The sequence below is a fragment of the Ruminococcus sp. AF31-8BH genome (assembly GCF_003460605.1).
In the GTDB taxonomy this organism is placed as follows: domain Bacteria; phylum Bacillota; class Clostridia; order Lachnospirales; family Lachnospiraceae; genus Blautia_A; species Blautia_A acetigignens.
Genome location: NZ_QTVN01000003.1, coordinates 328 through 231013, shown reverse-complemented (window position 1 = coordinate 231013; position 230686 = coordinate 328). Strand labels below are relative to the sequence as shown.

Below are 230686 nucleotides of genomic sequence, written 5' to 3'. Positions count from 1 at the left end.
CGGGAAGTCATCGGTAAAATGAAGGAGAAGGTTGACCAGCAACGCAAAGAGAAGGAGAAATTAGAATCTCTGACCAAAACCTCTCAGGACTACCATAAGAATGCCCTCGTGATCCGCTCCAAAGCCATTGAGGCACTGGTTGGCTGTACCAGAGATGTTCAGAAAAGCCTGGATGAACTGGCAAAGATGGGGATTTACATGGACAGCTCCTCCTACCGGGTAGCTGTATTTGATATGGATCTGTTTTCTGAGATTCATGAGATTGATATGGAGAAACGGCAGGAAAGTGCCCTGATGGCATTTGTTCTGTTTAATGTGGCAGATGAAATCGTAACCGGAAGAGGAGCTGGAATTGCATATCAGGAAGGCAATAACCGGGTGTGCATTCTCTTTATGGGAGATCATTGCAGGGGATTTTCCCAGGAAACCCATGAAATCTGTGAAGAAATTCAGAATAAAGTAAAAGAAGTAATTGGAATCGAGGTTTCTGCCGGAATTGGAGGCTGGGTTAAAAATCCAGAAGAGCTGATCCATTCCCACGAGCAGGCAGAGAATGCAATTGGACTCCGTTACCTGTTAGGCGGTAATCTTCTGATTGACACAGAAGAACAAAAAGAGGAAAGAAGCCTTTCCCTACAGCAGTCATTAAATGAAATGACAAATGGAATCCGAAATGGGAATCTTCAGGCAGTAAACCATGCCCTGTCTGACATGAAAGAAAAAATTAAAAATGCAAGAGCAGACAAAAGCCAGGCATGTGTGTGCCTTCAGATGATCCTGCGTCATGCGGGAAGCTGCTGGGAGTCTGTGACCTCTGGCGGTGAAGACCTGTTTCACAAAAGAGAGCTGTTGATGGGCAAGGTGACCGAACAGAAGACCTTTGATGAGGCTTTTTTACTGGCAGAGAATTATGTGCATGAAGTATTTGAGAGATGTTTCTCCATGAACAGCTCCAGCGGACAGAAGCAGGCCGTGCTTGCAATGGAATACATCCGCGCACATTATATGGAACAGGAATTAAGCCTGAATGATATCTGTTCCTACCTGAACATCAGTACCAGCCATTTCAGTACTATTTTTAAGGAAGCCACAGGCGGAACGTTCCTGGAATTTCTCAGCCGCATCCGAATGGAGAAGACCAAGGAGCTTCTGGAGCAGACAACCTTGAAGAACTATGAGATTGCAGAGATGGTAGGATTTTCCGACCCTCATTATTTCAGTATTTCCTTTAAGAAAATGACAGGCAAGACACCGACAGAATATGCAAGGGAAAAAAGATCTGTATGAAAAAACGTTTGGTGATGATAGCTGGCGTGTGCGTATGTACACTGATCGCAGCGGCAGGCTTGTATCAGAATTACAGCAAAAATGAAAAATACCAGAAACAGCTGTTTGCCATGGACACTTATATGGAGTTTACCGCATATGGCAGGGGCGGTCAGCAGGCAGTAGAAAAGGCAGCAAAGGAAGTGCAGAGACTGGATGCACTTTTATCAGCACAAAATGAAGAAAGCCAGGTATATGCCCTGAATCAGCGGGGCAGTCTTGAGGTTTCAGATGATCTGGCAGAGATTATCCAGCGCGGGAAAGAAATCTTTCAGGAGACAGACGGCCTTTTTGACGATACGATTTATCCTCTCATGGAGCTTTGGGGCTTTCCTACTGGGGAGTATCATGTTCCATCCGGGGAAGAGATTGAGAACCTTCTTCCTGATGTGGATGGAGGAACGGTAGAAATAAGCGGCAATACCGTAACTCTTGGAGAAGGCCAGCAGATTGATCTTGGAGGAATTGCCAAGGGCTATACAGGAGAAAAAATGACCGAAATTTTTCAGGGATATGGAGTTTCTTCTGCGATGGTGTCCCTGGGCGGAAATATCCAGGCTATAGGGACGAAGCCAGATGGCAGCAGCTGGAGAGTGGGAATTCGTGATCCCAAGGGCAGCCAGCAGGATTATGCAGGGGTTCTTCAGGTGCAGAATGAAGCGGTTGTAACCTCCGGCGGCTATGAGCGGTATTTTGAGGAAGATGGCAGGACCTACATCCATATTATAGATCCGAGGACTGGATATCCGGTAGAGAACGATCTTTTATCCGTGACTATTGTGTCCCCGGATGGAACGCTTGCAGACGGACTTTCTACAGCCCTTTATATTATGGGCTATGATAAGGCGGTTCAGTTCTGGGAGCAGCACCAGGATGAATTTGATGTGATTTTGATTACTGCAGATGAACAGATTCACGTCTCGAAGAAGCTTCAGGACAGTTTTCAGTCAGACAAGAACTGGGAGACGATTGAGTAAGCAGGGAGAGACCCATGAATAAAAAGAACAGAAATACAAACTTCGCCATAGGATTCAAGAGTATTCAGAGCACCATATTTGCAGCAGTCTCTGTTCTGGTTCTTTGTGCCGTGATCGTGGCTACTTTTGTTTCCGTAAGATACACCAATTCTGCGATTTATGAGAATTCCGCAATCTACACCCAGACCATTATCAAACAGCTGAACCAGAACATTGATTCTTACATTACTTACATGGACAATATCGATTCTGTTATTGCCAAGAGCCAGGATGCCTACCAGCTTTTGTATCAGAAAATAGGGGAAGACGATGCAGTAAAGGAAGGCCACAAAAAACGTCTTCTGGAACAGTTCAGCACCATTCTGAAGGGCCGCGGAGATATCTGCAATATTGGAATCGTTCAAAAAGACGGGGTTATGCTGATAAACAGCGGCTACCAGGCCATTAACCCGGATCTGGATCTGTCTACACAGGAATGGTACACAAATGCAGTGGACAATTACAATCAGTATAATCTCACTTCTTCCCATGTGCAGCATGTGATCAAGGGGCAGCGCCCGTGGGTGATCACCTTAAGCCGGGAGGTCCATAATTTCTACGGCACAGGGAACAGTGACGGTGTGGTATTTATTGACTTGAATTACAGCGCCATCAGTGAGCTGTGTGACCAGAACAGCATTGGTGACAAGGGATACGTGTTTATTCTGGATCAGGACGGAAACATTGTTTATCATCCCAGCCAGCAGCAGCTTTACAATGAGCTGCAGACAGAGAACATCGATATTGTTATGAATGCGGATTCTGATACCGTGGTCACAGGCGAGGGGGATGATGAGAAGGTTTATACTTTTTCCCATTCTGACATTACAGGCTGGACTGTTGTAGGCTGCATGAATATGGCAGAGCTGTTAAAGAGCAGCAGGGAAGCCAACAATATTTACGTCATGACTGCAATTGTGCTGATTGCCATTGCCATGCTGATTTCAAGCTTTGTAGCCAGAAGCATTACCCTTCCCATCCAGAAGCTTCGTGATTCCATGGAGAAGGTGCAGGAAGGAGACTTTAAGGCAGCAGATGTCGTGATTCCTTCTAAGAATGAGATTGGCAGCCTGACCACATCCTTTAATGTAATGACACACAAGATCGAGGACCTGATGTCACAGAACGTACATGAACAGGAGCAGAAGCGAAAGAGTGAGCTGAAAGCTCTTCAGTCCCAGATCAACCCTCATTTTTTGTATAACACATTGGATTCTATTATCTGGATGGCAGAGGGAAAGAAATATGAAGATGTTGTGCTTATGACGGCTTCTCTGGCAAGGCTTTTGCGCCAGAGCATCAGCAATGAGGATGAGACTGTTCTCATCGGCCAGGAAATCCAGTATGTAAAAAGCTACCTGACCATCCAGAAAATGCGCTACAAGGATAAGCTGGAATTCGAGATTCACGTAGATCCTTCTATTATGAATACCCACATTGTGAAGCTAACACTGCAGCCCATTGTGGAGAATGCCATTTATCATGGCCTGAAATACAAGGAGACAAAGGGAATACTTCGGGTAACCGGATACCAGAGAGGTCAGGAGGCAGTGCTTGAGGTTTCCGATGACGGCGTAGGAATGGATGAGGAGACCTTAAAACATATTTTTGAGAAGCATAAAGTAAATTATCGTTCCAATGGAGTGGGAGTGTACAATGTGCAGAGAAGGCTCTCCATGTACTATGGAAAGGATTATGGTCTGCGCTATAAGAGTGAGAAGGGCAAAGGAACTACGGTCACAGTGGTAATTCCCATGGAGCAGGAGGAACATGATGAAGAAGCGTAAACAATGGATTTTGCTGTTTTGCATCGCACTGACTGTCTGTCTTGCTTCCGGGGCGATGCTGTATGTCAGGCAGAAAAACAACAATAAAAAATGGTCCCTGATCTATATTCCCAAGACTGAAGACGGAACCAATGACTTCTGGACCTCCTTAATTTCCGGCACAAGGATGGCGGCTCAGGAATGCGGAGCCTCCCTTACCATTCTGGCACCGGAGCGGGAGCAGGATGTGGAGCGCCAGAATGAGTTTCTGGCAGAGGCCATTGAAGAGAATCCAGATGCTATTTTATTTTCTCCGTCCAGTTTTGATGCATCCGATGAGCTTTTGCAGGAAGCAAAGGAAAAAGGAATTAAGATCACATTTATAGATTCCTACACAGAAAGCAATATTCAGGATATGACAGTTGCTACAGATAATCTGGAAGCCGGAAAGCTTCTTGGAGAATATGCAAGGACTCTTCTGAATGAGAATTCCAGGATTGCCATTGTCAGTCATGTAAAGGGCGTATCTACTGCTGTAGAAAGAGAACAGGGATTTCGGGAAGGGCTTGGAGATTACAATAAGAATGTGGTGGAAGTGGTATACTGCAATTCTCTGTTTGATAAGGCATCTCAGCTTACAGAGGCTCTCATAGAAAAGTATCCGGATCTGGAGATGGTTGCCGGCATGAATGAGTACTCTGCTGTCGGCGCGGCAAGAGCGGTGCAAAAGTGCGGAAAAGAGGGGGAAATTCAGGTGGTGGGTGTGGACAGCTCCCAGGAAGCAGTTCAGCTTATGGAAAAAGGTGTTTTCAAGGGAATTGTGGTCCAGAAAGCTTTTAAAATGGGATATCTGGGCGTAATGGAGACTGTGCGCATGCTTAAAGGAAAACCATATGATGAGAATGTAAATTCCGGCTGCCAGCTGGTAACACCGGAAAATATGTATTCCAGTGAAATCGAAAAGTTGATTTTTCCTTTCAATGTATTAGGGGCAGATTAAAATAGTATAACTGTTCATATTTTCCGTAAAAGGTTAAATATTTATGGCCATACCGTAAATATTTAACCTTTTTCTGTAAAATATTCTATTACAATTGTGCAGGATTCACGTTATTATATAGAAAACGCAGAGAGTGCGAAAACGTTGCTGCTCACAGATAAGGTTCGTAAAGCTTATGAAAAAGTGGACGGCAGCAAAAACTTAAGGAGGGTGAAAAGTTGGAAAAGTTAAAACAAAATCCAATTGTGAAAAAGCTCGGCCTGAACAGAATCCTGCTTGTATGTATTCTGGTTCTCATGTTCGTAGTTTTCAAGGCAGTACTCGGAAGTAAATTCCCGGTTGGCGACAGTATCAAGTCCACCTTGAACTATGTATACTTCCTGGGCTTCTTATCACTTGGAGTAACATTTGTAATTGCGACAGGAGGAATCGATTTCTCCATTGGACCGGTTATGTTCTGCTGTGCACTGGTTTCCGGTTACTGCATGACATCTTATGGAGTTCCCTGTGCGGCTGCTATGGTACTTTGTATACTTATCGGTCTTGCATTTGGTACCTTCAATGGCTGGCTGGTATCTTATATGTCAGTTCCGCCATTTATCGTTTCCATGGCATCTATGAACATTGCAAAAGGTATTGCTTCTGTATTTACCAAAACTCAGTCAGTCAGCTGGCCACAGAGTTCTGATCCGGTGAACGGATGGTTCCGTAATATTACTTCTTATAACGGATTCCCGGTTGGTCTTGTGATTTTCCTTGCAATGGCTGTGATTTGCGGATTGGTTCTTTATAATACAAAGCCTGGCCGTTATATCCTTTGCCTTGGATCCAACAGTGAGGCAGTTCGTCTTTCCGGTGTTAACACCAGAAAATGGAGAATGCTTGCTTATATGATCTGCGGATTTCTGGTAGGAATCGGAGCACTGTTCTTCGTAGCAACTTATACAACCGTTCAGCCAGGATATGGCGATCAGTATAACAACGAGGCAATTGCAGGCTGTGTAATGGGTGGTACATCCATGGTTGGTGGACTTGCTTCCATCGGCGGTACTGTAATTGGTGTGTTCATCATCTCTCTTCTTCAGCAGGGAATCATGGCATTTGGTCTTGGTAAAGGACAGCAGATGATCATCACTGGTATCATTGTTATTGTAGCAGTTTACGCTGACGTTTCTGCAAGACGCAGAAAGAACTGATCATAAGGGAGGATTCGACAATGGGTGAAGTTATTTTAACTATGAAGGATATTGATAAGTCCTTTCCTGGAGTTCATGCCCTGGATCATGTTAATTTCGAGGTGAAACGCGGTGAAGTACATGCACTTATGGGAGAGAACGGAGCCGGAAAGTCTACACTGATGAAGGTGCTTACCGGTATTTATCAGAAGGATTCCGGAACAATTACATATAAAGGCAAAGAAACAGAATTTCACAATACCCGTGAAGCTCAGGATGCCGGAGTTGTAATCGTACATCAGGAATTGAATATGATCGGAGATCTGACAGTTGCACAGAATATTTTTATCGGACGTGAGCCGAAAAAAGGTATCCGTGTAGATGACAAGAAGATGATCGAGGATTCCAAGAAGCTGTTCCAGGATTTGAATATTGAAATTGATCCAAGAGAGAAAATGAGCAACCTTACCGTTGGTAAGCAGCAGATGTGCGAGATCGCAAAAGCGATTTCCCACAAAGCAGAGGTTATCATCTTTGATGAGCCTTCCGCAGCTCTTACTGAGAAAGAGATTGCAGATTTATTTGAGATCATCAAGGATCTTCGTAAGAAGGGACTTGGTATCGTATATATCTCACATCGTATGGATGAGATTAAGGTTATTACAGACCGTGTAACTGTCATGCGAGACGGTGGTTATGTAGGAACTCTGATCACAGCTGAGAGTTCAAAAGAAGATATCATCAATATGATGGTTGGCCGTGTTATTTATGAAGATCCGAAGGAACACAGCATGGTTGCTCCTGATGCACCTGTAGTTCTTAAGGTTGAGCATCTGAACGCAGGTAAGATGGTTCAGGATGTAAGCTTCGAGCTTCATAAAGGTGAAATCCTTGGCTTCTCCGGTCTTATGGGTGCTGGACGTACTGAGACCGCAAGAGCACTGTTTGGTGCTGATCCGAAGCAGAGCGGTACGATTTCCATTATGGATAAATCAGGACAGCTTCGCGAGGTTACCATCAACAGCCCACAGGATGCAGTTAAATATGGTATTGGTTATCTGTCTGAGGACAGAAGAAGATATGGTGTTGTTGTTCAGAAATCTGTAACAGAGAATACTACTCTGGCTACAATGGAAGAGTTCTGCAATGGTTTATTCATCAATAAGTCCAAAGAGAAAAAAGTCACAGAGAAGTATGTCAAAGAGCTTGCAACAAAAACACCTACCACAGATCAGCTGGTTGTAAATCTTTCCGGTGGTAATCAGCAGAAGGTAGTTATTGCAAAATGGCTTACCCGTGACAGTGAAATCCTGATCTTCGATGAGCCAACCAGAGGTATTGACGTTGGCGCCAAGAACGAGATTTACAAATTAATGAGTAAACTTGCAGCAGAAGGAAAATCCATTATTATGATTTCTTCTGAAATGACAGAGATTCTCCGAATGAGTGACCGTATCATCATCATGTGCGAAGGTAAAGTAACAGGAAATATTGATATTTCCGAAGCAACCCAGGAGCGCATCATGGATAAGGCTACACGGAATATCGAATAAGGAGGGCGTCATGACTAAGAAGAAAAAAAGTATTTTAAGTGATCAAAGATTTGTTGTTTTGCTGGTTATCATTGCGCTGTCTGCTGTATTTTCCTTCATGAGTAAGGAATTCAGACAGTATACCACAATCCTTAGTATGTTAGATTTCTCATACTATGATCTTTTGATGGCAATCGGTGTTACATTCCCGCTTATTACCGGTGGTGTAGACCTGTCAATCGGAACTGGTATGGTATGCTACGCGCTGATCGGCGGAACTCTTATAAGAAACAACAATGTTCCTGTATTAGCAGCAATGCTGATTTGTATTGTACTCGGAATTTTAATCGGTACATTGAATGGTGTTCTCATTGGTATTATGAATCTGCCGCCATTCCTTGCTACTCTTTGTACCTGTATGATTACCCGTGGTGCCGGTTCTCTTTGCAGTGCTACACCATGGCCTACACTGAATCAGCCAGGCGGATGGTTCCACTCTATCTTTAAGCTGACAATTGGTCAGGGAAGAAGTGCTTCCCGTTATCCAATCGGTTTCCTGTGGATGATTCTTCTGGTAATCCTGATGGAGTTCGTTCTGAACCATACTAAATTCGGACGTTACACCATCGCAATCGGTTCCAACAAAGAAGCAGCAGCTCTTTCCGGAATCAATGTTAAGTTCTATCATGTAATGGTATATGTTGTATGCGGTCTGTTTACAGGACTTGCAGCTATCGCATATGCAGCAGTAACTCCTACTGTACAGCCTGGTACAGGTGCCGGACTTGAGATGGATGCAATCGGCGGTGTATTCGTTGGTGGTGTTGCAGCTTCCGGTGGTTACGGATCTGTAGTAGGAACTTTAGTTGGTATTTTCGTTATCATGCTGCTTAAGACCGGTCTTCCATATGTTGGTCTTCAGGCGAACTGGCAGCAGATCATCACAGGTCTTGTACTGATCGTTGCAGTACTGATCGATATTCTGAAAGAAAAGAAAAGCGCAAAATAACAATTGAATATGTGAGACCAGCTGCAAGGCAGCTGGTCTGAGTGAAACATTTATAATGGATGTGAAGCGTCAAAGAGGTGTAATGGCGTATCATCATAAAAAACTATATAATTTATTTCAAGGAGGAAGTAGAAATGAAAGCAAAAAAAGTTATGGCATTAGTACTCTGTGCAGCAATGGTATCTGGTTTAGCAGCAACAACTGTTATGGCAGCTCCGGAAGATCAGTTTGATGGTCTTACAGCTAACGAAGCTTATGAGTTCCCAATGATGGTTAAATCCTTCCAGGCTACATACTGGGAAGCAGCTATGAAAGGTATGGACAAAGCTGCTGAAGAATTAGGCGTAACTTATACCGCACAGGGACCGAACAGTGAGTCCGATATCGCTGACCAGGTTAACATGATTAACACAGCAATCGCAGCTAACCCAGTTGGTTTAGGACTTGCAGCTTGCGATACCTCTTCTGTACAGGAAGCTCTTCAGACATGTGTTGATAAGGGAATCCCGGTTGTTACATTTGATACAGGTATCACAGATGCTCCAGAAGGCTCTGTAGTTTGCGAAGTCTGCACAGACAACGCACAGGCTGGTGCTGTAGCTGCTGAGAATATGTATCCGGCAATCAAAGACGTTATCGCAAATGCTGAGGGACAGGTTATCATCGGTGAGGTTAACCAGGATGCTACAGGTCAGAACATCCAGCAGCGTGGTACAGGATTCATCGATAAGATGATCGAGCTTGTTAAAGCTGATGGAAAAACAGTAGCAGTTAAAGGTAATGAGTTCTATGTAAACGCAGCAACAGGTGCTGACGCTACAGAAGCTGATGCAGACGTTGTTATCCAGGTTGCAGTTCCGGCACAGACAACTGTAGAGCTTTGCTCCACAGAGGCTCAGGCTATCCTTTCTCAGGAAAACTGCATCGCTATCTTCGGTTCCAACCAGGTTTCCGCAGAGGGTGTTCTTGCAGCTAACGCTAACCTGAACGTTCTTGGTTCTGACGCAGCTAACGGCGACGTTATCGGTGTTGGTTTTGACGCTGGTTCTATCATTAAAGCAGCTGTAACAGATGGCACATTCCTTGGTGCAGTTACACAGTCTCCTCTGATGATGGGATACTATGCAATCTACGCTCTGACAGCAGCAGCTAACGGACAGGAGCTTGAGGATGTTCCTACAGCTGGTTACTGGTATGATGCTACAAACATCGACGCAGAAGACATCGCTCCAAACCTTTATGACTAATCAGAAATAAAGAGACGAAGAAACGTCTAGTGTTTGCAGGCATTTGAACTGTGAATAAAACAGACCCCCGGGGCAATGCCCTGGGGGTTTTCTGCTAAAGAAAAAATATGTGGCTTTATCTGCAAAAACTGAGAGCATTTGCAAATAAGGACACTTTTTTGGACAAACAAGGGTCTTATATATTAATAAAGAATATAGTACTATGGTATCATCAAATATGAATGAGACTGCATTTATGAACAAGCAGGAAAGCAAAGTACAAATATTCGCTTTACAATCATGCAGTATGTTACTGTATACAGTAACTGCACACATACATATTTAGGAGGTTTTATAAAATGGCAAAATATTATCTGGCAGTAGATATTGGAGCATCCAGCGGACGACTGATTCTGGGACATCTTGAGAACGGAAAGATGGAGCTTGAAGAGGTTCATCGTTTTGAGAACGGAATGGTAAAGAAAGATGGAGAGCTTTGCTGGGAATTTGACAGACTTTTCCAGGAAATCAAGAATGGTCTTAAGAAATGTAAAGAGATCGGCAAGATCCCGGTAAGCATGGGCGTAGATACCTGGGGCGTTGACTTCGTACTGATGGACAAGGATGACAAGGTCCTTGGAAATACCGTTGGATATCGTGACCACAGAACAGAGGGAATGGACGAGGAAGTTTACAAGATCATCTCTCTTGAGGATCTTTACGCACGTACCGGAATCCAGAAGGCAATCTTCAACACTGTATATCAGCTGATGGCAGTAAAGAAGAAACACCCGGAGTACTTAGAGCAGGCTGAGACCATGCTTCACGTACCGGATTATTTCCACTATCTTCTCACAGGCAAGAAGACCTGCGAGTACACAGAGGCAACTACCGGACAGCTGGTAAGCCCTGAGACCAAGGATTGGGATTACGAACTGATCGATATGCTTGGATATCCGAGAAAAATGTTCCAGAAGCTGATCATGCCGGGAACAAGCATCGGACACTTCACTGAGGAAGTAAAAGCAGAGGTTGGATTTGACGTAGAGGTTGTAGCACCTGCTACACATGATACCGGTTCTGCAGTTCTTGCAGTTCCTGCAAATGACGACGATTTCATTTACATCAGCTCCGGAACATGGTCTCTGATGGGTATCGAGAGAGAGAAAGCAGACTGCTCCAAGAAGAGCTGTGAGATGAACCTGACCAACGAGGGCGGCTATGCAGGAAGATTCCGTTATCTGAAAAATATCATGGGTCTTTGGATGATCCAGTCCGTTCGTCATGAATTTGATGACAAATACGGATTCGCAGAGATCTGCCAGATGGCAGAGGAAGCCAAGGATTTCCCATCCAGAGTAGATGCTAATGATGAGTGCTTCCTTTCCCCTGACAACATGACTGAGGAAGTGAAGGATTACTGCCGCAGAACCGGACAGAAGGTGCCGGAGACATTAGGCGAGATCGCAACTGTGATCTACACCAGCCTTGCTGAGTGCTATGCAAAGACAGCCAGGGAACTGGAAGAGATGACAGGCAGAACCTACAGCCGTATCCACGTAGTAGGCGGCGGTTCCAATGCAGGCTACCTCAATGAGCTGACAGCTAAGGCAACTGGCAAGGAAGTTCATGCAGGTCCTGGAGAAGCAACCGCGATCGGCAATATTACCGCTCAGATGTTAAAAGCAGAAGAGTTCAAATCTATCGAAGAGGCTCGTACCACAATTCATGAGTCCTTTGGAATTAAGGTATATCAGGCTTAATTAGAAAAAGAAATTGTGACGCACATCCTGCAGAGAGCCTTTTTCAAACAAGCTTCAGGATATACAAGTGTATGTATGATAGCACCTGTGAATTGCTCACCGGTGTACAATATATCAAATAAAACAGGAGGTACTACTATGTTAGTAAACACAAAAGCAAAAGTTGGTGTATTTTCTATTGCTTTAGGAGCATATCTGCCTCAGTTCCCGTCACTGGTACCTGAGTTTGAAGCTCAGTATGAAGCATTTAAGAAAACAATTCCGGATACTGTAGAGATCATTGATGGAGGAATGGTAACAACCAAAGAGCAGTCTATGGTTGCAGGAGATAAATTCCGTGCAGCAGACGTTGACCTTGTTTTCCTTCAGATGCTGACCTACGCTACATCCTACAATATGCTGCCGGCAATCCGTGACCTTGACGTTCCGGTTGTTCTGGTAAACGTTCAGAAGCTGAAAGCTCTGGATTATGATCACACAGACATTGCTGCATGGCTTGGTGAAGGCTATGCCTGCGGTGCTGTTGGAGAAGCTGTTGCTGACCTTGAGAGAGCCGGCAAGAGACACGCTGTTATCACAGGTGTTGTAGAAGGCGGAGATCCAGGCGTTCAGGCTGAGATCGAAGACTGGTGCAAGGCTGCTCAGGTAAGAAGAAGATTCCGTGACACCAACATTGCACAGATCGGAAGACCTTACCCAGGTATGATGGACCTTTACATTGATGAGACTAACCTGTACAACAGAATGTTCCTCTACACCAAACAGTTCGACTGGGAGAAGATGTGGGCAATCGCTGATGATATCACAGATGAGGATGCAATCCGTGCAAAAGCTCAGGATATCCTTGATACCTTTGATATCGAAGGCGGCGGAACCATTGAGAAAGTATGGGATATGGCCAAATACGTTGTAGCATTTGAGAAATGGGTAAAAGATGAGCATCTTGGAATGATCGCTTCCCATTACGACGGATTTGCACAGGGCAAGGCTGGTGTTCTTGACAGTATGCTGATCCCGGCATTCTCCATGCTGATCAAACAGGGTACTGCATGTGCTGTTGAGGGCGACATGAAGGTTGCTATGGCAATGAGTATTCTGAAAACAATTTCCGGTACCGGCCAGCTTTCCGAGATGTACTCCATTGACTTCAACGATGACATCTGCATTATCGGTCATTCCGGAAGCGGTGATGCTGACATCTCCGACAAGAAGCCTACCATGAAGATCGTACCAGTATTCCACGGCAAAACAGGCGGCGGATATCTGACACAGTTCTATCCATACACAGGCCCGGTTACCTATCTTGCAATTACACAGGATGCTGACGGACATTTCAAATTCGTTGTTGCTGAGGGCATCAACGAGGAAGGACCGATCCTTTCCTTCGGTGATACCAACATGAGAACACGTTTCACATGCGGCGCAAGAGAGTTCGTAAACCGTTGGAGCGAAGCAGGCCCGACACATCATATGGCTGCTGCAACAGGAAGACATATCGATACTCTTCTGAAAGTTGCCAAGATCTTCAACATTCCGGTTGATATCGTAACAAGATAATTGCGGTAATAATAAGACCATCATATGGTTTTGTACACATATTCATATTCAGCGAAAGGGAGAGCCTGCGGACTCTCTCTTTTGCTGTCCTGAAAAAAATTGCCCTGGAAGCTTTCTCCCAGGGCAGTTATCATTTCGTCTCTGTATTTATTTGTTCCTCTGAAATCCCATCCTTCTTTGCAGGAAAACGAATCTGCACTTCTGTTCCAGATCCAAGCTTGCTGGAATAGGAAAGTCCGTACTGGTCTCCATAGAGAACCTGAAGCCGTCTGTGCGTATTGTAGATGGCAATATTGGTTCCTCCGGAAACGCTGGTTCCCTCACCGGAAAGAATCACAGGCAGCTTATCCGGTGCAATTCCCACACCATCGTCAGAAATGAGAAGCACCACATCCTTATCCTCCATCCATCCGGTAAGAACAATGGTACCGGACTTGGTTGGCGTCTCCAGAATACCGTGAAGCACTGCGTTTTCCACAACCGGCTGCAGGGTAAGCTTGGGAATCTGGTACTCCATCAGCTCATCCGGAATATCCGAAATAAAGGAAATGCTGTCGTGATAACGCATGTTCTGCAGATGCACATAGATGGAAACATGTTCTTCTTCTTTGGCAATGGTGCTGATTCCCTTCTTGCGGCTTAAGGTCAGCTTATAAAAACGGGAAAGGCTCTGCACCGCGTTGCACACCTCGGAAGTACGTCCCTGATGCGCCATCCAGTTGATCATATCCATGGTGTTGTAAAGAAAATGGGGATTGATCTGTGCCTGCAGGGAATTAAACTCCGCAATGCGAAGATCCTCCGCAGCCTGTGCCTGCTTTTCCATCAGCTGGTTCATCTTGCGGGTCATATAGTTGTAGGTGTCGATCAGATCACCAATCTCATCGTGGGCATCCGGGCTGTCCATGGGAACTGGCGGCCCGTGCCGTACTGTACGCATCTGGCTGATGACAGAAGAAATTCGTCCGGTAATAGATTTGGACAGGGTGCTTGCCAGGAAAAAGGCCAGGGCCAGCACTGCAATATAAATAGCCAGGAACTGAAGCACCAGAATATTGCTCTGCGTGATCAGCGGCTGGGAAGGAAGGACCGTCACCATAAACCATCCGGGCTGCCGGATCCGGTAAAATCCAACATAAACTGTCTTTCCAAGGATTTCCTGCTCCACATAGCTGTTGGAAGACATATAGGATTCCATGATCTTGTCGTAATCCAGCCAGTATATTCCGGCAAGGGAATCGCTGGAAGCAGATACCAGGTTGTTTCGCTCATTCATAATATAGGAAACGCTGCCGTCCAGAGTGAGATTTTCCGACAAAATCTGGTTGAAATCATAGCCGGAGTAGTAAACCGCTATGTAAGCATCATAGGTTCCGCTGTCATAGATCACGGAAGCATGGGTAATGTAGGCCTGGTCTCCGTATGCTTTCTTTTCCTGTGCACCAAGATAAAAGGAAGGGCAGAACAGCTGGGCTGCCCGGGTTCCTCTGAAAATTCCGTACCAGTAGGTTCCCTTGGCCTGTTCCAGGGAAAGGAAGGTATCCTTCAGATGATCAGAATTCAAAAACGCATCCACATCAGCTGAGGCTTCCTTTGGAACCTCCATATAAATTTTTACATTGGTCACAGGTGTGTCCTGGGTCAGCTGCCTGATCAGGTCTGAAAAATCCGCTGCGTCCTCAGACTCCGCCAGATACGAAAAGGAATCGGTTATGGCATTTTTGAAAAGAGTCTGGTAAAAATCCAGAGAAGAGATCTCCGTGCTCACATCCAGGATCTTCTGGAGAGATTCCTCGATCAGCGGCGCCGTCTGTGCAGAGCGGTCCTGTTCCTGGCGGATGGTATAGGAGACCACCATGTCATAGGCATTTCCATAGAAAAAGAAAATAATGGCAATTGCAGGAATTGCCACGATCACAAGAAGTACCAGGGTGAACTTGGACTGTAGGTTCAAATCCTGGTACCATTGCTTGATTGTCCGCAAAGTTCATCCCCCCTTTCTGTCATCCCATTTTCTCTCTGTACTCAGAGGGGGAAAATCCGGTATACTTCTTGAAGCTCTTTCCGAAGTAATTGCCATCGCTGTAGCCTACCTGAGAAGAGATGTCTGCAATCTTATATCTGGGGTCGGAAAGCAGCTGCTTGGCTTTTTCCATGCGGAACTCCGTAAGATACTGATTCAAAGTCTGTCCAGTCTCATTTTTAAAGAAGGTACACACATAGGAAGTGGACAAAAATACATGGTCGCTGATATCCTTCACAGACAAGGTCTCGTTCATGTACTTCTGGCTAATGTAATCTTTGATCATGAAAATTGTGGAGTTTTCTTCCGCTGTATTGTCCACTGCCTGGAAAAAGGCCTCTGTTTTGCGGACCAGCTTCTGATGGAGTTCGCCAAATGAGAAAATTTTCTCAAGGGCATCAATCAGGTTTTCCTGTTTGTCAGAAAGGGTCAGCTTCAGCTGCCGCGCCGCTTCCTCCAGGGAACGGAAAAGCTTGTAATACAGATCCTTTGCCTGATTGGGAAGAATATTCTGGTTGCGTCCAAAGTATTCCATAAGCTTATCCAGAAAAAGAGTAGTCCCTTCCTGGTCCTTGGCTGTGAGGAGGGTAAGAAGCTCATGCTCCGGATGGGCAGGAAGCTCCGGCTTGTTCCAGGCAGACGGTGCTTCATGGAATGGAGACAGGAAGGTTCCGGCCGGGAAAAAGAAGCTGTTCTGCAGCAGGATGACCGCGGAGGTATAGGACTGATAGGCTTTTGAAATGCCAGTCAGGGTGTCCCCTGCCGCAATGCAGAAGCGGGAATAGCGGGAATAAAGCTTGCAGAAGAACTCCTCAATGCTTTTCCTGGCGGCAGGACCGGGAGCCGGGCCAAACAGGAAATAAACCATATACTGCACGCGCTTTTCCGCAAAAATACAATCTATATGGAAAGTTTTCAGAAATTCCCGCACAGACATGTACATGGCACCAGCTTCATTAATAGGAAGTTCTTCTTCCGTTTCTGTTTTCAGAACAATGGCAGTAAAGCTGGTAGATGGGCTTATGGAAAGGGAAAGCTCTGCCAGCAGCTGGTCAATGTTTTCTTTTGCTTGAGCGTAAGGCTGGGTAAGCAAAAGGGCCAGGCGGGAGGCATTTTCCATGGAATGGATGGATTCGTTGTGTCTGGTCCGCTTTCTTTCCAGGCAAAGATCCCTGGCCTCGATCACAGCATCCTGGATTTCCAGAGGATCCAGAGGCTTCTCAATATAGTTGACTGCCTTTAACTTAATGGCAGCCTTCAAATATTCCTTATCTGAGTATCCGCTCATAAAAACAGGAACCACATCGGGAAGAATGGTTTCCAGCTGCTCTAACATCTGGATCCCGTCAAGTCGGGGCATGCGCACATCGCACAGGATAATATCCGGCTTATGCATGCGTGCCATTTCCAGGCCGTTCATGCCGTCATCCGCCTGAAGTACTTCATCGATTCCGATAGACTGCCAGTTTATAGAAGAAATCACACCCACACGGGTCAGCTCTTCGTCATCTACGATTAGTAATTTCATGATAAAACTCCTTTAAAGGGTGAAAATGCATGTATCTATCATATCACAATTATATCTAAAATACGAGACGCAAACCGCCTGGTTTTGTGGAAAATTCATTTGTCAGTGGAAAATTTTACCCATTAAGTGGAAAATATTTTACCCTGTTTCAAAATATTTTCCCATTTCCAAACAAATTGCCTAATGATAGAATAGAACCAGATCAAGAAAGGGAGGAGAAAAAGCCGTGTCTGAATATGTTCTTGAATTAAAAGGCATTACGAAAATTTTCCCCGGCGTTAAAGCACTGAACAACGTACAGTTCCAGTTAAAGCCTGGCGAAGTTCACGCACTGATGGGCGAAAACGGTGCAGGTAAATCTACCTTCATTAAAGTAATTACCGGTGTACATAAAGCAGAAGAGGGCGAAATGTACCTGTTTGGCCAGAAAGTGGATTTCAAAGGACCTAAGGATGCACAGGAAGCAGGAATCGCAGCTGTTTACCAGCACCCAACATCCTATCCACACTTAACCGTGGCCGAGAATATTTTTATGGGACATGAGATCAAGAAGAATCACATGATCCAGTGGAAAGCAATGAATGAGGAAGCCAACAAGCTTCTGAAACAGCTGAATGCAGACTTCGATTCTACAGCTGAGATGGGAACCTTAAGTGTTGCCCAGCAGCAGATGGTCGAGATCGCCAAGGCATTATCCACAAATGCAAAGATCGTCATCCTGGATGAGCCTACCGCATCTCTTACAAAGAGAGAATCCGAGGAACTCTACAGAATCGTAGATCAGTTAAGAGAAAAAGGAGTTTCCATTATCTTCATTTCCCATCGTTTTGAGGATATGTACCGTCTGGCAAGCCGAGTTACCGTATTCCGTGACTCCCAGTACATCGGTACCTATGATGTAGATGGAATCACCAATGCAGACCTGATCAAAGCCATGGTTGGCCGTGAGATCAAGGATCTGTTCCCGAAACCGGAAGTTAAGATCGGTGATGAGATGCTTCGTATCGAGCATTTATCCCGTACCGGATATTTCAAAGATGTTTCCTTCAATGTACATGCCGGCGAGATCGTTGGCCTTACAGGTCTTGTTGGCGCAGGTCGTACAGAGGTTGTGGAAAGCGTCTGTGGAATCACCAGACCAGATGAAGGAAAGGTTTATCTGGAAGGTAAGGAAGTACATATCAAACAGCCATCTGAGGCAATGGAGAAAGGAATCATCCTTCTTCCTGAGGATCGTCAGAAGGAAGGTCTGATCATGAGCTGGGGACTTGGAAGAAACGTAACCCTTCCGACCATCAGCAAATATGCAAAGAAAGGCTTCAATGACGAGAAGACAGAAAGAGATCTTGCCAAGAAGCTTCTGGAAGAAGTTGATACCAAGGCAGTGGATATTTTCCAGCCTGCAAGCTCTCTGTCTGGTGGTAACCAGCAGAAGGTTGTAGTTGCCAAGGCGCTTAGCCAGGAAATGAAGGTTGTCATCATGGATGAGCCTACCAAGGGTGTTGACGTTGGTGCCAAAGCTGAAATTTATGCAATCATGGGTGATCTGGCGAAGAAGGGATATGCAATTATCCTGATTTCTTCTGAAATGCCTGAGATCCTTGGAATGGCTGACCGAATCGTTGTAATGTGCAACGGACGCAAGACTGGTGAGCTTGACCGCGGAGAAGCAACTCAAGAGATGATCCTTGAGCTGGCTATGGAGAAAGGTACATCAGGAAAGGGGGCAGCTAAATAATGGAAAAGAAATCTTTCATGAAAAAGCTGACAGGTTCCCGTGAAGCACTGCTTGCAGTGATCCTGGTTCTGCTTTTCGTAGTAATTACAATCATCAGCCCGTCATTCCTTACATTTAAGTCTCTGACGGATATGCTGAAAAACAACGCCGTAACAATGGTAATGTCACTTGGTATGCTGTGCGTTATGCTGGTAGGCGGAATCGATATTTCCATCATGTCTACACTGGCACTGACCGGTATGTCAATTGGTATGCTTCTGAAATATGACCACATTTCCAGTACTTTCCTGGCATTTGTGATCGCACTGGCAATCGGAATCGCATGCGGCTTCCTGGTAGGTCTTGTAATCTCCAGAGCTGACGTTCCTCCGATCATCGCAACAATGGGCTTCATGTACATCTACCGTGCAATGGGATATCTTGTTTCCCACAACGGTGAGTGGGCAAGTGCAGCAGCCCTTGGTAAATTTAAAGATTTTGCAACAACAAAATTCCTGGGAATGAGCCTTGTAATCTGGGTGATCATCTTCTGCTATGCAGTATTCTTCGTATTCATGAAGTGGACAACACTTGGAAGAAGAATCTACGCAGTAGGAAGCAACCCAAGTGCAGCTGAGGTTTCAGGTATCAATGTAAAGAACATTAAGCTTCTTGTTTACACCATCATGGGTCTTCTTGCTGGTCTTGGCGGAGCCCTTCAGGTTTCTATTTACGCTTCCGCAATGCCTGATATGCAGCAGGGCGGTGAGATGGATGTTATCGCAGCCTGTGTTATCGGCGGTGTAAGCATGAGCGGTGGACGCGGTACTGTACTTGGTGCATTACTTGGTTCTTTAATCCTTGCAACAATCGCAAAAGCACTTCCGCTGATCCCATTCTTCGATCAGCTGTGGCTGAACACGATCAAGGGTGTTATCATTCTTGTCGTAGTTGTTGTAAACATTGTTTTACAGCGTACAGCTGACAAAAACGCATTAAAGGGAAGGGAGATGTAATCATGGCTGGAAAATCTGGAAGAAGTATTAACAACGTGCCGAAAAGCCCCGTAAAACAGATGATCTTCAGCTGGGAAGGCATTCTGGTACTCCTGTTTATTGCAGTAAATATTTTCTGTGCAAACTTTTCAGAGTTCTATAATTTGAAGAGCTTGCTCCGTCAGATGCCTGTTTATCTGGCAGAAATCTTCTTGATGCTGCCGATGGCATACATTCTGGTACTTGGCGAGATTGATATTTCCGTTGGATCTATCGTGTGTCTCTCCGCAACAATGGCTTGTATCGTATCCAATACAGGTGCACCATTTATCGTAGTAATCCTTGCGGCTCTTCTTGTTGGAACTGCATGCGGTGCAGTAAACGCATTCGTTCTTACACAGTTTGAGGAACTGCCTCCGATGATCGTAACACTTGCAACACAGATCATCTTCAGAGGTATCGCAGAAATCGTTCTTGGAAACGGCGGAAGTATTTCCGTAACTAATACAGAAGGCTTCTCTGCACTTGGCGGAAAAGTAGGACGTATTCCTTACATCCTTTTCCTGGTTCTGATCCTTGGAATCATTGCAGCAGTCATCCTTGGCAAATGTACTTTCGGACGCAGAGTATATGCAATCGGTACCAACCGCCTTGCAGCTTACTACTCAGGAATCCATGTACAGAAGATCCGTTTCATTATCTACACCCTGATGGGAACGATTTCCGGTCTGTGTGCGCTGTTCCTGATCTCTTCCTCATTTGGAGCAAACACCACAACTGGTAATGGATTCGAGATGGATGCCATCGCAATGGCAGTATTCGGAGGAATCTCCTCCACAGGTGGTAAAGGTAATATCGTCGGCGGTCTGATCTCAGCATTTATCATCGTTTGCCTTCGTGTTGGTCTTGGACAGAGAAACATTCATCCACAGGTTATCCTGCTGATCATCGGTGTGCTTCTCATCGGTGCAGTTGGACTTCCAAACATTGTAAAAGAAATCCAGAAAAAAGCAAAAATGGCAAAATAATTTTTGCAGTGAAACACCTAACTTATACCAATAAAATTCCTTAATACCTTAACCTTAAAAAAGTAATACAATTTTATTTTACATGCTTGTTAACTGCACCCGCGGAAGGGCGGGGCAGTTGCAAATAAAAACTATATTATTTCCATGGGAGGAAAAAACTATGAACAAAAAAATCGTAAGCGCAGTTCTTTGTGGAGCAATGATCCTCGGATCCGCAGTTCCGGCTATGGCTGGTACAGCTGACGGAAAGAAAATCGCACTGGTTGGTAAATCCGCTGGTAACGCATTCTTCGAAATCGCAGCAGCTTCTTTCGTAGAGACAGCTGAGGCAGAGGGTGCTACAGTTGATACTGTTTACCCAGAGGCAGCTACAGCAGATGCTCAGATCAAAGTTCTTGACAACCTGATTTCTCAGGACTATGATGCAATCTGTATCTCCGCAAACGACGTAAACGCTCTTCAGGCTAAATTACAGGAAGCTATGGACGAAGGAATCAAGATCTCCTGCTTCGACTCTGCAACAAACCCAGACAGCCGTCAGATCTTCATCAACCAGGCTGGTACCGTTGCTGTAGGACAGGCTCTTCTGGATGCAGTTCTTGATATCGCTGGCGGAGAAGGACAGTTCGCAATCCTTTCTGCTACATCTCAGGCAGCTAACCAGAATGCATGGATTGATGCTATGAAGAACATCATGGAAAGCGATGACACTTATGCAAACCTTGAGCTTGTAGAAGTTGCATACGGCGATGACGAGCCACAGAAATCTACAGACCAGACAGCAGCTCTTCTTGAGAAATATCCAGATCTGAAAGTTATCTGCGCACCTACAACAGTTGGTATCGCAGCAGCTGCTAAATACCTTCAGGACAACGGATCTGCTTGCAAATTAACAGGTCTTGGACTTCCATCTGAGATGCTTGAGTACACAGGTGCTGATGATGAGCATTCCTGCCCATACTTCTATCTGTGGGATATGCAGGGCCTTGGAAAACTTTCCGCTCTGACAACAATCGCTCTGGTCAACGAGGATATCACAGGTGCTCTTGATGAGACCTTCACAGCTGGTGACCTTGGGGACTACACAATCACAGAAGCTGATGACGGCGGCACAGAAGTTGTTCTTGGTGCTCCTCTTCAGTTCAACCCAGACAACATCGAAGAGATGGCTAAACTGTACTAATCAGACAGTCTAAAATAAGATTAAATGGTAAAGAAAGAGCCCTGCCGCGTGCAGGGCTTTTTCACGTCTTGGGGATTCTGTCCTGGATTTGTATTCTGGCGTTATCAACGAGCATGTGTGGCTGCATGTTCCCTCATCAGTTCCTCATGGAGCTTCATAGAATCCCAGTGCATGGTTACCGGGGTAAGCACAGCCTTTAACGCTACGGGCGGGAGGCTGTTTTCTTTAAAGAAGGCCAGAAATTCATCCAGCTGCTGGCTGGAAAAGCCGTTCAGAACCATCATTTCCTCCTGGAAATTCTGTCCCAGGTTAAACACCGAATTCTTCGCAAATCCCGGAATCTCAAACAAAAATCCAAGGCTCTCCAGGTACTCTGACGGCTGCACCATCCGCAGGGAAATCTTCTGTCTGTTCAAATATCTGCGGATCTGGCGCAGGCGGTTTTCATCTTTGAAATTGTATAGTAAAATCTGTGCTTCGGACATGGCGAAATCTCCTTTAGCGTGTAAAATATAAAAAGAGCATAGCAGAAAAATGTATTTTTTACAAGAAAAGTATGAATGGAAACATGAATTATGATATAGTAAAGCAAGACGAACTTCAAAGGAGACCATATGGCGAAGAAACGAAAAATGAAAATGGAATTCCGCTATTACCAGATGCAGGATGGCAGCCCCATTCTTGCCCTTCTTGGTGAAAAGTGGGAACAGAATTACGGAAGGGATGTGGACTTCCTTCATTTCCACAATTACCTGGAAATCGGCTACTGCTACAGCGGAGCAGGAGAACTGGTACTGGGCGAGGAGACTGTGCGTTTCGCAGGCCGGGAGTTTACAATCATCCCGCCCAACTTTCCCCACACCACTACCAGCGATATCGGAAATATCAGCAAATGGGAGTATTTGTTTATTGATGTGGAAGGCTTTCTGGCGAATGCGGCGGGAACTCCTCTGCGCGCAGAGAAGATGGTCCAGCGTATCTATTCCAAAGCCTTCTGCCTAAAAGAGTGTGAATACAAAAGCCTTTCTGATAAGATTCTTAAGATCCTGGATATTATGCGTGGTGGTGAGGAATTTTACCTGGAAGAAGCCAAGGGAATCCTTCTGGCGCTGCTGGCAGAGGTGGCAAGGCTGAACCGTTCTTCCCAGGAAGAGAATATTGAGGAAAAAGGAAAGATTACCAACATGATCGCCCGTTCCATCGACTACATATCTCAGTATTATATGGAGGATATCCGAATTGGGGACCTGGCAAAGGCAAGCCACATCAGCGAGACTCATTTCCGCAGGGTTTTCACTTCTTACATGCACATGAGCCCGCTGGAGTACATCAACAAAGTAAGGATCCAGACTGCATGTGAAATCCTGAAAAAGACAGACGAGCCCATTTCTGATATTGCCTACAAATGCGGTTTCACAACTAATTCCACATTTAACCGGAATTTCCGCCAGCTTATGGGAATGTCCCCGGCAGAGTGGCGGAAGCGTCCGGAAAATTATGAACAGCAGCTGCTGAAATTTGATATTCACTCAGAGAAAGGATGGTAGAATGTACGATTACAAAATAGTAGAACAGGTGACAAGAAAGAAAAAGAAGCTCTCCGGAGTTTTAAAAAAGACAATGGTATTCTTTGCAGTGGTATTTGTACTGATGGGAATTACCATCTCCCAGGCATTTATGCTGGCCGGCTTTTGTCTGGCAGGTCTGTATTTTATTTACGGAACCTTCTGCCAGAGGGATTATGAGTACACCCTGGAAAACGATACCCTTACCATTGACGTGATCTACGGAAACAAGTATAGAAAGACTGCCCATGAGCTGGATTTAAGAGAGCTTGAGATGATCGCCCCACACTGGCATCAGGCAGTGGCAAAGTACAAAAAGAACGGCGGAACCGAGCATCTGAAGAAATATGATTACACCTCCTATGAAGAGGATACGCCTTATTACACCATGATCATAAAGGAGGACGGACGCAAGATCAAACTCCTTTTGGATCTTACCCAGGAGATGCTCCATACCATCAAAACCAAGTATCCGCGGAAAGTCTTTTTTGCATAATTTAAAAAGAAAAGAATGTAACATATTCACAAAATGGACACATAAATTTTGTGAAAAAGTACAGAAAATACATTTTTTTATGTTTTATCTGGTGAAAATAAACGACGGAATTCGTTAAGATGACGAAAATATATAGAAAAATGAACGAACAGTAAAAAAGTTAAAAACACATATAATGGTCGAAAATGCACATTATATGAGCGGTATTGCATACATCAAAGGGCATACGGATGTTATAATGCATTCATAAGAAATACGAAGAAACAATTTATTAAGGGAGGATATTTCTATGAAGAAAAAAGTACTTACCGTATTACTCACAGGTGCAATGGTAGCTTCCATGGCAGCTGGCGCAACAGTTGTATCTGCAGAAGAGAGCGACAACACCTTAACTGTATGGGCATGGGACCAGAACTTCAATATTAAATCCATGCAGATCGCAGCTGACCAGTATGCAGCCGACCATGAGGGATTCTCAGTAGATATTATCGAGACCTCTTCTGATGACTGCCAGACCAAGCTTACCACAGCAGCGAATGCAGGTGACTACAGCACTCTTCCTGACATCGTTCTTATGCAGGACAACAGCTATCAGAAATTCCTGAAAGCTTATCCGGATGCTTTCACAGATCTGAAAGATATGGATATCAACTGGGATGATTTCGGAGCTCTGAAACAGTCCTATTCCATGGTAGATGATACACATTACGGTGTTCCGTTTGATAACGGTGCAGTTATTGCATGCTATCGTACAGATATCCTTGAGGAAGCTGGATATACACTGGATGACCTTACAGACATCACATGGTCCAGATTCGAAGAGATCGGTAAAGACGTTCATGAGAAAACAGGCAAATACCTTCTTACAAGCGAAGCAACAGGCGGCGATACACTTATGATGATGATCCAGTCCTGCGGTGCAAACTTCGTAAACGAAGACGGTGAAGCTTATATCGTTGGCAATGAGACAGCTGAGAAATGTATCGACCTTTACACAGAGTTGGTACAGAATGACGTTGTAAAACTTGTAAACAACTGGGATGAGTACATCTCCACCATCACAAGCGGCGAGGCTGCTGGTATCGTAAATGGTAACTGGATCACAGCTACTCTGATGTCCACAGAGGATCAGAAGGGCTTATGGGGAATCACCACAATGCCTAAGGTTGACGGTGTTGACACAGCTACAAACTATGCAAACAACGGTGGATCTTCTTGGTACATTACCTCTAACTGCAAGAACGTAGAGCTTGCTGAGGACTTCCTTGCAAGCACATTCGGTTCCAGCACAGACTTCTATGATGCAATCCTTCCTGAGACAGGTGCTATTTCCTGCTACCTGCCAGCTGGTGAGTCTGATGTTTACAACGAGCCAAACGAGTTCTTTGGCGGACAGTCGATCTTCTCCACAATCGTAGAGTACTCCTCTCATATTCCGGAGTTCACAAAGACTCCATATCACTATGAGGCAAGAGAGTGCGTCAACACAGCAGTTGTAAATATTGTAAACGGAACTTCCAAAGAAGATGCTCTTCAGGAAGCACAGGATACACTGGCATTCAAGATGACTGAGTAATCTTTCTTGCGATGTGATTTCAGACTGAATAAGAAATAATTTATTAGGAGGCGGGGGACTGCTAAGTGGTCCTCCGTTTTCTATACAAAAATATGGGCATTAAATGAAAGTGCGGCGGCAAATTTTCCCGGATCATTTGTCGGTACACAAGACTTGAAAGGAGGAGTTCCTGTGAATTCCAAGAAAAAAGGTATGACTCTGGCTACCAAGCAAAAGGCAGCCGGATGGATCTTCCTGGCACCCGCTTCTATTATGATTGCGATCATGAGCTTTTATCCAATGATCCGAGCATTCATCATTTCCCTGCAGACAGGTGCCGGCGCAAACATGCGTTTCGCAGATCCGATCTTCAGCAACTACAAACGTATTCTTGCAGACAAAGTATTCCAGCAGTCTATTGCAAATACATTCCTGTATCTGATCATTCAGGTTCCCATCATGCTGGTGCTTGCAATCCTGCTTGCTCAGCTTCTGAACAATAAGGACCTGAAGTTTAAGGGATTTTTCCGTACATGCGTATTCCTTCCGTGTGCGACCTCCCTGGTTTCCTATTCTTTGATCTTCCGTTCCATGTTTGCAACAGACGGTCTGGTCAACAGTGTTCTGATGAAACTGGGAATCCTGTCCACAGGATATAACTTCCTTGGAAACGCTACCAGCGCGAAGATCGTAATCATCATCGCCCTGATCTGGAGATGGACCGGATACAACATGGTATTCTATCTGGCAGGACTTCAGAACATTGAGTATTCTGTATATGAGGCAGCCAAGATCGACGGTGCAAACGGATGGAAAACCTTCTGGAAAATTACAGTACCGCTTCTGAAGCCAACCATTATCATGACATTTATTATGTCCATCAACGGTACCTTGCAGCTGTTCGATGAGTCCATGAACCTGACAAAGGGCGGTCCTGCAAACAGTACCATTACAATGTCACATTATGTTTACAATACCTGTTTCGTCAACGTGCCGAACTTCGGATATGCGGCAGCAATGTCCTTTATTATCTTTATCATGGTAGCGATTCTGGCATTTATCAACTTGAAAGTAGGTGATACTCGTGACTAAGAAAAACAAATCTGCAATCCAGAGAAGACTGATTCCTACATATATTTTTCTGATCATTGTATCATTTTTCTCCGTATTCCCGCTGTACTGGATGATTTCCGCAGCTACCAATACTTCCACAGATGTATCACGCGGACGTATTATTCCGGGAAGTCACTTTATGGAGAACTTCAACAACCTGACATCCCAGCAGCCTCTTTGGAGAGCACTTGGAAACTCTTTCCTGTATGCGATCCTGACCACTGTGATCTGCCTTCTGATCTGCTCCATCGCCGGATACGGATTTGAGGTATATCATGACAAAGGAAAAGACAGACTGTTTTCCATCCTGCTTCTTGCCATGATGGTTCCCCAGGTTGCCACAATGGTTCCGTTATTCAAGATGTTCTCAAAGGCAAAGCTTCTGAATACATCCATCGGTTTCATCCTTCCGATCATTTCCACTCCGTTTATGATCATGATGTTCCGACAGAATGCCCGTGCATTCCCGGTAGATATTATTGAAGCTGCACGTATTGACGGATTAAGTGAGGTCCGGATCTTTTTCCAGATGTTTATTCCGACCATGAAATCAACCTACGCAGCAGCCGCTGTTATTACCTTTATGAATGCCTGGAATGCATACTTATGGCCGAAGGTAATTATGACAGATAACAAAGCCATCACAATGCCAATGCTGATCGCCAACCTGATCACAGGTTATGTAACGGATTACGGTATGCTGATGTGCGGCGTATTATTCTGTTCCATTCCGACTATGGTTGTATTCTTCGTACTGCAGAAACAGTTTGCAGAAGGTATTACCGGTGCGGTAAAATAAGTTTGAAAAATGAGAGGGTGCTGCGATTTGTCTGCGGCGCCCTTTTGTTGAATAAGCGCAAATATTTATATATTTATCTTAATAAATTTCATGGAAATAAACTCTTATGTGAGTATAATAGGAACTTAGAAATTTTTATTGAAGAAACAGAAAGGATCGTATATGAAAGAATTTGATTATTCATTAGTAAAGAATCCGGAATATTTTAAGGACGGAAGAATGGATGCCCATTCCGACCACATCAGTTACGCCAATCCAGAGGAAGCTTCTCTGGAGGAGACTTCTTTTCGCCACAGCCTGAACGGCATCTGGAAATTCCATTATGCCCGCAACTATGAAAGTACAGTAAAGGGCTTTGAAAAGGAAGAGTATTCCTGCAGGGACTGGGATGATATCCGCGTACCTGCACACATTCAGATGGAAGGCTACGACGCTCCCCAGTATGCCAACGTGCAGTACCCATGGGAAGGCCATGAAGACATCCATCCTGGAGAAATCCCGGAGCATTTCAATCCAGTGGCAAGCTATGTGAAATATTTCGAAGTGCCGGAGCAGATGAAAGGAAAACGTCTTTTCATTTCCTTCCAGGGCGCAGAGAGCGGAATTGCCCTGTGGCTGAATGGAAAGTTTGTGGGATACAGCGAGGATTCTTTCACCCCGTCCGAATTTGAACTCACTGATTATGTGAAAGGTGGGGAAAACAAGCTGGCAGCCCAGGTGTTTAAGTGGACAGCAAGCAGCTGGTGCGAGGATCAGGATTTCTACCGTTTCTCTGGCATTTACAGAGAGGTTTATCTTTATACGGTGCCGGATGTACATGTGTATGATCTGCAGATTCGCGCGATTCCAGATGAGACATTAAAGAAGGCAGAATTTGAGATTAAAACAATTGCATGGGGAAAAGGAAGCGTACATATTGTTCTTTCAAAAGACGGACAGACGGTGCTGGAAGACAGTAAGAGTCTGGGAGCGGTGGCAGCAGAATCAGGCAGCAGGAATATGGATGCAGATGCAAAGAACAATGATGACGGCAAAGGTGCAGCTGCACAGGCTGATTCTTTGGACATTTTCACATGGACCGTAGAGAATCCCATTCTCTGGAGTGCAGAAGATCCCCAGCTTTACGATTTGGTTCTGGAAGTTTCCGATGAAAACGGTACTCTTCAGGAAGTCATCCCGCAGAAAATCGGTTTCCGCCGCTTCGAAATGAAAGACGGAATCATGACCTTAAACGGCAAGCGAATTGTATTCAAAGGCGTGAACCGCCATGAGTTCAGCTCCGTCACAGGAAGATGCGTATCTGAGGCAGAGCTTCGTAAGGATCTGACTACCATGAAGCAGAACAATATCAATGCCATCCGTACCTGCCATTACCCGGACGCATCTATGATCTACCGGCTTTGCGATGAGTTCGGCATTTACATGATCGACGAGACTAACCTGGAGAGCCATGGCTCCTGGGATGTGGCAGAATTTACTAAGGACTATACCTATGTAGTTCCTCACGACAAGCCGGAGTGGCAGGCTATGATGCTGGATCGTGCCAATTCCATGTACCAGAGAGACAAGAACCATGCGGCAATTCTCATCTGGTCCTGCGGAAATGAGTCCTTCGGCGGCAAGGACATTTTTGAAATGTCCCAGTTTTTCCGAAACACAGATCCTACCCGTCTGGTACATTACGAAGGGGTTTGCCATGACCGCAGATACAATGCCACCAGCGATATGGAAAGCCAGATGTATCCGTCCGTAGAGGCAATCAAGGACTTCCTTGCAAAGGACGATTCCAAGCCATTCATCTGCTGTGAGTACACTCATGCAATGGGAAATTCCTGCGGAGCCATGCACAAATATACAGACCTTACCGGCACGGAGCCGAAATACCAGGGCGGCTTCATCTGGGACTACATTGACCAGTCTATTTACAAAAAAGACCGCTACGGCAAGGAATTCCAGGCCTACGGCGGAGACTTCGGCGAGCGTCCTACTGACTACAATTTCAGCGGCAACGGAATTGCCTACGGCGGCAATCGTGATGCGTCTCCGAAGATGCAGGAAGTGAAGTTCAATTATCAGAACATTACCGCACAGGTAAAAGAAGAAACCGTGAAGGTTATCAATAAGAACCTGTTTGTAAATACCAATATCTTTGACTGCAAGGCAACGCTTCAGAAAGATGGAAAGGTTGTCCGCACAGCTGTCATGGAGACTGCAGTAGAGCCTTTAAGCCAGAAAGAATATGCCCTTCCATTTAAGAAAGAGGAAAAAGCAGGCGAGTATACCGTAACCGTATCCTTCCATCTGAAAGAGGATAAGCCATGGGCAAAGGCTGGCCATGAGGTAGCCTTCGGCCAGTACGTATACAAGGTAGAAGCACCTGTGAAGCCATGCACAGCACCCCTTCAGGTCATTCACAGCACTCACAACATCGGTGTCAGAGGTGCAGAGTTTGAAGTACTTTTCTCCGTACTCAACGGCGGACTGGTATCCTATAAATACGCAGGCAAAGAAATGATCGAGGCCATTCCGAAGCCTAACTTCTGGCGTGCACCAACAGACAATGACTGTGGAAATCTGATGGCAATGCGCTACGCACAGTGGAAAATTGCCAGCATGTATGTAAACCACAAGGAATACAGAGGCGCAGCCTACGGACCAGGAAATAAACCCAAGGTGGAAGAGAAGGAACATTCTGTAAAAGTATCCTACACCTATTTCCTTCCTACAACCCCGGCGGCAGAGTGCACCCTTACTTACGAGGTTTACGGAGACGGAAGAGTACGCACCACCCTTTCCTATGATCCTGTGAAGGAGCTTGGCGATATGCCGGAGTTCGGTGTGATTTTCAAGTTTAATGCAGATTATGACCATGTAAGCTGGTATGGACTTGGAGAGGCAGAGACCTACGCAGACCGCAAGAAAGGTGCTAAGCTTGGCATCTACAGCAACCTGGTAAAAGATAATATTGCAAGATATATGGTTCCCCAGGAGTGCGGCTCCAAGGAAGAGGTAAGATGGGCGAAGATCACAGACCGCAAGGGCAGAGGAATGCTCTTTGAGATGGATCCGGAAAACGGCCCGATGATGTTCTCAGCCCTTCCATATACCCCGCATGAAATGGAAAATGCAATGCATCCTTACGAGTTTCCGGAAGTTCACTACACGGTAGTCCGTGTGGCAAAAGGCCAGATGGGAATTGCAGGAGACGACAGCTGGGGCGCACGCACCCACGAGGAATATCTGCTGGATGCAAGCAAGCCTATGGAGTTTTCCTTTGTATTTAAGGGAATCTGAGATAGATCATAAAAGGAGACAGCGATGGCAAAAAAAATAGAATACGGCCGCTTTTTGCACGGCGGAGATTATAACCCGGAGCAGTGGCTGGACCGCCCGGACATTCTGAAAAAAGACATTGAATATTTCAAAGAAGCCCATATCAATACCGTATCTGTAGGAATTTTTTCCTGGGCTGTGCTGGAACCGGAAGAGGGAAAATACAATCTGGACTGGCTGGAGCAGATCATTGATAATTTATACAAAGAGAGAATCTATACCATCCTTGCCACACCATCCGGTGCAAGGCCAAAGTGGATGGCAGACAAATACCCGGAAGTCCTTCGCATGGATCCGGACCGTACCAGAAGATTTTTTGGAGGCAGGCATAATCACTGCTACACCTCCCCTGTATACAGGGAGAAGGTTCATGCAATAGATAAGCTGCTTTCCCAGAGACTTGGCAGCCATCCAGGGGTGATCCTGTGGCATATTTCCAATGAATTCGGCGGAGAGTGCTACTGCCCGCTGTGTCAGCAGAAATTCCGGGAATGGCTGAAGGAGAAATACGGAACCATTGAGAAGCTGAATTCCAGTTGGTGCACCACTTTCTGGAGCCATACTTACAACAGCTTTGACCAGATTGAGGCGCCATCACCCAAAGGAGAGGATGCTTTGCATGCCCTGAATCTGGACTGGAAACGCTTTGTCACAGACCGCACCCTCGACTTTATCAAAGAAGAGATATCTGCAATCCGTGAAGGCGGTTCAGAGCTTCCGGTAACAGCCAATCTGATGTACGATTACAATGGACTGGATTATAAGAAATTCCGTGACGTTCTGGATGTTGTGTCCTGGGACAACTACCCGGGATGGCACAAAAAAGAGGAATATCTTACTGCCATTGATGCAGGCATGCAGCATGACCTTATGCGCAGCATCAAGAAGCAGCCCTTCCTTCTTATGGAATCCTGCCCCTCCGCTACCAACTGGAAGCCTATCAATAAGCTGAAAAAGCCAGGCATGATGCTGGCAGCCTCTTTGCAGGCTGTGGCTCATGGATCTGACAGTGTGCTGTACTTCCAGCTGCATCAGAGCCAGGGTGCTTCTGAGAAATTCCATGGGGCTGTGATCGACCACTACGGCGGTGATGATACCCGTGTGTTTAAAGAAGTGACAGAAGTAGGCGAGGCACTTGTGAAGCTTCAGGAAGTATGCGGCAGCCAGATGAAGGCTCCGGCGGCTGTCCTTTACGACAGAGAGAACAACTGGGCAATACAGGATGTACAGGGTCCGAGAAACGAGAATATGTTTTATACAGAAGCAGTACAGAAGCAGTACCGTGCACTGCGGGAGCAGGGTCTGAATGTGGATGTGATTTCCATGGAGCACGACCTTTCTGATTACAAGATCGTGGCAGCGCCGATGGCTTATATGTTCCTGGATGGCTACGAGAAGCAGCTGCGTACATTTGCTGAAAACGGCGGAACGCTGGTGCTTACCTACTGGTCCGGACTTGTGGACGGCACAGATAAGTGTTTACTTGGGGGAACTCCTTACGGTCTGATGGAGGCAGTAGGCCTTCGCACAGAAGAAATTGACGCCCTTTATGACTGGGAAGAGAATTTCGGCATCCCGGAAAACGGCAATCACCTTGGAATAACAGGTACTTACACCTGCAAAAATCTGTGTGAGCTTGTGAAGGTTTCTGATGCCGAAGTGCTGATGCGCTACGGCAAAGATTTCTACGCAGGCAGACCAGTTCTGACACACAGGGCATATGGAAAGGGTCACGTATACTATGTATGCGCGGATATGGAGCAGGCCTTCTATGAAGACTTCTACGGACGCACTGTAAAAGAAGCGGGTGTACAGGCTCCTCTGGAATTCGTTCCAGCAGGCGTTTCCGTTACCCTGCGTGAAAATGAAGCATACCAGTATCTGTTTATCCAGAACTTTGCAAGAGAGCCAAAAGCAGTCCCGGTTCCGGCTGGTTATGAAGTGCTCTACGGAACAGAGAAGGAAGTTCTTGCGCCTCTGGAAACCAGAATACTGAAACGAAGCAAATAAAAAATGAAATAAGATGCAGGAGACCAATCCTCTCCTGAAAATAAGAAGCCAGTGCGAAAAGATTTTTTGACACTGGCTTCTTTTTGACTGTATAATGGGAAAAACGGACTTTTGCGTTGAACGTTTTAGAATACAGTCAGGAGGTACCCTGTGCAAAAAGAACTTTTGGAAAAGCTTCGTGAAATTACAGAAGAAGAAAAACGGATCCTGAACGGAGAGGCTGAAGTAGATAGAGACCTTTATACATCAGGAAAGGATTTTACTGTTGACAGCAGCAAGATGCTGGAGGAAGGAAAGCTGATTGCGGTGCGTACCCACACACGATTTATCCATTTTCCTCTCCACCGGCATAATTATGTGGAGGTTCTTTATGTCTGTGAGGGATCCCTTACCAATATTATAGATGGAAAACAGGTAATTGTGCGAAAGGGGGAACTTCTTTTTCTGAATCAGTTTACCCATCATGAAATCCTGGCGGCAAAAAGAAATGACATTGCGATTAATTTTATGATTCTTCCGGAATTTTTCGATGTGGCATATACAATGGCGGGCAACAACAATGTGCTGGCGAATTTTCTGGTGAATGTGCTTCGCCGTGATAACCAACGAGGAGAATATCTTCATTTTAAGGTATCAGAGGTGCTGCAGATCCAGAATCTTCTGGAGAATATGATTTATTCCCTTGTGACAGGCCGGGGAAACCAGAATCGGATCAATCAGACCACAATGGGGCTTATTTTCCTTTATCTTCTGGACTCTGTGCAGTGTGTGGAAATGCGTCTGCCAAATCAGTATGAGAATATGATTTCCATGACTACGCTGGATTATATTGAGCAGAAATACCGCACTGCTACCCTTACTGAGCTTTGCGAAATGCTTCACCTTCCTATGCATGTGCTTAGTAAAATGATCAAGAAAACTACGGGCTATAATTTTAAAGAGTTGCTGCAGAGAAAACGACTCAGCAAGGCGGTGGAACTGATGTGCGATACAGATCTTCCCATCAGTGATGTGATCGCAGCAGTTGGGTATGAGAATAACAGTTATTTTCACCGGGTGTTTAAAGAACGCTATCATGTAACGCCAAGAGCCTTTCGTCTGGAAAATAAAAAAAGCGACCAGGTGCGTTTATAAAAAAATCCAAAAAAATTTATAATTTGTTCAAAAAAATTTTTTAAATTAGTTGCAAAAGGTTGACATCTAATTAGAAAAAAAATAAAATGAAAGCAAATAAAAATATCAAGGAGGAAGTAAAATGAACAAAATGTGTAAAAAAGTTGTCAGCCTTCTTCTTGCAGCAGTGATGGTACTCACAATGACTGCCTTCGCTTCTGTTGTTTATGCCGCTGACGAAGACAAGGTAGAAGCTGACCCGAACTTCAAAATGGGCGTTATCCTTGTAGGCGATGAGACTGAAGGATATTCTGCAGCTCACATTGCAGGCATTAAGGAAGCTGCTGCAGAGCTTGGACTTGATGACAGCCAGATCATCTGGAAATATAAAGTTCCGGAAGATTCCAGCTGTTATGATGCAGCAATTGACCTTGTGGGACAGGGATGCTCCCTGGTAATCGGAAACAGCTACGGACATCAGACTTATCTGGTACAGGCTGCACAGGAGTATCCGGATGTAACCTTCGTTTCTATGACAGGTGATTTTGCAGCAATCAGCGGTCTTGAGAACTTCAAGAATGCATTCACAAACATTTATGAATCCCGTTATGTATCCGGCGTTGTAGCTGGCCTGAAGCTGAAAGAGATTATGGAAGACGGTACTCTTACAGCTGAAACTCAGCCAGACAGCTTTGATGCAGACGGCAATGTTAAGATCGGTTATGTTGGAGCATTCAGCTATGCAGAGGTTGTTTCAGGCTACACTGCATTCTACCTTGGTGTTAAGAGCGTAGTTCCGAATGTTGTAATGGAAGTTAAGTACACAAACTCCTGGTTTGATATTGACAAAGAGGGTGCAGCAGCTGAGGCACTTATTGCAAACGGCAGTGTTATCATTGGACAGCATGCAGACTCTACAGGTGCTCCTGCAGCTACACAGAAGCTTCATGATGATGGCAAGATCTGCTACTCTGTAGGATACAACATTGATATGATCGCAACTGCTCCAACAGCAGCACTTACTTCTGCAACCAATAACTGGGCTGTATATTACAAACACGCTATTGCAACTGTAATGGGCGGCGGTGATCTTGAGCAGGATTGGTCCGCAGGATATAATGATGATGCAGTAGGTATTACAGACCTTGGTGAGTCCTGCGCAGAAGGCACAGCAGATTATGTTGCTGACATTGAGAGCAAGCTCAAAGATGGTTCTCTTCAGGTATTTGATACTTCTACATTTACTGTTGGTGGCGAAGAGGTTACTTCTGCACCGGTTGATCTTTCCTTTATGGATTACACAACTGATCCTGCAACTGTTGTATACCAGGGCGAGACAGTTGAGGCAATTCAGGACGGACATTTTGCAGAGTCCACATTCAGAAGTGCTCCATACTTTACACTTCGTATTGACGGAATCACAGAGGATGCAGAGGCAGTTGAATAATTGACAGACCTTATGTGAAATGCTGTTTCTGACAGCTAAGAATTAGATGAATCCAAAAGGGGAGCTGTAAAAATGGCTCCCCTTTTCTTAATGAAAAAGGGAAGGGAGGCACAACACTTTGGAATATGCAATTCAGTTAAAAAATGTTACCAAAACATTTGGAAAAGTTGTTGCCAACAAAAATGTAAGCCTTGATGTAAAAAAAGGCGAGATCCTCTCCCTCCTGGGAGAAAACGGAAGCGGTAAGACTACCCTTATGAATATGATCTCCGGTATCTATTTTCCGGATTCAGGAGAAATCCTTGTTGATGGGAAGAGAGTAGAGATCCGCTCACCAAAAGATGCTTATGATCTGGGAATCGGTATGATCCACCAGCATTTTAAGCTGATCGATGTATTCAGTGCCACAGAAAATATTGCTCTTGGACTTGACAAAAAACAGAAATTCGATCTGAAAGAGGTTCGGAAAAAAGCACAGGCTATTTGTGACAGATATCATTTTGACCTGGATCTGAACCAGAAGGTCTATGAGATGAGTGTGTCTCAGAAACAGACTCTGGAGATTGTAAAGGTACTTTACCGAGGCGCGAACATCCTGATTCTGGATGAGCCTACTGCAGTGCTTACACCTCAGGAAACAGAACGTCTCTTTGAAGTAATCCGTAATATGAAGGCAGATAACAAATCTGTTATTATCATCACACACAAGCTTCATGAAGTATTAGAGATTTCTGATCAGGTTGCAATTCTCAGAAAAGGCGAATATATAGGTACAGTAAACACCAGTGAAGCTACAGAGAATTCTCTGACAGAGATGATGGTAGGCAAAAAGGTAGAACTGAACATTGCCCGTTCCGCACCTGTGAATCCTGTGAAACGTCTGGAAATATCTCATCTGACTGTATATAATCGCGAGGAAATCAAGATACTGGATGACGTAAGCTTTGATGTTTACGGAGGAGAAGTCCTGGGAATCGCAGGTATTTCCGGAAATGGCCAGAAGGAGCTTCTGGAAGCCATTGCAGGACTTCAGATCACAGCGCAGGGAAGCAGCATTGAGTTCTATGAGCGCGGCAAAGAAGATCAGCCTATTCAGCTGGTTGGTAAAACACCAAAAAAGATCCGCGATGCAGGCGTTCACCTTGCATTTGTTCCGGAGGATCGTCTTGGCATGGGACTGGTAGGCTCTATGGGTATGACCGGAAATATGCTTCTTAAAAGCTATGGAAAAGGCTCATCCCCGATTACAGATATGCGTACTCCAAGAAAAATGGCAGAAAAGGTAAAAGAGGAACTGGAGGTTGTAACTCCAAGCCTGAATACTCCTGTATCCCGTCTGTCCGGCGGAAATGTGCAGAAGGTTCTGGTAGGCCGTGAGATTGCAGAGGCACCTACTGTACTGATGACTGCATATGCGGTAAGAGGCCTTGATATCAATACCTCTTATACGATTTATAATCTTCTGGATGAAGAGAAAAAAGAAGGAGTTGCAGTTGTATACGTTGGTGAAGACCTGGACGTTCTTATTGATTTGTGCGACCGTATCCTTGTGCTTTGCGGCGGTAAGGAGAACGGCATTCTGGATGCCAGAACTACTACCAAGGAAGAAGTGGGACTTCTTATGACAAATCTTCGGAAGGAGGGAAAATAAATGAGCGAAGTAAAAACAAAAGAGCCCTTGATCCGAATTATTAAGCGTGACAGAAGCAGCTTTGGCTATAAGGTATGGGTTCGGGCAGCTGCCATTATTCTGGCACTGGTCGTAGATGCTATTTTCATTTATAGTGTAACCGGGCTAAATCCGCTGTCTGTATACGGAGTTATGTTAAACGGAACCTTTATGACAAGCATCCGTTTTTCCTGGGCAATGCGAGATCTGGTAACCCTGCTTTGCATTGGTATTGCCCTTGCTCCTGCGTTTAAAATGCGCTTCTGGAATATTGGTGCAGAAGGTCAGGTGCTTGTAGGCGGTCTTGCGACAGCTATGATTATGGTAAAATTCGGAGGAAGCCTTCCTACACCGGTGCTTTTTCTGGTAATGTTTCTTACAAGTGTAATTGCCGGCGGTCTTTGGGGATTTATTCCGGCAGTATTTAAAGCATATTGGAATACCAACGAGACTCTTTTCACCCTGATGATGAATTACGTTGCAACAAGTATTGTTGCATGTATGACGAACATTCTCAGAGGAAAGGCCTCCAGTCTTGGAAAACTGAACATGTCCACACAGGCCGGATGGTTTCCGCAGTTTATGGGTCAGAGATACAACATTAATATTCTTATTGTTGTAATTCTGATGTTTGTCATGTTTTTCTATCTGAAATATTCCAAACAAGGTTATGAGATCACAGTAGTAGGTGAATCTGAGAATACTGCAAGATATGCCGGAATCAACGTAAAATGGGTCACCATCCGTACTATGATCATTTCCGGTGCAATCTGCGGTCTGGTAGGATTCCTGATCGTAGCCGGAAGAGATCAGACAATATCCACCACATCAGCAGGTGGAAACGGATTTACTGCTATTATTGTTGCATGGCTTGCAAAATTCAATACTTTTTATATGGCATTGATTTCATTTTTGCTGATCTTCCTTTCCAAGGGCGCATCAGAAATTGCTTCTGCATACAGTCTGAATGATTATGCAGCAAGTATTATTGAAGGAATTATCCTGTTCTTTATTCTGGGAAGTGAATTCTTTATTAATTACAAGATGATCTTCCGGGGTTCCAAAAAGGAGGTGCACTAAATGAGTAATCTGATTGCATGGATCATCAGGGCAATTCCATTTGGAACCATCATTATGTTTGGCTCCATGGGAGAAATTACTACTGAGAAATCCGGAAACCTGAATCTTGGTGTTCCGGGAATTATGTACCTTGGCGGTTTTGCCGGCTTTGCCAGCTCTTATTTCTATGAGAAAAATGCTGCAGATCCAAAAGGATGGATATGTGTGCTTCTGGCACTTACAGCAGCAATTGCGGCATCTATGCTCGGTGGGCTGATCTTCAGCTTCCTGACCATTACCTTACGTGCAAACCAGAACGTTACCGGTCTTGCTCTTACAACCTTTGGTATGGGTGTTGCCAACTTTTTCGGTGTATTTATTTTAAATGGTGCAAGCTATACAGCGGCACCTCTTGCCTATGCATCTTTTTCAAAGAAGATTCCGTTCCTGTCAACGAAGCTTGGAATTATCAGTAAAACGGTATTTCCTTATGGCTTTCTGGTGTATGCGGCAATTATTATTGCCATTGTACTTCACTATATACTGAACAAAACAAGAGTAGGTCTGAATCTTCGTGCAGTAGGAGAAAATCCGGGAACAGCAGATGCAGCAGGTATTAATGTTACAAAGTATAAATATCTGGCAACCTGTATTGGTGCAGGTCTTTCCGGTATTGGCGGCCTGTATTATGTACTGGATTACAACCAGGGAATCTGGGCAACTACAGGACAGATTGAAGCTCTTGGCTGGCTGGCTGTTGCGCTTGTAATTTTCACTACCTGGAAGCCGCTGAATGCAATCTGGGGTGCTTACCTGTTTGGAATGCTCTACTGGCTGTATCAGTTCCTTCCGAGTATTCTTGGAATTAAGGTGGCAAGCTATATTACCGATCTGATCCAGATGGTTCCGTATGTGGTTACTATCGTGGTTCTGATCGTGGTAAGCTTCCGCAAGAAAAAAGAAAATCAGCCTCCGGAAAGTCTGGGACTTTCCTACTTCCGAGAGGAAAGATAAGAGATTTTTGGAAATCCTCTGTGCAGATGTTTCTGGCATCTGCATGGGGGATTCTTTTATGTACAAACCCATGGAATTATGTGTGGCAGGAAGGCGAAAGTCAGGAGTTAACAGTTTGTGAAAAAAAGGTGTCCTCGTTCAAAAATGTTTACAAAATATTGCAAAAATGTTATATTATCTTTAACTGACACAGGCAAATGAGATCAGAAAGGAATATAAATTATGAAGAAAAGATATGTTCTTGCTGCCCTGGCAGCAATGGTAGTACTGGCAGGATGCGGGGGGAAAGCTTCCACAGACAATACAGATACACAGAACACACAGGATGCCCAGGACGATTCTGCAGCAGCATCTATGGATGACGATGAGCTGTCTGAGCTGGACCCGGAATTTTCCCAGGATCTGGAGAGCAATGAGGAAATCGATGCCGTGGATGATACAGAAGAGACAGCACTGGATCCCATCACTCCATCTGATTATCTTGTGAAAAATGCTTCCGATTACGTTACCATTGGTGATTACAGCGATGTGGAAGTGACCAAGTACACCTATGAGATCACAGATGACATGGTGCAGGAGGAAATTCAGGAAGAACTGGAGAGCTACAGCGAGGAAGAGTCTACAAATGCACCTTCTGAGGATGGCAATATTGTATATATGAATTTAACTGCTACAGTTGACGGCGAGGCCGGGGATGAGGAAGAAACCTTTATCATTCTCGGACAGGAAGAATACGGCGCTGAGTTTGATGAGAAGCTGACAGGCGTTTCTGCTGGGGATCAGCTTGATTTTTCCGTCACATACGGGGATGATACCTGGCAGGAGGACTGGCAGGGCAAAACCGTGGACTTCAAAGTAGAAGTAACGGATGTCACCAAATCCAACACGCCAGAGTACAACGACGATTACGTAAAGAACAACACAGACTACGACACCAAGGCAGACTACGAAGCAGCCGTAAAGGAAAACCTGCAGCAGAGCTATGACGAGCAGAGCACCTATGATGCGGAAGAGGAGCTGATCACGGCCTGCGTGGCAAAAACAGAGTTTACAGGCGAGTATCCGGATGCCCTGTTTGAATCCTGCAAGGAGGAAGTGCTTTCCGGCTACACCATGTTCATGGAAGATGGGGAGGAAGTAAGCGACGTTCTGGAAATGTTCGGCGTTTCCGAGTCCGATATTGAAGAAGAAGCCAAAAATCTTGTAAACCGCAGGCTGTTTATTGCTGCATATGTACAGGCAAATAATGTAGAGGTTTCAGAAGAGGAATATGTAGATTATGTAAAAGAATATGCTGCATATTATGGTGAAACTGCAGCAGATTTTGAAGCTTTATATACAAGAGAGACCATTGTAAATGCCATTTATGAAAGTAAGGCTACCGGACTTCTTATGGAGCAGGCAAAGGTAACAGAGGTTCCATATACAGCAGATACCTATGGAGATGAAAAGTCTGATGATGCCGAAAATATTGATGATATGGAAATGGTAGAAGAGGGCGAAGCGGGAATTGGCGAGTAGCAGTTGTATATTTTTAACCTTTTTTAATAATTTTTAGTCTTTTAATTTTGTGATATATATGATATAGTAATTGATACGCGACAATGGACGGACAGCAATCTGGAGATGTGATTCAGAGAGTTTGCCCGCCCATTTATTGTATGGACAAAGTAGATTTGTCCAATAATCACTTTATCGTGTGAAAAAGGAGGAATAAGATGAAATTTTCAGAAATGCCTTACAGCCGCGTTGATTTTCCAGCTGTAATCGCTCAGGGAAAAGAAATCATCCAGAGAGCTTCCCAGGCGAAAAGCGGGGAAGAGCAGTTTGAAATCCATCAGGAATTTTACAAGCTGTTAGATCATGTTAACACTCTCTACACAATTGCACATATCCGCAGAGATGGGAATGTGGCAGATGCGTTTTATGAGGAAGAGAATGCTTATTATGATGAGATGCTTCCAGAGCTGACAGCTTTGGGAAATGAATATCAGAAGGTGCTTTTTGCTACTCCATATCGTGCGTATATGGAAGAGAAGATCGGACCGGTTGCATTTAAATCCATGGAACTGGAGATGAAATGCTTTAATGATAGTCTGATTCCCCTTATGCAGGAAGAGAATACATTGTCTACCCGTTACAGAAAGCTGATCGCTTCCGCTAAGATTATGTGGGAGGGAGAGGAATTGAATCTTTCCCTTATGAGTAAATACATGCGCTCATCAGATCGTGATACCCGTAAGAAAGCATGGGCTGCTTATGCCGGCTTCTTTGAAGATAATCAGGAAGAACTTGATGAAATTTATGATCAGCTGGTAAAGAACCGAACCAAACAGGCACAGATGCTTGGCTTTGAGAATTTTATTGATATGGGATACTGCCGCATGAATCGTAATTCCTATACCAAAGAAGACATTCAGATGCTTCGTGACCAGATTAAGAAAGTATTTGTACCGCTTGCTTCGAAGATGCATAAGAATCGTCAGGCTCGTCTTGGCGTGGAGCAGCTTCATTACTATGATATTGGTGTGTATTTCCCACAGGGAGATCCGGCTCCAATCGGTACACCGGAAGAGATTCTTGAAAGCGGACGTAAAATGTATACAGAGATGTCTGCTGAGACAAAAGATTTCTTCAATATGATGATGGAGAACGAACTTTTTGATGTATTTGGACGTAAGAATAAGGCTACAGGCGGCTACATGACTGAACTTCCGGATTACGGCGTACCGTTCATTTTTGCAAACTTTAATGGTACAAGTGGTGATGTGGATGTAATTACACATGAGTGCGGACATGCCTTCCAGAGTTATGTGGCTGGCAAGGATCCTATTAAAGATCATTACCGTTATCTGACTATGGAGACAGCAGAAATTCATTCCATGTCTATGGAATTTTTCGCAGAGCCATGGATAGAGCTTTTCTTCGGAGAAAGAGGAGAAGATTATCGTAAGATGCATCTGGAGGATGCAATTGACTTTATTCCTTATGGAACTATGGTAGATGAATTCCAGCATATTGTATATGGCAATCCGGAGATGACACCGAAGGAACGCAGAGATGCATGGAAGCAGCTTGAGAAGGAGTATCGTCCGTTCCTGGATGTTACCGGCTGCAAATTCCTGGAAGATGGAAGATACTGGCAGAGACAGCATCATATTTATGAGCTTCCGTTCTATTATATTGATTATGTGCTTGCACAGCTTTGTGCATTCCAGTTTAAGATTCGTATGGAGAAAGACCAGGCTGATACATGGGCTGCATATATGAAGCTTTGTGAGCTTTCTGCAAGTGATTTTTATCCGTCCATGCTGAAGCAGGTCGGACTTACTGTTCCTTTTGAAGAGGGTTGTATCCAGAAAATTGTAGCGGGGCTTGATAAGAAGCTGGTACAGTGAATATAGCAGATACTTAATTTTCGCTGCACCAGATTGAGATTTTCTGAGAAACCAGAAGAAATGTGAGGCGTATTTGTGAAGAAATATGGGAATGATTACCGTCAGAACGGGAAACAATTTGAATATACCGGGAAATGGCACAGCACCAAAGCAGAGGCTAAGGAACTGAAGCAATATGCATGGAGCTATACAGGTCTGATGATTGCGGCTATGATTGTATATGTGGCAGGACTTATGATAAATAATGCAGGAAGCCGTGTTTTCTGGGTGCTGATTCCTTTCGTGACGATGATTTTTCCCATTTCCTATGGAATCATGGGAGGGGTGTCCCTTCTCCTCTTTTGCAGAAATCAGGAGGGGAAAGGGCAGACATCCCAGGTGGTGATTCCGGAGGAACATGTGGGCCATATGACCCGTGCACAATACGAAAAAGGAATACGCCGTCCGGTAAGATGCAGCATCGCAATTGTCGGATTTGCATTTTTTACATGTGTGGCAGACTTGATTCTGATACTTTTGAAGCCCACAGATCTTGTGTTAACCAGGGAGCTATTATTCGAGGTGGTTAGTGCTATAACTTTAACACTGGGAAGTGTTGCTGCTGTACAAAGTTGTCGAACTAAAGTAAAATTCACAATTTTTGAATAAGAATTTTTCGGTTTTTGACAAAAATGGACAAAATTCCAGTCATTAACTATTGCGTAAGCAGTAAAACATGATAAAATAGAAGAGCGCAGAACAACACCAGAGGGGTTGTAGCAGTGGCTGTCCTTAATGGATAGTTACAATAAAATTTATCAAAGGAGGATAAGATATGAGCAAGAAGAAGTTAATGGCCCTGTTATTAACAGGTGTCATGGCAGCATCAACAGTGAGCGTTCCTGTTTTTGCTGAAGAGGCTGAGGGAGGTTCTTCCGATACACCACTTGTTATTGGACAGACTAACTTCTCCGAGAAATTCAGCGGATTATTCCACGAGACAGTTCCGGATACGCAGATTGCAGAGAACGTAGGCGAATATCTGTTCGGAAGTGACCGTACAGGTGCCATTATTTATAATGGTATCGAAGGCGAGACACGTGAGTATAACGGAACGGATTATACTTACACAGGACTTTCCGATGTAACTGTTACAGAGGGCGAGGATGAGACTGTATACAATTTCAAACTTCGTGAGGATGTAACATTTTCTGACGGTGAGCCTCTTACCGCAGATGACCTGATTTTCACATATTATGTACTTTCTGATACAGATTATGATGGAAATGCAACATTCTATTCCACCAATATCAAAGGTATGAAAAATTACCGTCTGAATTCCACAGCAGCAGATTCCATCACAGATGAAGATGTTGCGAATACACTTGCAGATATGCCAGATGAAGTTGCTGCAAGAGTGAAAGATGAGCTGATGGTTCCGCTTCTTACATCTGAGTATGAGTGGGCTCAGACTGCATGGGAAGATTATGCAGATGATTACGGCGTTGCAAACGGAGATGAGTTCTTCGCAATGCTTTACGCAAAAGATGAGAACTATTCTGTAGATGGCAAGGATCAGGATACTATCATTAATGAAATCGCAGATCAGTATGGCAAGGATTATCTTGCACTTGCAGCTGCATATGGCGATGAAGCATTCTTCGATGAAGATGCAGCAACAATCGCTTCCGAGTACCTGGTAGAGCAGAAAACTGCTGCAGGTGAGGGTGAGGAAGTTGCTAATATCGAAGGTATTAAGAAGCTTGGTGATTATGAGGTTGAGGTTACCACAGATGGTTTCGAGGCAACTACAATCTATCAGCTTGGCGTAATCGTTGAGCCAATGCACTATTATGGAGATGCTTCTCTCTATGATTATGATAACAACCAGTTCGGTTTCACAAGAGGAGACCTCTCCGCTGTACGTGATAAATCCAACCAGCCACTTGGCGCAGGTCCGTACAAATTTGTGAAATATGAGAACAAGACTGTATACATGGAAGCAAACGAGAACTACTACAAGGGTGCTCCTAAGACTAAGTACCTCCAGTGGCGTGAGACTTCCGATGCAGATAAGATTGCCGGCGTTGAGCAGGGTACAATCGACCTTTCCGATCCATCCGGAAGCAAATCTGCATTTGACCAGATTAAGAGCATCAACGGAAATGATGAGCTCAGCGGTGATAAGATCATCGTTAACGCAACAGACAACCTTGGATATGGATACATTGGTCTTAACGCAAACACAATCAATGTTGGCGGAGAGCCAGGATCTGATGCTTCTAAGAATTTAAGAAAAGCACTTACAACTGTACTTGCTGTATATCGTGATGTAGCAATTGACTCTTACTATGGAGATGCTGCTTCCGTAATCAACTATCCGATCTCCAATACATCCTGGGCAGCTCCTCAGAAATCTGATGCAGATTATCAGGTGGCTTACTCTGTAGATGTTGATGGAAATCCGCTTTACACAGATGATATGACTGATGATGAGAAGTTTGCAGCAGCAACACAGGCAGCTCTTGGCTTTTTCGAAGCAGCTGGATACACTGTAGAAAACGGCAAAGTAACAGCAGCTCCGGAAGGTGCAAAGATGAGCTATGAGATCATCATCGGTGCTGATGGAAGTGGAGATCACCCAAGCTTTGCAATTCTTACAGATGCAAAGGCAGCTCTTGAGTCCATCGGATTTACACTTGACATCAATGATGTTACAGACTCCAATATTATGTGGGATGCTTTAAATGCAGGTACTGTAGAAATGTGGGCAGCTGCATGGCAGGCAACAGTGGATCCTGATATGTATCAGGTTTACCACAGCGCAAGTGTAAAGAGCAATTACTACCACATTAATGATGAAACACTGGATCAGGATATTATTGATGCCCGTTCTACAGCTGATCAGGAATACAGAAAATCTGTTTACAAACAGTGTCTGGATATTATTCTTGACTGGGCAGTTGAGATTCCGATCTATCAGAGACAGAACTGCGTTATTTACAGCCCTGAGCGTATCAATGCAGATACCTTTACGAAAGACGTTACCACATTCTATTCATGGTATAACGATATCACTAATATCGAAATGAACTAAAGGTATAAAAGAAAAATGACCTGTTAGCGCAGTGGGTCCACCTTGATAAGTGGACCCACTGCCTTACTGGCAGTATGCCTTGGGTTACGGTAGAATCCGTGCCCGGTAAAAGAGAAGGCCGCTGATATGTGGCCAGGCAACTGCACAGTATACCGGCTGTAATCGGCAGACGGACAGAACCGGCAGGACACACTGCCAGTAAGAACGAAAAGTCAGATTTCTTGCCTGATACTGGAAAGGACAAATTTAAGAATGAAGAAGTTTATTGTACGTCGTGTACTTTTGGGAGCGATGATCCTATTCTTCGTTTCCATGATTATCTATTCAATTGAGAGAGCCCTTCCTACTTCTTATGTAGAAGGAAGAGCCCGTGACATGTCAATGAAACAGGGCGCTAAGCCCTATGATGAGCTGGTTGCTGAGCTGAATGCTTCGTATGGTCTGGATAAGCCGGTCCTGGAAGGATATTTTGTATGGCTCGGAAAAGCTATTCATGGTGAGTTTGGAGAATCCTGGATTTTCCATCAGCCTGTAACAAAGAAATTTTCCAGCGTTATCTGGTATTCCTTTGCGCTGGCATTGGCCGCATTCCTGTTGGAAATAATGATTGCCATACCTTTGGGTATTATATCGGCAACGAAACAGTATAGCAGGGTCGATTATGCAGTTACCGTTTTTGCACTGATTGGTATTTCCCTGCCTTCCTTTTTCTTTGCCACTATTCTGAAATGGATTTTCTCTATTAATTTAAAATGGGTTGACCTGTATGGTATTGTAAGCCGTATGCATGAGTCCTACGGAAGCGTAGGTAAGGTGCTTGATATGGCACAGCACATGATTCTTCCTGTCATTACGCTGACCATCGTAAGTGTTGGTTCCCTTATGCGTTATACAAGAACTAATATGCTAGAGGTTCTGAATGCAGACTATATCCGCACTGCCAGAGCGAAAGGTGTTTCAGAGAAAAAAGTAGTTTCCCATCATGCTTTCCGTAATACGCTGATCCCGATCATCACTATTCTCGGAAGTACACTTCCCAATCTGTTTGGTGGAGCGATGATCACAGAGACTCTGTTCCAGATTCCGGGAATCGGATATACATCCTATCAGGCACTGACTCAGGGAGATATTCCGTTTACCATGTTCTATATGGTATTCCTGGCGTTTCTGACATTAACCGGCAATCTGATCGCAGATATTCTCTATGCTGTGGCAGATCCAAGGGTACGAGTAAATTAGGAGGAAAAACATGAGTACAGATTCAACAAAGAAAAAAGACAATCATGTCAGTACCTCCAAGGCACTGGATGATGAGCAGCGTGTAAAAATCCTTTCCCCTGGAATGCTTGTTGCGAAAAGATTCTTCCGCAATAAGCTGGCAGTGGCAGGACTTGTAATTCTGGTAACAATGTTTATATTTTCGTTTATAGGCGGTATGGTAAGTCCCTACGGCGAGAGCCAGGTCTTCCGTAAAACAGACCATGTATGGAAGGATTATGCAGGAGCTACCTATAATAAATCTTATATTTTTGAAACAGCAAATGGTGCTGAATTTCCTACACAGGGACAGCAGAAATTTATTCTTGCCACAAACAAGGGAAATGATTCCTTTGAGGCAAATGGTGTAACCTATGGACTGGAGCAGAAGGGTGAAGATTATTGGGCAATTTATTCTTCAGAATCAGTAGCAACAGTTCTTACCCTGAAGGGTAAATCTACCTATAAGCAGGTTGGAAACACAGAAGTAACAGACGAAATCAAAGAGGGCTATGAAGAGGCCGTCGCAAATGATGAGAATACATTTGAAGTAGATGGCATTACTTATACCATTGAGAAAGCGGGACGTGAGAACCAGATTACTATTTCCGGTGAGGTTGCATTTGCAACTAAGAAGGTATTTAGCGCAGCAGCAAAGGATGCAGATCTTGGCTTCCAGTTCAAGCAGGCAGTGCTTGATGCAATTGAAGCCGGAGAGACTTCATTTGAATATGATGGCACTAAGTATGAGCTGAATACAACAGAGGAAGAGACATCCACAGAGGTTGTAAAGGATGGTGAAGTCTACGCTACTATTTCCAATCTTCTGGTATCTCCTCAGGCAAACGGCGTATTCCTTTCTCTTTCCTTTAAAGAGGCGGTTGAGCAGGCAATTGCTGATAAAGCAACTACCTTTACGGCTATGAATGAGGCTGGTGAAGAAGAAACCTATCAGCTTCAGACTAAGAATACACAGTATGTTGTAAGAAGCCAGAAAGCGACTACTGTAAATGATACCTATTCTGCTCCGAGCAAAAAGCACTGGGCAGGAACTGATGGAAATGGTATGGATATGCTGACCAGGCTGATGTATGGCGGACGTATTTCCCTTATGATCGGTTTCGTTGTTATCATTATTGAGGGTATTATCGGTATTCTTATCGGTGGTATTTCCGGTTATTTCGGAGGATGGGTAGACACCATTCTTATGCGTGTGGTTGACGTTGTAATCTGTATTCCGGCGATGCCGCTGTACATTATCATTGGTTCCGTTATGGATTATTACAAGATTGATCCGCGAATTCGAATTTATGCACTTTGTGCGATCCTTGGTATTGTAGGATGGCCTGGAATTGCACGAATGGTTCGAGGACAGATTCTTTCTCTTCGTGAGCAGGAATTTATGGTTGCAACAGAAGCTACCGGTGTTCGTATTTCAAGACGTATTTTCCGTCACCTGATTCCGAACGTTATTCCTCAGCTGATCGTTATTGCAACAATGGGACTTGGTGATGTTATCCTGATGGAGGCAACTCTTAGCTTCCTTGGAATCGGTGTTAAATTCCCATACGCTTCCTGGGGTAATATTGTAAATGCGGTAAATGATGTATACGTATTGACCAACTTCTGGTTCGTATGGATCCCGGCCGGATTCTTAATCCTGCTGACCGTTCTTGGCTTTAACTTTGTGGGTGATGGTCTTCGTGACGCATTCGACCCGAAAATGAAACGGTAGGTGCGAATATGGCATTATTTGGTAAGAAAAACGCAAACTATATCTCAGCTAAGGAAACCAAAAGAATTTCCAAAGAGAATCGAAAAATCACCAGTGAGATAGAGAAGAAGAGAAACAGAAAGAATATTCCGGAGTCAGAATATATTACTACTATGAAGAACCCGGAAAACGTAGTTGAGTTTGACAATGTTCATACTTATTTCTTTACAGATATCGGAACTGTTAAAGCTGTTGACGGTGTAAGTTTTGAAATTCCACAGGGAAAAACAGTTGGTGTCGTTGGAGAATCCGGCTGCGGAAAATCTGTAACAAGCCTTTCTCTGATGCAGCTGGTACAGCGTCCTCAGGGACAGACTGTAGAAGGAGAAATCCGTTTTAATACAGGCGATAAGGCTTATAATATTGTAAATACTCCGTCAAGCATTATGCAGAAGCTTCGCGGAAATGAGCTTTCCATGATCTTCCAGGAGCCTATGACTGCGCTGAACCCGGTTTTCCGTATTGGTGAGCAGGTGGATGAGATCACCATGCTTCACAATCCGGATATGAGCAAGGAGCAGGTGAAGGCAAGAACCATCGAAATGCTGGAGATGGTTGGTATTGCCAACAGTGAGGGCGTTTATAAAATGTATCCTCATGAGTTGTCCGGTGGTATGCGTCAGCGTGTATGTATCGCAATCGGTCTTGCATGTAACCCAAGACTGATCATTGCAGATGAGCCTACTACAGCTCTTGATGTTACTATTCAGGCTCAGATTCTGGATTTGATGCGTAATCTGAAAGATAAGATCAATTCTTCCATTATGCTGATTACTCACGACCTTGGTGTTATCGCAGAAATGGCAGACTATGTAGTTGTTATGTATGCCGGCCGTGTGGTTGAGAAAGGTACAGCAAGTGAGATTTTCAATCATCCGTCTCATCCATATACCATTGGACTTATGCGCTCCAAACCGGTTGTTGGTAAGAAGGTTGACAAGCTTTACAGTATTCCGGGTAAGGTTCCGAATCCAATTGACATGCCGGATTACTGTTACTTCCGCGACCGCTGCGAGCTTAGCTGTGATAAATGCCAGGGAAGCTATCCAGGGGTTGTGAAGTTAAGTCCGACACATGAAGTAAGCTGTTATCGTTATGCTGACCGTCCGGAAGCAGGATGGCTGGCAACTGTTCATCCGGGAGAGGGGGGAAATGCTCATGAGTGAGAATAAGACAGCAGAGAATAAAAATAAGCAGTCCGATAACATTCTGGAGGTATCCCATCTTAAGAAATATTTCCCGATCAAGGGTGGAATGTTCGGTAAGCAGGTTGGTGCCGTAAAGGCAGTTGATGATGTTTCCTTTACTTTAAAACGAGGAACAACAATGGGTCTTGTAGGAGAGTCCGGATGTGGTAAATCCACAACAGGACGTACCATCTTAAGACTGATCGAAAAGACAGACGGACAGGTACTTTTCAATGGAAAGGATGTATATGGTCTTTCCCGCAAGGAAATGCGTGATATGCGTACTAAGATGCAGATCATTTTCCAGGATCCTTATTCTTCCCTTTCTCCAAGACTTCCGGTTGGTGAGATTATTGGAGAGGCAGTAAGAGAGCACAATCTGGTACCGAAGTCTGAGTATGCAGATTATGTAACTAAGATTATGGATGACTGTGGTCTTCAGTCCTATCACAAGGATCGTTATCCCCATGAGTTTTCAGGCGGACAGAGACAGCGTATCTGCATTGCAAGAGCGCTTGCTTTGAATCCGGAATTCGTTGTGTGTGATGAGCCTGTTTCTGCGCTGGACGTTTCCGTACAGGCACAGATCATCAACCTGTTAAAGGAGCTTCAGGAAAAACGCAATCTGACCTACCTGTTTATTTCACATGACCTTTCTGTAGTTGAGCATATTTCCGATACTATCGGTGTTATGTATCTGGGAGGTCTTGTGGAGACTGGTACTACAGCAGATATTTTTGCAAATCCTCTTCATCCGTATACAGAGGCTCTGTTCTCTGCAATTCCGATGCCGGATCCGGATCTGAAGAGAAACCGTATTATCCTGGAGGGCAACATTCCTTCTCCGGCTAATCCGCCTAAGGGATGTAAGTTCCATACCAGATGCCGCAAGTGCATGGAAATCTGCAAGAACCAGGTGCCTGAGGTGAAAGATATGGGCAACGGACACAAGGTGCGCTGCCACTTATACGACTAAATAAAGCACAGGCCGGGGGATTCTCCTGGCCTGTAAAATTTTCAGGAGGTTCTATCATGGGAAAGAAGAAAAAAGAAGAATTACCGGATTACACAGTTGCAAAAATGGATGTGGATGGTATGCCCTGGAATTCCAGAAGACCGTGGCAGATCCTTCCGGGAGATCCATCTAAACACAGGAAAGAATTTGACGTAAAGGTACCGGAGCCAGGTATGGAAAGTGATATGCCGGATAACCTGTCAGCCTTTGAGAATCCGCCTATGACAAAGGAAGAGCGAAGAGGAATGATCTGGCTTTCCCTCAAAGCATCCCTCACGGTAGGTCTGATCTTCGGCGGTGCAGCCTTTTTGTTCATTCTGTTTTGCGTGTTTGTGTGGCTGAAATAAAAGAAATCTTATCAGTCCGCTATGCTGCAATACAAATTGTATGTATTTGGCAGGACACTTGACAAGCGTATCGACTCAATTTCAAGAGAGAATAGCGGCAGACAATTAATCTTGTCTGCCGTAAAATTATGCAGATCGAGCCTGTCTCAAATATCATGAAACATCCCAATCTTATCCTTAATTCGCTGCATTTCATTATCCGTTTCGATTACAGCCTGGGCAGAGCGGAGAAGCTCAGCACTGATCTCATCATAGCCCGGGAGATCCTCAATTCCCTTCTTATAGCGAAGCTGGTGTTCCAGAGTAGCCCAGAAATCCATTCCATTGGTACGAATTTGAAGCTCTACCCGCATAGGTGTTTTACCTTTTGAAAAAAATACCGGAATCTCTACAATCATATGATAGCTGCGGTAGCCATTGGACTTAGGATTTTGGATGTAGTCCTTGACTTTGAGAACTTTAATATCGTCCTGGCCTGCAATCAGGTTTGCAACAGTATAAATATCGTCAATAAATGCACAGACTACCCGCACTCCTGCAACATCATTCAGATATTCCTGAATATTCTCAGCAGTGAAAGCATACCCAAGCTTTTGAAGCTTACGGTAAATACTTTCTGGCTTCTTGATTCTTGTCTTAATAAAAGAGATAGGATTTCTCTTATATTCAACAGAAAATTCGTCATCCAGTACTTCAAGCTTGGTTTGCACCTCACGAATTGCGCAGCGGTACATCATCATCAGGTCATTAAACTTGGCAGCATTATTAATAAATTTCTGTGGATCTGGCGTATCCAGCCATGTCATTTTAGTTTGCTCTTCAGTCATAGTAATCTCCATTCTTATTCCGGAAGTTTGAAGCCTGTATGAAAAATATTTCGTAAATAACGAAACAGGCTATACTCATACATGCATTTATTATACATGAAAATCTTATATTAGGCAAATTTTCTGTTCTCTATAAGGAAAAGACAATTGTAAAAAACAGATCTGAAACAGGTCTGTTTTTTTACATTTTTTTTACTTTTCCGGGATAGTGTATTTTACATATGGACGGTAATATACAGACTGTAATCGCGAGAGAGAGAAAAAAACAAGGACCTCGAAGAAAAGGAGAAAATAATCATGAAAAAAGGTTTAGCAGTAGCGATGGCGGCATTATTAGGAGTAGCAACAATGGGTACAACAGCAATGGCAGCAGCTTCCGGAGATATTACAATCTGTTCCAGAGAGGATGGTTCCGGTACAAGAGGTGCATTCATTGAACTGTTTGGAATTGAAGAAAAAGATGCAGATGGAAATAAAGTAGACAACACTACAGAGGCAGCTAAAATCACAAATAGTACTTCTGTTATGTTAAGCACAGTAGCTCAGGATGAGAATGCAATCGGATATGTTTCACTTGGCTCCCTGAATGATACTGTTACAGCTGTAAAAATTGACGGAGCAGAAGCAACAGCAGAGAATATTGAGTCTGGTGATTATAAAGTAGTTCGTCCTTTTAATATTGCAACAAAGGATGATGTAAGCGAAGCAGCACAGGATTTTATCAATTATATTATGAGTGCTGACGGACAGGCTGTGATTGAAGAAAACGGATACATTTCCGTTGGAGACAAACCGGAATATGAAGCAGCAGATGTAGAAGGAAAAGTTGTGGTAGCCGGATCTTCTTCTGTAACTCCGGTAATGGAGAAGCTTGCTGAAAGCTATAAAGAAGTAAATGATAAAGTAGACATCGAGGTTCAGCAGAGTGATTCTACAACTGGTATGACATCTGCAATTGACGGACTTTGCGATATCGGTATGGCATCACGTGACTTAAAAGACAGCGAAACTGAGGCTGGTCTTACTGCAACTGTAATTGCAAAGGATGGTATTGCAATAATTGTAAACAATGACAGTGGTGTAGCTGAGCTTACAAGCGATCAGGTAAAGGATATCTACACAGGTAACATCACTACATGGGAAGATCTTGCAAAATAATAATCTGAGCTTGCAAATTGGAAAAACTTCCCAAATAAAGGAACGGACTTTATGAAATCAATTAATGAAAAGGTAATGAAAATCGTGTTCCTTGTAGCGGCCTGCACTTCTGTGCTGGCCGTTGCATTAATCTGTATCTTCTTATTCGCAAACGGAATTCCGGCAATGGCGAAAATCGGTCTGCCAGACTTCCTGTTTGGAATGAAGTGGAAACCATCTAACGGACTTTACGGAATTTTCCCATTTATCCTTGGAAGTATCTACGTAACAGCAGGAGCCATTGTGGTAGGTGTTCCAACAGCTCTTCTGCTTGCAATTTTCCTTGCATTTTATTGTCCAAAGCAGTTGTATTCTCCATTAAAAGCAATGGTAAATCTTCTTGCCGGAATCCCTTCAGTTGTATATGGATTTTTTGGTCTGACTGTATTTGTACCGCTGCTGCGCCAGCTTACAGGACATGATGGAAGCACAATGCTTACTGCTTCCGTGCTTCTTGGAATTATGATACTCCCAACAGTTACAGGAGTTGCGGAGCCGGCTTTGAAAAGCGTTCCCACAAGCTACTATGAAGGAGCACTGGCACTTGGGGCAACTCATGAAAAAAGTGTGTTTGGAACTGTATTTCCGGCAGCAAAATCCGGTGTGTTAGCAGGTGTTGTACTTGGAATCGGTCGTGCCATCGGTGAGACAATGGCAGTCATTATGGTAGCCGGAAACCAGACCTGGATGCCACAGGGACTGTTTAAAGGACTTCGTACCATGACCGCAAATATTGTTATTGAAATGGGCTATGCGACTGACCTTCATAGAGAAGCGCTGATTGCAACAGGTGTAGTATTGTTCGTATTTATCCTGATCATCAACCTATGCGTATCAGCCCTGAAAAGGAGGACAGAAGATGAGTAAAAGCAGATCTTCTTACTGGAAAAGTCATCCGGGTTCAGCTGTGCTTCGGCTTCTGGTATGGCTGTCAGCTGTGATCACAGTGACAGTTATGGCCTTTCTGGTAGGATTTATTCTGATAAAAGGTGTAGGAAATCTGAAACCGGAGCTGTTTGCACTGGAATATAATTCAGAAAATGCATCCCTGATGCCGGCACTTATTAACACGCTGATTATCACACTACTATCACTTTTGATCGCAGTGCCGTTTGGTATTTTTGCAGCAATATATCTGGTTGAATATGCAAAAAAAGGAAGCAAGCTTGTAAAAATAATTCGCATAACAACAGAGACATTACAGGGAATTCCATCTATCATTTTTGGTTTGTTTGGACTTTTGTTTTTCAGTACAGCACTTCACTGGGGATACTCTTTGTTATCCGGAGCCATGACTTTAGTGATCATGATCCTTCCTCTGATCATCCGTACTACAGAAGAAGCACTTCTTGGTGTTCCGGATGCATACAGAGAAGCCTCCTTTGGGCTAGGTGCGGGAAAGCTTCGTACTGTTTTTAAGGTAGTACTTCCAAGTGCCATACCTGGAATCCTTTCCGGAGTGGTTCTCGCAACCGGTCGTATTGTAGGTGAGACAGCTGCACTTATTTACACAGCTGGTGCAGTTGCAAAGGTTCCTTCCAGCCTCATGGGTTCAGGAAGAACTCTTGCAGTGCATATGTATGTGCTTTCCAGTGAGGGTCTTTATATGGATCAGGCCTATGCAACTGCAGTTATCCTTCTGGTTTTTGTACTGGTACTGAACTGGATTTCCGGATTTTGTGCAAAAAGACTTGGCAAAGCGGATTATATCCGCTTGCCATAATACTTTGTAATTATGATGAAAGGCAGAGAAAAGCAGCCGAGATGCTTTTCAAAGGAGAATATGGGTAAAATTAATGTGGAAAACATGGATTTGTACTATGGACAGTTCCATGCTTTAAAGAATATTAATCTGGATATTCCGGAAAAGAAAATAACAGCATTCATCGGTCCAAGCGGATGTGGAAAATCCACTTTGTTAAAGTCATTAAACCGTATGAATGATCTGGTTGAGGGCTGTAAGATTACAGGTGATATACGGTTGGACGGTGAAGATATTTATGGGAATATCGATGTGAATCTTCTCAGAAAACGTGTAGGAATGGTATTTCAGAAACCTAATCCGTTCCCTATGAGTATTTATGATAATATTGCATATGGACCTCGTACACATGGCATTCATTCCAAAGAAAAGCTGGATGATATTGTGGAAAGAGCACTTCGAAATGCATCTATCTGGGATGAAGTAAAAGATCGCCTGAAGAAAAGTGCGCTTGGAATGTCAGGTGGACAGCAGCAAAGACTTTGCATTGCAAGAGCTCTTGCAGTAGAGCCTGAGGTTCTTCTTATGGACGAACCCACCTCCGCTTTGGATCCGATTTCTACATCTCACATTGAGGATCTGGCATTGGAATTAAAAGACCGTTATACAATTGTGATCGTGACTCATAATATGCAGCAGGCAGCTCGTATTTCGGATAAAACAGCCTTTTTCCTGCTGGGTGAGATCATCGAATATAACGATACTACAGAGCTGTTTTCAAGACCACAGAATAAGAAAACAGAAGAGTATATCACAGGGAGGTTCGGTTGATATGAGAGATCTTTATAATGCAAAGCTTGCCAGACTTTCAGATGAAATTACGGAAATGGGAAATCTGTGCGGACAGGTAATTATGAAAACCTGTCAGCTTCTGGCAAGTGTGGAAATTCGCGAAACAGCATCAAAGGAAATTGGAAAAATTGAGAAAGAAATTGATGATAAAGAGCATAATATTGAAGCACTTTGTATGCAGCTGCTTTTAAAACAGCAGCCGGTAGGAACGGATCTGAGAAAGATTTCAGCAGCCCTTAAGATGGTTACAGATATGGAAAGAATCGGAGATCAGGCTACAGATATTGCAGAAATTATGCTTACAGGAAGTGTACATGTTCCGGTTACTGCGATTCCCCTTCAGGAAATGGCTGAGCATGCAATGCATATGGTAAATGACAGTGTCACAGCTTACGTAGAAGAGAAAAGTGATCTGGCCAAAAAGGTAATCGACAGCGATGATCTGCTGGATAACCTTTTTAATCAGATAAGAAAAGCTTTGGATATGAATCGTATGGGGTATTCCGGTGATGAAATCCTTGATCTTCTTATGATTTCAAAATATTATGAAAGAATCGGAGATCATGCTACGAATATTGGTGAATGGGCTGAATTTTCCGTAGATGGAATTCACAGAAACGGAGACAGCATAAGCGATTTGTTTAATCCGAATTCATTGTAAAAAAACTCCCGCCAGTGGCTAAAAGCATCAGCTGGCAGGAGCTTTTTTTATTTTAAAACTGGTAATTTTTATGTCTTTTAAAGAAATCCTTTGTTTCCTTTACCACTACGCCGCTTAAAGCAAGCAGTGCGATCAGGTTCGGGAAAGCCATCAGGGCATTGAAGATATCTGCAATATTCCATACAGCAGCAACTGTCATGTAAGGTCCGATAAATACGCAGAGAATATATAACCAACGGTAGGTTTTTACGGCTGTCATGTTACGATCAAACAGATACTCAAGACAGCGTTCACCGTAGTAATCCCATCCAAGGATGGTTGTAAATGCGAAGAAAACCAGGCACAGCATAAGTGCAAAGGAAGCAAATTGTGGTGGGAAAGGAAGTCCTTTCTGGAATGCTGCCGTGGTAATAGCGACGCCTTCAAGTCCTGTGTTCCAGGTTCCTGTAATGACGATGGAAAGACCTGTCATGGTACAGATTACGATGGTATCAATGAAAGTACCTGTCATGGAAACGAGACCCTGACGAACAGGTTCCTTTGTCTGAGCTGCTGCAGCAGCAATAGGAGCACTTCCAAGACCGGATTCATTGGAGAAAATACCGCGGGCAATACCTTTTTGCATTGCAACAACCATGGTTCCCATGGCACCGCCTGCAAGGGCACTTCCGTTAAATGCTGTTTTTACGATCGTAACGATTGCTGCCGGAACAGCCGTAATATTTGTGATGACAATGATCAGTGCAAGTACTACGTACAGAACTGCCATAAACGGTACAACAATCTGGGATACCTTAGCAATACGCTGAATGCCGCCAAGAACTACAAGTCCTACACATAAAGTAAGAATCAGGCAGGCGATAACAGTTGCCCAGGAATATGTATTTCCGAAAAGGGAAACGGTGTGAACGGTATCCGGATCAAAGAAGTTCTTCACTGCAGAAGCAATACCGTTTACCTGTGTAAAAGTACCGATTCCGAAAAGACCAACTCCTGCTCCGAAAAATGCGAAGATCTTTGCAAGCCATCTCCACTGCTTTCCCATACCGTTTTCAATGTAGTAGAAAGGTCCGCCAAGTACATGGCCTTCCTTATCAATGGTACGGTATTTGATTGCGAGAAGACCTTCTGCGTATTTGGTTGCCATTCCGAAGAATGCGGCAACGATCATCCAGAATAAGGCTCCCGGTCCGCCAGCTGCAATAGCAGTAGCAACACCTACAATATTTCCGGTTCCGATGGTAGCTGACAAAGCTGTGCAAAGAGCACCAAAGCTTGTAACCTCACCTTCCCCGCCGTCTTCATTTCGTACCATGAATTTCAGTGCTTTTCCAAGATGTCTTACCTGTAAAAAGCCTAACCGAACGGTTAAAAGGAATCCTGTGATCAGGATCAGAATGATAAGCGGAAGTCCCCAAACGACTCCGTCAAACCAGGTGATAAAGTTGTTGATTTGTGTAAACATGTTCTCTTTCCTCCATCCTTTTGCCTGAGAGATTAACAGCATGATACATGCTGCGTACACCTTCGGCGCTCTTCCATTTATTTTTTGAAGAGACTCTCCTGAGTTTACGAATACACCGTGCCAGAAATGTACGGCAGTGACGGCCATTCGTATTGTGTGGAAACACACTAGAACACAGGGTATCACAGTTGAAAATAATTTTCAATATGTTTTTGCAAAAAAGATTTTTATTTGCAAAGAAAAAGATTGTTGCTTCCTGCCGGAAAAAATTTTAACTTTATCAATAATATGAAATTGACATGAAATTCAGCAGTAAGTTATAATAGAGCAAATATTTTTTGTAAGCACTGCTGTTTTCGGGTGCATGGGCTATGAGCCTGTTTTTTCCTACATCAACTGGGAAGAGAAAAAGTAACTGGTGGAAAGCAGCGACATAGACTGTGTCTGGGGAAGTTTTACCATTGATGGATACCGGATCTGTGTTATAATACCTGAAGAGAATACAAGGAGGCCAGCTATGAGTACAAATACATCTGATATTATGGTAAAAATGATTCAGTTTTCCAATGGAAACAGACATGACATCAATCATTTTATGAAAGTATACACCTACGCCAAAACCATCGCGGAAAGTGAAAATGTTTCTGAGAAGGATTTGATTACCGTTGAAACTGCAGCAATCGTCCATGACATTGCCTGCCCTCTTTGCAGGGAAAAATACGGAAACACCAATGGGAAATACCAGGAAAAAGAAGGCATTCTGTTAGCGGAAGAGTTTCTAAAAGACACAGATCTGCCGGAAGAAATCAAGAAACGGGTTGTTTTTTTGGTGGGACATCATCACACCTTAACCGGTATTGACGGCATTGACTACCAGATCCTTCTGGAAGCAGACTACCTGGTAAATGCAGATGAATCTGGCTATTCAGAGGGCAATATCAGCAACACGAAGCGGAAGCTTTTTAAAACCAAAACAGGTCTTAGATTGCTGGAAGCAGTTTATGGCATTTAATGCCGCATAAAAATTTCACAAAAAACATCTTGACCATAAAACAATCTCACGCTATAATACCGCATATAAATTTTCGTGCAAAGAGCAGACAAAGGGGTCTGAAAAATCCCATTGTCTGCTCTTTTTTTTCTGCGAAAATCTGTATATCAGAATTTTCCACACAGATTGAGAGGAGAAACATCATGAGACTGAATCCAAAGGAACAGGAAAAATTAATGCTTCATATGGCAGGAAATCTTGCCAAAGAGAGAAAGGACAGAGGTCTGAAGCTGAATTATGTGGAGGCGCTTGCGTATATCAGTTCTGAGCTTCTGGAGCTTGCAAGAGATGGAAAAACAGTGGTAGAGCTGATGCAGCTTGGAACCAAAATTCTTACAAAAGACGATGTAATGGACGGCGTAGCTGATATGATCGGTGAAGTCCAGGTAGAAGCTACCTTTCCAGACGGAACCAAGCTTGTAACCGTACACAACCCAATTCAGTAAGGAGGAAGATCAGCATGAAAATTGGTGAAATTATGGCTGGGAATCGTGAGATTACACTTAACGAAGGCAAAAAAACAGTGACAGTAACAGTGGCAAACAAAGGCGACAGACCGGTTCAGGTTGGTTCCCATTTTCATTTCTTTGAAGTAAACAAATGCCTTTCTTTTGACCGGGAAAAAGCCTACGGATACCATCTGGACATCCCTTCCGGCACCTCTGTAAGATTTGAGCCGGGAGAAGAAAAAGAAGTCCAGCTTACCGAAATGGGCGGCAGAAAAAGAGTATTCGGCTTAAATGATCTCACCCGCGCCCAGGCAACAGAGGACACCAAAGCAGCATCTGTGGAAAATGCAAAATTAAAAGGATTTCTGTAAGGAGGGACAACAATGAGTACAAAAATTTCCGGAAGCAAATATGCAGCAATGTATGGCCCGACTACAGGAGATAAAGTACGTCTGGCAGATACAAGCCTTGTGATCGAAGTAGAAAAAGACTATACCACCTATGGCGATGAAGTAAAATTCGGCGGCGGCAAAAGCATCCGTGACGGCATGGGACAGTCTGTAAAAACCTGCAGCAAGGACGGTGATCTTGACCTTGTGATCACCAATGCCCTGATCGTGGATTCCACCGGAATCGTCAAAGCTGACATTGGAATCAAAGACGGCAAAATCGCAGGAATCGGAAAAGCAGGAAACCCGGACATTATGGACGGCGTAACACCTGGAATGACAGTAGGCGCATCTACAGAAGCCCTGGCAGGAGAGGGAATGATCGTAACAGCAGGGGGAATTGACACCCACATTCATTTCATCAGTCCTCAGCAGATCGACTGTGCGCTGTACAGTGGCGTAACCACCATGATCGGCGGAGGAACAGGCCCGGCAGACGGCACAAACGCCACCACCTGTACCCCGGGACCATGGAACTTGAGAATGATGTTAAAAGCAGCAGAAGAGTATCCTATGAACCTTGGCTTCCTTGGCAAAGGCAACTGCTCCGATGAAGCACCTCTCATCGAGCAGGTAAAAGCCGGGGCAATGGGACTGAAAATACATGAGGACTGGGGCGCAACATCGGCAGTTATCAACCACTGCCTGAATGTGGCAGATGAATATGATGTGCAGGTGGCAATTCACACAGACACCCTGAATGAGGGCGGATGCGTAGAAGACACCCTGGCAGCCATCGGCGGAAGAACCATCCATACCTATCATACAGAAGGAGCAGGCGGCGGCCATGCACCGGACATCATCCGCGCGGCAGCAGCGCCAAATGTGCTTCCATCCTCCACGAACCCCACAATGCCATACACTGTAAACACCCTGGATGAGCATCTGGACATGCTGATGGTTTGCCATCATCTGGACAAAAGAATTCCGGAAGATGTGGCATTTGCTGATTCCCGAATCCGACCGGAGACTATTGCTGCAGAGGATGTTCTTCACGACATGGGAATTTTCAGCATGATGAGCTCCGACTCTCAGGCAATGGGACGTGTAGGCGAGGTCATCACACGTACCTGGCAGACTGCAAGCAAAATGAAAGATGAAAGAGGCGCACTTCCGGAAGATGCAGGCCATGATAACGACAACTTCCGTGTAAAACGCTACATCTCCAAATATACCATCAACCCGGCCATCACCCACGGTATTTCCCAGTATGTAGGCTCTGTGGAAACCGGAAAATTCGCAGACCTGGTTCTGTGGAATCCTGCATTTTTCGGGGCAAAACCGGACATGATCATCAAAGGCGGCATGATCATTGCCTCCAAGATGGGAGATGCAAATGCCTCCATTCCGACTACCCAGCCGGTATGCTATCAGCCAATGTTCGCAGCCCACGGAAAAGCAAAAAACGAAGCATGCCTGACCTTTGTATCCCAGGCTGCCATGGATGAAAATGTAAAAGAAAAATATGGTCTGGAAAAGACTGTAGTGCCTGTAAAGGGCTGCAGAAATATCAGCAAAAAGGACATGGTATTCAACGACAGAACACCGGAATTAACAGTTGATCCGGAGACCTATAAGGTAACTGTTGACGGGGAAGAGATCACTTCCAAACCAGCCGAGAAGCTTCCGCTGACCCAGCTTTACAGCCTGTTTTAAGAAGAGGAGAGATTTTATGTTAGGTGTTTGCCTTTTGTTTGTAGGAATCGTACTGATCAACAATGGTATGTGTACCTTATACCATGTAGATGGAAAATCCACTGCCATCATGAATATTTTCACCGGAGGACTTTCCCTTTTTATTAACTTTGTGAACCTGGTACAGGGAAATTATTACGCAGCAGGAACCGGATTATTGTTCTGCTTTACCTATCTTTTTGTTGCATTAAGCAAGTTTTTAAAAGCAGATCCCATTCCTTTTGCATGGTTTTCTTCCTTCGTGGCAGTCAATGCCGTGATCTTCGGAACCATCGAAGGCTTTACCGGAAGTACTGCACTTGGAATCACAGCAGATATCCGCTGGGCAGGAATCTGGTATCTGTGGGCAATTCTGTGGGGAACTGCGTTTGTGGAGGATATCTGCGGGAAAAAGCTGGGAAAATTTGTTCCATATCTTCAGGTCTTTGAGGGCGTTGTAACAGCCTGGATCCCAGGTGTTATGATGCTGCTTCAGATTTGGTAAAAAGAAAAACTGCAAGTTGGAGGTCAGAAAAAATGCTTTGTGAGCAGGTTTTGGGAAAGCTTCATGATTTTGATACAGAAGGAAAAACAGTGGAATATGTAGGCATCGAATGGCACGAAGCTTTTAAGAAAATACATAAAAAAACAACGGACAAAGGGACGGAGGTTGGCATCCGCATGGATGATTCCATTCTTTCCCGGGGACTGTATCAGGATGATGTGATCTACGCAGATGATAAAAAAATAATTGCCGTAAATACCCCGCCATGCGAAGTGATCCGCGTGTCCTTCACCCCTGGACATGAGAAAATGGCAGCCAAGGTATGCTATGAGATTGGCAACCGGCATGCGCCTCTTTTCTGGGGAGAGGACGATACTTTTATTACCATTTATAATGAGCCAATGCTTGTGATGCTCCAGAAAATCCACGGTGTTAAGGCCGAAAAAGAGGTGCGAAAGCTTGATTTTGACAAGCGGATTTCTGCAAGCATCCACAACCATCATCACTAAAACAAGTAAAAAAACTGCAGTTATGGAGGTTCTTTATGTCAGAAAAACAGTTTTATCTTTTGCAGGTAAATGACGCCCTGTTTCCCATCGGAGGCTACTCTCATTCCCAGGGACTGGAAACCTATATTCAGCGGGGAATTGTCCATGATGCAGACACGGCGAGAGAATATATTACCCATAAAATAAAATGGAATCTTGCATATACAGAACTTCTGGGAGCCAGACTTGCCTATGAAGCCGCCAGGGAAAATGACCTGTCAGAGCTTCTGGAACTGGAAGAAATTCTGGAAGCCTCCAGGATTCCCATGGAGCAAAGAGAGGCTGCAAGAAAGATGGGCTCCCGTTTTGCCAAAACCATAGAAAAGCTGGGACTTTCCATCAGCGAAACGGGAATTTTCCGGGAATATCTGGACGCGAGAAAGGGAAAAGCGGTGAATCACTGCTGCATTTACGGCGTTTTCTGTGCCCAGATGGAGATTTCCATTGGGGAGGCTCTGGCCCATTATCTGTATGCACAGACCTCTGCAATGGTAACTAATTGCGTGAAGACGATCCCCTTAAGCCAGACCGCGGGACAGCAGCTTTTAAGCGGTTGTTATAAGGAATTTGGCGAGATTCTGGAAGATGTGATGCATAAAAGCAAAGAAGATTTGTGTCTTTCCGCACCAGGTTTTGATATCAGGGGAATCCAGCACGAAAAACTGTATTCCAGGCTATACATGTCATAAGAAGAAAAGAGGAAATCGAGATGTCATATGTAAAAATCGGAGTTGCGGGACCTGTTGGTTCCGGAAAAACAGCACTTATTGAGGCTTTGTCAAGAAAGATGGCAAAGGACTACAGCATTGGTGTGATCACAAACGATATTTATACAAAGGAGGACGCCCAGTTTCTTGCCAAAAACAGCGTTCTTCCAGTGGAGCGCATCATTGGCGTGGAGACAGGCGGCTGTCCCCATACTGCGATCCGTGAGGATGCATCCATGAACCTTGAGGCAGTGGATGAGATGATGGAACGCTTTCCGGACATTGAACTTCTTTTCATAGAAAGCGGCGGAGACAACTTATCTGCAACCTTCAGCCCGGAGCTGGTGGATGCTACCATTTTTGTCATCGACGTGGCAGAAGGGGATAAGATTCCGAGAAAAGGCGGCCCTGGAATTACCCGTTCCGACCTTCTTGTGATCAACAAAATTGACCTTGCCCCCTACGTTGGTGCAAGCCTGGAAGTTATGGAACGAGACTCCAGAAAAATGCGCGGTGACAGACCTTTCCAGTTCACCAACATCCGCGGAGATGAAAATGTGGATAAGGTAGTGGAGTGGATCAAAAAGAACGTACTGTTAGAAGGAATGTAAAGGTATGGATAATAAATTCGGAAAAATTTCCCGTATTCAGGCATGTGCCGCAGTCAGGGACGGCAAAACCATTCTGGAAGATTTATCCTTTACCGCCCCGTACAAGATCATGGTGCCCTTTGAGAAAGAAAACGACGGTATTCAGATCATGCCCCTTTGTGCGTCTGCGGGAATTATGGCAGGGGATTCCCAGGAATTTTCCTATCATGTGAAGGAAGGGGCGAACCTGGAAGTTTTGTCCCAGTCCTTTGAGAAAATCCATAAAATGGACGAGGGATCTGCTTTTCGTATCATTGAAATCCAGGTGGAGCAAAATGCAATCCTGTACTATTATCCCCAGCCTGTGATCCCCTTTTCTGGATCTGCATTTGACAGCACTATGACCATTTGTCTGGAGGATAAAACCTCCCGGCTGTTTTTGCTGGAAGTGATTTCCTGCGGCAGAAACGCTCATGAAGAGCGCTTCCAGTATCGGAGATTTTCCTCCAGGGTGCGGATTTACAGAGGGGAAAAGCTGATCTACCAGGACAATACCTGCTACGAACCGGAAAAAATGCCTATGGAAGGCAATGGAATGTACGAAGGATACACTCATATGGCCAATCTTTTTCTTTCAGAAATATATACTGGACAGGACAGCACAGATAAAGAAATCAATCTGGAATTACAGGAAAAAATCTGGCAGCTTCTTGACGAAGAACCGGACACGGACGGCGGAGTTACCCGTCTGACAACCGGCGACCTGGTCCTTCGAATCTTCGCCCATCGTGCCCAAACTCTCCAGCAGCTGGCCGACAAAATAAAGAAATTATATGAAGCAATTCATTAACGAACCAACAGGGACTGAGTTTTCTGACAAGATCCAAAACTTTGTCCCTGTTGTTTTTTTCTAGCTCCCCCCAAAAAGAAAAATTTATCGCTGTCAGTTTTCCCTTGACATCCTGATCTAAGATAGTTATAATTCAAAATGTTTGAATTATAACTATTCGGAAGAAAGGAAACCAACCATGGATGATACCTTACACTACCTGATTATGGCCAACCAGATGCTTGTCCAGAAAGCTTTGCTGGAACAGCTTAAGGATACCGGACTTACCATCGGGCAGCCCAAGATCCTTGACTATTTGAAAGACCATGACGGCAGCAATCAGAAAGAAATCGCAAAAGCCTGCTTTTTGGAAGCTGGATCTCTTACCACTATTTTAAATAAGATGGAAGAGAAAGGGCTGATCGAGCGCCGGATTTTAAACGGCAACAGACGCAGCTTCCATATCTTTATGACAGAAGAGGGAAAGAAGAAACAGCAGCTGGTGACCCAGGCTTTTGCCAAAATAGAAGAAAAGGCATTGTCCGGTGTTTCTGCCGAAGAATTCCAGCAGTTTTTGGCTGTATATGGAAAAATCTATGCGAATTTACAGGGGGAAAGAAATGAATAAGTTAAAAAGATATCTGTTTTTCTGGGTAAATCCCGGAAATTATGCAATGAAGCTGGCTGCCCTTCTGGCAGGCTGCATCGTGCTTGGATTTGGCGTATATCTGGAACCACAAAGATCATATTTGATTCTTCCATGACCGTGATCGCAGGAATTCTTTTCTTTATTTTCTGGGGAAAATTAAACGGTGTCCGTGAAGGTACCATTATCGCAGCTCTGCTGGTAGGCTTTATTGCAAGATTATTTGGAAAACATCTGGAATTTATGCGGAAATTTATTATTGACGATATTGAAGAATGCGTTGAGGAAGCATTGAACTGACAATTTGGGGGGAACGATTGATTCCCCTTTGTTTTCAAAAAAATACAATCTGTGAAAAAAATTTTCTGGACAAGATTCCCAATATAAGCTATTCTTATAAGGAAAATTAGATAACATTTGTTGGTTTTGAACCAGCCTTTGTAAGTTCCTGTGCAAATGTCTGCACATGGATTAAAAGGGAAATCGGTGTAATTCCGGTACGATCCCGTCACTGTGATAGGGAGCTGCAGAACATAATCTCACTGGATGGACAGTTGTCAGTCTGGGAAGGGGTTCTGGAGCGAGGATCTTAAGTCAGGAGACCTGCTTATAAATGATTTGATATGATTCTTACGGTAGATAGGAAGCATGGTTTTTTTGTGTGCAATGACATCCGTAATTTCTGCGGGTGTTGTTTTTTTCTGCGCTTTTTTTCGAAAGCGTATCATTCCCCCTGCCTTTTTTTGCGAAAACTGAATCAGATCCGGCGAAAAACCTCCAACATGTAGGAAGGAGAGAAAATGTCAAAAAAACAAATTGGAAAAAGGCTTCTGCAGATTCTGATTGTTCTGATCGGTGTAAGTTTCTTTACATTCGGACTTACTTATCTTTCTCCTGGTGACCCGGCAGAAATCATGCTGACAGAGTGTGGCAACCTGCCTACACCGGAACTTCTGGAACAGACAAGACATGAACTGGGCCTTGACCGACCGTTTCTGGTACAGTACGGCTCCTGGGTAAAAGGAGTTCTGACCGGAGACATGGGAACATCCTATGCATTTAAAGTTCCCGTAACTGAAAAACTGATGAAATGCTTCTGGCCAACCCTTCAGATGTCACTGTTTGCCCTTCTTTTGATGATCTTATTCTCCATACCATGCGGAATCCTTTCCGCGGTGTATCAGAATAAGTGGCCGGATTATCTCATCCGCGGAATTACCTTCTTCGGGGTATCCATTCCAAGCTTCTGGATCGGTCTGATCCTTCTTAGCATCTTCGGAGTACAGCTTCGCTGGGTCAACGTAGCCGGAGGTACTACCGATTTCAAGACCATGATCCTGCCCTCCGTAACCCTGGCTCTTTCCATGTCTGCGAAATACACCAGACAGGTGCGAAACGCAGTGCTGGAGGAATTAAGACAGGACTATGTTATCGGAGCAAGAATGAGAGGAATCAAGGAAAGCGTGATCCTCTGGAGACATGTGCTCCCAAATGCAATGCTCCCAATCGTTACCCTTCTTGGTCTTTCCCTTGGCTCCCTGCTTGGTGGAACTGCAGTTGTTGAGATCATCTACAACTGGCCTGGAATGGGAAGCATGGCGATCAAGGCAATCGCCTGTCGTGACTATCCGATGGTGCAGGCTTATGTACTGATGATCGCGATTATGTATATGGTGATCAACATTATCGTTGACCTTTCCTATACTTATCTGGATCCGAGAATAAAGGAGGTTAAGTAAAGTGAAAAAGCAGAATTTTTTCTTAGCTCATAAACAGTTTACCGTATTCTTTATTCTGGCGCTTGCGGTTGTAGGCGTAGCTGTTTTTGCTCCCTGGATCGCACCAAAGGATCCGCTGGATGCAGTGATGGTGGATTCTCTGAAAGCCCCATGTGCAGAATATCCCCTTGGCGCTGACAAACTGGGACGAGACATTCTTTCCCGTGTGATCTATGGTACCAGAACCTCTCTGGTATCCACCCTGATCCTGGTAGCAACTATTTTTGTTGTAGGTACACTGCTTGGAATTATTGCAGGATACTTCGGCGGCTGGATCGATCAGGTGATCATGCGAATCGCAGATATGATGATCTCTTTCCCTGGAATGATCCTGGCAATCGCAATCGCAGGTATGCTTGGCCCAAGCCTTAGAAACGGAGTCATCGCCATCACAGCCGTAAGCTGGACAAAATATGCCCGTCTGGCAAGAAGTATGGTCCTGAAAGTAAAACGTAATCTGTATGTGGAAGCGGCTGTGGTAAACGGCACCAGTACATTCAAAATTTTGTGGAAGCATATCCTCCCCAACATGCTGACGACTATGACAGTAACAGCAGCGGCAGATATGGGTACCATGATGCTGGAACTTGCATCTCTTTCCTTCCTGGGATTCGGAGCAGTAGCACCGACACCGGAGTGGGGACTGATGCTGAACGAAGGAAGAACTTATATGGCAAAAGCACCGTGGCTGATGATCGCACCGGGTATCGCCATCGTAATCGTAGTAATCATTTTTAACATGCTTGGTGACAGTATCCGAGATATTCTGGATCCGAGACAGGACTGATAAAGGAGAAAAAGTATATGAAAAACAGAATCGCAAAAAAAGTATGTGCAGCAGCACTGGCAGGACTTATGGCAATGGCAATGATCCCGGCTACTTTCGTATTTGCAGATGGAAATATCATGACAATCGGTGTAACAAGCTTTGCTGATACACTGGAACCAACAGAGCAGTATTTCAGCTGGGTAATTTCCCGTTACGGTGTTGGACAGGGACTTACCAAGTTTGACGAGGAAGGAAACATGGTACCATGTCTTGCAACAGAGTGGACCAACAGTGAAGATGGAAAAACATGGACATTTACCATTCGTGAGGGCGTTAAATTCTCAAATGGCAACGATATGACACCAGAGCTTGTAAAAGCATCCCTGGAGCGTACTATGGAAATGTCAAACCGTGTACCGGAGTTCTTTGACATTGACAGCATTGAGGTTGACGGACAGAACATCACATTCAACCTGAACAGAGCAAACGCAAATATGGCAGGATGCCTGGCTGACCCGCTTTTCCTGATCATGGACACAAGCATTGACAACTCCAACATCGCAATGGAAGGCCCGGTCTGCACAGGCCCGTATGCATTCCAGTCCTTTGATCCGTCCGGAGATACAGTTGTTGTACGAAACGAGTATTACTGGGACGGCGAGGTTCCCAATGACAGTGTAACTCTTCGTATTATCGGAGACCAGACAACACGTTCCATGGCACTTCAGTCCGGCGAGATCGATGTTGCTTACAACTTAAAGACAGAGAACGTTTTCGAGTTTGACGGAAACGACAACTACAATATTCAGTCTCTGGAATCTCTTCGTTCTACCTATGCATTTATGAACCAGAACGGAGCACTTGGGGATCTTGCACTTCGTCAGGCAGTTCTCCGCGGACTTGACAAAGAGACCTACACCAGCATTCTTCTTGAGGGCGGCGCAACACCAGGAAAAGCTCCGGTACCGCCAACACTGGACTATGGATATGAGGAACTGAACGATGAGAATGCTTACGATCCAGACGGAGCAAAGCAGGTTCTTGCAGATGCCGGATATGAGGATGTAGACGGTGACGGATATGTAGAAGATCCAGACGGAAATAAAGTAGAGCTTACCTTTGTATACTATGACAGTCGTGCAGAGCTTGGCGTATACGCGCAGGCAGCACAGGCAAGCTTAAAAGAAATCGGAATCAACATTAAGCTTGACTGCGTATCCTATGAGACCCTTCTTGACCGTCGTGATTCCTCCCAGTATGACCTTCTGATCTGGAACGTATTGGTTGCAAACACCGGTGACCCGGAAAACTACCTTCGTGAGAACTGGTACAGCACATCTGCAAACAACACTGCAGGATATTCCAATGCAGATGTAGATGCATGGCTGGATGAACTGGCTTCTACTATCGATGCAGAGGCAAGAAAAGAGCTGATCGTGAAGATCCAGCAGGCAATCATGGATGATGCGGCAACTGTATTCTTCGGGTATGAGAATACCTTCCTTATTTCCAAATCTACCGTAGAAGGACTTGTAATGTATCCAATGGATTACTACTGGGTAACTGCTGACATGAAGATTGCGGAGTAATAAAGGAGTCTGTTATATGCTGGAAATTAAAGATCTGGCTGTACAGTATGGAAATCAGGCACCTACCATCGAGCATTTCAACCTTTCCATGAAAAAGGGGGAGATCATCAGCGTGGTAGGTGAGAGTGGAAGTGGAAAAACTACTGTGATCCGTGCCGTTCTGGGAGCACTTTCCGGAGCTGGCAGGGTCACCAGTGGTGACATTCTCTATCATGGAGAATCTCTTCTGAAAAATTCCAAAAGCGACTGGAGAAAGATCCGCGGCAGCAAAATGTCCATGATCTTTCAGGACTGCGGAGGAACCCTGAATCCGATCCGTAAGATCGGCAGCCAATATGTAGAATATATTCGTACACACCAGTCAATGACCAAGAAGGAAGCATGGGACAAAGCTGTTTCCATGCTGACCAAAATGCGTCTCCCGGATGCTGAGAATATCATGAACAGCTATCCGTATCAGCTGTCCGGCGGTATGCGTCAGCGTGTGGGAATCGCGATGGCCATGACATTTAATCCGGAACTTCTTCTGGCAGATGAGCCTACCAGTGCTTTGGATGTAACCACACAGGCACAGATTGTCCGTCAGATGATGGAGCTTCGGGATGATTTTGGAACCGGAATCATTATCGTTACCCATAACATCGGCGTAGCTGCCTATATGGCAGACCAGCTGATCGTCATGCATCACGGCAAGGTAGTGGATCACGGAACCAGAGAAGAGGTTCTGAACAACCCAACCAGTGATTATACGAAGAAACTTTTGGAAGCAGTTCCGGAAATGGAGGGAAAACGATATGTCTGAGAATCCTGAAATCGTCATGCAGGCGAAGCATATTGTAAAACAGTTCCCTGCTTCCCACGGCAGAACCTTAACTGCCTGCAATGATATCAACCTGACTATGTACAAGGGCCGTACCCTTGGAATCGTAGGAGAGAGCGGATGCGGAAAGTCAACTTTTGTCCGCATGGTAATTTCCCTGGATCAGCCCACCAGCGGCGAGATTCTTTATCATGGCAAAAACATCACAGGACTTTCAAAGAAAGAGACCTGGGAAAACCGCCAGAACCTTCAGATGGTTTTCCAGGATCCGCTGGCATCCTTTAATCCGAAGATGAAGATCGGGGACATCCTCACAGAGCCTCTGATGAACTACAAAAAGATCAAAAGAAGCGAAAGAAACGCGAAGGCAAGAGAGCTTCTTCGCATGGTTGAGCTTCCAGAGGATTTTGTGGACCGTTATCCGCACAACATGAGCGGCGGACAGCGTCAGAGGATCAGTATCGCCAGAGCTCTTTCCCTGGAGCCGGAGATTCTGGTCTGCGACGAGGCAACCTCTGCACTGGACGTTTCCGTACAGGAATCTGTGATTGAGCTTCTGGTTCGCCTGCAGAAAGAGAAGAACATCTGCATGATCTTTATCTGTCATGACCTGGCACTGATCCGTTCCTTTGCACACCAGATCGCGGTTATGTATCTGGGACATATTGTGGAGACCATTCCTGGAGAGGACGTTTCCAGCCATGCCGTACATCCGTACACAAAGGCACTGGTTGGCGCACAGTTCTCTGTGCATATGGATCCGACTAAGAAGATTGAGAGTATTGAGAGCGAGGCTCCAAGCCCTCTTGATGTGCCGGTTGGCTGTCCCTTCCAGAATCGCTGCGAGCATTGCACTGAGAAGTGCAAGAAGGAAATGCCGAAGCTTAAGGAAATCGCACCGGGACATGAAGTAGCCTGCTTCTATGTAGAGAGCATGCAAAATCAGGCAGAGGGAGGCAGATAGTATGATGAAAAAAATACTCACTCTGATGATGAGTACAGCACTTTTATTTGGAACGCAGAGCACTGTATTTGCCGATACCGGAAATTACGCAGAGGGTGATGTTCATACCATCGGTGTTATCCTGTATGATCCGGATTCTGCAGAGATGGAAATGTTTGCAGATTATTACCGGGATTATATTGAGGAAGGTTTTCCTGTGAAATTTATTTTCTCAGGAAAGGTTGCAGACTCTGAAGCGGAGAAAGCATTTATCACGGAAGCCAAGGCAGAAGGCGCGGAGGGAATCATTTCCTTTGCCGGATATGCAGACGGGCTTCAGGATGTGATCAAAACCTGCGAGAAAGAGGAAATCTACTACGCACTTGGTTCCAATACCGTAAGCGATGAGAACTATGAGGCAATCAAGGACAACCCGTGGTACATGGGAAGTGTAGGCCCGGATCTGGAAACCGTTTATCAGGCCGGCTGCGACATGGCAGAGTTTTTCTTGGAAAAAGGTGCCAGGAACATTGTGATCATGTCTGGCGGGGCTGCTTCCGGCAACCGTCTCCATCAGGTAAGAACCTGGGGAATGCTGAACACGCTGGAAGAGAAGGCTGGCCTTGTGCTTACAAAGGATGCTCGTACAATAGATGCGGAAGCACTTTCCATGACAGACGAAGTGATCCAGCTTTCAGATAAAGAGGGAAACCTGCATGTGACCATCTGCCCAGGATATACGGAGATGGATGGAGCTGGTCTTGCAAATCTGGAAACAGCATTTGCAGCAGGAGATTGCGATACCCTTATGAGTGCCTTCCATGCAGCTTCTTATCTGGATAAGATTTCGGAGAAAGAAAAAGAGCAGAACAGCAACATTATGGTTGGTGCCATCGACAGCTTTTCTGAGCAGAACTTCGAAGTGTTCCAGGAAAAGGATTCCTTTGGAAATACACCAATCGATTATGTTCGCGGAAAATACGCTTCCATGGCAGGCCCGGCATTTGCCATGATCTACAACGCGATCACCGGAAATCCGGACGCAGTAGAGGAAGACGGTGAAGCTGTACGTCTGTACCAGAACCTCTGGACAGCGAAAACAGAGGACGAATACATCGAACTGTACAGCTACGCCACCGGCATCTACGAAAACGCCTACAGCTGCGATGACCTGATGCAGATAATCAAGCAGTTCAATGAAGATACAACCCCGCAGAGCTTCCAAGCACTGACCGAAGCTTCTGATGTGGAGAGTGCGAAAGAGAGAATATTTGCAGAGTAATTTCTCTGCATGAAAAAGCGGCCAGCTTTATGCTGGACCGCTTTTTTCATGCTCATGACATTATGCACGCTTTTTCCTAAGTCTGTTTTTTATAGTGTTCAAATTCAGAATCTCAAATAAGATCAGCAGTACAATAGAGAAAATGGTTATCTTACTTCCAATACCGAATCCGGTTGGTCTGTAAACTAGTTCTATATTATGCTCGTCTGCGTCATCTAATTGGAAGGCCAAAAAGTTATTCCAGTTCTTTTCAATGGTCAGTTTTTTTCCATTATCATAAACGGTCCATCCTTCGTCATAAGGGATTGTGGTTGCAATATTGCTGCTTTTATCGGAATAGGACATTATCAGATGGGAACTGCTTTTCTCCTCTATTGAAAGATTCTGCTGGTTCACCAGCTGTGAATTCTGGTAGATGATATCTTTGTTTTCTGTATAACAGGAAATACTGTCCAAGTCAAAATTTCCGTCCTTTGCTGCAAAAGAAATATCTAAAGATTCGCCACGGTCAAATTCTCCAATATAATATACTTCAGAAGCATCGTCATAACGGATTTCCCTTTCTCTTCTGGCTCCAGTTACTTTAAAAGAAGTATAGGAGGATCTGGTTGGAATCAGCAAATATAAAGAACCTGCATTTTCTACTGTGACAGTTAACTGATTTTCACCATCGTGGGAGGTATTGCTAACGGTATTTGGAGTAAATATATCCTCTTGCAATCCGTTTATGGATGCCCAGATTTGATTCAGCAGCTGGAAATCGTTCAGTTCATCCAGATCAAAGTTTTCGAAATCATTTACAGGGAACAATACAGGCAATGCATATTGGTTCCTGTAATATTTGATACCATCCCCTTCTCCAATTGCTTCGTATCCCTTTGCATTTTCCCTGTTTGTCAGAATGTATCGGAAACCTAATAATGCCTCTGTTGCAAGCGGGGTATTGGTGGTATATTTTGCCCACATCCACTTATGTCTGACACCTAATTTTTTCAGGAATTTTAAATTTTCTACATTTTCGGTAGAGGCATAGTTTGAGACACCGTTATAATCGAATAAATTGGCGTCACAGCGTCCAAGGGAAAAGCTTTTATCCATGCGATAGAAGGAATCATCATTGATTGTTTCTGTGGCGTTTTCCATCATTGCCTTATTGGTTCCATAGGTATTGCAGGACTGCATGCGGACGTCTTTCAGGTAAAAATATCCGTTGCATGCCAGAGAAACTACGACGCCGCAAGACAAAATGGCTGCCGTGGCTTTTCTTACCCGCAGATTCTTCAGAGAAAATGCGGTTATAAATATCAGGATCAAAAGAATATCCAGAGAGATTCCCAGGATATTTATTTTGTCGGAAGCATTCTGAATCACAAATGCCAGAATCACTCCCAGAATCAGGACTGCTTTCAACAGATCTTCTTTTGGAGGCAATTCTTCTTTTAATACCTGGCATGTTTCCCATGCAATAAGCAAAAGAACAAAACTGAGCAGGAAGGAATATCTGTAGTTAAACCAATGATTTTTACTCAGGCCATGCCAGATCTGATTGATAAAACTGTTTTCAAAACTGATAAAGAAAATCAGGATGACAGCAGAGTAAACAGCTTTTTTCCTGAAAGAAATTTTCTTATTTATGAAAAACAGGATATCCAAAATCAGAACAAACATGCCGACATAAATCAAAGGAGCATTCTCTTTCAACGTATTGCTTTGTCCGGTAAATAATCCTGACAATATTTCAGCAGGAGTTGTATTAAAACTCATATCTTTGAACAGATCAAAAATCGTTAGGCTTCTGTCGGATGGCAGGCCAAGATAAGTGGGAATCAATAAAAAGGCACTGATTCCAACTCCAACCAGGGAAGCAAACATATATTTTATAAAAGATTTTTTGATATTGTCTGCGAATTTTCCATCAGATAATAACAGCTGTACCACATAAAGGATAAAGGAGCCTATGCACAGCATAAAGCCAATATAAAAATTAGAAATGACAGCAACTGCCAGTGAAAAAACATACAGAAATATATTCTTGTTTTGGATGATTTTCCGAATGCCCACATACATGAGGGGAAGCAGGATCACGCCGTCCATCAAGGAAGTATTCCATCCATAAAAGACCATATATCCCATAAAAGCGTAGCAGGTAGATAAGGTAGCTTTTATTAGGATATTTTTTTCATCATAGGTGCTTAACAGACAGTAGCAGAATGCCAGAGCACTTGCGATGATTTTGATATAAGCAACAAAATGTGCGGCAAATATCATGTGGTCATGAAAAAGGATAAAGATTACGTTGAAGGGGCTGAAGGAATAATAGGCTAATTCCGCCAATGCATTTCCACCTAACACATTGCCCCAGGAATAAAAAATATCATTTTTTCCAAGGAGACTTCCAAAGTAACTCTCTATACCAAAATATTGATCCGCATCGGCCCACAGATATGCTTTATCGCCAAAGGGATAAATCTTTAACGCATAAAGCATAATAATAAGCGTTATCCCAGTGAGCATTCCCGTCATAAAATAGGGCAGTAATTTTTTCCAGATACTTTTCTTTTGTGACAAAATTTCATCCTCCATTTTAAAATAACCGTATTTCATTCTTATTTGATCTTTTCAGCATCAGGCTTATTTGTCTCTGATACGATGTAATGGGGCCTGTGCTTGCTTTCAGAATAATTTTTGGCAATATACTGTCCCATAACTCCCATGCAGAACAGCTGAATTCCGCCAATAAACACAATTATGCAGATTGTGGAAGCCCAGCCAGCCACAGGATCTCCGTAAACCAGACGTCTCACAACAATAAAGAGCAAAAAAATAAAAGCAATTGCAGTCATTATAATACCGAACCAGGAAGCGATGCTTAAAGGAGCCTCAGAGAAGTTGATAATTCCATCAATTGCATATTTGCATAAGCCCCAGAAATTCCACTTGGTAGTTCCGGCTACCCGTTCCCGGTTTTCATATGGCAGCCAGTATGTACGGAACCCGATCCATCCGAAGATGCCCTTGGAAAATCGATTGGTTTCTCCCATTGCAACAATCGCATCCACCATTTCCCGGCGCATAAGACGGAAATCTCTGGCTCCATCTACAATGTCTGCATCGGAGATCTTATTGATCAGGGAATAGAATCTTCTGGCAAACCAGGATCTTATTGGCGGCTCGCCCTCACGGCTGACACGCCTTGTGGCCACGCTGTCATATTTTCCCGATTCGATCAGCTTCAGCATCTCGGGCAGCAGATCTGGCGGATCCTGCATATCTGCATCCATGATTGCAACATAATCCCCGGTGGCATTACAAAATCCGGCATACATAGCGGCTTCTTTTCCAAAATTTCTTGAAAATGAAATATATTTCACACAGGCATCCCTGTCTGCAAAATCCTTCAGGATATTCAAAGTATTGTCTTTCGAGCCATCGTTGATAAATAATAATTCATATTCATAATTGAGATTTTTTAATACAGATATTGCTTCTTTATAGAAAAAAGGCAATGCTTCCTGTTCATTGAAACATGGCACAATAAGAGTTAACTTTTTCAAATCAAATCCTCCCTGCAAAACATATAAGTTTTGGTAAAATGTTTTGTAAAAATAAGATACCACGATACCCTCACAGGGTCAATATTTGGAAGGGATTTTCATAAAGCGCAAAGATTTTGTTTGACTTTTGTAAAAATTGGAAATATAATAATAACAAACGAGTAGCAGGCAAGCGTAAATCCAGTTTTCTGCTGCTCGTTTTTGGTTAAAATAAATATTTGCCATGAAAAAGTGTGTAGCTTGTCAGCGTAAGTCCAGCTTATGAGACAAGGTGCACACTTTTTTTGTGCCAAAAAAGAGAGGAGCTAAAACAAAATGGCAGAAAGTAACAAGATGAAAGAAATGCCGGTGAATAAGCTGATGGTCCAGATGGGAATCCCAATGATCTTATCCATGGCATTGCAGGCAGTTTACAACATTGTAGACAGTGCATTTGTAGGAAATATGAAAGTTGGCAGTGAAGCAGCATTAAATGCCCTGACCCTGGTATTTCCAGTGCAGATGCTTATGGTAGCAGTAGGAATCGGAACAGGTGTAGGAACCAATGCACTTCTTGCAAGGACACTTGGGCAGGAAAACAGCAAAAAAGCTGCAAAGGTAGCAGGAAACAGTTTGTTTCTTGGCGTAATTATTTATGTAGTTTGTTTATTGTTTGGCATTTTTGGCGTGAAAGCATACATCGCATCACAGACCGTTGATGCCAAAGTACTTGAAATGGGAGTCAGCTATCTGAGAATATGCTGTGTGATTTCCTTTGGTATTATTTTCTTTTCACTGTTTGAAAAGCTATTACAGGCAACAGGCCGTTCTCTATATTCAACGATCGGACAGGTAGTTGGCGCGGTTGTAAATATTATCCTTGATCCGATTATGATCTATGGTATCGGACCTTGTCCTGAAATGGGAGTGAAAGGTGCAGCCTACGCAACTGTAATCGGTCAGGTTGCATCCGCAGTATTGCTGTTTATCTTTCATATCAAACTGAATAAGGAATTTGAGCATGGGGCGAAATACATGAAACCGGATACTGGCATTATAAAAGAAATCTATGCAATCGGACTTCCGGCAATTATTGCTCAGGCTCTGATGTCCATTATGGTTTATGTGATGAATTTGATTCTGAAGTTTAATCCGTCAGCACAGACTGCCTATGGATTATTCTATAAGATTCAGCAGTTTGTTCTCTTTCTTGCTTTTGGGCTGCGAGATGCGATTACCCCGATTATTGCATTCGCGTATGGAATGAGAAGTAAAAAGAGAATTCGAGATGGAATCAAATATGGTCTGCTTTATACCGTTGTATTGATGATTTTAGGAATTGCAATCACAGAGATTTTTCCGGGAGCATTTGCAACTCTGTTTAATGCGGGACAGTCAAGAGAATATTTTATCAGTGCCATGAGAGTAATTTCAGTAAGCTTTCTGTTTGCCGGAATTAACATTGCTTATCAGGGAATCTATCAGGCCTTGAATGGCGGCTTGGAATCACTGGTTATTTCGCTTTTGAGACAGCTTATTATTATTCTGCCACTGGCTGGAATCTTTTCTGTATTTGCCAGAAATGGCCAGATGGGAGTCTCACTGATCTGGTGGGCATTTCCGATTACTGAAATAATTTCATGCTTTGTAGGATATGTATTTTTAAAGAAAATCAGAAAAAATAAGGTTGATGCTTTAAATTAAGGAGGGTTCAGAGATGGCAAAAAGAATCATTACAATCAGCAGAGAATTCGGAAGCGGTGGACGCTTTATCGGGGAAGAAGTTGCCAGGAAGCTTGGAATTGCCTATTATGATAAAAATATTATCAGCCAGATTGCAGAAAAGTCCGGTCTGTCTCCGGAATATATTCAGGAAAATGCAGAATTATCTCCGAAGAAAGGATTATTTGCATATGCACTTGCCGGACGCGACATTACAGGAAAATCTGTAGAAGATATGGTATATGAGGCACAGAGAAAGGTTATTCTGGATTTGGCCAAGAAGGAGCCTTGTGTGATCATTGGAAGAAATGCTGATTACATTTTGAAAGACCGGGATGATGTGCTGAATGTATTTATTCATGGGGATATGCCGGAAAAAATACAGCGCATCACAGATTTATATAATGTAGAAAAGCAGAAAGCTGTCAAAATGATGGAGGATACAGATAAAAGGCGCAAGACAAATTATAATTTTTACACAGATCAGAACTGGGGAAAAGCCAGCAATTACACGTTGTGCCTGAATAGCTCACAATTAGGATATGACAGATGTGAGAAGATAATTATGGAATGTTGTAAATAACTTGTAAGAGGGCGTGAATCTACTATCAGATTCATGCCCTCTTACATTCATTCTTGTGAAATTGTTTTTAATAATTTATGAGACGTGCAGTAACTGTAAATGCAGGCAATGATTTCTGCAATCCAGAATGAATACCAGCTATGTGAAATGCCGAAGATTTTTATAAAAATCCAGAGACAGGGTATGGTGGAGTTTCCTGATTAGCGAAACAATAACCGTTATATTGGCAATTGCTTATCTTGGCGCAGCTGGAAAAAATAACTGATAATGTGTAATTGCAGAAGCATAGAGAATAAAAAATAAAAACTGCTTACATTTTTTTAAAAATAAAGTATAATAAGTAATGTAAAACCAAGTACAATTTACATGAAAATCAGGGATCATTTCATTCAAATTTACTGAGTGAAGGATCCCTTTTTTATGTGGAGTATCTGTAAAATGAAAGAGAGGTAGCTATAATGAAAAGAATCAAAGCAGCTATCTGAATTAAAAATATAATACTTTTGCCTTTTACTTCTGTTAGAATTATAGTATGATAAATACAACTTGTATGTTTGATTTCTAACAGGAGAAATGATATTGAAAAAATATTTACCAATTCTAAGAAACAGTCCTTTCTTTAAAGGTCTTTCTGATAACGAGATAATATCTATACTGCACTGCGTAAATGCAGCAATAATTTCCAAAGAACGAGATTCTTATATTTTCAGAGCTGGAGATTCTACAGAAGTAATGGGACTTGTGGTATCCGGCTGTGTTCTTGTTATTCAGGAAGACCTTTGGGGACATCGGAATATTTTGTCAAATTTGACATTCCTTTTGACCGACAGCAGCTGGCTGATTATCTTTGTATTGACCGCGCGGCAATGTCTACGGAGATATCGAAGTTACAAAAAGAAAAAATAATAAAAACCAATAGAAAGCATTTTGAATTAAATGTTTGTGATGATACGGGGAGGAGCTTTAGATGATAAATAAATTACATTTGGCAATGATCGAATTATATAGAGGAGATGCAAAGAGAATTCAGCATTTCTGCAAAGTGCATAGTTATGCAAAGTTAATAGCAGAAACGGAAAATGTAGATAAGAAATGTTTGTTTACTATTGAAGCAGCAGCTTTGACACATGATATTGGAATTCATTTTTGTGAAGAAAAATATGGAAATTGTAATGGTAAATTACAGGAACAAGAAGGTCCTGCAATAGCAGAAAGACTGCTTAAAAAATTAGGATTTGATCAAGAGATATCTGATCGTGTTCAGTATTTGATCGCACATCATCACACATATAATAATATTAATGAAATTGATTATCAGATATTGGTAGAGGCTGATTTTTTGGTAAATATCATGGAGGATGGTTTGACGAAAGAAGCTGCTTTAAAAGCTTATCATAGTATTTTTAAAACAGCATGTGGAAAAATGATTTGCAGGGAAATGTTTGATATTTGACATAATGGCATGAATTTATGTGGAAAATGAAATTCCGGATCTCACCTATAAATACGGTGAGCAGATGGAGCAACCTGGCAAGTATGGTTTTCTTCGCAGAGATTATCTGAAGAACCATTGAAATTCAACCTATCAGGTGATGCTTTTACAGGATATAATTGGAGAACACCTTCAGAAAGCAGATCAAATGGCATGGGTAAGAGCCACTAATCAGCACAGAGCGATTGCGGAGGAGATTATCCTGAAAGAGTTGATTTATGTATAAGGATTGCCAGTAATCAATCTGGCAGATAACTAATGAAAATAGAATATTGTGAGCGAAGCAAGGCGTGAGTCATGAAAATATGACTGTTGTGGTATAGACCGGTGGAAGTCGGTGTCGTAAAATCAAGGCTTCACAAATTCTTCACAAAATAATTAGCACTCACCTCTTGACAGTGCTAACAATAAGCGCTATATTAATAACTGTAATGAGGAAACACTTACAAGCGCAGCCCCACGCGAGTTACTTTTTTAAAGAGCCGCGCAGGCTGCGCATTTGTATATATAAGCTGAAGGAGGAGAGCCTATGAACATCAGCAAATTTACACAGAAATCTGTACAGGCAGTTCAGGATCTGGAAAAGGTTGCTTACGAATATGGCAACCAGGAAATTGAACAGGAACATTTGTTATATACCCTCCTGACCCAGGAGGACAGCCTGATTCTCAAGCTTATTGAGAAAATGGAAATAAATAAGGAATACTTCCTGAACACAGTAAAGAACGCTCTGGACGCCAAAGTCAAGGTATCCGGTGGTGAACTTAGATTCGGACAGTATTTGAATAAAGCACTTGTAAATGCAGAAGACGAAGCCAAGGCAATGGGAGATGAATACGTATCTGTAGAGCATCTGTTCCTTGCCCTCTTGAAATATCCAAGCCCCAGCATGAAGAAAATCTGGAGCGAATTCGGCATCACCAGGGAGCGCTTCTTACAGGCACTTTCCACAGTCCGTGGAAATCAGCGTGTGGTAAGCGACAATCCGGAGGCAACCTATGATACTCTGAATAAATATGGTGAAGACCTGGTAGAGAAAGCCAGAAGCCAGAAGCTTGATCCGGTTATCGGAAGAGACAGCGAGATCCGTAATGTGATCCGAATCCTTTCCCGTAAGACCAAGAACAACCCGGTTCTCATTGGTGAGCCTGGCGTTGGTAAAACTGCAGCCGTAGAAGGTCTTGCCCAGCGAATCGTGGCAGGAGATGTGCCGGAAGCACTGAAGGACAAGAAAATTTTTGCTCTGGATATGGGAGCTCTGGTAGCCGGAGCTAAATATCGAGGCGAATTTGAGGAACGTCTGAAGGCTGTGTTGGAAGAAGTTAAGAAAAGCGAAGGTCAGATTATCCTGTTTATTGATGAGCTTCATCTTATTGTGGGCGCAGGTAAAACAGATGGTGCCATGGATGCCAGCAACATGCTTAAGCCAATGCTTGCACGTGGTGAGCTTCATTGTATCGGCGCAACTACTCTGGATGAGTATCGTCAGTATATTGAAAAGGATGCAGCCCTGGAGCGTCGTTTCCAGCCAGTTATGGTAGATGAGCCATCTGTAGAAGATACTATTTCTATTCTTCGAGGACTGAGAGAACGCTATGAAGTATTCCATGGTGTTAAGATTACAGACAGTGCCCTTGTGGCAGCAGCAACTCTTTCACACCGTTACATTACAGACCGTTTCCTTCCGGATAAGGCCATCGATCTGGTAGATGAAGCCTGCGCGCTCATTAAAACAGAACTGGATTCTATGCCTACCGAGCTGGATGAGCAGCGCCGTAAAATCGATCAGATGAAAATGGAAGAGCTTTCCCTGAAAAAAGAAACGGATAACTTAAGCAAAGAACGATTGGAGGAGCTTCAGAAGGAGCTTGCAGAAATGCAGGATTCCTTTAATGCCCAGAAAGCCCAGTGGGAAAATGAAAAGCATTCTGTAGAGAAGCTTCAGAAGCTTCGTGAACAGATTGAGGATATGAATAAGCAGATTCAGATTGCAAGACAGAATTATGATCTGGAGAAAGCTTCCGAGCTGCAATATGGAGAGTTGCCTAAATTACAGCAGCAGCTTGAAATTGAAGAGCGAAATACTAAGGAAAGTGACAGAAGCCTTGTTCATGAGGTAGTTACCGATGATGAGATAGCCCGTATTATTTCCCGCTGGACCGGAATTCCGGTTGCAAGACTGACAGAAGGAGAGCGTGCAAAGCTTCTTCACCTGGAGGATGAACTTCACAAACGTGTAATCGGACAGGATGAAGGTGTCCGCCGTGTTACAGATGCCATTCTTCGCTCCAAAGCCGGAATCAAAGACCCGACGAAGCCAATCGGTTCCTTCCTGTTCCTTGGACCAACCGGTGTTGGTAAAACAGAGCTTGCCAAGACCCTGGCACAGACCCTGTTTGATGATGAGCAGAATATGGTTCGTATTGATATGAGTGAGTACATGGAGAAATATTCTGTATCCAGACTGATCGGAGCGCCTCCGGGATATGTTGGATATGAAGAAGGCGGACAGCTGACAGAAGCCGTTCGTCGTAAACCATACAGTGTAGTTCTTTTTGATGAAATCGAGAAGGCACATCCGGATGTATTTAATGTACTTCTTCAGGTTTTGGATGACGGACGTATCACAGATTCCCAGGGTCGTACCGTAGATTTCAAAAATACAATTCTGATCATGACCTCCAATATCGGATCTCCGTATCTTCTGGATGGTATTGATGAGAATGGTGAGATTAAAGAAGAAGCTCAGAAAGAGGTTATGGATGATTTGCGCGGACATTTCCGCCCGGAATTCCTCAACCGTCTGGATGAGATCATTATGTTTAAGCCATTGACAAAAGATAACATCGGTAGTATCGTTGACCTGATGGTGAAGGAACTCAATGACCGTCTTGCTGATCAGGAACTTTCCCTGGAGCTTACAGATGCAGCCAAGAAAGATGTAATCGACAATGGTTATGATCCGGTTTACGGTGCAAGACCACTGAAGCGTTATCTGCAGAAATATGTGGAGACTTTGACTGCTCGTAAGATTCTTTCCGGTGAAGTCCACACAGGAGATACACTGGTGTTGGATGTAGAGAATGGAGAGTATGTGGTGAAGGTAAAATAAGATCAGCAGCAATAAACCTGCAAAGGAGATTCTTATGATACCAAAGGACCCAATGATCTTACTGAGCTATGTGAACACCCAGCTTCGGGATTATTACGATTCCCTGGAGGCACTGTGTACCTGCCGCGGGCTTCGTAAAAAAGAATTGCTGGAGAAGATGGATTCCATCGATTATCATTATGATGAACAAACCAATCAGTTTATTTAAATAAGAAGCAAAAACCGCCTGCAACTCAGTTTTCAGCTGAATTTGCAGGCGGTTTTTTGTTTCCTTGCAATTTTTGTCCGGTTTTCAAGGCAGATGAAGAATATAAAAGCTTAGTCTGACAAAATAAAAACATCTGCAAACAACATAATATCAGATTCTAAATTCTAAAAAAAATATAAACTGCACAAAAAATACTTGCATTTTTTATAGAAAAGTATAGAATACAAAATTAGTCGTCTAACTAAATGAGAAATATATGAAATTGAGGTGAGAATGTGGAACAGGATAATGAGAAAAGTATACAAAGCCTGGTAATGGAAATCAGTCGTATGTATATGGAGAAATGCTTTGTGAAATTAAAAAAGGTTGGCATTCATCCAAGGCAGATCCCTATTCTGGCTGTTCTTTACAGGAGGGATGGCTGCAGCCAAAAAGAGCTTGCGCAGGAGTTAGGCGTGAAGCCCCCTACGGTTACAGTCAGTATTCAACGCCTGGAGAAAAATGGTCTCCTTATCCGCAAACAGGATGAGATGGATCAGAGAGTGAGCAGAATCTATCTTTCCGATGCAGGCAATGCCATTATTAGAGAAGGAATGCAGCTGGCCAGAGAGGGCGAAAAGCAGATGCTGAGTGGCTTCTCAGAAAGCGAGCTTTGTCTGATGCGAAGATTTTGTCAGCAGATTAAGGAAAATATCGCAGCAATGCCTGAACCGGAGCTGTCTCCTGATGAAATGCCAATGGGGCATTTTGCGGAAGGAATAGTAGCTGTCAGGAAGAAATAGGGCAGGATAACAACGAAAGGAAAACAAAGCATGATTAAATTAATGAAGTATCTGAAAAAATCAGCAGGCTATATTGTTCTGATTATTGGATTGCTGTTTTTGCAGGCTTACTGTGATCTGTCTCTGCCAGATTATACCTCTAAGATTATTAACGTAGGTATCCAGCAAGGCGGTATCCCGGATGGTGTTCCGGAAAAAATGCGCAAGAGCACCATGGAAGATCTGCAGATATTTATGGATGAAGACACCAGGAAGGAGGTTTTAAATGCCTATGTACTGGATGGTGATGTTTATGAACTGAAGAATACTATTACAGGGGATAAGAGGGATGAATTAAACGATCTTTTGTGCAAACCCTTGATGATGTATACTTCTTTTACTTCCGGAAGCGAAGAAAGCCAGATGATGCTTTCCAAAATGCAGATGCCTGAGGGAACAGATCCTATGCAGGCTCTTGGCAATATGCCGGATGAAGCAAGGAAGCAGATGCTGGAGACAGTAGATGAGAAGCTTTCCGATATGCCGGAATCCATTCTTACTCAGGCTTCGGTAAGTGGCGTAAAAGCAGAATATCAGGCCATGGGTGAAAATCTGGATACTATTCAGATGAGGTATATTAAGAATGCTGGAATACGGATGGTGCTGATGGCACTGCTTATTATGCTGGCAGCAGTATGTGTGGTCTTTTTGTCTGCAAGGGTGGCAGCAGCCCTTGGACATGATTTAAGAGATAATATATATCGCAAGGTTATCCACTTTTCCAGCAATGAGTACCACAGGTTTTCCACTGCATCCTTGATTACCAGAAGCACAAATGATGTACAGCAGGTACAGCAGGTTATGACTATGATGTTTCGAATTGTGCTTTATGCACCGATTCTTGGTATCGGAGGCGTAATCAAGGTTCTGCAGACAGATTCCTCTATGACCTGGATTCTTGCAGTGGCAGTAGCACTGATCCTTATTGTAATTTTTGTGTTATTCCAGATCGCAATGCCGAAATTCACCATACTTCAAACGCTCATTGACCGATTAAACCTGGTAACCCGTGAGATTCTTACCGGAATCCCGGTTATTCGTGCTTTCAGCCGTGAAGAGCATGAGGAAGAACGTTTCGAGAAAGCAAATAGTGATCTTACCAGAACAAATTTGTTTGTAAACCGTTGTATGACCTTTATGATGCCGGTTATGATGCTGATCATGAATGGTGTCTCTGTAGCAATCATTTATTTTGGTGCACATGGGGTTGACAGCGGAAATATGCAGGTAGGAAATATGATGGCATTTATTCAGTATGCTATGCAGATTATTATGTCCTTCCTGATGATTACAGCTATTTCTATTATGCTTCCAAGAGCCAATGTTGCAGCAGGGCGTATCTGCGAGGTTCTGGAAATGGAGCCTTCAGTAAATGATCCGGAAGATCCGGTTCTTATGGAGAATCAGAAGAAAGGAACGGTAGAGTTTGACCATGTAAGTTTTGCCTATCCGGACGCCGGAGAAAATGTAATCAATGATATTACTTTTAAGGCAGACAAAGGAGAGACAGTTGCTATTATTGGAAGTACAGGAAGTGGAAAGAGTACTCTTATTAATCTGATTCCAAGATTCTATGATGTAACAAAGGGTAGCGTAAAGGTAGATGGTGTGGACGTTCGAGATATGACTCAGCACGATCTTCGTGAGCGCATTGGCTATGTTCCACAGAAGGGAGTGCTGTTCTCCGGTACTATTGATTCCAATATTCGATACGGTAAGCCGGATATGTCCAGTGAGGATGTAAAACTGGCGGCAGAAATCTCCCAGTCTGATGATTTTATCCAGGCGAAAAAGGAAGGCTATGATGCACCGATTTCTCAGGGCGGAACTAACGTATCAGGTGGTCAGAAACAGCGTTTGTCTATTGCAAGAGCCATTGCGAAAAAACCGGAGATTCTGATTTTTGATGACAGCTTTTCTGCTCTTGACTTTAAAACTGACAGCAGGCTTCGCAAAGCATTAAGGGAAAAAACAGAAGATACGACAACTATTATTGTGGCACAGAGAATCAGCACCATCTTGAATGCAGATCAGATCATTGTTCTGGATGAGGGAAATATGGCAGGCATAGGTACCCACAAAGAACTGATGAAGAACTGCGAGGTTTACAGGCAGATTGCCATGTCCCAGCTTTCAGAGGAGGAATTAGCATGAGTGAAAACAAAGCCAGAGGCCCTGTGATGGGCGGTCACCGGGGACGTGGAATGCAGCCTGGGGAAAAAGCCAAAGATTTCAAAGGCGCGATGAAGAGGCTGTTTCAGTATATGGAGCGCTACAAATTCCGTTTCGTGCTGATGTTTATTTTTGCAATTGCCGGAACTGTTTTTAATATTGTAGGACCAAAAATCCTTGGAAAAGCAACAACAGAGCTTTTTAGCGGTCTGGTTGCCAAGGTAAACGGTACGGGAAGCATTGATTTTGGAAAAATCGGATATATCCTTTTATGGACTCTTGGACTATATGTGACAAGTGCCTGCTTTTCCTTTATTCAGGGATATGTGATGACCGGAATTTCCAATGATGTTACTTATAATTTAAGAAAAGATATTTCCAAAAAATTCAGCCGCCTTCCCATGAACTATTATGAGAGTCGGACAAATGGTGAGATTCTTTCCCGTGTGACTAATGACGTGGATACCCTTCAGATGAGCCTGAACCAGAGCATTACCCAGCTGATCACATCTGTCACAACCCTGATCGGTGTATTCGTAATGATGCTTTCCATTAATGTGTGGATGACACTGGCTGCACTTTTGATACTGCCTCTGTCTATGATCATTATTAATTTTGTTATGAAGCACTCCCAGAAATATTTCCAGGCACAGCAGAAATATCTTGGAGAGGTAAATGGCCAGATTGAGGAAAACTACGGCGGACACAATGTTGTTAAGGTATTTAACAAGGAAGAGGATGTAGTTGCAGAATTTGAAAAGGACAACCAGAAGCTTTACGAATCTGCATGGAAATCCCAGTTTTTCTCCGGAATGATGATGCCTGTCATGCAGTTTGTAGGAAATATTGGATATGTTATGGTTGCTCTTTTAGGAGGCTGGTTTACCATCAAGGGAGCAATTGAAGTTGGTGATATCCAGTCCTTCTTCCAGTATATCAGAAACTTTACTCAGCCGATCCAGCAGATTGCCCAGGTAACGAACCTTCTGCAATCCTCAGCAGCAGCCTCCGAGCGTGTGTTTGAGTTCCTGGATGAGGAAGAGGAAGAAACCATAAAAGAAAACGCAGTATCTATAAAAGGTCTTAATGGAAATGTGGAATTTAATCATGTAAGTTTCGGATATAATCCGGATAAGATTATTATCCATGATTTTTCCGCAAAGGTAAAGGACGGACAGAAAATTGCCATTGTAGGACCGACAGGCGCAGGAAAGACCACTATGGTTAAGCTTCTGATGCGTTTCTATGATGTAAACAGAGGCTCCATCTGTGTGGATGGACATGATGTAAAGGACTTTAACAGAAGCGAGCTTCATGAAATGTTCGGAATGGTTCTCCAGGACACATGGCTGTTTTCAGGAACCATTATGGAAAATATCCGTTACGGAAGACTGGATGCCACAGATGAAGAGGTGATCGCAGCAGCTAAGGCGGCTCACATCCACAACTTTATCATGCAGCAGCCGGGCGGCTACCAGATGGTCCTGGACGAGGAGACCAGCAACGTTTCCCAGGGTCAGAAACAGCTTCTTACCATTGCAAGAGCAATCCTGGCAGACAATAAGATCCTGATCCTGGATGAGGCAACCTCCTCTGTTGATACCAGAACAGAGGTCCAGATCCAGAAGGCCATGGATAACCTGATGAAGGGCAGAACAAGCTTTGTCATTGCCCACAGGCTTTCCACCATCAAGGATGCGGACTTGATCCTGGTTATGAAGGATGGCGATATTATCGAGCAGGGCAGTCACGAAGAGCTGCTTGCAGCAAAAGGCTTTTACGCAGATCTTTATAACAGCCAGTTTGATAAGACACAGAGCGCATAAGAAGCCACGCACATTTTGCAGATAGTTTTTTATCAAGATAGTTCGTCAAAAATCCATTTGAAAACAAGGAAAAATACGTGAGAAATATACAGCAGTTTTTCAGAAAAATATATGAAAAACTGCTGTTTTTCTATCTATACTTTTGGGGGAAGATAATGTATAATGGAGCAAAGTTTCCGCAAAATATGAAGTGCGGAACCATGAATATACCAGCCATGGAAGGATGAAGGAGAGTATATTATATGGCAATTGACAACAGAGACGGAGAAGCATTTCTGACTTTTGTCACAGACAAACTGAAAACACGTATTGCGCACATCAGCGAATCCATTCTGGAAGGCCAGAAGGACATCGAGGGAATGCATGAATACTACTGGGAAAACTATACAGAGATGGACCAGTACGGATATGAGAATTTTGATAACCAGCAGGCACTGCTCCATCAGATCAATGCCAATGAGCAGCAGATCCATCTGAGAAAAAGATTCCGCAAAATGCTGGATTCCCCTTTTTTCGGAAGAGTGGATTTTATATTTGAAGGAGAGGATGAGCCTGAGATCTTTTATATCGGCATCGGCAATTTTGCAGAGGAAACCGGACATACGCCTTTGATCTACGACTGGAGAGCTCCGGTGAGCGGCCTTTTCTATGATTATGATAAGGGACCTGCTTCCTATGAAGCACCTCTTGGAACTATCACCGGTGAGATTGCATCCAAATGGCAGTACAAGATCCGTAATGGAAAAATGATCTACCAGTTTGAGAGTGATGTGAAAATCGATGACGAGATTCTGATGGCAGAGCTGGGCAGCGGCGGAAGCGTAGCTCTTAAGAACATTGTCCGCACCATCCAGAAGGAGCAGAATGCCATTATCCGAAATACCAAGGATAAGATCATGGTGATCCAGGGGGCAGCCGGAAGCGGCAAGACTTCCATTGCACTGCACAGAATTGCCTATCTTCTGTACCATGACCGGAAGAATCTGAAATCCTCCAACATTCTGATCCTGTCACCAAACAGCATCTTTTCCGATTATATTTCCCATATCCTGCCGGAGCTTGGGGAAGAGAATATCCGGGAAATGAGTTTTGACCTGTTTGCGTATAAGGAACTGAAGGATACGGTATCCGACTGCGAGGACCGCTACGATCAGATCGAAAGAAGCCTGACCATGCCGGATGTGCCCTCTCTTTACAAGGAGAAGCAGTCCAGGGAATTTTTGAACCAGATGGAAGGCTATCTTACCACATTAGAGGATGAGCTGATGAATTTCCATGATGTGGAATACAAGAACTTCACCAGGAAAGAAGAGGAGATCATCGAGCTGTTCTATTTCAAATTCCAGGACATTCCCCTGCTTTCCCGTATGGAAGCTGTGGCGGAGAATTTCATTGACGAGGTGGAGACACTTCGGGATAGCGATATGGATGAGGAAGAACGTGCCTTTGTGATGGAGAAATTCATGGGTATGTACGAGACAAGGGATGTCTATGTGATGTACAGCCGTTTCCTGGAAAGCTGCGGTTATCCGGGACTTCCCCATGTACAGCTGGCGGACCGCAGGCTTTCCTATGAGGATGTGTATCCGGTGCTTTACATGAAATACCGTCTGCTTGGCCAGAACAGCAGCCACAATGGGATCAAGCATCTGGTTGTGGATGAAATGCAGGATTATTCCAGGCTGCAGTATCTGATCATTAAGATGATGTTCCCCTGCCGCATGACCATTCTGGGAGACAAGGCTCAGACCATGGAGGATGAGAACCAGGATGTGATCGGATTCCTTCCGAAGATTTTCGGCAAAGATATCCGCAGGATCGTGATGAACAAAAGCTACCGAAATACAGTGGAAATCGCGACCTACGCCAATCATCTGGCTGGCATTACAGACATGGATCTGTTTGAGCGTCACGGCGCCCCTGTGGAAGAGAAGCACTTCCCGGGAAAAGAGTCCCAGTCTATGGAACAGGCACTGGATGAGATCATAAAGAAGCTGGAGCTTGGGGAAGAGCAGTTTGAGACCGCCGCAGTGATCCTTCGTACAGAAGGAGAGGCAAAAAAGGCAGCAGGTATTCTGAAGGAGAAGCTGGCAGCCGCTGGGTTTGACACAGAGAACCGTTTTTCCTATCTCCACAGGGACAGCACCAGCTTCTGCAAGGGACTGACTGTAACTACTTTTTATCTTGCAAAAGGACTGGAATTTGACCAGGTATTTTCTCTGTTTCCAGAGGCGGATACAAGTGCACTTGCAAAGCAGGGCAGATACATTGCCGCTACCCGTGCCCTTCACAAGCTGCATATGTATGAGTACGGAAACTAAATTTTACAAAAGTATGACAAACAGGAGCTAAAATAGAAAAAGAACTGGTTTTTTCAAACAGGCTCTAGTCACAAATGTATAAAAAAATCGGTTAAAGTTTATAATATTTTCACAGTAATTTTAGATTCAGACTTTGGAAATCCATTGACAGGTCTGTAATAAAATTGTAAAATATAGCCCGAGGGACTTATCGTCTGGTAAGTTCTGTAAAGACATTGGACAGGATAACCTGCATGAACAGATAATTTTTATGCAGGCATGGATTGTGAAGCACATGAATGTGCAGCAATCCTTTTTACCGAATGAAAAATCAAGGAGGATACCATGAAGAATAAAAAGATTTTAGCAATCTTAACCATAGCAGCTAGTGTTTCCATGTTTGCAGCAGGATGTAATTTCGGCGGAGCTGAGCCGGACGAGCAGGTTGTTGTGACTGAGACTCCTACACCGGCAGCGACTGCAACTCCTACACCGGAGCCGACCATTGCACCGGATGTTCAGGACAGCACTTATACATCCAGCAACGGAGCCGTTTCCATTAAACTTCCGGATGCGACCTGGGCGAATAAGGCAGACGAGGCAGATATGCTCAGCTTTGAGTCACCGGAGCAGGGCAAGATCCTGATCCTTCACGGACAGGGAGAAGATGCCATGTCTTCCGCAATGCTTCCGGATACTGAGGATCTGGCCAATGCCCTTGAACAGGCTTCCGATCTTGTACAGGGAACCGACTTCACTGTTGAGAACTATACTTCCAATGATGTAGAGGGAGTAGGCGTTTATTCCTACACAGTCAGATATACAGACGCTTCCAAGAGCGGCGGCTACGCATATGCCCTTCACAAGATCTATAAGAGTGCAGATGAATACTACAATATCTGCGGATCTGTAGTGAACGATGATTCTCTTGCGGGAATCCAGGCAGCTATTGATTCCTTTGGAATTTCAGGAGATTCTTCCCTGAAGGCAGCAGCACCTGCAGCAGGAGATAATGCTTCTGATGGCAGCACAGACGGAACTGCAGATGGAAGTACAGACGGTACACAGTCTAACAGCACAGATTCCTCCGCAGGAAGCAGTGACGGAACCATCAGCAACTCTGCAGGATTTACCCAGGAGCAGCTGACCGATACCAACCAGACCAGAACCATCTACCGCAACTCAGACGGACATCCTCTTGTGATCACACCGGATGGAAACGGCAACTGGGTTGACTTTGACGGAAATACCTACCGTTTCGTAAACAACGAGGACGTTTACGACCAGAATGATGTTGATTATTACTGGCACGGAGAGGGTGCAGACGTATACTATATGCCTGTAGAGTAATCAGATGACAGCAGGGAAGCTGATGAAAAAATCGAAGAAACAGCTTCCGTGGAAAACAGCACAAAGTAAGATCAGGCGGACACAGCTATCCTTTTGGGGTGGCTGTGTCCGTGACGGTTGGAGGGAATATGGAGAATTTACAGGCTTATGGAGAATTTGCCCGGGTATATGATATGTTCCAGGATAATGTGGACTACGATGCCTGGGGAGCATGGCTGAAACAGCAGCTGAAAGAGTACGGCATTTTGGATGGACTGGTGCTGGATCTTGGATGCGGCACCGGAACGATGACAGAGCTTCTTGCAGAGGCTGGCTATGACATGATCGGAGTGGACAATTCCGAGGAAATGCTGGCAGAGGCCATGGAGAAGCGTGTGGAGTCCGGACACGACATTCTTTATCTTCTGCAGGATATGCAGGAGTTTGAACTATACGGAACCGTAAGAGCGGTTGTCAGCGTGTGCGACAGCCTGAATTACATAACAGAGGAAGAGGAACTGCAGCATGTATTTGCCCTGGTGAACAATTACCTGGATCCCCACGGAATCTTTCTGTTTGATATGAACACGGTATACAAATACCAGACCATGATCGGGGATGCCACCATTGCAGAGAACCGGGAGGAAGGAAGCTTCATCTGGGAGAACAGCTATGATGAGGAGTCCGGGATCAATACCTATGAACTGGCTCTTTTTATTCCAAGGGAGGACGGACTCTATGAGAAAACAGAGGAGGTTCACTACCAGAGAGCCTATCCGCTGGAGAAAATTAAGGAACTGATTCAGAATGCAGGTATGGAACTGCTTGCTGTTTACGATGCCTACACTATGGAGCCGCCGAAGGAAGACAGCGGCAGACTTACCTTTGTAGTAAGAGAACATGGGAAGGAAGTATAGTAATTGTTCAGCAAAGCAAAATGAGAACTGTGGCACAAAATCGGGTGAAGCATGATTTTGTGTATATCGCGAAGGCAGGAATGCATTTTGATTGTAATTGCAAAGATGCTGAACAAAGATGAGTTTAAATTTTAGAGGAGAAAACACATGAACGATTATATTATCCGCGCGACAGCGGCTAACGACCAGATCCGCGCATTTGCAGCAGTGACTACCCAGATGGTGGAGACTGCAAGAGAACACCATAACACAAGTCCGGTTGCGACAGCAGCCCTTGGCAGACTTCTCACTGCAGGAGCCATGATGGGCTCCATGATGAAAGGAGAGAAAGACGTTCTGACTCTTCAGATCAAGGCAGGCGGTCCACTTCAGGGAATTACCGTAACAGCCGATTCCCAGGGAAATGTGAAAGGCTACGTAGGCAATCCGGATGTCTGTATCCCAGCCAATTCCAAAGGCAAGCTGGATGTGGCAGGCGCTGTTGGACCAGGATTTCTGAACGTGATCAAGGACATGGGCCTGAAGGAGCCATACAGCGGTCAGGTTATGCTTCAGACCTGTGAAATCGCAGAGGACCTTACCTACTATTTTGCAACAAGCGAGCAGGTACCTTCAGCAGTTGGTCTTGGAGTCCTGATGAACAAGAACAATACGGTACGTCAGGCTGGCGGCTTTATTGTACAGCTGATGCCTTTTGCAGAGGAAGAAGTCATTTCCAGACTGGAGCAGAACGTACAGAAGATTAATTCCGTTACCAGTCTGTTAGAAGAGGGACATACACCGGAGAGCCTTCTTGAGAAGGTTCTGGAAGGCTTTGATATGCAGATCAACGAGAAAACAGACACCCGCTTCCACTGCAACTGCACCAGAGAGCGAGTTGAAAAAGCGCTGATCAGCATTGGCAGAAAAGAATTAAACGAAATGATCCAGGAAGGCAAGCCTATTGAAATGAACTGCCATTTCTGCAACACAAATTACACCTTCACTGTGGAAGAAATGAAAGAAATTCTGAGAAAATGTAAATAATCAGGGCACGAAGGCGTAACGGTAAAGGAACGAAAACGTTATGTTTCTGGTAAAAATCCTGCATAATTGGGGAAGACACGCAGATAGAACGAGAAGGAAAAGAGGATTAGGTCATGAATCAGGGATTTATTAAAGTGGCGGCGGGAACGCCCGGGGTTACAGTTGCAGATTGCAGGGCAAATACAAAAGCAATTCTGGAAATGATTAAAGAGATGGAAGCACAGCATGCCAAGATCATGGTATTCCCGGAGCTTTGCATTACCGGATATACCTGTCAGGATCTGTTTTTGCAGAGAAGACTTCTGGACAGTGCGTGGGAGAGCCTGCTTGCTCTGGCAGAAGAGACACAGGATGTGGATGCGCTGATTTTTGTAGGCCTTCCTGTAAGGAAAAATGGCAAGCTTTACAATGCGGCAGCTGTACTGAATCATGGAAATATCCTGGGATTTGTGCCGAAAACTCACATTCCCAACTACAATGAATTTTATGAGCAGAGACATTTTTCCTCTGGGGAGGATGTCTGGGATGAGATCACCATCGGGGAGGAAAGCGTGCCCTTTGGCAGCAGCCTGATCTTCTCCTGCGAGGAGCTTCCGGAACTGACTGTAGGAGCAGAGCTCTGTGAGGATCTGTGGGTTCCCCTTCCCCCAAGCGTGAAGCTGGCCATGAGCGGCGCTCACATTATTGTGAATCTTTCTGCAAGCGATGAGATGGTAGGCAAGGATTCCTACCGCCGCGACCTGGTGAAAGGACAGTCAGCCCGCCTGATCTGCGGATACATTTACGCCACAGCAGGAGAGGGAGAGTCTTCCCAGGATCTGGTATTTGGCGGACAGAACCTGATCGCGGAGAACGGCGTCCTGCTTGCAGAGGCAAAGCGCTTCCAGAATTCTGTGATCTACGGGGAAATCGATGTGCAGAGACTGGCAGATGAGAGAAGAAGAATTTCCACTTATCCTTCTGCTGACAGTGCAGAGTGCCAGATGGTACCCTTTGATGTGGAGATTGAAGAGACCTCCCTGACCCGAAACTTTGCCCCATATCCATTTGTACCTTCTGTGAAAGAAGAAAGGGATATGCGCTGTGAGGAAATCCTGAACATCCAGGCAATGGGACTGAAGAAGCGAATGAGTCACATTCACTGCCAGAAGGCAATGGTGGGTCTTTCCGGCGGACTGGATTCTACGCTGGCCCTTCTTGTGATCGCCCGTGCTTTTTCCATGATGGGACTTCCTTCTGAGAATATCCGCTGCATTACCATGCCCTGCTTTGGAACCACAGACCGTACCTATCAGAATGCCTGCAAGTTAAGCCAGTGCCTTGGCGCAACTTTGACTGAGGTGAACATTAAGGAAGCGGTAAACATTCATTTCCGGGATATCGGACATGATGATTCGGTTCATGATGTGACCTACGAGAACTGCCAGGCAAGAGAGCGCACCCAGATCCTGATGGATATGGCAAACCAGGAAGGGGCACTTTTAGTTGGTACCGGAGATCTTTCCGAGCTTGCACTTGGATGGGCCACCTACAATGGCGACCACATGTCCATGTACGGCGTGAACGCTTCCGTTCCCAAGACTCTGGTGAGACATCTTGTCCGCTACTATGCAGACACTTGCGGCGAGAAAGAGCTGGAGGAAGTGCTTCTTGACATTCTGGACACTCCGGTAAGCCCGGAACTTCTGCCCCCTAAGGATGGCAAAATCGCCCAGAAAACCGAGGATCTGGTAGGACCTTACGAACTTCACGATTTTTATCTGTACTATATGCTTCGTGCAGGCTTTGAGCCGGACAAGATTTACCGCATTGCCTGCCGTACTTTTGAGAATACCTATGACAGGGAGACCATTCTGAAATGGCTGAAGACCTTCTACCGAAGATTTTTCGCCCAGCAGTTCAAGCGCTCCTGTCTGCCGGATGGCCCGAAGGTGGGAAGTGTTGCCCTTTCCCCAAGAGGAGACCTTCGCATGCCAAGTGATGCAAGCGCTGCGGTTTGGATGGAAGTATTGGAAAATCTTTAAAAATATCAATTTTCTGGCGGAGAACTGACTTGGTTCTCCGCCTTTTTCAGTGCATCCTCAATGGCGTTCAAAAGCAATTCTGACGTATACTTGCGGTCCGTGGAATACTTCAGGTTGTCAAGAGACTGGCTGTCTACAATCTGGCTTGCCAGAGATTCCAGGGATGGTTTCACAAGAGGAAACATAGCCGTAGTGCTTTCACTTAAATTTACCAGCTCCACAGACTGGATACTGTTCTGGTCCACCGTAACCTCCACGTCAAAGGTATTCTGGTTCAATGTGATGGAAGAGCGGTAAACACCAGGAGTATAGAGGGAGTCTGCTTTTCCCGATGTGGTCTGGCTCCTGCCCGGACCAAACATGAAGTAGATCAGTACACCAAGAAGTATGGCAAGAATGAGAAAAGCGATGGTGTACACCACTTCTTTCATATGTAACACGATGATCCTGGTTTTTGAACTCATGGTCTGCGCCTCCTGGTTTGCTTTGTTTATTCTATCCTATTATCAAACAGGGAAAAATATGATAGAATATTGTGATAATGCCAGACAGGAGGGAGACACACATGTCATTACAGTTTATTATCGGAAGTTCCGGAATCGGGAAAACACATTACGCCTGCCAGCGGATTATACAGGAATCTCTGGAGAATCCGGGAAAGCTGTACTATATTATTGTGCCGGAGCAGTTTACCATGCAGACCCAGAAGAACGTGGTAGAAATGCATCCGGGAAAAGGAATCCTGAATATTGACGTGCTCAGCTTCCAGCGCCTTGCCTACCGCGTATTTGAGGAGGTGGGCGGTGCCAGGGAAGTGCTTCTGGACGACACAGGCAAAAGCTTGGTACTGCAGAAGCTGGTGCAGCAGCACAAAAAAGAGCTCCCCTATCTGGGAAGTCAGATGAACAAACCTGGCTATCTGGACGAGGTGAAATCCCTGATTTCCGAGTTCATGCAGTATGATATCCGTCAGGAAGAGCTTTCGGACATGCTGGAAAAAACAGGGGAAGATTCCTTGCTTCAGATGAAGATGAATGACGTAAGCGTGCTTTACCAGGCTTTTACTGATTATCTGGAAGGGCACTATATGACTGGTGAGGGGGTCATGGATGCTCTCAAAAAAGCAATTCCCTTTTCCAGAAAACTGAAGAACAGCGTGCTTTTACTGGACGGCTTCACTGGCTTTACCCCTGTGCAGATGAACGTGATCCGGGAACTGCTGGCAGTCTGCGACCAGGTGCTTGTGACTGTCACCATGGATGTCAAGGAAAATCCTCTTCAAATGGGAAAACCTCACCAGCTGTTCTACATGAGCCGGAAAATGATTCATACCCTGTCCGGTCTGATAAATGACTTGGATGATCCGGTATACTTAAAAGAAGAAAAAAAGGGACGCTTTTCTGACGCCCCGGCTCTTGGATTTCTGGAGCAGCATCTGTTCCGCTACCGAAAAGCAGCTTATGGAAAATCCCAGGATGAAATCCGTATTTTCGCGGCAGAATCCCCCATCAAAGAACTGGAAGAAACGGCAAGGCGAATCCGCAGAATGGTCCGGGAAGAGGATCTGAAATACGGAGAGATCGCAGTGATCACCGGAAACCTGGAAAGCTACAAAAGTATTGCCTCCCAGGTATTTGAGGAGGCACAGATTCCCTATTTCCTGGATGAGAAGCATTCGATTTTAATGAATCCCTTTGTGGAATATATACGTGCCGCTCTTGAGATGGTGACAAAGGGCTTTACCTACGAAAGTGTTTTTCGCTATCTGCGCTGCGGCATGTCCGGAATCACCAGGGAACAGGCGGATCAGCTGGAAAACTATGTGCTGGCACTTGGAATCCGGGGCTGGCACAAATGGTCGGAGAAATGGGTGCGCACTTACCGGATCATGAAAGACGGGGACATCCAGGTTCTCAATGAGTACCGGGAGCGTTTTGTGACGGAAGTGGAAGCCCTGGCCCAGGGATTTTCCAGCGGCAAAAAGAAAGTAAGTGAATATTGTTATAGTTTATACCAGTTTATCACAGACTGTGACATTCAGAGAAAATTGAAGGAACAGGAGCTTTCCTTCAAAGCAAAAGGGGAAAAAGCCCTGGAAAAGGAATACGCGCAGATATACGGAATTGTTATGGAACTGCTGGACCGTATGGTGGAGATTCTCGGAGAAGAGGAACTTACAAGGGCGGAGTTTACCCAGCTTCTTGAAACTGGCTTCGCCAAATCCAAGGTAGCACTGATTCCACCAAGCATGGATCAGGTACTGGTGGGAGACATGGAGCGTACCCGTCTCAAGGAGATCAAGGCTCTGTTTTTCGTAGGTGTCAATGAGGGAAACATTCCGAAAAATACAGACTCCGGCGGGATCCTAACCCAGATGGATCGTGAATTTTTTGCAGGAGAGGGAATGGAGCTTGCTCCGGGACCAAAGGAGCTGATGAACACCCAGCGCTTTTATCTTTACCTGAATCTGACCAAGCCTAGCCGGTATCTCTGTCTTTCCTATTGTTTTTCCAACGGAAAAGGGGAGCCTGTAAGCCCGGCGTATCTGATCCACAGCATCCAGAAGCTTTACCCGGAAATTGAAGTGAAAAACGCCATGGATGAGGAATTTGCTCTTGGAAGCATGGAACTTCCGGGAACCAGCCTGGAATGCTTTTTGAAGGGACTGACAGAGGGAGCCCTTGGAAAAGGAGATCCGTTTTACGGCGAGCTGTACAGCTGGTACTTAAGAAGTCCGAAGTACAGGGAACTGGCGAGAAAGCTGGTGGAGGCATCTATGACCAGGCGTCCTTCCGATGTGATCAGCAAAAGCGTGGCAAAGGTGCTCTACGGAGAGGTGTCTCCTTACAGTGCTACCAGGCTGGAACGTTTTTCCGCCTGTGCATTTGCCCATTTTCTCCAGTATGGCCTGAGCCTGACGGAGCGTGCAGAGTATGAATTCCGCCCTATGGATATGGGAAATATTATGCACAAGGTTATGGAGAAATTTGCAAAAGAGGTGAAAAAGGAAGGGCTGAAATGGGCCACCCTTACGGAAGAAGAGAGAAATGAGATCGTGGACCGGCTGGTGGATGAGGTCAGTGCGGACTACGGCAATACCATTTTGAAAAGCAGCGCCCGCAACGAGTATATGATCCAGCGCACCAAGAGAATGATGAGAAGAACCGTGTGGGCAGTGCAGGAGCAGCTGAAATCCGGGGAGTTTGAACCGGAAGGCGTGGAGGTGGCGTTCCAGGGCGGACGTATTGACCGTGTGGATACCATGCACACAGAGGACGGCAAGCTGTATGTGCGGGTCATTGACTATAAGACCGGAAATACTTCCTTTGATCTGGTGTCATTGTATCACGGCCTTCAGCTGCAGCTGATGATCTATCTGGACGGTGCCCTTCAGGTGGAACAGAACCGTTATCGGGATCAGGAAGTGATTCCGGCCGGCGTATTTTATTATAATATTAAGGACCCTATGGTACAGGAAAAAATTGACGCGGATGTGGAATTAGTTCAGCAGAAGGTTCTAAAAGAGCTGAAAATGAACGGTCTTGTACAGGCTGACCGGGATCTGGTGGAGAAGATGGACAGTTCTCTGGTGTCTCTTCCGGTGTCCTTTAATAAGGACGGAAGCTTCCGCAGGAATTCCTCGGTTGCCACAAGAGAGCAGTTTGATGTGCTGAACCGTTACGTGAAGACCAAAATCTCCCACATCCGGCAGTCCATCCTGGACGGGGATGCCCAGGTTTCCCCCTATATGCTGGGGAAAAAGAACGCCTGTACCTACTGCCCTTACAGTACAGTGTGCGGCTTTGACACGGAGATTCCGGGATATGAATTCAGAAGGCTGAAGAATTTCGCAGATGAAGAGCTGTGGAATGCTTTTGCAAAGGAGGTGGAATAGCATGGCAGTAAAATGGACGAAAGAACAGGAACAGGTGATTGGACTGCGGAACCGGAACATTCTGGTCAGCGCAGCAGCAGGCTCAGGCAAAACAGCCGTGCTGGTTCAGCGAATCCTTGGAAAGGTAATGGACCCGGAGCATCCGGTGGACATTGACAGGCTGCTGATCATGACTTTTACAAGAGCCGCGGCTGGGGAGATGCGGGAGCGAATTGCCAATGCCCTGGAGGATGCCCTTGGGGAAAATCCGGAGAACGAGCATCTGCAGCGGCAGACTACTTTGATCCACACTGCGCAGATTACCACCATTGACGGTTTCTGTGCTTATGTGATCCGTAATTATTTTCACCTGATCGGACTGGACCCGGGATACCGTACCGGAGAGGAAGGAGAGTTGAAGCTTCTCCAGGAAGATGTGATGAAGGAGCTTCTGGAAGCTTACTATGCCAAGGATCAGGAAAAATATAAATATTTTATTGAGTGCTACGCTGCTGGAAAATCAGACGAAGGCATACGTGACCTGATTTATTCCCTGTATCATGCAGCCATGAGTAACCCATATCCGGATGAATGGCTGGAAAAATGTATTGACAGTTATAAAAATACGGATATAGAATCTATAAAAGCATCAGAATGGATGAAATTGTTATGGAAAAATGTTCTGGCAGATCTGGAACAGGCGAAAGGTCTGGCGGAGGAGGCCAGGAAGCTGTGTTTTTCCCCGGGAGGTCCTTATTTATATGATGACGCCATCTCAAGTGACCTGCTTCTGATTCGGGATGCACAGGAAAAAGCCCTGACAGGGGATTTTGATGGAACAAGAGCGGTCCTTGGCAGTCCGGCTTTTGCAAGATTGTCTACGAAGAAACCGAAGGAACCTGTGGATGACCTTTTGAAGGAACAGGTAAAGGCTCTTCGGGAAAACGAGAAGGATATTCTGAAGGATTTGGGAAGCAGGTATTTTACTGTGGGTGAAGAGGAATTGCCTCTTCTTCTGGAATGCTGCCGGGAGCCTGTGGAAATGCTGGTGGAGCTTACCCGGGAATTTATCCGCCTTTATGGGGAGAAAAAAAGGGAAAAGAATATTCTGGATTTTACAGATATGGAGCACTTTGCGCTGGAGATCCTTATGGAGCGGGTGGAGGATGAGGGCGCCAATGAGCAAGCTTTTGAAATGACTTTTGGAAACCAGGAAAATTCTCACATAACGAAGAGTGAAAAGAAAACTTCTGGATATGAGGATAAAAAACGAGAAGTGGTATATCGTATTATGAGCCAGGCTGCGCGGGAATTATCCATGAAGTATGATGAGGTTATGGTGGATGAATATCAGGACAGCAACCTGGTGCAGGAGATGATCACTACCTGTGTATCTGGCTGGGCGAAGAAGAGTAAGAATATTTTCATGGTTGGTGATGTGAAGCAGAGCATTTACCGGTTCCGCCTTGCCAGACCGGAACTATTTATGGAAAAATATAAAAAGTACACCTTAACGGACAGTGAAGAACAGCGAATCGACTTGCACAAAAACTTCCGAAGCAGATCCCAGGTGCTTTCCTGTGCCAATTTTATTTTCAGGCAGATCATGGGCGAGGATCTGGGTGGAATCGCGTATGATGAGGCAGCTGCCCTTTATCCTGGCGCTGTTTTTCCAGAAGGAGCCAGAGACGAATTTCTTTCAACGGAAGTGCTGCTTGTGGAAAAAGACTCAGAGGAACTGGAAGATCTGATGGAGGGGCAGGATGCCAGGGAACTGGAAGCACTTACCATTTCCCATCGGATTCAGGAAATGGTGGGGAAAGAGAAAATCCTGGATAAAGAGACAGGGGAGTACCGTCCGGTGCGATATGGGGATATTGTTATTTTGCTTCGAACTGCGTCTGGCTGGAGCGAAACTTTTACCGATGTTTTAAGTGCCCATGGAATTCCCGTATATGCAGCTTCCAAGACAGGATATTTTTCAGCACTTGAGGTGGTTACGGTTCTGAATTATCTTCAGGTATGCGACAATCCTCTGCAGGACATTCCCCTTGCCGGGGTGCTTCGTTCCCCGCTGGCAGGCTGTACCACCCAGGAGCTTGCCGTAATCCGGGAAGAAGACCCGGAAGGCATGCTGTATGAAAGCGTGCTGCATTTTCTGGGGGAGGAAGAGCAGTGCAGCCTGATTTCTCCTAAAGAAAGAGAAGCTTTGCAGGAAAAATTGCATGGTTTTATTACTCTTCTAAATGAAATGCGGGATCTGGCAGTTTATACTCCGGTTCATGAATTGATTCTTGAAATTCTGCGAAGAACAGGATACGGCAATTATGCCAAGGCCCTGCCGAATGGTGCACAGCGAAGCGCCAATCTTGCCATGCTGGTGGAAAAAGCCATGGATTACGAGAAAACCAGCTATCGCGGCTTGTTTAACTTTGTTCGCTATATTGAACATCTGCAGAAATACGAGGTGGATTACGGCGAGGTGAACCTTTCCGGTGCAGGGGAAGGTTCTGTGGAAATCATGACAATCCACAAAAGTAAAGGACTGGAATTTCCTGTTGTGATCCTTGCGGGAATGGGAAAACAGTTCAATTTCCAGGACTTGAATGCAAAACTTCTGATTCATCCGGATTATGGTCTTGGAGCAGATGCGATTTTGCCGGACAGGCGAATGGTGGTTTCGACCTTGAATAAGCAGGTGATCCGCCGTCAGCTTCTGGAGGAAAGTTTGGGGGAGGAAATCCGTGTGCTTTACGTTGCCCTGACCCGTGCAAAGGAGAAAATGATTCTGACAGGTGCTGTTTCCAATCTGGATAAAGAGTTGATCAGCCTTTCTCATTTTCGTGAAAATCAGACAGAGCTTCTTCCGGCGGAGACCAGGCTGAAAGGGAAAAATTATCTGGATTATGTTCTGCCTGCTCTGGCAAGACACAGATGCATGGACTCGCTTTATGAGGAGATTGGTCTTTTTCCGACGAAGGAAAATCCTCTTTATGAGGATCCTGCACAGTTTCAGGTGAAGCGTATTACTGCGCAGATGCTGACAGAGGCGGAGGTTGTGGACCAGGCAACGGGACAGATGGAGGAGAATCTTCTGGAGGACTGGGACAGCGAGAAGGTGATGGATCCGGGAATCCGAGAGGAATTGGATAAGCGTTTTGGGTTTGTGTATCCTTATGAATACCGGAGGGATATTCCGGTGAAGGTTACGGTGTCGGATCTGAAAAAGAAAAGTTATCATGAGGATGAGGAGATTGAGGAGGCTGTTTATTTTGAGCCGGATATTGTTCCTTTGGTTCCAAGGTTTATTGAGGAGAAAACAGAGGCTGAGGAAGAGTTTGCGGGGGCAGCCCGTGGTACGGCTTATCATCGTGTGATGGAGTGTCTGGAGTATGGGAAAACGGATACATCTCAGAATCTGAAGGAGCAGATTGAGGAGCTTGTTCAGAATCAGAAGCTTTCTGAGGTTGAGGCGAAGTGTGTTCGGGTTTCGGATATTCGTGGTTTTGTGGAGTGTGATCTGGGGCAGAGGATGAAGGCGGCAGCGCTTAAGGGGCGGCTGTTTCGGGAGCAGCCTTTTGTGATTTCCAGAAGTGCGGCGGAGATTGATGAAAGCTGGGATGAGAGTGAGCGGGTGCTGGTGCAGGGAATTATTGATGCTTATTTTCTGGAAGATGAGGAGATTGTGCTGGTGGATTATAAGACGGATTATGTCCGCAGAGGAGAGGAAAAGAAGCTGATTGAAAGGTATCATACGCAGCTGGAGGATTATGGGCAGGCGCTGGAGAGAATGACGGGGAGACGGGTGAAGGAGAAGTATATTTATTCGTTTGCGTTGAAGAAGGCAATATTGTTATAAAGATTGGGGATTGGATTCCCGAGGGGGTGTCTGGTGCCATTGTGCCTGATCTGGGAGCGGTGCGCAGAACCCGGAAAATCTAAGGGGATATTATTTTGCTAAAAGCGAAGAAGGGGGAGGACAAACTCACTGCGTTCAGACAGTGTCCTCCCCCTTCTTCAACGCAAAATCCTATTCCCTAAGATTTTCTCGGAACCTGTGCAATGCCCCCAAACCAGGCCCAACGGCGCCAGACACGTCGCAGGCGGAGAAAGCGCGAAATTTTCCACTTTTCAAAATTAATGGGACTTTATTTGACGTAGATTGGTTAGAGATGATGGTTTAGTATTTGGGAAAAGATATTAAGGATTGGCAGAAAATCCAGAAGAAAATTAATAGAAACAGGCTCACAACCTTTGGAAAATTAGAGATTGTGAGCCTGTTGTAGATATGCAGCTTGATAAAGAGGGATGCTATGCACGCCAGCCGGCAGGATATTTATTCTTTAAGGTTCCGTTGACAAGTTTGCCGAAGCCGAGGGGGTAGCCTTCTACGCAGAGCAGGTGCCATCCCTTGGTGTGGACGGTTTCTTCAGGGAGGATGGTGAGGGTTTCACCTTTTAAGTAGCGCTCCAGGCGAGGGTCATCAACGGGGAGGGAGATTATGGCTTCTACTTCATCTTTGCGGAAGGCCAGTGCAAGGGGCTGGGAGGGCTCGAAACGGTTTTTCTTCAGGTCACCCAGGTAGAGACCGTTGCGCAGGAAGGTGAGGCCTCGGAGGCTGCAGGATACGGGAGGCAGGTAATAGACCTTGTCTGCACGGACTTCTACGCGGTTCCAGTCAAAGGGCTGGCCGCCAAGGGAGTTCAGGCCAATTTCACTGAAGAATGCCTCCAGATATTTTTTTACATCTGCTGGCAGTTTGGTTCCTTTGGAAATAGTTGCGGTGGGCCCAGATTGTCCTTCTTTTTTCAGAAGGGCAAGGAAATGTCCTTCCCCTGCCATTTTATGTGGGAAAATACGCACACATTTTTTTAACTCCGGGCTGCCGTTTCCCCAGGCTGGATTTCCGCTGGAAAAGCCTTCGTAGTTTTCCATGGAAATGAGGGAGAGGTCCGGGCGCTGTTCCAGGAGCCAAGAGATGACCTCTTCGTCTTCTGCTGGGGCGAAGGTGCAGGTGGAATACAGCATCTGTCCGCCGGGCTGGAGCATGTCGGCAGCATTTAAGCAAAGCTGTTTCTGGATTTGGGAAAGCTCCTGGGATTTTTCAGGGGTCCAGTCTCTGGCAAGGGCTTCTTCTTTGCGGAACATGCCTTCGCCAGAACAGGGAGCATCCAGAATGATCTTATGGAAAAATTCCGGGAAGTTTTTTACCATTTTTTCTGGTTTTTCGTTGGCAACAAAGAGGTTGGGAATTCCGAAAAGCTCCAGGTTGCGAAGAAGGGCTCTGGCTCTGGTCGTACTGATGTCGTTGGCAACCAGAAGGCCGGCGCCTTTTAGGGCAGATCCCACAGCAGTGGCTTTTCCGCCGGGAGCGGCACACATGTCCAGCACATATTCACCAGGTTCCACTGGAATGCGGGAAGCCGGGGTCATGGCACTTGGTTCCTGAAGGTAATAAAGTCCTGCCTGGTAAAGGGGACAGCGGGAAGGGCGGACATCTTCCCTGTAAAAATAGCCGTTGGAAATCCAGGGGATTTTTTTTACTTCGAAAGGAACGATTTTTTCAAATTCCTCGCAGGAAATCTTGGCGGTGTTCACCCGAAGTCCGTAGGTGCGGGGCTGATCGTAAGCTTGAAGAAAGGCATCATAATCATCTTGCAGCATATCTTTCATTCTGTCCAGAAATGCCTGGGGCAGAACCAATGATCTATCTGAATCCATAAGGTTTCTCCTTGTATTTTATAAAATGGAGGATTGCGGGAGCCGTGCAGCTGCAAAGCAATCCGAGACGTCAAATAAGTATCAGAAGTAGTATACTGGATGCCCCGGGGAAAGTCAAACATGGCAGTGCAGTACATACTCTATTTTTTCGTACAGGATTTCTGCAATTTTACATTCCAAGAATGTGAATTTAGTGTTATACTAAAGCGTGTTTGAAAAAATTTCCATCATAAAAATGGAGGCATGACAAATGTCAGTAGATAAAGTAAAAAAATACTTCGCAGGATACGGCATGGAATCCCGTGTGCTGGAGTTTGATGTGTCAAGTGCGACGGTGGAGCTTGCATACAAAGTCACATTCGGCAAAAAAGCGAAAATGCTCACCCAGGAGCAGGTAACTGAACTGATCGGACATGCGGTGGGCGGCGTTTGCCCATTTGCCATAAATCCAGGCGTGGATATTTACCTGGATGCTTCCCTGAAAAAATATGAAACAGCATTTCCGGCATGCGGAAGCAGCAACAGTGCCATTGAACTGACCATTCCCGAAATGGAAAAATATTCCGGATACAAGGAATGGATAGATGTATGCAAGCCACGGTAATTCCAGCCTGGCAGTCTAAAGAATATGGAACGATATCTTGAGTTAACTGTCAACAGAGAAGGCAAAGTAGGAGAAATTCTCCGCAGGCAGGCGGGACTGACCAAAAAACAGATCAGCCAGATAAAATTTCGCCCCGGCGGCATTCAGAAAAACGGAATACAGTGCCGGGTGACGGAAAATGCCGTCTGTGGGGATGTGATCCGAATTTGCCTGGAAACCAGGGGGACTGACTCCGCGCAGTTAAAGACGCCTAAGTTCTTGCAAATCCAAGCTGAAGAAACGAAGAAGAGAAATGATACTTCGGATGGTTATGCAGATTTTGGAGTAGAGTGCAGAGGAAAAAACGAGAGTATTTCTGATTTGAGGTCTGATAGCAAGAAGGAATGCAGTGAAGGGAAAAACGCAGTTTCAAATTTTAAGTGTGGCTTTCCTGACTTAGAGATTTTGTATGAGGATCAGGATGTTCTCGCAGTCAATAAGCCAGCCGGCATGGTAACCCACCCATCTGGAATCCACTACCAGGACAGCCTGTCCAATCAGATTGCCGAATATTTCCGCAGCAAAGGGGAAGAAACCCGCATCCGTTCCATTGGCCGTCTGGATAAAGAAACCTCCGGTATCCTGCTTTTTGCCAGAAACCAGATCAGCGCCGCCAGGCTGCAGAAGCAGCGGGAAGAGGGAAAGCTGCAGAAAACGTATCTGGCAGTTGTGGAGAGAACTTTTGAGGAGGAGATATCACAAAGTTCTTCGCAGGAAATGTCCGTAAGCATGGAAAAAGAGAAGTGGGAGAAAATTTCCATCCCTCTTGCCCCAGATCCGGAGAATCCTCTAAAAATGGTACTTTCCCCAGCGGGAACTATTCACGGAAGCAAAAAGGCAGTGACCTATTACCAAGTCCTGAAAAGCTATGCGAACGCCTCACTTGTCCAGCTTCACCTGGAAACCGGGCGCACCCACCAGATCCGTGTGCACATGGCAGGCACCGGTCATCCCCTTCTTGGCGATACCTTGTACAACGAAAGCCAAACAGGGAAAGCATCTGTTCCCGGAAATCCTTTTACAAGAGCAGCACTTCACGCATGGAAGCTAAAATTTTACCACCCGTTTACGGGAAATAAAATCCTGCTGGAAGCTCCGTTTCCACTGGATTTTGAAAATTTTCTGGAGAAAAAATGAAACATAGAAGGTGTGCTGTAGCATTTTGCCATTTCACAAATAAAAACGCGCTGCAGGGACATCTGAAAACACAGCAGCAAGAAAGGAAGTATGAAACGTATGGGAAAGAAAAAAAGATGGATGGCAGCAGTCCTGTGCCTGGCCATGCTGGTGACAGCGGCTGTACCATCTACAGTAAATGCAGCAACCGAGAAATTCACAGAGAAGAAAGTAGTAGTCCTGGATCCGGGACATGGAGGATATGATTCCGGTGCTGTCGAAGTGCATAATGGACAGCAGTATATAGAGGCAGAAATTAACTGGAAAATTGCCAGATACACCATGCAGGAGCTGCAGAAATATCCAAATATAGAAGTGCATATGACCAGAAACAACCAGAATCAGTTTGTAGGTCTGGTAGACAGAGTTCTGATTGCGAAGAGTTATCAGGCAGACCTTCTGGTAAGCCAGCATATCAACTCTGCTGACACTCCTTATGCCAAAGGTGCCTCCGTGCTGGTTTCCAGCGGAACCTACCGTCCGTACCTGGCAGAAACAGAAAAGCTGTTTGGCAGGTATGTTATAGATGAACTGGGCAAACTGGGAATTTCCAAACGTTTTTCAGCCCAGGGCGGAATGGAATACCGTTTAAGCAGTGACGGAAGCGTTTATCCAAACGGAGCCAGAAGAGATTATTATGCTATTGTGGCACAGAGCGTGCAGCAGGATCTGCCTGGGGTGATCATTGAACATGCTTTTGTCAGTAGTCCATCTGATGCCTATAATTTTTTCCGCACCAACAGCCAGCTGAAAAAGCTGGGACAGGCAGATGCCAGAGCTATTGTCCGTTACTTCAACAGAATAAGGTCTCAGGAGCAGAGCAAAGATACCTCTGATACGGTTACTTCCAATCAGAAGAATGGCTGGAAAAAAGCCGGCAGCAATATGCGCTACTATATCAACGGGGTAAGACAGAAAAATCGGGTACTTCATCTAAAAGATGGCACCTACTATGTAGATAAAAACGGAAACCGGGCATATGGCTGGAAAACCATAAATGGAAACTGCTATTTCTTTGATAAGAGAAACGATGGAAAAGCCAGTGTAGGCTGGCTGACAAGGCCCAGCGGTGTTTTCTGCTTTAACGCAAATGGCATCAGATATGAAAACACTCAGTTGATTTCCACCAGTGGAAAAATATACATCATTGGTTCCGATGGAAAAAGATGTTCCGGCTGGACCAACTATCGCGGGGAAAGATATTACATAAATAATAGGGGCTACGCACATACCGGATGGCTTCGAAGGGGCGGTAAATGGTACTGCTTTGACAAAAAGAAAGGAGCCATGTACAGAAACCGCACTGTGAAAATGGATCCAGGCCAGATCAATTATAAATTTGACAGAAGAGGCGTCTGCACCAACCGAAAATAAACATGCAAAAAGTGTCAACTAATGATTTGTTGACACTTTTTTTTCTGTCATGCTATACTTCGGTTAACCAAAAGGTGCCTGCGATACATTACACAATGCGTTAACATAAAACAGGTATTGTCAAGAAATGAAATTCAAATGGAGGGTGACAGAATGAAGGCGGATTTTGAAAAGCAGATACAAGATATTTTCGGCACGACAGATATTGAAAAACTGCGCGAGATTTCGGAAGCTGCGCATAACTACGACTGTATGAAAAAAGAGCAGCCAGCGGGCAAGCATGCTTCCGGAAGAAAGAATTCCTTTACTGAGCCCCAGATTGCCAGGATTCTGGCACTGCAGGATCAGGGGGAGAAAATTGCCAGCATTGCCCGGGAATACCAGGTATCCCGCCAAACAATCTACAGCCAGATCCGGCGGGCCCATCATTTCAGTGATGACCCGGATGTGAAAATGCGCATGAATTTTATGAACCACAATGATCTTTGCACCACCATTGACATCGACTTCAGACACGAGAAAATTAAAATACAAAATTACACGGACAAAATTATCTTCCGTGCATTTGGCGTTGTAACAGAGCCAACCTGGGCAGATTTCGAATATTTCCTGGAAGATCGCTGCTTCCCCAGAACCCGCGACCACGCCAAGGACATTTTAAGAGAAATGGGAGTCCCCTTCTATGATCCCCTTTTGATCATTGAGAAGACCAAGGGCTATATGGCAGGGGACTACCAGTGGATTTTGATCGTCAAGAAGGAGAACGGATGACTATGAAGAATATAAACCTTGACAAGTATTCTCCTTTTCACAAAACAGGTCATACTTCGAAAGGAGATCAGCGAAAATGGGAGATTGACGGCATCTGGTACAAAGCAGATTATATGGGCTATGAGAGTCTGGCGGAGGTACTTGTTTCCAGGCTTTTGAAGAAAAGCAGCCTGAAGTATGCTTTTGTCACATATGACCTTACCAAAATTGAATATAACAATAGTTCTATAAATGCGTGCGTCAGCCAGGATTTCAGAAAAGAAGGACAGGTGCTGATTCCCCTGGAAAAATTATTTCGTCAGTACACAGGAGAAAGTCTGGCTGTGAAGCTTGCAGAATTTGCAGATGTCAGGGAACGCATCCGATATCTGGTTGAACAGGTGGAAAACATCACTGGGATAAAGAGTTTTGGTGAATATATAACAGAAATGATAGAAATTGATGCTTTTTTTCTGAATGAGGACAGACATACGAACAATATTGCGGTTCTTTACGATGAAGAAAATGAGCAGTATTTTGTAAGTCCCTTTTTTGCTCAGGGACTGTGTCTTTTGGCAGATACCAGACAGGATTATCCTATGGAATTGTCCATAGAGCAATGCATGGACAAAATAGAAGCAAAGCCATTTAGCAGCGAATTTGATACACAGCTGGAAGCTGCGGAAGAACTGTTTGGAACACAGCTGGAATTTCATTTTACAATCCAGGATATACATCGGGAACTGGAAGCGCTGGCGGATTTTTATCCGGAAGACATCCGCCAGCGCGTAGAACTGTTGATGCGCCAGCAGATGCGAAAATATTCTTATTTGATTACGAAGTGAATTTTATATATAGGGTTGCCGTCAGGTGACCTGCTTGCTAAGAAAAGCCTGCTTCCTAATAGGAGCGGCTTTTTTAAATAAATGCTATTGACAAAACTATATTATATGGCGTATAGTATTATCAATCAAACAATATTGATGAATCATATAATATGATTGGAGTGATCAGATGGTATTTAACACAGGAGCTGCACTTCTGGATGCCATTGTCCTGGCAGTTGTGTCCAAAGAGCCACAGGGTACATACGGATACAAGATCACCCAGGATGTACGCGGGGTTCTGGACATTTCGGAATCCACCCTTTACCCGGTACTGCGCCGACTGCAGAAGGATGACTGCCTGGAGGTGTATGATCAGGCATATGCAGGGCGGAACCGCAGATACTACAAGCTGACGGAGAAAGGGAAAGCGCAGCTTAATTTGTATAAGATCGAGTGGAAGAATTATTCCACCAAGATCAGCAGCATGTTTGAGGGAGGAGAATCGTAGTATGGACAGAGCACAGTTTATGAAACAGCTGGAGAGGCTGCTGTCTGATATTTCGGAAGCGGAAAGGCAGGAAGCGCTGGCCTATTACAACAGCTATTTTGATGAAGCCGGACCTGAGAATGAGGCTTCGGTGATCAGAGAGCTTGGAAGCCCCGGCAAGGTGGCAGCTATTATTAAGGCAGACCTTAACGAGAGCAGTGAGGAATACGCGCAGTACACAGAGCATGGATATGAGGATCTTAGGGAAAAACAGGATTCCTATGTTCCTGAAGTGAGAGAGAATTCCAGCCGTGCCAGAGAGGGTTATCATCCGAAGGAAAAGAGAAGCAACAGCAGGCTCATTCTGATTTTGATTGCGCTGGTGTTTCTTTCCCCATTTATTGTGGGTGCGGCAAGCGGCGTATTCGGTATTTTACTGGTACTGATCTTACTTCCGTTTCTGGTGATTTTTGTTTCCGGAGTTGTGGCATTTGGTTTGATTGTTGGTGCATGCGCCTGCATTGGCACAGGAGTAGGACTTCTGTTTTCTAATGCAGCAGCAGGGCTTCTGGTTATGGGAATCGGAGCGATTTTGATGGCATTTGGAATTTTGTGCTGTATTTTTGTGGGATGGCTGGGTTCCAAAATCTTTCCGTGGATTCTTCGCAAGGTAACGGACTTTTTGAACAAAATTCTGTATCGGAATCGAAAGGAGGATCGGGCATGAAAAAAGGAACAAAAGGAATGCTGATCGCAGCAGGAGTTTTTGCAGTAGCAGGAATCGGCTTATGCGTGAGCGCAGTCTCTATGGGGGCTGCCAAAGAAGGGAGCCAGGTGGTGAATCAGGTGGTGAGTGCCTTTCGGGACAATACTTATCCTGCGGCTGGACTGATACATCTTGGAAAAGCATACAGAAACTCAGGCAATGGGAAACTGAGTGATGAGGATGCGGTATCCACGAATGTGGCTTTTAAGAAAAATCTGGAAATCAGTTTGAAATATGATGAGCTGATTTTGCAGGAATATGACGGTGACGTAATCAAAGTAGATACGATAAACGATGAAAAAGGAGATGTAGTGATCTCAGAAGATGCAGACAAAATCACGATCAAAGACACTCATGCCGGCACTACCAGAACGAAAAAACAGGTGATGGTCAGCATTCCTTCCGGAACAGCCTTTGACAGCGTATCCCTTGGAGTGGATGCGGGAACCATTGAACTGTATGGAGAAATCAAGGCAGATCAGTTTTATGCGGAAGTGGGGGCTGGGGAATTTGATGCTTCTGCAACCATTACTGCAGACAAATGTGACCTTCAGGTAGGTGCAGGCACCATTGATATCGAGACGATTGACGCAAAGGAAATCAGTGCAGACTGCGGAACCGGAGAAATCAGTATGGAGCTTTCCGGCAAAGAGCAGGATTATAATTATGAGATTTCCTGCGGAATCGGTGAAGTTGAGGTGAACGATTCCCAGTTCAGCGGTCTTGGCGTTGAGAAAACCATCTCCAACGATGGCGCAAAACGGAAAGTAACTTTGGAATGTGGAATGGGAGAGATTGATGTGAGCTTTACAAATGAAGATTAGAGCCTGTTTGAAAAATCATTCCCGCAATCTGCACGCCCCACTTTGCGGTATATTTTGTCCGAATTCAGTTGCCGTAGCCCGCTACGGCGCCCTCATCCGGACAAAATCTCCCACAAATTGTGACGCACATCTTGCAGAAAGCCTTTTTCAAACATGCTCTAACAGATCTGTAAATGAGAATGAATCATAGCAGCACTTAAAGAATAGAAAGTGTTGCTTGAAACGTTACTGGTCATGGAATGAACAGTAACTTGGAAAATATGTAAAATAAAATCAGGAGGAATTCGATTATGAGCAATAAGCGTCTATACAAATCCACTGTAAACTGTATGCTGTGCGGTGTCTGCGGCGGAATCGCCGAGTACTTCGACATTGACCCCACTCTGGTGCGTCTGGCCTGGGTCATCCTCACCTGTTTCGGCGGCGCCGGAATCTGGGCCTACATCATCGCAGCCATTATTATTCCAAAAGCATAAAAATGTATAATTTTCTGTATTTTGTTCATACTCCTCATATACATGCAAAACTTACAAAAAGGAGCAATGACATATGAACAAAGACAAAGAAGTAGAAGCCTACAGACAAGGTAATCTCACCACCGAAGAACAAACCAAATACGAAATCGCCCGCGAACTCGGTATCCTGGACAAAGTCCTGGAAAACGGCTGGAAAAGCCTCTCCGCCAAAGAAACCGGCCGAATCGGCGGCATGATGGCCAAAAAGAAACCCAAACAACCATCCCCAAAAGCCTGATTTCACCTCCGGCGATTTTCCGATTCAAAACGAAAAATCCCCCACAATTCGCCCCGTAAACTTGCCATCCGAGGATTCAAATGGTAAGATAAATACAAACAACTTCTGAAAGGAAAATGACCGAAAAGAAAATTTTCACCACAGAATTCTTCTTGGAATTGTAGTTGAACTGAAATATGCGGAGGATGGCATGCGTAATATTATCAAATATGGCATCGCATGCTACAAAAAAGAATGCAAGGTGCTTAAAAAGGATGCGTGAGCATCCTTTTTTGGAAAGAAGGGAGTGGCAGGATGCGGATTCTGATTGCGGAAGATGAAGTGGAGATTGCGCGGGCGCTGAAGGTTTTATTGGAAAAAAACAAGTGCTCGGTGGACATTGTACATAATGGGAAAGATGCCTGGGACTATATCAGCCAGGGGAAATTCGATGTGGTTGTGCTGGATATTATGATGCCGGAAATGGACGGGCTTGAGGTGCTGAGAAAAATGCGGGACAGCCACGATACTACGCCTGTGATGCTTCTTACTGCGAAGTCGGAGATTGAGGACAGGGTGGCAGGCCTGAATGCAGGTGCAGACGATTATCTCCCCAAGCCATTTGCGGCAAGTGAATTTATTGCCAGGGTGAAAGCGCTTGGCAGAAGAAGCCTGAGCTACACGGAAAGCCTGATCAGAGTAGGCGACACTACCCTGGACTGCAACCGTTTTGAACTGTCAGCAGGAGATGTGAGTGTCCGCCTTAATAACAAGGAATACCAGCTGATGGAGCTGTTTATGAAGCATCCCCGCTTTGTATTTTCCACAGAACACATTATGGAAAAAATATGGGGACAGGATGCGGAAGCTGGCATGGATGTGGTGTGGACTTACATTGGATTTCTGCGGAAAAAATTAAAGCAGCTGGGGGCTTCTGTGGAAATTAAAACTGTCCGCGGAGCCGGATATTCTCTGGAGGAAACCACATGCTGAAGAAAATGAGATGGCATTTTATTCTGGCGGCTATGGCAGCAGTGTTTATCATGCTGGTGGTGGTGCTTGCCGGAGTCAATGTGTGGAATTACCACAACACCGCCAGTCGCGCAGACCAGAGGATACAGGAAATTTATACCTTTGAGGCTGGCAATGGGGCTGATGCAGCCGGGGAAACGGGGTCAACTGCAGATGCCAGTAAAAATTCAGAGATTCCGCCTGTAAATGCAGCAAATACATCAAATCCTCCTACAGGACAGACAGAAACTCTGCCGCCAGTGTTCCCAGGTCCGGGACAGGAACGCGATCCGGAGGCACCATATACTACTCGCTTTTTCCTGGTAAAGCTGGATGAAAACGAAGAGATAACGAAGGTTTCTACAGACTTTATCGCATCTGTTACACAGGAAGAAGCCGAAGAATATGCCTGGAATATCTTAAATGGAAAAAGAACAAAAGGTTATTATAAAAACTACAGATTTCAAATAATGTCAGATAATAATGGTAAAATTGTTATATTTCTGAACTACTCGATGGAGCTGCATTCTGCCCGGAATGTACTTCTGATCTCCTGCCTGATGGGTGCGGTATGCCTTCTAATTGTATTCCTTCTGGTGGTGCTTCTTTCCAGGCGTGCCATGGAACCATACATCCGAAATATGGAGCGCCAGAAGCGTTTTATCACAGATGCAGGCCATGAGATTAAAACACCGCTGACCTCCATTGCAACCAGTGTGGATGTGATCGAAATGGAACACGGAACAGACGAATGGACAGACAACATCCATAAGCAGACAGCAAAAATGTCCAGAATGGTGACAGATCTTGTCACTTTGTCACGGCTTGATGAGGAAAATCCTTTCCCGGAAAAGACAGAATTTTCCCTGAGTGATGCGGCATGGGAGGTAGCAGAACCCTTCGCTTCCCTTGCAAAGGCCAAGGGAAAAACCTACACCCATCGGATTGAGGAAAACCTGACCCTATGCGGAAATCCAGATTCCATCCGCCAGCTGATTTCCATTCTTCTTGACAATGCACTGAAATATTCGGATGAACATGGAAGCATCCGCCTGGATGTATACAAGGTTCATGGAAAAACCAAAATAGAGGTTTTTAACACCTGCATTTTGGAGGATACCAGAAATCTTTCCCGGCTGTTCGACCGCTTCTACCGCCCGGACGATTCCCGCTCTCAAAAGACAGGCGGTACCGGAATCGGGCTTTCCATTGCGCAGGCGGTGGCAGAAGCCTACGGTGGGAAAATCAAAGTGCACAGTAAGGATGGGAAGTCTATTCTTTTTCAGGTGAGCATTTAAAACATCTTCCTCCATTTGCCAAACTGTCCCTTTAAAATATCTATAAATTGGATATTTATAAAAGTACAGTACTCCTGTATGCTTTCAGACAAATAAAACACAAGAAGTGAAAGCCAAAGTGAAACAGAGCTTCGAGATCCCCCAGGGGATTACTTACTTGGATGAAATTCACATACAGGAGGAAATCAAAATGAGTCAGGAAAGATACGCATTAAATAAACAGCTTGCACAGATGCTAAAAGGCGGAGTTATCATGGATGTTACCACACCGGAGCAGGCAAAAATCGCAGAGGAAGCAGGTGCCTGTGCCGTTATGGCACTGGAGCGCATTCCGGCAGACATCCGCGCGGCAGGCGGCGTTTCCAGAATGAGCGACCCGAAAATGATCAAAGGAATCCAGGAAGCAGTTTCCATTCCTGTTATGGCAAAATGCAGAATCGGACATTTTGTGGAAGCACAGATTTTGGAAGCAATCGAGATCGACTATATTGATGAGAGCGAGGTTCTTTCTCCGGCTGATGATGTTTACCATATTGACAAGCGCCAGTTCAAGGTTCCGTTCGTATGTGGAGCCAAAGACCTTGGGGAGGCACTTCGCAGAATCGCAGAGGGTGCTTCCATGATTCGTACCAAAGGCGAGCCGGGAACGGGAGATGTGGTACAGGCGGTAAGACATATGCGCATGATGAACAGCGAGATTGCCAAGGTAGTTTCCATGCGTGAGGACGAGCTTTTTGAGGAAGCAAAGAACTTAAGAGTACCATATGATTTAATTGAATATGTACATAAAAACGGCAGACTTCCAGTTGTAAACTTCGCAGCAGGAGGTGTGGCAACTCCTGCAGATGCAGCTCTGATGATGCAGCTTGGAGCAGAGGGCGTGTTTGTCGGTTCCGGTATTTTCAAATCCGGTGATCCGAAAAAACGTGCAGCTGCAATCGTGAAAGCAGTCACCAACTATCAGGATTCCAAAATGCTTGCAGAGCTTTCCGAAGACCTTGGTGAGGCTATGGTTGGAATCAACGAGCAGGAAATCCAGCTTCTGATGGCAGAGAGGGGCAAATAAGATGAAAATCGGAATCCTTGCTGTACAGGGAGCCTTCGCAGAGCACAAAGCCAAGCTGGAAAAATTAGGCGCACAGTGTATAGAGCTGCGAAAAAGAGAAGACCTGGATGGCGGCTTTGACGGACTGGTGCTGCCGGGAGGGGAAAGCACAGTACAGGGAAAGCTTCTTCGTGAACTGGACATGTTCCAGCCTATGAAGGAAAAAATAGAAGCCGGAATGCCGGTGCTTGCCACCTGCGCAGGACTGATCCTTCTGGCAGACCATCTTTCCAATGATGAGCATGTGTATTTCGGAACCATGCCAGTAACAGTAAAGCGAAATGCCTACGGCAGACAGCTTGGCAGTTTCCACACAATCCAGGAGATGAAAGGAATGGGAGAAGTTCCCATGACCTTTATCCGTGCTCCTTACATTGAAAAATGCGAAGAAGGTGCAGAAGTGCTGGCAGAGGTAGAAGGAAATATTGTGGCAGTAAAATACAAAGAGCAGTATGGTCTGGCTTTCCACCCGGAGCTGGATGAGGATGATACTATCCACAGTGCTTTTCTTGAAAGCGTTAAAAAATATAAAGGCCTTAAGTAAATAAATACGCTCCGAATCCAGACAAAATCCTCCGCAAATCGTAACATAGCATTGGCAGAAGACTTGGGGCGACACTCTTTGAGCAGAACAGAAAAAACAATTCCAAAATATCTGGTTATAGACGAAAACTATAACTAGATATTTTTTTTACATATTGGACAGACAATCCCCAGTATGTTACTATGCATTCATCAACAAAAACAAAGCAGCAACAAAGAAAAAAGCAAAAATCAATAACAAAAACAACATTAAATAAAAAATTACTGGCAAGCTTATTTGCTAAGAAGAAAAGATACGGAGGAAAAGAAAATGGCAGATATTAAAGATTCCAAAAACTGGGGATTTGAAACAAAACAGTTACACATCGGACAGGAGCAGGCAGACCCGGTAACAGACGCAAGAGCTGTTCCGATCTACGCATCCACATCCTATGTATTCCATAACTCACAGCATGCAGCAGACCGCTTCGGACTTCGTGATGCAGGAAACATTTATGGAAGACTTACAAATCCAACTGAAGATGTTTTCGAGAAGAGAATCGCAGCTCTTGAAGGCGGCGTTGCAGCATTGGCAGTTGCTTCCGGTGCAGCCGCAATCGCCTACACATTCCAGGCACTTGCAAAAACAGGTGAGCACATTATAGCTTCCAAGACCATCTACGGCGGAACTTACAACCTTCTGGCACATACCCTTCCACAGACAAACGGCGTTACCGCAACATTTGTAGATCCGGAAGTAGAAGGTTCCTTCGAAGCTGCAATCCAGGAAAACACAAAAGCAATCTTTATTGAAACACTTGGAAACCCGAACTCCAACCTGATCGATATCGAAGAAGTTGCAAAGGTTGCACATAAACACAACATTCCGCTTGTAGTGGATTCTACATTTGCAACCCCTTATCTGGTTCGCCCAATCGAGTATGGCGCTGACATTGTGATTCATTCCGCAACCAAATTTATCGGCGGACATGGTACTGCAATCGGCGGTGTAATCGTAGATAGCGGAAACTTTGACTGGAAAGCATCAGGCAAATTCCCGTGGATTTCTGAGCCAAACCCAAGCTATCACGGAATTTCCTTCGCAGAGGCAACTGCTCCGGCAGCATTTGTAACCTATATCCGTGCCATCATCCTTCGTGATACCGGTGCAACACTTTCTCCATTCCATGCATTTTTGTTTTTACAGGGACTGGAAACTCTTTCCTTAAGAGTTGAGCGTCACGTAAGCAATGCACTGAAAATTGTAGATTACCTGTCCAAGCATCCGCAGGTTGAGGCTGTACATCATCCGTCTCTGGAGAGTGAGCCAAGTCATTATCTGTACAAGAAATACCTTCCAAACGGCGGCGGTTCCATCTTCACATTCGAGATCAAGGGAGACGCCAAGACTGCACAGAAATTTATTGATAACCTTGCAATCTTCTCCCTGCTTGCAAATGTTGCAGATGTAAAATCTCTTGTCATCCATCCTGCAACAACTACACACAGCCAGTGCACAGAGGAAGAGCTTCTTGACCAGGGCATCAAGCCAAACACAATTCGTCTTTCCATCGGTATTGAGAAAGCAGAAGACCTGATTGCAGCTTTGGACGCAGCATTTGAGGCAGTAAAATAAGACTGGTCATCCATAGCCAGGAAACATTTTTCCAGGATATAAAACTATAATGTAAAAGAACAGGCATCATATTTTCCAGAATGAGGGAATATGGTGCCTGTTTTTTGCATATAAAAGTATCGTAACACGATTATGTATTGATTCCTTTATATTTTCTTAATATTTTTCAGCAAAATTGTCAAAAAAAGTAGACGTCATCTAACAGAGTATGGTAAAATATAATTTCAAAAAGGAACGTGAAAGAGGGAAGGCGTGGTTTTTTTGATAGACATATCTAATCTGGACAGCCACTTATTTGAAATGCTGTCTCAGACTTCAGATAATCTGTATATTTATATGGCAGACCTGGAACGGGATTTTTCCAGATGGTCCAAATCAAGCGTGGATTATTTTAATCTGCCGGGAGAGTATATTGCAGACACGGCGAACGAGTGGGTGAAGCATATCCATCCCCAGGATCAGCATATCTTTCTGGAAGATATTGGAAGGATTTTCGCGGGAAAAAGCAACCGCCACAATTGTGAATACCGTGCGCTGAATAAATACGGCAAATATGTGTGGGTGAAGTGCCAGGGAGTTGTGGAGCGCCATGAGGATGGAAGCCTGGGGCTTTTTGTGGGAACTATGATGAATCTTGGAGTGAATGCCAAGTTTGATCAGCCAACAGGCCTGTACACATTTCATGAGCTGAAGAAGCAGCTGCCTGTGTTTATCAATCAGGGAATGGAGGGTGCCATTCTCTTATTTGACGTGGACAGACTGCAGAGAATCAACGATCTTCTTGGATATATGGTGGGAGATGAGGTTCTTCAGCTTCTGGGACAGAAGTGCCATGAACTGGTGGGTGTTACCTTTTACCGTGGTCAGGGAGGCAAGTTCTACTGCATTACCACAGATCTGGATCGGGACAAAATAGAATGGATCTATCAGCAGGTGAAACGGTTCGGAGAGGAAGTTCCAAGGGAGATGAAGCTGGAGATCCAGCTGACTATTTCCTGCGGAGTGGCATTTTTCCCCCAGGATGCAGAGGACTTCGAGACTTTGCATGCCAATGTGGAATATGCCCTGGAACAGGCGAAGAAGGACGGCAGAGGCTGCATTGCCCAGTTTTCCGGCAAAATGCACAGGAGAACTGTGGAGCAGTTCCAGCTTCAGGAGGTGTTAAGGGAGGCAATTGCCAATGAATTCCGTGGATTTTCCCTGGTTTACCAGCCGTTGATCAGAGGAGAGAAACAGCAGGTTTACGGCGCGGAGACATTGATGCGTTTTTATCTGCCAGATGGAAGTATGGTTTCCCCTATGGAGTTTATTCCTATTCTGGAAGAGGACGGAACCATCCGCGAGGTGGGAGAGTGGCTTTTGAATGCAGCCCTTGCCCAGGCGGCTCTGTGGCGGAAGGAGAATCCGGATTTCGTAATTTCCGTGAATGTTTCCTATATTCAGATGCTGCAGCCGGGATTTCGTGAGATGGTCACCAGGATTCTGGAGGAATCCCAGACACCAGCTCAGTCTCTGATCCTGGAGCTTACAGAAAGCTGCAAGGTCTCAGATCCAAACAGGCTGCAGGATGATTTTGAATATTTCAAGAACCTGGGAATTAAGATGGCGCTGGATGATTTTGGCACGGAGTATTCCTCCATTGCACTGCTTCGCAAGCTGAAGCCCCAGCTGATCAAGATCGACCATACTTTTGTACGTTCCATTCAGGATGACGAGATGGATCAGGCAATTCTGGAATATATTATGAACTTAAGCAAGCAGACCAAGATCCAGGTTTGCGTGGAAGGCGTGGAGAATGCGGAGATTCTGGCCGTGGTACAGAGCTATCAGCCGGAGCTTCTGCAGGGATATTACTATTCTAAGCCATGTCCTGCAGCAGAGTTCTATGAGAAATATTTTGACAGATAAAGCTTATTTGAAAAATTGAGAAAGAGGCCTTGTGTTTTCTGTTTTGAGAGCATGAGGCCTTTTTGTATGCTTTGAAAGAGGCGCTTTTCGTTGGCGGGGAGTTGGAAAGTGCTGATGCAAGTTTCGCAGAATGGTCACAGAGTTTTTCAGGTTCATTTCAGGTTGGGCTTCTATAATCTCAAAAGACGATCGGGACGGTCTGGAATTTTGGGTCGGCGGTTCCGGGAAGGGAGGTAAAACGGATGGATGCAAAGGAAATAAAACCAGGCGTGATAAGGCCGGCAGGCCATTATCGCCATGAGCTGAAATATAACATTACTTACTGGCAGTATCTGCAGCTTCGAAGCCGTTTTCGTCAGGTGATGAAAACAGATCCGCACACAGAGGCGGATGGGACCTATCAGATTCGCAGCATTTATTTTGACAATGTGCAGGATAAGGCACTTCGGGAAAAAGTAAACGGCGTGGCGAAAAGGGAAAAGTTTCGAATTCGCTACTATAATGATAATTTCACGCATATTATTCTGGAAAAGAAAATAAAAGATAACAATCTTTGCATGAAGGTAAGTGCAGGACTGAAAGAGGCTGAGTGCAGGATGCTTCTTGCAGGAAATCTGGAATGGATGAGAAATCATCCTTCGTCTTTAGTTCAGGAGCTTTACGGGAAAATGAAGTACCAGCAGTTAAGACCAAGGGTACTTGTTTCCTATACAAGAGAACCGTATATTTATGCAGCCGGAAATGTGCGGATCACCTTTGACTGGAATGTACGGACCACCATGTATCACCAGAAGTTTCTGGAAGAGAAGGTGTATGATGTGGAAGCCGTGCAGTGTCCGGGAGAAATGATCATGGAAGTAAAATATGATGCATTTTTGCCCAGGGTGATACAGGATCTGATCCAGATGGACGGAGTGCGGCAGCAGTCTTTTTCCAAATATGGGGCGTGCAGGAACTATGGATAATACAGGAGGAATTGTAAAGTGACATTTAATGATATTTTTAAATCCAGTTTTCTGGAAAGTATAACAGAATTTTCAGCAGTGGACACTCTGATTGCTATGGTGGCGGCGCTGGTGATCGGAATGTTTATTTTTGTAGTTTATAAGAAGACGTTTAACAGTGTGATGTATTCCACAGGATTCGCTATGACCCTTGTGGGAATGACTATGGTGACAACCCTGGTAATTCTGGCGGTAACGTCAAATGTGGTGCTGTCTCTTGGTATGGTAGGTGCACTTTCCATCGTGCGTTTCCGTGCGGCAATTAAAGAGCCGATGGAAATCGTCTATCTGTTCTGGGCAGTGGCAGCCGGAATTGTGATCGGTGCGGGAATGCTGCCGCTGGCAGTGATCGGTTCTGCTATTATCGGTGTGATTCTTATTCTTTTTGCCAACAAAAAAATACATGACAATCCATATCTTCTGATTCTGAACTGTCAGGACGAAAATGCAGAAAACACAGCTCTTTCTCTTATGAAGGAAGCAGTGAAAAAATATGCAGTGAAATCAAAAACAGTAAACGCGCAGGGAATCGAGTTCACAGCAGAGATCCGCATGAAAGACGGGGAAACTGCATTTGTAAACCGTCTGAATGAAATAGCAGGTGTGGAAAATGCAACTCTGGTAAGCTATAACGGTGAATATATGTCCTGACAGGAGGGAAAAGCACATGGTTACAAATAAATATATAACAAGGATTGCATCTGTAATCATGGCTGCGGCAGTGATTCTGTGTCTTATGGCTTCTCTTTTTTCTGATAAGCTTCAGGAAGTCTATGGAAACAATGCGGTCACAATGAAATATGAAAGCAAGCTGTTTAGCACAGATCAGATTATGGATATTGATATTCTTATGGACGAGGATGACTGGAATAATATGCTGGAAAATGCTATTTCCGAGGAATATTATTCCTGCAATGTGGTGGTAAACGGCAAGACCTTTTATTCTGTTGGAATCCGTCCAAAAGGAAACACAAGCCTTTCCTCTATTGTAAATGATCCGGATACTGACCGGTACAGCTTTAAGCTGGAATTCGATCATTATATAGAAGGGCAGACATGCTATGGACTGGATAAGCTGATCCTGAACAACAATTATGCAGATGCTACCAACATGAAAGAGGCAATTGTTTACGACATGTACCAGTATCTTGGTGTGGATGCTTCTTTATATAATTATGCAAAAATTAGCGTAAACGGAGATTACCGGGGTGTTTATCTGGCACTGGAAGCTGTGGAGGATAGCTTCATGCTGCGAAACTACGGAACGGAGGACGGAAATCTGTATAAGCCGGAGAGCATGGGCATTGGCGGCGGTGTAGATGGAAATGGTTTTCCGCAGAAGGGAGAGATGCCAGATGGAGAGGACTTTCCGCAGAAGGGAGAGATGCCAGATGGAGAGGACTTTCCGCAGAAGGGAGAGATGCCAGATGGAGAGGACTTTCCGCAGAAGGGAGAGATGCCAGATGGAGAGGACTTTCCGCAGAAGGGAGAGATGCCAGATGGAGAGGACTTTCCGCAGAAGGGAGAGATGCCAGATGGAGAGGACTTTCCGCAGAAGGGAGAGATGCCAGATGGAGAGGACTTTCCGCAGAAGGGAGAGATGCCAGATGGAGAGGACTTTCCGCAGAAGGGAGAGATGCCAGATGGAGAGGACTTTCCGCAGAAGGGAGAGATGCCAGATGGAGAGGACTTTCCGCAGAAGGGAGAGATGCCAGATGGAGAGGACTTTCCGCAGAAGGGAGAGATGCCAGATGGAGAGGACTTTCCGCAGAAGGGAGAGATGCCAGATGGAGAGGACTTTCCGCAGAAGGGAGAGATGCCAGATGGAGAGGACTTTCCGCAGAAGGGAGAGATGCCAGATGGAGAGGACTTTCCGCAGAAGGGAGAGATGCCAGATGGAGAGGACTTTCCGCAGAAGGGAGAGATGCCAGATGGAGAGGACTTTCCGCAGAAGGGAGAGATGCCAGATGGAGCGGACTTTCCACAGAAGGGAGAGATGCCGGATGGAGAGGACTTTCCGCAGAAGGGAGAGATGCCGGATGGCGAGGACTTTCCGCAAATGGGAGAAGCTCCCAATGGAGAAGTTGCAGATATCAAAATGGGAATCATGGGTGGAAATGGCGGCGCAGATCTGAACTATACAGATGATGATCTTGACAGCTATTCTACAATCTGGGATGGTGAGATCACAGATTCGGATAAAAAAGACCACAAGCGGGTGGTAGAAGCCTTAAAAAATATCAGTGAAGGTACAGATTTGGAAACCTATATGGATGTAGATAATATACTGAAATATATGGCAGTTCACACCTTCGTGGTGAACGATGACAGCCTTTCCGGTACTATGGCGCATAATTATTACCTGTATGAATATAATGGCAAGCTGAATATTTTGCCATGGGACTACAACCTTTCCTTTGGCGGTATGTCCATGGGCGGTAAAATGGGAGGTCAGTCCTTGGGAGCAACTTCGGTGATCAACGATGCCATTGATACGCCATTTTCCATTACTGATTTTTTCAATGCCCTTCTGGAAAACGAGGAATATCTGGAACAGTACCATGGGTATCTGAATGAACTTGTGGAAAAATATGTGAATGGTGGTGAGTTTGAGAAAACTTATGAGAGAATCCGCAGCCAGATCGATGACCTGGTAGGAAATGACCCCACTGCTTTTTACAGCTATGAAGAATATGAGGAAGCCGCAAATATGCTAATAGAAGTGGTACAGCTTCGGGCAAAAAGCGTCAGCGGCCAGCTGGCAGGCACTATTCCATCCACAGACGAAGGCCAGCAGCAGGATTCTTCCAACCTGATTGATGGCTCAGACATTGATCTTAGTGTAATGGGCAGCTTTTCCGGTGGGGGAGGCGGAAACGAAGGTCAGGGAAAGGATAATGGCTTTGCAGGCACGCCCCAGCCTTTCGATGCAGGAGATGTTTCTCCGATATCTGAGGAAAAAGCTGATTTACAGGACTCCAATCAGGATAGTGTAAAATAAGAAAAAAACGGAACTGCGAAATCTATACTGCATTGTAAAGATTAGATAAGTAAACTTCATCGGCCGATAAAAATGCTTGTCATAATAGAGGGAATCCGTTATAATTTTTTATATATAAGATGCAAGAATAAATAATATTCAGATAATTACAACGGTGAAAAGAGGAAAACGTAGTCATTGTAGTTGTGCAGAATTATATAAAGGGGGATTTTACTATGACAAAGATGAAGAAATTGTATTTACCCGTTCTTACCGCGGCAGCCATTACATTTTCCATTTTCGGAATGCCAAAGAAAGCAGAGGCATCCTGTAATACCTATCAGGTAAATGTAGCCAAGGGCTATTTGGCTCTTCGTACAGATACAGCCTTTGACAGCAGAAATGAGATTGGAGAGCTTTACAATGGAGATCTGGTAGAGGTGATGGATTATACAGGTGCCACCGGCTACTGGTATGTATACTCACCGAAGTATGATACCTTTGGTTATGTGAATAACGATTATCTCAATTCTATTTCTTCTTCAGTATCGGCTTATGATACCATGTGGACCGTAAGTGTGGAGAAAGGCTATCTGGCACTCCGTAATGCAGCATGCTATGACTCTGCCAATGAAATTGGCAAGCTGTATTCCGGCGATAATGTGTGGGTTTGCGACAGCAGCGATTCTACGTACTGGTATGTATACTCACCGAAGCTGAACTGTTATGGTTTTGTAAATCAGGAATATCTGTATACAAATGAAGATATGGATGCGGGAACCAGCTATTTCGGTGAGACCAGAATGGTCAGCGTAGCCAAGGGTTACCTGGCACTTCGCAATATGAAGGCTTATGATGCTTCCAATGAGATCGGAGAGCTTTACACCGGAGATGTAGTCCAGCTTCTGGAGACAAGTGATCCGAAGTACTGGTATGTATATTCTCCGAAATATGATATGAACGGTTTCGTGAACAAAGACTACCTGGTAGGCGGCAGTACATTCGCTACCAAGTCTGTCAGTGTATCCAAGGGTTATCTGGCACTTCGCTCTGCCATGAGCTATGATGAATCCAATGAGATCGGAGAGCTTTATACCGGTGACACCGTAGTGGTGATCGACTCCAGTAACTCCCAGTACTGGTATGTATATTCCACCGGTCTTATGATGTATGGCTATGTAAATAAAGATTATCTGTACTAATTTACTGACCATTTGAAGCGCTGCTGTTTTTAATTAGACAGCAGCGCTTTTTTATTGTATTTAAAAGACAGGTGTGCTAAAATTACAAAGTAATTGAATTTTGTTAAGTGAACAGCATGCCGGAGACTTTTTATAAGCTTTGGAAATGCTGCTAGAGGGAACCAGGGTAAGAGCCTGGACGGTTGCGGCCACTGTAAGCAGGAAGGTGTACTTCAAAATGCCATTGCATACTTATATGCGAGAAGGCGGGGAACACTATTATAACCTGTAAGTCAGGAAACCTGCTTGGCAAAGTAAGAAGGAGCTTCCGTTAAAAGTATCCCTTTTAGCTGCCGTAATGACAGCTTTTTTGAAGCCCCATCTTTTCGGTTACAAAACAAACGAAAAGAGAGGAAAAACAAATGAAAAACAAAGAATTAACAAGAAGAATCATGGCACTTGCAATGGCAGCAGCTTTGTCTGTATCTGTAAGCCCGGTTGTTTATGCCGCAGAGCGTGCAGACGCCCAGACTATCAAGGAAGACAACCAGCCGGCAGCTGACGCCGAAGAGAGCGCAGAGGAAGCAGAGGGTACAGCAGAGGAAGGTACCAAAACCGAGTATCCGCTGACCATCACTACCTATGATTATGACGGAAACGAAATCGAAACTACCTATGAAAAAGCACCGGAAAAAGTTATTGCTGTATATCAGGGAAGTATTGAGACTATGCTCTCCCTTGGACTTGAGGATCGCCTTGTAGCAACAGCAGGTCTTGATAACGAAGTTCCGGACGATCTTAAAGAAGCATTCTCCAAAACAAATTATCTTGATGAATTTACCCCATCCCTTGAAACTGTAACCATGCTTGAGCCTGACATGATCCTTTCCTGGAGTTCCCTGTTTTCAGACAAGAACCTTGGAAATGTAACAAATTGGATTGACAAAGGCTGCAACACTTATTACAACTCCAATACACGCCCTGGCGGAGCTAGAACTCTTGAGAACGAGTATACAGATATTCTGAACCTTGGTAAAATCTTCGATGTTCAGGACAAAGCAGAAGCAATCGTAGACAACATTAAAGATGTAATCAACAACACTCTTGAGGCAACAAAGGACGCTGAAGAGAAACCAACCGTTATGGTTCTTGAGCCATTAGGAGAGAACATTACAAACTACGGCGCAAGCAGCCTTGGCGGAGATATGGTTACACAGCTTGGTGCAACACTTGCAAACCCGGATGCTTCCACAGTTGGAAAGGAAGACATTATCGCAGCTAACCCGGATGTTATTTTCGTCGTTTACATGCCATATGCAGGAGATGATCCACAGAGTGTTATGGACAGCCAGCTGGCAGTTATCCAGGAGGATGAAGCTCTTCAGAGCCTTGATGCGGTAAAGAACGGTCGTGTTTACCCAATCATGCTCAGCGAGATGTATGCAAGTGCAACACGTACCCAGGATGGAATCGAAACCTTTGCAAAGGGCTTATATCCAGACGCAGCAATTGACTAAGTGAGGAAACAACAGTGAAAAAAGAAAAGGTTGTCCGCACATCTATGTATGCGGCAGTGCTTATTTTTCTGATACTGTTTCTGGTGTTTTCCGTGCTTGCAGCAGTTACCTTTGGAAATGCAGACCTGTCTTTGAAGGATGTATACAGTGTGATTTTATATAAGCTTTTTCACATCAAAAGTCTGGCCGCTTATGGAGAAGGGGCAATACATGATGTGGTGTGGCTGATCCGTCTTCCAAGGGTGCTGCTTGCACTGGCAATCGGAATGGCACTTTCCGTGTGCGGAGTGGTGATGCAGGCAATCGTGCAGAATCCTCTTGCAGATCCCTATGTGCTTGGAATTTCTTCCGGTGCCTCTCTTGGGGCAACCCTTGCAATCATGCTTGGCATAGGAAGCTTTCTTGGCGGAAACTCTGTGGGAATCTGTGCATTTATGGGAGCTATGCTTACATCATTTGCAGTTATCGCTATTGCAAACATGGGTGGAAAGGCAACGTCTGCCAAGCTGATTCTTGCCGGAATGGCCATTAGTGCGGTATGCTCTGCTTTTTCAAATTTTGTAATTTACATCACAAATGATAAAAACGCTGCTACAGAGGTTATGAAGTGGAACATGGGAAGCCTTGCAGGGGCAAGCTGGGCGAGAGTGAGTGCGATGATGCCGGTTACACTGGTGTGCGTTCTGCTTTTCCTTACACAATATCGAAGCCTGAACCTGATGCTTCTGGGGGATGAGGTATCTATTACCCTTGGAACAGACCTGCACAGATTAAGAACAGTATATCTGGTGGTAGCTTCTGTAATGATCGGATTTGCGGTATACTGTGCCGGAGTTATCGGTTTTGTTGGACTTGTGATCCCTCATGTTGTGCGGATCCTTTTCGGAACAGATCACAGCCGCCTCATTCCACTTGGCGCACTTCTTGGAGCCTCCTTTCTGATCTGGTGCGATGTGGCATGCCGCGTGATCCTGAAAAATTCTGAAATGCCTCTTGGAGTTTTGGTCTCTATTATCGGTGCGCCTTGCTTTATTTATCTGCTGGTGAAAAAATCCTATGGCTTTGGAGGAAGAAAATGAGAATAACAACAGAAGATATTCGGGTTGGTTTTCATACCAGGCAGATTTTGAAGGGGATTTCTGTTGATAGTGGAAATAAAGAACTGGTTGGGATCATTGGACCAAACGGAAGTGGGAAATCCACTCTTTTGAAGTGTATATACCGTGTACTGAAGGCTGATTCAGGGGCTGTTTATCTGGATGGGGATGAGCTTTATTCCATGAATGCAAAAAGCTCTGCAAAGAAAATGGCAGTGGTAGCCCAGCACAACTATTATAATTTTGATTTTAGCGTGCGGGAGGTTGTTCTCATGGGACGCGCTCCCCACAAAAAGGCACTGGAACGAGATAATGCAAAGGATTATCAGATTGTAGAGGAAGCTTTGCAAAGGGTTCAGATGGAGCAGTTTGCGGACAGAAGCTTTTCTACATTGTCTGGAGGCGAACAGCAGAGAGTCATTCTCGCCCGTGCCCTTGCACAGCAGACCCCTGCACTGATTCTGGATGAGCCCACCAATCATTTGGATATTACTCACCAGATTATGCTGATGGAGCTGGTAAAAACGTTGGATGTAACCGTGATTTCTGCAATTCATGACCTGAATATTGCAGCTGCATACTGCGACAGGATTTATATTCTGAAGGATGGGGTCCTGGAAGCCTGCGGCACACCAGCAGAAGTGCTTACTCCTGAAATGATTAAGAAAATCTACAAGGTAGACGCAGAAGTGGCTTACGACAGCCTGGGAAAAATGCATATTTTATTTTTGTGACGATGCTTTGGTGAAAAAATGGAAAAAATAGGAATACTTACCTGTCTTCACTCTAATGATGTCTGTGCCAGGGTGGGGTGTCTGTCCTCCTTTTGGCAGAGAAAGGATTTCTTTGCAAAGTATGCTGAGGATACCATACTTGCAGCCATGCTTACCTGCAACGGCTGCAAGGGTGATAATCCTTCAGAACCGGAAGAGGATAAAGGAATCCTGGAAAAGCTGGACCGGCTTGTAAGTGAAGAGGTTAAAACTGTACACGTAGGTGTGTGCCGTCTTATGGATGATAAAAAGGAATGTCCGAGAATGACAAAGATCTGTGAAATGATAGACAGTCGAGGAATTCAGGTAATAAGAGGTACGCATAGAGAATGAAAGGAAGAGCGGGAAACCGCTCTTCCTTTCGTATACGAGGAGATTGCGCATAGTCAATAGAGAAATTTCACATATTTTTAGATTGAACAAAAAATAGGGCAATGCTATACTAAATATAATAAGATGTTTATTCAAAACATCAGAAAAATCGGAAACAGGAGCGTGATAAATTGCAGGATACCAACGAAAATTATATTCAGCTTGAAAAAGTATCTAAAATATATGGAACAAAGGAAGTAAAAATCATAGCGGTAGATGAGATCAGCTTTAACATTTCCAAGGGCGAGTTTGCCGTGATCGTAGGTCCAAGTGGTGCCGGCAAGACAACCGTTCTGAATATTCTCGGAGGAATGGATACTGCCACCAGTGGCAAGGTCTGGGTAGATGGGAAAAACATTGCCAAGTATAATAACCGCCAGCTGACCAGCTACCGAAGAGATGATATTGGCTTTGTCTTCCAGTTTTATAATCTGGTGCCGAACCTGACTGCGCTTGAGAATGTGGAACTGGCAGGGCAGATATGTAAGAACCCTATGGATCCGAAAACCGTTTTGGAAGAAGTGGGATTGAAGGACAGACTTGGGAACTTTCCGGCACAGCTGTCAGGCGGAGAGCAGCAGAGAGTTTCCATAGCAAGAGCTCTTGCCAAGAATCCAAAGATGCTTCTTTGCGATGAACCAACAGGTGCGCTTGACTATCAGACCGGTAAGGCAATTCTGGGACTTTTGCAGGATATGTGCCGTCAGAAAGGGATGACTGTGGTTGTTATTACCCACAACTCTGCGTTAACTCCTATGGCAGACCGTGTCATCCGAATTAAGAATGGCAAGGTAGCACAGATGACACTGAATGACCATCCAACTCCGGTAGAAGAAATTGAGTGGTAGGTGAACGAATGAAAGCACTTAGAAAAGAATTCTGGATGGAAATCCGAAGGAGTAAGTCAAGATTCATTTCCATCCTTCTGATCGTAGCCCTTGGAGTTGCCTTCTTTTCAGGTATTCAGGCCTCCTCTCCGGATATGCGCTATTCCGGTGATGCCTATTATGACGAGAGCTGTCTGATGGACATTAAGGTTGTAGGAACTATGGGGCTTACGGAAGATGATGTGGAAACACTTAAGAATATAGATGGCATAGAAGCAGCCGAGGGAGCCTGGTCCACAGATGTAATGTGCGGGGAAGGTCAGACGCAGAAGGTGCTTCATATTGAGTCTGTAAATGAGACCGTGAACAGGCTTGATGTCCAGGAAGGACGCCTTCCAGAAAAAGAAGGGGAGCTCTTTCTGGACGGAACCTTTGCGTCTGCCAATGGATATCAGATTGGCGATAAAATGACTCTGCGCGAGGGGAAAGACAGTTCTCTTCTTATAAATACAGAATATACGGTAGTGGGAACAGGAAGAAGTCCTCTTTATATTTCCTTTAACAGAGGAAATACGACTATTGGAACAGGTGAGGTTAATGGATTTGGTTATGTACTTCCGGACAATTTTGACCGGGAGATTTACACGCAGATCTACGTGCTTGCCCATGGGGCAAAGGCGCTTACCAGCTATACAGACGGCTACGAGAACCTGATTGCAAGAATTAAGGATAAGGTGGAGAATATTGCAGATGACCGCTGTGCCATCCGTCTGGCTTCAGTGAAAGCAGATGCCCAGAAAGAAATCGATGATGCCCAGAAGAAGCTGGATGATGGAAAAAAAGAAGCAGATGAGAAGCTTGCAGATGCCAGAGAACAGCTGGAGCAGGGGGAGAAGGAGCTGGCGGATGGTAAAAAGGAATATGAAGAGGGCAAAAAGCAGCTGGAGGATGCGAAGAAAGAAATCGCAGATGGAAAAAGTCAGCTTGCAGATGCCAAAAGCCAGCTGACAGACGGAAAAAATCAGCTTGCAGATGCCAGAAACCAGCTTACTTCCAGTAAAAGTCAGCTTGATAGCGCCAGAAATCAGCTGGATGCGGGCTGGAATCAGGTGAATGCAGCAAAGGCAGAACTTCTGGAGGGACAAGATAAGCTTACTAAGGCAAAGGCTGAGGTAGAGAGCGGTTTTGCTGAAGCAGAGGCAAATCAGAAGACGCTGGAGGAAAATGCGGCCAAATTAGAAGAAGCGAAGAAGCAGATTGCAGATGGCGAAGCTCAGCTGGCACAAGCAAAGCAGACTCTAAATGAGAAACAAACTCAGCTTGATCAGTCAAAAGCGGAGCTTACAGCCGGGCAGGAGCAGCTTGATGGCACCAAGGCTCAGCTAAATGAGCAGAAGCAGCAGCTTGAGGCCGGGCTTTTACAGGTATCCGAAGGGGAGACTAAGCTTCAGGAGGGATTAACTGCTCTTGAAGGAGCAAAAGGCCAGCTGGCTCAGCTGCAAAGTCAGCTGTCAGCAGCACAGGAACAGTATAATGCTGCTCTTGAAAACGAGGCGATTTCGCAGGAAGAAAGGGACAGCCTGGCAGCACAGGTGTCTGAACTGGAGAGTCAGGCAGCTGCTGCACAAAGTCAGATCGATGAAAACACAGCGTCCCTGGAGGCGAACAGGCAGCAGCTTATAGCATCAAGAAGTGAGCTGGAAAGTGGTCTTGCAGCTGTAGAAGAAGGATTTTCTCAGATTTCGCAGAAGGAAACTGAGCTAAATGAAGGATTAAGTCAGCTTGCAGAAGGCCAGGCACAGCTGGCTGCAGGCTGGGAGGAGCTGAAGCAGCAGGAAAGCACTTTGGCAGCATCAAAGGCAGAGACAGAAGCCGGAGAGAAAGAGCTTTTGGATGGTCAGGCGCAGCTGGAAGCTGCAAAGGCTCAGTTAAACAGTGCCCAGCAGGAAATTGATGAAAATACAAAGACCATTGCAGAAGGTCAGGCGAAGCTGGATGCCAGTGTGTCAGAACTAAGTGCAAATGAGCAGCAATATGCTTCCGGCCTTGCACAGTATAAATCCGGTCAGCAGCAAATTGCAGAAAATGAAGCAAAGCTGGTGTCCGGAGAGAAAGAAATCACTGAGAATGAAAAAAAGCTGACAGATGGTGAAAATGAAATTGCTGAGAATGAAAAGAAGCTTCAGAATGCGGCAGAGGATCTGAAAAAAGGAGAGAAGGAGCTTAAAGACGGCAGGAAAGAGTACGAAACCTCCAAAAAAGGTGCGGAAGATGAGATTGCAGAAAACGAACAGAAGCTGGCGGATGCAAGGAAAGAGCTGGATGAGCTTAAAGAGCCGGAATGGATGGTTACAGACCGTGAGGATCTTCCGGAATATTCAGATTACGGAGATAATGCAGATCGTCTGAAAAGTATTGGTCAGGTTTTCCCGGTGATCTTCTTTCTGGTAGCAGCTCTGATCAGTCTTACCACTATGACCCGAATGGTAGAGGAACAGCGAACTCAAATTGGTACTTTAAAAGCTCTTGGCTACGGGAAGCTGGCTATTGCAGCCAAATACATTTGTTATGCACTGCTGGCAACAGTGGGCGGAAGTATTATGGGAATGCTGCTTGGAGAGAAGATTATTCCATATGTCATCATAACTGCATATGGAATCATGTATCACAATGTTTCAAATACGATTTCCATTGATTATCAGCTGGGCTTTGCGCTGATTGCTTCTGGGGCTTCTATTGTATGTACTGTTGGGGCTACCCTTTTTGCATGCACAAAGGAGCTTCAGGAAACTCCCGCATCCCTAATGCGTCCTCCTGCACCAAAGGAAGGAAAAAGGGTGCTTCTGGAGCGAATTACATTTATATGGAAGCATCTAAGCTTTTCCTGGAAATCTACTATTCGAAATCTTTTCCGTTATAAGAAACGTCTGATTATGACGGTATTTGGAATTGCCGGAAGCATGGGGCTGATGCTGGTGGGATTTGGAATTCAGGATTCTATCAGTGACATTGCTGCGATCCAGTACAGGGATCTCCAGCACTACACAGGAATGATTATAGAGGATGAGGATTCCACAGAAAAGGAAAAAGAGGAGCTTCTGGATTTTGTAAAAAATAATAATGAGATTGCACATTGCAACCGGGTACAGATGACAAAAATCAGTGCGCCTAAGGGAAATTCCAATATCAGCATTTATCTGTTTGTGCCAGAAAGTCTGGACGAGTTTGCAAAGGATGTAACCCTGCAGAATCGTATTACCGGAGAAAAGTATGAGCTTACAGATGAGGGGGCTGCCATTTCAGAGAAAACAGCGAACCTGTTGAATCTGAAGGTGGGAGATACGATCACATTGGAAAAGGCAGGAAAAAAATATACAGTAAAGGTGGCAGTAGTTACCGAAAACTATATGAGCCATTATCTTTATATGACACCTCTTGTTTATGAACAGACCTTTAAGGAAAAACCGGATTATGAGAATATTGTATTCACTGTGAAGGCAGAGGATAAGGATTCGCTGGAAAAAGTGGGAACAGAGCTTCTTACCTGTCCGGCTGCTCTTAGCATCAGCTATACAAGCAGTCTTTCCGCGCAGGTTGACCGTATGCTGAGTACTTTGGATGTGGTAATACTGGTATTGATCGTTTCAGCCGGAATGCTTGCTTTTGTAGTGTTGTACAATCTGAATAATATTAATATTACAGAACGGCAAAGAGAGCTTGCAACCTTGAAGGTCCTTGGCTTCTATGATGGAGAGGTTTCGCAGTATGTGTTACGGGAAAATGTGATCCTTACAGCTCTTGGAATTGTATTTGGAGCTGTGTTTGGAATCCTGCTTCACAGATATGTGATCACTACCGTGGAGGTGGATGCTGTCATGTTCGGAAGAAATATAAAGCCAATGAGTTTTGTATATGGAGGAATTCTGACCAGTGTATTTTCAGCTGTGGTAAATGCAGTTATGCACTTTAAGCTGAAAACCATTAATATGGTAGAATCGTTGAAGAGTGTGGAATAAAGTGCAGCCTGAGCCTTTTTCAAACATGCTCTAAGGCATTCTTTGATATTTCCATGAGGCTTTGGTATAAATTTTGTAATTGTAAAGTTTCGGAAATATGCTTGACAAGTGGAAAAATTACAATTATAGTTATAGCCATAAAAGAAGCGGCTTTTTTCAGATGATACATTGGAAAGTATGACAGCCGCAGCTAAAGGCATTGAAGAAGAGGAGTAAGCGTATGTCCTCCCAGAGAGAAATGTCCGGGGAAGCCTGTGGTGGAAGACATTTCGAGATTCGCATTCGCTGAAGGTAGCTTTGGAGCCGGGGAACTGAATGAGCAGCTAAGCATTGACCGGACAGCATGTGCAGATATAGAACCGGAGGTTTACTGCAGTAGGTTTTCACGCAATTCCAGCGTTATGGGAAAGAGATATGTGAAAGAGACCGGGTATGGATATTTTTCAGAAGAGCCATGCCGGGCAGATGCACATAATGAAGGTGGTACCGCGTTAACTTCGCCCTTCACACAGTTTGTGTGGAGGGCGTTATTTTTTAGGAGGAAAATCATGAGCAAAGAACTTGCAAAGACCTATGATCCAAAAGGAATTGAGGAACGTCTTTACCAGAAATGGATGGACAACGGATATTTTCATGCAAAAGTAAACCCTGACAAGAAACCATTTACCATTGTTATGCCGCCGCCAAACGTAACCGGCCAGCTGCATATGGGACATGCCTTAGATGAGACCATGCAGGACATTCTCATCCGTTTCAAGAGAATGCAGGGCTATGAAGCACTGTGGCAGCCGGGAACCGACCATGCAGCCATCGCTACAGAGGTTAAGGTTACCGAGAAGCTGAAAAAAGAAGGCATCGACAAGGCTGAGATCGGCCGTGAGAAATTCCTGGAATATGCATGGGAGTGGAAAGAAGAGTACGGCGGAAAGATCATCAACCAGCTGAAGAAGCTTGGTGCTTCCGCAGACTGGGAGAGAGAACGTTTCACTATGGACGAGGGCTGCTCCAAGGCTGTTCAGGAAGTTTTCATCAAATTATATGAAAAAGGATACATCTACAAGGGATCCCGTATCATCAACTGGTGTCCGGTATGCCAGACCTCCATTTCCGATGCAGAGGTTGAGCATGAGGATCAGGACGGATTCTTCTGGCACATCAACTACCCGGTTGTTGGAGAAGAGGGCAAATTCGTAGAGATCGCAACTACCCGTCCAGAGACACTTCTTGGAGATACTGCAGTTGCAGTAAACCCGGATGATGAGCGCTACAAAGACATCGTAGGCAAAATGCTGAAGCTTCCTCTCACAGACAGAGAGATCCCGGTAATTGCAGACGAGTATGTTGACAAGGAATTCGGAACCGGATGCGTAAAGATCACTCCGGCACACGACCCTAACGACTTTGAGGTTGGAAAGAGACACAACCTTCCGGAAATCAACATCATGAACGATGATGCTACCATCAATGAACTTGGCGGAAAATACGCAGGCATGGACCGCTACGAGGCAAGAAAAGCCATGGTAGAGGATCTGGACAAGCTTGGCCTTCTGGTTAAGGTGGTTCCTCACAATCACAGCGTTGGAACACATGACCGCTGCCATGCAACTGTAGAGCCGATGATCAAACCTCAGTGGTTTGTAAAGATGGACGAGATGGCAAAGGCTGCGATCAAGACTCTTGAGGACGGCGACCTGAAATTCGTTCCGGAGCGTTTTGACAAGACTTATCTTCACTGGCTGGAGAATATCCGTGACTGGTGTATTTCCCGTCAGCTGTGGTGGGGACACAGAATCCCGGCTTACTACTGCGATGAGTGCGGTGAGACGGTTGTTGCAAGAGAAATGCCAAAGAAATGCCCGAAATGCGGATGCACACATCTTCATCAGGATGAGGACACTCTGGACACCTGGTTCAGCTCTGCACTGTGGCCATTTTCCACACTTGGCTGGCCAGACAAGACACCGGAGCTGGAGTATTTCTACCCGACAGATGTGCTGGTAACCGGATATGATATTATTTTCTTCTGGGTTATCCGTATGGTATTCTCTGCGCTTGAGCAGACAGGCAAGACACCGTTCCATCATGTACTGATCCACGGTCTTGTAAGAGATTCTCAGGGCCGCAAGATGAGTAAATCTCTTGGAAACGGTATTGATCCTCTTGAAGTAATCGACAAGTACGGCGCAGATGCCCTTCGTCTTACCCTGATGACCGGAAATGCACCTGGAAATGACATGCGTTTCTACTGGGAGCGTGTAGAGTCCAGCCGTAACTTTGCAAATAAGATCTGGAATGCTTCCCGTTTCGTTCTGATGAACCTGGAAGGAAAGACCGTAACAGAGCCCGAGAGCGCTTCTCTTTGCTATGAGGACAAGTGGATCCTTTCCAGATTGAACAATGTAATCAAAGAAGTAACCGACAACATGGAGAAATATGAGCTGGGTATTGCAGTTCAGAAGATCTATGACTTCCTGTGGGATGAGCTTTGTGACTGGTACATCGAGATCGCCAAGGTTCGTCTGTGGAAAGCTGAAGAAGATCCGAAGGCAGCAAACGAGGCTCTGTGGACACTTCGCACTGCACTGACTCAGGGACTGAAGCTTCTTCATCCGTTTATGCCGTTCATCACTGAGGAAATCTACTGCACCCTGCTTCCGGAGGAAGAGTCCATTATGATCTCTGACTGGCCGGTTTACAAGGACGAGTGGAATTCTCCGGAGGCTGAGCTTGCAATCGGAAGCTTCCAGGAGGTTGTAAGAGGCATCCGTAATACAAGAACCAGCATGAATGTTCCGCAGAACAGAAAGACTCATCTGATCATTGTTGGAAAAGATGACGCAATCTGCCAGATGTATGAGAACAGCAAGAAGTCTTTCGTAAATCTTGCTTTTGCAAAAGAAATCCATGTTCAGCAGGATAAGGCAGGAATTGGCGAGGATGCAGTTTCCGTTGTTGTTTCCAATGCCGTTGTTTACATGCCTCTTGAGGACCTTGTTGACAAGGAAAAAGAGCTTGAGAGACTGACAAAGGAGCAGGAGAGACTGGCCAAGGAAATTGCCCGCTGCGAGGGTATGCTGAATAACCCGAACTTTGTAAATAAGGCTCCGGCTGCAAAGGTTGATGCAGAGAAGGAGAAGCTTGCGAAGTATAAAGAGATGAAGGATAAGGTTAACACACAGCTTGAGCAGCTGAAGTGATAAAAAGGAGAATTTGGATGAAGCTGAGCAAATTTTGCAATAAGATTTCCCTGATTCTCCAGGCTCTCTGGTGCGCAGTGCTCTATTTTATCATAGAAGCACTGTGCCGCCATTCTATAGCAGATGCCTGGAATTATATGACGGGAAAACCGTTGGTGTTTGCTTATAATACGGCATTTATTTTTACTACCATGCTGATCGTGTACCTGTTTCACAGGCGTGTTTTCTGGCGGGTGGTGGTTTCTGTTTTCTGGTTGTTTCTCGGTATTGTAAACTGTATTTTGCTGTTAAACCGTGTAACTCCGTTTACGGGTCCGGATCTGCATATGCTTACAGATGGAATTGCGATCATGCAGAAGTATCTTCCGTTTTACGGAGTGGTAATCGGATGTATTATTATCGGGCTTGTGCTTTTTGCGCTTCTGATTCTTTTTATAAAGGGACCGAAGTATCAGCAGAAGATTAAGTATCGGTATGTGATTCCTATGATTGTTGTCGGTGCGGTGGCTTTTGGAGGCATAACCCAGCTGGCTCTTGAAAAAAGAGTACTGTCCAATTATTTTGGAAATATTGCCTTTGCTTATGAAGATTATGGATATCCTTATTGTCTGGCAACTACTATTTTTAATACGGGTATCAGTCAGCCAAGAGATTACTCAGAGGAAGAAATTAAGCGAATTGAGAAGACAGAGTCCAATCTTCCGGAAACCAAGGAAGATGGAAAAAGACCGAATATTCTGTTTCTTCAGCTGGAATCCTTCTTTGATCCTACATTGGTAAATTATCTGAATATTTCTGAGGATCCGATTCCCAATTTCAGGAAGCTGATGAAGGAATATTCTTCCGGATATTATAAGGTGCCGGCTGTTGGAGCAGGTACTGCAAATACGGAATTTGAAACAATTACGGGAATGAGTCTTCATTATTTTGGTCCTGGTGAGTATCCTTATAAGAGTATACTCAAAGAGACTACCTGTGAGAGCGTTCCTTATGTTTTGAAGAATCTTGGATATTCTACTCATGCGGTACATAACAATGAAGCAAATTTCTATGGCAGACGATCTGTTTTTCCGAATCTGGGGTTTGATACCTTTACCTCGGAGGAGTACATGGAAAATGAAAATCTGCAGAATCCACTTGGCTGGGTAAAGGATAGCATTTTGACAGATGAAATCTTGAAATGTCTGGATTCCACAGAAGAACCGGATTATGTATATACAATCTCCGTGCAGGGACATGGAGATTACCCCAGTGAGCCGATTCTGGATAATCCTGCCATTACCGTGTCCGGGTCTCCTACGGAAGAGCTGGACTGCAAGTGGGAGTATTATGTAAATCAGATTCATGAGATGGATCAGTTTGTAAAGGAGCTGACAGATGCTCTGGCAGATTATCCGGAGGATGTGATTCTGGTAATGTATGGGGATCATTTGCCGACCATGGGACTTACGGTTGAGGATCTTGAGAATAAGTATCTGTTCCAGACGGAGTATGTGATCTGGGATAATATGGGACTGACCAAGAAGGATGAGAATCTGGCTTCTTACCAGATCGCGGCGGAGGTGCTGGATCGGGTTGGAATTCATGAGGGTACCATTATGAAGTATCATCAGGCGAGAAGGAATACCAAGAATTATCAGGTGGATCTGGAGACGTTGCAGTATGATGTGCTTTATGGCAAGAGATATGCTTATGGCGGAGAGAATCCGTTTGCGCGGACGAAGATGAAGATGGGGCTTTATGATGTGACCCTTGATTCGATCAGGCTTGTGTCGGATTCGGATTGGACTTATTATATTCAGGGGACGAATTTTACGCCGTCCAGTCAGATGAAGCTGAATGGGGAGTGGTATGATACGGCGTATGTGAGTCCGACGATGCTGGTGATTTCGGGAACAGAGCTGTCGGATTTTGACAGGCTGGCGGTGGTGCAGAGGAGCAACAGTTCGACTAGGAAGGCTCTTAGCAAGAGCTTTGACAGGGCGGTTTATGCACTTTATGACAGTCAGTGGAAGGTGGCTTCCCGGTAGGGGGGTGCCCGGTTCCATCGTGCCTGCTTTGGGGGCGGTGCGCAGAACCCGAAAAATCTAAGACGGCAGAATTTTGCTAAAACCGAAGAAAGGAGAGGACAAACTTGCTCCGTTGGAGCTCAGACAGTGTCCTCTCCTTTTTTTACGTATAATATCCGCTATCTGGTGCGGCGGGTTTTGTCGGATAAAAAGTTACGATTAGGGGTGGACTTCTGGTGTGACTATTATATAATGGTAGAGTAATTACGGATGTGCATTGTGCACAGATGAAGTGATTTTACATAAAGAAATACAATAGATAAAAATGGTGGTTGAAGAGTATGAATTACGAGGAAGCGGTTGCTTATATTGAGGAGACTCCGAAGTTTACGACGAAGAACAGTCTGGAGCATACCAGAGAATGTCTGAGGAGACTGGGGAATCCACAGGAGAAATTTAAGGTGATACATGTTGCGGGAACCAATGGGAAGGGAAGCACCTGTGCGTTCCTGACTTCTATTCTCAGGGAGGCAGGGTATTCCTGCGGATTGTTTACCTCTCCCCATCTGGTGAAGATTAATGAACGTTTTCAGATCAATGAGGTGAATATTGAGGATGAGACATTTCTGAAGGCTTTTGAGAGAGTGAAGGCGCTGGCAGATGAGCTGGTGGCAGAGGGAAGCTACCATCCTACTTATTTTGAGATGCTGTTCCTTATGGGAATGGTGATCTTCGCTGAGGCTGGTGTGGATTATGTGACTTTGGAGACAGGACTTGGGGGAAGACTGGATGCAACTACGGCAGTGGAGAATCCGGTAGCCTGCGTGATCACTTCCATCAGTCTGGATCACATGCAGTTTTTGGGAAATACGGTAAGAGAGATTGCTGGAGAGAAAGCTGGAATTATTGTTCCGGGAGTTCCTGTAATTTATGACGGAAATGATTCAGATGCCGCAGAGGTGATCGCTGCCAAGGCGAAAGAACTTGGAAGTCCGGCATATAAAGTGGTTCAGGACGGGGCGAAAGTGCTTGGAAATAACAAAGACGGCATTGATTTTTCCCTGAAGGACAGTTATTATGGGAATGCCAGCTTCCACATTCCGTTTATTGCATGGTATCAGGTGATGAATGCTTCTCTGGCACTGACTGCCATGGAAGTGCTGAAAGATGAGATTCCGGTGACCATGGAGCAGCTGCAGGCAGGAATCAGGAACACCAGATGGCAGGGCAGAATGGAGACCATTTTGCCAGGTGTGATCGTGGATGGCGCACACAATGAGGATGGTGTCCGCAGGTTTGTGGAAACTGCGGAGCGTTTTCAGGAGGAGTATCCGCTGACCCTTCTGTTTTCCGCGGTAAGCGATAAGGATTATCAGGACATGATCCATACCATCTGCAGCAGAATCCGTTTCCGGAAGGTTGTAACCACAGAGGTAGGAGGATACCGAGAGGTGCCATCTGCTGATCTGGCAGAGATTTTCCGGAAGGAAGGCTGTAAAGAAGTGGGCAATTCTGATCATATTGCGGAGGCTTTTCATATGGCATGTGAGTCGAAGGGAGAGGACGGAATGCTGTTCTGTGTAGGCTCTCTTTACCTGGTGGGAGAAATTAAGGCTCTTTTGCAGAAATAAATGCGGGGAGTTTATGGAGGAATTTTATGATCGATTACGAAGAGGAACTGAAGAAATTTGAGCCATGTCTGGATGTGACAGACGCGGAAGAGGCTATTTACGACAGAGAACTGACCGATATTCTGGATATCCTTCAGGAGATGCTGAGGGAGTCCAAGAGCGGACGCAGGATGAAATAGAACAGGAGATACTGAATGAATTGTATGAATTGCGGCGCGTTCCTGGCAGATAAGGACCTGGATTACTGTCCTCATTGCGGGTGCAACGTCCTGATCCAGAAAAAGGTGGAGTATCTCTCCAAACTTTACTACAATCAGGGCTTGGAGAAGGCCAGTATCCGTGACCTTTCAGGAGCCGTTAACTGTCTGAAGCAGAGCCTTACCTTTAACAAACGGAACATACAGGCGAGAAATCTGCTGGGACTTGTTTATTTTGAAACCGGAGAGGTGGTTGCGGCACTTAGCGAGTGGGTGATCAGCAAGAATCTGCAACCTACCCGAAATATTGCAAACGAATATATCAATCGTCTTCAGGCGAACTCCAACAAGCTGGACGCCATCAACGAGACCATTCGGAAATACAACAATGCCCTGGCTCTTTGCCGGGACGGACATGAGGACATGGCAGCCATCCAGCTGCGGAAGATCCTTACCCAGAATTCCAAGTTGATCAAGGGATATCATCTGCTGGCCCTTATTTACATGAAGAACCATGACTGGGGCAAAGCAAGAAGGATCCTGAGAAAAGCGGCGCGCATTGATAAGACCAATACCACCACCTTACGCTTCTTGCGGGAAGTGGATGAGCGCACTGGGGTAACCACCAGACTGGATCAGCAGAAGAAGGGCTTGTTTGGAAAGAAAGCCAAAGAATCCTATGGGGATGAGGTGGCAAGAAACGCGGCAGTGCAGTCTGCTGCCTATAAAGAGAATTCCAGGATTTCCCTGTTTGTGACCCTGATGGTAGGTGTTGCGGCGGGAGCAGCGGCGTTCTGGCTTCTGGCAGTGCCTGCCATCAAGCAGGGGATTTACCGGGAGGCTAACCAGCAGATCGTGCAGTACAGCGAATCCCTGGCAAGCCAGGGAGCAGAGCTTACCAGAGTCCAGGGACAGGCCAAGGAATCCGGGGATGTAGCCGAGGAGGTTACCCTGCAGCTTGACAGCGAGCAGAAGAAGAGTACCAGCTATCAGGCGCTTCTCAATGCCTATGTGGCCTACAAGCAGAATGAGTATGACGCAGCAGCGCTGGAGATCCAGAAGGTCTATGAGGATCAGATCGGTGATGATGTAAAGGGAATTTATAATACTATCTGTTCGGAGACCGGAGTGTCCGGAATCAAGAGTGACGGCACTTCTGACGGAAGTACGGATAGTTCAGATTCCGGCGATGGAAGCAGTGACGGAACGGATTATCAGACGGATGAATCAGGTTATGATGAGTCCGGTGACAGCGGTTACGATAATTCCGACTACAGCGAAGAAGACGGATATTACGATGAGGACGGCGATTTTCATTATTATGAATGATGAGAATTGTGGGAGCTGCTTTGCAGCGGAGCAATTCATGGATATCTTGACCGGAAATACAGTTAAGAGGAACCTCTGGATTGGGGATGTACAGTTTTTGTACATCCCTTTTTTCGTCTTAGAGTGTGCATAAAAAATCAATTTATGGAAAGAATAAAATAAGGGGGTTTTTACGCATGAAACCTGTTTTTGAAACCACGGGAACTTGTCTGAATATTAAGCTGCCACAGGAACTGGATCATCCGGCATCGGAACTGATTCGCAGAGAGTCCGACCGCATTATGGGAAAAATCTACATCCGGACCATCTGCTTTGACTTTGGGGATACCGAGTTTATGGACAGCTCCGGGGTGGGGCTGATTATGGGCCGGTACCGGGCTCTTGGCATGCGCTCCGGGTGCATGAAGGCCTGCCATGTAAGCGGGTATATTGAGAAGCTTTTGAGACTGTCAGGAGTGAGCAGATTTCTGGAAGTGGAAAAAACAGAGCCGGAAACACAGATGGAAGGGAGGAGCGTATAATGGAAAATTCAAACGAGGCGACCATTATTTTTGACAGCAGGCCGGAGAATGAGGGGCTGGCAAGGGTGACGGCTGCGGCTTTCTGCACCCAGCTGAATCCCACTCTTGAGGAAGTAGCGGACTTAAAGACTGCCGTATCGGAAGCGGTTACCAACTGTATCATCCACGGATACAAAGGGGAGATACATAAGATCCGGATGAAATGCAGGCTCAAGGAGAACACCATTTATCTGGACATTGAGGATGACGGCGTGGGGATTCCGGATATTGCCAAAGCTATGGAGCCTTTGTATACCACCCGGGCAGACCAGGATCGGTCCGGCATGGGATTTACATTTATGGAGGCGTTTATGGACGAGGTGAAGGTGACTTCCCAGGTGGGGAAAGGAACCTGTGTGCATATGAGCAAAAAAATAGGAAAATGATCAGGAGGACACATGGACCATACTCTTGCTCTCATCGGGCGTGCTCACCAGGGGGATAAAGAAGCAAGAGATACCTTGTTTGCAGAGAACATGGGACTGGTATACAGTGTAACCCGGCGTTTTCTTGGAAGAGGGGTGGAAATGGAGGATCTGTTTCAGATTGGAAGCATCGGTCTTCTGAAGGCAGTGGATAAGTTCAATCCGGAATTTGATGTGAAGTTTTCTACCTATGCAGTACCTATGATTGTCGGGGAAATCAAGCGTTTTCTTCGGGATGACGGCATTCTGAAGGTAAGCCGTTCCATAAAGGAAAACCAGTATAAAATCTATAAAGTGCGGGAGGAAATGGAGAAAAAGCTGGGAAGGGAGCCGGATATGGGGGAGCTTTCCAAAGCTATGGACATGCCGGTGGAGGAGCTTGCCATGACCATGGAGTCTGCGGCTGAGGTGGACTCCATTTATAAGACGGTGTACCAAGGGGACGGCACAGACCTGCAGCTGGTGGACCGGCTTCCGGAGAAAGAGGACAGCCACCAGAAGCTTCTGGATAAGATTTTCCTGGAAGAAATGCTGAGAAAGTTAGAGCCAGAGGAGCGCCAGCTGATCGGACTTCGGTATTTCCAGGATATGACCCAGATGGATGTGGCGAAGAAAATGGGAGTGTCCCAGGTGCAGGTGTCAAGGATGGAGAAACGGATTCTGAAGAAGCTGCGGGGATTTCAATGAAAGAAAAGATATGATGCAGTATTTGTGAGAGAAAGCCTGCCACGCATAAATCAGAGGGTGTTGGGGAAATGTATTGGTAAAAGAAATCAACAAAAAAGAGGCTGCATGGAAGCTGGCGAACTTCCATACAGACCTCAAAAATGTGCCAGATACTGTTTTACTTAGAATGTAATTTTCTTCCCTTCCAGTCTCCACTGTCTGAACTCTGCAGAAGCAGAAAGCAGCAGGTCGGAAGAAGAGTTCAGTGCGGTTTCCACAGAATCCTGAATGACTCCGATAATAAATCCAACTGCAACTACCTGCATGGAGATATCATCTGAAATTCCAAACAAGGAGCAGGCCATAGGAATCAGAAGAAGGGATCCGCCTGCCACACCAGAAGCACCGCATGCAGAAAGTGCTGCAAGAAGGCTGAGGATGATAGCAGTTGGGATGTCAACATGGATTCCAAGTGTGAAAGCAGTTGCCATTGTCATAACGGTGATGGTGATGGCAGCTCCGTCCATATTGATGGTAGCGCCAAGAGGAATGGTTACGGAGTAGGTATCACGGTCAAGTCCCATTTCCTCGCAGGCTTTCATATTTACCGGAATGTTGGCTGCGGAGCTTCTGGTGAAGAAGGCTGTGATGGCACTTTTCTTCAGGCAGTGCAGGATCAGCGGATAAGGATTCTGACGGATGCACCAGTAAACCAGAATGGGATTGGTTACAAAGTAAATGAAAAGCATGCAGCCAACCAAAAGGGCAAGAAGTTTTCCGTAGGTAGTGAAAATATCCAGTCCGTTGGTGGATACGGTGTTAAATACCAGGCCGAAGATTCCAAATGGTGCCAGGTTGATGATCCAGCTGACTACCAGAGAAGTGCCGTCTGCAATATCTGCAAGTGCTTTCTTGGTGGTGTCGCCAGCGCCGCGGAAGGCAAGTCCAAGAAGAATAGCCCAGGTAAGGATTCCTACATAGTTTGCGTTTACCAGAGAAGAGATGGGGTTGGCAACCACGTTTAGAAGAAGATTGTTCAGAACTTCCACAATTCCCTGCGGCGCTGTGGCATCAGCTGCCGCATTGGTCAGCGTTATCTGTACCGGGAAGATCATGCTGGCAAATACAGCGATCACAGCTGCCAGAACAGTACTGAACATATAAAGCGCAACCACTGTTTTGATGACGCCGCCGTGGGATTTTCCTGCGTTGCACAGTGAACTGATAACCAGGAAGAATACCAGAAGGGGTGCGATGGCCTTTAAGGCACCTACAAATACATCGCCCAGAATGGCAATGCTGGTGGCACCAGGCGCTGCCACTCCCAGGATGGCGCCCAGGATCAGACCTACCAGGATTCGCTTCACAAGAGCAATCCCAGTCCATTTTGTCCATAGATTTTTCATTTGTTTTTCCTCTACTTTCCCTCTTTAATATGTTAAAAGATTAATGAATTAATTATAAGGGATATGAGAAGATTGTGCAACAAAAAACTTCGCTTTATATTCAGAAGGGCTGATTCCCTCATATTTGCGGAAGATAGAGGAAAAATAGGTGGCGTCTTTGTAGCCTACTGCCTCCGCAATCTCATAAGTGAGCAGGTTTGTATTCTGGAGAAGCTCCTTTGCCTTGCTGATCCGTTCCTTATTGATGTACTCAGTAAGAGAACCGGAGGTGGCTTTCTTGAAGGTACGGCTCAAATGGGAAGGGGAAATGTGCAGCTCCTGGGCAATAACGTCCAGGGAAAGATTTCCCGCCAGGTTCTGGGAAATATAACGGATGGTGTTTTCAATAATATAGTTGGGAACTGCGTGGGCGGACATGCTGTTCTCTCTTGTGTATTCCATAATTTCCGTCACTGTATTTTCCAGGGCAAAAATATCCCGGGATCCCAGAAGCTTTTCCAGATACAAAATGGGCACCGGATCCAGCTCCTTTTTTACCATGACACGGCAGCAGATGTAGTAGATCTGGGAGCAGATGTTCTTGGCATCCTGGGAATTGGTAAAGCTGGTTTTGAACTTGGAAAAAATGTGGCTGGAAACAGAAGCGGCCTCCTGGAAATCCCAGTTGTTCAGGCTGCTTTCAATCTGGTACAGATCCAGGGAGTTTTCTACAGAAAGCTCTGCAGGCTCTTCCGGGCCAGCAGTGTGGAAAACAGAAATATTCTGTTCGCTGTAAAAGTTATGGGTAAGAGCCTGGATCGCCTCGGAAACAGCAGTCTGGAAAGCCTCCGGAGACTGATGAAGGGCGCTGATCCCCGTAAGGATCTCAGAAGAGCTGAAAGCCTTTACAATACCGGAAATCTCCCGGCAGTTTTCCAGAATATATTCCGGAACAGAAGCAGAGGGCTGATTCTGGAAATACACGTTAAGGATCAGGTTATTGTAGCGGTAGCAGTAGGTGTTCTTTTTCTCTTCGATGACGATCTTTTTCAGGGCAGACAGATCCGGCTCATCGGAGGATGGCTTGAAGGCTGCCACATAATAGCAGTCCATGTGAAGCCCAAGGGAGAGAAGCTTTTCCTTTAATTCCTCTGTGCAGAGATGGTCGGTGAGCTCCTGCATCAGCTGATCCTTCAGGAAAAAGACTCCTTCCTTTGCAATGTTCTCCTGCTGCTGGGAGACGATCAGCTGTTTCTGGGCTTCCTGCACTGCGGCGAACAGTTCCTTTTTGTTGGTGGGTTTTAAGATGAAAGAGGTTACGTGATACTTAATGGCAGTCTGGGCATACTCAAAATCCGCATAGCCGGTGAGGATGATCACCTTTGTCCGGGGATAGTTTTCGTGGACAAAGCGCGCCACCTCAAGGCCGTCTGCTGCAGGCATTTTGATGTCCGTGATCACAATGTCCACAGGCTGGCTTTTCAGAAATTCCATGGCTTCCACGCCGTCAGAAGCGCTTCCCACAACCTGACAGTCAATGGACGCCCAGTTCATGTAATTGGAAATACCTTTTCGCATAGTGACTTCATCGTCAACTACAAGAAGCTTAAATATCATGGGTAAACTCCTTTCTTGGAATGTGGAAGGAAACGGTGGTGCATTTGTTTGGAATGCTTGTGATCCGGATGCCCGAATCCGGTCCGTAAAGCAGCTTCAGCCGTTTGTCCAGGTTTTTCATGCCGATGTGGGTGTGGCTGTCCTTCTCGGAGGAGGCAATGGACTGAATGTCCGGGATCACCTCAAAACCGATTCCATCGTCTATAATACAGATTTCCAGCTGGCTGTCGTCTCCCTCTATGATCTGGATGATCAGATGGCCTTTTCCCTTCTTGGGCTCCAGGCCGTGGACAATGGCGTTTTCCGCAAGGGGCTGGATGGAAAGGCAGGGAATTTCACAGGAAAGTACCTGTTCCGGAATCTGGATGTCACAGGAAATTTTGTCCTCGAAGCGCATCTGCTGAAGATACACGTAAAGCCGTACATATTCCATTTCTATGGAAATGCTGGTGAAATTGTGGTTCCGGGAAAGGGTGTTCATTTTCAGCAGGCTTCCCAGGGAAATCACCATCTCGTAAATTTCCTCATTGTCGATCATCTGGGCCTTCCAGGCAATGGTGTTCAGCACATTGAAAAGGAAATGGGGGTCCATCTGGGACTGCAGTGCCCGAATCTCGGCGTTCTTGATCAGCAGCTTTTGCTGGTAAATATCCTGGTAATAGGTGTCAAGCTGAAGCAGCATCTGGTTAAAGGACTGTGCCCACACACGGAATTCCTGGTAAAAGCCTTCCGGTGGAAGAGCGCTTCGGTTTCCCTTTGAAATCTCATTGATGTGAAAGATCATGGTGTCAATGGGGCGGGTGACTGCCCGGGAAATAATAAAGGCTGCCATCAGGGAAAGAAGTGCCACAGCCAGAGTCACCAGAAGATAAGACTTCAGGGTGCTGTTCAGGTTTTCCAAAAGCAGGTCCTTGGGGGCGGCCACTGCAGAGGTAAGTCCAAGCCGTTCCAGGGACTGGGATGCCATGAAATAATCACGGCCTCCAAAGCTTTGCTCCTTAAACAAAACGGAATTTTTCTGTGCAGTCAGACTGGAATAGAGATCCAGAAGCTGATCCTTTGAAAAATCAGAGTCCGAACTAAGGGAAAATTCTTTGTTAAACAGCATAATAAACCAGGACGGATCAATGGTTTTGGAGCAGTATTCGATCCATTTCTGTGCATTGATGTTGATGACGATCATGCCGATCCGGTTCCCGGAATTGCTGCTGTACAGGTTGCGGGCAAAATACATATTCTGGTCGTGAAGCGGTGACGTATAGCACATCAGGTGCGGGTTGGCGGAATCAATAGTGCTTTGCAGAAACTCGGAGGTGTCGTCCACATTTTCCAGGATTCCAGAAGTATAAGCGTGGTAGACCGTGGAACGGCTGTTGTAAATATAGATGGAGTCTGTAAAGTTCTTCTCAGAGAGGGCGGAGCTATTGTAGATGTAGGACATCTGCCGCTCTACGGAAAAAGGATAATTGATTCCGGCTCCCGGATTTTCCAGCGCATTCTGGATCACCTCATTGGACATGAAAAGGGGAATGATGGAATCAATGATCTCCACCTGATCCTGTATGGTATCATTGACCTGGTTTAGCTCCCGCACAATGGAATCCCGGGAGGTTTTTCTTAATATAGAAGATGTTTTGATATAATAAAATCCCACAGACAATACCAGAACCAGCCCTACAATGATCATGATGGTGACGGTAATAAAAAATCTGAGAGAGGGATATTTCTTAGGAGCACGCTTGGCCAAAACTGGAAGACCTCCTTATATAATATGATGTTAGGGCAAAAGGTCTTTTGCCCCTAACTTGATATCCACGAATTGCTCCGCTGCAAAGCAGCTCCCGCAATTCTCGATCATAATATATTATTATCCCACATTTAAAAAAGTACATCAATTAAATTTGCAGGAATGTCATGTATTTTAAAGAAGAGGACAAAATTTTTAAACAGTAGAATGAATGGGCATGATATGTGAAAATTTTGTGAAAAATATGCAGGAATTTCCAAGGAACAGCACAAGGTCTTTTATTAAAAAATGCGTCTTTACAGGCTATAATACAGTCATCAACCGAAACGAAGGAGGAACATCATGAAAAGAAAAATGATTTCTAAAATTATGGCAGCAGCACTGATCGGAACTATGTGTGCAGGAATGGCTGTACCTGTAATGGCTGCCGATGATGAAAAAGTAACCTTAAGCGTAATCAACTATCACGTAGGAACCGACTACGCAGCTGAGTATTATTCCTATCTGTTCGAGGCTTTCCAGCAGACAGAGGAAGGCAAGAATGTAGAGTTCAGCTTTGAGGAAATTCCTACTACAGATGCATTCAACCAGAAAATCAAGCTTCTCATCTCCAGCGGAGATCTGCCGGACATCGTTTTCAACGGCGGAAACAACATCATTGAGCTGGCTGCAAAATCCGGAAAGGTAGCAGACCTGACCCCTTATCTGGATGCGGATCCGGAGTGGAAATCTCTGTTTGACGATACTTCCCTGGAATTCAATACAGTAGACGGCAAGATCTACGGCATCCCGGTTTCCAAAGAGGTTTCCTATATCTACTATAACAAAGACCTGTTTGAGCAGGCTGGAATCGAAGCACCGGAAGTTGCTTATGCAACCTGGGATGAGTTTTTCGAAGCATGCGACAAGTTAAAAGAAGCAGGAATCACCCCGATCGGAATGGACAGTGCGGACTCCGGCTGGCTGACCAACCTTTGGATGAGCGCTCTGATCGGAACCAACGGAGAGGCTGGAAATGAGTGGATGAACACCATGTATCCAACAGACTACAATACACCGGAAGTAATCGCAGCAGCTGAGAACATCCAGAAAATGTTCCAGAACTACACAACACCAGATGCAGTTGGCGGCAAATACGATCCGATGGCAACCCACTTCTTCAACGGTGAAGTTGCAATGTTCCCGAATGGACCATGGATGATCCCGGATTTCTCCGAAACAGAGAAAGCACCGGAAGGCTTCTATGACAAAGTCGGCATCATGCTTCTTCCTGGAAACGGAATGGAAATGGTTCCAACACCTGGTGATATGGTAGGTGCTACCGATCCTGAAAAGATCGAGGCAGCTGTTGCATTCCTGAAATTTGAGACCACACCGGAAAACCAGATCAAGGCACTGGAAATGACCGGATTACAGCCTGTATCTGACAATCTTGAGATCCCGGAGACCCTTTCTGAGAGCGATCCTCTGATGGCACAGGCACTTGAGATCCAGGGAAAAGCAGGCGTGACTTACGGACAGAATCAGGCATACTGGTATCAGAACACAATCGATACATTCTCAACAGAGCTTCCGGAACTGGCATATGGAAACATCACAGCAGAAGAGTTCTGCACAAAACTGTCAGAAGCGGCAGCAAAGAATCTGGAATAATGTAAAAGGCCTGTCACCTGATACAGCTTTGGTGACAGGCTGCTTTTATGGGGAGAAAGAATGAATACGAAAAATAAAAAAATATGGATTTTCCTGTTTACCATTCCCTGCATGATTTTGTTCGCGCTTGTGTATGCGGCTCCAATCATCACGGTTTTTTACACCTCTCTGTGTGATTATACAGCATTTAGCGCACCTGCCTTTCAGGGAATCAAAAACTTCATTACAATTTTTAGCGACAGTGACTTTATCTGTTCCATCCGAAATACCCTTCTGTGGGTAGTGCTGCAGTCTACTCTTCACGTAGGCGTAGGTCTTGCCATGGCCCTTGTTCTTCGAAGAAAGCCAAAGGGCTGGAAAATCGCAAGAACTGCTTACATGATCCCGAATATCATTCCTACAGCGGCAACCGGCGTGATGTTTACCCTGCTCTTGAATCCTATGTTTGGAATTGTGAAGCCTGTTCTGGATTTCTTTGGCGTGAACTATGCCATGGTTCCAAACCTGTTCGGAAATTCCAGATATGCATTCTGGACCGTAACCGCAACCTGGATTTTCTACTCTGGATTTAACACCATTATTTTCCTGGCAGAGATGGGGGCTGTGAGCAAGGAAATTTATGAGGCAGCAGCCATTGACGGCGCAACGCCCTGGCAGGCAGACCGTTATATCACCTTGCCCCTGATGAGAAATGTATGCGGAACCTGCGTAACCCTTGCCAGTGTTGCCATGGTTTCCCAGTTCGATATTATTTACATGACCACAAAGGGCGGCCCGGGAACGTCTACCCTGAACCTGCCTATTTACCTGTATAAAGCAGCAACCCTGGAAAACAATTATGGAAAAGCAAACGCAGTGGGCGTGGTTCAGATCATCATCGGAATTACCCTGGTTATTCTGATCAAAGGTCTGTTCCGTGAGAAAAAGGAGGCGGCATAATGAGAAAAACAAGCAAAGTGAAAAACGGGATCGCGTCCTTTTTCAAGTATTTCTTTATGATCCTGCTGATCTTTATTTCCCTGGCACCCATCGTGTGGGCGTTTATCAGTTCCTTTAAATCCTATGCGGAAATCAACTCCTCCGCATTGTCCTGGCCGTCCAGATTCAGTTTGGATAACTACAAGGCAGCTCTTCAGTATGCGCCGATCCTGAAATATTTCATGAACAGCGTGATCATTGTATGCGTCAGCGTGCTGGTGACAGTGGCACTGGTTGCCATGTGTGCCTACGTGATTTCCAGATTTCAGTTTAAGCTGAAAACCCTGATCGTGCTTTTGATCTCCGCATCCTTAATGCTTCCGGCACAGGCGATTTCCCAGCCGCTGTTTGCCATTTTCCAGAAGCTTGGGATTTTTGATACAAAGCTGGGCCTGATCATTGTGTACTCTGCAATGGGAATTCCAATGTCCTTCTTTGTTATGGTCAGCTATTACAAAACCATTTCTACAGCACTGGAAGAATCCGCTTATATTGACGGGGCAACTTTTATCCAGACCTTTTTGCATATTATTCTGCCTCTGGCAAAGCCGGGACTTGTGACCATTGCTATGATCCAGTTTATCAACATCTGGAATGAGTTCTACTTTGCATTGATGCTTACAAGCGGCGACCGTGCCAGAACTGTGCCGATTGCGCTGAACTATTATATGGGAACCTTTGCAAACAACTATTCCGCGCTGTTTGCGGCGGTTGTGATGACGGTACTTCCTACCATTATTTTGTTTATTCTGCTGCAGAGACAGGTTATGGAGAGTCTGACTGCAGGAGCTGTGAAAGGATGAGAATATGGATATCAATAAGAAACCAATTTACCCGGTAGAGCCGTGGAACATTACAGAGACAGAATTTTCCATGGAGACCAACTACCGCAATGAGACAACCTTTGCACTTTCCAACGGATACATTGGAACCCGCGGTACCTTCGAGGAAGGATATGATTTTTCCGTTGATGAAGGTCTGGAAGGAAACTTTATCAACGGATTTTATGAGAGTGTGGACATTCCTTATGGAGAGTGGAATTACGGTTTTCCAACCAAAAGCCAGTCCCTTCTGAACCTGCCGGATTTGAAGAAAACGGAAATTTATGGGGACGGCGAGCTGTTCGACATGCGAACCGGCAAGGTGGAGGATTACAGCCGTGTCCTTCATATGCAGGACGGATATGTGGAAAGAAAGCTGACCTGGACTTCACCAAAGGGGAAAAAGCTGCAGCTTGTGATGAAGCGCTTTGTTTCCCTGGTGCACAAAAACCGGATGTACCAGCAGATCCAGATTACGCCTGTGAATTTTTCTGGGGAGATCCGCATTTGTTCCCATCTGAATGGAGATGTGGAGAATCATACCAGAAAGACCAATCCTCTGATCGGTTACGGTCCTTTTGGTAGCAGACTGCATATGGACAAGCTTCAGGCTGAGGATGGGGTGCTGTATTACGAGGGCACGACCCTGCAGAGCGGCATGACAATGGCATGCGCAAGTGAATACAAAATAGCAGGAGCCGGGGAGGTTGTGACTGTTTTTGGCACAGACGAAGAGAAAAGGCATGCTGTGTGTGAAAGCAGAATGGAGGTTCCGGAAAATACCACCATTACCTGCGAGAAATTTATGGTTTATACTTCCAGCCAGGATATGGAAGCTGGCAAGCTGGAAGGATTTGCAAAGAAGGAACTGAAAGAAGCTGTTGAGGGCGGATGGCAGAAAGAGTTTGATGCCCAGCAGGCGAAAATCCATGAGTTCTGGGAGATTTCCGATGTGCAGATCTATGATGACGAGGCACTACAGCAGGGAATCCGCTTCAACCTGTTTCATATTATGCAGTCCGCCGGAAGAGACGGACGCACCGGAATGGGCGCAAAGGGACTTTCCGGGGAAGGCTATGAGGGACATTATTTCTGGGATACGGAAATGTATGTGCTGCCGGTATTTGTTTACACGGCACCGGAGCTGGCAAAGAAGCTTCTGGAATATCGTTTCCGCACTCTGGATCAGGCCCGTGACCGTGCAAAGGTTCTGGGACATCCAAAGGGAGCCTTATATCCATGGCGTACCATTAACGGAGAAGAAGCTTCCACCTATTTTCCACTTGGAACGGCACAGTATCATATTAATGCGGACATTGCCTATGCGTTCTGGCTGTATGTAAGCGTGACCGGTGATCTGGAATTTTTCAAGGACATGGCAGCTGAGGTGCTTGTGGAAACCGCAAGAGTCTGGGCGGATGTGGGATATTTTGCAGAGTGCAGGGGCGGAAAATATTGCATCTGCGCAGTGACCGGACCGGATGAGTACAACGCCATTACAGACAACAATTTCTATACCAACCTGATGGGAAGGGAAAATATCCGCTATGCACTGAAGGCTCTGGAGATGCTAAAGGAAGCCAGAGCGGATGTGTATGAGGCATTTGTTTCCAGAATGGGAATTACAGAGGAGGAAACTGCATACTGGGAAAAAATTGTGGAGAACATGTATTTTCCATATGATGAAAACCGTCAGGTGTATGCCCTGGATGACCGTTTTATGATGCTTCGCCCATGGGATGATTCCAGAATCCCGCCGGAGAAGAGACATCTTCTGTATGAGAACTATCATCCGTTGTTTGTCTACAGACAGAGAATGTGCAAGCAGGCGGACGCGATTTTTGGACTTTATCTGCACAGCAACTTCTTCAGTAAGGAAGAGTTGAAGCGAAACTATGATTTTTATCAGGAAGTGACCCTGCATCATTCTTCCCTTTCCAACTGCGTATTTGGAATGCTGGCGTGCCAGATCGGATATTATGATGAGGCTTATGAATATTTTGCACAGTCTGCCAGAATGGATTTGGATGACTATCATGATAATTTCTATGCCGGTATCCATGCGGCCAACATGGCGGGAACCTGGCAGGCGATTATCAATGGATTTGCAGGCGTGCGCGTAAACGGCGGCGGGCTGGAACTGCACCCGTATGTACCGGAAAAGTGGAATGGTATGCAGTTTTACCTTCTGTACCGTGGAAGAAAGCTGAAGATTCAGTTGACCCATGAAAAGACAAGGGTGGAACTGGCGGCAGGAGATGCTGTCACATTGAAGCTGAACGAGAAGGAAATACATCTGGAACCAGGAGAGGGAAGTGTTTATGAAGAAGAAATATAAAGGAATCTTTTTTGACTGGGACGGCACTGCTGTCCTCAGCCGAAAAGCTCCTGTGGAGGAGATTGTGAAGGCTATGGGACCACTTCTGGATCAGAAGGTGAATCTGGTGATCGTAAGCGGAACTACCATGGAAAATATTGCAGGGGGAAAGCTTGATTCGTATTTTACAAAGGAGCAGCTGGAGCATCTGTATCTTGGCCTTGGAAGAGGGGCTTTTAATTACAGATATGAAAATGGACAGGAGATTGTTTTCTCAGACATGCTTCCGGACAGGAAACTGCTCAGTGATATTCACAGGATCTGTTTTGACATTCACATGGAGCTTCTGGAAAAATACGGAATGAACACGGACATTGTATTTTCCAGACCGAATTACTGTAAGATCGACCTGATGGTGGAGAACCAGAGGGGGGATAACCTGTTTATGCAGGGGAACGAGCTGGATCTGCTGAAGGACTGCCTGAAAAAGCATGGGGTAGAAGGCGGTCTGCAGGGGCTTCTGGATATTTCAGAGGCAGCAGGAGCGCGATATGGGATTACTGTGAAGCCTACCTGTGATGCCAAATACCTGGAGGTTGGAATTTCCAGCAAAAGCGATAATGTGGACCGGATTCTGGAGTATCTGGAGGAGAAAGAGGGAATCAGCCCGCAGGAGTGCAGCTTCTGGGGAGATGAGTATGTGGGAATTGAGGAAGGCATTTACGGAAGCGACAGCTTTATGAAGACAGAGAAAACAGCGGCTGGAGAGTTCTTCGATGTGTCCCAGATTCCTGGAAAACGTCCCGAAGGCGTGGTGCAGCTTGGCGGGGGCGTAGAGAGGTTTCTGGAATTTTTGAAAGAGCAGGCACAGATTGAATAGGAGATTGCGGGGAAAGGGCTCAGAACGCCTTTTTCAAACCTGCTCTAATTTCTGAGAGTTGATGAATGGTTTTGATTAGGCTATTGTCTGCGGATGCAGATTGTGTGATTGTATGATAGAAAAAATACCCGATGGAGAGAATTGTTAATAAACTAAGCTCTTCATCGGGTATTTGCAGTTATGAATTTATTTTACAGAAGCCTGTCTGCCAAATAAGGTATTCTTGTATTTGGAAAGTGCAGTGAGAAGCACCATACCAAAGATTCCGCAGGATACCACTTCACCAGCGCCTACTGTAAGCATCATAAGCGGGATGGGAAGGTTGGTTCCATATCCGTAGCGAAGTACGAATGGTACCAGAACTGCGTTTGCCACAATCGGCGGAACCGGGGCAAGCCATTTGCTGCTGTTACGAAGCTTGTAGGTAAATACAGCTCCGATGAGGGTGGCAATACTTCCGAATGCGATATCCAGAGGAATGGCACCGCCAAGCAGATTGGCAAGGATGCAGCCTACAAAAAGACCGGGGATGGCAGCTGGTGTGAAGTATGGAAGGATGGTCAGGGCTTCGGAAATTCGGACCTGGATCTCTCCATAGCTAAACGGTGCGAACACCAGTGTCAGTACAACATAGACAGCCGCGATCAGCGCTGCCTGCACCAGAAACAGGGTACTTTTGTTTTTCATATTCATTTGTCTCCTTTAGTTTTGTTTTACGAGTGGAAGGTCACGAACACTCGATTCATTTTCGCGCGGCTTTTGGTCAAGCGGCCATGCTTGCATGGACATTTGACGAATGCCGCGGAGGCATATACCGGAAGGTATATGGCCTACGCCGGGAATCGGCGGAAAAGCCTATAAGACCTTGGTTTTGAGGGCTTTTCAACGGGCATGAGTATAGCATATTTGGGGGAGGAATGCAAGGGAAAATAATGGGCGTACCCACATTTTGTCCACAATGATGCGTCCATGACAAAATTCCAGACATCGTCTGGAATTTTGGGTGGATGTAAGTTATTTCTCGGCATCCGCCAGATTCTTCTTCAGTTCAATCATCTTGTCACGCAGCTCGGCGGCCTGCTCGAAGTTCAGGTCTGCGGCAGCCTGGCGCATCTGCTTCTCCAGCTGGGAAATCAGATTCTTCAGCTCTTTTTTGCTCATGGATTCCGGATCCTTCTTCAGCTTCACCTCTGTTTCTGCAACAGCCTTGGAAACGGCAATCAGGTCACGGACCGCTTTCTTGATGGTAGTAGGTGTGATACCGTGCTCCTCATTATAAGCTTCCTGGATTTCCCGTCGGCGGTTGGTTTCTTCAATGGCGTTTCGCATGGAGTCCGTCATCACATCTGCGTACATAATAACATGGCCATTACTGTTTCGGGCAGCACGTCCAATGGTCTGGATCAGGGAAGTTTCGGAACGGAGAAAGCCTTCCTTGTCCGCATCCAGAATAGCGACTAAAGTGATTTCCGGAATATCAAGTCCCTCTCGCAGCAGGTTGATTCCAACCAGCACGTCAAATACGTCCAGACGCATATCGCGGATAATTTCCGCACGTTCCAGAGTATCAATATCCGAATGAAGATAGCGGACACGGATTCCTACATCCTTCATATACTGAGTCAGATCTTCAGCCATTCTCTTGGTAAGAGTGGTAATAAGCACCTTGTTTTTCTTAGCAGTTTCTTTGTTGACTTCGGAAATCAGGTCATCGATTTGACCCTCTACAGGGCGAACCTCCACCTTAGGATCCAAAAGTCCGGTAGGACGGATGATCTGCTCTGCACGGAGAAGCTCGTGGTCATATTCGTAGTCACCGGGAGTGGCAGACACAAACAGAACCTGGTCCAGCTTATTTTCAAATTCCTCAAAGCTAAGAGGACGGTTGTCCTTGGCAGAGGGAAGACGAAAGCCGTAATCTACCAGTGTCTGCTTCCGGTTCTGGTCACCTGCATACATGGCGCCTACCTGTGGAACGGTCTTATGGGACTCATCAATAATAAGGAGAAAATCATCCCCGAAATAGTCCAGAAGAGTGTAAGGGGGCTGCCCCGGCTCCAGACCGGAAAGATGACGGGAATAGTTCTCAATGCCGGAACAGAATCCGGTTTCCTTCATCATTTCAATATCAAAGTTGGTACGCTCAGAAATTCGCTGGGCTTCTATCAGCTTGTCCTCGCTTTTGAAATAATCTACCCGTTCCTTTAATTCTTCCTCAATGGCAATTGCCGCCTTCTGGATTTGCTCCGCAGGCACAACATAATGGGATGCCGGGAAAATACCGATATGTGCAAGCTGGCACTTGATTTCCCCGGTAAGCACATCAATTTCCGAAATCCGGTCGATCTCATCTCCGAAAAATTCCACCCGCACAGCCGTATCAGAACTGTTGGCCGGAAAAATCTCCAGAGTGTCCCCGCGGACACGGAAGGTGCTTCGGTGAAAATCCATCTCATTGCGGGTGTACTGAATGTCGATCAGTTCTCGGATGACCTCATCCCTGTCCTTGGTCATGCCCGGACGAAGCGAGATCATCATGTCCTGAAATTCCTGTGGAGAACCCAGTCCGTAAATACAGGATACGGAGGAGATGATGATAACGTCCTTGCGCTCAGACATGGCAGCAGTGGCAGAGAGCCTGAGCTTGTCGATCTCGTCATTGATGGCAGAGTCCTTGGCAATGTAGGTGTCCGAGGATGGCACATATGCTTCCGGCTGGTAATAATCGTAATAGGAGACGAAATACTCCACCGCATTCTCCGGGAAAAACTCCTTAAATTCCCCATAAAGCTGCGCCGCCAGCGTCTTATTGTGCGCCAGGATCAGAGTAGGCTTATTCAGCTGCGCAATAACATTCGCCATGGTAAACGTCTTACCAGACCCCGTCACCCCTAGCAAAGTCTCGAACTGATTTCCCTCCTTAAATCCCTTCACCAGTTCCGCAATCGCCTGCGGCTGATCCCCAGTTGGCTTGTATTCCGAATGCAATTCAAAATGATCCATAGTTTTCTCCTGATCTTTTCCTGAAAAAATAACAGTATATTTCCTTTAGTATAACTATGTCTGCATTATATCATTCCCAATAAAAAAAGTACAGAACAATCCGAATGTTTGTTCTGTACTTTTTTTTATTATAACCAGTTTACCTTCGTTTCTCAATCACTATTTTCCATGTATTAATTTTATTACTTTCTTTGACGAATTTTGTTCACCGTTATAGTAAATTCATTTTTTAACGTTACATTGTTCCTTAGTTTGAACTACCGAGAATAACTCGACAGTTGCACTTTCATCCCCCTCACGGACAGCTTTCCCTCTTCGCAAGATAATAGGGCAGGGACAGCTTCATGGGGAGGGTGTGGCCGTTGTTGATGCGGTCGATGAGGAGCTTGGCGGTCATGCGGCCCATTTCTTCGATGGGGATGTGCATAGTGGTAAGCATGGGAGAAATATACTGTGCGATGTCAATATCATCCATGCTGATCACCGCGATATCATTTGGAATGTGATAGCCGCATTCCTTGATAGCCCGGATGGCACCGATGGCGGTAATGTCATTCATGCAGAAAAAAGCAGTCACCTTGGAAGAACGTTTCAGAACCTGGCGAGCACCCTGATAGCCGCCCTCAGAAGAACCGGGCACATTGGCAATCACATTTTTGTCAAAGGCAATGTGATGATCCGCCAGGGTATTGCAGTAAGCCTGATAGCGGATCTCGTTGCAGGTCTCCCCAATATAGCCGATTTTTTCATGTCCCAGGGAAATCAGATGGCGCACAGCATCAGCGGCAATAGCATTGCCGTCGCAGATCACCTGATCCCAGCTTGCATCCAGAGGGTTAAGACCGGTATAGATCACCTTGCGGAAATGTTCCTTCATAAATTTCATGGTAGCCGCATCGCATCGTCCCAGAATGGCAACTCCGTCCACCTCATTTTTCTCAATCTGCTCGCAAACAGAAGGAGTGTGGATATCCAGAGCAGAAAAAGAGTACTTCACCACATAGCCTTCCCTGCGGGCTTCCTGCTCAATGCTTCTAGTCAGCGCCGAGAAAAAAGCATCATTCTGTGCATCCTGGCTGCGGGCATAAAGACAGGCAATAGAAGGAGAAGTTGTTTTCTTCACAGGAACTTTCTGCTTCAGGGTCTGGGCAGAGGTATTAGGCGCATAGCCGCCTGCCCGTGCGATTTTCCATATTTTGTCCTGCAGCTCCTTGCTTGCGGCTTTGGTGGAGTTGCCATTGATGATTCTGGAAACTGTGGAAATGGAAACTCCCGCTTCCCTGGCGATATCTTTTAATGTCATATTATTCTGTCAGGCCTTTCTTCAAAAAGATCTTCTGGATGGCAAGGGCACAGGCCCCTGTAGCACCGTCCAGGGTATCAAATGGGCAAATCTCGAAATTTTTTACATAGTCATTTTCCACAAAGGTAAGTTGCTGTGTGAGAATGCTGCTGAGTTCGGAATGAACCAGCGGGTGGGAAAAAAGCTGTCCGTGCAGGTATATTTTTTCCGGATTATTCAGGATCGCAATGTTGGAGATGGCGATTCCCAGATACTTCAGCGCATTGGAAACAATGGTGCACACCGCTTCATCCCCAAGGGAGTAAGCCGCAGCAATAGTTTCTGTGGTAATTTCCTCCGGAGAGGAGACCAGTCTGTGGAGAATCCCGAAGCTGTCCAGCTGGTACAGCTGCCGGGTGTTTTTGATCAGCCAGGACTCGCTGGCAACAGTCTGAAGGCAGCCCTGCTTGCCGCATTCACAGCGCAGTCCATTGGGGTTGGCAATGATGTGTCCAATCTCCCCGGAGATAAAGGTATGTCCGGTAAAAAGACTGCCATCCACAATATTGGCACAAAACATGCCCGCACCCACATGGAAAAAGGCAAAATTCTCCGGGGTGTAATCCGGGTGGAAAAGGTACTGTCCAAGGGCCATACAGCGCACATTGTTTTCAAATACAACAGGTAGGGAAAAGGCATCCCGGATCTTATTGGCATCAAAGGTCTGCCAGATATTGCTGCTGTTGATCACAAAGGTGCCCTTTTCGGTTACATGGCCGGGAACCCCGATCCCGATTCCGCAAAAAGAATCAAGGGGAATGCCGCAGTCCTTTAAAACCATCTGAAGAACCTGGATAATGGTTTCCGTGATGGTAAGGCTTAAGTTTTCAGAATAAGGAATCTGATACTGGTAGAGAACCTTTCCCTTTAAATTTGTAACGCATGCAGTCAGCGTTTTTTTGGTAAATTCCAGTCCGAGGGCAGCTGCGTATTCCGGACGGATATCAAGAGACACACGCTTTCGTCCGGCAGAGGAGGAATCCTCCAGGTCATGTCCTGCTTCAAAAACCAGCTGCACCTGCTGAAGCTGGAAAATGGTGTGGCTGACGGTGGCAGGCGTGATACCTGTAAGCTGTGCAATTCCGGTTCTGGAAATGGAAGGATTGCGGAAAATACATGCAAGAATTCGTTCTCGGTTGGTGAGCTTGGAATTGGAAGTCTGATACATAATTTTCTCCCTCTGAATTTTTGATAGTGCCAGTCTTAATTTTGGGACGTCCGTTCTTCCGGCAGGGAAAATCCGGTATAGCGGTGTGCAACCTCCTGAATCCGGTATACGTCCAGATAAGGCTGGATAAAATCTTCTTTTTTCCGTACAAAATCTGCAAAAAGGCTGAATTTCTCATCAGCTGCATCCGCGTCACCGGATGCCAGAGAAACCAGTGCATCTGTAAGCAAAAGCACATATTCCCTGTGAAAAGTCAGCAGCTTTTGGAAGCGGTCCGAAATCTGATGGCTGTCTTTGGCGCGATTTAAAAGGTCTTCTGCTGTGCCGGACACGTAATCAGAAAGCTGCTGGTATTTCCAGGCAGCAGCAGGATTGGTTCTGGGACCGATGTGGTTAAAGTAATCACAGTCTGACAGCTGGGAAATCCGGGTTAGGTATTCTTTGACTTCATCAGCCATGGAACCGTAGGCTGCCTGGAAATATTCATCCATAAGGGAATCAAAGCTTTCTTCTGTGTCAAGGGTCAGATATCCCATTACATAATTGGGAAGTCCGTTTGGAAGGAATGCACGTAGCTCCTGGCAGCTGATATAGCCATCCAGATGGAGGTTTTTTACATGATGAATGTCCCCTGCAAGTACTTTGCTGATGGAAACATAGCCGAAATCCCCATAGTGGGCACGGCCAAGAGGGTAGTCGTAAACCAGGCTGTTCCCGTCAAAAATTTTCTGCCATTTTGCGAGAAAGGTAAGGTTTTCCTCAATGGTGACAGGAAGAACCATCTGGTTGCGCCTGTATTCCGAAATGGGAACCTCCTGGATCCTGTCCGGATAGGATTCCCGGAAGGTCCGGCTGATGGGAGCAAACATGAGGACAAAACGGTCCGGATTCTGGAACCGTTCCTTTACAGGCGGATACAGCAACTCCTGATAAAGAAGGAACACAAGCTTGCAGTCCAGATGTTCTTGGGTAAGGCGCTGGTCAATCAAGTTTAAAAGATGTACATACTGATCCGACAAAGTGGTTTTCCGGCAGCTTTCGCATTCGCAGATATGGTTGTATTCATCTGCCAGCCAGATGTGCAGATAATCTGTGTCCGGGTGCTCCTTTACATAATCAACCACTGTATTGCAGAAACGGTCGATGGCTTCCGGGTCAGAGTAGCATAGATTGGTATTCATGGGAATACGGTCGATGTATTCTCTTTTTCCATTGACCAGGGCAAGAAGCCTTTGAACCTTAGGGGAAGGCTTTGCTTTTTCTGGCACCCATCCTATAGATGGCAGCCCGATGGCTTCACAGGTCCATCCATGTCCGGCGGCGTGGAGGAGAAGAGAACGCTTTTTCATAGCTTCATGCATTTTTTTGTAGCAGTCCTGCAGGAATGCTTCCGTGAGTTCCATGGGATCCTTTGTTGGATTCAGGGTATGATGATACCATCTTTCCAGAAAAATATAGGGCTCCTTAAATTGAAGAAAGAAGCTGTTGAATCCAAGCTTGGGAAGCCAGTCAATAAAATCCAGAACATTTTCAAGAGAGTCAGCCCCCTCAATGCAGACGCCTCTGTGGCGCAGGGAGGCTCTGTGTGAGTAAGAACAGGTCAGGTCTGCAAGGGAAAGCTGATGGGGCATAACGGTTTCATCCGGCAAAAGAAAACGGTAGCCAAGCCTGCGGAGAAATGCATACATACCAAGAAGCACGCTTCGCGGATTGCTTCCCTGAATGCTTCCTTTTCCATTGGAAAGAGAAATCAAAAACAGGTCATCGGCTCTGGAATCCAGACCGGATGAAAGCTCCGGATCCAGATCCGTGTTTAGATGGATGGTGCAGTCATTGGCAGCAGAACTCTCCGAAGCATGGGAAAAGGCGAATGCAGGATTGACTGCCTTTAAATAACGCTCCAGCTCCGCAGCTGCAAAAGAGATGGTTTCGCAGTCCGGGGAATAACATAAGGTGATTGTGCTCATAATTCAATATCCTTCCTCAAAGAATCATAACAATGTTTAATTATTTATATTATATAAAAAATAAAAGAAAAAGAAAATATAAAAAACTACTAAAATAGATATGCAGAATATAGCATATATAACTAATTAAATATAAATTTACAGAAAATAATGGAGAATAAACCGAAATGTAAAACACAAAACGAGATAAGTACACAAATGAATTAAATTTATAAATAAAACAAATAAAAAAATCACCTTGCAATTCCTGCAGAATTAAAAAAATAAGTACAAAATGTTTAATAAAAAACAGGAAAACCAATGAAAAATAAACATAAATGTTAAAAAAATAACGCATAAACAATTTTGATTGTACAAAATAAATAAAATTTACACAAACGTTTGCCTACAGGAAAATCAAGGGTTTGCGTAAAAATTACGAAAAATCCAGTTTGACAAAACATGCTATTTTTTATATATTGCAATTAACACATGTGAACGAAAAAAGGCTGAAAAAACAAAGAACGAAAATGGAGGTTAGAGAACATGAAAAAGAAGAAATCCGTGATCAGCAATAAGGTATGGCTGCTGATTTCGTTTCTGGCTGCAATGCTTGTATGGTATCTGCTGTCCCTTGGAAAGGCTACCGGACGAAGCTTTCCATTTGCGGACAAGGTAGTTCCTTCCGTGAAGACCATGATCGACAGAGGCGCGTTCTTCAAGGATATTGCAAGCAGTATGTCATGCGTGGGAGCAGGATTTGGTCTTGGCTTTATCACATCCCTTCCAGTTGCTTTTCTGATGGCATGGTACACACCGGTTCAGAAGATCATCGAGCCATGGATCAATTTTATCCGTAACATTCCGGCTCTGGCATATGCGCCGCTTCTGGTCATCACATTCGGTGTTGGACAGAAGCCAGCAATCATCCTGATCTGGATCTGCACCTTTATGACTATGAGTATTACCATTTATCAGGGAATCCGAAACATTGACGTAACCCTGATCAAGGCTGCAAGAGTGCTTGGAGCCAACGATTTCCAGATTTTTACCAAGATTATCTGTCCGGCAACTGTTCCATTTATTATCACCGCTGTCAGACTTGGACTTGGAGCAGCCCTTACTACTTTGCTTGCAGCAGAGTCTACAGGAGCACAGGCTGGTATCGGAATGAGAATCCGTTCTCTTTCCAATTCCTTTGAATCTGCACCAATGCTGATGTACATCATCTTGCTTGGTATCATTGGACTTATTTTAGTAAAGGTTGTTGACATTATAGAGAGGAAGTTAACGAGATGGCAGGAGACAATAAATCAGTAAAGCTGAAAATTGACAATGTATATAAGGAGTACGATACCTCCAAGGGCAAGATGATCGCATTAAACGGCGTTAATCTTGACATTGCGGAAAATGAGTTTATCTGCGTAGTCGGCCCGTCCGGCTGCGGCAAGTCCACAATGCTGAATATTATCGCAGGACTTTTAGAGCCTACCAGCGGAAACGTATACCTGGACGGCAAACCCATTGAGGGAACCGGAGTAGAACGAGGAGTTGTATTTCAGCAGTATGCACTTTTCCCATGGAGAACCGTAATTAAAAATGTTATGTTCGGACTGGAAATGAAAAAGGTTCCCAAGGATCAGGCAGAGCAGATTGCAAGAAAATACATCAAGTCAGTTGGCCTGGAAGGGTTTGAGCATTCCTATCCAAAGGAGCTGTCAGGAGGTATGAAGCAGCGTGTGGCAATTGCAAGAGCTTATGCAGCCAACCCGGAAGTGCTTCTTCTGGATGAGCCGTTTGGAGCACTGGATGCACAGACCAGGGTACAGCTTCAGACAGAGCTTCTGAATACCTGGGAACAGGAGAAGAAGACCTGCTTCTTTATTACACACGATGTAGACGAGGCAATCATTCTTGCACAGCGTGTTGTAATCATGAGTGCCCGCCCGGGACGAATCAAGAAGATCGTGAACATTGACATTCCTTATCCGAGAACACAGGAAACCAAATCCGATCCAAGATTCCTGGAACTCAAAGCAGAAATCTGGAACGAGGTTTACAAAGAGTTCCTTGAGGTAAGAAAGTAAATAAGAAAATTAAAAAAAGGAAAATAAAAAAGGAGGATATTTTATATGAAAGGATTCTTTAAGAAAGCAGCAGCGTTACTTATGGCAGGTCTTATGGCTGGATCTATGGCAGCTGTACCGGCATTTGCAGAAGAGGCAGAGGATGCTGCACCGGAGAAAGTGGAACTGAACGTTGCTTACATGCCGAACTACGCATCCCTGTGGTCTGTTCTTACAGGAATGGACAAAGGATACTTCGAAGAAGAAGGCATTGAGATCAAGCTCTGGGAGTTTGCAGATGGTCCTTCTGAGATCGCAGCAATGGAGGGCGGAAGCATTGACCTTGCTTATATCGGACATGGAGCTCATAAGCTTTGCATCAAGGGACAGGCTGAGATCTTTGCACCAAGCTCTGTACACAGCACAGACCGTGTGATCGTTCTTCCTTCCTCAGATGTAACTTCTACAGATGATCTTGCAAACTTAAAAGGCAAGAAAGTAGCGTACACAGCAGGTTCTTCTTCTGAGACCGCATTAAACGGCGCTCTTGCAGTAGCAGGCCTTACAATTGATGACATTGACGCATACGAAATGGATGCAACCAACATGGTAGCAGCTATGGCATCCGGTTCTGTAGATGCATGCTTCGCATGGAACCCATACAGCAACCAGATTCTTGAGAACAACGAAGATGCAGTTGAATTAGAGTTCGCAACAAACTCTGTAAACCTTTCCAGCTGGATCTGCCTGCCAAGCTATGCAGAAGAGAACCAGGATATTCTGTTAAGATTCAGCAGAGCTCTTTACAAAGCTATGGAATTCTCATCACAGCCTGAGAACTGGGAATATGCAGTTGGTCTTTACGCAAAACAGTGTGCAAAAGATGTAGACGCATGCATGGTTGAGACAAACGACGCAACCTGGTTCAGCGCAGACGATATTAGAACTGGTCTGGAAGATGGAACAATTTCCGATTACTATCAGAGACAGCAGCAGATGTTCATCGACAGCGGTGATGTAGAGGAAGAGGTTCCGCTTGAGAACTATGTAATGTTTGACTTAATGAAGGAAGCATTAGCTGAATAATATTTTAGGAAGGAATGAACCCTGTGGAACTGCGAAAGTTTGTTCCGCAGGGTTTCATTTTTTCAATGGCAATATCTCACAGAAAAAGAAAGAGGTAATTATGAGACACGAATATTATTACTATAACAAAGAAGAATTACTGAAAAATCCCAAAATCCCGCTGATCGTAATGGAAGACAATCCTGCCGTATTTCGCTCCATGGCAGAGGAAATGGTGGAAGAAATCAAACGGAAAAATGCTCTTGGAGAGAAAACGGTATTTATCTGCCCGGTTGGCCCGGTTGGCCAGTATCCTTATTTTGTAGAAATGGTCAATGAGCAGAATATCAGTCTGAAAGATGTATGGTTCATCAATATGGATGAGTATCTTACCGATGACAAAAAGTGGGTTCCAAAGGACCATCCTTTAAGCTTCCGCGGATTTATGGACAGGACTGTTTATACAAAGATCAAACCGGAGCTGGTGATGCCAGAGGAGCAGAGAGTTTTCCCGGATCCGGAAAATTTAGGCCATATTGAGGATGTGATCCAGCAGCTTGGCGGTGTAGACATCTGCTTTGGCGGAATTGGAATCAACGGACATGTAGCTTTTAATGAAGCTTCTGATACCATGAGCCCGGAAGAATTTCTGGCACAGCACACAAGAGTACTGGAGATTTCCAGGGAGACAAGAGCTGTCAATTCTATCGGAGATCTGAACGGTGCCCTGGATGACATGCCTCATTACTGTATTACAATTGGAATTTATGAGATCGCACATGCAAGAAAAATCCGTCTTGGCTGCTTCCGCGACTGGCACAGAAGTGTGGTAAGACATGCCGCATACGGCGAAAAGACAGCACATTTTCCGGTCAGCCTTCTTCAGGATCACCCGGATATTAATCTGAAATTCACAGAATTTGTAGCAAATCTGCCGGAATAAAGCAAAGAAAGAGTGGAGGCGAAATATGACCTGGTACCTTGTAAACGGCGATGTGTATATGGAGCATCGCTTTCTGAAAAAAACATTAAAGCTGGAAGAGGGACGTATTTTTGTCCTTCCACCAGATACCCGTCCGGAAGAAGGAGCGCACATCTACAATGCAGCCGGGAAAAAAATCGTCCCAGGCTTTATTGATGTACATACCCACGGCGCAGTTGGCGTGGACGTCAATGCCGCAACCGCAGAGGATTATGAGAAAATCTGCCGTTTCGCAGCAGGAAATGGAACCACCTCCTGGCTGTGCTCTGTGCTTACGGATACAAAGGAACAGACCTGCCGCTGTATTGATGAGTTCAAAAAACACCAGCAAATGGAACAAAAAGGAGCCAATCTTCTGGGCATCCATCTGGAAGGCCCGTTTTTGTCCAGCGAGTATAAAGGCGCTATGCCGGAGTATCTTCTGCAGAAGGCGAATCTTCCTCTTCTGAAGGAATATCAGCAGCGCGCAGAAGGTGCGATCCGCTACATTACAGTTTCCCCGGAGGTAGAGGGAATTCCGGATATGATCCCGGAAATACGAAAGCTTGGAATTACAGTAGCCATCGGCCATTCCGGCGCAGATTATGAAACCAGCTGGGATGCCATAAGAAAGGGTGCGCAGAGCTGTACCCACACCTTTAACGCCATGAAGCTTCTCCATCAGCATTTTCCTGCAATCATGGGAGCAGCGCTGGAGTCAGATATTTACTGCGAGGCAATCTGCGACGGCAGACATCTTCATCCGGGAACTGTAAGGCTTCTTTTGAAGGTGAAGGGTCTGGACCGTGTGGTTGCCATCACGGATTCCATTATGGCAGCCGGTCTTCCAGATGGAAAATACAAGCTTGGGGTCAATGATGTGGTAGTGGAAGACGGAGATGCCAAGCTGGCAGAAAACGGCGTCCGGGCAGGAAGTACCCTGACCCAGAATGTTGCCCTTAAGAATCTTCTGAAGTTTACAGGAAAGAGCCTGGAAGAAATCCTTCCCCTTCTTACGGAAAACCCGGCAAACCTGATCAAAATTGCAGACCATAAAGGCTTTATTGCAGATGGAATGGACGCGGATCTTGTGGTGCTGGATCCGGATTTTGAAGTTTTTGATACCTTCGTAGGCGGAAGAAAAGTCACCTCAGAGGATTCGAATATATAAATGGAAGGAACGCTATGGAAGAAAATATTTTGATCGTACACGGCGGCGGTCCCACGGCAGTGATTAACGGATCCCTGTACGGGGCTGTGACAGAAGCTAGGAAATATCCACAGCTTCAGCATATTTATGCTGCCAGAAACGGAACCGGAGGACTTCTTCGGGAAGAACTGATCGACCTTACAAATGTGGAAGAAGAGAAGCTGAAGCTTCTTTTACAGACTCCGGGAAGTGCCATCGGCACATCAAGAGACCAATTGGAAAAGCCGGAATATGAGAAGATGGCAGAAATCTTAAAGAAACATCACATCCGCTATGTTCTGTTTAACGGTGGAAACGGCACCATGGACACCTGCGGAAAATTATACAAAACCTGCTTGGAAAAAGGAATCGAAGTGGGGGTAATGGGCATTCCCAAAACCATGGACAATGACATTGCCGTGACGGACCACAGTCCCGGCTACGGAAGTGCAGCCCGTTATCTTGCCCAGAGTGTAAAGGAAGTGTGCCAGGATGTAAAAGGACTTCCCATTCATGTAGTGGTAATAGAAGCTTCCGGAAGAAACGCAGGCTGGATCACAGCGGCAGCCGCAATGGCAGCAGATGAGGACGGTGTAGGCCCGGATCTTATTTACCTGCCGGAACGTCCTTTTGATGAGGAGAAATATCTGGAAGATGTAAAAGCCCTTCTTAAGAAAAAAAGCGGCATTGTGGTGGTGGCAAGCGAAGGCCTGAAAGATAAAGAGGGCAAACCTGTTGTAAAGCCCATCTTTCAGATTGGAAGAGCAACTTATTTTGGAGATGTAAGCGCCCATCTTGCCAATCTGGTAATCGAAAAGCTAGGCTACAAGGCAAGAGGGGAAAAACCGGGACTTCTTGGAAGAGCTTCTATCTGCCTGCAAAGCCCGGTTGACCTAAAGGAAGCACAGCTGGCAGGAGAAATTGCCTGCAGGGCTGTTATGGAAGGCGAAACCGGAAAGATGGTGGCATTTGAGCGTGTTTCCACAGAGCCTTATATTATGAAGCCATTTCTGGCTGATATCGAAAGGGTTATGATGTATGAGCACAAAATGCCGGATTCCTATATTAATCCGGAAGGAAACCAAGTGACAGAAGCATTTAAGGAATGGTGCAGGCCTCTTCTTGGAGGTGATCTGCCCAGAATGATATCTTTTAACTAAAAAGTGGAGGAAATGAAAATGTTAGTACCAATGAGAGCAATTCTGGATGCAGCAGACAAAAACGATTATGCACAGGGTGCATTTAATGTAAATGCTGTATGCCAGGCAAAAGCAGTGATTAATGTGCATGAAATGTTCCGAAGCCCGGCAATTCTCCAGGGAGCAGATCTTGCAAACGGATTTATGGGCGGCCGAACAGATTTTGCCAATGCAACCCTGGAGGATAAGAAAGCAGGAGCGAAGAACATTGCGGCAGCAGTAAAGAAATACGGAACAGACAGCCGGATTCCCATTGCCCTTCACTTGGATCACGGAAGAAATATGGATTCCTGTATTGCAGCAATTGAAGGCGGCTATACCAGTGTTATGATCGACGGAAGTTCCCTTCCTTTTGACGAGAATGTGGAGCTGACCAGAGAGGTTGTAAAATATGCCCATGAGCGCGGCGTTACCGTAGAGGGTGAGCTGGGCGTGCTTGCAGGGGTGGAAGACCACGTATTTGCAGCCAACAGCACCTACACCAATCCTTTAAGCGCTATTGAATTTTTCCGTAAAACAAAAGTAGATGCCCTGGCAATCAGCTACGGAACCATGCACGGCGCAAACAAAGGCAAAAACGCAGTGATCCGCAAGGAAATCGCAATTGCCATTAAAGAATGCATGCGCCACGAGGGCATGGAAGGATATCTTGTCAGCCACGGTTCCTCCACAGTTCCCCGCTACATTGTAGATGAGATCAATGCACTTGGCGGCGAGATCACCAACGCATATGGAATCGATGCCAACCAGCTGATTGAGGCAGGACACTGCGGAATCAACAAGATCAATGTAGATACCGATATCCGTCTGGCAGTAACCAGAAATATGAAGGAGCTTTTTGCAAGAGATGCAGCCCTTCGAAATAGTGCATCTGTAGGCGCCATTTATGAACTTCTGGAAAAGAATAAATCAGCTTTTGACCCGAGAGTGTTTATCACCCCGATCATGGACACAGTCATGTATGGAAATGTTCCAGATGAGGATGTGGCACGGATCTGCCAGTGTATCGAGGATGGTGTAAAAGAGGTTGTAGGTACCCTGATCGTGAAATTCGGCAGTTATGGAAAGGCTCCGAAGGTAGAGCTTGCAACTCTGGATGAAATGGCAGAACGCTACAAAAAAGCCGGAATCTGACAGAAAGGAACGAAAACCATGAAGCATATATATCTGAACTTAAAAAGATTTGACGTACCAGTGGAGCTTGGCGGCGTAAACCGGATCGCACCAGTGGAGGAATGGGGCAGCTTTATTGTAAAAAATACCCAGGAAGAGCTGAAGAAATACGATCCTGCAAAGGTTGAATTCGGAATGTATTTTCCTGAGATCCACCTTCTAGAAGCTGCAAAAGCAAAAACCCCGGGAAGCCCGGTAAAAGTAGGCTGCCAGGGTGTTTACCGCATGGATACTGCTGTTGGCGGCAATTTCGGTGCCTTTACCACTAACCGACCTGCAGCTGCCATGAAAGCAGCTGGCTGTGAGACTACCATTATCGGACACTGCGAAGAACGAAATGACAAAAGCGGAATCCTGGCAGAGGCCGGCGTTACCGACACGGACGCGGTAAACCGTCTTTTGAACCAGGAAATAAAATGCGCTATTGACAGAGGCTTAAGTGTGTTATACTGTATTGGTGAAAAAAGCGAGGAACAGGATCACTGGCAGGAAGTTCTTGGAAAACAGCTGGAAATCGGTCTGAAGGATGTGGATACCTCCAGGGTTGTGATCGCTTATGAGCCAATCTGGTCCATTGGTCCAGGCAAAACTCCAGCAGACAAAGAATATATCACCAAGATCGCCCGCTTTGTAAAAGAAAAAACTGGCGGCATGGACATTGTGTATGGCGGCGGCCTGAAACAGGCAAATGCGGCAATGCTGGCATCCATCCCAGAAATTGACGGAGGGCTGATCGCACTGACACGCTTCCAGGGCGAAATTGGTTACTACCCGGAGGAATATCTGGAAATTATTCAGTTATATCTTGGAGAATAAAAATCACAGAACAATCAGATTGGAGAAAAAGAATATGAAAATTGATTTTGAATATGGACAGGGAACCATGACAGCAGAGCTTCCGGATAATACGGATATTTTTATTCCAGGTGAGACTGTGCCGGATCCGGATTATATCCCGGAGGATAAACTGGAAGAGGCTTATCTTGACAGCCTGGCACATCCAATCGGAATGCCTACCTTATCAGAACTGGCGCACAAGGGAACTACTGTTACCATTATCGTGCCGGACCGCGTAAAAGGCGGCGAGCAGCCTACCAGCCACAGAAAGATGAGCATCAAATATATTCTGCAGGAGCTTTATAAAGCAGGCGTGGAGAAAAAGGATATCCTGTTCATTATTTCCAACGGTCTTCATCCAAGAAGCAAGGAGTCCGATGTAAAAGCTATTTTCGGAAAAGAGCTGTTTGACGAATTCTGGCACAGCGGACAGATCATCAGCCATGACAGCGAGGATCAGGAACATATGGTGTACCTTGGAACTACCCACAGGGGAGATCCGGTATACATGAACAAATATGTGTACGAATGCGACCTGCCAATCCTGATCGGACATGTACAGGGAAATCCGTATGGCGGATATTCCGGCGGCTACAAGCACAGCGCAACCGGAATTACAAACTGGAGATGTATTGCAAGCCACCACGTTCCGTCTGTTATGCACAGACCTGATTTTACCCCGGTTAACGGCGGAAGCCTGATGCGCGATAAATTTAATGAGATCAGCATGCATATGGAAGAGAAAATGGGACATCCGTTCTTCTGCTGCGATGCAGTTCTGGATACCTGCTCCAGACAGATCGCCATCTATTCCGGCTATGCCAAAGAGATGATGCCTATCAGCTGGAAGATTGCAGATAAGCGTACCTATGTACACTGGGCTGAGAAAAAATATGATATTCTGGTATTTGGAATGCCTCAGAAATTCCACTATGGTGATGGAATGGGAACCAACCCCATCATGCTGATGCAGGCGCTGAGCGCACAGGTTCTGCGTTTTAAGAGAGTTATGAGCGACCACTGCGTCATCATCTGTTCCTCCATCTGCAACGGATATTTCCACGATGAATTATGGCCGTATTTAAGAGAGCAGTATGAGATGTTCCAGCATGACCATATGAATATTCTGCCGGATATGAACCGTTATGGTGAATATTTCGGAACAAACGAAGAGTACATCCGCAAATACCGTTTCTGCAATGCTTTCCATCCGTTCCACGGATTTTCCATGATGGCCTGCGGACATATTGCGGAGATGAACACCAGCGCCATCTATCTGGTTGGTGCACAGGAGCCGGGCTATGCAAGAGGAATGGGACTGAAGACCCGGGAGACCTTCGAGGAAGCATTAGAAGATGCCAAGAAGAAATTTGTAGGCGAGAATCCTAACATTCTGGCACTGCCTATGACCTTTAAGAAATCAGCTGTACATCTTTGCATGAAAAATCCTGAGGAAGACTGCATGGATGAATACGGACACCGCCATGGCGGATGCGGATGCTGCTAACCTGTGAATATAAAGTCACGGAGGAAGACTGGAAATGGATGAAAAACAAAAAGATAAGGGCTATGTGCTGCGGAAGCTGTTTTTCGCTTCCCTGTACCTGAGCACCTTTACATTTGGCGGCGGTTACGTGATCGTAACTCTCCTGAAGGAGAAATTTGTGGATCAGTACCACTGGATCGATGAGGACGAAATGCTGGATCTGGTGGCCATTGCCCAGTCTTCTCCAGGAGCAATCGCAGTCAACGGGGCAATTGTAGTAGGATATAAGCTTGGAGGGATTCCCGGCATGCTGATGTGCGTGCTGGGGGCTATCATTCCGCCTATGGTGATCCTGTCCCTGATCTCTGTATTTTATGATGCATTTCGTTCCAATTATTATATTGCCGCGCTGTTAAAGGGAATGTCCGCCGGAGTGGGCGCAGTCATCATTTCCGTGGTATATGACATGGGCAAAAACGTGGTGAAATCAAAAGACTGGATCAACATTGTGATCATGATCGCCAGCTTTTGCGTCAGCTATTTTCTGAATGTGAATATTATATTCATTATTTTGGGCGTAGCTGCATTTGGATTTGTGCGGACACTGTTGAAGGAGGGTAAAAAACGATGATCTATCTTCAGCTGTTTTTAAGCTTTCTTCAGATCGGCGCCTTAAGCTTCGGCGGAGGCTATGCGGCTATGCCGCTGATACAGGAACAGGTGGTAACGTTACATGGATGGCTGTCTATGGAAGCGTTTACCGATCTTGTGACCATTGCGGAAATGACGCCGGGTCCCATTGCAGTGAATTCCGCCACCTTTGTAGGCACCCAGATTGCAGGCCTGGGCGGTGCGGTTGTGGCGACCCTTGGCTGCATCTTGCCTTCCTGCATAATCGTAACTTTATTGGCATATATTTACACGAAATACCGGAATATGTCTCTCCTGCAGGGAACACTGGCATCCCTTCGTCCGGCGGTTGTGGCAATGATCGCCAAGGCAGGAGTGACCATTCTGGTTTCTGCCTTTTTTATCAGCGGAACCATAGACCTTGTCCGGGAAAATGTCTGCATCCGAATGGTTGTGTTTTTCGGGGCAGCCCTGGTGCTCCTTCGGAAATTTAAAATGAACCCCATTCTTGTAATGGTCCTGTGCGGTGTGGCGAATATGATATTCTGCGGGGTAATGGGAATCTAAAAGGATATTATGTCTGCAAGACAGCACCATGAAGGAAAAAACAACTGTTTTCTTGACATTGATGCGTGAATCGTGTAAGTTTTGTAGTAACTGTTTTGCGCATTGCAAAGCGTCCACCTGTAAAAGAAGTGGACGGTTATGCCGCAGGGAAAAAGTAAGGGAGGATGACAGTGTGAATATTTGCGTATATGGTGCCTCAAGTGCCCAGCTGAAGGACATTTATTATGAAAAAACACAGGAGCTTGGAAGAGCCATGGGAAAACGGGGCCATGGACTGGTGTTTGGCGGCGGAGCCACCGGAATGATGGGAGCAGCAGCCAGAGGCGTGTCAGAAGAGAATGGATACATACTTGGAATTGCGCCCCGCTTTTTTGACCAGCCAGGGGTACTGTATGAGAAATGCACGGAATTTATTTTTACCGAGACCATGCGGGAGCGCAAGCAGCTTCTGGAAGAAAAATCAGATGCCACTATTGTAGCGCCCGGAGGAATCGGTACTTATGAAGAATTTTTCGAGATCTTTACCCTGAAAAGCCTGAACCGGATCGACAGGCCCATTGTTCTCTACAATATTGACAGATATTATGACAGGATGAAGGAACTGCTGGAATATACTGCCAGGGAGAAGTTTATGGATTCTTCCATATTAGATCTGGTGGTATTTCTGGATGAGCCGGAGGCGATCCTGGATTACCTGGAAAACTACAGCAAATAAAGCAAATGAGATGTCAGAGAAAAATCCCTGTCTCAGGTTTGGGGCAGAAGGTATTTCCCTGACATCTTTTTTGCTGTTTGTCAGAGCGTGCAAAAAAAGTGTTCTCGTGATCTACATGCTCTAGAGCCTGTTTGAAAAATCATTCCTGCAATCTGCACGCCCCACTTTGCGGTATATTTCACCCGAATTCGGTTGTCGTAGCCCGCTACGACGCCCTCATCCGGGCAAAATCTCCCACAAATTGTGACGCACATCTTGCAGAAAGCCTTTTTCAAACACACTCTAAGGTAAAAACTATCAAAAAAGATGAAAAAAATTTGTAAAAAATATTGACAAAAAGAATGTTGAGGTGTATCTTAAGAGCATAGATGTTAGCACTCCTAAATAATGAGTGCTAACAAAGGAATTCGAAGAAGCCAGACGGGAATAGAAATCAGGTTTGACCGTCCGCTTTTCAGAAAGGAGCAGATATTTCATGGATGAAGTATTAGATGAGCGCAAACGGAAAATACTGAAAGCAATCATCAAGACTTATATGGAAACAGGTGAGCCGGTAGGTTCCAGAACCATTTCCAAGTATCCGGATTTGAATGTCAGCTCTGCTACGATCCGAAATGAGATGTCCGACCTGACGGATATGGGCTACATTGTACAGCCCCACACCTCAGCCGGAAGAATTCCATCAGATAAAGGCTATCGCCTTTATGTAGATGAGCTTACCAGGGAGAAGGAAGCTGAGATCGCAGAGATCCGTGATATGATGATTGAGAAATCAGACAAGATGGATAAGGTGTTGAAGCAGGTGGCCAAGGTCCTTGCCAATAATACCAATTACGCGACCATGGTTGCTGTTCCTCAGTACAGAGGAAGCACCCTGAAGTTCATACAGCTTTCACGTGTGAATGAGCGGCAGCTGATTGCCGTAGTTGTATGTGAAGGCAACGTCATCCGGAACCAGATCATTGATATTGAAGAGGAGATGGATGACCAGACGATCCTGAAGCTGAATCTTCTTCTTAACACCAACCTGAACGGTGTTCCCATTCAGGACATCAATCTTGGCATGATCGCCAGACTGAAGGAACAGGCTGGAAGCCACAGCGGTGTGGTTGCAGATGTGCTGGACGCAGTTGCAGCTACCATCCATGTGGATGAGGAAGATATGAAAGTATATACGTCAGGAGCAACCAACATATTCAAGTATCCTGAGCTTGCAGACACATCCAAAGCCAGCGAGCTGATCTCCACCTTCGAGGACAAACAGGAACTTGCGGATATGGTCCGTGGGGAAATGGGAGATTCGGAGAACACAGGAGTCCAGGTATACATCGGAGATGAAGTTCCGGTGCGGACCATGAAGGACTGCAGCGTGGTGACAGCCACCTACGAGCTTGGAGATGGAATGCGGGGAACCATTGGAATCATTGGTCCCAAGCGAATGGATTATGAGAATGTGGTGGACAGCCTGAAGAAATTAAAAGTCCAGCTTGATGAAATGGTAAATAAGAAAACCTAGAAAGGCGGTTGAAAGCGTGTCAGAAGAAATGAATAAAGAAGCCGAAGTACAGGAAGAAGCAGTTGACATTCCGGTAACTGACGGAAGCGAAGAAGAGGCAGCAGATACAGCCCAGGCAGCAGAAGAGGAAGCTTCTGATGATACAGCTGCTCCGGAAGAGACGGAACAGCAGCCAGAAGAGGCAGAATCTCAGAAAGAACCGGAAACCAAGACCAAAACTTCTTTCTTCGGCAAGAAGAAAAAAGAGAAAGATAAATTTGAACAGCAGATCGAGGATCTTACAGACAGACTGAAGCGCAGCATGGCGGAATTCGATAACTACCGTAAGAGAACGGAGAAAGAGAAATCCAGCATGTACATCATCGGTGCCAAGGACATCGTTGAGAAAATGCTTCCTATCGTGGATAACTTTGAGAGAGGTCTTGCACAGGCACCGGAGGATGATCCATTTGCAGAAGGCATGAAGATGATCTACAAGCAGATGATGACAGCCTTCGATGAGATGGGTGTGAAGCCGATCGAAGCTGTAGGCAAGGATTTTGATCCGAATCTGCACAACGCAGTCATGCATGTGGAAGACGAATCCGTAGGCGAGAACATTGTTGTTGAGGAATTCCAGAAGGGATACACTTACAAGGATTTCGTTGTAAGACACAGCATGGTAAAGGTTGCTAACTGACCGAAAGCAACTTAGTGAAGGCGAGCAGAATGCGAAGCCTAAACTTAGTGCGAGGTCGTTCGATCTCACTTAATGAGGGCAAGCCGCAGGCGCAGACCGAATTTAGTGAATCGAACTTCATTAAGACATTCACGAATTTCAGAACATAGATTGAAACAGGAGGAAAATTATCATGGGAAAAATCATTGGTATTGACTTAGGTACAACAAACAGCTGTGTAGCTGTTATGGAAGGTGGACAGCCAACCGTTATCGCAAATACAGAAGGATCCAGAACAACACCGTCAGTTGTAGCATTTACAAAGACAGGTGAGCGTCTGGTAGGTGAGCCTGCAAAACGTCAGGCAGTAACAAACGCAGAGAAAACAATCTCCTCCATCAAGAGAGAGATGGGTACAGATTACCGTGTAACAATCGATGACAAGAAATATTCCCCACAGGAAATTTCCGCTATGATCCTTCAGAAACTGAAAAAAGATGCAGAAGGATATCTTGGAGAGTCTGTTACAGAAGCAGTTATCACAGTTCCTGCATACTTCAACGATGCTCAGCGTCAGGCAACCAAAGATGCTGGTAAGATCGCAGGTCTTGATGTAAAGCGTATCATCAACGAGCCTACAGCAGCAGCTCTTGCATATGGTCTTGACAATGAGAAAGAGCAGAAAATCATGGTTTATGACCTTGGCGGCGGTACATTCGATGTTTCCATCATCGAGATCGGTGACGGCGTTATCGAGGTTCTTGCAACAGCTGGTAACAACCGTCTTGGTGGTGATGACTTCGATCAGAGAATCACAGACTACATGCTTTCCGAGTTCAAGAGAACTGAGGGCGTTGACTTAAGCAACGATAAGATGGCTCTTCAGAGACTGAAAGAAGCTGCTGAGAAAGCAAAGAAAGAGCTTTCTTCCGCAACAACAACCAATATCAACCTGCCATTCATCACAGCAACAGCTGAGGGACCGAAGCACTTTGATATGAACCTTACAAGAGCAAAATTTGATGAACTTACACATGACCTTGTTGAGAAGACAGCAGAGCCGGTACGCCGTGCACTTTCTGATGCAGGTCTTACCAATGCAGATCTTGGCCAGGTACTTCTGGTTGGCGGATCTACACGTATCCCGGCTGTACAGGACAAAGTAAGACAGCTGACAGGCAAAGAGCCAAGCAAGGCCCTGAACCCAGATGAGTGTGTTGCACTTGGTGCTTCTATCCAGGGCGGTAAGCTTTCCGGTGAGGCTGGTGCAGGTGACATCCTTCTTCTTGATGTTACTCCGCTTTCCCTGTCTATTGAGACAATGGGAGGTATTGCAACCCGTCTGATCGAGAGAAACACAACAATCCCGACCAAGAAGAGCCAGATCTTCTCCACAGCAGCAGACAATCAGACAGCTGTAGACATCAACGTATTACAGGGTGAGCGTCAGTTCGCCAAAGACAACAAGTCCCTTGGACAGTTCCGTCTGGATGGAATCCCGCCAGCACGTCGTGGTGTTCCGCAGATCGAGGTTACATTTGATATCGATGCCAACGGTATTGTAAATGTATCTGCTAAGGATCTTGGAACAGGTAAAGAGCAGCACATCACAATCACAGCTGGTTCCAACATGTCCGAGTCCGAAATCGACAAGGCTGTTAAGGAAGCTGCTGAGTTCGAAGCTCAGGATAAGAAACGTAAAGAGGCGATTGATACAAAGAACAATGCAGACTCCATGGTATTCCAGGTTGAGAATGCACTGAAGGAAGCAGGCGACAAGCTTGATGCAAATGATAAGGCTGCTGTAGAGGCTGACTTAAATGCATTAAAAGATATCCTTGCAAAATATACAAATACAGAAGATCTTGGCGATGCTCAGGTTGCAGAGATCAAAGCAGCTCAGGAGAAGATGATGGAAAGTGCTCAGAAGCTTTTCGCAAAGATGTATGAGGCACAGAACCCACAGGGCGGCGCTGGTCAGGCCGGACCGGACATGGGCGGAGCTTCCCAGGGCGGAAATGAAGCAGGCTACGGCGATGATGTTGTAGACGCTGACTACAAAGAAGTTTAATAAGTAATAATTTCATAAGTAAAGTTCCGGAATTCTGGAACAGGAACCAGCAGCCCGGCCGTGAGTTTTCATGACCGGGCAATGGCGGTAGAAGACACTAAAAGGATATGTCGCCCGTTGGTGACAGCAAAATGAAGACGTTAGGAAAAGAAAGAAATCATGGCTGATAAAAGAGATTACTACGAAGTCTTAGGCGTTGACAAAAACGCTGATGAGGCTACCTTAAAAAAAGCATATCGTCAGCTTGCCAAGAAGTATCATCCCGATGTGAATCCGGGAGATAAGGAAGCTGAAGCAAAATTCAAAGAGGCAACAGAGGCTTACAGCATCTTAAGTGACCCGGACAAGAGAAGACAGTACGACCAGTTTGGCCACGCTGCTTTTGAAAACGGAGGCGGTGGCGGAGCAGGAGGCTTCGGAGGCTTTGATTTCTCCGGTTCTGATATGGGTGACATTTTCGGAGATATCTTCGGAGATTTGTTCGGAGGCGGCGGAAGCCGCAGACGTGCCAACAATGGCCCTATGAAAGGTGCCAATCTGCGTGCGCGTGTGAACATCACCTTTGAGGACGCTGTATTTGGATGTGATAAAGAGCTTGAGATCACTTTGAAGGATGAGTGTACCACCTGTCATGGAACTGGAGCCAAGGCTGGTACTTCACCAGTTACCTGTCCGAAATGTAATGGTGAGGGACAGATCGTCTATACCCAGCAGTCCATGTTCGGTATGGTACGTAATGTACAGGTGTGCCCGGACTGTCATGGTTCCGGTAAGATCATCAAGGACAAATGTCCGGATTGCCGCGGTACCGGATACATTTCCAACCGCAAGAAGATCAAGGTATCCATTCCGGCTGGTATTGACAATGGCCAGAGCATCCGTATCCGTGATAAAGGCGAGCCAGGAACAAACGGCGGCCCAAGAGGAGATCTTCTTGTAGAAGTAAATGTAGGACGCCATCCGATTTTCCAGAGACAGGATATGAATATTTATTCTACTGCACCAATTACTTATGCACAGGCAGCACTTGGCGGTGAAGTGAAGCTGAACACAGTAGACGGTGAAATGCTCTATGAGGTGAAGCCGGGAACCCAGACCGATACCAGAATCCGTCTGAAGGGCAAAGGTGTTCCGTCTCTTCGCAACAAGAATGTCCGCGGTGACCACTATGTTACACTGGTTGTCCAGGTACCGACCAATCTGAATGAGGAAGCCAAGGAAGCACTTCGCAAATTTGATGAGGCATGCGGAAACCGTCCTGCAGGCGGCACATCAGATGGTTCCGAGAAGTCCGAGAAAAAGAAAAAAAGCTTCATGGACAAATTAAAAGAGACCTTTGAAGAGTAAAAAACAGACTTTTTCCATAAAAGAATAAAGAAAAGGGGAGATATCCTCTTTTCTTTTTTTGTTACTTATTGTATATTAGAGAGTAGACGCAAGAATCCGGAAAGGAGTTTTGCATGAAAACAAAGAAAAAAGATGTGTTAAACAGATTTTTGCCGCTGTGGGCCATTCCTCCTCTTGTTACGATCCTGGCAGTGAATTGCCTGATCTACTGGGGAAGCAGCGCCCTTACAGCCAGTCGGTATCATTATGATTTTACAATGGCATTTGACAGGGCAGTTCCCTTACTGCCTGGCTTTGTGTGGATTTATATTCTGGCTTTTCCGTTCTGGGCTGCTGGTTATATGCTGGCGGCAAGACGGGGAAAGGACATGTTTTACCGGTTTGTTGCAACCGATCTGACTATTCATCTGATTTGTTTTCTGATTTTTATTCTGGTACCGACCACCAACATCAGGCCGGAGATCGCAGGAGATACCATCTCCCAGAAGGTACTTCTTCTGGTCTATGCCCTGGATGGAGGAAGTGCTCCTTCCAATCTTTTCCCGTCTATTCACTGCTATGTAAGCTGGATGTGCTGGAAAGGTGTGGCAGGGTCTTCGGCTATTCCAAAATGGTATCAGAAATTTTCCATGGTGTTTGCGGTTCTGGTTATTATATCCACACAGGTTCTGAAACAGCATTATATTGTGGATGCGGTTCTGGCTCTGGTGCTGGTAGAGTTTTTCTGGAGATTCTACCAGAAAGGGCAGCGGCATAACTGGGTGGTAAAGATATTTGACCGGAAAAAAGAATGACAGATTTTATGACGGGGATTGCTTTCCCCAAATTTATAAAAACAATCAAGATTGGAGAATGAATATGAAGTGGAATCGCTTTACGATTAAAACCAAAACAGAGGCGGAGGATGTGATCATTTCCGCACTTGCAGACGTAGGCGTGGAGGGGGTTGAGATTCAGGACAAGCAGCCGCTTACTGAGACAGATAAGGAGCAGATGTTTGTGGATATTATGCCAGAAGATCCTGCAGATGACGGAATTGCCTATCTGAATTTCTATCTGGAGGAGGATACAGAGGTGGAGCCTGTTCTGGAAAGAGTGCGCGGCGTTCTGGAGGAAGTGCGCGGATACATGGACATCGGCGAGGGCACCATCACCGAATCCCAGACTGAGGACAAGGACTGGATCAACAACTGGAAGGAATTTTTCCATCAGTTCTATGTGGACGATATCCTGATCGTTCCCTCCTGGGAAGAAGTGAAGGAAGAGGACAAGGACAAAATGATCCTTCACATTGATCCAGGCACTGCATTCGGAACCGGAATGCATGAGACCACTCAGCTGGTGATCCGTCAGCTGAAGAAATTTGTGACAAAGGATACCCAGATGCTGGATGTAGGAACCGGAAGCGGTATTCTTGGAATCGTAGCGCTGAAGCTTGGAGCAGCCCATGTGGTAGGAACTGACCTGGATCCATGTGCAATCCCAGCAGTAGCAGATAATAAAGCGGCCAACGGAATCAAGGACGAGACCTTTGATATGCTCATCGGCAACATTATTGATGATAAGGAAGTTCAGGATACCGTAGGCTATGAGAAATATGACATTGTAACAGCCAACATTCTGGCTGATGTACTGGTACCGCTTACCCCGGTTATTGTAAATCAGATGAAGAAGGGCGCATACTACATTACCTCCGGAATCCTGGATGTGAAGGAAGAGGTAGTGGTAAAGGCAGTTCAGGATGCAGGCCTTCAGCTGGTTGAGGTAACACATCAGGGCGAATGGGTATCTGTAACTGCAAGAAAGGAATAATTATGCAGCGCTTTTTTGTGGAACCGTATCAGGTTCAGGAAGAAGAACACCGCATCACCCTGACAGGACCGGATGTGAACCATATGAAAAATGTGCTTCGCATGCGTATTGGTGAGGATGTGTGGATCAGCGATGGCGGCCAGAAGGAATACCACTGCACCATAGAGGCCTTTGAGGAAGAGGGAGCAGTCCTTCATATTCTTTATGCGCAGGAGCCCCAGTATGAGCTTCCAAGCCGTATTTACCTGTTCCAGGGACTTCCCAAAGGGGACAAAATGGAGCTGATCATTCAGAAGGCTGTGGAGCTTGGTGCCTACAGCGTGGTTCCAGTGGAAACCAAGCGATGCGTGGTGAAGTTGGATGAGAAGAAAGCAGCCAAAAAGACTGCAAGATGGCAGCAGATCGCAGAAAGCGCAGCCAAGCAGTCCAAGCGCATGCTGATCCCGGAAGTGAAGAAGGCAATGAGCTGGAAGGAAGCCATCGCTTTTGCCAAAGAGCTGGATGTGCTTCTGATCCCTTATGAGCTTGCCAAGGGCATGAAAGAAACCAGAGAGATTCTGGCCGCTATAGAGCCGGGACAGTCTGTGGGAATTTTCATCGGGCCGGAGGGCGGCTTTGAAGAGGAAGAAGTTCAGGCTGCCATGGAAGCTGGCGCAAAGCCGGTTACTTTGGGAAAAAGAATCCTGCGCACAGAGACAGCAGGCATGACCATGCTGTCTATTCTGATGTTTACGCTGGAAAAAGAGGACGAATAGAAATGGAAGCATATTTTGATAACTCTGCCACTACAAGGTGTTATAAGGAAGTGGCAGACATTGTAGTGAAGACCATGACTGAGGATTTTGGCAATCCTTCTGCCATGCATTTGAAAGGCGTGGAAGCGGAGAAATATGTCCGCGATTCTGCACAGACACTGGCCAGGCTTCTGAAGGTCAATGAGAAAGAAATCATTTTTACCTCCGGAGGAACAGAGTCTAACAATCTGGCCCTATTTGGCGGAGCAGAAGCCAACAAAAGAATGGGCAATCACATTATCACAACCGCTGTAGAGCATGCTGCTGTAGGACAGCCTGTGGAGCGCCTGGAGCAGATGGGCTATGAGGTGACCATTGTTCCGGTAGATGAAAGAGGCGTAGTTCGCTTAGATGCTCTTGAGAAGGCACTTCGCGAGGACACTATTTTGGTTTCCACCATGTATGTGAACAACGAGGTGGGAGCTGTGATGCCTGTGGAAGAGATTGCCAGGCTTGTTCATGAGAAAAGCCCGAAGGCTTTTTACCATGTAGATGCCATCCAGGCATTCGGCAAGTACCGGATCTACCCGAAGAAGCTGGGAATCGATATGCTTTCCGTAAGCAGCCATAAGATCCACGGACCAAAGGGCGTTGGATTTTTGTACATCAATGACAAGGTGCGGGTTCAACCCCAGATCCTTGGAGGCGGACAGCAGGCAGGAATGCGCTCCGGTACAGACAATGTGCCGGGAATTGCAGGCCTTGGTGTAGCTGCCAAGATGGTATACACAGATTTTGAGGAAAAGATCAAGCATATGTACCAGCTGAAGGAGCACCTTGCAGAGGGATTTTTGAAGCTTCCGGATGTGCGTCTCAACGGCATGGAGCTTCGGGAAGGAGCACCTCAGATCTTAAGCGCCAGCTTTATGGGCGTAAGAAGTGAGGTTCTGCTTCACACATTGGAGGACAGGGGCATTTATGTTTCAGCAGGAAGCGCCTGCTCCAGCCATAAGCGTAAGGCAGCCGGCACCTTAAGTGCTATGGGAATGGAAGCTGCCCAGAGGGAGAGCACCCTGCGCTTTAGTTTTTCAGAGGAAAATACATTTGAGGAAGTGGATTACTGCCTGGAGGTATTAGGACAGGTACTTCCCATGTTAAGAAGATATTCCAGACACTAAGAGGAGGAAACGAAATGATATTTCACGCATTTCTGATCAAATACGCAGAAATAGCCATTAAGGGCAAGAACAGATACTTATTCGAAGATGCCCTTGTAAAGCAGATGAACATTGCCCTTTCCAAGATTGAAGGGGATTATCGTGTAGTGAAGGAGCAGGGACGTGTGTACGTGTTCTGCCCGGAAGAGTATGATTTTGACGAGGCTGTGGCAGCCTTAAAGACGGTCTTCGGAATCGTATACATCTGCCCGGTTGTGATCTATGAGGACCAGGGTCTTGATAAGATGAGAGAAGACGTTGTAGAATACATGAAAAACGTACATCCGGATTACAGCGGAACCTTCAAGGTATACACAAGACGTGCCAAGAAGTCCTATCCGGTAAATTCCATGGAAGTAAGCGCCAAGATCGGTGAGAGCATCTTAAATGCTTTCCCGGAGGCAAAGGTAGATGTGCATGATCCGGAACTGACAGTATCTGTTGAAATCCGTGAGAAAATCTATGTATATTCAAAGAGCATTAAGGGACCGGGGGGAATGCCGGTTGGAACCAACGGAAAGGCTATGCTTCTTCTTTCCGGCGGAATTGACAGCCCGGTAGCCGGCTACATGATCGCCAAGCGCGGTGTTAAGATTGAGGCTGTTTATTTCCATGCTCCGCCGTACACCAGCGAGCGCGCGAAACAGAAAGTTGTGGACCTGGCCAAGCTGGTTGCCAAATACAGCGGACCCATCAAGCTTCATGTAGTCAACTTTACAGATATTCAGCTTTATATTTACGATCAGTGCCCCCATGATGAGCTTACTATTATCATGCGCCGCTACATGATGCGGATCGCAGAGCATTTTGCAAAGCAGGACAACTGCCTTGGACTGATCACAGGAGAGAGCATCGGACAGGTGGCAAGCCAGACTTTACAGAGCCTTGCGGCTACCAATGAAGTTTGTACCCTTCCGGTATACCGTCCGGTAATCGGCTTTGACAAGCAGGAGATCGTGGAGCGTTCCTGGGAAATCGGAACCTATGATACTTCCGTACTTCCTTATGAGGATTGCTGTACCATCTTCGTTGCCAAGCATCCGGTTACCAAACCGAACCTAAAGGTGATACAGAAATCTGAGGAGAAGCTTGCAGGAAAAATCGACGAACTGATGGAAGAGGCACTGCGAACAACAGAAGTGCTTGAGATTCAGTAAATAAAAAATCCCCCGGGCGGTTCGCCGTCCGGGGAATTTGTAAAAGAGATGGGTATATATACTTTTGTATAAAAGAAAAGAGGAACTGTCGCCAGTTCCTCCCACAATTGAATCATGGATTATTCAACTGTATATTTGTCGATGATTTCCATAACGCTGTCAAGAGCAGCTCCGTCAGCATGAATGTTGAGGTCGATCGGTTTGGATAAATCCAGGCTGAAGATGCCCATGATGGACTTAGCGTCGATCACATATCTTCCGGATACCAGGTCGAAGTCGCAGTCGAATTTGCTGATCTCGTTTACAAATGCTTTCACTTTATCAATAGAGTTAAGTGAGATTTTTGCTGTTTTCATTGTGATATAACCTCCCTTGAATAGTTGTTGTATTGCTTTACAGTACTCATATTACCTGTAGGCAGAATAAAAGTCAAGGTGAAAAAAGAGAAAATTTGGTATAAGAATTAGTTAAATTGTATAAAAGATTTACAGATTTTGGAGGAAAGCATGAAAAAAAAGGTTGCATTACACAATCTTGGATGCAAGGTAAATGCTTATGAGGTAGAGGCCATGCAGCAGCTTCTGGAACAGGCGGGATACGAGATCGTTCCCTTTGAGCCAGGTGCTGATGTTTATGTGATCAATACCTGTACGGTAACCAATATTGCAGACCGTAAATCCCGCCAGATGCTCCACAAAGCGAAGAAGATGAACCCGGATGCCGTAGTGGTAGCCACCGGATGCTACGTGCAGACCGATGAGGGCAAGCTGGAAAAGGATGAGGCGGTAGACCTGGTGCTTGGAAACAACCAGAAAAAAAACATTGTGGAGGTTCTTTCTGAATATGAGGAAGAACACCAGCGCCAGTCTCATATTATCAAGATCAACCAGACCAGGGAATACGAGGAACTGGAGATCAGCCGCACGGCAGAGCATGTGCGTGCCTACATCAAGGTTCAGGACGGCTGCAACCAGTTCTGCACCTACTGCATCATTCCCTATGCCAGAGGCCGTGTGCGAAGCAGGGAAAAAGAGAATATCTTAAAGGAAGTGCACAAGCTTGCAGAAGCGGGCTATAAAGAAGTGGTTCTCACCGGAATCCACTTAAGCTCCTACGGCGTGGATTTCCCGGAGGACAAAAAAGAAACCCTGCTGTCCCTGATCCAGGCAGTAAATGAGGTGGAAGGAATCAAAAGAATCCGCCTGGGTTCCTTAGAACCTGGAATCGTCACAGAGGAATTTGCAAAAGAGCTGGCAGCCATGCCTAAGGTATGCCCTCATTTCCACCTTTCCCTGCAGAGCGGCTGCGATGCAACTCTGGAGAGGATGAACCGCAGATACAGAAGCGCAGAATACAAGGAAAGATGTGAGCTTCTCCGCAAATATTTCGGCAATCCGGCACTGACCACAGATGTGATCGTAGGATTTCCCATGGAAAGTGAGGAAGATTTCCATGCATCCTATGATTTCGTGAAGGATATTCATTTTTATGAGACTCACATTTTCAAATATTCCCGCCGCCACGGCACCAAGGCAGCCGTAATGGACGGTCAGCTCACAGAAGCCGTGAAGGCTGTTCGAAGTGACAAAATGCTGGAGCTTCACCAGATCCGGGCAACAGAATATGAGAACTCCCTTCTGGGACAGAAAGCAGAAGTGCTTCTTGAGGAAAAAGTGGAGATCGAGGGGGCGGATTATTACCTTGGACATTCCCGTGAGTATGTGAAGGTTGCAGTGCCTGTGCAGGAGAAATACCAGGTAAATGATATCCTCACAGTAAAGGTCGAGAGATTTTTACAGCCGCATATCCTTTTGGGAGAAGATGCAGAATAAAACCTAAAAGGAAACTGACATGATTGATTGCTGTATATCGAGGCGCGTGGCGCCGGGCATAAAGTGAATTGCAGACGCTTTGGCCGTTACTGTTCATAGGTAATATTCCGCGAGGTGTTTTTTGTGAACAAAGTTCACAGAAAACCCGAGGATTGCGGCGCGAAAACATGCAAAGCATGATTTCTGTGCATCGCGAAGCGTGTTACTGGGCACGGAGTGAACAGTAACCTTTGGCCAGACCAGTTTTTTGAGAAACAAAAATATAGGATTGTAATTTATCCGCAGTTATATTAAAATAGAGAAGAAATAATCGTAAGGACGTGAGAAAAATGGCAGAAAATAATCTGGGAAGTACACAATATTTCAGAACAAAACCGGATCAGGAACTGGAAGTAAAAGAGATCCTGGACCTGGTTTATAACGCAATGGAAGAAAAAGGCTATAATCCTGTGAATCAGATCGTAGGATACATTATGTCAGGTGACCCGACTTACATCACCAGCCATAAGGGAGCCAGAAGCATGATCATGAAGGTTGAGCGTGACGAACTTGTTGAGGAATTGCTGACCGAGTATATTAAGAACAGATCCTGGGAATACTGATTATGAGATTAATGGGATTAGACTACGGTTCCAAGACGGTGGGCGTTGCCGTCAGTGATCCTCTGGGACTGACCGCACAGGGCGTGGAAACTGTCTGGCGCAAGCAGGAGAACAAGCTTCGCCAGACTCTGGCACGCATCGAAGAACTGATTTCGGAATATCAGGTTGAGCGTATTGTACTTGGATATCCGAAGAATATGAATAACACCATAGGCGAGCGGGCTGTGAAATCTCTTGAGTTTAAAGAAAAGCTGGAGAAGAGAACAGGCCTGCCTGTTGTGATGTGGGATGAGCGGCTGACAACTGCAGAAGCGGAGCGTACTTTGATGGAGACAGGCGTCAGACGTGAGAATCGGAAGCAATATCTTGATCAGATGGCAGCGGTTTTGATCTTACAGGGATATCTGGACAGAAGTAATATGATGAGTAAGGAAGAAAATAATGGAGAAAATTAAATTTGAATCCGAGGACGGGATTATAGAATTTTTTGTGGAAGAGCAGACTACAGTTGCAGGAATCACCTATCTGCTGGTATCTGATTCACAGGACGATGAGGCAAATGCCTACATTATGAAGGATGTTTCCGAGGAAGGAAGCCAGGAAGCCAGCTACGAGATGGTGGAAGACGATGAAGAACTGCTGGCAATTTCCAAGGTATTTGAACAGATGCTGGATGACGTGGATCTTGAGATGTGAGAATGATGCAGCCAGGACGAATGCTCCTTACGCCGTAACAAAATAAAGACGCTTTGCTTTTGTACGTGAGGTTTGAGGGCAAAGTGCGCAAAAATGGAGGATGGATTGATTGAAGACGGAAAATGAAATGAACAGCAGCGGGTCAAAGAATCCGGCTGCCACAAACGGTACAAGAAAACAGAATTTCAGACACAAAAATTACAGATATAAGGCACAGCCGAAAAAGGACGGACAGAAGTTTACAGGTCAGGAGAGACCTGTTAAGAATACAAGCTACAAGCCTCAGCTTCGCAGTCAGGTGAAGCCTTCCTTAAAGAGACCGCGCAGAAACAACATTGGTTCCAAATTAAAGATTATTCCGCTTGGCGGTCTGGAACAGATTGGAATGAATATTACAGCTTTCGAGTATGAAGATAGTATAGTAGTAGTGGACTGCGGACTTTCCTTCCCGGAAGATGACATGCTTGGAATCGACCTTGTCATTCCGGATGTCACCTACTTGAAAGAGAACATTTCCAAGGTCAAAGGATTTGTGATCACCCACGGCCATGAGGATCATATCGGAGCCCTTCCTTATGTACTGAAGGAAGTGAATGTGCCGATCTATTCCACAAAGCTGACCCTGGCTCTTATTAACAACAAGCTGAAAGAACACAATCTGACCAAGAGCACCAAATTAAAAGAGGTCAAACACGGTCAGGTGATCAACCTTGGTGATTTTGCCATCGAGTTTATTAAGACCAACCACAGTATCCAGGATGCATCTGCACTGGCTATTTATTCCCCGGTTGGAATTGTGGTGCATACAGGAGACTTCAAGGTAGATTATACACCTGTATTCGGTGATGCCATTGACCTGCAGCGTTTTGCAGAGATCGGCCGCAAGGGTGTTCTTGCAGTTATGTGTGATTCCACCAATGCAGAGCGTCCGGGCTTTACCATGTCTGAGCGTACAGTAGGACATGTATTTGACAACCTTTTCAATGAATATAAGACTGCACGTATTATCATTGCCACCTTCGCGTCCAATGTAGACCGTGTGCAGCAGATCATCAATACAGCATACCGCTTCGGCCGCAAGGTAGCGGTAGAAGGCCGCAGCATGGTCAATGTTATCACCACAGCGGCAGAGCTTGGATATCTTCGCATTCCGGATCAGACCCTGATCGAGATCGACCAGGTGAAGAATTACCCGGATGACCAGCTGGTACTGATCACAACCGGAAGCCAGGGTGAGTCCATGGCAGCACTTTCCCGTATGGCAGCAAGCATCCACAAGAAGATTACCATCAAGCCAAATGATGCCATTATTTTCAGCTCTCATCCAATCCCAGGCAATGAGAAGGCTGTTTCCAAGGTAATCAACGAGCTTTCCATGAAGGGGGCCAAGGTTATTTTCCAGGATGCACACGTATCCGGACATGCCTGCCAGGAAGAAATCAAGCTGATCTATTCCCTTGTGAAGCCGAAATACGCCATCCCGGTCCATGGTGAATACCGCCATCTGACTGCACAGAAGCATGTAGTAGAAGAGCTTGGCTATTCCAATGACAACATTTTCATCCTGAAATCCGGAAATGTTCTGGAGATGGATGAGCACAGTGCTGCTGTAACAGGTTCTGTTCATACAGGAGCCATCCTGGTAGACGGTCTTGGCGTTGGAGACGTAGGAAATATCGTACTTCGCGACAGACAGCATCTTGCAGAGGACGGCATCATGATCGTTGTTATGACTCTGGAGAGACACAGCAATGTGGTACTGGCAGGACCGGATATTGTATCCCGAGGCTTTGTCTATGTAAGAGAGTCTGAGGACCTGATGGATCACGCAAGAGAAGTGGTAGAGCAGGCTCTTGACGGCTGTCTGGAAAAAGGCATCACAGACTGGAGCAAGATCAAGGCAGCAGTGAAGGACGCACTTAGCGATTATGTATGGAAACGCACCAAGAGAAGCCCGATGATCCTTCCGATCATTATGGAGGCGTAAGCGGAGGCAGCAATGAATGAGATCAAAGACTGTATAGATGCTCTTTTGGCAGCTGTACAGAATAGTGAAGAATATCAGGAATTTATGAAATACAAAGCCCTTGTAGAGCAGGATCCGGGCCTTATGGAACGTGTGAATGCTTTTCGGGCCAACAATTTCAGATTACAGAATGAAGCAAACAGAGACGAGCTGTTCCGGGTAACGGAACAGCTCAACAGAGAATCAAGGGAATTAAGAAGCGACCCGCTTGTAAATGCCTTTCTTGATGCAGAGCTGGCTCTTTGCAAGCTTATGCAGAGAATCTGCAAGTCACTTACAGAGGGAATCGAGCTGGATGTCCCGGAGTTATAACTGTCCGCTATTTGGGCAGCTGACTGGAAATTAAAGGAGGAAACATGGGTAATACAAGAGATCAGGTGGGAAAGGTGGGGCTTTTTCTTGCCAGCGGAGTATTCCGTACCGCTTTTTACGTCTGCGTGGCACTTTTGATCTTCTGGCTGGGCAAATCTGCTTATCAGTTTGGCTATGATGTGTTCAACCAGCAGGCAGTAAGTCCGGGAGCAGGTCAGGAAGTAACGGTAGTGATTCCAGATGGGGCTTCCACTTACGATGTAGCCAAGATCCTGAAAAGCAAAGGACTGATCCAGGACAGCCTGGTATTTTTTGCACAGGAGAAACTTTCTACATACAAGGGTCAGATGAAGGCTGGCACCTATCTTCTCAGCACTGCATACACACCTACCCGTATTATGGGAATCCTTGCAGGAGATGAGGAGCAGGCAGGCGTTTCTTCAGATGACGGTACAAATGCTGCTGCAGATACCGACAGCGATGCTTCATCTGATGGTGCAGCGGATACCGCAGCAGGGGAAGGAGAGTCCGGCCAGTGATCGTAGAAGAAAGGATGCGCACTTACATCAATTCTCTTGATATGGGAAATACTTCTTTTCTGGAAGAATTGGAAAGGAAAGCTCTTTTAGACCGTGTTCCCATCATCCGCAAGGAGATGCAGAGCTTCCTTAAAATGTTCCTTGCAGCTACCCGCCCGCAGACCATCCTGGAGGTGGGCACTGCAGTGGGCTTTTCCACAATTCTGATGTGTGAATACGGCCCTGCGGACCTGAAGATCACCACCATTGAGAATTATGAGAAAAGGATTCCCATTGCCAGGGAGAATTTCCGAAAGGCAGGAAGGGAATCCCAGATCAGCCTGCTTACCGGGGATGCCACCGAGATCCTTGGAAAGCTGGATGGAACCTATGATTTTATTTTTATGGATGCTGCCAAAGGGCAGTATATTCACTGGCTGCCGGATGTGCTTCGTTTAATGCATAAGGGCAGCATTCTTGTTTCTGATAATGTTCTCCAGGAAGGAGACATTATCGAATCCCATTATCTTGTAGAGCGACGCAACCGTACCATTTACAAACGGATGCGCCAGTATCTGTATGAACTGAAACACAATCCGCTTTTGGAGACCTCCATTCTTCCATTGGGAGACGGAGCAGCCATTAGCGTAAAGAAAGAGGAGTCGTATGCGTAAACCAGAATTATTAGTTCCGGCAAGCAGTCTTGAGGTTCTGAAGATTGCCACTGTTTTCGGAGCAGACGCTGTTTATATTGGAGGAGAGGCTTTCGGCCTTCGCGCCAAAGCCCGTAATTTTTCAAAGGAAGAGATGGCACAGGGAATTGCATTTGCCCATGAGCACGGTGTGAAGGTGTATGTGACCGTGAATATTCTGGCGCACAACTATGACCTTGAGGGCGTAAGGGAATACCTGAAGGAATTAAAGGAACTGAAGCCGGATGCCCTGATCATCGCAGATCCCGGTATTTTTACCTACGCCAAGGAAATCTGTCCGGAGATTGAGCGCCACATCAGCACCCAGGCCAACAACACCAATTATGAGACCTACCGTTTCTGGTACAATCTTGGAGCCAAGAGAGTGGTCAGTGCCAGAGAGCTTTCCCTGGAGGAGATTCGCCAGATCCGTGCCCATATCCCGGAGGATATGGAGATTGAGACCTTTATCCACGGCGCCATGTGCATTTCCTATTCCGGGCGCTGTCTGCTCAGCAATTTCCTGGTAGGAAGAGATGCCAACCAGGGAGCCTGTACCCATCCCTGTCGCTGGAAATATTCCATCGTGGAAGAGTCAAGACCAGGGGAGTACATGCCGGTTTATGAGAATGAGCGTGGTACCTATATTTTCAACTCCAAGGATCTTTGCATGATCGAGCATATGGATGATGTGCTTACCAGCGGAATTGACAGCCTGAAGATCGAGGGCCGCATGAAAACAGCCCTTTATGTTGCCACTGTTGCCCGTACCTACCGGAAGGCCATTGACGACTATCTGGAGGATCCAGCCAAATACCAGGCCAATATGTCCTGGTATCAGGAGCAGATCGCAGGCTGTACCTACCGTAAATTCACCACAGGCTTCTTCTACGGCAAGCCGAACCAGGAAGCCCAGATCTATGACAACAATACCTACGAGAAGGGATACACCTATCTTGGCTTTGCGGAAGCAATTGACGAGAGAGGATACGTTCAGATTACACAGAGAAATAAATTCACTGTGGGAGAGACCATCGAGATCATGAAGCCGGATGGAGCCAATGTGGTGGTTCCTGTGAAGGCGATCTATGATGAGGAGGGCAATTCCGCAGAGAGCGCTCCCCATCCGCAGCAGAAGCTGTTTGTAGATCTTGGCGGCGGTGTCCAGGTTTATGATATTCTCCGCCGCAGTGAAGCGTAAATTATGATTCAGGGAAAAGCGTCCGCAGCTTATGCAGGGCGTTTTTTTCGATTCTGGAGACGTAGGAGCGGCTGATGTGAAGGTGGCGGGCGATTTCCCTCTGTGTCTGTTCTCTTTTGCCGAAAAGACCGAAGCGGCAGCAGATCACTTCATATTCTTTTTCCGTGAGAACGGTTTTCATGGAGCCAAGCACATGGCGGATGCTCTCCCGTGTGGAATATTCCTCCACCACATCCACGGCAGGACCTTCCATTACGTCCAGAAGACTGATCTCGTTGCCCTCTTTGTCCGTTCCAATAGGTTCATACAGGGAAACTTCCCTGGAATGCTTTTTCCTGGTGCGGAACATCATCAGCAGTTCATTGTCGATGCATCTGGCTGCATAGGTGGAAAGCCTGGTGGTTTTACCTGGGTCAAAGGTGGAAATTGCCTTCATCAGGCCGATGGTGCCGATGGAGATCAGGTCGTCAAGCTCCACATCTGCTCCCTGATATTTTTTTACTACATGGGCAACAAGCCGCAGATTACGCTCAATGAGAATGGTTTTTGCTTCCATATCGCCCCTTTGGTACTGCTGAAGATAATGCTGCTCCTCGGCCATTGTCAAAGGTTTCAAAAAAGTCTTCAAATCGCTACCTCAAAGGGGATTTCTATATAGTCTATGAAAAATACAGGCTCTAAGTGCCTGATGGAATTCTTTTTTCGAATTAACATTGAAATGAGAGGGTAAAATCATTATAATAATGAAAGAGTCGAAAGAAAACGAAAGACGTAAGGTGAATGATTTTGAAAAAAAAGATCGAACAGCTTTTAAGTGGAAATTTTGAATATGAACAGCCGCCACTTCTTTTTTCCAAAGAGAAGATCACCATGACCATGAAGGCTGGTGAGACCAAAAGAGGCGAGGTGTACGTAGGAACCGAGGATAACCGCAGGATACGCGGATTTGTCACCTCGTCAAGCCGCCGTGTAGTGCCGGGGATGGATCATATTTCCGGGACAACGGTACGGCTTCCTTTTGGCGTGGATACGGTAGGCCTTGTCCCAGGGGAATGCCTGAAGGGCTGGCTGTGCTTTACCACCAATGTGGGAGAAGCCAGGATTCCCTTTGAGATCGAGATTGAGAAAGAAGAAATCCGCAGCTTTACAGGTGTGGTGGAGAATCTGGATGCCTTTGTGCAGGTGGCAAAGGATGATTTTAAGGAAGCATTCCGCATCTTTAAGGATCCAAGCTTTGCCAGAATTCTTGAAGGTGAGGATGAGAGAAGCCAGACCCTTTACCAGGGATTATCCAGACAGCCTGTAACCTACCAGCACCTGGAGGAGTTTCTCATTGCCGCCGGCAAAAAAGAGAAAGTTACCATCAGCGCCAGGGAAGTGGGCAAGGAATATTATGAACTTAAGGATTCAGTGAAGGAATCCTTCTATATACAGAGAAGCGGATGGGGACATCTGCGCCTTGATGTGGAAGCTACAGGGGATTTCCTGGATATTCCACGGAAGGTTGTGACAGATGAGGATTTCATCGGCAGTCACTATGAGGTAGAATACCTGCTTCATAAGGAGAAGCTTGGAACGGGAAACCAGTTTGGCAAAATTGTGGTAAAGAGCCCTTATCAGGAGCTGGTTTACACCATTGTTGCCTCTACCAGCGGCAAGCTTGACGTGGATATCCGCCTGAATCAGAAGAAGTGCAAGCTGGATCTTCTGCGGGACAGCCTGTCTTATCTTTGCTATGAAACCGCTAAGGCAAGCAATCTGGAAGGAAAAGACAATCCAGGGGCAAATGGCTGGATGGACTTTTCCACCTGGTGTGCAAGCAGCCATTATATTTTGAACCAGCTGCACCAGTCCGGCTGTGAATATCCGGAATATCAGATGTACGAGGTCTTTCTTCTTTATCTGGAGAACCACCATGAGGAAGCCCGCGCACTTCTTGAGAGCTACGAGGACAAATCCTATACAAGGGACGATCTGGAGTTTGCAGGAATTTATTTGTATCTGTGCACACTTACCGGACTGTACAAGGACAAGGTACATGCCCTTTCCAGAATCCGCAATTTCTACATGCAGAAAAGCGACAGCTTCCTCCTTCTGTGGATCCTTCTGAAGCTGGATCCGGCTTACAAGGAGACTCCGTCCAAGGCCCTGTTCGTGCTGGAAGAGCAGTTTGACAAGGGATGCAGAAGCCCATTCCTTTATCTGGAAGCGTGGAAGATTATCTGTAAGGACATGACTTTGCTTCATCGTCTGAGCAGCTTCTGGGGACAGGTGTTCCGTTTTGCAGCAAGGCGGAATCTTCTCACGGAGGAGCTTGTCATGCGTCTTGCATATCTTTCCGGATATGAGAAAGACTATAATGAGAGCATTTACCAGGCAATGGCCAGGGGATACGACCAGTATCCTTCTGACGATACCCTGGAAGCCATCTGCAAATATGTGATGAAGGGAAATCCCAGAAAGCCGGAATATTTCCGCTGGTTTTCCCTGGCAGTGGAGCATGGGCTGCGCCTGACCAGACTTTATGAATACTATGTGGAGACCATGGATACCTCCAGAAGAATCGAGCTCCCCAAGGCTCTTTTGATGTATTTCACCTACAATAGCGATTCCCTGGGAGATTCCAAACGTGCCTTTATCTATTCCTGCATTGCAGCCAATAAGGAGAAGGAGCCTGCCGCATACGAGCGCTATATGCAGAGCATGCAGGATTTTGCGAAGAAGAAGCTTTCCGAGGGCAAAATGAACGAGAGCTATGCGGCACTTTATCAGGAATTCCTTATGGAGCCGCGCACAAAGGAAGCGGGAGATCTGATCGCACAGAAGATGTTTACCCACCGCCTGTATTTTGAGGACAAAAAGGTCCGCTATGTGATCGTGCGCCACAGCCAGATGGAGCAGGAAGAGATTTATACCTGTGTGCAGGGCGTGGCTTATCCAAGAATCTATACCTCAGACGCGGCCATTCTTTTCCAGGATGACAAGCAGCGCAGATACAGTGTTACTGTGGATTACAGCCTGAAAAAGGTGATGGACGAGGAGTCTGCAGTAAGAAAGGTTCTGGACCTTGGGGTGACAGAGCCAGGCGTGCTTCTTCACTACTGCGAGAGCCATGAGCTTGACGGAAACAACCTGGATATTTTCCAGAGACTGGTGCAGTCTGACGCATTCTGCCAGGAGTACAAGCAGAAAGTACGCCGCAGAATCCTGGATTATTATGCAGAGCATGTATACGGAGAAGACCTGGATGACTATCTGAAGAAGATGGATTACCGGGAATATGCCCGTGTGGACAGACAGAAGCTTCTGGAGGTGCTGATCAGCAGAGGGCTTTTCTCACAGGCACTTGCCATTGTGGAGGAGTTCGGCTGCGAGGGCGTGGATATGAGAAGCCTTCTTAAGCTGGCAAGCCGGATGATCGTCCGCTGTGATCTGCTTGAGGATGAAGAGCTTCTGGCGCTGGCTTCGGATGTATACAGAAACGGTTTTTATGATGAGGTTATTCTCAATTATCTGATGAAGTACCGCTTCGGACCAGTGGATGAAATTCTCTCCATCTGGAAAAGTGCCTGCGGTTTTGAGATGGATACCTATGATGTGGAGGAGAAGATCCTTCAGCTTCTCATGTTTACAACAGATTACCGCAAGGAAGGGGAGCATGTGCTGGAATCCTATATCCGCCATTCCGGAAGGGAGTGGATCGTAAGCGGATATCTGACCCATGTTTCCTATGGGATTTTTGTGAAAGAATATGTGATGAGCCCCTTTGTGAAGAACTGCCTTGTGAATGCATATATGCAGAAATGGGCGGTGGATTCGGTGTGCCATCTGGCTTTGTTCCGGGAGCTTTCCAAAGAGAAGGGCAGAAACGAGGCGCTTCTTTCTCTTGAGAAGGAGCTTCTGAAAGAATGTATGGACAAGGGAATGGTATTTTCCTTCTTCCACAGGCTTGCCCCGGAGCTGCTCAGCCTTTATCAGATGGATGACAAGACTTGCGTGGAGTATCATACCAGTCCGGATGCGAAGGTGATGCTGGTGTATGCATTGGATACCGGACTTGGAAGAGGACTGGAATATAAGACAGAGCCTCTCAAAAACGTATATGAGGGTATTTTCACCAAGACATTCACTATGTTTTATGGAGAGACTCTGCACTACTATTTCTGTGAGGAATGTGACGGACAGACAAAGAAATCACCAGAGCGGGTGCTTAGCATGAGTAAGGTGGAGGGCACGCCGTTCAGCAAATATCAGATGATCAATCAGATTTTGTCGGCACGGAAGCTGGATAAGAGCGAAGAGGTCAAAAAGGGACTGAAGAAATACCTTCGCCAGGAACAGTATGTGAAAGAAATGTTTGTCATTACAAAAGAGGACTGAATATATGAACGAAATTCGTGATTTGATCATAGGAATTGATTTTGGAAAAGACTATTCCCAGATCTGCTATTATGACCGGAAAGGGGAGAAACCCTGCTCGGTGTCCATGAAGATTGGAACTGAGGAATATGAGGTCCCCACCTGTATCTGCAGAAGGGGAGAGCAAAAGGAATATACAATCGGTGTGGAAGCAGTGTATTTCGCACGGGAAAAAAGCGGCCAGCTGGTGGATGACCTGTATGAGGTCTGCAAAAAAGAAGACAGCGTACAGCTTTTTGGAGAGCAGGTAGAGCCATGGGAGCTGCTGGGCGTTTTTCTTCGGGGAATGCTGAAATTCCTGGGTGTGACAGACGTTGTGAAAAATACCAAATGCCTGGTGATCACAAGTCCTGAGCTTGAGGATACACAGGTGAAAAACCTGGAAAAAGCCTGCCAGGACATTGGATTTGGCAAGAACCAGTATATGCTGATGGATCATGGGGAGTGCTTCTATTATTATTCCCTGACCCAGAAAAGGGAGACCTGGAACCGAAGCATTGGCTGGTACTCCTTTCACCAGGATGAGGTGGAGTTCCGCCAGCTGACTATGGACGGCGGTACCAGACCGGTACTGGTGCGCCTGGAGGAGCCTAAGGTGACTACGCTTCCCTCCCTCACAGCGGATGAGGAGAAAAGAGAGAAGGCTGTGGAGGCCAGAGATGAGGCTTACCGGGATTTCATAAAGGAAACTTTGGGAACCGGGCTGTTTTCCAGCATTCAGATCACAGGCTACGGCTTTGATCCCAAGTGGGCGAAGAAGTCCATCGGAAGCCTTTGCATGCAGAGAAGAAAAGTCTATTACGGCAACAATCTTTTCGCAAAGGGAGCCTGCGCTGCCGGAAAAGAGCGGATGGAGGATAAGATCCTTAAGGGCTACCGTTATATGAGCCCGGCACTGGTTCTGAAAGACATTGGCATGGATATGCGGGTGATGGGTGCGCCTGCCTATTATCCTCTTATTGAAGCCGGAAAGAACTGGTATGAGTGCAAGGCCAGCTGCGAGCTGATTTTGGATGATACCGCAGAACTCGTTTTTGTGGTGGGAACCTTCGGCGAGAAGCAGAAAAAGAAGGTGATCATGGGACTGCCGGGATTGCCGGAGCGTCCGAATAAGACCACAAGACTGTCTCTTTCCCTTGCGTATGTATCACAGAAGCGCTGCCGTGTTCAGGTAAAGGACCTGGGCTTTGGGGAGATGTTCCCGTCAAGCGGCAAGGTCTGGGATGAACTGGTAGAGTGGTAAAGGAGGCAGGAACATGAGCGGATATATTTTATGTCAGACAAAAAAGGCCGGAAAGCCTTATTTTGTGGAGAACATCAGCACGAATATTTATTCACTGGAAGAGCTTTGCTATTACCTGTACCATAACCTGTATCTGGTGGATTCCTCTGTTATGAATGAGGGCTTATGTATCTGGATCAGCGAGGAACTGGATCTGCCAAGGCTGGCAGCCAAGCTTCGTCCCCATCTTGGCAAATTTGCAAGTATTGAGGATGTGCTTTATCCCATTTTTAAGGAGATCAATTATCTTACCTATGATGAGCTGAAGGCCCTGAATGTGAAGCTGGCAAAGCTGGATCAGGAGGCGCCTCTTCTTCGCCAGAAGCAAAAGGGAGATGCGCTGGTGGCAAACAAAATGTACGTCAGTGCCATCAAGGTTTACCAGCAGCTTCTTAAGAAAGAGGGGCTGGAGCAGGTGAAGCCGGGGCTTACTATGAGCATCTGGCACAATTTGGGATGTGCGTACAGCTATCTTTTCCAGATGGAGAAGGCATTGGAATGCTTCTGGGAGGCATTCCTTACAGAGAGCAGCGACAAGGAACTGATCTGCTACCTGCTTGCGTACAGAAGCGTAAAGAAGCCGGAGGAGTATGAGAAGAAGCTGAAGGTGTTAAATGTTTCTTCTGAGGTGAAGGCTGCTTTGAAGGAAGCGCTGGATCAGTTTTCCCAGAAAAAAGAGATCAGCATCAGACCAGGCAGGACGGACGAAATGCTGGAAAAATTAACAGGGGAGTATCACAGGAGCACAGGTTCATGATGAATCTGTGCTTTGCTATTTGTTTTTTATCTCCGGCATTAAAATTTCATGTTGACAGAAACGCTTTCGTATGCTACCATACAAACATGCTTTAACATGGTAGCGTGAAAACGTACTAAAATTACTTTGAGAACAACTTTCAGGAGGATAGATATTATGAAGAAGAGAATGCTGGCGATTATGATGAGTGCCCTGATGGCAGCAGGCGTGTGTTCCGGTGTAACTGTTTATGCAGATGCAGACAGCAAGACACTGACTGTTGGATTTGATGCAGAGTATCCGCCATTTGGATATATGGATGAGGACGGTGAGTATGTTGGATTTGACCTGGATATTGCACAGAAGGTGTGCGACAACCTTGGATGGGAACTTGTGAAGAAGCCGATCAACTGGGATTCCAAGGACATGGAGCTGAATTCCGGAAACATCGACTGCATCTGGAACGGCTTCACGATCAACGGACGTGAGGACGACTACACCTGGTCTGATCCATATCTGAACAATGAGCAGGTTATGGTAGTTGCTTCTGATTCCGGAATTGATACTCTTGCAGATCTTGCTGGCAAGAACGTAGTGGTTCAGGCAGCTTCCGCAGCACTGGATGCGCTGAACAGCGATGATAACAAAGACTTGACAGACAGCTTCGGTTCCCTTACTGAGAACCCGGATTACAATACCGCATTTATGAACATTGATTCCGGTGCAGCAGATGCCGTTGCAGTTGATATCGGTGTTGCCAAATACCAGCTGGCTCAGAGAGAAGAGGGCAAATACAAGATCCTTGACGAGCCAATCCAGAGCGAGCAGTACGGCATCGGCTTTGCCAAAGGCAATGAAGAGCTCCGCGATACGGTATGGGCAGAGGTTATGAAGCTGTACGAGGACGGCGAGATCGATAAGCTGGCAGAACAGTATGGAGTCGCAGATATGCTTTGCCTTGTAGATGAGGACAGCAAAGACGCAGAAGATGAGAATGCGGATACAGAAGAAGCTGCTGATGCAGAAACAGAAGATGCAGCTGAGGATGAGGCTGAATAATCCTTGAAATTGCCGCTGAGTTTTGATTCAGTTAAATTCAATATATTAGAACAAATTATTTTGTACATAGAAAAGCAGAGAAGAGGGTACCTGGCGCACCCTCTTTTCTTAGCGAGAAGGATGTCTGACGGAAAAAGGGTGCTTTGTAATTCACAGAGGTGAAAAAATGTGTCAGACAGACATCTTAGAATACAAGTATCAACAGGAGGAAATCAAAAAACTATGAGTTTTAGTGTGATGTTAAGCCAGCTTGCAAAGGGAATGACGGTAACCACCGAGATTTTCTTTGTAACCCTTGTTTTTTCCCTGCCCCTTGGACTTCTGGTCTGCTGGGGAAAAATGTCCAAAATACCAGTGATCCGGTGGATTATGACCGCCTATATTTCCATCATGCGCGGAACGCCGCTGATGCTGCAGCTGATGGTAGTATATTTCGGTCCTTATTTCATTTTCGGAATCCGCATTTCCATGGGCTACAGCCTGATTGCGGTATTCATTGCCTTTACCATTAACTACGCAGCCTATTTTGCAGAAATTTACCGCGGCGGAATTGAGTCCATGCCGGTAGGCCAGTACGAAGCAGCTAAAATCCTTGGCTATTCCAAGGCACAGACCTTCTTTCGCATCATCCTGCCTCAGGTATTTAAGCGAATCCTTCCGTCCATCACCAATGAGGTGATCACCCTGGTCAAGGACACCTCCCTTGCCTTCGTAGTAGCAGTAGCCGAAATGTTCACCCTGGCCAAACAGATCGCCAGCTCCCAGACCACTATGGTTCCTTTTGTGGTAGCCGCCGTATTTTATTATGTATTTAACCTTCTGGTAGCTGTGATCATGGACAAGGTAGAGAAAAAACTGAATTATTATCGTTAAGAAGAATGGAGTCCCTCATTATGAAACTATTTGAAATGAAACACATAAAGAAAAGCTTCGGAGCTCTGGATGTGCTCCGCGACATTTCCCTGGAAGTAGACCAGGGCGAGGTCCTCAGCATCATCGGCCCTTCTGGTTCCGGCAAGTCCACCCTGCTCCGCTGCGCCACCGGTCTGGAAATCCCGGACTCCGGCGAAATCATCAAAAATGGAAAAATCGGCCTGGTTTTCCAGAACTTCAATCTTTTTCCCCATTTTTCTGTAATCAAGAATATTGTTGATGCCCCAATTAAAGTTCAGAAACGAGACAAAAAAGAAGTTTACGCTCAGGCAAGAGAGCTTTTGAAAAAAATGGGACTCTCTGACAAAGAAAACTATTACCCCTACCAGCTCTCCGGCGGACAGCAGCAGAGAGTTTCCATTGCCAGGGCTTTGTGTATGAACCCGGATATTCTGTTTTTCGATGAACCAACATCCGCCCTTGACCCGGAACTTACAGGAGAGATCCTGAAGGTTATTAAGGATTTGGCAGCCGAACACATCACTATGGTAATCGTCACCCACGAGATGAATTTTGCCAAAGATATTTCTGACAGGATCATTTTCATGGATGATGGCCTCATTGCAGTAGAAGGTACCCCGCAGGAGGTATTTTCCTCTGAACATGTACGAATGAAGGAATTCCTGGGGAAATTCCATCAGGGGCTTGCTTAAAATCTTTGGATGTTATATAATCCCATCTTTGACAGTTGTAAGGTGACAAAACGGCTACAAACCCAGTAAATATGGGTGTTGTGGCCGTTTTTCTTTTTGCAGCGATATGTACTATATTATCCTTGCTTTGATTTTATCTGTTTTGTATTCTTGATGAGGGTCCGCATAAAACCCATCATACATTTCTTCTTTCTGGATCTGTTTTTCATCAAGATCATAAACTTGTTTTTCAGCAATCTCACCATCAGTAGTAACGGAAGTCTTTTTCACGAAACGCATAGGATCGTTTTGGCTCTTCCCTTTTCTTTTGCGCCCAGGTGTTGTGATTATCCGTTCAGCCCTTTCAATTTGTCGGACGCGGATCTTTCTCTGGTAGGCTTTGTACTTAGGAGAATAAGTGACAATTAAAGTCTCATCCATGTCCCCTGTAACAACAGGTACTTCCTTGTAGTAGATCGTGTTATAGACTTTATACCGCCTTGTAGAAGAGCGTGCACGCACTGGCAGTTATGAGACCAGAACGCAGATGAGAGGCCGGAAAACAATTCTTACAGAAAAACAGCACCACGATATTCTGGAACTTGTGCAAGAACAACCGGATATCACAATGAAGGAGATTGTCGAAACGCTTCATTTACCTGTAGGCGATGAAGCTGTCAGGCGTTTTCTGATAAAACAAGGTTACACTTATAAGAAACAGTCTTTGCATGCAAAAGAACAGGAGCGTCCCCGATGTGCAGAGAAAACGCAGTCAATGGATAGAAACTATATCTGGTGCAAATGCAGAACATCAAATATATCTCGATGAAAGCGGTATTAATACAAACTTCACAAGACACTATGCACATGCAGTACATGGGAAACGTGCCATTGATATTGGTATCGCTAACGCTGGTGATGGTAAACTCATTCCCGTTGATGGTTTTAAAGGTGTCCATGCCCAACTTGATGCCCGAGAAGAATTCCGACATGGATTCCTGGACGGAAATTTCCTTTTCTATCGTTTCCCTGGATTTCTGCGAATCCTCGTAATTCTTTCTGGCTCGGAGAGAAAATCATATGTTTCCGCAGGCAAGGTCTGGATATGCCGATATCGGCCGGGAACTTATTCCGCTGTCCCTCTGACGCAGGTCAAAAAGCGGAAAACCGCAGCATACGCACGGGTGTCCACCGATCATGAAGATCAGGCATCGAGCTATGAGGCACAGGTAGATTACTACACGAACTACATAAAAAGCCGTGACGATTGGAAATTTGCCGGCATATATGCGGATGAGGGTATTTCAGGCTGCAATACAAAAAGCGTGACGGCTTTAACAGCATGGTGTCGGACGCGCTGGACGGACGCATCGATTTAATCGTAACAAAGAGCGTTTCCAGATTTGCCCGCAACACGGTTGACAGTCTTACGACAATCCGAAAGCTGAAGGAACACGGCACGGAGGTCTATTTTGAAAAAGAAAATATCTGGACATTTGACGGCAAAGCTCGAAATTACACAAGATGCTATTGCACGCAAAAAGGCGCAGCGGCAGATGATGGAAAATTTTATGGAAACGCTGCAGTCCCTGCCGGAGCAGGTCGAGATCCTTGTTTTTGAAAGGTTAGGAAAAATAAAAAGGTATCTGTAAAAATAAAATTGTATCAAAGACAGCGAGAAGATAGAACCTTTCCTCTGACCAGAAAACTGCGAAATGTAGTTATCAGTGAATATCTGGGGGGTATTTGCTGCAAAGCAGCAAATACAGACACCTGCCTCCGGGATTACTTTTTCCCGGAAGCAGGTGTTTTTTGGAATTGTGAATCATACATATTTCGGAATTCTGTGGGAGTGCACAGGTTTAATTGTTTGAACATCCGTAAAAAGGCGGACAGGCTGGAAAAGCCTGATTGTATTGCCACTTCGGTAACAGCAAGCTCCGGATCCAGCAAAAGAGATTTTGCGTATTCAATTCTTTTCTGGTTCAGAAATTTGTAGAAGGAGGAATTAGTATATTGTTTAAAAAGGCGGGCAAAGTGATATTTGCTGAATCCTGCCAGACTGGCAACCTCCTCCAGAGTAAGGTTTTCAGAAAAGTGGTTGCTGATATAGTCGGTGATAAACAGAAATTTCTCCATATATTCTTTCTGATGGTGAATATCACGGTCTCCGTCCTGCTGATGAAAAGCTTTGTGATTTCTGCCAATATCCACAAGGATTTCCAGGAATTTTGCAATGATGGAAATTTCGGAATAGGTGGTAAAATTCATATATTCATCCTTAATTTCTAACATAAGACTGTGGATGTGTTCATAGACCTGTGGATATTCTTCCTTGGTGATCAGAATGGCGGGACTGAGGAGTGGAGTGATCAGATCTAGTTCTTTTAGCTTGATGTGGCTCAGGTCGGGCTGAAAAATAATCCTTTCTCCTGTTGCCGGAGCAAAGAGCTCGTGGAGCATACAGGGACATATAACAAGAATTTCTCCTTCTTTGATATGATAATCGTTATAACCGCAGACTACCCGGTAGTCATTGATAACAGGCATGATCACTTCGAAAGAAGGGTGCCAGTGAGGAGGATAGTTTTCGGCTTCATCATTGTAATAAAGACATATCTGGGTATCTGCTTTGTAATCAACGGTTTCATGAATTCCCTGTAAATTATGGATCATATGGACTCCTTTACACCTAATTATTGCTTTTGATAGCAAATGTTGATTTTTAATGTTTGTGTATATAATGTATCAAAAACATGTGTAAATGGCAATATATAACATTGGAAAAATTGAAATAATAAAAACATATGTCAAAATATATAAAAAAGAATATAAAAATCTATTAAAATTGACATATTGAAGAAAATAGTAGTAGATAAATAGCAAGAATTGATAGCAACATGACAAGAATTATGGAGCCAATCACAGGACATTCTGATATAGTAGAACCATCAAGAAACGAGGTAATGAATCAAAAGGAGGATTAAAAAAATGAACAAGAAGAGATTACTTTCAGTATTACTTTCAGCAGCTATGGTAGCGGGAACCATGGCAGTAGCAGTGCCTGCATATGCAGATGACACAGAGGAAATCACATGGATGTTCTGGGATGATCTGGAAGCTACAGAGGATCTGGTTTCCAAAGGATATAAAAACATTATTGATCGTTTCAATACAGAATACGAAGGGAAATACCATGTAACACCGATCACAACAAACCTGGAAGAATATGACGGAAAATTAAATGCTCTGATCGCAGCAGGACAGACACCGGATGTATATATCTGCAACCCGGGACCGAACATGGATGTATATGTAAATGCAGGAGCAGCAGCAGACCTGACAGACATTCTTGAAAATCAGGAAAAAGACTGGTATGCAACATTTACAGATGGAATCTTTGACAGACTGACTTATGATGGAAAGATCATGGCAGTTCCAACAAACTTCGCAGCAGCCTGTGTATACTATAATACAGAGCTTTTTGAGAAGGCCGGAGTAGAAGTTCCGACTACCTATGATGAACTGATCGATGTATGTAAGAAACTGCAGGATGCTGGTATTACACCAATCTCCTGTTCCGCAGGAACTGCATGGTGCCTGTCAATGATTGCAGGTTATCTTTGTGACCGTTCAGGTGTAGATCTTCAGGCAATCGCAGATCATACAGCAAACTGGACAGACGATAACTGTATTGCAGCAGGTGAGAAATTAAAAGAGTTATCTCAGTATTTCCAGGAAACAGCAGCTGGTGACTCCAATGATCAGGCTACAGCAAACTTCTACAATGGAGATGCAGCAATGCTGGTACAGGGATCATGGGCTATCGCTCAGATCAATGGTAATAATTCTGATTTCCAGAGCAAATGCGGTGTATTCCAGTTCCCTGGAATCGACGGAGCAAATGATCCGAACCGTATGATCGTTAAAACAGACAACTTACTGATGAGTTCTACAACAGAGCATCAGGATGCAGCAATCGCACTGATGAAGATGTTTACAGATGAAGAAGCACAGAAATATACAGCAGAAGTAGCAGGAAAATTCCCGATTATCAAAGATCTTGACATTGACTATGACAAAGCTCCTGCACAGCTGAAATATGTTCAGGATATCATGGACAAAGCAACTGGTACTTTTGGATTCTACAATGAATCTCTGGCATCTGTAGAAGCCGGTGACTGCTTCGACAATGCAATGGTTGATATATTCCTTGGAAACCAGACTCCGGAAGAAGCCTTCCAGACAGTACAGGATTTCTATGAAGAAAACGTCTGGGAATAATTGTGGATAGATAGTACAGAATTTACATGGCTGCTGCGGAAGAAAAAAGTTCCGCAGCAGTTTTTAAATGGAGGCAATTATGGATAAAATTTTACGTAATAAGAAGGCTATTTTCATATTTATCGCACCGGCACTGATCATGTTTGTCCTGGTACTGGTTATCCCTATGGTGCAGATGGTTTATTATTCTTTATGCGATTATGCGGCATTGACACCGCCCAAATTTACCGGACTTGCAAACTATAAAAAGCTATTTTTTCAAGATTCTACATTTAAAATTGCGTTAAAAAACTCTATTTTCTTTATGATCTTTTCTGCTATCACTCAGCAGGTGATCGGCCTTGGTCTTGCAGTTATGCTTACCAATATTAAGAAAGGCAGAAACCTTTTCAAAAATATTTATTATCTTCCATCCGTTCTTTCCTCAGCAGCCTTAGGTCTTTTATGGGCATTTATGTTTAACCCAAAGATCGGTATCAATAATCTGCTGGCACAGTTCGGAATCAAAGGCCCTCTTTGGCTGATGGATTCCAAAGGTTTTATTGTACTTCCCATGTGGGTAATTGCATTTGTTGCCTTATGGCAGTATGTTGGACAGAATATGATGCTTTATATGGCTCAGATCACAGGAATTTCTAGAGACATATATGAAGCTTCTTATATAGATGGCGCATCAAAGACACAGTCATTCCGTTATATTACACTTCCACTGATCAAACCAATGATGGTAACTTCACTTTCATTGAACTGTATCGGTTCTCTTAAATTCTTTGACCTTGTGTATAACATGACTCAGGGTGGACCAAACCACAGAACCGAGGTGCTTGCGACAGAACTTTATGCAGAAGGTTTTAACTATTTTAAATATGGTTATGCCAGTGCGATTTCTGTAGTCTTACTGGTTATGTGTCTGATTGTAACATTATTGGTTAAAAAAGTAATTAAAGTTGAAACTTACGAGGGCTAGGAGGTAACAGAGATGCAGACAAAAAAATCAAGAAAACCGGTAAAGCCTGTTACAGTAATTCTTTATATATTTCTTATTGCACTTGCTGTGATTTATGTGGCTCCGCTGTTATGGATGTTAAGTGTTTCATTCAAAGATAATGCAGGCGTAATGGCAGCTCCATTTGCCCTGCCGGAAGTATTTCACTGGGAAAATTACCAGCAGGCATGGACAATGGGTAAGCTTGGAACTGCACTTGTAAACTCAGTACTGGTCTGTGGGATCACACTTGTAGTCAGTCTGTTTTTTGGAGCAATGGCAGCATTTGCCATTGCAAGAATGCGTTGGAAATTATCAGAAGCAGCACACACATTTTTCCTGATCGGAATGATGGTTCCGGTACATTGTATCCTGATTCCGCTGTTCGTACGTTTTGCAGGGCTGGGATTGACTAACTCAAGAGTAGGTCTGATGATCCCGTATATTACGTTTTCCCTTCCGATGACTATTTTCCTTCTGACAGGATTTTTCAAATCTATGCCTGGAGAGTTGTTTGAGGCAGCAGCCATTGACGGATGTGGAATTTACGGATGTTTTTTCAGAATCGCACTTCCACTTTGCAGAACAGGATTCTTTGTTTCCGGTCTTATGACATTTGTTGGTAACTGGAATGAACTGTTGCTGGCTATGGTATTTATCTCAGACCCGGTAAAGAAAACACTGCCTGTAACACTTACATATTTCGTAGGACCATATGCTACCAACTATGTACAGATGTTCGCGGCGATCATTATCGCAATCGCACCTACCGTTATTGTATACTGCCTGTTCAGTAATCAAATCGTAGAAGGTCTGACTACAGGTGCTGTAAAAGGATGATGTATGAAAGGAATGTGTAAAAGGAGGCTTGTATGAACAGAGACGAGGCAAGAAAGAAAGCGCAGGAACTGGTATCCAAAATGACATTGGAAGAAAAAGCCAGTCAGTTAAAATATGATGCGCCGGCTATAAAGAGACTTGGTGTCCCGGCTTATAATTGGTGGAATGAAGGACTTCACGGGGTAGCCAGGGCAGGACAGGCAACTGTATTTCCGCAGGCAATTGGCATGGCTGCTACATTTGACAGAGATTGCGTAGCTGAGATGGCAGATATTGTAGCAACAGAAGGACGTGCAAAATACAATGCATATTCCAGTGAAGAAGACAGAGATATCTATAAAGGACTGACATTCTGGTCTCCAAACGTAAATATTTTCCGTGATCCGAGATGGGGCAGAGGCCATGAAACTTACGGGGAAGATCCGTATCTGACCAAAGAGCTTGGAGTAGCTTTTGTAAAAGCTCTTCAGGGTAATGGAGAAACTATGAAAGCTGCGGCATGTGCAAAGCATTTTGCAGTGCATTCCGGACCGGAAGCGATCAGACATGAGTTTGATGCAAAGGCATCTGCAAAAGATATGGAGGAAACTTATCTGCCTGCATTTGAAAGCCTGGTAGAGGAGGCTGATGTAGAGGCAGTTATGGGAGCATATAACCGCACAAATGGAGAACCCTGCTGTGGAAGCCCTGCTCTGCAGAAAAAACTGAGAGATGACTGGAAGTTCCAGGGACATTTTGTATCAGACTGCTGGGCGATCAGAGATTTCCATGAACATCATATGGTGACTAATACGGCTTATGAGTCAGCAGCACTTGCCATTAATAATGGCTGCGATCTGAACTGTGGAAATACATATCTTCATATTATGAAAGCATATGAAAAGGGGCTTGTCACAGAGGAAAGAATTACGGAATCAGCAGTAAGACTTTTTACTACCAGATATCTTCTTGGGTTATTTGATGGCAGTGAATATGATGATATTTCCTATATGGAAGTAGAATCAGCAGAACATCTGGCAGCAGCAGAGAAAGCAGCAGCGAAGAGCTTTGTACTTTTGAAGAATAATGGAATTCTTCCATTAAAAAAAGAGAATATCAAAACAATCGGAATTGTGGGACCTAATGCAGACAGCAGAAAGGCTTTGATTGGAAACTATCATGGAACTGCATCCAGATATATTACGATCCAGGAGGGAATCCAGGATTATGTAGGTGAGGATGTGAGAATTCTTAGTTCTGTAGGAAGCGAGTTGTTTAGAGACAGGACAGAACCTCTGGCATTTAGCAGAGATCGTCTTGCGGAAGCTAAGATCGTTGCAGAAAACAGTGATGTGGTGATTCTTTGTGTAGGTCTGGATGAGACACTGGAAGGTGAAGAAGGAGATACCGGAAACAGCTATGCATCCGGAGACAAAGAGAGCCTGAAGCTGCCTCAGTCCCAGATTGATTTAATGGAAGCAATGGCTGGTTCCGGAAAACCGGTGGTTCTCTGTCTGATGGCAGGAAGTGATATTGACATTAGCTATGCAGCAGAGAAATTTGATGCAGTTATGGTTCTGTGGTATCCGGGAAGCCAGGGCGGAAAAGCGGCAGCAAAAATTCTGTTTGGGGAAAACTCCCCATCCGGAAAACTTCCGGTTACCTTTTACGAGAGCCTTGAAGAACTTCCGGAATTTACAGATTATTCCATGAAAGGCAGAACCTATCGTTATATGGAAGGAAAAGCACAGTTCCCCTTTGGATATGGACTTACCTACAGTAATGTAAAAGTAGAAAATGCAGAGGTAAGACAGTGCGGACGGCAGATAACAGTAGAGGCAGAAGTATATAATAAGGGTAATGCAGATACGGAGGAAGTTGTTCAGGTTTATGTAAAAAATCTTGACAGTAAAAATGCAATTCCAAATCCTGCACTGGGAGGATTCCAGAGAATTTTTGTAAAAGCAGGAGAACGCAGAAAAGTTATGGTTCCTGTCTGGGAAAAGGCATTTACAGTGGTAGATGAAAATGGAAAACGTGTAGAGGATGGCAGGAAATATGAGATTTTTGCAGGCTGTAGCCAGCCGGATGAAAGAAGTATAGAGCTTACCGGAACAGCACCTGTAAAGATAATCTGGGAGAAAGAAGACTGAGCTTATGAAATTTGAATTGTTTTATCCGCAGTGGAAAGACCAGGCAGTTACATTCAGTTATGATGATGGCCAGATTTTTGATAGAAGACTGGTTGATATTTTTAATAAATATAATCTGAAAGCAACATTTCATCTGAACTCAGGGACTTTGGATACAGAAGGATTTATAAAAACACAAGAACTGAAAAGCTTATATCAGGGACATGAAATTGCCTGCCATGGTGTTGCACATGAGTATCCCACACATCTTTCGCAGGAAAGGCTAGTTCAGGAATTTTATCAGGACAGATGCAGTCTGGAGAGAGAAACGGGAAGGATTATCAGGGGATGCTCTTATGCATTTGGAGAATATGACGAAAGGGTCATCAATACTCTGAAGAATCTTGGGTTTGCATACAGCAGGACCGTGGAGTCTACAGGAAATTTCCGCATTCCGGAGGATTTTATGAGGTGGACTCCGTCCTGTCATCACAATGATGCATTCAGGGGAATTGCAGAAAAGTTTTTGCACAAACCGGATTATCAGAAGCTTCCTCTTCTCTATGTATGGGGACACAGCTTTGAGTTTGACCGGGAACAGACATGGGAGCAAATGGAAAGCTTCTGCAGAAAGATTTCAGACCATGAGAATGTGTGGTATACCACTAATATAGATTATGTGAATTATATGAATGCAGCCAGAAACCTGATATTCAATGCAGAATGTACCTATGTAGAAAATTTATCAAAAATAAAAATATATTGTAAAATAAATGGAGAGTGCCAGATCTTATAATCTGGCATTCACTGATATAGGGTTTGCTGAAAAGCATATAAGAGAGTTTACAGACTTCATATTTGATTTACGGGAGGAAATGATCAATGATAACTTGTAAAAATCCGATTTTAAGTGGCTTTTATCCGGATCCGTCCATATGCAGGGTAGGAGAGTGGTTTTATCTGGTTACATCTACTTTTGCATATTTTCCGGGAATTCCTGTATTTCGCAGCAAAAATCTGGCACAATGGGAGCAGATCGGCAATATATTGACACGGGAGAGCCAGCTACCCTTACAGGGCTGTGAACATAATGAGGGGATTTATGCTCCTACACTTCGGTGGCATGAGGGAACTTTTTATCTGATCACTACCAATGTATCTGGCGGTGGAAATTTTATAGTAACTGCAAAAAATCCCCAGGGTCCATGGTCAGAACCTCATTTTTTGGAAAATGCCAGGGGAATCGACCCTAGCTTATTCTTTGATGAGGATGGAACCTGTTATTATATCGGGCAGAGAGAAAATTCCCGTGGCGGCAGGTACAATGGTGATTGCGAAATATGGATACAGAAGCTGGATTTACAGACTTTCAGGCTAGAAGGGGAGGCACATCCTGTTTTATATGGATTCCAGAGAAATGCAATCTGGCCGGAGGGTCCTCATCTTTATAAAAGAAATGGTTATTACTATATTTTTCATGCAGAAGGTGGAACAGCGGAGCATCACAGTGAAATGGTGGCCAGGAGTAAAAACATTTTTGGTCCCTATGAATATGCAGGGACAAATCCGATCCTGACGCACAGACATTTGGGAAAAAATGCGGAGATTACCTGTGTAGGACATTGCGATCTGACTGAGGATGAACAGGGAAACTGGTTTATGGTTGTTCTGGGCTGCAGACCTGTGGACGGAAAGACATTTCTGGGAAGAGAGACTTTTCTGGCAAAGGTAGAGTGGGAGGATGACTGGCCGGTGGTAAACCCGGGAGTAGGAATGCTGGAAAAGGAAATCTGTCTGCCTGGTGAGAAGGATAACTCTATGCCCGGAGAACTGAATGAAGTCAGAAATTACAGTTTCAAAAATATGACAGATAAAAAGCTTCCACTGGATTTTATGATGCTCAGAAATCCCCAGCCGAATGCTTATACAATAGATGAACAGGAAGAATGTTTAAAACTTCCTGCAAAAGCTGTGGCAATTGGGGATAATGGGAGTCCTTCGTATGTTGCGGTGAGACAAAAGCACCATAGATTTCAGGCAGAGACGGAGTTTTTGTTAAAAGCAGGAGAAAAAGGTGACAGAGCCGGAATTGCCTATCTTCAGAATTCTCAGAATTATCTTCTGGCAGAATATGGAGAAGTGGGGGCAGACGGCTATATCTATGTCACAGTATGTATCAATGGAACAGAGAAGATACTTGCAGAAAAGAAAACAGAGAAAAGAGGTATGCAGACCCTGAGATTGCGCGTAGACCAAAGCCTGGCACAGGTATGGCTGATTCGGCCTGAGACGGAAGAAAAATCACAATGTATAATCAGGGAGGTGGATATCAGCCATATGTGTACAGAAGCGGCAGGCGGTTTTACCGGCTGTACAGTGGGAATGTATGTACACTCTGAACAGAAACAGAGTACAGGCTGTGCGCAGTTTTGCAGATTTACGGTAAAGTAACAATCATTCTGATGATTCCGGCAATTGGTTGTTCTGCCTTTGCGTTTGTGTTAAGATCCCATCTTTGACAGTTGTAAGGTGGCAAAACGGCTACAAACCCAGTAAATATGGGTGTTGTGGTCGTTTTTCTTTTATTATACTACACTATTACAAACAAGCACATATAAAAACGTAAAATTTGACATAAAAAATGCAGGTTTTATAAGGCCTGCAGGGTGATTTTTAATTATTCAACTGTCAAACTCCCGCCTCTGAACATGTACGAATGAAGGAATTCCTGGGAAAATTCCATCAGGGGCTTGCTTAAAATCTTTGGATGTTATATAATCCCCTTGTATGTGGAAAAGACTGAGGCATCAGTCTGCCCTGAAATATAGGAAATTTATCCACATTATGTCTGTAGTCCGGTATTTGCCGCATACAGACAGGCTGCAAAGTGAATTATAAATATTTACTTAGAAACAGGAGAAAAAAGAATGAGTACAGACAGATATACAAGCCCTTTGTCTGAGCGTTACGCCAGCAGGGAAATGCAGTACATTTTTTCACAGGATATGAAATTCCGCACCTGGAGAAAACTCTGGATCGCTCTGGCAGAGACTGAGAAAGAGCTTGGACTGAACATTACCCAGGAACAGATTGATGAACTGAAGGCTCATGCAGATGATATCAACTATGATGTTGCCAGAGCACGTGAGAAAGAAGTGCGTCATGATGTTATGTCCCATGTATATGCTTACGGTGTGCAGTGTCCGAAAGCAAAGGGAATTATCCATCTGGGAGCCACATCCTGTTATGTAGGAGATAATACAGATATCATCGTTATGACAGAAGCACTGAAGCTGGTTCAGAAGAAGCTGGTGAATGTAATTGCAGAGCTTTCAAGATTTGCTGACAAATATAAAGATCAGCCAACACTTGCATTTACACATTTCCAGCCGGCACAGCCAACTACAGTGGGTAAACGTGCTACACTGTGGACACAGGAATTTATGATGGATCTTGAAGATCTTGAGTATGTTCTTGATACCATTAAGCTTCTTGGCTCCAAGGGTACTACCGGTACACAGGCAAGCTTTCTTGAGCTGTTTGACGGAGATCAGGAGACCATTGACAAGATTGATCCTATGATCGCTGCGAAGATGGGCTTTAAGGAATGCTATCCGGTATCCGGACAGACCTATTCCCGCAAGGTTGACACTCGTGTTGTGAATGTGCTTGCAGGAATTGCAGCAAGTGCGCACAAGATGTCCAACGATATTCGTCTTCTTCAGCATCTGAAAGAGGTTGAAGAGCCATTTGAGAAATCCCAGATCGGATCTTCTGCTATGGCATATAAGAGAAACCCCATGAGAAGTGAGCGTATAGCTTCTCTTTCCAGATATGTAATGGTAGATGCCTTGAATCCGGCCATCACCTCTGCTACCCAGTGGTTTGAGAGAACTCTGGATGATTCTGCCAACAAGCGTCTTTCTGTTCCGGAAGGCTTCCTTGCAATTGACGGAATCCTGGATCTGTGTCTGAATGTTGTAGATGGTCTTGTAGTCTATCCGAAGGTTATTGAAAAACATATGATGGCTGAGCTGCCTTTTATGGCAACTGAGAATATCATGATGGATGCAGTAAAAGCCGGCGGAGACCGTCAGGAGCTTCATGAGCGTATTCGTGAGCTTTCTATGGAAGCCGGAAAGAACGTAAAGGTAGAGGGTAAAGATAACAACCTTCTTGAGCTGATCGCAGCAGATCCTGCATTTAACCTGACCTTAGAAGAGCTTCAGAAGACCATGGATCCGAAGAAATATGTAGGTCGTGCGAAAGAGCAGACTGAGACCTTCGTTTCCAAAATTGTGAAGCCTGTTCTGGATGCACATAAGGAAATGCTTGGAATGACAGCAGAAATTAATGTCTGATAAACAGAATTTTTATAGTAATAAATCAATTCGATCAAACACAGGAGGAATTTGAGTTATGATCAAAGCAGTAGTTGGAGCAAACTGGGGAGATGAAGGTAAAGGAAAAATTACCGACATGCTCGCTGAGAAGGCTGATATTATCGTTCGTTTCCAGGGCGGTGCAAATGCAGGACATACTATCGTAAATGATTATGGTAAGTTCGCACTTCACACTCTGCCGTCAGGTGTATTCTACGGACACACCACAAGCGTTATCGGCAACGGTGTTGCTCTTAATATCCCTGTATTTTTCAAGGAATACAATGAAGTTGTAAGCAAAGGTGTACCGGCACCGAAGATCCTGATCTCTGACAGAGCACAGATGGTTATGCCATATCATATTCTGTTCGATCAGTATGAGGAGGAGCGTCTGGGCGGCAAGTCTTTCGGTTCCACCAAATCCGGTATCGCACCTTTCTATTCTGATAAATATGCGAAGATCGGCTTCCAGGTAAACGAGCTCTTTGATGATGAACGTCTGAAAGAGAAGCTGGCAAGCGTTTGCGAGACAAAGAATATTCTTCTTGAGCATTTATATCACAAACCGCTCCTTAACGTAGATGAGCTTTTTGCAGAGCTGATGGAATACAAGAAGATGGTTGAGCCATATGTATGCGATGTTTCCCTGTACCTGAACAATGCATTAAAAGAGGGCAAGGAGATCCTTCTTGAGGGACAGCTTGGAACTCTGAAGGACCCGGATCACGGAATTTATCCGATGGTTACTTCTTCCTCCACACTTGCTGCTTACGGTGCAATCGGAGCAGGTGTTCCTCCATATGAGATCCAGAAGATTATCGTTGTAAGCAAGGCTTATTCCAGTGCTGTAGGTGCCGGCGCATTCGTTTCCGAGATTTTCGGCGAAGAGGCTGATGAGCTTAGAAGACGCGGCGGTGACGGCGGAGAGTTCGGCGCTACCACAGGACGTCCGAGACGTATGGGATGGTATGACTGCGTTGCTTCCAAATATGGCTGCCGTCTTCAGGGTGCTACTGATGTGGCATTTACGGTACTTGACGTACTTGGATACCTGGATGAGATTCCGGTTTGCGTAGCTTATGATATCGACGGAGAAATCACCACTGAGTTCCCGACCACAGCTAAGCTTGAGAAAGCAAAACCTGTGATCGAGAAGCTTCCAGGCTGGAAATGCGATATCCGCGGAATCAAGAATTATGAGGATCTTCCGGAGAACTGCAGAAAATACATCGAGTTCATTGAGGAGAAGATTGGATATCCGATCACCATGGTTTCCAACGGACCGGGAAGAAACGATATCATCTACAGAAATAAATAATTGGAAGAAAGCGGAATGGAATTTCCGCCTGACCTTGAGGGATAACACTGCGCCGGAGGATTTTCTCCGGCGCAAGCTGTATCTGGATGATTTTCCTTTGAACAGGTCAGAGCTTATTTCAGAGAAAAAATAAATACAGGTGTTAATAAATGAAGAATTTTAAACGAATAGCAGCCATTCTTGGAGTGGTAATTTTGCTGGCAGTGTGCTGTCTGCCCATGATCTTTGCGTTTGGAAGCGGGGAGAATTCCCAGGGGAATTTTAAGGCAGCAGTGGGCAGCGTCATTCTGGTGCCAGTGCTGGCTTATATATTTTTGATGGTTTACAAGCTTCTGAAAAAAGAGGATAAGGAGGCAGAGGGCGAAGTGAAAAATATTATTTTTGATGTGGGACAGGTTCTGGTTTCCTATGAGTGGGAAGATTATCTGAAAAGCTTCCATTTCCTGGAAGAAGAGGAGAAGCTGATCGCAGAGGCTGTGTTTAAAAGCCAGACCTGGAATGAGCGTGACCGGGGACTTTTCCCGGAGGAAGAGTACCTGAAGCAGTTTATTGCCGCACTTCCGGCTGAGTATGAGGAGGATGTGAAGCGGGTTCTTAGAGAATCTGAGAAAACGATCCAGATTAAGGATTACGCTGAGACCTGGACCAGCTATCTGAAGAGCCAGGGCTATCATCTGTATATTCTGTCAAATTACAGTCAGTTTATGCTGGATCACACCAGAGCGAATAAAATGCCTTTCCTGAAAAATATGGACGGTGTTATTTTTTCCTGTGAGGTAAAGGAAATCAAGCCGGAACCCCAGATTTACAGGACCCTTCTTACAAGATTCAGTCTGAAGCCAGAGGAAAGCGTGTTCTTGGATGACCGCCCGGAGAACTGTGAGGCCGCAAGAGCGCTTGGCATTCACGCCATTGAATTCCATAATCTGAAGCAGGCTGCGAAGGAACTTGAGAAGCTTGGGGTGAAGTAGAACCATACAAATATAAGGGCAAGGGATGTTTCGAAGATGAATTATTTTGACTGCCATGCAGATACACTTACGGAGATTATTTCAGGAGAAACCCTGGATCAGAATTCCGGGGATCTTGACTTAAACCGGCTGGGGGATTTTGTGGAAAATTACACCCAGATTTTTGCAGTGTGGAAGGATGCACAGAATTTAAATAAAGAGGATCCTGACAGGGACTTTCTGCAGCTGTATCACCGTGCAATTGCATATCTTGAGGAAGAAAACCGGAAAATCCTGCTGTGCAAAAGCGGTGAGGACATGAAAAAGGCGCATAGCATGAGAAAAGCAGCTGCCTTTTTATCCATAGAGGACATTTCCCTTATGGGAAAATACGTGGAAAATGTGAGAGAGATGGGCTTTCGCTTTGCTATGCTGACCTGGAATTATGAGAATAAATATGGATGCGGAGCCGCCTTTGACCAGGAGAAGGGTCTGACATCTGAGGGAAAAGAACTGGTGAAAACTCTTCTTTCCCAGAATCTGGTAATGGATGTTTCCCACCTGTCCGATCAGGGTGTGGAAGACCTGTTTGGGCTGACAGACAGACCCATCATTGCGTCCCACTCAAATGTAAGAGAAGTGAGGGACAGACCGCGAAATATAAAGAAAGAACATTTGAAGGAACTGATTCGCAGAAAGGGAATCATTGGAATGAATTTCTTTTCCAATTTTGTGGGAGAAGAGCCCAAGGTGGAGGACCTGCTTCGCCATATGGATCAGGTTCTGGAAATGGGAGGAGAGGACTGCCTTGCCATTGGCAGTGATTTCGACGGCTGCTCCGGAAGATTCCCGGAAGGAATTAAGGGCGTTCAATCTGTTCCAGACCTGCGCAGAGCCCTTCTTGCCCATGGCTTTGGTGAGAGCCTGGTGGAGAAGATTTTCCATGAAAATGCATACCGGTTTGTTTTGGAAAATGTAAAATAGAAGAACAAAATGTAAGCGCCCCGGATTCTGAGAGTACGTCAGAACCCGGGGCGTTTCGGGGAGGATATAAGTTGATCTATATTACTGTTCACTGGTACTGTTCCGCGAGGTGTTTTGTGTGAACAAAGTTCACACAAAACCCGAGAATTAAGTTTGCGCAGCAAACGCTGCTTCTTGTGCATTGCACAAGAAGGTTCGTCTTTCTGTGCATTGCAAAGCGTGTTGCTGGGCACAGAGTGAACAGTAACAATCTCATTTGTCTTTTGTACTGCCATATCATTGAAGGGGGTTCAATGAATTTGCTGTTCATCACTGAACACTCATAGTATGGGCTTTCTTCTCTTTTTTTATACATATGTCACAGAAAAACAGGTAAAATTTTATGAAAACCTTAGAAGAAAAAATAGGATTTGTTTTTTTGATAAAAAGATGTTATAATAAAATTCAGCTGTAAAACGGCATAATTACGAAATTTTTGTTGAAAAGAGGAATAAGAAATGAGCGATAAGACCATTTTAGAGCAGTGGCGTGCCATTGCCTATGACCAGCAGGCAGACCGTAATAAACTCCAGCAGTTCTGGGCAAGATATTTTGCTATTGAGAAGAACATTTATGCACAGCTTCTTGAGAATCCGGACGAAGTCGTTACCGGTACAGTAAAAGAGCTGGCTGAGAAATATAATCAGGAAGTTCTTACCATGGTTGGTTTCCTTGATGGAATCAACGACAGCCTGAAGATCCAGAACCCGATCGAGACTATGGATGAGAACACTACCGTAAGCCTTTGCTTCGACAAAGAGCTTCTTTACAAGAACATGGTAGACGCTAAGGCTGACTGGCTTTACAATCTTCCGCAGTGGGACAAGATCTTCACACCTGAGAAGCGTAAAGAGCTTTATCTTGAGCAGAAGAAATCCGGTACTGTTGTGAAAGCACACAAGATTGGACGTAACGATCCGTGTCCATGCGGAAGCGGAAAGAAATATAAATTCTGCTGCGGTAGAAACAAATAATCATAGTGCATAATGGACCGGAAGCCAGATGAGCTTTTGGTCTTGGGGAACGGATTGCAAGGGTGGCATAGCTGTCCTGCAATCCGTTTTGTGTATCTAACAGGAAAGTGAGAATAGAATTTGAGTTTACTATGTTTTTGTGCAGGCAGTATCTGTCTGGCCTATTACCTGTTGATTGTGGTTTATGCGGGGATTACCGCTGATTTCGCCTGGATCTGGTTGGTACTGGCGGCAATTTTGGAAGGCGGCGCAGTTTTGATCCGCTATGGAAAAAATCATCCCGGATTTTTCCCAGGATGGGTGAAATATGCAGTATCAGCAGTGGTGCTGCTGGGAATCGTGTGCTTTGCAGCACTTTGCAGCCTTGTGGTTTCCGGTATGAAAACATCAGCCCGGAAAAATCTGGATTATGTGGTAGTGCTTGGCGCCCATGTAAAAGGGGATGTACCGTCCAAGGCACTGGAGCTTCGCCTGAAGGCAGCACTGAAATATGCCAGGGAGAATGAGGACACGATCCTGGTTCTTTCCGGCGGACAGGGCTTCGGGGAAGATATTACAGAGGCGAAATGCATGGAGAATTACCTCACAGCCCATGGGATTTCCAGGGAGCGGCTGGTGCTGGAAGAGAAATCCACCAACACAAAGGAGAATCTGAAATTTTCGGATGCGCTTACAGGCTGCAGCCAGAAAAATACGGGAATCCTGTCCAATAATTTTCATGTGTACCGTGCGGTGAAAATAGCAGAAAAAGCAGGATATGAACATCCTTATGGAATAGCAGCCCCATCAGACCCAATCATGCAGGTTCATTATGTGGTGCGGGAAGCAGCGGCTCTTATAAAGGCGAAAATTTATGGGAATATTTAAAAGAGAAATGATCATACTGCTTGTTAGGCATTTATGAATTCATTCATGCCTGCGTACAGGACTTTCATTGTTACTGTTCATAGGTAATATTCCGCGAGGTGTTTTTTGTGAACAAAGTTCACAGAAAACCCGAGGTTTGCGGCGCGAAATCATGCAAAGCATGATTTCTGTGCATCGCGAAGCGTGTTACTGGGCACGGAGTGAACAGTAACCTTTCATTGCAAATTTTTCTTCTCTTTGTTTTTGTAGTTATTGACAAACCCAGAACCCAAGGCTATAATGAGGCATAGTGATAAGAAAACACGTTGACGAGAAGAGTAAACTGTGGAATGTTTCAGAGAGAGGCAGGCAGCTGGAAATGCCTTATCAGGAAGCAGTTGAAAACTACCTCTGAGTGACCCTAATCCGGTCCGGTGATTCCGTTACCATCAAATAAGTGGCCTGGTTTACAGATACGTATGCTATGGCAAGCAGGGTGGAACCGCGAGTATACTCGTCCCTTACAGTGTGAGAGCATTGTAAGGGGCTTTTTTATTTCGTCCCTGCAAAGGCAAACGTTACCATACGTTTTTTGTATCAGACAGTTTCCTGCCAGATACAGTTTCAGAAAAAGAAAAGGAGACACGAATCATGATTATCACATTAAAAGACGGTTCTAAGAAAGAATACGCAGAAGCAAAATCCGTTATCGACATTGCATCTGACATCAGCGAGGGCCTTGCAAGAGTAGCCTGTGCAGGTGAAGTTGACGGAGAGGTCGTTGACCTGAGACATGTAGTTGACAAAGACTGCGAGTTAAGCATTCTTACATTTGAGGATGAAGGCGGCAAGGGAGCTTTCCGTCACACCACATCCCACATTATGGCACAGGCTATCAAGAGACTGTACCCGGATGTAAAGCTTGCAATCGGACCATCTATTGCAGACGGATTTTATTATGATATTGACAGCGAGAACCCGATCACCACAGAGGATCTTGCAAAGATCGAAGCTGAGATGAAGAAGGTAGTGAAGGAAGCACTTCCGATCACCCGCTTCACCAAATCCAGAGAAGAAGCAATCGCATTTTTCAAAGAGAAAGATGAGCCATACAAGGTAGAGCTTATCGAAGATCTTCCAGAGGATGCTGAGATCAGCTTCTATCAGCAGGGCGAGTTCGTTGACCTTTGTGCAGGACCTCACCTGATGACAACCAAACCAGTAAAGGCATTCAAGCTTACCAGCATTGCAGGTGCTTACTGGAGAGGAAGCGAGAAGAACAAAATGCTTACCAGAATCTACGGAACTTCCTTCACAAAGAAAGCAGATCTGGAAGAGTACATCAACCGTATGGAAGAAGCTAAGAAGCGTGACCACAGAAAGCTTGGCAAAGAGCTTGGACTGTTCATGATGAGCGACGAGGGTCCTGGATTCCCGTTCTTCCTTCCAAAGGGAATGGTTCTTAAGAACACACTTCTTGACTACTGGAGAGAGATTCACCAGAAAGCAGGATATGTTGAGATTTCCACACCAATCATTCTGGCTCGTCATCTTTGGGAGACTTCCGGACATTGGGATCACTATAAAGAAAATATGTACACAACTGTTATTGATGAGCAGGATTTTGCAATTAAGCCAATGAACTGTCCAGGCGGTATTCTTGTATATCAGTCTGAGCCACGTTCTTACCGTGATCTGCCGCTTCGTATGGGTGAGCTTGGTCTGGTACATCGTCATGAGAAATCCGGTCAGCTTCACGGACTGATGCGTGTACGCTGCTTCACACAGGATGATGCCCATATTTTCATGATGCCGGAGCAGATCCGTGAGGAGATCAAAGGCGTTGCAAAGCTGATCGACGAAGTATATCAGCTGTTTGGATTCAAATATCATGTAGAGCTTTCCACACGTCCTGAGGATTCCATGGGAAGCGATGAGGACTGGGAGATGGCTACAGACGCTCTTCGCGGAGCTCTTGACGACCTTGGTCTTGACTATGTGGTAAATGAAGGAGACGGAGCATTCTACGGACCGAAGATCGACTTCCATCTTGAGGACTCCATCGGAAGAACCTGGCAGTGCGGTACCATTCAGCTTGACTTCCAGCTTCCGCTTCGCTTTAACTGCGAGTACATTGGAGCTGACGGAGAGAAACATCGTCCGATCATGATCCACCGTGTAGCATTCGGTTCTATCGAGCGTTTCATCGGTATCCTGATCGAGCATTTTGCAGGTGCTTTCCCAACATGGCTTGCTCCTGTTCAGGTTAAGGTGCTTCCGATTTCTGACAAATATATGGACTATGCAAACAAGGTTCTGGATGATTTGAAAGAGTCTGGCATCCGTGCTGAGATTGATACCCGTGCTGAGAAGATCGGCTACAAGATCCGTGAGGCAAGACTTCAGAAGATTCCTTACATGCTGGTTGTTGGTGCGAAGGAAGAGGAAGAGGGCAAGGTTTCTGTAAGAAGCCGTTTCCTTGGAGATGAAGGTGCAAAGGATCTTCAGGAGTTCATCACTTCCATCAAAGCTGAGATCAAGAGCAGAGAGAACCGCAAGGTAGAGGTTCAGGAAGAGAAGAAATAATCTATGTAAAAAATAACAGGCGCTGCTGTAAAAAGCGGCGCCTGTTTTCTTAAAATGTGAATTTTGTTATGAAACAGAGTACTATCAGGAGAAAAATCAATCAGCGAAGAAATTTGCCTTAATTTCCTTCACTGGCATTTCTTTCCCGGTCCATAAGCGGAAAGCCTCTGCACCCTGATAAAGAAGCATATACATACCGTTAAAGGTACGGCAGCCAGCCTCTCTGGCTTCCTTGAGGAAACGGGTTTCCCGGGGATTGTAGATGACGTCGGATACGATCAGGTCCGGGTGATAGAGGGAAGTATCTTCAATAATCGTTCCCTCAGTGTTTGGGGCCATGCCTACGGAAGTTGCATTGAGGAGCAGGGCACTTTCAGAAATGGCCTGGGCAAGGGCTGCCGTATCCTTATTTTCGTGAAGGACTGCCTTGCAGGGAAGAGTGGAGTTGATATTTTCTGCAAGCTTCTGGGTGCGATCCCAGAAACGGCTGGTTTCCCGGGCAAAAATGTGGATTTTTTCCACGCCGTCAAGAGCAGCCTGTGCACAGATGGCAGTAGCAGCACCGCCGGCACCCATGATCGTGATGGTTTTGCCTGTGATGTCATAGCCGGCATCTTTGACTGCCTGCATATAGCCAACACCGTCTGTGTTGTATCCGGTAAGATGTCCGTCATCATTGACAACGGTATTCACTGCACCGATCAGTCTGGCTGCCGGGGAAAGCTCGTCCAGAAGCTCTACAATCTTGTTCTTGTTCGGCATGGTAAGATTAAAACCGCGGATGCCGCAGGCCTTCAGACCATCGACAGCTGCCGGAAGAGTCTCTTCATTTACCTCAAAGCATAAATAGGTGTAGTCAAGGTCAAGAAGCTGGAATGCTTCGTTATGCATAAGGGGAGAAATACTGTGCGCTACCGGGCTTCCAAGAAGTGCGGTAAGACGGGTATGGCCGGTAATTGGAATCATAAGGAACCTCCTGAAATTTTATAAACTTACTTCTTATCTTATTCTAATAGAAAGGAGATGTCAAGAAATGACAAAACCTATTCAGATCAAGAATCTGACCATTGGGGCAGGAATCCCCAAAATCTGTGTTCCTCTTACGGGAACCACAGAAGAAAAAATCTGCCAGGAAGCCAAGGATGCGAAAAAAGCCGGAGCAGACCTGGTGGAGTGGCGTGCGGACTTCTTCGAGGGCCTGATGGACAAAGAAGCCTGTAAGCAGGTGCTTGGAAAGCTTTCGGAAATCCTTGGAGAGACTCCGCTTCTTTTTACTATCCGCACAAGCGAGGAAGGCGGAAATATTGCCATCTCCATGGAAGATTACAGCGCATGTTGCCGAAACGCTGCCAGAAGCCACATAGCAGACCTTGTGGATGTGGAAGTGATGGGAAATCCAGAAGAGAAGAAAAAACTGGTGGCAGAGCTTCAAAGGGAAGGTGTCAAAATCATTGCTTCTTCCCACGATTTTGACAAAACAGACAGTCAGGAAATCCTTCTGGACCGTTTCCGTGAAATGGAAAAATCCGGAGCTGATATTCTGAAAATGGCGGTAATGCCCCACGGTTTTGAGGATGTGGCAGCCATTATGGAAGCAACCAATGCCATGAGAAAAGAGTGCGAAAAGCCGCTGGTATCCATGGCAATGGGAAGCATTGGCTCTATCAGCCGTATTTCCGGGGAAAACTTCGGCTCCGGAATTACCTTTGGAACGGTAGGAGCAGCTTCTGCACCGGGACAGTTCCCTATTGGAGAGCTGCGAAGTCTTCTGGAAGCGCTGCACCAGAAGAATCTGGAGGCATAATCCGAAAATTGTTCTTTGTGCGAGTATTTTCGGCTTTACTATGCATCTCTCGAATGACTTCGAAAAAAGAAAATTGACAGATCGCGCTGTCGATTAGGGGCGAGAAATTCTCAGGATTTCCCGTCCCTTTTTGACAAAATCTGCGCCCCCTGTGACCGTATAATGGGTTCACTTACCAAAGTGAAGGATTGACGGCCACAGGGGGCTTTTTTATGTATTATGACGTATACATAGACATCGTCTTTCTGACGAATCTTTTTATGGATTATATTCTTCTTCGCATTGTTGGCAAACTGTTTCTGCGAAAAAGAAGCCGCAGAAGGATCTTGCTGGCGGCAGCCGTCGGCGCCCTTTTTTCCTGCCTCATTCTTTATGTACCATCGGATGGGCTGTTTCCGGCAAAGGTGCTTCTTCATGGAGGCTGTGCCTGGATCATGCTGGTTCTGGGACTGGGGCTTAAGCCGGGAGGAATGCTGGCGAAGGCACTGGTGACTTTTTACCTGATGGCATTTCTCATGGGCGGCCTTATGGAGGCGGCGCCAGTGAAGAATGCCGCGCCGCTTCGGTTTCTGGTTGTGGCAGCAGGGGCCTACATGGGACTTAGCGCATTGATCTATGTCAGCGATTCTTTTCGTGCCAGGTGGAAAAACATCTATCCGGTTACCCTGTCCTATCAGGGAAATGTACAGCAGTTTTTCGGGTTCTGGGATACGGGGAACCTTCTTGTGGATCCGATAAACGGAGATGGGGTTTTTATTGTGAAACCTGAGGTTTTGGAGGCAATGCTGCCTGAAGAGAAAAGAGACAGGCTGATGCACCTGCAGGAGGATCCAGGGGAGCTGGAAGGTACGAAGCTTACTGATCTGCATCCGCATTTTCTACCCTACAAAACAGTGGGAAAGGAAGGCGTGATGCTGGCGGTGGTGTTGGATGACCTTTGTATTCACACTCCCGGGGAGGTGATTCATGCAGTGAATCCGGTGCTTGCGCTGGCGGTGGAACCCTCTGCTTTGGGAAAAGAGTACCAGGTACTGTTAAATTCCAGAATATTGCATTAGGAGGGGGACTCGTCTATGAACCGATCAGCAGCAAGTGCAACTTATTATCCGTTTCAGGTGATGCCAAGATTCCTGTTTGGCAGGCAGGGAGATGTTTATTATATTGGCGGAAGCGACATTCTGCCGCCGCCGCTTGAGAGCCAGAGAGAAGCCAGGATCCTGGAGAAGCTGGGGACACCAGAGGAAAAGGAAGCCAAATCACTTCTTATTGAGCACAATCTTCGGCTTGTGGTGTATATTGCGAAGAAATTTGACAACACAGGGGTGAGTGTGGAGGACTTGATTTCTATTGGAACCATCGGACTGATTAAGGCAATCAATACCTTTAATCCGGTGAAAAATATTAAGCTTGCTACGTATGCATCCCGGTGCATCGAGAATGAAATCCTGATGTACCTTCGCCGGAACAGCAAGACGAAAATGGAGGTTTCCATAGACGAGCCTTTGAATGTGGACTGGGATGGAAATGAGCTTTTGCTGTCGGACATTTTGGGAACAGATGATGATGAGATTTCCCGCCGTCTGGAGGATGAGGTGGAGATTCGTCTTCTTGGAAAAGCCATTTCCAAGCTTTCACCAAGGGAGCAGACCATTATCAAGCTGCGGTTCGGCCTTGGCAGACACGAAGGCCGAGAGAAAACCCAGAAAGAGGTAGCGGATCTGCTTGGAATTTCGCAGTCTTATATTTCGCGGCTGGAGAAGCGGATTATGAAGAGGCTGAAGAAGGAGATTGTGAAGTATGAGTGAAAGTAAATGAGGTAAGCTGAATTTATCTGAAAGTATTGAAAATAAGGGGGAAATTTATCTGGAAATTTTAGAAACAATTTTGCATATAAAATAGAAATGCGGGGCATTCTGTTATAAAGGTAAGGAACAGTTTTACATGAAAGAACCCTTTTAAACGGAGGAGAATTGCCTATGAATGCAAATGCAGAATTTCTAAATTACGTATACCAGAATTCCCAGATGGGAGTAGATACCTTAGAACAGCTTCTGGACATCACAGAAGATGAGAAGCTTCAGGCTTATCTGAAAAAGCAGCTGGAAGGCTACTGCAAATTCCACAGCGAAGCCCGCGACCTGCTGAACCGGAACGGATACGATGAAAAAGGCCTTGGCACCTTCGAAAAAATCCGCACCTACCTGATGGTGAATCTTCAGACCATGGCCGACGCATCCACCTCCCACATCGCCAAAATGCTGATCCAGGGCAGCAGCATGGGAATCACCGAAGCCGTGAAAAAACTTCATCAGTATGAAAACGATGTGGAGAAAGATATTAAAAAGCTGATGGAACGGCTCCAGGAGTTTGAGGAGGAGAATGTGGAGAAACTGAAGGAGTTTCTGTAGGCGGAGGAGCGCAGCGACTACAGAAAATGCTTTGATACAATAAAAAAGAAAGAGTGCAAAAATAATAAGTTCGCAAAAATTTTCTCGTTATTACACGAAAATGTAATTGGAAAATTTTGCGAACTTATTGTTCTTTTCTGGGAGAATCTTCAGGTAAGACAATTTTTGTGTTGGTAAATCCAAGAATATAGTCAGCAGAAACGTTATAGTATCTGCATAAAGCAACCAGATAGCGGATTGGCATTTCATTCGCACCACGTTCGTATCGTGCATACATCGTTTGTGAAGTGCCTAAATAATCAGCAATCTGAGTCTGGGTTTTATCGGCATCCTCGCGTAAATCGCGAATACGTTGTCTGTAATTCAAGTAAATCCTCCTGAAAACATTGAAAAAATAAGATTTCATTTTAGTTTTTGTATAAACCTAAAAAATATGATTCAGAAATAAAATTTATATAATTTTAGCATAGGAAGATTCTTTTATATTGAAATTAGTAAATAAATGTACTAAAATAAGAAATAGTAAATAAATTTACTAAAACCACAAACTCTGGTTTTTTAAGAATGGAGAATGTTATGGAATATATAATTATTTTACCGATTACATTTGAAGTAATTATTGGTGTTTTGATGCTTCTGTTAGGTGCAGGCTATACATTTGTGGCAAATATTACCGATATGATAAGGGGGATATCCTGGGTATCATTTTTTCTATGGACTTTTTTTCAGGCAGGGAGAGAAATCGTTTATGCTTTTAGAGAAAGGCGGTTTATATGGATTTTATATGGTATTAAGTATTTGTTTTTCGGAGCGTTTTTTTCATATTTTCCATATGCATTATGTCTTGTCTTTTTTGACAATGCAGAAAAAGTAAATTGTATCAGTGTTATGATATCTCTTGCTATTTTGATCATAATGTGTGCAGTGGATAATTGGTTGATGAAAGAATGGGCAGGTGTTGGTGCGTTTATTACTGCACTTATCATACAGTTTGTGGTCATGATCGTTCCACAGGTATATGCGTATAATGTTTGGGCAGCAGAAATTTTGGAAACTCCTGTGGAAGAAAGCATTACATATAAATTAGATAGAGAAAGTTTTCCGATTGTAGAAGCAGGGTGTAGATATAAGTATAAATATGGTGTTGCAGTATCGTACTTTCCCCTGTCACTATCTATGACGGGCTATAAACTGAAAAAATTTCATAAGGGAGAGGTGGTATATTCTATTGGAAACCAATCGGATTTTGGAAAAGTCGGATGGTTAAAAAGCGGAAAATTCCGTTATGAAGATTGTCCATTGGTTTGCAATGCTGATCGGTCTGTGGTTGGTTATATACCTATAAGTCATTTTGAAGGATATGCAGATAAAGAATTGCTTGAGTCAGTAAAAGAAGATGCGCTTGGACAATCTTTTGAGATTTATAACTTACATAAAAATAAGAATGGCTCTTCAAGAGAGATACAGACACATATAACTTTTCTTGATGCTTCTACTCTTTATCTTAAAGAAAGTAAGTTCACACCAGTGTGTAAGGAGAACAGTGATGGAATGGTTTTTGAGGATTGGGAAGAAGAGAGTATGATTCAGGAAGCATATTATTCCTATGAATTTACCAAAACTAAAAAGGAAGAGGTGATTTTAAGTTTTAACAATGGTAAATACAATGTGGAAATTAATTATAATAACAATACGATTTCGAGCATCCATGCAATAGATTAGGCAGTGAAAGCACTGCCTATGGGCGCTTTGGGAGGAAAGGCAGAAAAATGAACGAATTTAATAACAGGAAACAACAAAATGGAGAAACAAAAAGATTAAAATGTCCATCTTGTAACAGTACTAATTTACAATATGTGACCGAAACAGAAACAAAAGTAGAAACTTCAGGAGGATATTCAGGCTCTAAAGGATTCCTGGGCTATCTTTTCTTAGGACCATTTGGACTGCTTTGCGGAAATTGCGGAAAATCCCAGAAAACAACGGTTACAGATGAACATAAGCATTTCTGGGTGTGCTCTGATTGTGGCTGTAAATTTCCTGCACTTGAAGATCTTGAACTGGAAATACAAAAGAAGAAAAATGCTTTAAAAGGAGTCAGATCAATATTTGTTTGCTGCTTAATTCTTGTTATTATGGGAATTTTGATAGATTATTCTTTGCTTAAAATTATGGGAATAGGATGTGCAATTTTTACTGTAATATTAGTTCCTCTGCTTAAGAGAGAAATAAAAACAAAGGAATCAGAATATGCAGAACTTGAACAAAAAGTTAAAATGTAAGCTCCTGCTTTTACATAGATACTTTATGCATATAGGAAAATACTCCGGATGTCATCAGATGCCAGAAAGAAGTTTTTTTATAAATGGGATGCAATTTCCATTATGTGCACGCTGCACAGGGATTTTAGCAGGATATTTAGTTGGAGTTCTTTTATTTGTGCTGAAAATATTTGTACCTATAGAATTATGTTTATGTTTTGGCTTGGTTATGCTGGGGGATTGGTATATGCAGTATATTGATGTTCTGCCGTCAACTAATATACGCAGGTTTATAACTGGTACATTATGCGGCATAGGGTATCTGCAGATTTTAATTAAAATATTTTATATGGTAGCGAAAATGGTATAATTTTATATTTTTAATGAAAGGTATATTTATAAAACCTTCTGTTGCTGAGACGAGTAACAGAAGGTTTTTTTATGGAATGCTGATAAGTGGTTATAGGGGGGAGTGTTTGGGATTTTGGTTTAGGTACTCATTTAAATAGGCCTGTGCTTTCTCCTCGGAAAGATGAAATTGGGAAATCAGCTTTTGAATAATGAGGGCAGAGGAAGCGTTAAATTCCATACAGGTTTCAATCGTAGTGCGGATACCTATTTCAATTGCTTCTTCATATGCCTCTTCCCGAAGCATGCGCATCGTTTTCTCTTCATCATATTCGTAAATACTCATAGCTTTTGCCTCCGCTCGATTTTTTAATAGAAAATCCCGCAGAATATTTTCCTGGATACATTCGGTGATGGCTTTTTCAACAGCGTCAGATAATGGCATCTGGGCAGAGTAGGTTCGGATGCGTGATACATATTCGGAATAATCACGAAGGGTGTGACAAGCATCCATCAGTTCCTGATTATGTCCCTTGTTTATATTTAACATGACAGCTTTCAGCTCCAGTGCAGGATGATCTGCAGTAGGATGGAATAAATCAGAAAGCAGGTATTCCGTTCTGTCAGGCTGTTGTTCTCTTCCATTGTAAAAAATAATAAAAGAAGGCAATGGAATCTGTATTGCTTTAGTACCATACAGGTTCATATCTTTTGTATAAGCAGAATAAATATCTGCTATGTACATAAGAAAACGCAGGGGCAGATTAGAGCGTGTTTGAAAAATCATTCCCGCAATCTGCACGCCCCACTTTGCGGTATATTTTGCCCGAATTCAGTTGCCGTAGCCCGCTACGGCGCCCTCATCCGGACAAAATCTCCCGCAAATTGTGACGCACATCTTGCAGAAAGCCTTTTTCAAACACGCTCTAGGATTAACCGTGGATTGCTGCTCATAAAGTGCCAGACGCATATCAATGATAAAGGAAAGATCATTCGCCATTGTCATATAGATTGCGTTCTCAAGTGTGGTAATGGTGAGCAGTGCGGGATTGTCATAATGGGTTCCGTTAATTGCATTGTAAAGGTTCAGTAATTCTTTCTTGTCATTAAAAATCATCTTGTTCAATCTGTCTTTGTATAAGCGATTAGCAGACAATGTGGTAGTATCCATAGAAGACCTCCTTTTAATAAAAATGGCGGAAGATCTCCTGGATAATCCGATTGCATTCCTATCAGAAACCTTCCTGCTGTTATATGGGAAAAGCATGAGATTTCTGAAGCGGCAGAACGCCGGAGATATCGAAAATGATATCAAATAGACTTACTGAAATGAAATACTTTCTTATAGTATAGTATAAACAAGGAAAAGATGCAAGGAAAATCGTCTGACATAATTCGACAAATAACCTGCACAAAAAAATCTGTAATTTTTTGTAAAAAGTGCTTGACTTCTCCTTGCGGCAGT

Annotated in this window: 199 protein-coding genes, 4 pseudogenes, 3 riboswitches and 1 other annotated feature (1 of these 207 cut by a window edge); of the genes and pseudogenes, 177 read left to right on the top strand and 26 right to left on the bottom strand. The window is 45.2% G+C overall.

The window, feature by feature from the left end; genetic code table 11:
- The 10 genes from DWZ38_RS05340 to DWZ38_RS05295 form a co-directional block, all read left to right on the top strand.
- Nucleotides 1–1287, top strand: partial view of a response regulator gene (locus tag DWZ38_RS05340; protein WP_021926669.1) — the 3' portion only. It extends 336 nt beyond the left edge of the window; only the last 1287 of its 1623 coding nucleotides appear in the window; its start codon lies off the left edge, out of view; the stop codon is at nt 1285–1287.
- The gene (locus tag DWZ38_RS05335) at nt 1284–2303 is read left to right on the top strand and encodes an FAD:protein FMN transferase (protein ID WP_117850716.1); all 1020 of its coding nucleotides are present in this window, start codon (nt 1284–1286) and stop codon (nt 2301–2303) included. Before DWZ38_RS05340 ends, DWZ38_RS05335 begins: the two co-directional genes overlap by 4 nt.
- Nucleotides 2304–2317: 14 nt before the next feature.
- A complete protein-coding gene (locus DWZ38_RS05330; RefSeq protein ID WP_117850714.1) occupies nt 2318–4129 on the top strand; it encodes a sensor histidine kinase in 1812 nt (603 codons plus the stop codon).
- A complete protein-coding gene (locus DWZ38_RS05325; RefSeq protein ID WP_021926672.1) occupies nt 4116–5108 on the top strand; it encodes a substrate-binding domain-containing protein in 993 nt (330 codons plus the stop codon). Before DWZ38_RS05330 ends, DWZ38_RS05325 begins: the two co-directional genes overlap by 14 nt.
- Before the next feature lie 218 nt (nt 5109–5326).
- Nucleotides 5327–6304: an ABC transporter permease gene (locus DWZ38_RS05320; RefSeq protein WP_021926673.1), complete on the top strand. Its 978-nt coding sequence runs from the start codon at nt 5327–5329 to the stop codon at nt 6302–6304.
- Between the two features lie 20 nt (nt 6305–6324).
- Nucleotides 6325–7836 (top strand): sugar ABC transporter ATP-binding protein, encoded by a 1512-nt coding sequence (locus DWZ38_RS05315; RefSeq protein ID WP_117850711.1) that lies wholly within the window; start codon nt 6325–6327, stop codon nt 7834–7836.
- A gap of 10 nt (nt 7837–7846) precedes the next feature.
- Nucleotides 7847–8824 carry an ABC transporter permease gene (locus DWZ38_RS05310; protein ID WP_117850709.1) on the top strand — a complete coding sequence of 326 codons (978 nt, stop codon included), beginning with the start codon at nt 7847–7849 and terminating at the stop codon, nt 8822–8824.
- Between the two features lie 134 nt (nt 8825–8958).
- The gene (locus DWZ38_RS05305) at nt 8959–10071 is read left to right on the top strand and encodes a substrate-binding domain-containing protein (RefSeq protein ID WP_117850707.1); all 1113 of its coding nucleotides are present in this window, start codon (nt 8959–8961) and stop codon (nt 10069–10071) included.
- A gap of 338 nt (nt 10072–10409) precedes the next feature.
- Nucleotides 10410–11813, top strand: coding sequence for a rhamnulokinase (gene rhaB, locus DWZ38_RS05300; RefSeq protein ID WP_117850704.1), 1404 nt, complete (start codon nt 10410–10412; stop codon nt 11811–11813).
- A gap of 138 nt (nt 11814–11951) precedes the next feature.
- Complete coding sequence (locus DWZ38_RS05295) at nt 11952–13370, top strand: arabinose isomerase (RefSeq protein WP_117850701.1); 1419 nt, start codon at nt 11952–11954, stop codon at nt 13368–13370.
- A gap of 130 nt (nt 13371–13500) precedes the next feature.
- Here DWZ38_RS05295 and DWZ38_RS05290 read toward each other — a convergent pair whose 3' ends face one another.
- Nucleotides 13501–15354 (bottom strand): histidine kinase, encoded by a 1854-nt coding sequence (locus tag DWZ38_RS05290; protein ID WP_117850698.1) that lies wholly within the window; start codon nt 15352–15354, stop codon nt 13501–13503.
- A gap of 19 nt (nt 15355–15373) precedes the next feature.
- A complete protein-coding gene (locus DWZ38_RS05285; protein WP_021924773.1) occupies nt 15374–16921 on the bottom strand; it encodes a response regulator in 1548 nt (515 codons plus the stop codon).
- 226 nt (nt 16922–17147) lie between these two features.
- Between DWZ38_RS05285 and DWZ38_RS05280 the strand changes: the two genes are divergently transcribed.
- The 4 genes from DWZ38_RS05280 (at nt 17148) to DWZ38_RS05265 (ending at nt 21844) form a co-directional block, all read left to right on the top strand.
- The gene (locus DWZ38_RS05280) at nt 17148–18659 is read left to right on the top strand and encodes a sugar ABC transporter ATP-binding protein (RefSeq protein WP_117850696.1); all 1512 of its coding nucleotides are present in this window, start codon (nt 17148–17150) and stop codon (nt 18657–18659) included.
- A complete protein-coding gene (locus DWZ38_RS05275; RefSeq protein WP_117850694.1) occupies nt 18659–19654 on the top strand; it encodes an ABC transporter permease in 996 nt (331 codons plus the stop codon). Before DWZ38_RS05280 ends, DWZ38_RS05275 begins: the two co-directional genes overlap by 1 nt.
- 2 nt (nt 19655–19656) lie before the next feature.
- Entirely contained in the window at nt 19657–20661 is a 1005-nt protein-coding gene (locus DWZ38_RS05270; protein ID WP_117850691.1) for an ABC transporter permease, read from the top strand.
- A gap of 160 nt (nt 20662–20821) precedes the next feature.
- Nucleotides 20822–21844 carry a substrate-binding domain-containing protein gene (locus DWZ38_RS05265; protein WP_117850689.1) on the top strand — a complete coding sequence of 341 codons (1023 nt, stop codon included), beginning with the start codon at nt 20822–20824 and terminating at the stop codon, nt 21842–21844.
- 104 nt (nt 21845–21948) lie between these two features.
- Here the strand turns inward: DWZ38_RS05265 and DWZ38_RS05260 are convergent, their stop codons facing one another.
- Nucleotides 21949–22329, bottom strand: coding sequence for a DUF3783 domain-containing protein (locus DWZ38_RS05260; RefSeq protein ID WP_173767264.1), 381 nt, complete (start codon nt 22327–22329; stop codon nt 21949–21951).
- A 129-nt stretch (nt 22330–22458) separates the two neighbouring features.
- Between DWZ38_RS05260 and DWZ38_RS05255 the strand changes: the two genes are divergently transcribed.
- From DWZ38_RS05255 to DWZ38_RS05155, 21 genes are all read left to right on the top strand, one after another.
- Nucleotides 22459–23391 carry an AraC family transcriptional regulator gene (locus DWZ38_RS05255; RefSeq protein WP_117850684.1) on the top strand — a complete coding sequence of 311 codons (933 nt, stop codon included), beginning with the start codon at nt 22459–22461 and terminating at the stop codon, nt 23389–23391.
- A gap of 1 nt (nt 23392) precedes the next feature.
- Nucleotides 23393–23905 carry a hypothetical protein gene (locus tag DWZ38_RS05250; RefSeq protein WP_021925718.1) on the top strand — a complete coding sequence of 171 codons (513 nt, stop codon included), beginning with the start codon at nt 23393–23395 and terminating at the stop codon, nt 23903–23905.
- A gap of 289 nt (nt 23906–24194) precedes the next feature.
- Nucleotides 24195–25481 carry an extracellular solute-binding protein gene (locus DWZ38_RS05245; RefSeq protein ID WP_117850681.1) on the top strand — a complete coding sequence of 429 codons (1287 nt, stop codon included), beginning with the start codon at nt 24195–24197 and terminating at the stop codon, nt 25479–25481.
- 171 nt (nt 25482–25652) lie between these two features.
- Nucleotides 25653–26552, top strand: coding sequence for a sugar ABC transporter permease (locus DWZ38_RS05240; protein WP_117850679.1), 900 nt, complete (start codon nt 25653–25655; stop codon nt 26550–26552).
- Nucleotides 26545–27372: a carbohydrate ABC transporter permease gene (locus DWZ38_RS05235; RefSeq protein WP_021925720.1), complete on the top strand. Its 828-nt coding sequence runs from the start codon at nt 26545–26547 to the stop codon at nt 27370–27372. Before DWZ38_RS05240 ends, DWZ38_RS05235 begins: the two co-directional genes overlap by 8 nt.
- Nucleotides 27373–27534: 162 nt before the next feature.
- Complete coding sequence (locus tag DWZ38_RS05230) at nt 27535–30666, top strand: glycoside hydrolase family 2 TIM barrel-domain containing protein (protein WP_117850676.1); 3132 nt, start codon at nt 27535–27537, stop codon at nt 30664–30666.
- Nucleotides 30667–30690: 24 nt separating this feature from the next.
- Complete coding sequence (locus DWZ38_RS05225) at nt 30691–32715, top strand: beta-galactosidase (RefSeq protein WP_117850674.1); 2025 nt, start codon at nt 30691–30693, stop codon at nt 32713–32715.
- A gap of 150 nt (nt 32716–32865) precedes the next feature.
- On the top strand, nt 32866–33849 hold the full coding sequence (locus DWZ38_RS05220) for an AraC family transcriptional regulator (protein WP_117850671.1): 984 nt from the start codon (nt 32866–32868) through the stop codon (nt 33847–33849).
- 121 nt (nt 33850–33970) lie between these two features.
- A complete protein-coding gene (locus DWZ38_RS05215; protein WP_117850668.1) occupies nt 33971–35275 on the top strand; it encodes a BMP family ABC transporter substrate-binding protein in 1305 nt (434 codons plus the stop codon).
- 118 nt (nt 35276–35393) lie between these two features.
- The gene (locus DWZ38_RS05210; protein ID WP_117850666.1) at nt 35394–36926 is read left to right on the top strand and encodes an ABC transporter ATP-binding protein; all 1533 of its coding nucleotides are present in this window, start codon (nt 35394–35396) and stop codon (nt 36924–36926) included.
- Nucleotides 36927–38024 carry an ABC transporter permease gene (locus tag DWZ38_RS05205; RefSeq protein ID WP_021925726.1) on the top strand — a complete coding sequence of 366 codons (1098 nt, stop codon included), beginning with the start codon at nt 36927–36929 and terminating at the stop codon, nt 38022–38024.
- Nucleotides 38025–39017: an ABC transporter permease gene (locus DWZ38_RS05200; protein ID WP_021925727.1), complete on the top strand. Its 993-nt coding sequence runs from the start codon at nt 38025–38027 to the stop codon at nt 39015–39017.
- Between the two features lie 222 nt (nt 39018–39239).
- Entirely contained in the window at nt 39240–40538 is a 1299-nt protein-coding gene (locus DWZ38_RS05195; RefSeq protein WP_117850664.1) for a hypothetical protein, read from the top strand.
- A gap of 197 nt (nt 40539–40735) precedes the next feature.
- On the top strand, nt 40736–42415 hold the full coding sequence (locus DWZ38_RS05190) for a M3 family oligoendopeptidase (RefSeq protein ID WP_117850661.1): 1680 nt from the start codon (nt 40736–40738) through the stop codon (nt 42413–42415).
- A 75-nt stretch (nt 42416–42490) separates the two neighbouring features.
- A complete protein-coding gene (locus DWZ38_RS05185) occupies nt 42491–43063 on the top strand; it encodes a hypothetical protein (protein WP_117850659.1) in 573 nt (190 codons plus the stop codon).
- Nucleotides 43064–43229: 166 nt separating this feature from the next.
- Nucleotides 43230–45491 carry an ABC transporter substrate-binding protein gene (locus DWZ38_RS05180; protein ID WP_117850657.1) on the top strand — a complete coding sequence of 754 codons (2262 nt, stop codon included), beginning with the start codon at nt 43230–43232 and terminating at the stop codon, nt 45489–45491.
- A gap of 252 nt (nt 45492–45743) precedes the next feature.
- Nucleotides 45744–46730: an ABC transporter permease gene (locus DWZ38_RS05175; protein ID WP_117850654.1), complete on the top strand. Its 987-nt coding sequence runs from the start codon at nt 45744–45746 to the stop codon at nt 46728–46730.
- Between the two features lie 10 nt (nt 46731–46740).
- The gene (locus DWZ38_RS05170; protein WP_243000164.1) at nt 46741–48483 is read left to right on the top strand and encodes an ABC transporter permease; all 1743 of its coding nucleotides are present in this window, start codon (nt 46741–46743) and stop codon (nt 48481–48483) included.
- A 152-nt stretch (nt 48484–48635) separates the two neighbouring features.
- Nucleotides 48636–49688, top strand: coding sequence for an ABC transporter ATP-binding protein (locus DWZ38_RS05165; protein WP_347518957.1), 1053 nt, complete (start codon nt 48636–48638; stop codon nt 49686–49688).
- Nucleotides 49681–50685, top strand: a complete 1005-nt coding sequence (locus DWZ38_RS05160; protein ID WP_117850650.1) for a dipeptide ABC transporter ATP-binding protein — start codon at nt 49681–49683, stop codon at nt 50683–50685. The genes DWZ38_RS05165 and DWZ38_RS05160 overlap by 8 nt, the downstream gene beginning before the upstream one ends.
- A gap of 56 nt (nt 50686–50741) precedes the next feature.
- Nucleotides 50742–51071 (top strand): hypothetical protein, encoded by a 330-nt coding sequence (locus DWZ38_RS05155; RefSeq protein ID WP_117850648.1) that lies wholly within the window; start codon nt 50742–50744, stop codon nt 51069–51071.
- A 146-nt stretch (nt 51072–51217) separates the two neighbouring features.
- Here the strand turns inward: DWZ38_RS05155 and DWZ38_RS05150 are convergent, their stop codons facing one another.
- Entirely contained in the window at nt 51218–51898 is a 681-nt protein-coding gene (locus tag DWZ38_RS05150) for a GTP pyrophosphokinase family protein (protein ID WP_117850645.1), read from the bottom strand.
- A gap of 297 nt (nt 51899–52195) precedes the next feature.
- Here DWZ38_RS05150 and DWZ38_RS05145 point away from each other — a divergent pair, with 297 nt between their 5' ends.
- Genes DWZ38_RS05145 through phoU form a run of 5 tightly spaced genes read left to right on the top strand, consistent with a single transcriptional unit; the run spans nt 52196 to nt 56310 of the window.
- Nucleotides 52196–53056, top strand: a complete 861-nt coding sequence (locus DWZ38_RS05145; protein ID WP_117850643.1) for a substrate-binding domain-containing protein — start codon at nt 52196–52198, stop codon at nt 53054–53056.
- A 51-nt stretch (nt 53057–53107) separates the two neighbouring features.
- Nucleotides 53108–53962, top strand: a complete 855-nt coding sequence (gene pstC, locus DWZ38_RS05140) for a phosphate ABC transporter permease subunit PstC (RefSeq protein ID WP_117850640.1) — start codon at nt 53108–53110, stop codon at nt 53960–53962.
- Entirely contained in the window at nt 53955–54818 is an 864-nt protein-coding gene (gene pstA / locus DWZ38_RS05135) for a phosphate ABC transporter permease PstA (protein ID WP_117850637.1), read from the top strand. The genes pstC and pstA overlap by 8 nt, the downstream gene beginning before the upstream one ends.
- 60 nt (nt 54819–54878) lie before the next feature.
- On the top strand, nt 54879–55628 hold the full coding sequence (pstB, locus tag DWZ38_RS05130) for a phosphate ABC transporter ATP-binding protein PstB (RefSeq protein WP_021925805.1): 750 nt from the start codon (nt 54879–54881) through the stop codon (nt 55626–55628).
- A gap of 1 nt (nt 55629) precedes the next feature.
- Entirely contained in the window at nt 55630–56310 is a 681-nt protein-coding gene (phoU, locus tag DWZ38_RS05125; protein ID WP_117850634.1) for a phosphate signaling complex protein PhoU, read from the top strand.
- Between the two features lie 52 nt (nt 56311–56362).
- On the opposite strand, the gene DWZ38_RS05120 is transcribed toward phoU, so the two are convergent.
- Nucleotides 56363–57775 (bottom strand): alanine/glycine:cation symporter family protein, encoded by a 1413-nt coding sequence (locus tag DWZ38_RS05120; protein ID WP_117850631.1) that lies wholly within the window; start codon nt 57773–57775, stop codon nt 56363–56365.
- 2 nt (nt 57776–57777) lie between these two features.
- Nucleotides 57778–57886: riboswitch (glycine riboswitch) on the bottom strand.
- 406 nt (nt 57887–58292) lie between these two features.
- Between DWZ38_RS05120 and DWZ38_RS05115 the strand changes: the two genes are divergently transcribed.
- From DWZ38_RS05115 to DWZ38_RS05035, 18 genes are all read left to right on the top strand, one after another.
- Complete coding sequence (locus DWZ38_RS05115; protein ID WP_021925802.1) at nt 58293–58787, top strand: HD domain-containing protein; 495 nt, start codon at nt 58293–58295, stop codon at nt 58785–58787.
- A gap of 182 nt (nt 58788–58969) precedes the next feature.
- Nucleotides 58970–59272, top strand: a complete 303-nt coding sequence (gene ureA / locus DWZ38_RS05110; RefSeq protein WP_117850629.1) for an urease subunit gamma — start codon at nt 58970–58972, stop codon at nt 59270–59272.
- Between the two features lie 14 nt (nt 59273–59286).
- The gene (ureB, locus tag DWZ38_RS05105; protein WP_021925800.1) at nt 59287–59646 is read left to right on the top strand and encodes an urease subunit beta; all 360 of its coding nucleotides are present in this window, start codon (nt 59287–59289) and stop codon (nt 59644–59646) included.
- Between the two features lie 12 nt (nt 59647–59658).
- Nucleotides 59659–61380, top strand: a complete 1722-nt coding sequence (gene ureC, locus DWZ38_RS05100) for an urease subunit alpha (protein WP_021925799.1) — start codon at nt 59659–59661, stop codon at nt 61378–61380.
- A gap of 16 nt (nt 61381–61396) precedes the next feature.
- Complete coding sequence (locus DWZ38_RS05095; RefSeq protein ID WP_021925798.1) at nt 61397–61903, top strand: AmiS/UreI family transporter; 507 nt, start codon at nt 61397–61399, stop codon at nt 61901–61903.
- A gap of 32 nt (nt 61904–61935) precedes the next feature.
- Nucleotides 61936–62412, top strand: a complete 477-nt coding sequence (locus DWZ38_RS05090; RefSeq protein WP_021925797.1) for an urease accessory protein UreE — start codon at nt 61936–61938, stop codon at nt 62410–62412.
- 35 nt (nt 62413–62447) lie between these two features.
- Nucleotides 62448–63140 carry an urease accessory protein UreF gene (locus DWZ38_RS05085; RefSeq protein ID WP_021925796.1) on the top strand — a complete coding sequence of 231 codons (693 nt, stop codon included), beginning with the start codon at nt 62448–62450 and terminating at the stop codon, nt 63138–63140.
- Between the two features lie 20 nt (nt 63141–63160).
- Nucleotides 63161–63769, top strand: a complete 609-nt coding sequence (gene ureG, locus DWZ38_RS05080) for an urease accessory protein UreG (protein ID WP_021925795.1) — start codon at nt 63161–63163, stop codon at nt 63767–63769.
- 4 nt (nt 63770–63773) lie between these two features.
- The gene (locus DWZ38_RS05075; RefSeq protein ID WP_117850627.1) at nt 63774–64598 is read left to right on the top strand and encodes an urease accessory protein UreD; all 825 of its coding nucleotides are present in this window, start codon (nt 63774–63776) and stop codon (nt 64596–64598) included.
- Nucleotides 64599–64776: 178 nt separating this feature from the next.
- A complete protein-coding gene (locus DWZ38_RS05070) occupies nt 64777–65205 on the top strand; it encodes a MarR family transcriptional regulator (RefSeq protein ID WP_021925793.1) in 429 nt (142 codons plus the stop codon).
- A complete protein-coding gene (locus DWZ38_RS22705; protein ID WP_243000163.1) occupies nt 65198–65341 on the top strand; it encodes a hypothetical protein in 144 nt (47 codons plus the stop codon). The genes DWZ38_RS05070 and DWZ38_RS22705 overlap by 8 nt, the downstream gene beginning before the upstream one ends.
- A 2-nt stretch (nt 65342–65343) precedes the next feature.
- Nucleotides 65344–65523: a hypothetical protein gene (locus DWZ38_RS22700; RefSeq protein WP_243000162.1), complete on the top strand. Its 180-nt coding sequence runs from the start codon at nt 65344–65346 to the stop codon at nt 65521–65523.
- Between the two features lie 125 nt (nt 65524–65648).
- A riboswitch (cobalamin riboswitch) is annotated at nt 65649–65849 on the top strand.
- Between the two features lie 174 nt (nt 65850–66023).
- Nucleotides 66024–66962, top strand: coding sequence for a nickel ABC transporter permease (nikB, locus tag DWZ38_RS05060; RefSeq protein WP_021925790.1), 939 nt, complete (start codon nt 66024–66026; stop codon nt 66960–66962).
- A gap of 1 nt (nt 66963) precedes the next feature.
- Nucleotides 66964–67788: a nickel transporter permease gene (gene nikC, locus DWZ38_RS05055; RefSeq protein ID WP_021925789.1), complete on the top strand. Its 825-nt coding sequence runs from the start codon at nt 66964–66966 to the stop codon at nt 67786–67788.
- Nucleotides 67789–67805: 17 nt separating this feature from the next.
- Nucleotides 67806–69359 (top strand): ABC transporter substrate-binding protein, encoded by a 1554-nt coding sequence (locus tag DWZ38_RS05050; protein ID WP_117850624.1) that lies wholly within the window; start codon nt 67806–67808, stop codon nt 69357–69359.
- A 16-nt stretch (nt 69360–69375) separates the two neighbouring features.
- Complete coding sequence (locus DWZ38_RS05045) at nt 69376–70161, top strand: ABC transporter ATP-binding protein (RefSeq protein WP_021925787.1); 786 nt, start codon at nt 69376–69378, stop codon at nt 70159–70161.
- On the top strand, nt 70154–71143 hold the full coding sequence (locus DWZ38_RS05040; protein ID WP_021925786.1) for an oligopeptide/dipeptide ABC transporter ATP-binding protein: 990 nt from the start codon (nt 70154–70156) through the stop codon (nt 71141–71143). Before DWZ38_RS05045 ends, DWZ38_RS05040 begins: the two co-directional genes overlap by 8 nt.
- A gap of 1 nt (nt 71144) precedes the next feature.
- Nucleotides 71145–72404 (top strand): substrate-binding domain-containing protein, encoded by a 1260-nt coding sequence (locus tag DWZ38_RS05035; protein WP_021925785.1) that lies wholly within the window; start codon nt 71145–71147, stop codon nt 72402–72404.
- A gap of 60 nt (nt 72405–72464) precedes the next feature.
- Here DWZ38_RS05035 and DWZ38_RS05030 read toward each other — a convergent pair whose 3' ends face one another.
- Nucleotides 72465–74972 carry a YfhO family protein gene (locus tag DWZ38_RS05030; RefSeq protein WP_178105278.1) on the bottom strand — a complete coding sequence of 836 codons (2508 nt, stop codon included), beginning with the start codon at nt 74970–74972 and terminating at the stop codon, nt 72465–72467.
- Between the two features lie 38 nt (nt 74973–75010).
- Nucleotides 75011–75958 carry a glycosyltransferase family 2 protein gene (locus DWZ38_RS05025; protein WP_117850620.1) on the bottom strand — a complete coding sequence of 316 codons (948 nt, stop codon included), beginning with the start codon at nt 75956–75958 and terminating at the stop codon, nt 75011–75013.
- A gap of 315 nt (nt 75959–76273) precedes the next feature.
- Here DWZ38_RS05025 and DWZ38_RS05020 point away from each other — a divergent pair, with 315 nt between their 5' ends.
- From DWZ38_RS05020 to DWZ38_RS04950, 17 genes are all read left to right on the top strand, one after another.
- Nucleotides 76274–77641, top strand: a complete 1368-nt coding sequence (locus tag DWZ38_RS05020) for an MATE family efflux transporter (RefSeq protein WP_117850617.1) — start codon at nt 76274–76276, stop codon at nt 77639–77641.
- A gap of 13 nt (nt 77642–77654) precedes the next feature.
- Complete coding sequence (locus DWZ38_RS05015) at nt 77655–78242, top strand: cytidylate kinase-like family protein (RefSeq protein ID WP_117850615.1); 588 nt, start codon at nt 77655–77657, stop codon at nt 78240–78242.
- 579 nt (nt 78243–78821) lie between these two features.
- Nucleotides 78822–79148 (top strand): hypothetical protein, encoded by a 327-nt coding sequence (locus DWZ38_RS05010; protein WP_021924769.1) that lies wholly within the window; start codon nt 78822–78824, stop codon nt 79146–79148.
- A complete protein-coding gene (locus tag DWZ38_RS23320) occupies nt 79094–79213 on the top strand; it encodes a hypothetical protein (RefSeq protein ID WP_347518955.1) in 120 nt (39 codons plus the stop codon). Before DWZ38_RS05010 ends, DWZ38_RS23320 begins: the two co-directional genes overlap by 55 nt.
- On the top strand, nt 79210–79695 hold the full coding sequence (locus DWZ38_RS05005; RefSeq protein WP_021924768.1) for an HD domain-containing protein: 486 nt from the start codon (nt 79210–79212) through the stop codon (nt 79693–79695). The genes DWZ38_RS23320 and DWZ38_RS05005 overlap by 4 nt, the downstream gene beginning before the upstream one ends.
- Before the next feature lie 19 nt (nt 79696–79714).
- Nucleotides 79715–79816 carry a TnpV protein gene (locus DWZ38_RS22695; protein ID WP_243000161.1) on the top strand — a complete coding sequence of 34 codons (102 nt, stop codon included), beginning with the start codon at nt 79715–79717 and terminating at the stop codon, nt 79814–79816.
- An 18-nt stretch (nt 79817–79834) separates the two neighbouring features.
- Entirely contained in the window at nt 79835–79960 is a 126-nt protein-coding gene (locus DWZ38_RS22690) for a TnpV protein (protein ID WP_243000160.1), read from the top strand.
- 303 nt (nt 79961–80263) lie between these two features.
- Nucleotides 80264–82846 (top strand): ATP-dependent chaperone ClpB, encoded by a 2583-nt coding sequence (gene clpB / locus DWZ38_RS04995; RefSeq protein WP_021924767.1) that lies wholly within the window; start codon nt 80264–80266, stop codon nt 82844–82846.
- A 34-nt stretch (nt 82847–82880) separates the two neighbouring features.
- Nucleotides 82881–83054 (top strand): DUF4250 domain-containing protein, encoded by a 174-nt coding sequence (locus DWZ38_RS04990; RefSeq protein ID WP_021924766.1) that lies wholly within the window; start codon nt 82881–82883, stop codon nt 83052–83054.
- A gap of 314 nt (nt 83055–83368) precedes the next feature.
- On the top strand, nt 83369–83836 hold the full coding sequence (locus tag DWZ38_RS04985; protein WP_243000159.1) for a MarR family transcriptional regulator: 468 nt from the start codon (nt 83369–83371) through the stop codon (nt 83834–83836).
- A gap of 30 nt (nt 83837–83866) precedes the next feature.
- On the top strand, nt 83867–86029 hold the full coding sequence (locus tag DWZ38_RS04980; RefSeq protein ID WP_117850613.1) for an ABC transporter ATP-binding protein: 2163 nt from the start codon (nt 83867–83869) through the stop codon (nt 86027–86029).
- Entirely contained in the window at nt 86026–87873 is a 1848-nt protein-coding gene (locus DWZ38_RS04975) for an ABC transporter ATP-binding protein (RefSeq protein ID WP_021924763.1), read from the top strand. The genes DWZ38_RS04980 and DWZ38_RS04975 overlap by 4 nt, the downstream gene beginning before the upstream one ends.
- 242 nt (nt 87874–88115) lie before the next feature.
- Nucleotides 88116–90194, top strand: a complete 2079-nt coding sequence (locus DWZ38_RS04970; RefSeq protein WP_117850610.1) for a UvrD-helicase domain-containing protein — start codon at nt 88116–88118, stop codon at nt 90192–90194.
- A 324-nt stretch (nt 90195–90518) separates the two neighbouring features.
- On the top strand, nt 90519–91523 hold the full coding sequence (locus DWZ38_RS04965) for a hypothetical protein (RefSeq protein WP_117850608.1): 1005 nt from the start codon (nt 90519–90521) through the stop codon (nt 91521–91523).
- 128 nt (nt 91524–91651) lie between these two features.
- Nucleotides 91652–92419 carry a class I SAM-dependent methyltransferase gene (locus DWZ38_RS04960; RefSeq protein WP_117850606.1) on the top strand — a complete coding sequence of 256 codons (768 nt, stop codon included), beginning with the start codon at nt 91652–91654 and terminating at the stop codon, nt 92417–92419.
- A 147-nt stretch (nt 92420–92566) separates the two neighbouring features.
- A complete protein-coding gene (gene hslO / locus DWZ38_RS04955) occupies nt 92567–93445 on the top strand; it encodes an Hsp33 family molecular chaperone HslO (RefSeq protein WP_117850604.1) in 879 nt (292 codons plus the stop codon).
- Between the two features lie 113 nt (nt 93446–93558).
- Nucleotides 93559–95469, top strand: coding sequence for an NAD(+) synthase (locus DWZ38_RS04950; RefSeq protein ID WP_117850602.1), 1911 nt, complete (start codon nt 93559–93561; stop codon nt 95467–95469).
- Nucleotides 95470–95474: 5 nt separating this feature from the next.
- Here the strand turns inward: DWZ38_RS04950 and DWZ38_RS04945 are convergent, their stop codons facing one another.
- Nucleotides 95475–95933 carry a hypothetical protein gene (locus DWZ38_RS04945; protein ID WP_117850599.1) on the bottom strand — a complete coding sequence of 153 codons (459 nt, stop codon included), beginning with the start codon at nt 95931–95933 and terminating at the stop codon, nt 95475–95477.
- Between the two features lie 101 nt (nt 95934–96034).
- Here DWZ38_RS04945 and DWZ38_RS04940 point away from each other — a divergent pair, with 101 nt between their 5' ends.
- Both DWZ38_RS04940 and addA read left to right on the top strand, forming a co-directional pair.
- Nucleotides 96035–99364 (top strand): PD-(D/E)XK nuclease family protein, encoded by a 3330-nt coding sequence (locus tag DWZ38_RS04940; RefSeq protein WP_117850596.1) that lies wholly within the window; start codon nt 96035–96037, stop codon nt 99362–99364.
- 1 nt (nt 99365) lies between these two features.
- On the top strand, nt 99366–103202 hold the full coding sequence (addA, locus tag DWZ38_RS04935) for a helicase-exonuclease AddAB subunit AddA (protein ID WP_117850594.1): 3837 nt from the start codon (nt 99366–99368) through the stop codon (nt 103200–103202).
- Nucleotides 103203–103654: 452 nt separating this feature from the next.
- On the opposite strand, the gene DWZ38_RS04930 is transcribed toward addA, so the two are convergent.
- Complete coding sequence (locus DWZ38_RS04930) at nt 103655–105064, bottom strand: RsmB/NOP family class I SAM-dependent RNA methyltransferase (RefSeq protein ID WP_117850591.1); 1410 nt, start codon at nt 105062–105064, stop codon at nt 103655–103657.
- Between the two features lie 250 nt (nt 105065–105314).
- On the opposite strand from DWZ38_RS04930, the gene DWZ38_RS04925 reads away from it, so the two are divergent.
- From DWZ38_RS04925 to DWZ38_RS04890, 8 genes are all read left to right on the top strand, one after another.
- Nucleotides 105315–105668 (top strand): YbaK/EbsC family protein, encoded by a 354-nt coding sequence (locus DWZ38_RS04925; RefSeq protein WP_117850589.1) that lies wholly within the window; start codon nt 105315–105317, stop codon nt 105666–105668.
- Between the two features lie 24 nt (nt 105669–105692).
- Nucleotides 105693–106844 carry an RluA family pseudouridine synthase gene (locus DWZ38_RS04920; protein WP_117850586.1) on the top strand — a complete coding sequence of 384 codons (1152 nt, stop codon included), beginning with the start codon at nt 105693–105695 and terminating at the stop codon, nt 106842–106844.
- A gap of 99 nt (nt 106845–106943) precedes the next feature.
- Nucleotides 106944–108257, top strand: a complete 1314-nt coding sequence (locus DWZ38_RS04915) for an N-acetylmuramoyl-L-alanine amidase (RefSeq protein WP_021924751.1) — start codon at nt 106944–106946, stop codon at nt 108255–108257.
- A 153-nt stretch (nt 108258–108410) separates the two neighbouring features.
- Nucleotides 108411–109028 (top strand): helix-turn-helix domain-containing protein, encoded by a 618-nt coding sequence (locus DWZ38_RS04910; RefSeq protein ID WP_117850581.1) that lies wholly within the window; start codon nt 108411–108413, stop codon nt 109026–109028.
- 2 nt (nt 109029–109030) lie between these two features.
- Nucleotides 109031–109852, top strand: coding sequence for a hypothetical protein (locus DWZ38_RS04905; protein ID WP_117850579.1), 822 nt, complete (start codon nt 109031–109033; stop codon nt 109850–109852).
- Between the two features lie 169 nt (nt 109853–110021).
- Nucleotides 110022–110342: a PadR family transcriptional regulator gene (locus DWZ38_RS04900; protein WP_021924748.1), complete on the top strand. Its 321-nt coding sequence runs from the start codon at nt 110022–110024 to the stop codon at nt 110340–110342.
- A gap of 1 nt (nt 110343) precedes the next feature.
- Nucleotides 110344–111048 carry a DUF1700 domain-containing protein gene (locus tag DWZ38_RS04895; protein WP_021924747.1) on the top strand — a complete coding sequence of 235 codons (705 nt, stop codon included), beginning with the start codon at nt 110344–110346 and terminating at the stop codon, nt 111046–111048.
- Nucleotides 111045–111911, top strand: coding sequence for a DUF4097 family beta strand repeat-containing protein (locus tag DWZ38_RS04890; RefSeq protein WP_117850576.1), 867 nt, complete (start codon nt 111045–111047; stop codon nt 111909–111911). Before DWZ38_RS04895 ends, DWZ38_RS04890 begins: the two co-directional genes overlap by 4 nt.
- Here DWZ38_RS04890 and DWZ38_RS23315 read toward each other — a convergent pair.
- Nucleotides 111895–111945 carry a hypothetical protein gene (locus DWZ38_RS23315; protein WP_317259442.1) on the bottom strand — a complete coding sequence of 17 codons (51 nt, stop codon included), beginning with the start codon at nt 111943–111945 and terminating at the stop codon, nt 111895–111897. The two genes, DWZ38_RS04890 and DWZ38_RS23315, sit on opposite strands and share 17 nt — an antisense overlap.
- On the opposite strand from DWZ38_RS23315, the pseudogene DWZ38_RS23310 reads away from it, so the two are divergent.
- From DWZ38_RS23310 to DWZ38_RS04755, 27 genes and pseudogenes are all read left to right on the top strand, one after another.
- Nucleotides 111940–112026, top strand: a pseudogene (locus DWZ38_RS23310) (DUF6783 domain-containing protein); the annotation flags it as partial. The gene DWZ38_RS23315 and the pseudogene DWZ38_RS23310 overlap by 6 nt on opposite strands.
- Nucleotides 112027–112201: 175 nt before the next feature.
- On the top strand, nt 112202–112387 hold the full coding sequence (locus DWZ38_RS04880; protein WP_021924744.1) for a PspC domain-containing protein: 186 nt from the start codon (nt 112202–112204) through the stop codon (nt 112385–112387).
- Between the two features lie 73 nt (nt 112388–112460).
- Nucleotides 112461–112664: a small, acid-soluble spore protein, alpha/beta type gene (locus DWZ38_RS04875; protein WP_021924743.1), complete on the top strand. Its 204-nt coding sequence runs from the start codon at nt 112461–112463 to the stop codon at nt 112662–112664.
- Nucleotides 112665–112958: 294 nt separating this feature from the next.
- Nucleotides 112959–113636: a response regulator transcription factor gene (locus DWZ38_RS04870; RefSeq protein WP_021924742.1), complete on the top strand. Its 678-nt coding sequence runs from the start codon at nt 112959–112961 to the stop codon at nt 113634–113636.
- Nucleotides 113630–114952, top strand: a complete 1323-nt coding sequence (locus DWZ38_RS04865) for a HAMP domain-containing sensor histidine kinase (RefSeq protein ID WP_117850573.1) — start codon at nt 113630–113632, stop codon at nt 114950–114952. The genes DWZ38_RS04870 and DWZ38_RS04865 overlap by 7 nt, the downstream gene beginning before the upstream one ends.
- Nucleotides 114953–115142: 190 nt before the next feature.
- A complete protein-coding gene (gene pdxS, locus DWZ38_RS04860; RefSeq protein ID WP_021924740.1) occupies nt 115143–116018 on the top strand; it encodes a pyridoxal 5'-phosphate synthase lyase subunit PdxS in 876 nt (291 codons plus the stop codon).
- A 1-nt stretch (nt 116019) separates the two neighbouring features.
- Nucleotides 116020–116601: a pyridoxal 5'-phosphate synthase glutaminase subunit PdxT gene (gene pdxT / locus DWZ38_RS04855; RefSeq protein ID WP_117850570.1), complete on the top strand. Its 582-nt coding sequence runs from the start codon at nt 116020–116022 to the stop codon at nt 116599–116601.
- A 309-nt stretch (nt 116602–116910) separates the two neighbouring features.
- Nucleotides 116911–118215, top strand: coding sequence for an O-acetylhomoserine aminocarboxypropyltransferase/cysteine synthase family protein (locus DWZ38_RS04850; protein ID WP_117850568.1), 1305 nt, complete (start codon nt 116911–116913; stop codon nt 118213–118215).
- Between the two features lie 261 nt (nt 118216–118476).
- Nucleotides 118477–120123 (top strand): GGDEF and EAL domain-containing protein, encoded by a 1647-nt coding sequence (locus DWZ38_RS04845; protein ID WP_147342980.1) that lies wholly within the window; start codon nt 118477–118479, stop codon nt 120121–120123.
- Between the two features lie 242 nt (nt 120124–120365).
- On the top strand, nt 120366–121088 hold the full coding sequence (locus DWZ38_RS04840; RefSeq protein ID WP_117850562.1) for a polyphosphate polymerase domain-containing protein: 723 nt from the start codon (nt 120366–120368) through the stop codon (nt 121086–121088).
- 18 nt (nt 121089–121106) lie between these two features.
- Nucleotides 121107–121778 carry a DUF4956 domain-containing protein gene (locus DWZ38_RS04835; RefSeq protein WP_021924735.1) on the top strand — a complete coding sequence of 224 codons (672 nt, stop codon included), beginning with the start codon at nt 121107–121109 and terminating at the stop codon, nt 121776–121778.
- Between the two features lie 16 nt (nt 121779–121794).
- On the top strand, nt 121795–124128 hold the full coding sequence (locus tag DWZ38_RS22685) for a CotH kinase family protein (protein WP_243000158.1): 2334 nt from the start codon (nt 121795–121797) through the stop codon (nt 124126–124128).
- A 215-nt stretch (nt 124129–124343) separates the two neighbouring features.
- A complete protein-coding gene (locus tag DWZ38_RS04820) occupies nt 124344–125309 on the top strand; it encodes a hypothetical protein (protein ID WP_117850560.1) in 966 nt (321 codons plus the stop codon).
- 117 nt (nt 125310–125426) lie between these two features.
- A riboswitch (cobalamin riboswitch) is annotated at nt 125427–125613 on the top strand.
- Between the two features lie 97 nt (nt 125614–125710).
- Nucleotides 125711–126805 (top strand): ABC transporter substrate-binding protein, encoded by a 1095-nt coding sequence (locus DWZ38_RS04815; RefSeq protein ID WP_117850558.1) that lies wholly within the window; start codon nt 125711–125713, stop codon nt 126803–126805.
- Nucleotides 126806–126819: 14 nt separating this feature from the next.
- Nucleotides 126820–127884, top strand: a complete 1065-nt coding sequence (locus DWZ38_RS04810) for an iron ABC transporter permease (protein WP_021924731.1) — start codon at nt 126820–126822, stop codon at nt 127882–127884.
- Nucleotides 127881–128636: an ABC transporter ATP-binding protein gene (locus DWZ38_RS04805; protein ID WP_021924730.1), complete on the top strand. Its 756-nt coding sequence runs from the start codon at nt 127881–127883 to the stop codon at nt 128634–128636. The genes DWZ38_RS04810 and DWZ38_RS04805 overlap by 4 nt, the downstream gene beginning before the upstream one ends.
- Before the next feature lie 18 nt (nt 128637–128654).
- Nucleotides 128655–129008 carry a CGGC domain-containing protein gene (locus DWZ38_RS04800; protein ID WP_117850555.1) on the top strand — a complete coding sequence of 118 codons (354 nt, stop codon included), beginning with the start codon at nt 128655–128657 and terminating at the stop codon, nt 129006–129008.
- Between the two features lie 170 nt (nt 129009–129178).
- Entirely contained in the window at nt 129179–129895 is a 717-nt protein-coding gene (locus tag DWZ38_RS04795; protein WP_021925731.1) for an ABC transporter ATP-binding protein, read from the top strand.
- A gap of 8 nt (nt 129896–129903) precedes the next feature.
- On the top strand, nt 129904–133890 hold the full coding sequence (locus DWZ38_RS04790) for an FtsX-like permease family protein (protein ID WP_117850552.1): 3987 nt from the start codon (nt 129904–129906) through the stop codon (nt 133888–133890).
- Between the two features lie 548 nt (nt 133891–134438).
- Nucleotides 134439–137087 (top strand): valine--tRNA ligase, encoded by a 2649-nt coding sequence (locus DWZ38_RS04785; RefSeq protein ID WP_117850550.1) that lies wholly within the window; start codon nt 134439–134441, stop codon nt 137085–137087.
- Between the two features lie 17 nt (nt 137088–137104).
- On the top strand, nt 137105–139117 hold the full coding sequence (locus tag DWZ38_RS04780) for an LTA synthase family protein (RefSeq protein ID WP_021925734.1): 2013 nt from the start codon (nt 137105–137107) through the stop codon (nt 139115–139117).
- Nucleotides 139118–139437: 320 nt separating this feature from the next.
- Nucleotides 139438–140727 (top strand): folylpolyglutamate synthase/dihydrofolate synthase family protein, encoded by a 1290-nt coding sequence (locus DWZ38_RS04775; protein WP_117850547.1) that lies wholly within the window; start codon nt 139438–139440, stop codon nt 140725–140727.
- Between the two features lie 26 nt (nt 140728–140753).
- Nucleotides 140754–140906 (top strand): hypothetical protein, encoded by a 153-nt coding sequence (locus tag DWZ38_RS22125; protein ID WP_021925740.1) that lies wholly within the window; start codon nt 140754–140756, stop codon nt 140904–140906.
- A gap of 15 nt (nt 140907–140921) precedes the next feature.
- Nucleotides 140922–142253: a hypothetical protein gene (locus DWZ38_RS04770; protein WP_117850545.1), complete on the top strand. Its 1332-nt coding sequence runs from the start codon at nt 140922–140924 to the stop codon at nt 142251–142253.
- 176 nt (nt 142254–142429) lie between these two features.
- On the top strand, nt 142430–142774 hold the full coding sequence (locus DWZ38_RS04765) for an anti-sigma factor antagonist (protein WP_021924500.1): 345 nt from the start codon (nt 142430–142432) through the stop codon (nt 142772–142774).
- Entirely contained in the window at nt 142774–143199 is a 426-nt protein-coding gene (gene spoIIAB, locus DWZ38_RS04760; RefSeq protein WP_117850543.1) for an anti-sigma F factor, read from the top strand. The genes DWZ38_RS04765 and spoIIAB overlap by 1 nt, the downstream gene beginning before the upstream one ends.
- Nucleotides 143200–143211: 12 nt before the next feature.
- Nucleotides 143212–143925 (top strand): SigF/SigG family RNA polymerase sporulation sigma factor, encoded by a 714-nt coding sequence (locus DWZ38_RS04755; protein ID WP_021924498.1) that lies wholly within the window; start codon nt 143212–143214, stop codon nt 143923–143925.
- 161 nt (nt 143926–144086) lie between these two features.
- Here the strand turns inward: DWZ38_RS04755 and sstT are convergent, their stop codons facing one another.
- Genes sstT through DWZ38_RS04740 form a run of 3 tightly spaced genes read right to left on the bottom strand, consistent with a single transcriptional unit; the run spans nt 144087 to nt 148653 of the window.
- A complete protein-coding gene (sstT, locus tag DWZ38_RS04750; protein WP_117850540.1) occupies nt 144087–145310 on the bottom strand; it encodes a serine/threonine transporter SstT in 1224 nt (407 codons plus the stop codon).
- A gap of 48 nt (nt 145311–145358) precedes the next feature.
- A complete protein-coding gene (locus DWZ38_RS04745) occupies nt 145359–146906 on the bottom strand; it encodes a response regulator (protein ID WP_117850538.1) in 1548 nt (515 codons plus the stop codon).
- On the bottom strand, nt 146896–148653 hold the full coding sequence (locus DWZ38_RS04740) for a sensor histidine kinase (RefSeq protein ID WP_243000157.1): 1758 nt from the start codon (nt 148651–148653) through the stop codon (nt 146896–146898). Before DWZ38_RS04740 ends, DWZ38_RS04745 begins: the two co-directional genes overlap by 11 nt.
- 342 nt (nt 148654–148995) lie before the next feature.
- Between DWZ38_RS04740 and DWZ38_RS04735 the strand changes: the two genes are divergently transcribed.
- Genes DWZ38_RS04735 through DWZ38_RS04715 form a run of 5 tightly spaced genes read left to right on the top strand, consistent with a single transcriptional unit; the run spans nt 148996 to nt 155302 of the window.
- A complete protein-coding gene (locus DWZ38_RS04735; RefSeq protein ID WP_117850535.1) occupies nt 148996–150306 on the top strand; it encodes an extracellular solute-binding protein in 1311 nt (436 codons plus the stop codon).
- A gap of 60 nt (nt 150307–150366) precedes the next feature.
- Nucleotides 150367–151245 (top strand): sugar ABC transporter permease, encoded by an 879-nt coding sequence (locus tag DWZ38_RS04730; RefSeq protein ID WP_021924493.1) that lies wholly within the window; start codon nt 150367–150369, stop codon nt 151243–151245.
- The gene (locus tag DWZ38_RS04725) at nt 151245–152087 is read left to right on the top strand and encodes a carbohydrate ABC transporter permease (protein WP_117850533.1); all 843 of its coding nucleotides are present in this window, start codon (nt 151245–151247) and stop codon (nt 152085–152087) included. The genes DWZ38_RS04730 and DWZ38_RS04725 overlap by 1 nt, the downstream gene beginning before the upstream one ends.
- A gap of 4 nt (nt 152088–152091) precedes the next feature.
- On the top strand, nt 152092–154443 hold the full coding sequence (locus DWZ38_RS04720; RefSeq protein ID WP_117850530.1) for a glycosyl hydrolase family 65 protein: 2352 nt from the start codon (nt 152092–152094) through the stop codon (nt 154441–154443).
- Nucleotides 154427–155302: a hypothetical protein gene (locus tag DWZ38_RS04715; protein WP_021924490.1), complete on the top strand. Its 876-nt coding sequence runs from the start codon at nt 154427–154429 to the stop codon at nt 155300–155302. Before DWZ38_RS04720 ends, DWZ38_RS04715 begins: the two co-directional genes overlap by 17 nt.
- Nucleotides 155303–155488: 186 nt before the next feature.
- On the opposite strand, the gene DWZ38_RS04710 is transcribed toward DWZ38_RS04715, so the two are convergent.
- From DWZ38_RS04710 to DWZ38_RS04690, 5 genes are all read right to left on the bottom strand, one after another.
- Nucleotides 155489–155989 carry a QueT transporter family protein gene (locus DWZ38_RS04710; protein WP_021924489.1) on the bottom strand — a complete coding sequence of 167 codons (501 nt, stop codon included), beginning with the start codon at nt 155987–155989 and terminating at the stop codon, nt 155489–155491.
- A 327-nt stretch (nt 155990–156316) separates the two neighbouring features.
- Complete coding sequence (gene uvrB, locus DWZ38_RS04705; protein ID WP_021924488.1) at nt 156317–158305, bottom strand: excinuclease ABC subunit UvrB; 1989 nt, start codon at nt 158303–158305, stop codon at nt 156317–156319.
- Nucleotides 158306–158600: 295 nt separating this feature from the next.
- Entirely contained in the window at nt 158601–159608 is a 1008-nt protein-coding gene (locus DWZ38_RS04700; RefSeq protein ID WP_021924487.1) for a LacI family DNA-binding transcriptional regulator, read from the bottom strand.
- A gap of 1 nt (nt 159609) precedes the next feature.
- The gene (locus DWZ38_RS04695) at nt 159610–160815 is read right to left on the bottom strand and encodes an ROK family transcriptional regulator (protein WP_117850528.1); all 1206 of its coding nucleotides are present in this window, start codon (nt 160813–160815) and stop codon (nt 159610–159612) included.
- Nucleotides 160816–160850: 35 nt separating this feature from the next.
- Complete coding sequence (locus DWZ38_RS04690) at nt 160851–162782, bottom strand: DUF4838 domain-containing protein (RefSeq protein ID WP_117850525.1); 1932 nt, start codon at nt 162780–162782, stop codon at nt 160851–160853.
- Nucleotides 162783–163307: 525 nt separating this feature from the next.
- On the opposite strand from DWZ38_RS04690, the gene DWZ38_RS04685 reads away from it, so the two are divergent.
- The 12 genes from DWZ38_RS04685 (at nt 163308) to DWZ38_RS04630 (ending at nt 174649) form a co-directional block, all read left to right on the top strand.
- The gene (locus tag DWZ38_RS04685; RefSeq protein ID WP_021925557.1) at nt 163308–164081 is read left to right on the top strand and encodes an ABC transporter permease; all 774 of its coding nucleotides are present in this window, start codon (nt 163308–163310) and stop codon (nt 164079–164081) included.
- Complete coding sequence (locus tag DWZ38_RS04680) at nt 164057–164848, top strand: ABC transporter ATP-binding protein (RefSeq protein WP_117850523.1); 792 nt, start codon at nt 164057–164059, stop codon at nt 164846–164848. Before DWZ38_RS04685 ends, DWZ38_RS04680 begins: the two co-directional genes overlap by 25 nt.
- 45 nt (nt 164849–164893) lie before the next feature.
- Nucleotides 164894–165913, top strand: coding sequence for an ABC transporter substrate-binding protein (locus DWZ38_RS04675; RefSeq protein ID WP_021925559.1), 1020 nt, complete (start codon nt 164894–164896; stop codon nt 165911–165913).
- Between the two features lie 100 nt (nt 165914–166013).
- Entirely contained in the window at nt 166014–166835 is an 822-nt protein-coding gene (locus DWZ38_RS04670; protein ID WP_117850520.1) for a glucosamine-6-phosphate isomerase, read from the top strand.
- A gap of 25 nt (nt 166836–166860) precedes the next feature.
- Nucleotides 166861–168024 carry an N-acetylglucosamine-6-phosphate deacetylase gene (gene nagA / locus DWZ38_RS04665; RefSeq protein ID WP_117850518.1) on the top strand — a complete coding sequence of 388 codons (1164 nt, stop codon included), beginning with the start codon at nt 166861–166863 and terminating at the stop codon, nt 168022–168024.
- A gap of 14 nt (nt 168025–168038) precedes the next feature.
- The gene (locus DWZ38_RS04660) at nt 168039–169202 is read left to right on the top strand and encodes a diphosphate--fructose-6-phosphate 1-phosphotransferase (protein ID WP_117850515.1); all 1164 of its coding nucleotides are present in this window, start codon (nt 168039–168041) and stop codon (nt 169200–169202) included.
- A gap of 18 nt (nt 169203–169220) precedes the next feature.
- Nucleotides 169221–170375 (top strand): class II fructose-bisphosphate aldolase, encoded by a 1155-nt coding sequence (locus tag DWZ38_RS04655; protein WP_021925563.1) that lies wholly within the window; start codon nt 169221–169223, stop codon nt 170373–170375.
- An 18-nt stretch (nt 170376–170393) separates the two neighbouring features.
- On the top strand, nt 170394–171230 hold the full coding sequence (locus DWZ38_RS04650; protein WP_117850512.1) for a triose-phosphate isomerase family protein: 837 nt from the start codon (nt 170394–170396) through the stop codon (nt 171228–171230).
- 34 nt (nt 171231–171264) lie between these two features.
- Complete coding sequence (locus DWZ38_RS04645) at nt 171265–172758, top strand: lactate racemase domain-containing protein (protein WP_021925565.1); 1494 nt, start codon at nt 171265–171267, stop codon at nt 172756–172758.
- A 34-nt stretch (nt 172759–172792) separates the two neighbouring features.
- The gene (locus DWZ38_RS04640; RefSeq protein ID WP_021925566.1) at nt 172793–173368 is read left to right on the top strand and encodes a chromate transporter; all 576 of its coding nucleotides are present in this window, start codon (nt 172793–172795) and stop codon (nt 173366–173368) included.
- The gene (locus tag DWZ38_RS04635; protein ID WP_021925567.1) at nt 173365–173934 is read left to right on the top strand and encodes a chromate transporter; all 570 of its coding nucleotides are present in this window, start codon (nt 173365–173367) and stop codon (nt 173932–173934) included. Before DWZ38_RS04640 ends, DWZ38_RS04635 begins: the two co-directional genes overlap by 4 nt.
- Nucleotides 173935–174106: 172 nt before the next feature.
- Complete coding sequence (locus tag DWZ38_RS04630; protein WP_021925568.1) at nt 174107–174649, top strand: TIGR00730 family Rossman fold protein; 543 nt, start codon at nt 174107–174109, stop codon at nt 174647–174649.
- Between the two features lie 80 nt (nt 174650–174729).
- Here DWZ38_RS04630 and DWZ38_RS23305 read toward each other — a convergent pair whose 3' ends face one another.
- Complete coding sequence (locus DWZ38_RS23305) at nt 174730–174891, bottom strand: DUF6783 domain-containing protein (protein WP_317259441.1); 162 nt, start codon at nt 174889–174891, stop codon at nt 174730–174732.
- Here DWZ38_RS23305 and DWZ38_RS23300 point away from each other — a divergent pair.
- The 10 genes from DWZ38_RS23300 to thiI all read left to right on the top strand — a co-directional run bounded on the left by DWZ38_RS23300 (nt 174823) and on the right by thiI (nt 185161).
- A complete protein-coding gene (locus DWZ38_RS23300; protein ID WP_317259440.1) occupies nt 174823–174972 on the top strand; it encodes a DUF6783 domain-containing protein in 150 nt (49 codons plus the stop codon). The genes DWZ38_RS23305 and DWZ38_RS23300 overlap by 69 nt on opposite strands.
- A 152-nt stretch (nt 174973–175124) precedes the next feature.
- On the top strand, nt 175125–176165 hold the full coding sequence (gene hrcA / locus DWZ38_RS04620; protein ID WP_117850506.1) for a heat-inducible transcriptional repressor HrcA: 1041 nt from the start codon (nt 175125–175127) through the stop codon (nt 176163–176165).
- Nucleotides 176166–176181: 16 nt separating this feature from the next.
- Complete coding sequence (grpE, locus tag DWZ38_RS04615) at nt 176182–176844, top strand: nucleotide exchange factor GrpE (RefSeq protein WP_243000156.1); 663 nt, start codon at nt 176182–176184, stop codon at nt 176842–176844.
- A gap of 172 nt (nt 176845–177016) precedes the next feature.
- Entirely contained in the window at nt 177017–178894 is a 1878-nt protein-coding gene (gene dnaK, locus DWZ38_RS04610; RefSeq protein WP_117850503.1) for a molecular chaperone DnaK, read from the top strand.
- A gap of 159 nt (nt 178895–179053) precedes the next feature.
- Nucleotides 179054–180241, top strand: a complete 1188-nt coding sequence (gene dnaJ, locus DWZ38_RS04605; protein WP_021925025.1) for a molecular chaperone DnaJ — start codon at nt 179054–179056, stop codon at nt 180239–180241.
- A 113-nt stretch (nt 180242–180354) separates the two neighbouring features.
- Nucleotides 180355–181035, top strand: a complete 681-nt coding sequence (locus DWZ38_RS04600) for a phosphatase PAP2 family protein (protein WP_021925024.1) — start codon at nt 180355–180357, stop codon at nt 181033–181035.
- A gap of 64 nt (nt 181036–181099) precedes the next feature.
- Nucleotides 181100–182053, top strand: a complete 954-nt coding sequence (prmA, locus tag DWZ38_RS04595) for a 50S ribosomal protein L11 methyltransferase (RefSeq protein ID WP_117850501.1) — start codon at nt 181100–181102, stop codon at nt 182051–182053.
- A 2-nt stretch (nt 182054–182055) separates the two neighbouring features.
- Entirely contained in the window at nt 182056–182808 is a 753-nt protein-coding gene (locus DWZ38_RS04590) for a 16S rRNA (uracil(1498)-N(3))-methyltransferase (RefSeq protein ID WP_021925022.1), read from the top strand.
- Between the two features lie 2 nt (nt 182809–182810).
- On the top strand, nt 182811–183965 hold the full coding sequence (locus DWZ38_RS04585) for a cysteine desulfurase family protein (protein ID WP_117850498.1): 1155 nt from the start codon (nt 182811–182813) through the stop codon (nt 183963–183965).
- A gap of 14 nt (nt 183966–183979) precedes the next feature.
- Complete coding sequence (thiI, locus tag DWZ38_RS04580) at nt 183980–185161, top strand: tRNA uracil 4-sulfurtransferase ThiI (protein WP_117850496.1); 1182 nt, start codon at nt 183980–183982, stop codon at nt 185159–185161.
- A 119-nt stretch (nt 185162–185280) separates the two neighbouring features.
- Here thiI and DWZ38_RS04575 read toward each other — a convergent pair whose 3' ends face one another.
- The gene (locus tag DWZ38_RS04575; protein WP_021925019.1) at nt 185281–185517 is read right to left on the bottom strand and encodes an HPr family phosphocarrier protein; all 237 of its coding nucleotides are present in this window, start codon (nt 185515–185517) and stop codon (nt 185281–185283) included.
- Nucleotides 185518–185667: 150 nt separating this feature from the next.
- Between DWZ38_RS04575 and mtaB the strand changes: the two genes are divergently transcribed.
- The 9 genes from mtaB to DWZ38_RS04530 all read left to right on the top strand — a co-directional run bounded on the left by mtaB (nt 185668) and on the right by DWZ38_RS04530 (nt 193040).
- Nucleotides 185668–186993: a tRNA (N(6)-L-threonylcarbamoyladenosine(37)-C(2))-methylthiotransferase MtaB gene (mtaB, locus tag DWZ38_RS04570; RefSeq protein WP_117850494.1), complete on the top strand. Its 1326-nt coding sequence runs from the start codon at nt 185668–185670 to the stop codon at nt 186991–186993.
- Between the two features lie 329 nt (nt 186994–187322).
- A complete protein-coding gene (locus tag DWZ38_RS04565; RefSeq protein ID WP_021925017.1) occupies nt 187323–187595 on the top strand; it encodes an IreB family regulatory phosphoprotein in 273 nt (90 codons plus the stop codon).
- A gap of 2 nt (nt 187596–187597) precedes the next feature.
- On the top strand, nt 187598–188050 hold the full coding sequence (gene ruvX, locus DWZ38_RS04560; protein ID WP_021925016.1) for a Holliday junction resolvase RuvX: 453 nt from the start codon (nt 187598–187600) through the stop codon (nt 188048–188050).
- Nucleotides 188037–188291, top strand: a complete 255-nt coding sequence (locus DWZ38_RS04555) for a DUF1292 domain-containing protein (RefSeq protein WP_021925015.1) — start codon at nt 188037–188039, stop codon at nt 188289–188291. Before ruvX ends, DWZ38_RS04555 begins: the two co-directional genes overlap by 14 nt.
- Before the next feature lie 127 nt (nt 188292–188418).
- Nucleotides 188419–190278, top strand: a complete 1860-nt coding sequence (locus tag DWZ38_RS04550; protein WP_202031038.1) for a ribonuclease J — start codon at nt 188419–188421, stop codon at nt 190276–190278.
- A 12-nt stretch (nt 190279–190290) separates the two neighbouring features.
- Nucleotides 190291–190629, top strand: a complete 339-nt coding sequence (locus tag DWZ38_RS04545) for a YlbF family regulator (protein WP_117850491.1) — start codon at nt 190291–190293, stop codon at nt 190627–190629.
- Between the two features lie 44 nt (nt 190630–190673).
- The gene (locus DWZ38_RS04540) at nt 190674–191168 is read left to right on the top strand and encodes an endolytic transglycosylase MltG (RefSeq protein WP_117850489.1); all 495 of its coding nucleotides are present in this window, start codon (nt 190674–190676) and stop codon (nt 191166–191168) included.
- On the top strand, nt 191165–191821 hold the full coding sequence (locus DWZ38_RS04535) for an O-methyltransferase (RefSeq protein ID WP_117850486.1): 657 nt from the start codon (nt 191165–191167) through the stop codon (nt 191819–191821). Before DWZ38_RS04540 ends, DWZ38_RS04535 begins: the two co-directional genes overlap by 4 nt.
- Nucleotides 191814–193040 carry a U32 family peptidase gene (locus DWZ38_RS04530; protein WP_021925010.1) on the top strand — a complete coding sequence of 409 codons (1227 nt, stop codon included), beginning with the start codon at nt 191814–191816 and terminating at the stop codon, nt 193038–193040. Before DWZ38_RS04535 ends, DWZ38_RS04530 begins: the two co-directional genes overlap by 8 nt.
- 1 nt (nt 193041) lies before the next feature.
- On the opposite strand, the gene sigK is transcribed toward DWZ38_RS04530, so the two are convergent.
- A complete protein-coding gene (gene sigK, locus DWZ38_RS04525; RefSeq protein WP_021925009.1) occupies nt 193042–193668 on the bottom strand; it encodes an RNA polymerase sporulation sigma factor SigK in 627 nt (208 codons plus the stop codon).
- Nucleotides 193669–193820: 152 nt separating this feature from the next.
- On the opposite strand from sigK, the gene DWZ38_RS22680 reads away from it, so the two are divergent.
- From DWZ38_RS22680 to DWZ38_RS04495, 6 genes are all read left to right on the top strand, one after another.
- Complete coding sequence (locus tag DWZ38_RS22680; protein ID WP_243000155.1) at nt 193821–197420, top strand: DUF5717 family protein; 3600 nt, start codon at nt 193821–193823, stop codon at nt 197418–197420.
- A 4-nt stretch (nt 197421–197424) separates the two neighbouring features.
- Entirely contained in the window at nt 197425–198702 is a 1278-nt protein-coding gene (locus DWZ38_RS04515; RefSeq protein ID WP_117850484.1) for a DUF5716 family protein, read from the top strand.
- Between the two features lie 13 nt (nt 198703–198715).
- Nucleotides 198716–199498 carry a hypothetical protein gene (locus tag DWZ38_RS04510; RefSeq protein WP_117850481.1) on the top strand — a complete coding sequence of 261 codons (783 nt, stop codon included), beginning with the start codon at nt 198716–198718 and terminating at the stop codon, nt 199496–199498.
- 156 nt (nt 199499–199654) lie between these two features.
- Nucleotides 199655–200536: an amino acid ABC transporter substrate-binding protein gene (locus tag DWZ38_RS04505; protein WP_117850479.1), complete on the top strand. Its 882-nt coding sequence runs from the start codon at nt 199655–199657 to the stop codon at nt 200534–200536.
- Between the two features lie 222 nt (nt 200537–200758).
- The gene (locus DWZ38_RS04500; protein WP_117850477.1) at nt 200759–201409 is read left to right on the top strand and encodes an amino acid ABC transporter permease; all 651 of its coding nucleotides are present in this window, start codon (nt 200759–200761) and stop codon (nt 201407–201409) included.
- Between the two features lie 20 nt (nt 201410–201429).
- Nucleotides 201430–202122: an amino acid ABC transporter ATP-binding protein gene (locus DWZ38_RS04495; protein ID WP_021925002.1), complete on the top strand. Its 693-nt coding sequence runs from the start codon at nt 201430–201432 to the stop codon at nt 202120–202122.
- A gap of 111 nt (nt 202123–202233) precedes the next feature.
- On the opposite strand, the gene DWZ38_RS04490 is transcribed toward DWZ38_RS04495, so the two are convergent.
- Nucleotides 202234–202542, bottom strand: a complete 309-nt coding sequence (locus DWZ38_RS04490) for a DUF908 domain-containing protein (protein WP_243000154.1) — start codon at nt 202540–202542, stop codon at nt 202234–202236.
- A 662-nt stretch (nt 202543–203204) separates the two neighbouring features.
- Here DWZ38_RS04490 and DWZ38_RS04480 point away from each other — a divergent pair.
- Nucleotides 203205–203596, top strand: a pseudogene (locus tag DWZ38_RS04480) (recombinase family protein); the annotation flags it as partial.
- A complete protein-coding gene (locus tag DWZ38_RS22120; RefSeq protein ID WP_173766000.1) occupies nt 203574–203753 on the top strand; it encodes a hypothetical protein in 180 nt (59 codons plus the stop codon). The pseudogene DWZ38_RS04480 and the gene DWZ38_RS22120, both read left to right, overlap by 23 nt.
- A gap of 133 nt (nt 203754–203886) precedes the next feature.
- Here DWZ38_RS22120 and DWZ38_RS04475 read toward each other — a convergent pair whose 3' ends face one another.
- Nucleotides 203887–204777, bottom strand: coding sequence for an AraC family transcriptional regulator (locus DWZ38_RS04475; RefSeq protein ID WP_117850472.1), 891 nt, complete (start codon nt 204775–204777; stop codon nt 203887–203889).
- 315 nt (nt 204778–205092) lie between these two features.
- Here DWZ38_RS04475 and DWZ38_RS04470 point away from each other — a divergent pair, with 315 nt between their 5' ends.
- From DWZ38_RS04470 to thrS, 13 genes are all read left to right on the top strand, one after another.
- Nucleotides 205093–206385 carry an extracellular solute-binding protein gene (locus DWZ38_RS04470; protein WP_117850470.1) on the top strand — a complete coding sequence of 431 codons (1293 nt, stop codon included), beginning with the start codon at nt 205093–205095 and terminating at the stop codon, nt 206383–206385.
- Nucleotides 206386–206464: 79 nt separating this feature from the next.
- Nucleotides 206465–207352, top strand: a complete 888-nt coding sequence (locus tag DWZ38_RS04465; RefSeq protein ID WP_117850467.1) for a sugar ABC transporter permease — start codon at nt 206465–206467, stop codon at nt 207350–207352.
- 12 nt (nt 207353–207364) lie between these two features.
- Nucleotides 207365–208210, top strand: coding sequence for a carbohydrate ABC transporter permease (locus DWZ38_RS04460; protein ID WP_117850464.1), 846 nt, complete (start codon nt 207365–207367; stop codon nt 208208–208210).
- 32 nt (nt 208211–208242) lie between these two features.
- A complete protein-coding gene (locus DWZ38_RS04455) occupies nt 208243–210342 on the top strand; it encodes a glycoside hydrolase family 3 C-terminal domain-containing protein (protein ID WP_117850462.1) in 2100 nt (699 codons plus the stop codon).
- 4 nt (nt 210343–210346) lie between these two features.
- Nucleotides 210347–211117: a polysaccharide deacetylase family protein gene (locus tag DWZ38_RS04450; RefSeq protein ID WP_117850459.1), complete on the top strand. Its 771-nt coding sequence runs from the start codon at nt 210347–210349 to the stop codon at nt 211115–211117.
- 86 nt (nt 211118–211203) lie between these two features.
- A complete protein-coding gene (locus DWZ38_RS04445) occupies nt 211204–212772 on the top strand; it encodes a glycoside hydrolase family 43 protein (protein ID WP_117850457.1) in 1569 nt (522 codons plus the stop codon).
- 476 nt (nt 212773–213248) lie between these two features.
- Entirely contained in the window at nt 213249–214682 is a 1434-nt protein-coding gene (purB, locus tag DWZ38_RS04440; protein WP_117850454.1) for an adenylosuccinate lyase, read from the top strand.
- Between the two features lie 58 nt (nt 214683–214740).
- Nucleotides 214741–216021, top strand: a complete 1281-nt coding sequence (locus tag DWZ38_RS04435) for an adenylosuccinate synthase (protein ID WP_117850451.1) — start codon at nt 214741–214743, stop codon at nt 216019–216021.
- A 149-nt stretch (nt 216022–216170) separates the two neighbouring features.
- Nucleotides 216171–216992: an HAD family phosphatase gene (locus DWZ38_RS04430; protein WP_117850449.1), complete on the top strand. Its 822-nt coding sequence runs from the start codon at nt 216171–216173 to the stop codon at nt 216990–216992.
- Nucleotides 216993–217028: 36 nt separating this feature from the next.
- Nucleotides 217029–217955, top strand: coding sequence for a membrane dipeptidase (locus tag DWZ38_RS04425; protein WP_021924646.1), 927 nt, complete (start codon nt 217029–217031; stop codon nt 217953–217955).
- A 497-nt stretch (nt 217956–218452) separates the two neighbouring features.
- Nucleotides 218453–218968 carry an SEC-C metal-binding domain-containing protein gene (locus tag DWZ38_RS04420; RefSeq protein ID WP_021924645.1) on the top strand — a complete coding sequence of 172 codons (516 nt, stop codon included), beginning with the start codon at nt 218453–218455 and terminating at the stop codon, nt 218966–218968.
- Nucleotides 218969–219088: 120 nt separating this feature from the next.
- Nucleotides 219089–219835: a YdcF family protein gene (locus tag DWZ38_RS04415; protein ID WP_147342978.1), complete on the top strand. Its 747-nt coding sequence runs from the start codon at nt 219089–219091 to the stop codon at nt 219833–219835.
- 296 nt (nt 219836–220131) lie between these two features.
- Nucleotides 220132–220339: a binding site (T-box leader), on the top strand.
- A gap of 123 nt (nt 220340–220462) precedes the next feature.
- Complete coding sequence (gene thrS, locus DWZ38_RS04410; protein ID WP_347518951.1) at nt 220463–222400, top strand: threonine--tRNA ligase; 1938 nt, start codon at nt 220463–220465, stop codon at nt 222398–222400.
- A gap of 96 nt (nt 222401–222496) precedes the next feature.
- On the opposite strand, the gene DWZ38_RS04405 is transcribed toward thrS, so the two are convergent.
- On the bottom strand, nt 222497–223366 hold the full coding sequence (locus DWZ38_RS04405; RefSeq protein ID WP_117850441.1) for a shikimate dehydrogenase: 870 nt from the start codon (nt 223364–223366) through the stop codon (nt 222497–222499).
- A 67-nt stretch (nt 223367–223433) separates the two neighbouring features.
- Between DWZ38_RS04405 and aroD the strand changes: the two genes are divergently transcribed.
- From aroD to DWZ38_RS04385, 4 genes are all read left to right on the top strand, one after another.
- Nucleotides 223434–224204, top strand: a complete 771-nt coding sequence (gene aroD / locus DWZ38_RS04400; protein ID WP_021924719.1) for a type I 3-dehydroquinate dehydratase — start codon at nt 223434–223436, stop codon at nt 224202–224204.
- A 212-nt stretch (nt 224205–224416) separates the two neighbouring features.
- Nucleotides 224417–225262 (top strand): sigma-E processing peptidase SpoIIGA, encoded by an 846-nt coding sequence (locus tag DWZ38_RS04395; protein WP_021924720.1) that lies wholly within the window; start codon nt 224417–224419, stop codon nt 225260–225262.
- Nucleotides 225263–225322: 60 nt separating this feature from the next.
- Entirely contained in the window at nt 225323–226009 is a 687-nt protein-coding gene (sigE, locus tag DWZ38_RS04390; protein ID WP_347518948.1) for an RNA polymerase sporulation sigma factor SigE, read from the top strand.
- 171 nt (nt 226010–226180) lie between these two features.
- The gene (locus DWZ38_RS04385; protein WP_021924722.1) at nt 226181–226612 is read left to right on the top strand and encodes a hypothetical protein; all 432 of its coding nucleotides are present in this window, start codon (nt 226181–226183) and stop codon (nt 226610–226612) included.
- 124 nt (nt 226613–226736) lie between these two features.
- Here DWZ38_RS04385 and DWZ38_RS04380 read toward each other — a convergent pair whose 3' ends face one another.
- Nucleotides 226737–226979: a helix-turn-helix transcriptional regulator gene (locus DWZ38_RS04380; RefSeq protein WP_021924723.1), complete on the bottom strand. Its 243-nt coding sequence runs from the start codon at nt 226977–226979 to the stop codon at nt 226737–226739.
- Nucleotides 226980–227188: 209 nt separating this feature from the next.
- On the opposite strand from DWZ38_RS04380, the gene DWZ38_RS04375 reads away from it, so the two are divergent.
- The 3 genes from DWZ38_RS04375 to DWZ38_RS04365 are packed head-to-tail and all read left to right on the top strand — an operon-like array spanning nt 227189 to nt 229243.
- Nucleotides 227189–228334 carry a hypothetical protein gene (locus tag DWZ38_RS04375; RefSeq protein WP_117850438.1) on the top strand — a complete coding sequence of 382 codons (1146 nt, stop codon included), beginning with the start codon at nt 227189–227191 and terminating at the stop codon, nt 228332–228334.
- 47 nt (nt 228335–228381) lie between these two features.
- Nucleotides 228382–228894, top strand: coding sequence for a hypothetical protein (locus DWZ38_RS04370; RefSeq protein WP_021924725.1), 513 nt, complete (start codon nt 228382–228384; stop codon nt 228892–228894).
- A 58-nt stretch (nt 228895–228952) separates the two neighbouring features.
- Nucleotides 228953–229243 carry a DUF2085 domain-containing protein gene (locus DWZ38_RS04365; RefSeq protein ID WP_243000153.1) on the top strand — a complete coding sequence of 97 codons (291 nt, stop codon included), beginning with the start codon at nt 228953–228955 and terminating at the stop codon, nt 229241–229243.
- Between the two features lie 90 nt (nt 229244–229333).
- On the opposite strand, the pseudogene DWZ38_RS04360 reads toward DWZ38_RS04365, so the two are convergent.
- A pseudogene (locus tag DWZ38_RS04360) lies at nt 229334–230080 on the bottom strand (DUF6783 domain-containing protein); the annotation flags it as partial.
- Here DWZ38_RS04360 and DWZ38_RS23295 point away from each other — a divergent pair.
- Nucleotides 230057–230314, top strand: a pseudogene (locus tag DWZ38_RS23295) (DUF6783 domain-containing protein); the annotation flags it as partial. The pseudogenes DWZ38_RS04360 and DWZ38_RS23295 sit on opposite strands and share 24 nt — an antisense overlap.
- Between the last annotated feature and the right edge of the window lie 372 nt (nt 230315–230686).

Excerpts from the sequence above, each read along its gene's own strand:
- DWZ38_RS04805 (WP_021924730.1), top strand. The coding sequence starts at position 127,881 with ATGAGAATAACAACAGAAGATATTCGGGTTGGTTTTCATACCAGGCAG.
- aroD (WP_021924719.1), top strand. The coding sequence starts at position 223,434 with ATGACAAAACCTATTCAGATCAAGAATCTGACCATTGGGGCAGGAATC.
- DWZ38_RS04565 (WP_021925017.1), top strand. The coding sequence starts at position 187,323 with ATGGCAGAAAATAATCTGGGAAGTACACAATATTTCAGAACAAAACCG.
- DWZ38_RS04900 (WP_021924748.1), top strand. The coding sequence starts at position 110,022 with ATGGTATTTAACACAGGAGCTGCACTTCTGGATGCCATTGTCCTGGCA.
- DWZ38_RS05230 (WP_117850676.1), top strand. The coding sequence starts at position 27,535 with ATGAAAGAATTTGATTATTCATTAGTAAAGAATCCGGAATATTTTAAG.
- purB (WP_117850454.1), top strand. The coding sequence starts at position 213,249 with ATGAGTACAGACAGATATACAAGCCCTTTGTCTGAGCGTTACGCCAGC.
- DWZ38_RS04870 (WP_021924742.1), top strand. The coding sequence starts at position 112,959 with ATGCGGATTCTGATTGCGGAAGATGAAGTGGAGATTGCGCGGGCGCTG.
- DWZ38_RS05285 (WP_021924773.1), bottom strand. The coding sequence starts at position 16,921 with ATGAAATTACTAATCGTAGATGACGAAGAGCTGACCCGTGTGGGTGTG.
- DWZ38_RS04800 (WP_117850555.1), top strand. The coding sequence starts at position 128,655 with ATGGAAAAAATAGGAATACTTACCTGTCTTCACTCTAATGATGTCTGT.
- DWZ38_RS04905 (WP_117850579.1), top strand. The coding sequence starts at position 109,031 with ATGAAGAATATAAACCTTGACAAGTATTCTCCTTTTCACAAAACAGGT.
- DWZ38_RS05225 (WP_117850674.1), top strand. The coding sequence starts at position 30,691 with ATGGCAAAAAAAATAGAATACGGCCGCTTTTTGCACGGCGGAGATTAT.
- DWZ38_RS04500 (WP_117850477.1), top strand. The coding sequence starts at position 200,759 with ATGAGTTTTAGTGTGATGTTAAGCCAGCTTGCAAAGGGAATGACGGTA.
- DWZ38_RS04685 (WP_021925557.1), top strand. The coding sequence starts at position 163,308 with ATGAAAAAGAAGAAATCCGTGATCAGCAATAAGGTATGGCTGCTGATT.
- DWZ38_RS05045 (WP_021925787.1), top strand. The coding sequence starts at position 69,376 with ATGCTGGAAATTAAAGATCTGGCTGTACAGTATGGAAATCAGGCACCT.
- DWZ38_RS04495 (WP_021925002.1), top strand. The coding sequence starts at position 201,430 with ATGAAACTATTTGAAATGAAACACATAAAGAAAAGCTTCGGAGCTCTG.
- DWZ38_RS04575 (WP_021925019.1), bottom strand. The coding sequence starts at position 185,517 with ATGAAAACAGCAAAAATCTCACTTAACTCTATTGATAAAGTGAAAGCA.
- DWZ38_RS04505 (WP_117850479.1), top strand. The coding sequence starts at position 199,655 with ATGAAGAAGAGAATGCTGGCGATTATGATGAGTGCCCTGATGGCAGCA.
- DWZ38_RS04530 (WP_021925010.1), top strand. The coding sequence starts at position 191,814 with ATGCGTAAACCAGAATTATTAGTTCCGGCAAGCAGTCTTGAGGTTCTG.
- DWZ38_RS04660 (WP_117850515.1), top strand. The coding sequence starts at position 168,039 with ATGGAAGAAAATATTTTGATCGTACACGGCGGCGGTCCCACGGCAGTG.
- DWZ38_RS04990 (WP_021924766.1), top strand. The coding sequence starts at position 82,881 with ATGATACCAAAGGACCCAATGATCTTACTGAGCTATGTGAACACCCAG.
- DWZ38_RS05270 (WP_117850691.1), top strand. The coding sequence starts at position 19,657 with ATGGCTGGAAAATCTGGAAGAAGTATTAACAACGTGCCGAAAAGCCCC.
- DWZ38_RS04600 (WP_021925024.1), top strand. The coding sequence starts at position 180,355 with ATGAAAACAAAGAAAAAAGATGTGTTAAACAGATTTTTGCCGCTGTGG.
- ureB (WP_021925800.1), top strand. The coding sequence starts at position 59,287 with ATGAAAATTGGTGAAATTATGGCTGGGAATCGTGAGATTACACTTAAC.
- DWZ38_RS04755 (WP_021924498.1), top strand. The coding sequence starts at position 143,212 with ATGGACCATACTCTTGCTCTCATCGGGCGTGCTCACCAGGGGGATAAA.
- pdxT (WP_117850570.1), top strand. The coding sequence starts at position 116,020 with ATGAAAATCGGAATCCTTGCTGTACAGGGAGCCTTCGCAGAGCACAAA.
- DWZ38_RS04645 (WP_021925565.1), top strand. The coding sequence starts at position 171,265 with ATGAAAATTGATTTTGAATATGGACAGGGAACCATGACAGCAGAGCTT.
- DWZ38_RS04465 (WP_117850467.1), top strand. The coding sequence starts at position 206,465 with ATGGATAAAATTTTACGTAATAAGAAGGCTATTTTCATATTTATCGCA.
- DWZ38_RS04940 (WP_117850596.1), top strand. The coding sequence starts at position 96,035 with ATGTCATTACAGTTTATTATCGGAAGTTCCGGAATCGGGAAAACACAT.
- nagA (WP_117850518.1), top strand. The coding sequence starts at position 166,861 with ATGACCTGGTACCTTGTAAACGGCGATGTGTATATGGAGCATCGCTTT.
- DWZ38_RS04725 (WP_117850533.1), top strand. The coding sequence starts at position 151,245 with ATGAGAAAAACAAGCAAAGTGAAAAACGGGATCGCGTCCTTTTTCAAG.
- DWZ38_RS04460 (WP_117850464.1), top strand. The coding sequence starts at position 207,365 with ATGCAGACAAAAAAATCAAGAAAACCGGTAAAGCCTGTTACAGTAATT.
- ureG (WP_021925795.1), top strand. The coding sequence starts at position 63,161 with ATGTCATATGTAAAAATCGGAGTTGCGGGACCTGTTGGTTCCGGAAAA.
- DWZ38_RS04850 (WP_117850568.1), top strand. The coding sequence starts at position 116,911 with ATGGCAGATATTAAAGATTCCAAAAACTGGGGATTTGAAACAAAACAG.
- DWZ38_RS05165 (WP_347518957.1), top strand. The coding sequence starts at position 48,636 with ATGAAGAACCCGGAAAACGTAGTTGAGTTTGACAATGTTCATACTTAT.
- DWZ38_RS04950 (WP_117850602.1), top strand. The coding sequence starts at position 93,559 with ATGAATCAGGGATTTATTAAAGTGGCGGCGGGAACGCCCGGGGTTACA.
- DWZ38_RS05070 (WP_021925793.1), top strand. The coding sequence starts at position 64,777 with ATGGATGATACCTTACACTACCTGATTATGGCCAACCAGATGCTTGTC.
- DWZ38_RS04650 (WP_117850512.1), top strand. The coding sequence starts at position 170,394 with ATGAAGCATATATATCTGAACTTAAAAAGATTTGACGTACCAGTGGAG.
- uvrB (WP_021924488.1), bottom strand. The coding sequence starts at position 158,305 with ATGGATCATTTTGAATTGCATTCGGAATACAAGCCAACTGGGGATCAG.
- pstA (WP_117850637.1), top strand. The coding sequence starts at position 53,955 with ATGAGTAAAAGCAGATCTTCTTACTGGAAAAGTCATCCGGGTTCAGCT.
- dnaJ (WP_021925025.1), top strand. The coding sequence starts at position 179,054 with ATGGCTGATAAAAGAGATTACTACGAAGTCTTAGGCGTTGACAAAAAC.
- DWZ38_RS05150 (WP_117850645.1), bottom strand. The coding sequence starts at position 51,898 with ATGACTGAAGAGCAAACTAAAATGACATGGCTGGATACGCCAGATCCA.
- DWZ38_RS05155 (WP_117850648.1), top strand. The coding sequence starts at position 50,742 with ATGGGAAAGAAGAAAAAAGAAGAATTACCGGATTACACAGTTGCAAAA.
- DWZ38_RS05255 (WP_117850684.1), top strand. The coding sequence starts at position 22,459 with ATGGCGAAGAAACGAAAAATGAAAATGGAATTCCGCTATTACCAGATG.
- DWZ38_RS05245 (WP_117850681.1), top strand. The coding sequence starts at position 24,195 with ATGAAGAAAAAAGTACTTACCGTATTACTCACAGGTGCAATGGTAGCT.
- DWZ38_RS05190 (WP_117850661.1), top strand. The coding sequence starts at position 40,736 with ATGAAATTTTCAGAAATGCCTTACAGCCGCGTTGATTTTCCAGCTGTA.
- sigE (WP_347518948.1), top strand. The coding sequence starts at position 225,323 with ATGCCAAGATTCCTGTTTGGCAGGCAGGGAGATGTTTATTATATTGGC.
- DWZ38_RS04690 (WP_117850525.1), bottom strand. The coding sequence starts at position 162,782 with ATGAGCACAATCACCTTATGTTATTCCCCGGACTGCGAAACCATCTCT.
- nikB (WP_021925790.1), top strand. The coding sequence starts at position 66,024 with ATGTCAAAAAAACAAATTGGAAAAAGGCTTCTGCAGATTCTGATTGTT.
- DWZ38_RS04960 (WP_117850606.1), top strand. The coding sequence starts at position 91,652 with ATGGAGAATTTACAGGCTTATGGAGAATTTGCCCGGGTATATGATATG.
- DWZ38_RS05160 (WP_117850650.1), top strand. The coding sequence starts at position 49,681 with ATGAGTGAGAATAAGACAGCAGAGAATAAAAATAAGCAGTCCGATAAC.
- DWZ38_RS05050 (WP_117850624.1), top strand. The coding sequence starts at position 67,806 with ATGAAAAACAGAATCGCAAAAAAAGTATGTGCAGCAGCACTGGCAGGA.
- DWZ38_RS05120 (WP_117850631.1), bottom strand. The coding sequence starts at position 57,775 with ATGTTTACACAAATCAACAACTTTATCACCTGGTTTGACGGAGTCGTT.
- DWZ38_RS04550 (WP_202031038.1), top strand. The coding sequence starts at position 188,419 with ATGAACAGCAGCGGGTCAAAGAATCCGGCTGCCACAAACGGTACAAGA.
- DWZ38_RS04475 (WP_117850472.1), bottom strand. The coding sequence starts at position 204,777 with ATGATCCATAATTTACAGGGAATTCATGAAACCGTTGATTACAAAGCA.
- DWZ38_RS04680 (WP_117850523.1), top strand. The coding sequence starts at position 164,057 with ATGGCAGGAGACAATAAATCAGTAAAGCTGAAAATTGACAATGTATAT.
- phoU (WP_117850634.1), top strand. The coding sequence starts at position 55,630 with ATGAGAGATCTTTATAATGCAAAGCTTGCCAGACTTTCAGATGAAATT.
- DWZ38_RS04450 (WP_117850459.1), top strand. The coding sequence starts at position 210,347 with ATGAAATTTGAATTGTTTTATCCGCAGTGGAAAGACCAGGCAGTTACA.
- DWZ38_RS04965 (WP_117850608.1), top strand. The coding sequence starts at position 90,519 with ATGAAGAATAAAAAGATTTTAGCAATCTTAACCATAGCAGCTAGTGTT.
- DWZ38_RS05205 (WP_021925726.1), top strand. The coding sequence starts at position 36,927 with ATGAGCGAAGTAAAAACAAAAGAGCCCTTGATCCGAATTATTAAGCGT.
- DWZ38_RS04970 (WP_117850610.1), top strand. The coding sequence starts at position 88,116 with ATGGCAATTGACAACAGAGACGGAGAAGCATTTCTGACTTTTGTCACA.
- DWZ38_RS04865 (WP_117850573.1), top strand. The coding sequence starts at position 113,630 with ATGCTGAAGAAAATGAGATGGCATTTTATTCTGGCGGCTATGGCAGCA.
- DWZ38_RS04545 (WP_117850491.1), top strand. The coding sequence starts at position 190,291 with ATGAATGAGATCAAAGACTGTATAGATGCTCTTTTGGCAGCTGTACAG.
- ruvX (WP_021925016.1), top strand. The coding sequence starts at position 187,598 with ATGAGATTAATGGGATTAGACTACGGTTCCAAGACGGTGGGCGTTGCC.
- DWZ38_RS22680 (WP_243000155.1), top strand. The coding sequence starts at position 193,821 with ATGATTTTGAAAAAAAAGATCGAACAGCTTTTAAGTGGAAATTTTGAA.
- DWZ38_RS04395 (WP_021924720.1), top strand. The coding sequence starts at position 224,417 with ATGTATTATGACGTATACATAGACATCGTCTTTCTGACGAATCTTTTT.
- DWZ38_RS04735 (WP_117850535.1), top strand. The coding sequence starts at position 148,996 with ATGAAAAGAAAAATGATTTCTAAAATTATGGCAGCAGCACTGATCGGA.
- DWZ38_RS22685 (WP_243000158.1), top strand. The coding sequence starts at position 121,795 with ATGGTTACAAATAAATATATAACAAGGATTGCATCTGTAATCATGGCT.
- DWZ38_RS05260 (WP_173767264.1), bottom strand. The coding sequence starts at position 22,329 with ATGTCCGAAGCACAGATTTTACTATACAATTTCAAAGATGAAAACCGC.
- DWZ38_RS05180 (WP_117850657.1), top strand. The coding sequence starts at position 43,230 with ATGAGCAAGAAGAAGTTAATGGCCCTGTTATTAACAGGTGTCATGGCA.
- DWZ38_RS05090 (WP_021925797.1), top strand. The coding sequence starts at position 61,936 with ATGCTTTGTGAGCAGGTTTTGGGAAAGCTTCATGATTTTGATACAGAA.
- DWZ38_RS04770 (WP_117850545.1), top strand. The coding sequence starts at position 140,922 with ATGAATTGTATGAATTGCGGCGCGTTCCTGGCAGATAAGGACCTGGAT.
- DWZ38_RS04510 (WP_117850481.1), top strand. The coding sequence starts at position 198,716 with ATGAGCGGATATATTTTATGTCAGACAAAAAAGGCCGGAAAGCCTTAT.
- DWZ38_RS22125 (WP_021925740.1), top strand. The coding sequence starts at position 140,754 with ATGATCGATTACGAAGAGGAACTGAAGAAATTTGAGCCATGTCTGGAT.
- mtaB (WP_117850494.1), top strand. The coding sequence starts at position 185,668 with ATGAAAAAAAAGGTTGCATTACACAATCTTGGATGCAAGGTAAATGCT.
- DWZ38_RS04775 (WP_117850547.1), top strand. The coding sequence starts at position 139,438 with ATGAATTACGAGGAAGCGGTTGCTTATATTGAGGAGACTCCGAAGTTT.
- DWZ38_RS05305 (WP_117850707.1), top strand. The coding sequence starts at position 8,959 with ATGAAAGCAAAAAAAGTTATGGCATTAGTACTCTGTGCAGCAATGGTA.
- DWZ38_RS04695 (WP_117850528.1), bottom strand. The coding sequence starts at position 160,815 with ATGTATCAGACTTCCAATTCCAAGCTCACCAACCGAGAACGAATTCTT.
- DWZ38_RS04890 (WP_117850576.1), top strand. The coding sequence starts at position 111,045 with ATGAAAAAAGGAACAAAAGGAATGCTGATCGCAGCAGGAGTTTTTGCA.
- DWZ38_RS04540 (WP_117850489.1), top strand. The coding sequence starts at position 190,674 with ATGGGTAATACAAGAGATCAGGTGGGAAAGGTGGGGCTTTTTCTTGCC.
- DWZ38_RS04375 (WP_117850438.1), top strand. The coding sequence starts at position 227,189 with ATGGAATATATAATTATTTTACCGATTACATTTGAAGTAATTATTGGT.
- DWZ38_RS05200 (WP_021925727.1), top strand. The coding sequence starts at position 38,025 with ATGAGTAATCTGATTGCATGGATCATCAGGGCAATTCCATTTGGAACC.
- DWZ38_RS05085 (WP_021925796.1), top strand. The coding sequence starts at position 62,448 with ATGTCAGAAAAACAGTTTTATCTTTTGCAGGTAAATGACGCCCTGTTT.
- DWZ38_RS04435 (WP_117850451.1), top strand. The coding sequence starts at position 214,741 with ATGATCAAAGCAGTAGTTGGAGCAAACTGGGGAGATGAAGGTAAAGGA.
- DWZ38_RS04455 (WP_117850462.1), top strand. The coding sequence starts at position 208,243 with ATGAACAGAGACGAGGCAAGAAAGAAAGCGCAGGAACTGGTATCCAAA.
- DWZ38_RS04975 (WP_021924763.1), top strand. The coding sequence starts at position 86,026 with ATGAGTGAAAACAAAGCCAGAGGCCCTGTGATGGGCGGTCACCGGGGA.
- DWZ38_RS04920 (WP_117850586.1), top strand. The coding sequence starts at position 105,693 with ATGGAACGATATCTTGAGTTAACTGTCAACAGAGAAGGCAAAGTAGGA.
- DWZ38_RS04590 (WP_021925022.1), top strand. The coding sequence starts at position 182,056 with ATGCAGCGCTTTTTTGTGGAACCGTATCAGGTTCAGGAAGAAGAACAC.
- DWZ38_RS04445 (WP_117850457.1), top strand. The coding sequence starts at position 211,204 with ATGATAACTTGTAAAAATCCGATTTTAAGTGGCTTTTATCCGGATCCG.
- DWZ38_RS05195 (WP_117850664.1), top strand. The coding sequence starts at position 39,240 with ATGAAGAAAAGATATGTTCTTGCTGCCCTGGCAGCAATGGTAGTACTG.
- DWZ38_RS22705 (WP_243000163.1), top strand. The coding sequence starts at position 65,198 with ATGAATAAGTTAAAAAGATATCTGTTTTTCTGGGTAAATCCCGGAAAT.
- DWZ38_RS04470 (WP_117850470.1), top strand. The coding sequence starts at position 205,093 with ATGAACAAGAAGAGATTACTTTCAGTATTACTTTCAGCAGCTATGGTA.
- DWZ38_RS05020 (WP_117850617.1), top strand. The coding sequence starts at position 76,274 with ATGGCAGAAAGTAACAAGATGAAAGAAATGCCGGTGAATAAGCTGATG.
- DWZ38_RS04700 (WP_021924487.1), bottom strand. The coding sequence starts at position 159,608 with ATGACATTAAAAGATATCGCCAGGGAAGCGGGAGTTTCCATTTCCACA.
- DWZ38_RS04895 (WP_021924747.1), top strand. The coding sequence starts at position 110,344 with ATGGACAGAGCACAGTTTATGAAACAGCTGGAGAGGCTGCTGTCTGAT.
- DWZ38_RS04585 (WP_117850498.1), top strand. The coding sequence starts at position 182,811 with ATGGAAGCATATTTTGATAACTCTGCCACTACAAGGTGTTATAAGGAA.
- DWZ38_RS04385 (WP_021924722.1), top strand. The coding sequence starts at position 226,181 with ATGAATGCAAATGCAGAATTTCTAAATTACGTATACCAGAATTCCCAG.
- DWZ38_RS04930 (WP_117850591.1), bottom strand. The coding sequence starts at position 105,064 with ATGGATTCAGATAGATCATTGGTTCTGCCCCAGGCATTTCTGGACAGA.
- DWZ38_RS04785 (WP_117850550.1), top strand. The coding sequence starts at position 134,439 with ATGAGCAAAGAACTTGCAAAGACCTATGATCCAAAAGGAATTGAGGAA.
- DWZ38_RS05265 (WP_117850689.1), top strand. The coding sequence starts at position 20,822 with ATGAACAAAAAAATCGTAAGCGCAGTTCTTTGTGGAGCAATGATCCTC.
- clpB (WP_021924767.1), top strand. The coding sequence starts at position 80,264 with ATGAACATCAGCAAATTTACACAGAAATCTGTACAGGCAGTTCAGGAT.
- DWZ38_RS04720 (WP_117850530.1), top strand. The coding sequence starts at position 152,092 with ATGGATATCAATAAGAAACCAATTTACCCGGTAGAGCCGTGGAACATT.
- DWZ38_RS04945 (WP_117850599.1), bottom strand. The coding sequence starts at position 95,933 with ATGAGTTCAAAAACCAGGATCATCGTGTTACATATGAAAGAAGTGGTG.
- DWZ38_RS04745 (WP_117850538.1), bottom strand. The coding sequence starts at position 146,906 with ATGATATTTAAGCTTCTTGTAGTTGACGATGAAGTCACTATGCGAAAA.
- DWZ38_RS04555 (WP_021925015.1), top strand. The coding sequence starts at position 188,037 with ATGGAGAAAATTAAATTTGAATCCGAGGACGGGATTATAGAATTTTTT.
- DWZ38_RS04675 (WP_021925559.1), top strand. The coding sequence starts at position 164,894 with ATGAAAGGATTCTTTAAGAAAGCAGCAGCGTTACTTATGGCAGGTCTT.
- DWZ38_RS04405 (WP_117850441.1), bottom strand. The coding sequence starts at position 223,366 with ATGATTCCAATTACCGGCCATACCCGTCTTACCGCACTTCTTGGAAGC.
- DWZ38_RS05310 (WP_117850709.1), top strand. The coding sequence starts at position 7,847 with ATGACTAAGAAGAAAAAAAGTATTTTAAGTGATCAAAGATTTGTTGTT.
- hrcA (WP_117850506.1), top strand. The coding sequence starts at position 175,125 with ATGGATGAAGTATTAGATGAGCGCAAACGGAAAATACTGAAAGCAATC.
- DWZ38_RS04840 (WP_117850562.1), top strand. The coding sequence starts at position 120,366 with ATGGATGCAAAGGAAATAAAACCAGGCGTGATAAGGCCGGCAGGCCAT.
- pstB (WP_021925805.1), top strand. The coding sequence starts at position 54,879 with ATGGGTAAAATTAATGTGGAAAACATGGATTTGTACTATGGACAGTTC.
- DWZ38_RS04430 (WP_117850449.1), top strand. The coding sequence starts at position 216,171 with ATGAAGAATTTTAAACGAATAGCAGCCATTCTTGGAGTGGTAATTTTG.
- DWZ38_RS04640 (WP_021925566.1), top strand. The coding sequence starts at position 172,793 with ATGGATGAAAAACAAAAAGATAAGGGCTATGTGCTGCGGAAGCTGTTT.
- DWZ38_RS04655 (WP_021925563.1), top strand. The coding sequence starts at position 169,221 with ATGTTAGTACCAATGAGAGCAATTCTGGATGCAGCAGACAAAAACGAT.
- DWZ38_RS04370 (WP_021924725.1), top strand. The coding sequence starts at position 228,382 with ATGAACGAATTTAATAACAGGAAACAACAAAATGGAGAAACAAAAAGA.
- DWZ38_RS04365 (WP_243000153.1), top strand. The coding sequence starts at position 228,953 with ATGCCAGAAAGAAGTTTTTTTATAAATGGGATGCAATTTCCATTATGT.
- rhaB (WP_117850704.1), top strand. The coding sequence starts at position 10,410 with ATGGCAAAATATTATCTGGCAGTAGATATTGGAGCATCCAGCGGACGA.
- sstT (WP_117850540.1), bottom strand. The coding sequence starts at position 145,310 with ATGAAAAATCTATGGACAAAATGGACTGGGATTGCTCTTGTGAAGCGA.
- DWZ38_RS04925 (WP_117850589.1), top strand. The coding sequence starts at position 105,315 with ATGTCAGTAGATAAAGTAAAAAAATACTTCGCAGGATACGGCATGGAA.
- DWZ38_RS05170 (WP_243000164.1), top strand. The coding sequence starts at position 46,741 with ATGAGTACAGATTCAACAAAGAAAAAAGACAATCATGTCAGTACCTCC.
- addA (WP_117850594.1), top strand. The coding sequence starts at position 99,366 with ATGGCAGTAAAATGGACGAAAGAACAGGAACAGGTGATTGGACTGCGG.
- prmA (WP_117850501.1), top strand. The coding sequence starts at position 181,100 with ATGAAGTGGAATCGCTTTACGATTAAAACCAAAACAGAGGCGGAGGAT.
- hslO (WP_117850604.1), top strand. The coding sequence starts at position 92,567 with ATGAACGATTATATTATCCGCGCGACAGCGGCTAACGACCAGATCCGC.
- DWZ38_RS04515 (WP_117850484.1), top strand. The coding sequence starts at position 197,425 with ATGAACGAAATTCGTGATTTGATCATAGGAATTGATTTTGGAAAAGAC.
- DWZ38_RS05295 (WP_117850701.1), top strand. The coding sequence starts at position 11,952 with ATGTTAGTAAACACAAAAGCAAAAGTTGGTGTATTTTCTATTGCTTTA.
- pdxS (WP_021924740.1), top strand. The coding sequence starts at position 115,143 with ATGAGTCAGGAAAGATACGCATTAAATAAACAGCTTGCACAGATGCTA.
- DWZ38_RS04670 (WP_117850520.1), top strand. The coding sequence starts at position 166,014 with ATGAGACACGAATATTATTACTATAACAAAGAAGAATTACTGAAAAAT.
- DWZ38_RS04635 (WP_021925567.1), top strand. The coding sequence starts at position 173,365 with ATGATCTATCTTCAGCTGTTTTTAAGCTTTCTTCAGATCGGCGCCTTA.
- DWZ38_RS04730 (WP_021924493.1), top strand. The coding sequence starts at position 150,367 with ATGAATACGAAAAATAAAAAAATATGGATTTTCCTGTTTACCATTCCC.
- DWZ38_RS05175 (WP_117850654.1), top strand. The coding sequence starts at position 45,744 with ATGAAGAAGTTTATTGTACGTCGTGTACTTTTGGGAGCGATGATCCTA.
- DWZ38_RS05040 (WP_021925786.1), top strand. The coding sequence starts at position 70,154 with ATGTCTGAGAATCCTGAAATCGTCATGCAGGCGAAGCATATTGTAAAA.
- DWZ38_RS04710 (WP_021924489.1), bottom strand. The coding sequence starts at position 155,989 with ATGAAAAACAAAAGTACCCTGTTTCTGGTGCAGGCAGCGCTGATCGCG.
- ureA (WP_117850629.1), top strand. The coding sequence starts at position 58,970 with ATGAGACTGAATCCAAAGGAACAGGAAAAATTAATGCTTCATATGGCA.
- DWZ38_RS05250 (WP_021925718.1), top strand. The coding sequence starts at position 23,393 with ATGTACGATTACAAAATAGTAGAACAGGTGACAAGAAAGAAAAAGAAG.
- DWZ38_RS04880 (WP_021924744.1), top strand. The coding sequence starts at position 112,202 with ATGAGCAATAAGCGTCTATACAAATCCACTGTAAACTGTATGCTGTGC.
- DWZ38_RS05325 (WP_021926672.1), top strand. The coding sequence starts at position 4,116 with ATGAAGAAGCGTAAACAATGGATTTTGCTGTTTTGCATCGCACTGACT.
- DWZ38_RS04425 (WP_021924646.1), top strand. The coding sequence starts at position 217,029 with ATGAATTATTTTGACTGCCATGCAGATACACTTACGGAGATTATTTCA.
- DWZ38_RS04780 (WP_021925734.1), top strand. The coding sequence starts at position 137,105 with ATGAAGCTGAGCAAATTTTGCAATAAGATTTCCCTGATTCTCCAGGCT.
- ureC (WP_021925799.1), top strand. The coding sequence starts at position 59,659 with ATGAGTACAAAAATTTCCGGAAGCAAATATGCAGCAATGTATGGCCCG.
- DWZ38_RS05095 (WP_021925798.1), top strand. The coding sequence starts at position 61,397 with ATGTTAGGTGTTTGCCTTTTGTTTGTAGGAATCGTACTGATCAACAAT.
- DWZ38_RS05035 (WP_021925785.1), top strand. The coding sequence starts at position 71,145 with ATGATGAAAAAAATACTCACTCTGATGATGAGTACAGCACTTTTATTT.
- DWZ38_RS04490 (WP_243000154.1), bottom strand. The coding sequence starts at position 202,542 with ATGGATGAGACTTTAATTGTCACTTATTCTCCTAAGTACAAAGCCTAC.
- DWZ38_RS05115 (WP_021925802.1), top strand. The coding sequence starts at position 58,293 with ATGAGTACAAATACATCTGATATTATGGTAAAAATGATTCAGTTTTCC.
- DWZ38_RS04715 (WP_021924490.1), top strand. The coding sequence starts at position 154,427 with ATGAAGAAGAAATATAAAGGAATCTTTTTTGACTGGGACGGCACTGCT.
- DWZ38_RS05315 (WP_117850711.1), top strand. The coding sequence starts at position 6,325 with ATGGGTGAAGTTATTTTAACTATGAAGGATATTGATAAGTCCTTTCCT.
- DWZ38_RS04420 (WP_021924645.1), top strand. The coding sequence starts at position 218,453 with ATGAGCGATAAGACCATTTTAGAGCAGTGGCGTGCCATTGCCTATGAC.
- DWZ38_RS05075 (WP_117850627.1), top strand. The coding sequence starts at position 63,774 with ATGGATAATAAATTCGGAAAAATTTCCCGTATTCAGGCATGTGCCGCA.
- spoIIAB (WP_117850543.1), top strand. The coding sequence starts at position 142,774 with ATGGAAAATTCAAACGAGGCGACCATTATTTTTGACAGCAGGCCGGAG.
- DWZ38_RS05015 (WP_117850615.1), top strand. The coding sequence starts at position 77,655 with ATGGCAAAAAGAATCATTACAATCAGCAGAGAATTCGGAAGCGGTGGA.
- DWZ38_RS04790 (WP_117850552.1), top strand. The coding sequence starts at position 129,904 with ATGAAAGCACTTAGAAAAGAATTCTGGATGGAAATCCGAAGGAGTAAG.
- DWZ38_RS05145 (WP_117850643.1), top strand. The coding sequence starts at position 52,196 with ATGAAAAAAGGTTTAGCAGTAGCGATGGCGGCATTATTAGGAGTAGCA.
- DWZ38_RS04875 (WP_021924743.1), top strand. The coding sequence starts at position 112,461 with ATGAACAAAGACAAAGAAGTAGAAGCCTACAGACAAGGTAATCTCACC.
- pstC (WP_117850640.1), top strand. The coding sequence starts at position 53,108 with ATGAAATCAATTAATGAAAAGGTAATGAAAATCGTGTTCCTTGTAGCG.
- DWZ38_RS22690 (WP_243000160.1), top strand. The coding sequence starts at position 79,835 with ATGCTTTTACAGGATATAATTGGAGAACACCTTCAGAAAGCAGATCAA.
- DWZ38_RS04915 (WP_021924751.1), top strand. The coding sequence starts at position 106,944 with ATGGGAAAGAAAAAAAGATGGATGGCAGCAGTCCTGTGCCTGGCCATG.
- DWZ38_RS05335 (WP_117850716.1), top strand. The coding sequence starts at position 1,284 with ATGAAAAAACGTTTGGTGATGATAGCTGGCGTGTGCGTATGTACACTG.
- DWZ38_RS04765 (WP_021924500.1), top strand. The coding sequence starts at position 142,430 with ATGAAACCTGTTTTTGAAACCACGGGAACTTGTCTGAATATTAAGCTG.
- DWZ38_RS04820 (WP_117850560.1), top strand. The coding sequence starts at position 124,344 with ATGACAAAGATGAAGAAATTGTATTTACCCGTTCTTACCGCGGCAGCC.
- DWZ38_RS05005 (WP_021924768.1), top strand. The coding sequence starts at position 79,210 with ATGATAAATAAATTACATTTGGCAATGATCGAATTATATAGAGGAGAT.
- DWZ38_RS05215 (WP_117850668.1), top strand. The coding sequence starts at position 33,971 with ATGAACAAAATGTGTAAAAAAGTTGTCAGCCTTCTTCTTGCAGCAGTG.
- DWZ38_RS05275 (WP_117850694.1), top strand. The coding sequence starts at position 18,659 with ATGGAAAAGAAATCTTTCATGAAAAAGCTGACAGGTTCCCGTGAAGCA.
- dnaK (WP_117850503.1), top strand. The coding sequence starts at position 177,017 with ATGGGAAAAATCATTGGTATTGACTTAGGTACAACAAACAGCTGTGTA.
- DWZ38_RS04815 (WP_117850558.1), top strand. The coding sequence starts at position 125,711 with ATGAAAAACAAAGAATTAACAAGAAGAATCATGGCACTTGCAATGGCA.
- DWZ38_RS04980 (WP_117850613.1), top strand. The coding sequence starts at position 83,867 with ATGATTAAATTAATGAAGTATCTGAAAAAATCAGCAGGCTATATTGTT.
- DWZ38_RS05330 (WP_117850714.1), top strand. The coding sequence starts at position 2,318 with ATGAATAAAAAGAACAGAAATACAAACTTCGCCATAGGATTCAAGAGT.
- thiI (WP_117850496.1), top strand. The coding sequence starts at position 183,980 with ATGATATTTCACGCATTTCTGATCAAATACGCAGAAATAGCCATTAAG.
- DWZ38_RS04910 (WP_117850581.1), top strand. The coding sequence starts at position 108,411 with ATGAAGGCGGATTTTGAAAAGCAGATACAAGATATTTTCGGCACGACA.
- DWZ38_RS04985 (WP_243000159.1), top strand. The coding sequence starts at position 83,369 with ATGGAAATCAGTCGTATGTATATGGAGAAATGCTTTGTGAAATTAAAA.